The organism is Pedobacter sp. BS3, assembly GCF_008274585.1.
In the GTDB taxonomy this organism is placed as follows: domain Bacteria; phylum Bacteroidota; class Bacteroidia; order Sphingobacteriales; family Sphingobacteriaceae; genus Hufsiella_A.
In genome coordinates, this window is the sequence record NZ_VTRT01000001.1 from 692,057 (window position 1) to 922,742 (window position 230,686).

General features: G+C 43.0%; 204 protein-coding genes and 2 pseudogenes (2 of these 206 cut by a window edge). 131 read left to right on the forward strand and 75 right to left on the reverse strand.

Annotated elements, in window-relative coordinates; genetic code table 11:
• A protein-coding gene (locus tag FW774_RS02990; RefSeq protein ID WP_187774788.1) for an outer membrane beta-barrel family protein crosses the window boundary here: on the reverse strand, nt 1–265 show its 5' end (the start). 2,192 nt of this gene lie to the left of the window's left edge; 265 of the gene's 2,457 nt are visible here — the first part of the coding sequence; it begins with the start codon at nt 263–265; its stop codon lies beyond the left edge, outside the window.
• Between the two features lie 130 nt (nt 266–395).
• A complete protein-coding gene (locus FW774_RS02995) occupies nt 396–692 on the reverse strand; it encodes an ATP-dependent Clp protease adaptor ClpS (protein WP_149346662.1) in 297 nt (98 codons plus the stop codon).
• 280 nt (nt 693–972) lie between these two features.
• Between FW774_RS02995 and FW774_RS03000 the strand changes: the two genes are divergently transcribed.
• Nucleotides 973–2,205 carry a TlpA disulfide reductase family protein gene (locus tag FW774_RS03000; RefSeq protein ID WP_149346663.1) on the forward strand — a complete coding sequence of 411 codons (1,233 nt, stop codon included), beginning with the start codon at nt 973–975 and terminating at the stop codon, nt 2,203–2,205.
• 2 nt (nt 2,206–2,207) lie between these two features.
• Nucleotides 2,208–4,301 carry a M1 family aminopeptidase gene (locus tag FW774_RS03005; protein WP_242457686.1) on the forward strand — a complete coding sequence of 698 codons (2,094 nt, stop codon included), beginning with the start codon at nt 2,208–2,210 and terminating at the stop codon, nt 4,299–4,301.
• Nucleotides 4,302–4,510: 209 nt separating this feature from the next.
• Here the strand turns inward: FW774_RS03005 and FW774_RS03010 are convergent, their stop codons facing one another.
• Nucleotides 4,511–5,206, reverse strand: coding sequence for a DUF4397 domain-containing protein (locus tag FW774_RS03010; RefSeq protein WP_149346664.1), 696 nt, complete (start codon nt 5,204–5,206; stop codon nt 4,511–4,513).
• Between the two features lie 361 nt (nt 5,207–5,567).
• On the opposite strand from FW774_RS03010, the gene rplM reads away from it, so the two are divergent.
• The 6 genes from rplM to frr all read left to right on the forward strand — a co-directional run bounded on the left by rplM (nt 5,568) and on the right by frr (nt 9,688).
• Nucleotides 5,568–6,011, forward strand: coding sequence for a 50S ribosomal protein L13 (gene rplM, locus FW774_RS03015; protein WP_149346665.1), 444 nt, complete (start codon nt 5,568–5,570; stop codon nt 6,009–6,011).
• 17 nt (nt 6,012–6,028) lie between these two features.
• The gene (rpsI, locus tag FW774_RS03020; RefSeq protein ID WP_149346666.1) at nt 6,029–6,415 is read left to right on the forward strand and encodes a 30S ribosomal protein S9; all 387 of its coding nucleotides are present in this window, start codon (nt 6,029–6,031) and stop codon (nt 6,413–6,415) included.
• 18 nt (nt 6,416–6,433) lie between these two features.
• A complete protein-coding gene (gene rpsB, locus FW774_RS03025; protein WP_149346667.1) occupies nt 6,434–7,264 on the forward strand; it encodes a 30S ribosomal protein S2 in 831 nt (276 codons plus the stop codon).
• A 122-nt stretch (nt 7,265–7,386) separates the two neighbouring features.
• Complete coding sequence (tsf, locus tag FW774_RS03030) at nt 7,387–8,226, forward strand: translation elongation factor Ts (protein WP_149346668.1); 840 nt, start codon at nt 7,387–7,389, stop codon at nt 8,224–8,226.
• A gap of 129 nt (nt 8,227–8,355) precedes the next feature.
• On the forward strand, nt 8,356–9,060 hold the full coding sequence (gene pyrH, locus FW774_RS03035; RefSeq protein ID WP_149346669.1) for a UMP kinase: 705 nt from the start codon (nt 8,356–8,358) through the stop codon (nt 9,058–9,060).
• A gap of 64 nt (nt 9,061–9,124) precedes the next feature.
• Nucleotides 9,125–9,688 carry a ribosome recycling factor gene (gene frr, locus FW774_RS03040; protein ID WP_149346670.1) on the forward strand — a complete coding sequence of 188 codons (564 nt, stop codon included), beginning with the start codon at nt 9,125–9,127 and terminating at the stop codon, nt 9,686–9,688.
• A gap of 140 nt (nt 9,689–9,828) precedes the next feature.
• On the opposite strand, the gene FW774_RS03045 is transcribed toward frr, so the two are convergent.
• The 6 genes from FW774_RS03045 to apaG all read right to left on the reverse strand — a co-directional run bounded on the left by FW774_RS03045 (nt 9,829) and on the right by apaG (nt 15,937).
• Nucleotides 9,829–11,880: an LruC domain-containing protein gene (locus tag FW774_RS03045; protein ID WP_149346671.1), complete on the reverse strand. Its 2,052-nt coding sequence runs from the start codon at nt 11,878–11,880 to the stop codon at nt 9,829–9,831.
• 155 nt (nt 11,881–12,035) lie between these two features.
• Nucleotides 12,036–12,932, reverse strand: a complete 897-nt coding sequence (locus tag FW774_RS03050) for a glycosyltransferase family 8 protein (RefSeq protein ID WP_242457687.1) — start codon at nt 12,930–12,932, stop codon at nt 12,036–12,038.
• Between the two features lie 355 nt (nt 12,933–13,287).
• Complete coding sequence (locus tag FW774_RS03055; protein ID WP_149346672.1) at nt 13,288–13,848, reverse strand: DUF2911 domain-containing protein; 561 nt, start codon at nt 13,846–13,848, stop codon at nt 13,288–13,290.
• 16 nt (nt 13,849–13,864) lie between these two features.
• Nucleotides 13,865–14,056 (reverse strand): hypothetical protein, encoded by a 192-nt coding sequence (locus FW774_RS03060; RefSeq protein WP_149346673.1) that lies wholly within the window; start codon nt 14,054–14,056, stop codon nt 13,865–13,867.
• 359 nt (nt 14,057–14,415) lie between these two features.
• Nucleotides 14,416–15,507, reverse strand: coding sequence for an alginate lyase family protein (locus FW774_RS03065; protein ID WP_149346674.1), 1,092 nt, complete (start codon nt 15,505–15,507; stop codon nt 14,416–14,418).
• A gap of 43 nt (nt 15,508–15,550) precedes the next feature.
• Nucleotides 15,551–15,937 (reverse strand): Co2+/Mg2+ efflux protein ApaG, encoded by a 387-nt coding sequence (gene apaG / locus FW774_RS03070; protein WP_149346675.1) that lies wholly within the window; start codon nt 15,935–15,937, stop codon nt 15,551–15,553.
• 161 nt (nt 15,938–16,098) lie between these two features.
• Here apaG and FW774_RS03075 point away from each other — a divergent pair, with 161 nt between their 5' ends.
• From FW774_RS03075 to FW774_RS03085, 3 genes are all read left to right on the forward strand, one after another.
• Nucleotides 16,099–17,169 carry a PA0069 family radical SAM protein gene (locus FW774_RS03075; protein ID WP_149346676.1) on the forward strand — a complete coding sequence of 357 codons (1,071 nt, stop codon included), beginning with the start codon at nt 16,099–16,101 and terminating at the stop codon, nt 17,167–17,169.
• 378 nt (nt 17,170–17,547) lie between these two features.
• Nucleotides 17,548–18,522, forward strand: a complete 975-nt coding sequence (locus FW774_RS03080; RefSeq protein ID WP_149346677.1) for a lysylphosphatidylglycerol synthase domain-containing protein — start codon at nt 17,548–17,550, stop codon at nt 18,520–18,522.
• Nucleotides 18,503–19,636, forward strand: a complete 1,134-nt coding sequence (locus tag FW774_RS03085; RefSeq protein ID WP_242457688.1) for a glycosyltransferase family 2 protein — start codon at nt 18,503–18,505, stop codon at nt 19,634–19,636. Before FW774_RS03080 ends, FW774_RS03085 begins: the two co-directional genes overlap by 20 nt.
• A gap of 82 nt (nt 19,637–19,718) precedes the next feature.
• Here the strand turns inward: FW774_RS03085 and FW774_RS03090 are convergent, their stop codons facing one another.
• Together FW774_RS03090 and lipA are read right to left on the reverse strand one after the other, a co-directional pair.
• Nucleotides 19,719–20,030 carry a helix-turn-helix domain-containing protein gene (locus tag FW774_RS03090; protein ID WP_149346678.1) on the reverse strand — a complete coding sequence of 104 codons (312 nt, stop codon included), beginning with the start codon at nt 20,028–20,030 and terminating at the stop codon, nt 19,719–19,721.
• A gap of 236 nt (nt 20,031–20,266) precedes the next feature.
• Nucleotides 20,267–21,145 (reverse strand): lipoyl synthase, encoded by an 879-nt coding sequence (gene lipA / locus FW774_RS03100; protein ID WP_149346679.1) that lies wholly within the window; start codon nt 21,143–21,145, stop codon nt 20,267–20,269.
• A gap of 139 nt (nt 21,146–21,284) precedes the next feature.
• Here lipA and FW774_RS03105 point away from each other — a divergent pair, with 139 nt between their 5' ends.
• Nucleotides 21,285–22,280, forward strand: coding sequence for a hypothetical protein (locus FW774_RS03105; RefSeq protein ID WP_149346680.1), 996 nt, complete (start codon nt 21,285–21,287; stop codon nt 22,278–22,280).
• A gap of 165 nt (nt 22,281–22,445) precedes the next feature.
• Here FW774_RS03105 and FW774_RS03110 read toward each other — a convergent pair whose 3' ends face one another.
• Together FW774_RS03110 and mutY are read right to left on the reverse strand one after the other, a co-directional pair.
• Entirely contained in the window at nt 22,446–22,877 is a 432-nt protein-coding gene (locus tag FW774_RS03110) for a single-stranded DNA-binding protein (protein ID WP_149346681.1), read from the reverse strand.
• Nucleotides 22,878–22,888: 11 nt separating this feature from the next.
• On the reverse strand, nt 22,889–23,947 hold the full coding sequence (mutY, locus tag FW774_RS03115) for an A/G-specific adenine glycosylase (protein ID WP_149346682.1): 1,059 nt from the start codon (nt 23,945–23,947) through the stop codon (nt 22,889–22,891).
• A 171-nt stretch (nt 23,948–24,118) separates the two neighbouring features.
• Between mutY and FW774_RS03120 the strand changes: the two genes are divergently transcribed.
• From FW774_RS03120 to FW774_RS03130, 3 genes are all read left to right on the forward strand, one after another.
• Nucleotides 24,119–24,418, forward strand: coding sequence for an HU family DNA-binding protein (locus FW774_RS03120; protein ID WP_149346683.1), 300 nt, complete (start codon nt 24,119–24,121; stop codon nt 24,416–24,418).
• 28 nt (nt 24,419–24,446) lie between these two features.
• Nucleotides 24,447–25,292 carry a tetratricopeptide repeat protein gene (locus FW774_RS03125; RefSeq protein WP_149346684.1) on the forward strand — a complete coding sequence of 282 codons (846 nt, stop codon included), beginning with the start codon at nt 24,447–24,449 and terminating at the stop codon, nt 25,290–25,292.
• Between the two features lie 379 nt (nt 25,293–25,671).
• Complete coding sequence (locus tag FW774_RS03130) at nt 25,672–27,222, forward strand: ribonuclease E/G (RefSeq protein ID WP_149346685.1); 1,551 nt, start codon at nt 25,672–25,674, stop codon at nt 27,220–27,222.
• A gap of 162 nt (nt 27,223–27,384) precedes the next feature.
• Here the strand turns inward: FW774_RS03130 and hemN are convergent, their stop codons facing one another.
• The gene (hemN, locus tag FW774_RS03135; RefSeq protein ID WP_149346686.1) at nt 27,385–28,758 is read right to left on the reverse strand and encodes an oxygen-independent coproporphyrinogen III oxidase; all 1,374 of its coding nucleotides are present in this window, start codon (nt 28,756–28,758) and stop codon (nt 27,385–27,387) included.
• Nucleotides 28,759–28,778: 20 nt separating this feature from the next.
• Nucleotides 28,779–29,186, reverse strand: a complete 408-nt coding sequence (locus tag FW774_RS03140; protein WP_149346687.1) for a lactate dehydrogenase — start codon at nt 29,184–29,186, stop codon at nt 28,779–28,781.
• 260 nt (nt 29,187–29,446) lie between these two features.
• On the opposite strand from FW774_RS03140, the gene FW774_RS03145 reads away from it, so the two are divergent.
• Nucleotides 29,447–29,878 (forward strand): hypothetical protein, encoded by a 432-nt coding sequence (locus tag FW774_RS03145; protein ID WP_242457689.1) that lies wholly within the window; start codon nt 29,447–29,449, stop codon nt 29,876–29,878.
• Between the two features lie 55 nt (nt 29,879–29,933).
• Nucleotides 29,934–30,223: pseudogene (locus FW774_RS03150) on the forward strand (helix-turn-helix domain-containing protein).
• 55 nt (nt 30,224–30,278) lie between these two features.
• Here the strand turns inward: FW774_RS03150 and FW774_RS03155 are convergent.
• Both FW774_RS03155 and pdxA read right to left on the reverse strand, forming a co-directional pair.
• Nucleotides 30,279–33,188 carry a PD-(D/E)XK nuclease family protein gene (locus FW774_RS03155; protein WP_149346688.1) on the reverse strand — a complete coding sequence of 970 codons (2,910 nt, stop codon included), beginning with the start codon at nt 33,186–33,188 and terminating at the stop codon, nt 30,279–30,281.
• A gap of 33 nt (nt 33,189–33,221) precedes the next feature.
• Nucleotides 33,222–34,277: a 4-hydroxythreonine-4-phosphate dehydrogenase PdxA gene (gene pdxA, locus FW774_RS03160; protein ID WP_149346689.1), complete on the reverse strand. Its 1,056-nt coding sequence runs from the start codon at nt 34,275–34,277 to the stop codon at nt 33,222–33,224.
• 145 nt (nt 34,278–34,422) lie between these two features.
• Here pdxA and rsmA point away from each other — a divergent pair, with 145 nt between their 5' ends.
• Together rsmA and FW774_RS03170 are read left to right on the forward strand one after the other, a co-directional pair.
• Entirely contained in the window at nt 34,423–35,190 is a 768-nt protein-coding gene (gene rsmA, locus FW774_RS03165; RefSeq protein ID WP_149346690.1) for a 16S rRNA (adenine(1518)-N(6)/adenine(1519)-N(6))-dimethyltransferase RsmA, read from the forward strand.
• Between the two features lie 31 nt (nt 35,191–35,221).
• Nucleotides 35,222–36,160 (forward strand): NAD(P)-dependent oxidoreductase, encoded by a 939-nt coding sequence (locus FW774_RS03170; protein ID WP_149346691.1) that lies wholly within the window; start codon nt 35,222–35,224, stop codon nt 36,158–36,160.
• A gap of 71 nt (nt 36,161–36,231) precedes the next feature.
• Here the strand turns inward: FW774_RS03170 and namA are convergent, their stop codons facing one another.
• Together namA and FW774_RS03180 are read right to left on the reverse strand one after the other, a co-directional pair.
• Nucleotides 36,232–37,293 (reverse strand): NADPH dehydrogenase NamA, encoded by a 1,062-nt coding sequence (gene namA / locus FW774_RS03175; protein ID WP_149346692.1) that lies wholly within the window; start codon nt 37,291–37,293, stop codon nt 36,232–36,234.
• Between the two features lie 483 nt (nt 37,294–37,776).
• On the reverse strand, nt 37,777–38,115 hold the full coding sequence (locus FW774_RS03180) for a single-stranded DNA-binding protein (protein WP_149346693.1): 339 nt from the start codon (nt 38,113–38,115) through the stop codon (nt 37,777–37,779).
• Nucleotides 38,116–38,299: 184 nt separating this feature from the next.
• On the opposite strand from FW774_RS03180, the gene FW774_RS03185 reads away from it, so the two are divergent.
• Together FW774_RS03185 and FW774_RS03190 are read left to right on the forward strand one after the other, a co-directional pair.
• A complete protein-coding gene (locus FW774_RS03185) occupies nt 38,300–38,656 on the forward strand; it encodes a hypothetical protein (protein ID WP_149346694.1) in 357 nt (118 codons plus the stop codon).
• A 183-nt stretch (nt 38,657–38,839) separates the two neighbouring features.
• Nucleotides 38,840–39,559, forward strand: coding sequence for a YoaK family protein (locus FW774_RS03190; RefSeq protein WP_149346695.1), 720 nt, complete (start codon nt 38,840–38,842; stop codon nt 39,557–39,559).
• 2 nt (nt 39,560–39,561) lie between these two features.
• Here the strand turns inward: FW774_RS03190 and dinD are convergent, their stop codons facing one another.
• The 13 genes and pseudogenes from dinD to FW774_RS20585 form a co-directional block, all read right to left on the reverse strand.
• On the reverse strand, nt 39,562–40,401 hold the full coding sequence (gene dinD / locus FW774_RS03195; RefSeq protein WP_149346696.1) for a DNA damage-inducible protein D: 840 nt from the start codon (nt 40,399–40,401) through the stop codon (nt 39,562–39,564).
• 107 nt (nt 40,402–40,508) lie between these two features.
• A complete protein-coding gene (gene hemH / locus FW774_RS03200) occupies nt 40,509–41,528 on the reverse strand; it encodes a ferrochelatase (protein WP_149346697.1) in 1,020 nt (339 codons plus the stop codon).
• Between the two features lie 84 nt (nt 41,529–41,612).
• The gene (locus FW774_RS03205) at nt 41,613–42,284 is read right to left on the reverse strand and encodes a fatty acid desaturase (RefSeq protein WP_149346698.1); all 672 of its coding nucleotides are present in this window, start codon (nt 42,282–42,284) and stop codon (nt 41,613–41,615) included.
• A 144-nt stretch (nt 42,285–42,428) separates the two neighbouring features.
• Entirely contained in the window at nt 42,429–42,995 is a 567-nt protein-coding gene (locus FW774_RS03215) for a DUF5946 family protein (protein WP_149346700.1), read from the reverse strand.
• A gap of 95 nt (nt 42,996–43,090) precedes the next feature.
• Nucleotides 43,091–43,939 carry a 4-hydroxy-3-methylbut-2-enyl diphosphate reductase gene (locus FW774_RS03220; RefSeq protein WP_149346701.1) on the reverse strand — a complete coding sequence of 283 codons (849 nt, stop codon included), beginning with the start codon at nt 43,937–43,939 and terminating at the stop codon, nt 43,091–43,093.
• Nucleotides 43,940–44,127: 188 nt separating this feature from the next.
• Nucleotides 44,128–44,784: a carotenoid biosynthesis protein gene (locus tag FW774_RS03225; RefSeq protein ID WP_149346702.1), complete on the reverse strand. Its 657-nt coding sequence runs from the start codon at nt 44,782–44,784 to the stop codon at nt 44,128–44,130.
• Nucleotides 44,754–45,848 (reverse strand): glycosyltransferase, encoded by a 1,095-nt coding sequence (locus FW774_RS03230; RefSeq protein ID WP_149346703.1) that lies wholly within the window; start codon nt 45,846–45,848, stop codon nt 44,754–44,756. The genes FW774_RS03225 and FW774_RS03230 overlap by 31 nt, the downstream gene beginning before the upstream one ends.
• Entirely contained in the window at nt 45,849–46,472 is a 624-nt protein-coding gene (locus tag FW774_RS03235; RefSeq protein ID WP_149346704.1) for a lysophospholipid acyltransferase family protein, read from the reverse strand.
• 92 nt (nt 46,473–46,564) lie between these two features.
• On the reverse strand, nt 46,565–47,197 hold the full coding sequence (locus FW774_RS03240; RefSeq protein WP_149346705.1) for an Abi family protein: 633 nt from the start codon (nt 47,195–47,197) through the stop codon (nt 46,565–46,567).
• A gap of 277 nt (nt 47,198–47,474) precedes the next feature.
• Nucleotides 47,475–47,729 (reverse strand): annotated as a pseudogene (locus FW774_RS03245) (phytoene desaturase); the annotation flags it as partial.
• A gap of 179 nt (nt 47,730–47,908) precedes the next feature.
• Entirely contained in the window at nt 47,909–48,460 is a 552-nt protein-coding gene (locus FW774_RS03250) for a dihydrofolate reductase family protein (protein ID WP_149346706.1), read from the reverse strand.
• A 72-nt stretch (nt 48,461–48,532) separates the two neighbouring features.
• Nucleotides 48,533–49,513 carry a helix-turn-helix transcriptional regulator gene (locus FW774_RS03255; protein ID WP_242457690.1) on the reverse strand — a complete coding sequence of 327 codons (981 nt, stop codon included), beginning with the start codon at nt 49,511–49,513 and terminating at the stop codon, nt 48,533–48,535.
• On the reverse strand, nt 49,473–49,838 hold the full coding sequence (locus FW774_RS20585; RefSeq protein WP_242457691.1) for a phytoene desaturase family protein: 366 nt from the start codon (nt 49,836–49,838) through the stop codon (nt 49,473–49,475). Before FW774_RS20585 ends, FW774_RS03255 begins: the two co-directional genes overlap by 41 nt.
• A 285-nt stretch (nt 49,839–50,123) precedes the next feature.
• Between FW774_RS20585 and FW774_RS03265 the strand changes: the two genes are divergently transcribed.
• Both FW774_RS03265 and FW774_RS03270 read left to right on the forward strand, forming a co-directional pair.
• Nucleotides 50,124–50,759 carry an MBL fold metallo-hydrolase gene (locus FW774_RS03265; RefSeq protein WP_149346707.1) on the forward strand — a complete coding sequence of 212 codons (636 nt, stop codon included), beginning with the start codon at nt 50,124–50,126 and terminating at the stop codon, nt 50,757–50,759.
• Between the two features lie 3 nt (nt 50,760–50,762).
• Nucleotides 50,763–51,986: an FtsX-like permease family protein gene (locus FW774_RS03270; protein ID WP_149346708.1), complete on the forward strand. Its 1,224-nt coding sequence runs from the start codon at nt 50,763–50,765 to the stop codon at nt 51,984–51,986.
• Between the two features lie 34 nt (nt 51,987–52,020).
• Here FW774_RS03270 and FW774_RS20335 read toward each other — a convergent pair whose 3' ends face one another.
• Together FW774_RS20335 and FW774_RS20780 are read right to left on the reverse strand one after the other, a co-directional pair.
• The gene (locus FW774_RS20335; protein ID WP_187774789.1) at nt 52,021–52,191 is read right to left on the reverse strand and encodes a hypothetical protein; all 171 of its coding nucleotides are present in this window, start codon (nt 52,189–52,191) and stop codon (nt 52,021–52,023) included.
• A gap of 278 nt (nt 52,192–52,469) precedes the next feature.
• Nucleotides 52,470–52,712 (reverse strand): hypothetical protein, encoded by a 243-nt coding sequence (locus FW774_RS20780; RefSeq protein WP_317132754.1) that lies wholly within the window; start codon nt 52,710–52,712, stop codon nt 52,470–52,472.
• Between the two features lie 142 nt (nt 52,713–52,854).
• Between FW774_RS20780 and FW774_RS03280 the strand changes: the two genes are divergently transcribed.
• The 3 genes from FW774_RS03280 to FW774_RS03290 all read left to right on the forward strand — a co-directional run bounded on the left by FW774_RS03280 (nt 52,855) and on the right by FW774_RS03290 (nt 56,209).
• The gene (locus FW774_RS03280) at nt 52,855–54,921 is read left to right on the forward strand and encodes a glycoside hydrolase domain-containing protein (protein ID WP_149346709.1); all 2,067 of its coding nucleotides are present in this window, start codon (nt 52,855–52,857) and stop codon (nt 54,919–54,921) included.
• A 72-nt stretch (nt 54,922–54,993) separates the two neighbouring features.
• Complete coding sequence (locus tag FW774_RS03285; protein WP_149346710.1) at nt 54,994–55,896, forward strand: DnaJ C-terminal domain-containing protein; 903 nt, start codon at nt 54,994–54,996, stop codon at nt 55,894–55,896.
• A gap of 10 nt (nt 55,897–55,906) precedes the next feature.
• A complete protein-coding gene (locus tag FW774_RS03290; protein ID WP_149346711.1) occupies nt 55,907–56,209 on the forward strand; it encodes a chaperone modulator CbpM in 303 nt (100 codons plus the stop codon).
• Nucleotides 56,210–56,264: 55 nt separating this feature from the next.
• Here the strand turns inward: FW774_RS03290 and FW774_RS03295 are convergent, their stop codons facing one another.
• Together FW774_RS03295 and FW774_RS03300 are read right to left on the reverse strand one after the other, a co-directional pair.
• Nucleotides 56,265–57,890: a T9SS type A sorting domain-containing protein gene (locus tag FW774_RS03295; RefSeq protein WP_149346712.1), complete on the reverse strand. Its 1,626-nt coding sequence runs from the start codon at nt 57,888–57,890 to the stop codon at nt 56,265–56,267.
• Nucleotides 57,891–57,965: 75 nt separating this feature from the next.
• Nucleotides 57,966–59,564, reverse strand: a complete 1,599-nt coding sequence (locus FW774_RS03300) for a T9SS type A sorting domain-containing protein (protein ID WP_187774790.1) — start codon at nt 59,562–59,564, stop codon at nt 57,966–57,968.
• A gap of 230 nt (nt 59,565–59,794) precedes the next feature.
• Here FW774_RS03300 and arsC point away from each other — a divergent pair, with 230 nt between their 5' ends.
• Nucleotides 59,795–60,142, forward strand: coding sequence for an arsenate reductase (glutaredoxin) (gene arsC, locus FW774_RS03305; protein WP_187774791.1), 348 nt, complete (start codon nt 59,795–59,797; stop codon nt 60,140–60,142).
• A gap of 465 nt (nt 60,143–60,607) precedes the next feature.
• Here the strand turns inward: arsC and hepC (FW774_RS03310) are convergent, their stop codons facing one another.
• Entirely contained in the window at nt 60,608–62,596 is a 1,989-nt protein-coding gene (gene hepC / locus FW774_RS03310; RefSeq protein ID WP_149346714.1) for a heparin-sulfate lyase HepC, read from the reverse strand.
• A gap of 79 nt (nt 62,597–62,675) precedes the next feature.
• The gene (locus FW774_RS03315) at nt 62,676–63,890 is read right to left on the reverse strand and encodes a glycoside hydrolase family 88 protein (RefSeq protein WP_149346715.1); all 1,215 of its coding nucleotides are present in this window, start codon (nt 63,888–63,890) and stop codon (nt 62,676–62,678) included.
• 334 nt (nt 63,891–64,224) lie between these two features.
• Between FW774_RS03315 and FW774_RS03320 the strand changes: the two genes are divergently transcribed.
• The 11 genes from FW774_RS03320 (at nt 64,225) to FW774_RS03370 (ending at nt 87,788) form a co-directional block, all read left to right on the forward strand.
• On the forward strand, nt 64,225–66,921 hold the full coding sequence (locus FW774_RS03320) for a DUF4962 domain-containing protein (protein ID WP_149346716.1): 2,697 nt from the start codon (nt 64,225–64,227) through the stop codon (nt 66,919–66,921).
• 185 nt (nt 66,922–67,106) lie between these two features.
• The gene (locus tag FW774_RS03325; RefSeq protein WP_149346717.1) at nt 67,107–70,283 is read left to right on the forward strand and encodes a SusC/RagA family TonB-linked outer membrane protein; all 3,177 of its coding nucleotides are present in this window, start codon (nt 67,107–67,109) and stop codon (nt 70,281–70,283) included.
• A 19-nt stretch (nt 70,284–70,302) separates the two neighbouring features.
• A complete protein-coding gene (locus FW774_RS03330) occupies nt 70,303–71,985 on the forward strand; it encodes a RagB/SusD family nutrient uptake outer membrane protein (RefSeq protein ID WP_149346718.1) in 1,683 nt (560 codons plus the stop codon).
• Nucleotides 71,972–73,942: a heparin-sulfate lyase HepC gene (gene hepC / locus FW774_RS03335; RefSeq protein ID WP_242457692.1), complete on the forward strand. Its 1,971-nt coding sequence runs from the start codon at nt 71,972–71,974 to the stop codon at nt 73,940–73,942. Before FW774_RS03330 ends, hepC (FW774_RS03335) begins: the two co-directional genes overlap by 14 nt.
• A 4-nt stretch (nt 73,943–73,946) precedes the next feature.
• A complete protein-coding gene (locus FW774_RS03340) occupies nt 73,947–75,602 on the forward strand; it encodes a sulfatase (protein WP_149346719.1) in 1,656 nt (551 codons plus the stop codon).
• Nucleotides 75,603–75,614: 12 nt separating this feature from the next.
• Entirely contained in the window at nt 75,615–77,126 is a 1,512-nt protein-coding gene (locus FW774_RS03345; protein WP_149347146.1) for a sulfatase, read from the forward strand.
• Nucleotides 77,127–77,325: 199 nt separating this feature from the next.
• Nucleotides 77,326–78,684 (forward strand): sulfatase, encoded by a 1,359-nt coding sequence (locus FW774_RS03350; protein WP_149346720.1) that lies wholly within the window; start codon nt 77,326–77,328, stop codon nt 78,682–78,684.
• A gap of 66 nt (nt 78,685–78,750) precedes the next feature.
• On the forward strand, nt 78,751–81,357 hold the full coding sequence (locus tag FW774_RS03355; RefSeq protein WP_242457695.1) for a DUF4962 domain-containing protein: 2,607 nt from the start codon (nt 78,751–78,753) through the stop codon (nt 81,355–81,357).
• Nucleotides 81,358–81,389: 32 nt separating this feature from the next.
• Nucleotides 81,390–85,466: a two-component regulator propeller domain-containing protein gene (locus FW774_RS03360; RefSeq protein ID WP_149346721.1), complete on the forward strand. Its 4,077-nt coding sequence runs from the start codon at nt 81,390–81,392 to the stop codon at nt 85,464–85,466.
• An 83-nt stretch (nt 85,467–85,549) separates the two neighbouring features.
• The gene (locus FW774_RS03365) at nt 85,550–86,500 is read left to right on the forward strand and encodes an ROK family protein (RefSeq protein WP_149346722.1); all 951 of its coding nucleotides are present in this window, start codon (nt 85,550–85,552) and stop codon (nt 86,498–86,500) included.
• Between the two features lie 34 nt (nt 86,501–86,534).
• Nucleotides 86,535–87,788, forward strand: coding sequence for an MFS transporter (locus FW774_RS03370; protein WP_149346723.1), 1,254 nt, complete (start codon nt 86,535–86,537; stop codon nt 87,786–87,788).
• Between the two features lie 105 nt (nt 87,789–87,893).
• On the opposite strand, the gene FW774_RS03375 is transcribed toward FW774_RS03370, so the two are convergent.
• Together FW774_RS03375 and FW774_RS03380 are read right to left on the reverse strand one after the other, a co-directional pair.
• The gene (locus FW774_RS03375; RefSeq protein ID WP_149346724.1) at nt 87,894–88,802 is read right to left on the reverse strand and encodes an energy transducer TonB; all 909 of its coding nucleotides are present in this window, start codon (nt 88,800–88,802) and stop codon (nt 87,894–87,896) included.
• On the reverse strand, nt 88,789–89,367 hold the full coding sequence (locus FW774_RS03380) for an RNA polymerase sigma factor (RefSeq protein WP_242457696.1): 579 nt from the start codon (nt 89,365–89,367) through the stop codon (nt 88,789–88,791). The genes FW774_RS03375 and FW774_RS03380 overlap by 14 nt, the downstream gene beginning before the upstream one ends.
• 102 nt (nt 89,368–89,469) lie before the next feature.
• Here FW774_RS03380 and FW774_RS20705 point away from each other — a divergent pair, with 102 nt between their 5' ends.
• Nucleotides 89,470–89,592 carry a hypothetical protein gene (locus FW774_RS20705; protein ID WP_262714427.1) on the forward strand — a complete coding sequence of 41 codons (123 nt, stop codon included), beginning with the start codon at nt 89,470–89,472 and terminating at the stop codon, nt 89,590–89,592.
• A gap of 10 nt (nt 89,593–89,602) precedes the next feature.
• On the opposite strand, the gene FW774_RS03385 is transcribed toward FW774_RS20705, so the two are convergent.
• Nucleotides 89,603–90,373: a biotin--[acetyl-CoA-carboxylase] ligase gene (locus FW774_RS03385; RefSeq protein ID WP_262714428.1), complete on the reverse strand. Its 771-nt coding sequence runs from the start codon at nt 90,371–90,373 to the stop codon at nt 89,603–89,605.
• A 48-nt stretch (nt 90,374–90,421) separates the two neighbouring features.
• Here FW774_RS03385 and rsfS point away from each other — a divergent pair, with 48 nt between their 5' ends.
• From rsfS to FW774_RS03400, 3 genes are all read left to right on the forward strand, one after another.
• A complete protein-coding gene (gene rsfS / locus FW774_RS03390) occupies nt 90,422–90,796 on the forward strand; it encodes a ribosome silencing factor (RefSeq protein WP_149346726.1) in 375 nt (124 codons plus the stop codon).
• Nucleotides 90,797–90,848: 52 nt separating this feature from the next.
• Nucleotides 90,849–92,936, forward strand: coding sequence for an ATP-dependent zinc metalloprotease FtsH (gene ftsH, locus FW774_RS03395; protein ID WP_149346727.1), 2,088 nt, complete (start codon nt 90,849–90,851; stop codon nt 92,934–92,936).
• A gap of 194 nt (nt 92,937–93,130) precedes the next feature.
• Complete coding sequence (locus FW774_RS03400; protein ID WP_149347149.1) at nt 93,131–93,775, forward strand: lactate utilization protein C; 645 nt, start codon at nt 93,131–93,133, stop codon at nt 93,773–93,775.
• A gap of 426 nt (nt 93,776–94,201) precedes the next feature.
• Here FW774_RS03400 and FW774_RS03405 read toward each other — a convergent pair whose 3' ends face one another.
• Nucleotides 94,202–95,494, reverse strand: a complete 1,293-nt coding sequence (locus FW774_RS03405) for an aminopeptidase P family protein (protein WP_149346728.1) — start codon at nt 95,492–95,494, stop codon at nt 94,202–94,204.
• Nucleotides 95,495–95,655: 161 nt separating this feature from the next.
• Here FW774_RS03405 and FW774_RS03410 point away from each other — a divergent pair, with 161 nt between their 5' ends.
• From FW774_RS03410 to FW774_RS03435, 7 genes are all read left to right on the forward strand, one after another.
• A complete protein-coding gene (locus tag FW774_RS03410; RefSeq protein ID WP_149346729.1) occupies nt 95,656–96,984 on the forward strand; it encodes an OmpA family protein in 1,329 nt (442 codons plus the stop codon).
• A gap of 61 nt (nt 96,985–97,045) precedes the next feature.
• The gene (locus FW774_RS20340; protein WP_317132755.1) at nt 97,046–97,207 is read left to right on the forward strand and encodes a DUF6728 family protein; all 162 of its coding nucleotides are present in this window, start codon (nt 97,046–97,048) and stop codon (nt 97,205–97,207) included.
• Nucleotides 97,208–97,209: 2 nt separating this feature from the next.
• Nucleotides 97,210–97,590 (forward strand): RidA family protein, encoded by a 381-nt coding sequence (locus tag FW774_RS03415; protein WP_149346730.1) that lies wholly within the window; start codon nt 97,210–97,212, stop codon nt 97,588–97,590.
• Between the two features lie 17 nt (nt 97,591–97,607).
• On the forward strand, nt 97,608–99,713 hold the full coding sequence (gene recG, locus FW774_RS03420; RefSeq protein WP_149346731.1) for an ATP-dependent DNA helicase RecG: 2,106 nt from the start codon (nt 97,608–97,610) through the stop codon (nt 99,711–99,713).
• A gap of 64 nt (nt 99,714–99,777) precedes the next feature.
• Nucleotides 99,778–101,046 (forward strand): MFS transporter, encoded by a 1,269-nt coding sequence (locus FW774_RS03425; RefSeq protein ID WP_242457698.1) that lies wholly within the window; start codon nt 99,778–99,780, stop codon nt 101,044–101,046.
• 109 nt (nt 101,047–101,155) lie between these two features.
• Nucleotides 101,156–102,163, forward strand: coding sequence for an LLM class flavin-dependent oxidoreductase (locus tag FW774_RS03430; RefSeq protein ID WP_149346733.1), 1,008 nt, complete (start codon nt 101,156–101,158; stop codon nt 102,161–102,163).
• Nucleotides 102,164–102,229: 66 nt separating this feature from the next.
• Nucleotides 102,230–102,451, forward strand: coding sequence for a hypothetical protein (locus tag FW774_RS03435; protein ID WP_149346734.1), 222 nt, complete (start codon nt 102,230–102,232; stop codon nt 102,449–102,451).
• 492 nt (nt 102,452–102,943) lie between these two features.
• Here the strand turns inward: FW774_RS03435 and FW774_RS03440 are convergent, their stop codons facing one another.
• The 4 genes from FW774_RS03440 to FW774_RS03455 all read right to left on the reverse strand — a co-directional run bounded on the left by FW774_RS03440 (nt 102,944) and on the right by FW774_RS03455 (nt 104,685).
• On the reverse strand, nt 102,944–103,120 hold the full coding sequence (locus tag FW774_RS03440) for a phosphatidate cytidylyltransferase (protein WP_149346735.1): 177 nt from the start codon (nt 103,118–103,120) through the stop codon (nt 102,944–102,946).
• Nucleotides 103,121–103,179: 59 nt separating this feature from the next.
• Nucleotides 103,180–103,791, reverse strand: coding sequence for a superoxide dismutase (locus FW774_RS03445; protein ID WP_149346736.1), 612 nt, complete (start codon nt 103,789–103,791; stop codon nt 103,180–103,182).
• A gap of 75 nt (nt 103,792–103,866) precedes the next feature.
• Nucleotides 103,867–104,343 carry a nucleoside deaminase gene (locus FW774_RS03450; protein WP_149346737.1) on the reverse strand — a complete coding sequence of 159 codons (477 nt, stop codon included), beginning with the start codon at nt 104,341–104,343 and terminating at the stop codon, nt 103,867–103,869.
• Nucleotides 104,344–104,349: 6 nt separating this feature from the next.
• Nucleotides 104,350–104,685 carry a tRNA-binding protein gene (locus tag FW774_RS03455; RefSeq protein WP_149346738.1) on the reverse strand — a complete coding sequence of 112 codons (336 nt, stop codon included), beginning with the start codon at nt 104,683–104,685 and terminating at the stop codon, nt 104,350–104,352.
• 167 nt (nt 104,686–104,852) lie between these two features.
• Here FW774_RS03455 and FW774_RS03460 point away from each other — a divergent pair, with 167 nt between their 5' ends.
• Nucleotides 104,853–106,043, forward strand: a complete 1,191-nt coding sequence (locus FW774_RS03460; RefSeq protein WP_149346739.1) for a class I SAM-dependent rRNA methyltransferase — start codon at nt 104,853–104,855, stop codon at nt 106,041–106,043.
• Between the two features lie 19 nt (nt 106,044–106,062).
• Here the strand turns inward: FW774_RS03460 and FW774_RS03465 are convergent, their stop codons facing one another.
• Nucleotides 106,063–106,800, reverse strand: coding sequence for a PmeII family type II restriction endonuclease (locus FW774_RS03465; protein ID WP_149346740.1), 738 nt, complete (start codon nt 106,798–106,800; stop codon nt 106,063–106,065).
• Nucleotides 106,760–107,638, reverse strand: coding sequence for a DNA-methyltransferase (locus FW774_RS03470; RefSeq protein ID WP_149347150.1), 879 nt, complete (start codon nt 107,636–107,638; stop codon nt 106,760–106,762). Before FW774_RS03470 ends, FW774_RS03465 begins: the two co-directional genes overlap by 41 nt.
• Before the next feature lie 149 nt (nt 107,639–107,787).
• Here FW774_RS03470 and efp point away from each other — a divergent pair, with 149 nt between their 5' ends.
• Both efp and FW774_RS03480 read left to right on the forward strand, forming a co-directional pair.
• Nucleotides 107,788–108,348, forward strand: a complete 561-nt coding sequence (efp, locus tag FW774_RS03475) for an elongation factor P (RefSeq protein WP_149346741.1) — start codon at nt 107,788–107,790, stop codon at nt 108,346–108,348.
• Between the two features lie 89 nt (nt 108,349–108,437).
• Complete coding sequence (locus FW774_RS03480) at nt 108,438–109,007, forward strand: 5-formyltetrahydrofolate cyclo-ligase (RefSeq protein WP_149346742.1); 570 nt, start codon at nt 108,438–108,440, stop codon at nt 109,005–109,007.
• Nucleotides 109,008–109,220: 213 nt separating this feature from the next.
• On the opposite strand, the gene FW774_RS03485 is transcribed toward FW774_RS03480, so the two are convergent.
• Genes FW774_RS03485 through FW774_RS03495 form a run of 3 tightly spaced genes read right to left on the reverse strand, consistent with a single transcriptional unit; the run spans nt 109,221 to nt 111,538 of the window.
• A complete protein-coding gene (locus FW774_RS03485; protein WP_149346743.1) occupies nt 109,221–109,658 on the reverse strand; it encodes a hypothetical protein in 438 nt (145 codons plus the stop codon).
• Nucleotides 109,659–109,714: 56 nt separating this feature from the next.
• Entirely contained in the window at nt 109,715–110,287 is a 573-nt protein-coding gene (gene def, locus FW774_RS03490) for a peptide deformylase (RefSeq protein ID WP_149346744.1), read from the reverse strand.
• An 18-nt stretch (nt 110,288–110,305) separates the two neighbouring features.
• On the reverse strand, nt 110,306–111,538 hold the full coding sequence (locus FW774_RS03495) for a M16 family metallopeptidase (RefSeq protein WP_149346745.1): 1,233 nt from the start codon (nt 111,536–111,538) through the stop codon (nt 110,306–110,308).
• A gap of 207 nt (nt 111,539–111,745) precedes the next feature.
• Here FW774_RS03495 and FW774_RS03500 point away from each other — a divergent pair, with 207 nt between their 5' ends.
• Nucleotides 111,746–111,991 carry a hypothetical protein gene (locus FW774_RS03500; RefSeq protein ID WP_149346746.1) on the forward strand — a complete coding sequence of 82 codons (246 nt, stop codon included), beginning with the start codon at nt 111,746–111,748 and terminating at the stop codon, nt 111,989–111,991.
• Nucleotides 111,988–112,356 carry a PIN domain-containing protein gene (locus tag FW774_RS03505; protein WP_242457700.1) on the forward strand — a complete coding sequence of 123 codons (369 nt, stop codon included), beginning with the start codon at nt 111,988–111,990 and terminating at the stop codon, nt 112,354–112,356. Before FW774_RS03500 ends, FW774_RS03505 begins: the two co-directional genes overlap by 4 nt.
• Before the next feature lie 111 nt (nt 112,357–112,467).
• Here the strand turns inward: FW774_RS03505 and msrA are convergent, their stop codons facing one another.
• From msrA to FW774_RS03525, 4 genes are all read right to left on the reverse strand, one after another.
• Entirely contained in the window at nt 112,468–113,109 is a 642-nt protein-coding gene (gene msrA / locus FW774_RS03510) for a peptide-methionine (S)-S-oxide reductase MsrA (RefSeq protein ID WP_149346747.1), read from the reverse strand.
• A gap of 224 nt (nt 113,110–113,333) precedes the next feature.
• Entirely contained in the window at nt 113,334–113,984 is a 651-nt protein-coding gene (locus FW774_RS03515) for a response regulator transcription factor (RefSeq protein ID WP_149346748.1), read from the reverse strand.
• The gene (locus tag FW774_RS03520; protein ID WP_149346749.1) at nt 113,984–115,738 is read right to left on the reverse strand and encodes a tetratricopeptide repeat protein; all 1,755 of its coding nucleotides are present in this window, start codon (nt 115,736–115,738) and stop codon (nt 113,984–113,986) included. The genes FW774_RS03515 and FW774_RS03520 overlap by 1 nt, the downstream gene beginning before the upstream one ends.
• A 146-nt stretch (nt 115,739–115,884) precedes the next feature.
• Nucleotides 115,885–116,406 (reverse strand): porin family protein, encoded by a 522-nt coding sequence (locus FW774_RS03525; protein WP_149346750.1) that lies wholly within the window; start codon nt 116,404–116,406, stop codon nt 115,885–115,887.
• A 373-nt stretch (nt 116,407–116,779) separates the two neighbouring features.
• Here FW774_RS03525 and hemW point away from each other — a divergent pair, with 373 nt between their 5' ends.
• Nucleotides 116,780–117,904, forward strand: a complete 1,125-nt coding sequence (gene hemW, locus FW774_RS03530; protein ID WP_149346751.1) for a radical SAM family heme chaperone HemW — start codon at nt 116,780–116,782, stop codon at nt 117,902–117,904.
• 228 nt (nt 117,905–118,132) lie between these two features.
• Here hemW and FW774_RS03535 read toward each other — a convergent pair whose 3' ends face one another.
• A complete protein-coding gene (locus FW774_RS03535; RefSeq protein ID WP_242457701.1) occupies nt 118,133–119,368 on the reverse strand; it encodes a helix-turn-helix domain-containing protein in 1,236 nt (411 codons plus the stop codon).
• 127 nt (nt 119,369–119,495) lie between these two features.
• Nucleotides 119,496–119,687: a hypothetical protein gene (locus tag FW774_RS03540; RefSeq protein WP_149346753.1), complete on the reverse strand. Its 192-nt coding sequence runs from the start codon at nt 119,685–119,687 to the stop codon at nt 119,496–119,498.
• A gap of 112 nt (nt 119,688–119,799) precedes the next feature.
• Here FW774_RS03540 and FW774_RS03545 point away from each other — a divergent pair, with 112 nt between their 5' ends.
• Nucleotides 119,800–120,783 (forward strand): pectinesterase family protein, encoded by a 984-nt coding sequence (locus FW774_RS03545; RefSeq protein WP_149346754.1) that lies wholly within the window; start codon nt 119,800–119,802, stop codon nt 120,781–120,783.
• 42 nt (nt 120,784–120,825) lie between these two features.
• On the forward strand, nt 120,826–122,460 hold the full coding sequence (locus FW774_RS03550) for a glycoside hydrolase 43 family protein (RefSeq protein ID WP_149346755.1): 1,635 nt from the start codon (nt 120,826–120,828) through the stop codon (nt 122,458–122,460).
• Between the two features lie 319 nt (nt 122,461–122,779).
• Here FW774_RS03550 and FW774_RS03555 read toward each other — a convergent pair whose 3' ends face one another.
• Entirely contained in the window at nt 122,780–123,949 is a 1,170-nt protein-coding gene (locus FW774_RS03555; RefSeq protein ID WP_149346756.1) for an anhydro-N-acetylmuramic acid kinase, read from the reverse strand.
• Nucleotides 123,950–124,031: 82 nt separating this feature from the next.
• Between FW774_RS03555 and nagB the strand changes: the two genes are divergently transcribed.
• The 5 genes from nagB to FW774_RS03585 all read left to right on the forward strand — a co-directional run bounded on the left by nagB (nt 124,032) and on the right by FW774_RS03585 (nt 130,483).
• The gene (nagB, locus tag FW774_RS03560; RefSeq protein ID WP_149346757.1) at nt 124,032–125,951 is read left to right on the forward strand and encodes a glucosamine-6-phosphate deaminase; all 1,920 of its coding nucleotides are present in this window, start codon (nt 124,032–124,034) and stop codon (nt 125,949–125,951) included.
• 509 nt (nt 125,952–126,460) lie between these two features.
• The gene (locus FW774_RS03570; RefSeq protein ID WP_149346758.1) at nt 126,461–127,645 is read left to right on the forward strand and encodes a M20 family metallopeptidase; all 1,185 of its coding nucleotides are present in this window, start codon (nt 126,461–126,463) and stop codon (nt 127,643–127,645) included.
• 46 nt (nt 127,646–127,691) lie between these two features.
• The gene (locus tag FW774_RS03575) at nt 127,692–128,630 is read left to right on the forward strand and encodes a hypothetical protein (RefSeq protein WP_149346759.1); all 939 of its coding nucleotides are present in this window, start codon (nt 127,692–127,694) and stop codon (nt 128,628–128,630) included.
• A 324-nt stretch (nt 128,631–128,954) separates the two neighbouring features.
• Nucleotides 128,955–129,758 carry a hypothetical protein gene (locus FW774_RS03580; protein ID WP_149346760.1) on the forward strand — a complete coding sequence of 268 codons (804 nt, stop codon included), beginning with the start codon at nt 128,955–128,957 and terminating at the stop codon, nt 129,756–129,758.
• An 11-nt stretch (nt 129,759–129,769) separates the two neighbouring features.
• A complete protein-coding gene (locus tag FW774_RS03585; protein ID WP_149346761.1) occupies nt 129,770–130,483 on the forward strand; it encodes a hypothetical protein in 714 nt (237 codons plus the stop codon).
• On the opposite strand, the gene lpcA is transcribed toward FW774_RS03585, so the two are convergent.
• The 3 genes from lpcA to FW774_RS03600 all read right to left on the reverse strand — a co-directional run bounded on the left by lpcA (nt 130,484) and on the right by FW774_RS03600 (nt 132,651).
• Nucleotides 130,484–131,050 carry a D-sedoheptulose 7-phosphate isomerase gene (gene lpcA / locus FW774_RS03590; protein ID WP_149346762.1) on the reverse strand — a complete coding sequence of 189 codons (567 nt, stop codon included), beginning with the start codon at nt 131,048–131,050 and terminating at the stop codon, nt 130,484–130,486.
• Nucleotides 131,051–131,052: 2 nt separating this feature from the next.
• Nucleotides 131,053–132,030: a 6-phosphofructokinase gene (gene pfkA, locus FW774_RS03595; protein ID WP_149346763.1), complete on the reverse strand. Its 978-nt coding sequence runs from the start codon at nt 132,028–132,030 to the stop codon at nt 131,053–131,055.
• Between the two features lie 171 nt (nt 132,031–132,201).
• The gene (locus FW774_RS03600) at nt 132,202–132,651 is read right to left on the reverse strand and encodes a protein-disulfide reductase DsbD N-terminal domain-containing protein (protein WP_149346764.1); all 450 of its coding nucleotides are present in this window, start codon (nt 132,649–132,651) and stop codon (nt 132,202–132,204) included.
• 382 nt (nt 132,652–133,033) lie between these two features.
• Here FW774_RS03600 and ruvC point away from each other — a divergent pair, with 382 nt between their 5' ends.
• The gene (gene ruvC, locus FW774_RS03605; RefSeq protein ID WP_262714429.1) at nt 133,034–133,603 is read left to right on the forward strand and encodes a crossover junction endodeoxyribonuclease RuvC; all 570 of its coding nucleotides are present in this window, start codon (nt 133,034–133,036) and stop codon (nt 133,601–133,603) included.
• Nucleotides 133,604–133,822: 219 nt separating this feature from the next.
• On the opposite strand, the gene FW774_RS03610 is transcribed toward ruvC, so the two are convergent.
• Nucleotides 133,823–134,254, reverse strand: coding sequence for a CBS domain-containing protein (locus FW774_RS03610; RefSeq protein WP_149346765.1), 432 nt, complete (start codon nt 134,252–134,254; stop codon nt 133,823–133,825).
• A gap of 277 nt (nt 134,255–134,531) precedes the next feature.
• Between FW774_RS03610 and FW774_RS03615 the strand changes: the two genes are divergently transcribed.
• The 4 genes from FW774_RS03615 to FW774_RS03630 all read left to right on the forward strand — a co-directional run bounded on the left by FW774_RS03615 (nt 134,532) and on the right by FW774_RS03630 (nt 137,891).
• Nucleotides 134,532–135,122, forward strand: a complete 591-nt coding sequence (locus FW774_RS03615; protein ID WP_149346766.1) for an acetate uptake transporter — start codon at nt 134,532–134,534, stop codon at nt 135,120–135,122.
• 73 nt (nt 135,123–135,195) lie between these two features.
• Entirely contained in the window at nt 135,196–137,103 is a 1,908-nt protein-coding gene (gene acs, locus FW774_RS03620) for an acetate--CoA ligase (protein ID WP_149346767.1), read from the forward strand.
• Between the two features lie 111 nt (nt 137,104–137,214).
• Nucleotides 137,215–137,535, forward strand: coding sequence for an ORF6N domain-containing protein (locus FW774_RS03625; RefSeq protein ID WP_149346768.1), 321 nt, complete (start codon nt 137,215–137,217; stop codon nt 137,533–137,535).
• An 80-nt stretch (nt 137,536–137,615) separates the two neighbouring features.
• Nucleotides 137,616–137,891: a hypothetical protein gene (locus FW774_RS03630; RefSeq protein WP_242457702.1), complete on the forward strand. Its 276-nt coding sequence runs from the start codon at nt 137,616–137,618 to the stop codon at nt 137,889–137,891.
• Nucleotides 137,892–138,199: 308 nt separating this feature from the next.
• On the opposite strand, the gene FW774_RS03635 is transcribed toward FW774_RS03630, so the two are convergent.
• The 6 genes from FW774_RS03635 to FW774_RS20345 form a co-directional block, all read right to left on the reverse strand.
• The gene (locus FW774_RS03635; protein ID WP_149346769.1) at nt 138,200–138,895 is read right to left on the reverse strand and encodes a diphthine--ammonia ligase; all 696 of its coding nucleotides are present in this window, start codon (nt 138,893–138,895) and stop codon (nt 138,200–138,202) included.
• A gap of 303 nt (nt 138,896–139,198) precedes the next feature.
• A complete protein-coding gene (locus FW774_RS03640) occupies nt 139,199–140,077 on the reverse strand; it encodes a UbiA family prenyltransferase (protein WP_242457703.1) in 879 nt (292 codons plus the stop codon).
• Between the two features lie 5 nt (nt 140,078–140,082).
• Nucleotides 140,083–141,357, reverse strand: coding sequence for a metallophosphoesterase (locus tag FW774_RS03645; RefSeq protein WP_149346770.1), 1,275 nt, complete (start codon nt 141,355–141,357; stop codon nt 140,083–140,085).
• Nucleotides 141,358–141,517: 160 nt separating this feature from the next.
• Nucleotides 141,518–142,996, reverse strand: a complete 1,479-nt coding sequence (locus FW774_RS03650; protein WP_149346771.1) for a sigma 54-interacting transcriptional regulator — start codon at nt 142,994–142,996, stop codon at nt 141,518–141,520.
• Nucleotides 142,997–143,181: 185 nt separating this feature from the next.
• Entirely contained in the window at nt 143,182–144,279 is a 1,098-nt protein-coding gene (locus FW774_RS03655) for a vWA domain-containing protein (RefSeq protein ID WP_149346772.1), read from the reverse strand.
• Between the two features lie 306 nt (nt 144,280–144,585).
• On the reverse strand, nt 144,586–144,726 hold the full coding sequence (locus FW774_RS20345; RefSeq protein WP_187774794.1) for a hypothetical protein: 141 nt from the start codon (nt 144,724–144,726) through the stop codon (nt 144,586–144,588).
• Between the two features lie 849 nt (nt 144,727–145,575).
• On the opposite strand from FW774_RS20345, the gene FW774_RS03660 reads away from it, so the two are divergent.
• Nucleotides 145,576–145,773, forward strand: a complete 198-nt coding sequence (locus FW774_RS03660; protein WP_149346773.1) for an Hsp70 family protein — start codon at nt 145,576–145,578, stop codon at nt 145,771–145,773.
• Between the two features lie 108 nt (nt 145,774–145,881).
• On the opposite strand, the gene FW774_RS03665 is transcribed toward FW774_RS03660, so the two are convergent.
• Nucleotides 145,882–148,674, reverse strand: coding sequence for a TonB-dependent receptor (locus FW774_RS03665; protein ID WP_242457705.1), 2,793 nt, complete (start codon nt 148,672–148,674; stop codon nt 145,882–145,884).
• A 236-nt stretch (nt 148,675–148,910) separates the two neighbouring features.
• Between FW774_RS03665 and FW774_RS03670 the strand changes: the two genes are divergently transcribed.
• The 3 genes from FW774_RS03670 (at nt 148,911) to FW774_RS03680 (ending at nt 151,162) form a co-directional block, all read left to right on the forward strand.
• Complete coding sequence (locus tag FW774_RS03670) at nt 148,911–150,395, forward strand: sulfatase (RefSeq protein WP_149346774.1); 1,485 nt, start codon at nt 148,911–148,913, stop codon at nt 150,393–150,395.
• 132 nt (nt 150,396–150,527) lie between these two features.
• Complete coding sequence (locus FW774_RS03675; protein ID WP_149346775.1) at nt 150,528–150,779, forward strand: hypothetical protein; 252 nt, start codon at nt 150,528–150,530, stop codon at nt 150,777–150,779.
• 128 nt (nt 150,780–150,907) lie between these two features.
• On the forward strand, nt 150,908–151,162 hold the full coding sequence (locus FW774_RS03680; protein WP_149346776.1) for a PIN domain-containing protein: 255 nt from the start codon (nt 150,908–150,910) through the stop codon (nt 151,160–151,162).
• 51 nt (nt 151,163–151,213) lie between these two features.
• On the opposite strand, the gene FW774_RS03685 is transcribed toward FW774_RS03680, so the two are convergent.
• On the reverse strand, nt 151,214–151,495 hold the full coding sequence (locus FW774_RS03685; RefSeq protein WP_149346777.1) for a hypothetical protein: 282 nt from the start codon (nt 151,493–151,495) through the stop codon (nt 151,214–151,216).
• Nucleotides 151,496–151,613: 118 nt separating this feature from the next.
• On the opposite strand from FW774_RS03685, the gene FW774_RS03690 reads away from it, so the two are divergent.
• The gene (locus FW774_RS03690) at nt 151,614–151,853 is read left to right on the forward strand and encodes a helix-turn-helix domain-containing protein (RefSeq protein WP_149346778.1); all 240 of its coding nucleotides are present in this window, start codon (nt 151,614–151,616) and stop codon (nt 151,851–151,853) included.
• Between the two features lie 33 nt (nt 151,854–151,886).
• A complete protein-coding gene (locus FW774_RS03695) occupies nt 151,887–152,141 on the forward strand; it encodes a helix-turn-helix domain-containing protein (RefSeq protein WP_242457706.1) in 255 nt (84 codons plus the stop codon).
• Between the two features lie 21 nt (nt 152,142–152,162).
• Here the strand turns inward: FW774_RS03695 and FW774_RS03700 are convergent, their stop codons facing one another.
• Nucleotides 152,163–153,098 carry a hypothetical protein gene (locus FW774_RS03700; protein WP_149346780.1) on the reverse strand — a complete coding sequence of 312 codons (936 nt, stop codon included), beginning with the start codon at nt 153,096–153,098 and terminating at the stop codon, nt 152,163–152,165.
• A 263-nt stretch (nt 153,099–153,361) separates the two neighbouring features.
• On the opposite strand from FW774_RS03700, the gene FW774_RS03705 reads away from it, so the two are divergent.
• The 9 genes from FW774_RS03705 to FW774_RS03745 all read left to right on the forward strand — a co-directional run bounded on the left by FW774_RS03705 (nt 153,362) and on the right by FW774_RS03745 (nt 172,966).
• Nucleotides 153,362–154,636 (forward strand): replication-associated recombination protein A, encoded by a 1,275-nt coding sequence (locus tag FW774_RS03705; RefSeq protein ID WP_149346781.1) that lies wholly within the window; start codon nt 153,362–153,364, stop codon nt 154,634–154,636.
• Between the two features lie 401 nt (nt 154,637–155,037).
• Nucleotides 155,038–159,429, forward strand: coding sequence for a pectinesterase family protein (locus tag FW774_RS03710; protein WP_149346782.1), 4,392 nt, complete (start codon nt 155,038–155,040; stop codon nt 159,427–159,429).
• A gap of 277 nt (nt 159,430–159,706) precedes the next feature.
• Nucleotides 159,707–162,895 (forward strand): SusC/RagA family TonB-linked outer membrane protein, encoded by a 3,189-nt coding sequence (locus FW774_RS03715; RefSeq protein ID WP_149346783.1) that lies wholly within the window; start codon nt 159,707–159,709, stop codon nt 162,893–162,895.
• A 12-nt stretch (nt 162,896–162,907) separates the two neighbouring features.
• Nucleotides 162,908–164,683: a RagB/SusD family nutrient uptake outer membrane protein gene (locus FW774_RS03720; protein WP_149346784.1), complete on the forward strand. Its 1,776-nt coding sequence runs from the start codon at nt 162,908–162,910 to the stop codon at nt 164,681–164,683.
• A gap of 11 nt (nt 164,684–164,694) precedes the next feature.
• On the forward strand, nt 164,695–166,254 hold the full coding sequence (locus FW774_RS03725; RefSeq protein WP_149346785.1) for a fibronectin type III domain-containing protein: 1,560 nt from the start codon (nt 164,695–164,697) through the stop codon (nt 166,252–166,254).
• A 62-nt stretch (nt 166,255–166,316) separates the two neighbouring features.
• The gene (locus FW774_RS03730) at nt 166,317–167,777 is read left to right on the forward strand and encodes a pectate lyase (RefSeq protein ID WP_149346786.1); all 1,461 of its coding nucleotides are present in this window, start codon (nt 166,317–166,319) and stop codon (nt 167,775–167,777) included.
• Between the two features lie 5 nt (nt 167,778–167,782).
• Complete coding sequence (locus FW774_RS03735) at nt 167,783–169,114, forward strand: polysaccharide lyase family 1 protein (RefSeq protein WP_149346787.1); 1,332 nt, start codon at nt 167,783–167,785, stop codon at nt 169,112–169,114.
• A gap of 213 nt (nt 169,115–169,327) precedes the next feature.
• Nucleotides 169,328–171,757, forward strand: coding sequence for a TonB-dependent receptor (locus FW774_RS03740; protein WP_149346788.1), 2,430 nt, complete (start codon nt 169,328–169,330; stop codon nt 171,755–171,757).
• 3 nt (nt 171,758–171,760) lie between these two features.
• Complete coding sequence (locus FW774_RS03745; RefSeq protein WP_149346789.1) at nt 171,761–172,966, forward strand: PepSY-associated TM helix domain-containing protein; 1,206 nt, start codon at nt 171,761–171,763, stop codon at nt 172,964–172,966.
• 21 nt (nt 172,967–172,987) lie between these two features.
• Here FW774_RS03745 and FW774_RS03750 read toward each other — a convergent pair whose 3' ends face one another.
• Nucleotides 172,988–173,518: a hypothetical protein gene (locus tag FW774_RS03750; protein ID WP_149346790.1), complete on the reverse strand. Its 531-nt coding sequence runs from the start codon at nt 173,516–173,518 to the stop codon at nt 172,988–172,990.
• A gap of 86 nt (nt 173,519–173,604) precedes the next feature.
• On the opposite strand from FW774_RS03750, the gene FW774_RS03755 reads away from it, so the two are divergent.
• Both FW774_RS03755 and FW774_RS03760 read left to right on the forward strand, forming a co-directional pair.
• Nucleotides 173,605–173,955: a HesB/IscA family protein gene (locus tag FW774_RS03755; protein ID WP_149346791.1), complete on the forward strand. Its 351-nt coding sequence runs from the start codon at nt 173,605–173,607 to the stop codon at nt 173,953–173,955.
• Nucleotides 173,956–174,115: 160 nt separating this feature from the next.
• Entirely contained in the window at nt 174,116–175,348 is a 1,233-nt protein-coding gene (locus FW774_RS03760; RefSeq protein WP_149346792.1) for a glycoside hydrolase family 27 protein, read from the forward strand.
• A gap of 196 nt (nt 175,349–175,544) precedes the next feature.
• Here FW774_RS03760 and serS read toward each other — a convergent pair whose 3' ends face one another.
• Nucleotides 175,545–176,816 carry a serine--tRNA ligase gene (gene serS / locus FW774_RS03765; RefSeq protein ID WP_149346793.1) on the reverse strand — a complete coding sequence of 424 codons (1,272 nt, stop codon included), beginning with the start codon at nt 176,814–176,816 and terminating at the stop codon, nt 175,545–175,547.
• A gap of 97 nt (nt 176,817–176,913) precedes the next feature.
• Here serS and rsmI point away from each other — a divergent pair, with 97 nt between their 5' ends.
• The 46 genes from rsmI (at nt 176,914) to FW774_RS04000 (ending at nt 226,476) form a co-directional block, all read left to right on the forward strand.
• Nucleotides 176,914–177,600 carry a 16S rRNA (cytidine(1402)-2'-O)-methyltransferase gene (gene rsmI, locus FW774_RS03770; RefSeq protein ID WP_149346794.1) on the forward strand — a complete coding sequence of 229 codons (687 nt, stop codon included), beginning with the start codon at nt 176,914–176,916 and terminating at the stop codon, nt 177,598–177,600.
• A 148-nt stretch (nt 177,601–177,748) separates the two neighbouring features.
• Nucleotides 177,749–178,357, forward strand: a complete 609-nt coding sequence (locus tag FW774_RS03775) for a PH domain-containing protein (RefSeq protein ID WP_149346795.1) — start codon at nt 177,749–177,751, stop codon at nt 178,355–178,357.
• 6 nt (nt 178,358–178,363) lie between these two features.
• Nucleotides 178,364–179,977, forward strand: coding sequence for an apolipoprotein N-acyltransferase (lnt, locus tag FW774_RS03780; RefSeq protein ID WP_149346796.1), 1,614 nt, complete (start codon nt 178,364–178,366; stop codon nt 179,975–179,977).
• Between the two features lie 84 nt (nt 179,978–180,061).
• A complete protein-coding gene (locus FW774_RS03785) occupies nt 180,062–180,505 on the forward strand; it encodes a PepSY-like domain-containing protein (RefSeq protein ID WP_149346797.1) in 444 nt (147 codons plus the stop codon).
• 423 nt (nt 180,506–180,928) lie between these two features.
• Nucleotides 180,929–181,720 carry a polysaccharide biosynthesis/export family protein gene (locus tag FW774_RS03790; protein ID WP_187774795.1) on the forward strand — a complete coding sequence of 264 codons (792 nt, stop codon included), beginning with the start codon at nt 180,929–180,931 and terminating at the stop codon, nt 181,718–181,720.
• Nucleotides 181,721–181,722: 2 nt separating this feature from the next.
• Nucleotides 181,723–184,149: a GumC family protein gene (locus FW774_RS03795; protein WP_149346799.1), complete on the forward strand. Its 2,427-nt coding sequence runs from the start codon at nt 181,723–181,725 to the stop codon at nt 184,147–184,149.
• A 16-nt stretch (nt 184,150–184,165) separates the two neighbouring features.
• Entirely contained in the window at nt 184,166–184,705 is a 540-nt protein-coding gene (locus FW774_RS03800) for a UpxY family transcription antiterminator (protein ID WP_149346800.1), read from the forward strand.
• 595 nt (nt 184,706–185,300) lie between these two features.
• The gene (locus FW774_RS03805; protein ID WP_149346801.1) at nt 185,301–185,654 is read left to right on the forward strand and encodes a four helix bundle protein; all 354 of its coding nucleotides are present in this window, start codon (nt 185,301–185,303) and stop codon (nt 185,652–185,654) included.
• A 55-nt stretch (nt 185,655–185,709) separates the two neighbouring features.
• Entirely contained in the window at nt 185,710–187,536 is a 1,827-nt protein-coding gene (gene asnB, locus FW774_RS03810) for an asparagine synthase (glutamine-hydrolyzing) (protein WP_149346802.1), read from the forward strand.
• The gene (locus tag FW774_RS03815; RefSeq protein WP_149346803.1) at nt 187,536–188,636 is read left to right on the forward strand and encodes a glycosyltransferase family 4 protein; all 1,101 of its coding nucleotides are present in this window, start codon (nt 187,536–187,538) and stop codon (nt 188,634–188,636) included. Before asnB ends, FW774_RS03815 begins: the two co-directional genes overlap by 1 nt.
• 123 nt (nt 188,637–188,759) lie before the next feature.
• Nucleotides 188,760–189,635 (forward strand): ABC transporter permease, encoded by an 876-nt coding sequence (locus FW774_RS03820; protein ID WP_149346804.1) that lies wholly within the window; start codon nt 188,760–188,762, stop codon nt 189,633–189,635.
• Between the two features lie 110 nt (nt 189,636–189,745).
• Entirely contained in the window at nt 189,746–190,090 is a 345-nt protein-coding gene (locus FW774_RS03825) for a four helix bundle protein (protein ID WP_149346805.1), read from the forward strand.
• A gap of 247 nt (nt 190,091–190,337) precedes the next feature.
• Nucleotides 190,338–190,559, forward strand: a complete 222-nt coding sequence (locus FW774_RS03835) for a hypothetical protein (RefSeq protein WP_149346807.1) — start codon at nt 190,338–190,340, stop codon at nt 190,557–190,559.
• Entirely contained in the window at nt 190,541–190,930 is a 390-nt protein-coding gene (locus FW774_RS03840; RefSeq protein ID WP_149346808.1) for a type II toxin-antitoxin system VapC family toxin, read from the forward strand. The genes FW774_RS03835 and FW774_RS03840 overlap by 19 nt, the downstream gene beginning before the upstream one ends.
• Before the next feature lie 277 nt (nt 190,931–191,207).
• Nucleotides 191,208–192,482, forward strand: coding sequence for an ABC transporter ATP-binding protein (locus tag FW774_RS03845; protein WP_149346809.1), 1,275 nt, complete (start codon nt 191,208–191,210; stop codon nt 192,480–192,482).
• Nucleotides 192,403–194,694: an FkbM family methyltransferase gene (locus tag FW774_RS03850; protein WP_187774796.1), complete on the forward strand. Its 2,292-nt coding sequence runs from the start codon at nt 192,403–192,405 to the stop codon at nt 194,692–194,694. Before FW774_RS03845 ends, FW774_RS03850 begins: the two co-directional genes overlap by 80 nt.
• Entirely contained in the window at nt 194,666–195,478 is an 813-nt protein-coding gene (locus tag FW774_RS03855) for a glycosyltransferase (RefSeq protein WP_187774797.1), read from the forward strand. Before FW774_RS03850 ends, FW774_RS03855 begins: the two co-directional genes overlap by 29 nt.
• Before the next feature lies 1 nt (nt 195,479).
• A complete protein-coding gene (locus FW774_RS03860) occupies nt 195,480–196,130 on the forward strand; it encodes an acyltransferase (RefSeq protein WP_149346812.1) in 651 nt (216 codons plus the stop codon).
• 2 nt (nt 196,131–196,132) lie between these two features.
• Entirely contained in the window at nt 196,133–196,906 is a 774-nt protein-coding gene (locus FW774_RS03865; protein WP_149346813.1) for a glycosyltransferase family 2 protein, read from the forward strand.
• Complete coding sequence (locus FW774_RS03870; RefSeq protein WP_149346814.1) at nt 196,903–197,718, forward strand: putative nucleotide-diphospho-sugar transferase; 816 nt, start codon at nt 196,903–196,905, stop codon at nt 197,716–197,718. Before FW774_RS03865 ends, FW774_RS03870 begins: the two co-directional genes overlap by 4 nt.
• A 9-nt stretch (nt 197,719–197,727) precedes the next feature.
• Entirely contained in the window at nt 197,728–198,540 is an 813-nt protein-coding gene (locus FW774_RS03875) for a class I SAM-dependent methyltransferase (protein WP_149346815.1), read from the forward strand.
• On the forward strand, nt 198,494–199,447 hold the full coding sequence (locus FW774_RS03880) for a glycosyltransferase family 2 protein (protein ID WP_149346816.1): 954 nt from the start codon (nt 198,494–198,496) through the stop codon (nt 199,445–199,447). Before FW774_RS03875 ends, FW774_RS03880 begins: the two co-directional genes overlap by 47 nt.
• A 1-nt stretch (nt 199,448) precedes the next feature.
• Nucleotides 199,449–200,663, forward strand: coding sequence for a glycosyltransferase family 4 protein (locus tag FW774_RS03885; protein ID WP_149346817.1), 1,215 nt, complete (start codon nt 199,449–199,451; stop codon nt 200,661–200,663).
• 15 nt (nt 200,664–200,678) lie between these two features.
• Nucleotides 200,679–201,614 (forward strand): glycosyltransferase, encoded by a 936-nt coding sequence (locus tag FW774_RS03890; RefSeq protein WP_149346818.1) that lies wholly within the window; start codon nt 200,679–200,681, stop codon nt 201,612–201,614.
• Nucleotides 201,611–202,618, forward strand: coding sequence for an acyltransferase family protein (locus tag FW774_RS03895; protein ID WP_149346819.1), 1,008 nt, complete (start codon nt 201,611–201,613; stop codon nt 202,616–202,618). Before FW774_RS03890 ends, FW774_RS03895 begins: the two co-directional genes overlap by 4 nt.
• Nucleotides 202,619–202,711: 93 nt before the next feature.
• The gene (locus FW774_RS03900) at nt 202,712–203,569 is read left to right on the forward strand and encodes a glycosyl transferase (RefSeq protein WP_149346820.1); all 858 of its coding nucleotides are present in this window, start codon (nt 202,712–202,714) and stop codon (nt 203,567–203,569) included.
• Nucleotides 203,523–204,503: a hypothetical protein gene (locus FW774_RS03905; RefSeq protein WP_149346821.1), complete on the forward strand. Its 981-nt coding sequence runs from the start codon at nt 203,523–203,525 to the stop codon at nt 204,501–204,503. The genes FW774_RS03900 and FW774_RS03905 overlap by 47 nt, the downstream gene beginning before the upstream one ends.
• Entirely contained in the window at nt 204,482–205,450 is a 969-nt protein-coding gene (locus tag FW774_RS03910; RefSeq protein ID WP_149346822.1) for a glycosyltransferase family 2 protein, read from the forward strand. The genes FW774_RS03905 and FW774_RS03910 overlap by 22 nt, the downstream gene beginning before the upstream one ends.
• Nucleotides 205,451–205,460: 10 nt before the next feature.
• Nucleotides 205,461–206,417, forward strand: a complete 957-nt coding sequence (locus FW774_RS03915; protein WP_149346823.1) for a glycosyltransferase family 2 protein — start codon at nt 205,461–205,463, stop codon at nt 206,415–206,417.
• Between the two features lie 96 nt (nt 206,418–206,513).
• Nucleotides 206,514–208,802 (forward strand): glycosyltransferase, encoded by a 2,289-nt coding sequence (locus FW774_RS20590; protein ID WP_242457707.1) that lies wholly within the window; start codon nt 206,514–206,516, stop codon nt 208,800–208,802.
• A gap of 466 nt (nt 208,803–209,268) precedes the next feature.
• Nucleotides 209,269–210,510: a glycosyltransferase family 4 protein gene (locus FW774_RS03925; protein ID WP_149346824.1), complete on the forward strand. Its 1,242-nt coding sequence runs from the start codon at nt 209,269–209,271 to the stop codon at nt 210,508–210,510.
• A gap of 259 nt (nt 210,511–210,769) precedes the next feature.
• Nucleotides 210,770–212,011 carry a glycosyltransferase gene (locus FW774_RS03930; RefSeq protein WP_149346825.1) on the forward strand — a complete coding sequence of 414 codons (1,242 nt, stop codon included), beginning with the start codon at nt 210,770–210,772 and terminating at the stop codon, nt 212,009–212,011.
• Nucleotides 211,981–213,267: a glycosyltransferase family 4 protein gene (locus FW774_RS03935; protein WP_149346826.1), complete on the forward strand. Its 1,287-nt coding sequence runs from the start codon at nt 211,981–211,983 to the stop codon at nt 213,265–213,267. The genes FW774_RS03930 and FW774_RS03935 overlap by 31 nt, the downstream gene beginning before the upstream one ends.
• 3 nt (nt 213,268–213,270) lie before the next feature.
• Nucleotides 213,271–214,149 carry an aldo/keto reductase gene (locus FW774_RS03940; protein WP_149346827.1) on the forward strand — a complete coding sequence of 293 codons (879 nt, stop codon included), beginning with the start codon at nt 213,271–213,273 and terminating at the stop codon, nt 214,147–214,149.
• Nucleotides 214,136–215,686 (forward strand): GMC oxidoreductase, encoded by a 1,551-nt coding sequence (locus FW774_RS03945; protein WP_149346828.1) that lies wholly within the window; start codon nt 214,136–214,138, stop codon nt 215,684–215,686. The genes FW774_RS03940 and FW774_RS03945 overlap by 14 nt, the downstream gene beginning before the upstream one ends.
• 7 nt (nt 215,687–215,693) lie before the next feature.
• Complete coding sequence (locus FW774_RS03950; RefSeq protein WP_149346829.1) at nt 215,694–216,515, forward strand: FkbM family methyltransferase; 822 nt, start codon at nt 215,694–215,696, stop codon at nt 216,513–216,515.
• Complete coding sequence (locus tag FW774_RS03955) at nt 216,512–217,744, forward strand: glycosyltransferase family 4 protein (RefSeq protein ID WP_242457708.1); 1,233 nt, start codon at nt 216,512–216,514, stop codon at nt 217,742–217,744. The genes FW774_RS03950 and FW774_RS03955 overlap by 4 nt, the downstream gene beginning before the upstream one ends.
• Nucleotides 217,741–218,709: a glycosyltransferase family A protein gene (locus tag FW774_RS03960; RefSeq protein ID WP_149346830.1), complete on the forward strand. Its 969-nt coding sequence runs from the start codon at nt 217,741–217,743 to the stop codon at nt 218,707–218,709. Before FW774_RS03955 ends, FW774_RS03960 begins: the two co-directional genes overlap by 4 nt.
• 4 nt (nt 218,710–218,713) lie before the next feature.
• Complete coding sequence (locus FW774_RS03965; RefSeq protein ID WP_149346831.1) at nt 218,714–219,817, forward strand: acyltransferase family protein; 1,104 nt, start codon at nt 218,714–218,716, stop codon at nt 219,815–219,817.
• A 1-nt stretch (nt 219,818) separates the two neighbouring features.
• A complete protein-coding gene (locus tag FW774_RS03970) occupies nt 219,819–221,216 on the forward strand; it encodes a hypothetical protein (protein WP_149346832.1) in 1,398 nt (465 codons plus the stop codon).
• Nucleotides 221,217–221,426: 210 nt separating this feature from the next.
• Complete coding sequence (locus FW774_RS03975; RefSeq protein ID WP_149346833.1) at nt 221,427–222,860, forward strand: XrtY-associated glycosyltransferase XYAG1; 1,434 nt, start codon at nt 221,427–221,429, stop codon at nt 222,858–222,860.
• A gap of 669 nt (nt 222,861–223,529) precedes the next feature.
• Nucleotides 223,530–224,183, forward strand: a complete 654-nt coding sequence (locus FW774_RS03980) for a class I SAM-dependent methyltransferase (RefSeq protein WP_149346834.1) — start codon at nt 223,530–223,532, stop codon at nt 224,181–224,183.
• 170 nt (nt 224,184–224,353) lie between these two features.
• Nucleotides 224,354–225,220 carry a glycosyltransferase family 2 protein gene (locus tag FW774_RS03985; protein ID WP_149346835.1) on the forward strand — a complete coding sequence of 289 codons (867 nt, stop codon included), beginning with the start codon at nt 224,354–224,356 and terminating at the stop codon, nt 225,218–225,220.
• 69 nt (nt 225,221–225,289) lie between these two features.
• On the forward strand, nt 225,290–225,523 hold the full coding sequence (locus FW774_RS03990) for a hypothetical protein (RefSeq protein WP_149346836.1): 234 nt from the start codon (nt 225,290–225,292) through the stop codon (nt 225,521–225,523).
• A complete protein-coding gene (locus FW774_RS03995) occupies nt 225,511–225,888 on the forward strand; it encodes a type II toxin-antitoxin system VapC family toxin (RefSeq protein ID WP_187774799.1) in 378 nt (125 codons plus the stop codon). Before FW774_RS03990 ends, FW774_RS03995 begins: the two co-directional genes overlap by 13 nt.
• A gap of 33 nt (nt 225,889–225,921) precedes the next feature.
• A complete protein-coding gene (locus FW774_RS04000) occupies nt 225,922–226,476 on the forward strand; it encodes a WcaF family extracellular polysaccharide biosynthesis acetyltransferase (protein ID WP_149346837.1) in 555 nt (184 codons plus the stop codon).
• A 289-nt stretch (nt 226,477–226,765) separates the two neighbouring features.
• Here FW774_RS04000 and FW774_RS04005 read toward each other — a convergent pair whose 3' ends face one another.
• Nucleotides 226,766–228,919 carry an alpha-galactosidase gene (locus FW774_RS04005; protein ID WP_187774800.1) on the reverse strand — a complete coding sequence of 718 codons (2,154 nt, stop codon included), beginning with the start codon at nt 228,917–228,919 and terminating at the stop codon, nt 226,766–226,768.
• 217 nt (nt 228,920–229,136) lie between these two features.
• Nucleotides 229,137–230,060 (reverse strand): glycerophosphodiester phosphodiesterase, encoded by a 924-nt coding sequence (locus FW774_RS04010; RefSeq protein WP_149346838.1) that lies wholly within the window; start codon nt 230,058–230,060, stop codon nt 229,137–229,139.
• 293 nt (nt 230,061–230,353) lie between these two features.
• Here FW774_RS04010 and FW774_RS04015 point away from each other — a divergent pair, with 293 nt between their 5' ends.
• On the forward strand, nt 230,354–230,686 hold the 5' portion of the coding sequence (locus FW774_RS04015; protein ID WP_149346839.1) for a formimidoylglutamase. Its footprint extends 849 nt past the window's final position; the window shows 333 of its 1,182 coding nt (coding positions 1–333); it begins with the start codon at nt 230,354–230,356; the stop codon falls past the right edge of the window.

The following is a 230,686-nucleotide window of genomic DNA, read 5'->3' on the forward strand; positions in this document are numbered from 1 at the left end:
TGTTATCTTTTGTGTAAGATTGGTAGCCCACAAAACTAATTTTTAGCAGGTAATTACCCGTCGGCAGATTTTCAAATTTGAAACCGCCTTGCAGGTCTGTTTGTGTTGTTTTTGCCGTTTTTGAAGTAGCCTTGTTAATGAGGGCTACACTGGCAAAATCAACAGCCTTACCGGTAGCATGGTCAATTACTTTGCCCGTAATTTTTCCGTTACCCTGGCCGCGTACGTTACCGGTAATAAAAAAAAAGCCTGCTAAAAGGCTCATAATAAATAATTTCATACACAAAAAGCTACCGCAAAGTAACTGTATTGATTAGTAATTTAATAAGGGGTAACTGTTTTATTACAAATTATTGCACATTTGTTATAAAGTGTTACACATTTGTTGTACCGGATCAGTCAACCGTAACGGTAAGGCCTTCCTGTTTAAGTATTTTGCGGTAAACTTCCATCTCGGTAAATGAGCCTTCCAGGATAGCGCATTTACCTTCATTATGAACAGTCCAGGCAATTTTTTCGGCTTGTTTTTCAGAGTAATCCAGGTATTTCATCATACAAAAAATAACATGGTCAAAGGTATTCACATCATCATTCCACAATATCAGGCGATGATTAACTTTTAAACTGGTTAGCAGGTCTTCAAGGCTGTAAACTTCTTCCTGGGTTTGGGTATCGCCACAATGGATATTCATATCGGCAAAAATAAAAAAAAGCTGATTAAGGTTTAGGTTTTACGTGGTAAGTTATACGTTTTACGTGGCTGATGGTCCGGAAGTCGGTAAAGGCAGAAAAGACCGGAAGCGGAAAAAGGTAGAAGGCAGAAGGTTTAAGGCGAACAACGAACAATTTAGCAATTCAACAATAAAACAATTTAACAATCTAAAATCTTAATAAGACCAACCAAAAAACTAATAGCTGTACAATTTTGTTAATGAGTAATTGCACCTTACATTTGATAATTAATAAATCCTGATGAAGAAAATACTTTTACCTGTCATTATGCTGATAATTATTTTGGGAGCCTGTAAAAACTCTTCTAAAAGCGTACACACGGGTGTTTGGCGGGCTACCTTGAAAACGGATTCGGGCATAGAAATACCTTTTAATTTTGAGCTGAGGGATACGGCAGGTAAGCGGATCATGTATATTATCAATGCCGGTGAACGGTTGCGGGTCGACAGCATTCATATCAGCTCTGATTCGGTCAATATCCGGTTACCGATATTCGATTCGGAAATTAAAAGTGCTGTTCTGAACGGAAACCTTACAGGATACTGGATCAAGCATCTGGCTGATAGCGACGTGAAAATGGAGTTCAACGCCGAACCCGACAAAGACTGGCGCTTTCTTAAAATTGCTGCAAAACCCCGTTTTAATATTACTGGTAAATGGTCTGCTGCCTTTGTCGATCAGGATTCAACCGATACAACAGTTGCCATCGGTGAGTTTAAGCAGCATGATACGAATATTACCGGTACGTTTTTAACGCCCAGTGGCGATTTTCGCTACCTGGAAGGAATGGTTGCCGATGACAAATTATCGCTCTCCTGCTTTGACGGTTCGCATGCTTTTTTATTTACCGGGACCATTAAGTCTGACAGCATAATTACCGATGGAAAATTTTACTCCGGTTACTCCTCCATAGCCGGATGGTCGGCAAAACGGGATGCCAAAGCTATGCTTCCCGATCCCTATTTATTAACGTCGCTAAAGCCCGGGTACCGCACCCTAACATTTGCATTTCCCGATCTAAACGGCAACAAAGTATCGTTGACTGATGCCCGGTATCAAAATAAAGTAGTAATTATCCAGTTTATGGGATCATGGTGTCCTAACTGTATGGACGAAACCGCCTACCTCTCTTCATTCTACAGCCGTTATAAAAATCGCGGTGTGGAAGTTATCGGTCTGGCTTATGAGCGAACACCAGATTTCGGAAAGGCAAAGAAAAACCTGACAGAACTTAAGAACAGGTTTGATATTCAATATAAATTGCTGGCAACCGGCTATACCAATAAAGAAGTTTTAAAAAGTATGCCGGCGCTTCGTAATTTTGCGGCGTTTCCAACTACCGTTATTGTGGATAAAAAAGGTGATGTTCGTAAAATTCATACCGGTTTCAGCGGCCCCGGAACCGGCGCCTATTACTCTAATTTCACCAAAGAATTTGAACGATTTACAGATAGCTTACTGGCCGAAAAATAATTATGATGATAAGAATACCGAGATTGCAGTGCTGCCTCTACCTTTCGGCGGCATTTTTTATAACAGCGTGTACCACTCAAAAAGTAGCATTAGATGCCGTAAAAGTTAGTGCCAATGCCCCCGGCAGTACCATTTATCGCGGTAGCTACACTAAGCTCACCGATATTTTACATACCAAACTGGATATTAACTTTAACTGGGACAGCGCTTTTGTTATCGGTAAAGCCACCATCAAAGCCCGGCCGTATTTTTATCCTTCAAATCAGCTGATCTTAAATGCCAATGGATTTAAGATCAACGAAGTATCGCTGGAGAAAAAGGAAGATAGAACTCCGCTCAACTATCTGTACGATGGTAAATTGTTAACCATACAATTGGATAAAACGTACACCAACACGGATACGTATACTGTTTTTATCGATTATGTAGCCATGCCCAATAAATTAAAGGCAGGTGTGGATATTAACTCGAACGATGACCGGGGTGTTTACTTTATAAAAGATCCCCGGCAAGTGTGGACACAGGGCGAAACGGAATGTAATTCCAACTGGTTCCCCACCATAAACGGCCCGCAGGAGAAAATGACCCAGGAGATCAGCATTACCGTTCCAGAAAAGATGGTGACACTTTCTAACGGTGAGCTGGATTTTTCGAGCGATAATGGTGATGGCACACGTACCGATAGCTGGCGTCAGGATAAGCCGCACTCCACATATCTGACCATGATGGCGGCGGGAGATTTTACCATTGTAAAGGATAAATGGCGTAACAAGGAAGTGAATTATTACATGGAGCCGCAATATGCCAAAAATGCCCGCCTGATCTTTGGGAAAACACCGGAAATGATCGAGTTTTTCTCTAAAAAAACCGGTGTGGATTTTCCGTGGGATAAATATTCACAGATCGTGGTACGTGAGTTTGTTGCCGGCGCTATGGAAAATACCAGCGCCACCGTATTATTTGACAGGATGAACATGACGCCGGGCGAATGCCTGGATGAAAACTACGAAGACATTATTTCGCATGAGCTTTTTCACCACTGGTTTGGCGATTTGGTAACGGCAGAATCGTGGGCCAATTTACCGCTTAATGAATCGTTTGCCAATTATGGCGAATACCTGTGGCGGGAATATAAATACGGTGTGGAAGATGCCGATTATCTTAACTATAAAGATGCCCAGAAATACCTGGCTAAGCCCGAAAACAAAACACTTAATGCCATACGTTTTGATTATGCAGACCGCGAGCAGATGTTCGATGCCGTATCGTACGAAAAAGGCGGACGTGTATTACACATGCTTCGCAAAACGGTTGGCGATGATGCTTTTTTCAAATCCCTGAAGCTATATCTTACCCGCTACGCGTATAAAACTGCCGAAATCCATAACCTGCGAATGGCTTTTGAAGAAGTTACCGGTCAGGATTTGAATTGGTTTTTCAACCAGTGGTTTTTAGCTGCCGGAAACCCAAAGCTGAACATCCAAACCAGCTATGATAATGCAAAGCATGAGGCTGTAGTAACCATTAAACAGGAGCAGGATCTGACCAAAATGCCGCTGTTCCGTTTACCAATGGCCATTGATATTTACGTTGATGGAAAAGCTGAACGCAAAGCGATTACCGTGACCAAACAATCTGAAACGTTCAGCTTTCCCGTATCCGCAGAACCGCAATTAATTAATGTGGATGCCGAAAAATACCTGCTTGCAGAGAGAACCGAGAATAAAACCATCCAGCAAAACAGCTATCAATATGCGCATGCTCCTTTATTTATGGATAGAATAGAGGCCGTTCAGGCGCTGAGCCGCTCTGCAACAGAACCGCAGGCACATGCCACGCTGATAAAAGCTTTGCAGGATAAGCATTGGTACATTCGCCGGTTGGCAGTAGATTTTGTGCCTAAGCTTACCGAACCGGAACGGAAACAGGTTCTGGGTCGCATCCGCGATATGGCCCTGCATGATGAACGTTCGTATGTGCGGGCGGCGGCAATTTCTACCTTAAAATCGGTTTACGCCAAAGAAGATAATAAAACCGTTTTCAGTCAGGCTGCCCGGGATAAAGCGCCAAGTGTGCTGAATGCGTTGAAGAATTAAAAGAGGAGGCGGGAGGTTGTAGTCATGAAAATGTTTTTATCGTTATCCGGGGCTGACCAAAAAGCTCTCATCATCCTGAGGGATAATACCGAAGTTTCGGGATGAAATAAATTCTCCATGAAAGTTCTTTGTCCGTAGGACAGGTTTCCGGGCTTTTTAGCCCTGCCTGTGCAACTTCGCTTCCTGCCCAGGGAGAGCAATCTTTAGCCCTACTTATTTCCCATTACACCCACGCTTAACTTAAGTGAATCTACCGCGGTTGACTGCAAGCCTTTGGCATACACAGTGTAAATTTTTCCGGACTCAAATTTAAGAGCTTGCTGGCTAAGCGTGGTAGAGCTGCCGGTAGCCAATAATGAAACGGTATACGTTGCCGTGTCTATACTGCTAAACGCAGTTGAGCTTTTATAAGCCTGGTTGGTATACTTTGTTTCGTTGTTAAATTTAACATCGAGTGCAGGCGCATCGGGGCTTAAATTTACAAAACGGACTTTCGATTTTCCGGAAGCGGGGGCGGTAAGGTCATCTTCCAATATGAGCGGTTTTACGGCATCGGGAGTTCCGGTAACGCACAATGTATAGTTTTTGCCTGATGCCAGGGTTATGGTATCAGTAATATAGGTAATAGCCGAAAGGTATTTTTTGATCACCACTGGGTAATCGGCAGGATAAGCATACCTGTAAGTTATGGTATCGGTATAGCTAATGGGAATTAATTTGTTGATCTTGCTTCCCTGGAGATAGAAATCAATAGCTGGTAATCCTGGCGCAGCATGCAATACGGCTATTCCGGCCGTAGTAATACTGCTGTTATCATCGCTTTTTTTAGAGCAGGCTGTAAAGGTTATTACCAAACCCATAAAAAAAGCAGCAGGAAATTTGATCTTGTTGTATAAATTATTCATTTCTTAATGGCAAATAAAGTAAACGGATAACCAAAATTACAGTTAAAATTTAAATGAGATATGTTAAAATAAGTTAATTCTTCCTGACCGGGGTGGAATTGCAGCACTGGCCCGGCTTATCTAAACCCGGCAGCAGCGGCAGCTTTGCATGAGGAACGAATGCAAACTATAGCGTATGACGGGACTACCGGGGCCGATAGCATGCTGCAATTGCTTTTCAAAAAAATAGTTAGCCGGGGCCGATTACTATGCTACTTTAAAAAAGCGCACTAACTGTTTGACAATTAAACAAATTAGCCTATCTTTGCAGTCCCTTTAAAAAGGGGTAATATAAATTGTTTAATTATTTAATATCAAGCAAGTGAATACGTTAAGTTACAAAACTGTCTCTGCCAACAAAAACACCATCAACAAAGAATGGGTAGTTGTTGATGCACAAGGAGAGATCTTGGGGCGCTTGTCTTCGAAAATCGCTATGATTATTCGCGGAAAACACAAGCCTACGTACACCCCAAACGTAGACTGCGGCGATAACGTTATTGTTATTAATGCAGACAAGGTTAAACTAACCGGTAATAAGCTGAGCGACAAAACTTATGTTCGCTATACAGGTTATCCGGGAGGCCAGCGTTTTATTTCTCCAAAAGAATTATTGGATAAACATCCGGAGCGTATAGTTGAAAAGGCTGTACGTGGTATGTTACCTAAAAACCGCCTGGGCCGTGCGCTTTTCAAAAACCTGTACGTTTATGCAGGCAATGAGCATCCGCATGCGGCACAAAGCCCAAAAGAAATTAAACTTTAATTTTAAAGGAGAAAGAAATGTCAACAACAAACACTTCAGGAAGAAGAAAAACCGCCGTTGCCCGCATTTACTTAAAAGAGGGAAATGGTAACATTACCGTGAACGGTAAAGATTATAAAGAGTACTTTCCAACGTTGCCGCTGCAATATATTGTAACACAATCTACCGAAGTTTCTGGTTCTGCCGGAAAATTTGATGTTACCGTAAATGTTGCCGGTGGTGGTGTTAAAGGCCAGGCCGAGGCGGTGCGTTTAGCTATTGCCAAAGCTATTGTTGAGTTAGATCCGGAAACGAAATCTGCGTTACGGTCAAAAGGTATTATTACCCGTGACGACCGTATGGTTGAGCGTAAAAAACCAGGCCGCAAAAAAGCCCGTAAAAGATTTCAATTTAGTAAACGTTAATTTAAGGAGGATCAAACAATGGCTAGAACAACATATCAGGATTTACTGGATGCAGGTGTACACTTTGGTCACCTTACCCGCAAATGGGATCCGAAAATGGCGCAGTACATTTTCATGGAGCGCAACGGCATCCACATTATCGATTTAAATAAAACTTTAAGCAAGGTAGAAGAAGCTGCCGCTGCTTTAAAACAAATAGTAAAATCAGGCCGAAAAGTGTTATTTGTTGCTACTAAGAAGCAAGCTAAAGACATTGTGGCCGAGCAGGCTAAGAATGTAAACATGCCGTATGTAACCGAGCGTTGGCTGGGTGGTATGTTAACCAACTTTGCTACTGTGCGTAAGTCTATCAAAAAGATGTCAAACATTGATAAGATGACTAAAGACGGCACTTACGATGTATTATCAAAAAAGGAAAAACTGATGATACAACGTGAGCGTGTTAAGCTGGAAACGTTATTAGGTGGTATTTCTGACCTGAACCGCTTACCTGCTGCTTTATTTATTATCGACGTTAAGAAGGAACACATTGCGGTTACCGAAGCGTTAAAGCTGAATATTCCAACTTTCGCAATGGTTGATACCAATTCTGATCCTTCAAACATTGATTTCCCGATCCCGGCAAATGATGATGCTACCAAATCCATTTCGTTAATAACCAGCATCATGATCCAGGCTATTCAGGAAGGTTTGGAAGAGCGTAAACGCGAAAAAGAAGACGAAGCTGAAAAAGAAGCTGCTGCTGCGAAAGCTAAAATTGACAGTGGCGAAGCTGCCGAAGCTGCTGCTCCTGCAAAACGCGAAACCGTAAAAGCGGAAGCCGAAACAGAAGCTAAAGGCGAAGAATAAAAAGCCGGCCTCACCTAAATCCTCTCCAAAGGAGAGGACTTAAATAAACATAATTTTTGAAAACTTTTCCTTCTCCTTCCCGCCAGTCGGCGGGGAGGTTGGGAGGGACTAATAATAAAACAATGTCTACAGTACAAATTTCTGCATCAGACGTAAATAAGCTGCGCCAGCAAACCGGCGCAGGTATGATGGATTGTAAAAAAGCATTAACCGAAGCTAACGGCGACTTTGAAGCTGCTATTGATTACCTGCGCAAAAAAGGCGCTAAGGTAGCTGCAAGCCGCCAGGATCGTGATTCTAACGAAGGTGTTGTGATTGCCAAAACTACTGCCGATGGCAAAACCGGTGTAATTGTTGAAGTAAACTGCGAAACGGATTTCGTGGCTAAAAATGCTGACTTTATTGCTTTTGCTAACAGCGTAGCCGACCTTGCTGTTGAAAAAACACCTGCTTCTATTGATGAATTGCTGACGCTTGATTTAAACGGAGCAAAGATATCTGACCTGCTGTTAGACCAAACCGGAAAGATCGGCGAGAAGATTGGCGTTTCTAAATACGAGAAAGTAAGCGGCGAAAAAGTAATTGCTTATATTCACGGTAACTACCGCTTAGGTGTATTGGTTGCTTTAAGCGCTGATGCTGCCGGAGCTGAAGAAGCCGGTAAAGACGTGGCCATGCAAATTGCAGCTATGAATCCCGTAGCTATTGATAAAGGCGACGTAGATGCCAAAACCATTGAGCGTGAGCTTGAAATTGCCAAAGAGCAAATCCGTGCAGAAGGTAAACCCGAAGAGATGGTTGAAAAGATCGCTGCCGGCAAACTGAATAAGTTCTACAAAGAATCAACCCTGTTAAACCAGGAGTTTGTTAAAGATTCTTCGAAAAATATAGCTCAATTCCTTGACAGTGTGTCAAAAGGATTAACTGTTACCGCATTTAAACGCGTACAGTTAGGCGCTTAATTAAACTTCATCGGTTTAAGAAAAAACCAAAAATCCCTGTTCTTTACCGGACAGGGATTTTTTTATAAAACCCAATCAACGTTTCCCAATCGGAAGTTTTTACTATTTTTGCCAAACTTTTTCTATTAAATGAACTACAAACGCATCCTCTTAAAACTTAGCGGTGAGTCCCTGATGGGCGATAAACAATATGGCATAGACAGTGAGCGTGTTGCTCAATATGCACAGGATATTAAAGCCGTACATGATAAAGGCATACAGATAGGTATTGTAATTGGCGGAGGTAATATTTTTCGGGGTTTAAGCGCCGAGAAATCGGGAATGGATCGTGTACAGGCCGATTATATGGGGATGCTTGCCACGGTGATAAACAGCATGGCGCTGCAGGATGCGTTGGAAAAGATCGGCGTTAAAACCCGGTTAATGACTGCCATAAAAATGGAACAGATCTGCGAACCGTTCATCCGCCGCCGGGCTGTACGCCATCTTGAAAAAAACAGGGTTGTAATTTTTGGAGCCGGTACAGGCAATCCTTATTTTACAACCGATACCTGTGCTTCATTACGGGCTATAGAAATACAGGCCGATGTGGTTTTAAAAGGTACCCGTGTAGATGGCATTTATACGGCCGACCCTGAAAAGGATCCTTCGGCAACGCGATATGACGAGATCTCTTTCCAGGAAGTATACGATAAAAGCTTGAACGTGATGGACATGACAGCGTTTACACTTTGCCAGGAAAATAAATTACCTATTATTGTGTTCGATATGAATAAACCAGGTAACTTTATGCGTATAACCAATGGCGACTCGATAGGTACTTTGGTAAAATAGCTTTAAAGAGCATTTATTATTGTAATAAATAGTAAGTTTAATTTTTACACCATATTTGTTCCTTATGAACGATCTAATAAAAAAACAATTAGATGATGCACGGGCCAGCATGGAAAAGGCCATTGAACACTGCGAAAGTGAGCTAACCAAGATACGGGCCGGCAAAGCTATGCCGTCTATGCTGGATGGTATCTATGTAGATTATTACGGCACTTCTACTCCATTATCACAGGTAGGTACCATTAACACGCCCGATGCCCGCACACTGGTAGTTCAGCCTTGGGAAAAAAACCTGCTGGTAACTATTGAAAAGGCTATTATGGAAGCCAATATCGGCCTTAATCCGCAAAATGATGGTACAGTTATCCGGTTAAATGTTCCGCCGTTAACCGAAGAACGCCGGCGTGACCTGGTTAAAAAAGTAAAAGAAGAAGCCGAGAGAGGGCGTGTAGCCGTTCGTAACATCCGTAAAGACGCCAATGAGAAAATTAAAAAGCTGAAATCAGAAGGTGTATCAGATGATGAGCTTAAAGTTGGCGAGGCAGAAGTACAGAAATTAACCGATGCATACATTGTTAAGGTTGATAAGCATGCCGAGTCTAAAGAAAAAGACATCATGACGGTGTAATCAAACAAATAAGCACCCGCAAAGTAAAAGGGGCGTCGTTCTGTTAAAGAATCGACGCCCCTTTTGTATTATGTGAGAACGTTAAACTACGTCATTCCTTTTTACAGTATTTGCGCTACTTAAGGAATGACGCAGGTAAATTATTTAGAATAGATCAAACCACTGTTCCGGTATCCGGCACCGGTTCCTTTGTACCAATCTGTAAATAATTGTCCGCCTGATTGCGCCCAATCCAGGAAATGCAAATAAGCATCTGCTATATTGTTACTTTCGGCAGGATATTGAAACGGTTCAACAAAGCTGATAGCCCACGGACGGTTATTTGCGGTAACATAATACCTGCCGCTGCCAGGATTGCTGTTATCCTGTTCGGTGCCAAACAAGCTGGTTTGTGCTTTGGCAGTAGGCGCAAATCCCGGTAAGTGCACTTCGTACCCTCTCCTCAGGTTACTTATCAGGAACGGATTAAAGGGAGCACTACCCAAGATAGAAGCAGGTTGCGGTGAGGTAAAGGTTAATTTTACCTGGATGGTATCGCTGTGAACATAAGGCTGTCCGTTTACAGTATTGATGTATGGAGACGAGCCGTTTCCGTTAAGCAATGCACTTTGATTGTCAAAAGGTATGATCACTGCATTGGATTGCCCGGCCTCTACACCATTGCCAGCCAGGCTGATGTATGAGCTGATCAGCTTTTGTCCGGTAACACTGCTTACAACACCTGATGAAAAAGGCAATTCAACCCCGAAGCCATTTTTATATGTTGCGCCCGAAGCCAGCAAGCTATATTCACCTACCAGGTCAACAACGTTATTGCTTGCACTACGTACAAATTTGTAGCGGTAACCTACCACCATATCGTTCAGATCATAGTCGCCGGTTTTAGGCCAAAGGTCTTCATAAACTAATGTGCCCCAGTTATTTTTAGATGGGAAATAAGAGGTATATGCCCGTGCAGGATCATTCGGGAACTCATCGCTGCCATCAGATACACCATCGCCATCGGTATCCACACCGTTTTCAAGCGATGGAAGATCATCCTGCGAAATAGCATCGGGAACACTTGAGGTTGCGTACAGAACAATATCGTTAAAATCCTGGTCGCAGGTTGGGCTTTCACGGTTATTATCTTCAAAGCCGATGAGCACCAGGTTATCCTTGGTATCTTTTAATACCACAGTGTGCCGGTTTAAGTTTTGTGAAACTTCGGGATTAAATACCGCATCAGAGTGATATTGAGTAACATTCGGGTTTACACCGCTACCGGTCCAACCGTTTGAGAATAACACAAATGCAATAGACGTTCCCGGCTGAAAGTTACCTAACTTGATCTTATCGCCCTGGTTCAGATAGCCACCAGAACCCGGCAACGAAGCGTTAGGGAACATATAATAGATCTTGGAAATGGCCGCTAAACTTTTAGGCGGATTGCCGGTTGGGTAGGTATAATAACCAATGGCATTCAGGTAGTCGGCGCCCTCGGTAACAAATGTAATATAGATGTCGGATTTTTTTGTTACATCTATGGTTGCCGGTGCGGCTTCCGAAAGATATGTTGGATGATGTACCCTGACATCCTGAAACTCAGGCAGCGAATTATTAATATACTGTAGTAATGATGCACTGATCACATCCTGTACAGGCTCACGATAGCTATCGGGCCGTCCGGAACCGTCAAAAGTACCCATGTACTCATAACTGTCTACCTTGGTTGTAAAACCTGAGGAGGTCAGCTTTTTGTTAGCCGTAGCATAGGCAACCACGTTACCGCTATAGCCGGTCTTTCCGCCAATAACACCGCTAACGGCATTATTAACAATGCTTACTTTTGCCTTTGAGATTAAGCCTACGTAGTTCGGTGAGACAATCAGCTCATCCAAATAAGCAGGAATATTTATAGTTCCTTTCAGGTAGCCTTCTTTATCGCTGGCAACTTTTAATAATTCATCTCCGTTATTAAGATGCTGTGGCGAGTAAATGCTGGCTACGGCTCCGGAAACAGGCTCGTCATTATTAGTTAAAAGCCGGATATTAATACTTACCGTTTTAGTGGTTGCATAATTAAAACCGTCGGGAGCTATTTTAGAATTTCCTATATTTTCGTTTGTATCACCATTTACAACTTCCTTTTTACAGGATGATAAGCCGATTAATACAGACAGGGCAAGCGTTAAAGGTAAACAGGTTCTCATTTTTTAAATTTTCAGCTTAAAGTTGATCTAACGCTCAACAAAAACAATATCTGTTCCAAATGGATATATTGGCTTTATAGCTGTATTCGGGGCCCGTAAGACCCCGGGTTGTGGAATAAAATACCCGTATCGGGGAATAAATGCTCGGATAGCAGTTATTTAGCTTTACCAAACACCGAAGACCGTATCTTGTGAAATATATTGGTGATCTTTTTCAGATAACGTCTACCTTCACCCAGCGGCTTGCTGTTTTGCCAGGGTGTTTTTTCAAGGTAACTATAAAACAGCTGGTAGTAGCGGGGATTATTGTTATATGTTTTATAAATAGGCTTACGTGATATAAAATGTATAATATAGGGGTCTTCCATATCCTCTGATGCAAAACAATTCCACAAGGGGTCAAGCGCTAACCAGCGGTTGGCCAAAACCACATTTAATCCATATTGGTCGGGGTAATTGGCTGATGCCTTATTAGCCTGAATAAGGGCTATTATCCGATTGGCTATATCATCTTCACGCCATTTGGAGAGATTGATCAGCAACAAACCTGTATTAAAATAAGGTGTTTGAGGTTGTAGGCCGAAATCACGATAGTTTTTAATGCCTCCCCAGGCGTTATCCACTGTTTTTATACGCGGATCGGGCACAGCGGCCAGGTAAAAATTGCTGATATCCAATTGCCAGAGGATACTTACATCGTGCAAAACAAGCATATCTACATCCAGGTAGAGTGCCTTTTCTAAACCGGCCGGTAAAAAATATGGGATAAATAACCGGGCGTAAATGTTAAGCGGATACGAGCTATGGTCTAACGGTAATTGTATACCCGGCGGCAGCGCATCGGTCATGCTCAGCCAGTTAATCTGTGTTTTTTCAGGATCTGTCAGCCCCTGGATTTTTTGCTTGTTATCAGGCGCCAGACCATCTTCAACAATATAAAGTATGATACGTTCATTGCCGGTGTGGTTTATTACTATTGACCGGATCAATGCAGCCAGCAAAACCACATAATGATCATCGCAAACCGTAACAATAACAATCTGATCTTTCAAAATACCGAACTGCAAGATTTATTTAAACGTATCAAAAATACATCAATTATCGGTTGTTATGGCATATTAAGAAATTTAAAGTACAAAGGTGGCCTCGTTGATGTGTCAAGAACGCATAACATGAGAAGCTGTATAACTAATCTCATTACTCCGGGTATAAGGTTTTATAATAAACGGTTATATCTGGTTAGTGCTAAAATAGAAAATAATATGCTGTAAATGAGTAGAATATACGATGTTTTAAAAAAATTAAAACATCACACAAATAACTGCGTTTATACTAATGACCGATGAAATATTGGTCGATTGTGATAAGGTTTAGGTTGAAGCGTCATGGTTTACCATGGCGCTTTGTTTATTTAACAGTGAAGGGAACTTCAACAACTGTCTGATCCCAGCCGATCACCATAACGGTTTTTCCTTCGTTATCCCTGAACGTGATAGATAATACCTCAATAGGCTTGGCTATATGAATAACAGGTACCGTTAAACGGGCAATATCCTGACCTTGATCATACGTAAAAGCGCCCCATCTGTCGGTATTTTTGTTAATGATGATAGTCCAGCTTTCCTTCTCGGGAATGGTGAACAGGCTGTAGGTTCCGGCCTTGATTCTGGTATTACCAAGCACTACAGGCTTATAAAATTTTATCTCGGTAGATTCGTTGGCCCCGGTGCGCCATACCTTGCCAAACTGCTCGAGCACACCAAAGATCTCACGCCCGTTTTTTTGCGGACGCGAATATATAACCCGTATTAGCGGGTCGATGTGCGGATTTTTGCTTTTAGGGGCATTAATGGGATAATACACAATATCTGCCGGACTTTTATCCATAGGGGCAAATTTGTAATCCTGTGCCCTGGCAGATAACACCAAAAACAGGATAGCACCTATTATCAAAACATGCTTTTTCATAGGAAGTATGTATTATTTATAAACCGTTATCGTCGTTATGTTTGGCAAGAACATTAGCGTAAAATCCGGCTGTAAGCAGTCCGAGGATGGCACCCAATACACAAAATAAAATAGATTGAGTAATTACCCAGGCGGTTAAAATACCAAATATAACAGCAAGGATGTAATACAATGAGTTGTTTTCTTTAGTTTCTGAATGATTTGACATGGCTGTAATTTTTTTCAAAAATAAAAATAATCTATAATAACCTGAGTTCTATTAATAATTCTGCTCAAAACAGGTTTAACAGAGATTATTCATTAGGGTTTTATGGTTTTCCAATGGCATTCATGAGCTCGCTTTGCTCGGTTATTCATTGTTTTTTTATGTTTTTAGTGGTATTCATGAGCTCACTGCGTTCGGTTATTCATTGATTTTTATGTTTCTCAATGGTATTCAACGAGTTACTTTCTTCATAAGAGTTCGATTTTAGATTTAAATATTTATTTACAAGGGCAGAAAAAAACTTATGCCCAGTATTTGTATAATGGATATAACTATTTAGCTGTCAATAAGAAAGAGAAGCACTAACGATTCATGATTTCGTTAAGAACTGTTTGCCATTTAGGATAATGTGCAGTTGTTTGTAATAAATTATTGGCAACCTGCTGCAAATGATCGTTAAAATACGAGGCCAGTAAAAGCACGGTTGTACCTTTACGCGGTTCAAAAAGCGCTCCTATCTCGTGACCGGCTTCGTTGTTTTTTGCCCGTGCAATATCAAATTTCACGGTAGTGTTCACATATTCCTGATGCGTTTTTTGTCCGTTTAGGTAAGGCAGAAGCCAATTGACAGATTTTTCTATTGAAGAACCGGTTGGTGATTGCCAGGTATAGTAGTTTACGCCTGTTGCCCGTTTCAAAACAATGGCCAGTTCAAGCAGCGGCTCTAAATCGTATACATGATAATGCAAGGCATCACGAAGCTTAAAATCTATACTTGAACCATCGGGATTCAGATTTCTTTCCAGCTGCGTTTTAAGTTCGTTTATGGTGTATTGCTGTAATTGCTCGTTATTTATTGCGTAAGCTATTTCGCCAATGATTTTTAACCGGTGTGAGTGCCAGTTATTATACGATGTTGAGCGTTTGGGACTATTGTATTTGCTGGTGATCTCGGTTTCGGCGGTTTTCTTCAGCCATCCGCTTATCAGGGTAATATCATCAGCGTTAAGCTTTTCTTTTATTAGATCATAGGCTTCAATGGCATCGTCAAGATTGGTGTCGTCAATCGGGTCGCCATTAGGTGTATTATGAGCTGCCCAGGCCTTTAAATAATCAATCGCTTTTTCAAGATACCTGTTATCATTGCTTACGCGATAGGTGAGCGCCAGTGCATACATTTTGGGCATGTCCTTTAATGCTGCGGCTGTTGCCGTCTTCTTGGGATGTCCTTTTAACAAACCTTCGGTACGTATGGTATCGATGGGATTCGGTGTCTCGAATAATGCCTGCTCTGCCGTATGCTGAATAGATGCATACAGCTTTTTTACCTGAACATCAGTCTTAATCAGCGATTTTAACTGTTGCAATTCCTGCGGGTTTAAGCTAACATATTGTGCCTTTGTTGTAAATGCCAACAGCAAAATCGTCAGCAGCAGAAGTATGCGGGTAGTCATTAATAAGGTTTGAAAAGTATAAAATTGGTGTTATGAATTTCTGTTAGTTCAGCCGGTAAGGTGCAATCAGGTGAAATTCGGGAATGTTAACCTCAAACGTTTCATTATCAACCAGGCGTTTCATTTGGTAAGTTCCTTTCATGTTGCCCATATCCGATTTGAGGTTACAGCCCGATACATACACGTGATTATCTCCGGGTTCAATAACCGGTTGCTGGCCAACCACACCTTCGCCATCCACCTCACGCCGGCTGCCGTTTGAATCAAAAATAAACCAGTGCCTGCGCATAAGCTGCACCGTGTAATCACTTAGATTCTCAATTTTTATCTTATAGGCAAACATAAAATGCTCACTCTCCGGATTAGAATATTCCGGCTGATATAACGTCTCTACCGATACTTTTACGCCTTCTGTAATTTGTGCAATCATAACAGCTAATTCATAAAAATAATACTCCTGGTGGCATATTCCAAAAATCAAGCCAGTTTCTGACAAATATTTTACCAGCTAAACATTTTTAACGTTTCGGGCAATAAAATATTTTTCTGAAAAGCGCATTGAAAATACTAAATATTTTAGTATTTTTGTGTATGCCATTTGAAGAGAATCAGGAATATTTTAAGGGCCGTGGAGCACAGGTAAATACGCATAACCGGTTTATTAAAAACCGCTATGTTACCGAACATATTGAAGGGTTAGACGAGGTTTTGCTCGAAAATACCGCTACACAACTCATAGAGGAACATCCGAAAAAGATTGTCAGCATATCCAACAGCCCGGATTTGCCGTTTATGCATTCCATTAATCCTTACCAGGGATGCGAGCATGGCTGTTTGTACTGCTACGCCCGCAATTCGCACGAGTACTGGGGCTTTAGCGCCGGGCTTGATTTTGAGCGGAAAATAATTGTAAAGCGTAACGCTGCCGCCCTGCTCGAAAATTTTTTTAATAAGCCGGGATATAAGCCTGCGCCCATTATGCTTTCGGGAAATACCGATTGCTACCAACCCATTGAGCGAAAGCTGAAAATAACGCGTTCGCTGCTGGAAGTATTTTTAAAATACCGGCATCCGGTTAGCATCATCAGTAAAAATAACCTGGTTGTACGCGATATGGATATTTTACAGGAGCTTGCCAGCTTGAATTTAGTACACGTTACGGTAACTATTAACTCGCTCAATGAAAGCTTGCGGCAAAAAATGGAGCCCCGAACGGTTACGGCATACAGCAGGCTGATGGTAATCAATAAGCTGGCTTCCGCAAACATACCGGTACGGTTAATGATGGCGCCTATTGTTCCGGGCCTGAACAGCGATGAAATACCAACACTCATTAAGGCTGCTGCCGATGAAGGTATATCGGCCGCTATTTTCACCATTGTAAGGCTTAATGGCGCCATTGCCGAAATTTTTAGCGATTGGGTACATAAAGCCTATCCCGACAGGGCAGATAAAGTGCTGCACATGATAGCCGCCTGCCACGGAGGCAAGCTGAATGACAGCCGTTTTGGCAAACGCATGCGTGGCGAAGGAGCTGTTGCAGAGAGTATTCACCAGCTTTTTAAAATATCGGTAAACCGGTTTTTGAAAGGCCGCAGCCTGCCGCCGCTTCATTTTGAGCACTTTACACCCTTAGGCGGAAAGCAACTGGGTTTATTTTAGGACATGGTTAAATTTCATGGAATAATGTTTTTATTGCTGCTGGTGGAGGACACCAGCCCCGCAGGAAGCCATGGACGGTGAAGACGCCGTCCATTCACAACTACCACACATAAAATTAAACGTGTCCTTATAAAGGAAGATCTTTTATAACGGAAGCAACATAGAACTAATTGGAACTGAGTTCAATTGATCCTGCCTATGATGAAAGCAACGGCGCCATTATCCCGGGCGCCGTTAAGGATCAGACGACGGTTAGAACAGGCTACCTGCGGCAGGAAGTCCAACTTATAACTCGCACAAACCTTTTAATGGCTTTAACGTTTTACAACTTGTCCCTTAACAACAGGTTTAGTAACATTGCATCTTTAAACACACGGTTTGAGCCCCAAAGCCAAAAAACTTATAAGCATTGGTATAAAAGCAGTCATCCTGGTACTGGCTTTTGTGTTTATTTACCGGCGGCTCACCCATAATCAGAACCTCAGTAATTTTAACCATCTGCTTAAAAATCTGCCGGTTATCAATGTTCAGCTGGTATTGATCAGTGTATTTGCGTTAATGTTGCTGAACTGGTTCCTTGAAGCGCTCAAATGGAAATTCCTGGTAAAGACCATTGAGCCTATCAGCTTATGGAAAGCTATAGAATCTGTTTTCTGCGGACTTACCTGGGCTATATTTACGCCAAACCGTATCGGCGAATTTGGCGGACGCGTATTTTTCCTGTCTCCGCGGAAGCGTATTTTTGGCGTTATCGCTATGGCTGTAGGCGCCTGGGGACAAATGGTTATCACAAACGTTCTGGGCTCGCTGGCCATTATCTGGTTTATTTACCGGTTTGTGCCGCTTGACGACTGGCTGTTTAACATCATCGCCTTTGTAGGCATTGTATTCTGCCTGTTTTTCCTGATCTTCTATTTTAATATCCGTTGGTTAAAAAGTCTGATAGGAAGCGTCGGTTTCCTGAAACGTTTTGATAAGTTCCTGGCCATTCTCTCCCGTTACCGGCGGCGTGATCTGCTAAAGGTATTTTCGTATTGTGTGCTGCGTTTTGCCGTTTTTACATCGCAATATTACCTGGTTATTCATCTGCTGGTTCCGGCATTACCTGTTTTTGAGATGGTGATGATGATCCTTATCCTGTTTTTTATTCAGTCTGCTTTACCTTCCTTAGATTTGCTCGATGTAGGGGTACGCAGCATGACGGCAACTTATTTTTTCAGTTATATTACCAACCAGGATATCGCCATTATGGCCGCAGCGGCCTGTATATGGCTGGTAAACCTGATCATTCCGGCAATTTTAGGCTCTGTATTTGTTTTAAAACTTAACTTTTTTGGCACTAACCGTAATTAGCATCTTATCGGCAATATTAACCGCAGGCTATGTACTTGTTGTAGTATCATTTCTGCGGGGCTGGCTGAATATCTCTTATTTTAAGCCGGTAACTTTTATTCCTTTAACCCGTGTGAGCGTGCTTATTGCGGCACGTAACGAGGCGGCAGGCATTCAACATACTATTGAAGATATCCTGAACCAGGATTATCCGCGGGAGTTAGTAGAAATTATTGTGGTTGATGATCACTCTACCGATAATACGGCAGAAATAATACGATCGTATGCCGGTAAGGGGGTTACTTTACTAAAATTAAATGAAAGCGAGCCCTTAAATTCCTATAAGAAAAAGGCTATTACCGAGGCTATCCATATTTCTACCGGCGAATTGCTGATCACCACCGATGCCGATTGCCGCATGAGCAAAAAATGGCTCAGTACCATTGTTAGCTATTATCAAATACACCGGCCAAAGCTGATATCATCGCCGGTGGCTTACTTTAAGGAGCAAAATCTGTTTGAGCAACTGCAAACGCTGGAATTTGCTTATCTGATAGGCCTGGGTGCATCAACCATTGGCAATAAAATGCCCTCAACCTGCAACGGCGCAAACCTGGCTTATCGCCGCGATGTATTTTTTGAGCTAAACGGATTCAGGGGCATTGATGACCTTGCTTCGGGCGACGACGAGCTTTTTTTACATAAGGTAGCCTCTAAATATCCGCATGGGGTTGGTTTCTGTAAATCGGCCGATGCCATTGTTTATACCTATGCCAAGCCTAATCTGAAAGAGTTTATCCGGCAGCGCCGTCGCTGGGCATCAAAAAGTACACGCTATAAAAACAAGGGCGTTGTGGTGCTGGGCGTGCTGATCTGGCTGTTCAATGTGCTGATCTTGTTAAACGGGGTACTGGGACTTTTCAATGCCGGTTACTGGTGCATCGCTGCAGGAACATTAGCAGTCAAATTTTTGGTAGAATTGCTGTTCCTGATCCCGGTGATGGCTTTTATGAGGCGCTTATCATTGTTAGGATATCTGCCATTATTAACCGTAATTCACATTTTTTATTTTATTTATATCGGTTTAGCCGGAAATTCAGGCAAATATTACTGGAAAGGCCGGATGGTGCGTTAATAAAAATTTCATCTATGCAATTTCTATGTATCTATGTGGTTATAGATCTTTCGAGGATGGGAGCCTATTATGACACGATTCCTTAGTGAGTTACACTTAGTTTTAAATTTCCACCTAATCCTTGCCTGATAATCCTCATTAAGGTTGAAAGCCGGATATCACTTGCGTTATTTTCAATTCGGGAAATATAGGTCTTGGTTGTTCCACATTTTTCAGCAAGCTGTTCCTGCGTTAAACCTTGCTCCTTTCTTAGCTCCTGAATTATAACACCAAGTTTAAAAGCCTCAAATTCTTCCTCGTATTGCACTCTGCTCTCAGTCCCTCTCTTTCCGTATTGCTCATCCAGATGAGCGGTAAACGAAGTTAACTTTTTATTTTCCAGTACTTTGCTCATTGAAATATTGTTACTGTCGCTATTAGCTGTAAAGTCCAGTTGAATTTTCTCTTTACTTCTGGTTTTAAAGTTTCAAAGAAATCAAGACAATAGTTTTCGTAATAGAAGATTCCTCGAATAAATTTTATAGCATTTTTTACAGGATATAAAATAGAAACCCAAAAGCTACATCATTGCCCTTTAGCCTTTACACCCCCGTCTTGTCTCTTACATCTTGTCTCCTGTCTCTAAATACGCTACATATCAAACAAATGCTTTTCCGCATGATAAGAAGAGCGTACCAGCGGGCCACTTTCTACATACCTGAATCCCATCTTCAAACCGGCTTCTTTGTAAAAGGCAAACTGGTCGGGATGAATCCAGTCAATAACCGGGTGATGGCTTTTTGTAGGTTGCAGATATTGCCCCAGGGTAAGAATATGCACTCCGGCATCGGCCAAGTCCTGCATGGTTTCCAGCACGTCGGCTTCGGTTTCGCCAAGGCCAAGCATAATGCCTGATTTAGTGCGTAAGCCAAATTCAGAGATCCGCCTTAGCGCTTCCAGGCTGCGGTCGTATTTTGCCTGTATGCGTACTTCGCGGGTAAGTCGCTTAACTGTTTCAATATTATGCGATACCACTTCAGGACGCTCCTCGCATACCCGATACAAATTATCCCAGATACCTTTAAAATCAGGAATGAGCGTTTCCATGGTAGTTCCGGGGCTTTGCCGGCGAACCGCTTTGATAGTTTCGGCCCAGATAATGGAACCTCCGTCTTTCAGGTCGTCGCGGTCAACAGAAGTAATAACGGCATGTTTAACGTTCATTAAGCGGATAGAAGTTGCCACACGTTCAGGTTCATCTGTATCTACCGCCAGCGGCCTGCCGGTTGCTACAGCACAAAAAGAGCACGACCGGGTGCAGATATTTCCCAAAATCATAAACGTTGCGGTACCAGCTCCCCAGCATTCGCCCATATTCGGGCAGTTTCCGCTCTCGCAAATGGTATGCAGCTTATGCTCGTCAACCAGACTGCGTACATGGGCGTACTCTTTACCCACAGGCAACTTTACCCGAAGCCAATCCGGACGCCGTTGTGCCTGGTTTGCAGGAATAACCGGTAATTCTATCATAGCTGCAAAGTTAACTATTTAAACAGCAGATGTAAGCTATTGATAAACAGTTTTTGACATTTACATTATTTGCCGGAAGCATAAGGTGCTTTTTTAAAAATGAAGTTCCGCTGATAGATAAAACCTTACCTTTGCAGACATGATGCCCGGGCTTTACAATCCTTTCCGCGATTTCAGCTTTAACGATTCCACCTGCTTTTTAAGCGGAGCCAAATCCGGTAAGCTGGAAAAAGCAACCGTTTTTCCGCAATGGATCCTGGATGAATTTCAGCTTGCCGATAAGCCCTTCAAGCTACTGGATGAAAGTATCATTACTTACCAGGATATACACGTTCCCTGTTCGCCGGACACCCTGGCGGCTATACAAAAGCTGGATGCCGAAATACAACAAGCCTTTACCTCCGGCTTTACCGCAGTAGAACAGTTGGATGATGAACGCCTATTTCTGTGGATAGCCAAAATGGTATATGGTATCATCTATCACGAAATACGGGTTGGCATACGCCAGCAGGCGCTCAGCGGTGAATCAATGAATTTTTCGCAGTCACTGGTGCACAAACTCGGGAACCTGCACCTCATGCTCCAGGCGCTTATTCAGCCTGTTGTATTTGACGAGCCTAAACCCTGGAGCATTCAGAAATTCCCAATAAGCTCGGTAGAGAAACAATTCAGCTACCGCGACGAGGTAAATACGCTTATTTTCTCTCTACGGATGAATGATTTCGGACTTATTTGCTGCCTGCAGGATATGGGCGTTAACCAGCGTTATCACAAAACCATACTGGATACCATTGGTAAACAAGCCCTTCATCCCATACAGTTTGAAGAAGTTTGCGCCCGGTTTTTTTACTCGGCATACCTGTTAAACCGTTTACCGGAGTTTACCGTACTACCCACATCCGAAGCTGTTTTTATTGAACCCATGCCCTTGCAGGGAATGAGCGCCAAGCCTATTTTTGATACCTGGGATGTTAAAACTTACGGACAAGTGCTCGAAAACTTCTGGAAGCCCTGGGGTTACCTTCTGTTTGAAATCATAAAAAACCCGGATAAACCCATGAGTTTTTTAACCGATGAAACAGGTGCTTTCATACCGGCAGAACAGATAATCCCGCCAACTCCATTAGATTCCTAACTGAGCCAATTCATTTATAGTCACACTGAGCTCGCCGAAGCGGCTAAGCTACAATGAACCACATGCCCGGAACGCCCACAACAAACTACCCTCGCTGATGTTCTCATCAGCCGACGACAATTTGAAATGCACTTCGTTAGTAAAGTATAATCGGTAGCCTAATCCTTAAAATGGTAAATCATCCGCTTCCTGGCTAAAATCAGGTAGCGCCTGGTCTTCCTGCCGTGCCGCTGTATTGCCATTATTTCCATTGCCGTTTTCAAAGTCGCTTTTGCGGCCCAGCATGGTAAAGTTTTCAGCAACAATTTCGGTAGTATATTTTTTATGACCTTCCTTATCTTCAAACGAACGGGTTCTCAGCTTACCCTCGATATAAACCAGTTTGCCTTTCTGTAAATACTTGGCAGCAACATCTGCCAAACCCCGCCACATAACAATATTATGCCATTCGGTTTGTTCAATTTTACGTCCGTCTTTATTAAATGTTTCTGATGTTGCTAAAGGAAAACTGGCTACAGTAACCCCGCCTTCCAGGTGTCTCACTTCGGGGTCTTTGCCCAAATGCCCCACTAATATTACTTTGTTAATCCCTGACATAAATAATTTGGTTAATTTGAACTCAATTTAGAAAAGTTTTTCAAGAAACCAAAAATTAATTTAGGTTGTGCTAGTTCTTCTAATTGCTTAAAACTAACGTACTTCCAGCGGTTTGATTGCAGGAAACCCTCACTAAATGTGCCGAGTTCAATAAAACGGGTTATCAGTTTCTGATGGCTCAATATATGCTTAACCGGTGGACTGATCTTCTCAATGCTTACCTCGCCAAAGGCGGCTTTAAATTCGGGAAGATTGACAAGGTCGTGTACAGTAAGCTCCGTTTCTGTTTCAAACAACGGAAATTCATGCAGATTCTGCCAGATATCGTTAGGGCCACGCCTATGGATTACTATTTCGTCATTCTTTACAGCTACGATATAGTTAAAATACCGCGTCCTTATTTTTTGCGTCTTTAGTTTTACAGGCAGCTGCTCTGTCTGCTTATGAGTAAAAGCATAACAGGTGAGCCGCAAGGGGCAGGTTTCGCATAACGGATTTTTGGGCCGGCATTGTAAAGATCCGAATTCCATAGCGGCCTGGTTGTACAATCCCGGTCGTTCTTTATCAATCAGCTTATTAGCCAGTTCGGTAAACAATTTTTTCCCTTTAGTAGAATTAATGGGTTCTGTAATGCCAAAATATCGCGAAAGCAGCCGGAATACATTGCCATCAACTACGGCTTGCGCTTCGTTACCTGCAAAAGAGGCTATAGCTGCCGCTGTATATTCTCCAATACCCTTTAACGTGACCAGTTGCCGGTACGAACGTGGAAATTCGCCATCGAACTGTTCCATCACCTGGCGTGCAGCCTTGTGCATATTGCGTCCGCGGGAATAATAGCCCAGCCCCTGCCATAGTTTTAAGATATCATCTTCAGCGGCATTGGCAAAATCGGCAACGGTAGGATACGCCTCACGAAACTTATAGAAATACGGCATGCCCTGCTCTACACGAGTTTGCTGTAAAATGATCTCAGACAGCCAGATAATATAGGCGTCGGTTGTATCCCGCCAGGGCAGATCACGTTTATGTACCAGATACCAGCTAATAATTTCGTGGGCAAAATCCATCGTGAAAATCAATTTTTTAAGGGCAATAAGCCTGCAAAAATACCTTACTTATTGTTTTATAGCGAGTTGATGTAAAAAAACCTGATTTTTATTTTACCAATTCAATTTAAAGCGATACTTTTGCATCCCCAAATCACGGATTTATTTACATAACATAATTAACAAACAGACATGACTAAGGCGGAAATTATTACAGAGATCTCAAGCAAAACAGGCATTGAGAAGGTTGATGTACAGGAGGCTGTAGAAGCATTTTTCAAGGTAGTTAAAACATCGATGATCAATGGCGAAAACGTATATGTAAGAGGTTTTGGAAGTTTTGTTGTTAAAAAAAGAGCCAAAAAAACAGCACGTAATATTTCCAAGAACACGGCAATTATCATCCCTGAGCATTTTGTACCCAGCTTTAAACCGGCAAAAGTATTTGTTGAAAAGGTTAAAACCGGCAACAAACAAAAAGCACTGGCTTAATCTCTCCTATTCCGGTTAAATTTCAATCATGTTAAATACCAAACAAATAACAGTAATAGCCTCGGTAGTGGTACTAATGGCATTACTGTTATCTTTAGATATTAAAGGTTTGGTAAAGCCTAAAGATCAGCAGGCTACGCGTGATCAGGCGCAAACGGGCGCTGCTACAGCATCTACGTTAACCATAGCAAACGTTTCAGAAACAGCTAAGCAAGGTCTTAACGCTAATCTGGCACAACAAATTACAGCACTCGAGAACCGGTTACAATCAGCTTCCGATGCTGAAAAAACCGGTATTGAAAAGCAGCTGGCCCGGCAATGGGAAGACGTAAACCAGCCAGCTCCGGCAGCTTTTTATTATGCGGCTGTAGCCGAAAAAGAAAGTAATTATGCTAACTGGCTTAAGGCTGGCGATACATTTACCGAAGCTTACCAGGATACGCAGGATACAGTGGCCCAGCCAGAACTGGTACAAAAAGCAATTAACGCGTACCAAAAGGCGTTATCATTTAATGATAAAAGCCTTGATGCCCGTACCGGACTCGGGTCGGCTTATGTAAGCGGCACGGCTAACCCGATGCAGGGAATACAACTTTTGCTTGAAGTTGTAAAAGAAGATCCCGAAAATGTTAAGGCGAACATGAATCTGGGGTTATTCTCTATGCGTTCAGGACAATTTGACAAAGCTGTTAACCGCTTTAAAACAGTTATTAAACATCAGCCCAGCCCCGAATCCTGGTTTTACCTGGCTTCAAGCTACGAGAATCTGGGTATGAAAAAAGAGGCTATTGACGCCTATGAACAAAGTAAGGGACTGGCAGCAGATCCCGGCTTGTCTCAATTTATTGACAAGAAAGTAAAAGAATTAAAATAAGTAATTAAAAACATTTAAAATTTAAAAGCTATGCCAAGCGGAAAGAAAAGAAAAAGACATAAAATGGCTACTCACAAACGTAAAAAACGTTTAAGAAAGAATCGCCACAAGAAAAAATAAGCAACAGTGTATGTAGTATAGGCTAAAGCACAAGGCTTATGCCTATACTTGTTACCAATAACCTCCCGCCATAATGATAAGGCGCCTGGAGGTTATTGTGTTGTACTTCACTTAGTGTCAGGTCAATTATAAACTGTCGTATTAATTTGTTTTAATATTGTTGAGTTTCAACACATTAACTGCTTTTATTTTTGACTTTTCACTTTTGACTTAATTTAGTGTTAATCGGCACGTTTCTGTGCCTTAAATTGAGTAGCTGTTGGTAAAGGAATTAATCATCGATTCAACCCCTAATGGGGTTACTATAGCTTTACTGCAAGACAAGCAACTCGTAGAACTTAACACAGAGCACATTAACAACAATTATGCTGTTGGTGATATTTACCTCGGTAAAATCAAAAAGATTATGCCCGGGTTAAATGCTGCTTTTGTTGATGTAGGATATGAGAAAGATGCTTTTTTGCATTATCTTGACCTGGGTCCCCAGGTGCAGTCGCTGATAAAGCTAACCAGGATAGTAAAAAACGGCAGTTATAAAGATAAACTGCTGAATAATTTTAAGCTGGAAGAAGATATTAATAAGGCCGGCAAAATATCTGAAGTGCTGAGCCGGAACATGCTCCTGCCTGTTCAGATAGCTAAGGAGCCTATTTCTACCAAAGGCCCCCGCTTAAGCTCTGATCTTTCTATTGCAGGACGCTTTGTAGTATTAGTGCCATTTTCAGAAGCTATCTCCATATCTAAAAAGATACGGAGCAATACCGAGCGCACCCGCCTGAAAAAGATCGTAGAAAGTATAAAACCAAAGAATTTTGGCGTTATTATCCGTACAGTTTCGGAAGGTATGGGCGTTGCCGAGTTACAAAAAGACCTGCTTGACCTGATAGCCAAATGGGAAACCTTTAGCCGCAAGTTGGCAGTAACTGAGCCTTCTAAAAAGATACTGGGCGAAATGGGACGTACGTCGACCATTTTACGCGATATTTTAAATCCCGATTTCAGTAATATTTACGTGAATGATCCCGCTATTTATGCCGAGATTAAATCATATATCCATGAGATATCGCCCGAGCATGAAAGCATCATTAAACAGTACAAAGGGAAGGAGCCCATCTTTGAGCACTACGGCGTAGAGAAGCAGATCAAAGCTTCGTTCGGTAAAACGGTGAACCTGGCCGGAGGCGCTTACCTGGTAATAGAGCATACGGAAGCGCTGCACGTAATTGATGTAAATAGCGGAAACCGCACAGCCAATCCCGAAAACCAGGAAGAAAATGCCTTACAGGTAAACAAAGAAGCGGCCCGCGAAATTGCCCGCCAGTTACGCTTACGCGATATGGGCGGCATTGTGGTGATTGATTTTATTGATATGCATAAGCCGCAAAACCGTAAGGAATTATTTGACTACCTGAAAGGGCAAATGCAGCTTGACAGGGCCAAGCATACCATTTTGCCTCCAAGTAAGTTTGGGCTGGTACAAATTACGCGGCAGCGGGTACGGCCGGAAATGAACATTGTGACTACCGAAGCCTGTCCGGCTTGTGGAGGAACAGGTCAGATCAAAGCCAGCATTGTGCTGATGGACGATATTGAAAATAATATCAATTATATTCTGTGCGAGCAGAACGAAAAGCACATCACCCTGAATGTACATCCATACATTGAAGCCTATATTAAGAAAGGATTGTTTTCACGTCAGTGGCATTGGTTTTTTAAGTATGGCAAATGGATCAAAGTGAAAGGGATATCTTCATTCTACCTTACTGAATTTCATTTTTTGAACGCTAAGGAAGAAGAGATCAAATTATAAAGATTTTTATAGGGCTCAATGGTGATAAACCGTCAACTCTGAAGTCTTAACGCAAAACGGCTGTTAAATTAACGGCCGTTTTGTGTTTTTATATAATTACAGCACAAACGCAAACTTGTCCTAAAGCTCGTCTCTCGCACATCTAATATCTCATAGCTATTCTTATCCTGTATAGCTAAAAATCTGTGTCCCGGGTTGTTTTTCCCACAGCCGGGCATCAAGGGCCATACAAATATTCCGCAGAAAGCGTTTTCCGGTATCGGTAACCCATAATGTGCACTGTTGCCGGTCAAGTACAACTAATCCATCTTCTTCCAGGGCATGCATACGCTCTAACCCTTGCAGCAATGCGGGACAAGCGGTAATGTCAATATCCGTCCAGGATGTTTGTCCTTTACACATGATATTAAGAACATGACCGCGGATCATCCGGTCTTCGGCAGAAAGCAGGTGACCTTTAAAAACCGGGAAGATATTTTTATCAATAAGGTCTATATATTCTTCAACCTGCTTTACATTCTGGGCAAAGGCAAACGAGGTATCGCTTATAGACGATACGCCCAATGCCAGCATTAATTGTGTGTACTGGTGCGTGTAGCCCATAAAATTACGGTGCAGTGTGCCGGCCTGCGCAGCCTGGTACAAGCTGTCGCTAAGTAAAGCAAAATGATCCATGCCTATTTCCTCATATCCGGATGTGGTAAATACACTGCGCCCCAGCTCATAGAGCTGCCTTTTTACCGCGGGCGAGGGCAGATCCTGTTCAGTAAAGCGGCGTTGTCCCGGTTTTATCCAGGGCACATGAGCATAACTGTAAAAGGCAATTCGATCTGGCATTAAGCCGGATACCTTTTCTAAGGTGTCTTCCATTCCGTTAAGCGTTTGCAATGGCAAACCGTAGATCAAATCGTAATTTACAGAAGAATATCCCGTGGTACGGGCATGCTCTGTAACCCGTTTTACCTGCTCATAGCTTTGCATGCGGTTAATGATGAATTGCACTTTAGGATCAAAATCCTGTATACCCAGGCTCAGTCTTCTGAAACCCAGCTGGTATAGTGTTTCCAGGTGCGTTAGGGTAGTATTGGCCGGATGTGCCTCAAAGCTGAACTCAGCATCCGGATGCACGGTTGCCCGGTTTAGTATGCCTTCAATCAGTAATTGCAGGTTTTGCGGGCTGAAGAATGTGGGCGTTCCGCCGCCCAGGTGTATCTCCTTGATCCGGGGTACGTCATCCAGTACGGTACAATACATATTCCATTCTTTGAGAACAGCTTGTATGTAAGGTTCTTCCACCCGGTGATTTTTTGTTATCCGGGTATTGCATCCGCAATAGGTGCACAGGTTCTCGCAAAACGGTAAGTGGATATACAGGCTGATGCCATCGCGGAGATTGCTTTGGCTGAAAGATGCCTGTACCGATTGTAGCCAGTTTTCGGTGCTGAAAGAATTAGTATTCCAATAGGGTACGGTAGGATAGCTGGTATAGCGTGGCGCCGCAACGTGGTATTTATTAATAAGATGTTGAATATCCATTGTACTGATAACAAGAGTAATTACCTGGGTGCGACGACATGCCTTGCAACACCTTGCCAGTTGTCCAGGTTTTCTATGATCCGGAAAGCAATAGCTTGTAAATATTCCCGGTCTGCAAGTATTCCGTTGTTTGAAACCGGTATATGAGTAAAAGCAATATTTTGTTGTTTTAAGATGTTGTGGTTATTATTATTTGCGTTTGCCGAGCACGTGATCAGGCATTTTACCCCCAGTTGTGCCAGCTTTTTAATAACCTCGTCCGAAATATCACTATCATTAAAAACAATAACGGCATCTTTACCATCTGCATAAGTAATTGTTTCATTCCCTAATGCGTTGGCTATCAGTGTAATGTCATGCTTCTTCTGGTTGGCTTTCGCCAGCAATTCCTTTTCAAAATTAGTGATGCTGTACGCAACTGCTTTCATACCTGATAATGATTTCTACAAAGCTATTACGCAATGCTATTTTTTATAGTGAGACACGTCAGCATGAAATGTGATCGTTATCAGATTTTCTCCGGATGTTTACAGTCATCTTTGAGTATGACACGGATCATTTTGGGCAGCAGGCTATATACCGACCTTTGAGTACGAATGTTAGGTCAATACACTTAAAATAAGACACTTTATCCTGCCGGATATGACACTAATAAAAATGAACTTGTAAAAATTATAAATACATGTTTATGACAAAGAAAGTACAACTAAAAATGAAGAAAATACTTACTACTGGCTTTGCTGCCGGTATCATATTGTTTGTGATCAGTTATGGAATACTGTACCTGGCCATTAAATTTTTCCCGGAATTTTTTGTGGCTTACAATAATCCGCTGTTCAATTCGGATGGTAGCAGGGATGTGCTGTTTTACCTGCACGCTTTCATTATAAGCCTGGCGCTTGCCTGGTTCTGGGACAGGTTTAAACGCCTGTTTCACGGAACGTTTATTGTCCGCGGAATTGAATTTGGCTTCGTATATGCTATTATTGCTTTACTGCCGGTTATGTGGATCACTTTTAGCGCTCTGGATATTACCGTTTCTATGGTAGTAAGCTGGTTTGTGTATGGTTTTCTGCAAGCTGTTATAGCGGGAATGATCTTCGCAAGAATCAATCCTTGATGATTTCCTGAATACAGGTACATTTGCGAGAATATTATCATCAAAAAATGCGGGAATGGAAACTAAAAGCTGGCAAGAGATAAAGATAATGTTTACGGAAAAAAAGGAACTGTAAGACGGGATGAACTTGAAAGACATTTTGAATCGTTTAAAATAGGATTACTGTTAAAAAAAGCCCGTGAAAAAAAACATTTGACCCAGTCTGAACTTGCTGAACTTATTGACAAAAAGCGTGAATATATTTCTCGGGTAGAAAATAACGGAAGTAACTTAACATTAAAAACGTTATTTGATATTGTTGAAAAAGGATTGGGCGGAAAAGTAAAGATCTCTATTGAAGTTTAATAAACTGTCTGTAGCTGTTGTCTTAACCAACTTCAGAAATGTGCTCCAAAACATCTCACGATAGCCTGCCACACATACTCCGGTACGGGCAATACAAGCAATTATCTTCAATTTCAGTTTGCCTGAACGGGATTTCCGGGTTGAAGATTTCTTCCAGCTTTTCCCGAAGCTTCTCTTTGAACTCCTGTTTAACGTTTTGCAATTGCTCTGCCTCAAGAATCACCTTAGAGCGGTTCTCTGAGAAATGGAATAGTGTGCCCTCATTCCGTATTTTGCGAATGATGTACAGATTAGGTTCTACCGCCCTGGTACCTTTTACCTGTTCATAGATGTACGTGTAAAATAAGGTTTGAACCAGCGCCTTATTCTGGTCTTCGGTATCGGACTTGAATATATCTTCCAGATTGGTGTATTTCAGCTCATCACGACCGGTTTTGTAATCTACAATGCGGACAACACCATTTCTACGGTCTACCCGGTCAATTATACCCAGCAAATTCACGCGGACTTCCTTGCCTTGTACCGTAATTGGAAATGATAGCGTATAATCGGTTTTATTTTCAAGCTCCAGTATGGTGAAGGGCGCCTGCTGTTCATCGTGGTCTAAAATAACGCCGGCATATTGTTCTACAATGGCTAAAATAACCTGCTGCATGCCGTTGTAGTGCTCCAAAACCTGCTGTTGTTTAAACAGCACTTCGGCAAAGGCTTCTTTACAAAGCTGTGGAATAACCTTACGATATGCAGCGATGCGCTCTGCGGTTATCTCAGGACTTTCGCTCATTAACGCTGCGTAAAATTTTTCCAGAACCAGGTGCAGGATAGAGCCAATCTGGTTGGCTTCCATGTTTTCGGTCAACTCTTCCGGTTCTTTAATGCCCGCAACGTGCTTATAAAAGAACTGCATAGGGCAGTTCATGTAAGTGGTAAAGGCTGTAGCCGATAATTTCTTAGCGAAAAGGTCGCCATCGTCCAGATAACGGTTTAGCTGCGCCAGGACTTCGCCTTGCTTGGGTATTTCGAAGTGCTCATGCGTTTGAGATGCGATGGTTTGAGCATGTTCCACATATCTGAAGCTGAAATTACTTTCATATTCCAACTGTTTTAAAAACCGCGTCGGCTCACCGGAATTAGTTTCATCAGTTTGACTGTTGTACACCACATGTACCCCTTCCGAGCGCTGTAACAAACGGTAAAACATATAGGCGGAAACGGCATCCTGATTTTCAGGCACGGGTAATCCGTAAGCCCGGCGTATACTATCGGGAATAAAACTGCGTGGCGAAGCGGTCTTTGGCAATACGCCCTCGTTTGCTCCCAGGATATATACCTGCTCAAAATCCAGACTCCGGCTTTCGAGCAAACCCATAACCTGTATGCCTTGTAACGGTTCGCCGTTTAAGGGAACGGAAATACCGGCGAGGGCTTTGCGTATCAGCGTCAACGCAAATGATACAGAAAGACGGGGGGCGTATTCTGATAGTGCATCGTGTAAACGATTCAGCTCTTTCAGCATCGCTGCGAACAAGTCGGTATCGGTTTGTTTTAATTCATGCTGCTCAAGCAAGTGCCGAAGTACCTGCTGCAATAACGAATCCAGAAAAGCTATCGTTTCCTGCCCGGTTACCGGTCTCCTGAAAAAATTGTTCGCTGTTGCATCAATGGAAGCCAATAAATCCACGGGAACTTCTACGAATTGCTCCTGTACTATTTTTTGTTGCAGTTGGGTGCGCTTTTCGCTGTCAATAATAATCAGCGGATGTGAGAGGAAAGCCTCGGCGTGATGGTGGTATACGGTATCTTTATTGTCAGAAATAAATTCTTCCTGTACGGTTAACCATAAATCGGTCAGGCCGAAAACCGGCGAAGCCGCCAGCGGATATCCCATGGTAACATTGAGCTTGATTTCTTCATCCGTACCCGGAAATGTTTTCGGAATGGTTTGCAGCACAGGCATCAGCAGGGTTTCATCCGCCAGGATAATAGCTATTTTGGCGGCATCACCACTTTGTTGTAATAACGGATATTGCTTGCTTAACGCGGCATCCAGTATTTTAGCCTGGGCAGTTTGTCCCTGTGTTTTATAAACAGTAATAGTTTTCGATTGGTCGGATATGAAGCTCCGGCTGTTATCTAACACGTTAGGTAAATCTGCCTGCTGAATGTTTCGGCGCAGAAATAAACCGGCTTCCTGCAAAGGGTCATCCAGGTAATAGGTATCGGTATCAAAATAGAACAAGGCTTTTCCGTCAGTATTCCAGCGTTTAAACACGGTGGTTTCGGCTTTGCTCAAGGCATTAAATCCCACAAAAACCAATTTGCTGAAAACATCCGTAAAACCGGGGTTATTATGCAATTGCATAGCCAGTTCACGATAAACGTTACCTATTGTGGTGTAGCCCTTTTGCTTCAATGCCAGGTGAAAGGCTTTATACAATTTGGGCATTCGCCGCCACATCCTGATAAAGTTTTGCTGCTGAATGAGCCGTTTTTCTACCGAAAAGGTTGACCAGAATTGTTGCAGGAACTGCTGTTGCTCGGCTGTTAAGAACTGGAACTGATGCTGGATAACGGCAATATCCTCCAGCTCTGAAAAGAGCTGCTCCGCATTGACCAAATCACTGTCTATTTGTGCAAAATCGCTTAAAATGGTTTGCGACAAAGCATAAAATACCTCTATGCTGATGGGATTTTCGCCCTCCTGCCCTAATATGTTGCAATATTCCTCGTACAGTGTAAAGAACTGCGTGAAGTTATCGGCAATTTGCAGGGTGGTTGAAAGGGCGAAAAACTCCTGTACAGTGAAGAATGAAGGGCTCCAGAATGGCTTCCCGATAGCTTTGGCCAGGTATTGCTGCAGGTATAGCACCGGCCGTTTATTGTTGAAAACAATAGCGCAATCTTTCAGGTCATTACCCAAACGGGCTACCAGGCTTTCGGCTACTTCATCTAAAAAGGCTTTCATAGAACAGGATGAATATCGGAAAATTCCGGCAGATTAATCCCTGTCTTTAGAAAGCTTGGTGATTTTCAGGGGATTGGCCGTTAGTTCTTTCATCTCTTTACGCCGTTCAACAATGTTTACGGCGGTGAATATAGCTTCCAGGAATGATGCCGGAGAAGCCAGGTTTTTACCGGCAATGTCATAGCCTGTGCCATGGTCTGGCGAAGTACGTACCACAGGCAGCCCGGCGGTAAAGTTTACGCCGTTATGAAACGCGATACTTTTAAAAGGGATTAATCCCTGGTCATGATACATGGCCAGTACCGCATCAAATTTCAGGTAACTGTGATTGGCAAAAAAACCGTCGGCTGGGTATGGGCCGAAGGCAAAAATGCCTTTTTCATTAGCCTGGTGAATGGCCGGGACAATGATGTCTTTTTCTTCTGTGCCAATCAAACCATTGTCTCCGGCATGAGGATTCAGTCCCAGAACGGCAATTTTGGGCTTTTGTATCCAGAAATCGGTTTTAAGGCTCTCGTTCATTAACCGTAGCTTTGACAGGATGGCATCAACGGTTATCCGGGGAGCTACTTCCTTAACGGGAACATGACCTGTTACCACGCCTACCCGCAGCTCTTCGCCAACCAGGAACATCAGCGAATCGCTGGCTCCCGCTTTGGCCTGTATATATTCAGTATGTCCGGCAAAGCGAAAATTATCATTCTGGATATTGTGCTTATTGATGGGGGCAGTAACCAGGGCATCAATTTTCCCGCTTATCAAATCGTCTACAGCCCGCTCAAGCGAAATAAACGCGTATTTTCCGCCGGTTTCATTGGCAATGCCCAGGTCTATCTTTACATCCTCATCCCAGCAGTTGATCATGTTCGCCCGCCTGCTGTTGGCCTGCTGTGGGGATTGAATTACATTAAAGCTAAAATCATTTATATTCAGCGCCTTACGGTGAAAAGAGGCAATTTTGGTATGACCGTACACAATCGGTGTAAAAAAATCGAGTACCCGGCTGTCGGCCAGCGATTTTATGATTATCTCAAGGCCAATACCATTAACATCGCCAACAGAAATTCCAATTTTAATTTTTTCGCTCATCCGTTTAAACTTAAGGTTTGCACCGGCCTCATCAGCCAAAAGCTACAGCCTGTAACATATTTGCCAAACCGTTAAAGTCGCAAAATAACTACTTTATCGTAAAAATTGGTATTTCTGACAGGTATTTTACCGTACTTTGTATGCTATGAGTTTGGTACGAGCCAAAAAACACCTGGGACAGCATTTTCTAACCGATAAAAATATTGCCCGCAAAATTGTTGAAAGCCTGCAAAACGGCTCGAAAAAGGTGCTTGAAGTAGGACCGGGAATGGGCATTCTGTCTGATTTTTTGCTTCAGCAAAGCGATTTTGAAACTTACCTGATTGATGTGGATACCGAATCGTTTGAGTTTCTGCAGCAAAAATACCCACAACTGGGCGACAGGCTAATAAACGGTGACTTCCTGGAAATGAATTTTGGCGATGTTTTTCCCGGCAGTTTCAGCATTATTGGCAATTTTCCGTACAATATTTCATCGCAGATATTGTTTAAAATTATTGATAACCGCGAACAGGTTACCGAGGTGGTGGGCATGTTCCAGAAAGAGGTGGCTGAGCGTTGCACGGCAAAACCGGGCAGCAAGGAGTACGGCATCCTGAGCGTATTGCTGCAGGCATATTACCAGGTGGAATATCTGTTTACCGTTAAAGCTGGGGTATTTAATCCTCCGCCTAAGGTATTGTCGGCTGTTATACGCTTAACGCGAAACGGCGTTACGCAACTGGGCTGTAATGAATCTTTGTTTAAGAAAGTGGTAAAAGCAGCTTTTAATCAACGCCGGAAAACATTACGAAATGCACTTTCTGTACTGGTAAGCAAAGACAAAATGCCCGATACACCCTTGCTTGAACTACGGGCGGAACGGCTTAGCGTAAGCGATTTTGTGGAGCTGACAAATGCCCTTTCAGAATAATATCTTTGAACTTTTATAACATTATCACTGCATGGATAAACCAGCCATCTTAATTGTTGACGATTTACATCCCATATTTAAACAACGTGCCGGGCAACTGGGCTACCAGGTTGATGATTATCCGCAGTTTACGCTGGCTGATACACTGGCTAATATCGGCCGGTATCATGGCCTGGTGGTTCGCACTAAATTCAGGGTCGACAAACAACTGATGGATGCCGGCGAACAGTTAAAGTTTATTGCAAGGGCTGGTTCAGGGATGGATAATGTTGATGAGGATTATGCCCGGTCTAAAAATATCCAATGTATCAATGCGCCCGAAGGTAACCGCGATGCCGTAGGTGAGCATGCTATCGGAATGTTATTGTCGCTGATGAATAACCTCCGCAAAAGCGATATAGAGGTACGTAATGGCGTGTGGAACCGTGAAGGGAACCGGGGCTATGAACTGAAAGGAAAAACCGTTGGTATTATTGGTTATGGCAATAATGGTCAAAGTATTGCCCGTAAGCTGAAAGGTTTTGATGTAACGGTTTTAGCTTATGACAAATACAGGGTGAATTACGGCGATGAATTTGCCCGGCAAGCCGGTATGGATGAAATTTTTGAACAGGCAGATATCTTAAGCCTGCATATACCGCTTACTGCCGAGAGCCGCTACCTGGTTACGGAAGATTATCTGCAACGGTTCCGCAAACCGATTTTCTTTGTCAATACCGCCCGTGGCGAGATAGTAAACACACAGGCTATACTACAAGCTATCAAGTCCGGTAAAATTATTGCAGCAGCGCTCGACGTGCTCGAAACCGAGAAATTTCCGGCATTAAAAGAGCAACCCTGGTTTAACGAACTGGCAGCAAGCAACCGGGTGTTATTGAGTCCGCACATTGCCGGCTGGACATTTGATTCGTACCGCAAAATCAGCGAGGTGCTGGCGGAGAAATTAGAGCAGCTGGGAAATGGCTTATAGCTGATGGCTCATAGTTTGAAAAATCTGAAGCAATGTAGCAGCTACGAGGATTCCTGAAGTTCACTTGCGTTTTACTTCGCCCGTTCATATTGCACAGGCCATTGGATGTCTACGCCCAATTCTTTGGCAGCATGTAATGGAAAATAAGGGTCGCGTAAGGCTTCACGAGCAATGAATACCAGGTCAGCCTGTTTGTTTTGCAAAATAGTTTCGGCCTGTAAAGCATCCGTTATTAATCCAACGGCACCTGTCAATATGCCGGTTTCTTTCCGGATACGTTCTGCAAAGCCCACCTGGTAATTAGGAGCGGGCTTAATTTTTGCATAAGATACCAGCCCTCCGGAAGAGGTATCGATCAAATCAACACCACTGGCTTTTAATATTTCCGCAAGCTGAACCGATTGCTCAATATCCCAGCCACCTTCCGCATAATCAGTAGCAGAAATACGCACAAAGAGCGGTAGATCTTTGGGCCATACGGTTTTTACCGCTTCAATAATTTCAAGCAAAACCCTGATTCGGTTATCAAAACTGCCGCCATATTCATCGGTACGCTTATTGCTTAACGGCGAAAGAAATTGGTGAATGAGATAACCATGTGCCGCGTGAATTTCTAATACCCGGTATCCTGCATAAGATGCACGTTTTGCAGCCGTTTTAAAGTCGTAAACCAAGCTGCCAATTTCGTCGGCAGAGAGCTCATGCGGTTCGTTGTCATTATTCCAAAAGCCAATTGGCGAGGGTGCAACAGTTTGCCAGCTGTTTATACCCTCTTTTAATTGTTTGCCGCCATTCCACGGAAGATCGCAACTGGCCTTGCGCCCGGCATGAGCAAGCTGTATGCCGGCCACCGCCCCTTGCAAATGAATGAACGAAACAATTTGTTGCAGCTTTTCAATATGCTCGTCACGCCATATACCTGCATCGCCGTAAGATATACGTCCTTCGGGGGATACTGCGGTAGCTTCCTGCATCACCAGTCCGGCGCCACCCACCGCACGACTGCCTAAATGAACCAGGTGCCAGTCGGTTGCAAAACCATCGGTACACGAATACTGGCACATGGACGAAATAGTGATCCTGTTTCTGATGGTTACATTTTTTACAGTGAGCGGTGAAAATAACTTTGACATAAACCGGTTCTTTAATGTGCAAAATTACCGGTATTCATTAGCCAGGCTGTTTTAATTGTGTCATAAGGCCTGGAGAAAAGTCATTGATTGTTCAAAATAAGCTAAAAGGCTGTTAAAGTGAGATCAAATTTACATAATAAGCTATATCGGCTTGATCAGGCAAAGAGTGCCAGGATATTCTATACAAGGTCTGCGTGAGAAAAGGCTCACGCCAAGGGGCTCTGAGAAGCCACGCCAAGAACGCCAAGTTTTTTCTTTGCGAGCTTTGTGTAAAAACCTTGCGGGCTTAGCGTGAAGAATTCCAAGCCAAGCTCGCTGAGAATATCACGTCAAGAGCGCCAGGACATTCTTTGCGAACTCTATGTAGTCCTTAATAAGCTTTGCGTGAAAAATTCCACGCCAAGGATATGCATGAAAGTATATTTAGCCTTAGCGGACTCAGTAAGAGATAAGTCCGCTAAGTACTTTTAACTTATAATCCCGCTAAACCTTACGGCCCATCATCAGGATCTCGCTTACCAGGATTTCGGTAACGTAACGTTTTTGACCTTCTTTATCGGTGTAGCTGCGTGAAGTTAGTTTACCCTCTACGGTAATCTCGCTGCCTTTATTTAAATACTGCTCCGCGAGCTGAGCATTTTTATTCCACAACACCAGGTTATGCCATTGGGTGTCTTTTACCAGTTCGCCTTTGTCGTTGCGGTAAGTATCGTTGGTGGCCAGCGATACACGTACTAATTTTTTGTTGTCTCCAACTACTTTCACTTCGGGTTGGTTGCCCAGGAATCCTGCCAGGCGAACACTGTTTCTTAAATTGCTCATCGTGTTAAATTATTAAAGTAAAACATCTGTTAACGACCGGTAATACATCGTGATTACCGACAGGACAAAGTTGCAACCGTTGCGAAAATTTAGCCGGATGATAAACATTTATATTCGTGTATAAACGTTTATACACGGATAATTTTTTGTAGATTTATAACCTAAACCATTTTAAATCCACGTAATGGAGCGTTTTTGCTTAGATTGCGGCGCTGTGGTAAAGGGCCGTGCCGACAAAAAATTTTGTGACGATCAGTGCCGGAGTAATTATAACAACCGTTTAAAGGTTACCGATAACAGTTATGTAAACCAGGTGAATAAGATACTGGCTAAAAACCGGCAGATCCTGCAAAAGTTGAATCCCGAAGGAAAGAGTAAGGTTAATAAGAATAAGCTGCTGAACGCCGGTTTTAATTTTAATTATCATACGCATCATTACCAAACTCAGAACGGGCATACGTATGTGTTCTGCTATGACCAGGGCTACCTTGCCTTAGCCGACGATTGGTATTTGCTGGTAAGGAAAGAGGATAATGGATAGCTTTGTGTCATAATAGCAATGCCGGTTTCTTACTTAACTGATATCTTAATGAGTAATCATTCGGGAAATATCCCGGTAATTTATTTTAAACAGGGTAATAATACATTTGATATTTTTGAAGTGGATGAAAAAGCCAGATAAAAATCCGCTCAGCGTGCTGAGAGGTTACTATTGACTTAACCCATGTTCAGGCACCGAGGTAAAACACGAACCTTTAAGCATAATCTGCAGATAGCTTCCCTGTTATCATTTATTGCCGGCATTGTTAATGTGGCAGGCTTTTTATCAGTTCAGCGCCTTACAACCAATGTTACCGGACATTTTGCCTTTTTTATTGACGAGGTTTTTAAGCTCAATTTGGTGCAGGCACTGAGTTATTTCCTGTATATTTTCTTCTTTTTCCTGGGCTCGTTCGTTTCCAGTTTCCTGGTAGAAGTGATTTCAAGGCGCAACCGTAGCAGCATTTACAGCATCCCTGTAATTATAGAAAGTGTTATTTTGGCTGTAGTGGCCTTATGGGGTGAGTTAACAGCGTTTAAACACCCGGATTTACTGGCGTTTTGCCTGCTTTTCGCCATGGGCCTGCAAAACTCGCTGGTTACTACCATCTCGAATGCTGTGGTTAGAACCACTCACCTTACCGGGCTGTTTACTGATCTGGGCATAGAATTATCGCAATTGTTTTTTTACAAACAGGAGCAGCAGAAAAATAAGCTCCGGTCTTCTATACGCCTGAGACTTACCATTATTAATTTCTTTTTCCTGGGAGGTGTGGCAGGTGGCGTATTCTATTCTTTTATCGGTCTTTATGAGCTGCTTATTGCCGCTGTCATACTTATTCTGGGCTTGGTTTACGATAATGTGCGGATCAGGCTGAGGCTGTTGAAAAGGCGGTTGAGCTGAGCTCATTTCTTTTTTCGGGCATCTTTTAATACTTGCTTTTCATCTTTTTCCAGCTTGCGTTGCAATTTTTTTATATCATCAGAAGGAGGCAGTTGTTCTGGTTTTACGCCACGTTCTATAAGCATTTTTCTTACTGCAAAATTATTATCTATGTGCTCTTTAGCTATGGGTTGCTCTCCATGCAGATCTTTTTCTATCACATTGTGGCTGGTTAGCTCGGTAGCAAAATCCTTTGCCTTGATGGTAAGTGTCGGAAGAAAATCTGCCAATGGCCGGGTTGCCGGGATAGCAAGTTTGTGTTTCATCTCATTGGTAGAAAAGCCGCCAAATAAGGCCTCATCGCCTTTGCTACGGATAATGGCAAAACCTTTCTCATCTACCCCTCTTTCATAAATAATTCCCGATAATTTTTTCTCCGATTTAGATAATTTCTCTCTGGCGGTTACCCGTGCAATATCAAGTAACCGTTGTTCAATAATTTCCTGCTTTCGCGTTTGTACAGCAAAATAGGTCTGTGCAAACGCAATGGCCGGTTTGGTAGCATCGCCATTTTGAGCGATAAGGTAGCAGGCGTATCTTGTAAGAGCAATATCTTCAATTTTCCGCTGCGATCCACTTCCCAAAACAACCATTTTGTTAACATCAACAAAATGGTCGGAAACTATATTTTCGCTGTTTTTACAAGCAGCTTTGGCCTTATCAACAACTTTTAAAAAGTTACGCCATTCTTTATAATTGAAAATGCCCTGCAACTCTCGTGCACTCCAACATTCTATGCCTTTATAATCATAACAGGCATGTTCAAACTGCTCAAGTAATTGTTGTATTTGCTCCCTTTTCATTTGTACCAATATAACACTTTAGAATATAATGATACAAATACAATGTGTTACTTAATTGCCGGAGAATTAAGGTAGTTCGTTCTGTGAGTTGGGTAATGTGTGGATAATTATCCCGCCATCTCCGCCAGCGCTTCTATCCACATCGGGTTATCGTTCAGGCTTTCTACCAGTTGTACCTTTGCGCCGCCCAGTGTTTTAAACTCTTCATGGTATTCTACACTCACCTCGTAAACGGTTTCCAGACAGTCGGCAACAAAAGCCGGGCAAAGTACCAGTAAGCGTTTTTTACCATCGGCGGCAAGGGTTTTCAGCACTTCGCTGGTATAGGGCTGTACCCAGGGATCTTTCCCAAGGCGGCTCTGGAAGCACACGGTATAGTTTTCCCTATTAATGCCAAGCTCGGCAGCAATACGCCGGGCGGTATCATAGCTTTGGGCAGAGTAGCAAAATTTATTGGTCGGATTGAGGGATTCGCAGCAATTCTCACGTTTCAGGCAGTAATTGCCGCTATGATCACATTTCTGCAACTGGCGTTGGGGCAGTCCGTGAAAGCTGAACAGAATATGATCGTACGTTTCAGGCTGATGTTTGCGGGCATTTTCGGCAAACGTTTTAATCATCAATTCATTATCATGAAAGGAATTGACAAATGAAATATTGGGGATAGTAGGCCAGCTTTTTACCAGCTCCATCACCTTCTGGATAACCGATCCGGTGCTTGCGGACGCGTATTGCGGAAACAGGGGAATAACGCGGATACTTTCCACACCGGCGGCTTTCAGCCGGTCTAAAGCGGCGGCAATAGACGGGCTTTGATAGCGCATGGCCAGTTCCACGTAATAGTCATCGCCCAGGCGTTGTTGTAATAATTCGGCTTGTCGGATGCTGTAATATAACAAAGGCGATCCAGTCTCCGGCGACCAGATCTCACGGTAAAGTTTGGCTGATTTCGGTCCCCTGAACGGAACGATAATACCTTTAATAAGCAAGGCCCGGCTAACCACGTTGATGTCGATCACCCGCTCATCCATTAAAAACTCATCCAGGTATTTCCGCACATCAGGTACCGACGGGCTATCAGGCGTGCCCAGGTTTACCAGTAAAATTCCTTTTTTAGATCCGGTCATGGACGGCAAAAATAAGCAGTTACCGGCGATAAATAAATGACCACCGTCATTTTGATGCTGTGATGACTTAGCATCGCGGAAGCATCAACGCATTTGCCATAACTTCCACCAGGGAACGCCGGGGTGTTCATGATGCTCATAATGATAACCAAAGAAATAACACGACAGAAAAGCGGCCAGGTGGTTTTTACGCTGCGTTCGCGAATGGTGTTTATTGCTATGCTCGCCGTGATGCGGCAGCCAGGTGCCGAAATAAAATAATTGCAGGGTGCTAAGCAGCGAAGGCAAAACCCAAAACAGGATAAGATTCCGTTCCGGGAATGCTAACTTGAGGATATTGAACAGTACGGCAAGGCATAGAATCTGCCACCAGGATAAATATTGAGCGATAAACCGGGCATACCAGGTTACAAAACTACCTTCGTGATAATCGGGATCCTGCCGGGTGTGTACATAACGGTGATGCCGGTGATGTTTAGTGTATAATTTACGATATGGAAACAACGCATACAGGAAAGTGCAAACCTGCCCGATAACCGTATTTACGGTTTTGTTGGCCGAGACTGTTCCGTGCATGGCATCGTGAGCGGTAATGAATAAGCCGGTATACAGGTGCATTTGTACCAGCACCATGAAATAAACCAGCGGATTGTTCCAGCTAAACTGCCAGCTTAACAGCGTGCCCAGGCAAACTCCCCAGCAGGCAATCAGCGTAATCGCGATGAAAAGTCCCCGGGATGAGCCGCTGTTTGTCATAGTAAATTGTTTTGTAGAGAGAAACGTGCCGCGTATTGGCGATGGGCTGGATTTTTAGCACTGAACTTTAATCGAAGAACAAAAGTTGAATTTTGCACTTCCGTTGATACGAAGACGTTCAGCCCGCCTATCGCCAATACGATGTTAGCGGGTCGTTGTTTTTCTGTCGTATGTTTTACTATTGTCATTCTTTAAAAATCCGTCTGCAATTTTTGAAATTAACGAATGATTTAAACTCCAAGCATAATAAACTTCATTCGCCCACTTTCTTATTAGTTCAACACATTCGTTTGCCGTTGTCGCCTTAGTCAAGTCTTTTGCCGTTATGTTACCCCTTTCCAAAGGTTTTGGAACAGCAAGAAATTCACTCTGTCTGTTTAATTTATATTCATTCAGATAACCACTTAATAGCGGTGATTTTTTATAGCTCCAATGTTGATTTTTGTCAAGTATTAAATTCAATCTTGTCAAGTGAAAATGATTGCTCCACCGTCCGTGAATTTCTGGATGTTGCAAGGCGTGTGCATCAACGCTTAAAAATCTTGAAATGTGATATTCCGAATTATTAAAGTCTAAAAGTTCAAGTCCATTGTTGTAATTGTCCATACAGTCAAAAATGCCTTTTTGATAGTCCGCACCACAAAATTGACATTTCCCTTTGTCGGAAAGTGTTACACCATTTTTTGTTGCTTGGTCGATAAAGTCTTGCATTTTCTGTTGTCTGTTTTGTCTTTACGATGTCGTTCGTTACAATGCCCGCTAACGTAGCGCTTGGCAGGTTTTTAATTTTGACTTTTGACTTGACATCAGTACGTTTCCAACTGGGCTTTTACCTGCTCCATCAGCCACATCGGTGTTGAGGTGGCGCCGCAAATGCCAACCTTATCGTTGGCAGCGAACATTTCAGGGGTCAGTTCATCCGGGTTGGAAATGAAATAGGTATTTGGATTATTGGCTTTACAGATCTCATACAGCACTTTGCCGTTGGATGATTTTTTACCGGATACAAATACAATACGGTCGAAATTTTTGACGAAATCCCGTAGCTCCTCGTCGCGGTTAGAAACCTGCCTGCAAATGGTATCATTAGCCTTTATCTCATAGCCCCGTTCCATTAGCTCGGCCTTGATCTGGTAAAATTTGTCGGTGCTTTTGGTGGTTTGGCTATACAGGGTAAACTTTGCCGGAAGATCGGCATCGTTAAGCTCTGAAATATCCTGGAAAACCAGCGCCTCGTTATTGGTTTGTCCCTGCAAACCGATAACCTCGGCATGGCCGTGCTTACCAAAAATCAGGATTTTCTCGTCGTTATCGTACGAGCCTTTAATACGGTTTTGTAGTTTCAGCACTACAGGGCACGAAGCATCTATCAGTGTGATATTGTTCTCAAGTGCTGTTTTATAGGTTTCGGGAGCTTCACCATGTGCCCGGATCAGCACTTTTTCGTTCTTCAGCTTTTTCAGGTCATCGTGCCGGATAATGCGCAAGCCCTTTTGCTTCAACCGCTCTACTTCTTCATCGTTATGGACAATATCGCCCAGGCAGTATAAATAACCCTCCTGTTCCAGGATATCTTCGGCCATGTCGATAGCGTACACCACTCCAAAACAAAACCCCGACGAACTATCTATGGTAACCTGAAGATTGCGTTTCATGATACAGGAAGTGCTGGTAATCTCGCAAAATTACGAATTAATATTTAGTTGGTCAGGTGTTTGGATGTTTTGTTTTTTGGGTAGTTGGTTAGCTTGATTTGTGATATCGCAGTTTTTGGTAAGCAATTCAGCAATAAAACAATCCGACAATTGAGCAATCGTAAATCTCACTACACAATACTCTTTTTTCAAAACGCCCAAATATTCAACGCGGCAAAGAACAATACCTGCACAATGAACAAAACAGCGGCGGCGATATTTTTTCGCCGGAACCGGAACTGGAACAGGAAAAGCAGCATAACGAACGAGAACAGGAACCAGGCTACGTAATTACTGAAAGGAATGTTCATATCCGCCCAGCTCCAGTAATTGTATTTTACAGCCACTGGCTCTATCAGGATATCCAGGAGCACTAATAGAACAGCGCCGAGCAGGGCTCGTTGTACCCGGTTACGTATTTGCAGCATCACCACAAAGGCGGCAACGGAATAAAGCAGCATGGACCAGTTAATACCTATCATCAGGGGAACATCCAGCAGCTTGAGCCCCAGGGTATTGCCGTATTGGTAATCGCCGAAGATAGTTCCGGTGCTTATTCCCAGCAGTTCAATAAAGAACCCGGCAAGGTAGGCCATAGTCAGGAAAAGCCAGAATGCTTTTCGCCGGTCGGGTTGTCCGGCAATGAGCAATGCCATCATGAGCAGCAAGTGAAAAGGAACCAGCTTAAGAAACAGGGGCGTCCAGACCGGGTACAGAAATCCTATCAGACCAACAGTATGAAACAGGATAATGAGTGCACAGTTAGTGCCGGGTTTCAGAAGCGGTTTATTTTTCGCCCTTTCCATGTCAGGTTACCGGATACGTGATTTTTTATCGATAAGCCTGCAATAATAAGCATATTTATTATTTGTATGGGATGGAGCAGAACGTTGATCCATACCTTTTGGCCGGATAAGTATGCAATCATGACGCGGCTTAGGATGATCAAAGTTACGGCAAAAAACAGCAATTGGAAATTCAGATAAACAGCTACATAAATTGGTCCAAAAACAACCAGTAAAAGATAGATGAGCAGCATGGGAATATTGTCGTTAAAGCCGGCCAGGAAATTTTTGCCGAATCCCCGTATTGCTTCGCCGTAACCTGAATACATCCGGCAACGGATATAACCGTTGGCCAGCAAGGCTTCGCCTTTAAAACCTTCAGCTTTAAGCGCTTTCATAATCTCGATATCTTCTACCACACGGTTTTTAACTTGTTTATGCCATTGCCGGTTCCGGTAATTTTCCGCATCAAACAGCATGAACTGGCCGCTGGCCGCGGCGAACGAGGGATTGTTTGACAAGCGTACCAAACGTAAAGGCAGCAGGTTCAGCAGCACAAAGTGCATGAGTGGCACTACAGTGTATTCGCCTAACGTTTTCATTTCCTGGTTGGTAAACAGGCTGAGCAAGTGCTGTCTGTTCATTTTCATGCGATGTACGGCATTGTTGATCAAGCCATCGGCAACCAGTTCATCGGCATCGAGGAATAAGAAATAGTCGCCTGTTGCGAGTTCGGCCAGTTGGTAGCAGGCGAAGTTTTTCCCAAGCCAGCCGTCGGGGAGAGGAAGTCCCTTTACCACATGGAAGCGGGAATCCTGCTTGCAGAGGCTTTCGGCGGCGGGATAAGTATGGTCGGTTGAATTATCGTCGAGCACAATAACTTCTATGTTCTGATAATCCTGGTTCATGAGCGAGATGAGCAATCCGGGTAACGATGCTTCTTCATTACGGGCAGGAATGAGTACCGAAACCTTATCGGTATATCGCCTGGGCGACATGGTGAGCTTCGGGTTGGAGATCATGTTGAACAGCGTAACCGTAAAGCGGAGGATCAGGAAGAAAAATATAATGTAGTATATGATCATCTAAACAATTTTAACGCACTGTTGCTGTCGCGAACGTTCATAATGCTTGTTGTATGCGTTTTTGATAAGCTGCAGGCTGGTAAATTCTTCGGCCTGCCAGTTGTGCAGGTAAACCGTTATACCGGGCTTGCGATGCTCAAAATAATCGGTAAATAAGGCGGCTAAAACATACTGAAATTTTTTCCCTGCCGACTGTGCCAGCCGGAGCAATCCCCGCTCAAAATCTACCTGCGTAACATGCGAGGAGTACAGTTTTCCCTGCGGGAATATGACCACCAGGTTATTTTTATCCTTTAGCAATTCTCCGGCATAGTCTAATGTTTCCAGCATGTCTTTTGATCCTTTTTTAACGGAAAAAGCGCCGAGGTATTTTAGAAAGGCAACTTTACGGTAGTTTTCTTCGCTAACCATAATGTGGAACTTCCGCTTAAACAGCAGCTGGTTAAGCCGGAATAACAGGAAGCCATCCCACCAGGAAGAATGATTGGCCAGCAGCAAAATGGCCTGATCGGGATGGGTTTCTACCGCATTGAACTGAAATGTGTAGAAGTCTCTTTTTATGCTGCGGGCAATATAAAAAGAGAAAAACCAATAAATCAGCTTATTTTTTCGCGGGCCGTACATCAGGGTAAAGATACCTGTACGATTGGTAAAATGAAAAAGACTGTACTAAATCAGGGCTTTATAATGGGCTCTTTTTTGCAGTCTGTCACGGACTAAATTGCTTTTGCTTTTTTCAATATGTTGTTGAAACGGTCAATGTCAGTAAGTAGTTTCGGTAAATCGCGGTCAAGCCACGCCAAGAACGTAAGCATTTCGTTGTATAAATCTTCTATGTCTTGTAAGTTGCCAAAAATCGGCTCATAATGATAAATTCTATTGCGTAATGTCCGTATGCGATAGAGTGCATTTGCGATTGTGTCTCTTTGTCGTAAGTGTTTAGGCGTATTTTTGAAAATCAGTCTTAACGGTTTCCAAAGTAACCCCGTGTAGTGTCTGTTAAACAACCTATTCCAAAACCCAAAATTCAACTCCGCAATCATCCTGTCTGCCGTAATGGGCTTACGTTGTGCTGTTAGTTTTTGTGTTGCTTCTGAAACAAATGGCAAGAACTCAACAGGCAAATTATTTTTGAACCAATATTCATCCTGGAAATGAGCCTTCAATGCTTCATTTACAGCATTTCTCAAACTGATTTCAAGAATGGACAGAATAGGGTAGAAGGCTTCAGAAAGTTCAATGTTTGCCTTGTAAAGCAGATAGGCTTTATCAAAGTCGTTAATCGTTTTGGCAAGATATATGTTAAACCTTGGCGTTGATAGGTAGTATTTTAGCTGTTGTTTGGTCATAAAACGATATAAATTTGCGAAAATTTTTGTTCCGAGCCGAAAAATGGTGTACATTTGTTTTGTGATGCTGCTTCCTCCTCTCCCAAACTCGTGTTGGTGATGAAAGCAGCTTTAGTTTTTTATAGGAGTCTTGTTAACCCAAAATGCAAGACTAACAAAAGCAGAAGTCCCTTTAAATCCTTTTCTGTAAGTGTATATTTGTGGTAAATAATACATCTATGCGAATTAGGTAATACATCAATACGCTTATAATTGGATTACTATGGATTTGATTAATTTATTCAATCAACCCATCCACAATTCTGGCTGAAAGCAGTGCCAGCGGAATACCGCCGCCGGGATGTACACTTCCGCCGGTAAAATATAAGCCCTTGCATTTCGAAGAAAAATTAGCATGCCTGAAAAAAGCCGCGAACCGGTTGTTGGATGCCGTGCCATACAGCGATCCCTGGTAAGAGGAGGATTGATGCTCTATTTTTCGCGGGTCGAGAATCTCTTCGCATACAATCAGCTTGCTGATATCTTCGCCTAACGAGAAACGGCTTTGCGAAGGAGCGGAAATAGAAGCACAAAAGTTCAATTTAGCACTACCGTAGCATAAGCCATTTTCTATTTGCTAAATTACAAAAAAGGAAATAAAAATGGCTTATGCGGTGATAGAATTACAGACGTTGAGTTTTTTACTTAACCCGCTCTTTTGCAAAACCGATGTTAGCGGTTCGTTGTTTTCTCTTTTTTTCGTCTGTAATGTAGTTGTGTTAATCCTGTCTCAAACGTTTTTGTATTCACAAGTTCAAGTTCTTGTTCGGGTCTGCCGTCTTTGAAAAGTCGTGTTCCATTGCCAAGCAATACAGGAACGACAGAAATAATGAACTCATCAATTAAGTCATTTTTCAAAAGTTCGTTTATTATTTCTGCGCCACCGTCACAATAAATATTTTTTCCGTTCTCTGATTTCAGTTGTCGTACCAATTCTGTCAAGTTTCCTGTATAAAATGTTGTCTTACCAATACTTGGTCTTTCTGTCCTTGTGATAACATACACGTTCCTTTCGCCATTGTCGTAGTGAGAAACACCGATTTCTTTAAGTACATAATCATAAGTTCTTCTACCAATAATCAATGTGTCAATAGTATCTGTGAATTCTGCATAACCATAGTCTTCTCCTGCTTTTTCAACAAGCTTTAAGAAAGTAAGGTCGTCATTTGGTTTTGCGATATAGCCGTCTAAACTTGTTGCAATAAAAAGTGATATTTTTCGCATTTGTTTTAAATCTTAATGTTTCTGCAAAGTTAGTTTTAGGCGACTATTTGCACTTTGTAAAAATGCGACATTTTAAAGTTGTGATGGCAAAAGTCCTGTATTTCGTTTGATTTCATTAGTAAGATGCGAATGGTCATAATAGCCACATTCAAAAGCAATATCTAAAAAACTTCGATTTTTATTTGAATTTTTGATAATGCTCAAAGCCTTTTGAAAGCGAATAATGTTTGAATATTCTTTCGGGGATAGTCCAACAAACTTTTTAAAATTCCGCTCTAATTGTCTGACAGTTGTGAAATTTCGTTTTGATAATTCGTAAATGCTGATTTGTCCGTTTGTTGAATGAATATCATTAATAACCGATTGTAACGGATTATTTTTGATTTTTATTCTCTCGGAAAAAAATTGGTTAAAATAGTCTGATGGGCTGTTGAGAATTTTAGCGACATTAAATGAATTGGATTTTTCAAACTCAATGGTATCGTTCGTCAATTCATTTTGTGGGGCGTAATTATAGAAATTAATAAAAGTCGCTGGTTTTAGACACACGCCTACTAAATGAGTATTATTATCAATAAAACTGTCTTTAAATGAAGTCATCGCACCAACTACATACGTTTTTCCAAACTCCATAGAAAGCGAACCGTTATCTGTTAAACAAGTATCTCCCAAATTTATTAATATGCCTGCACAACCGTCCGGAAAAACCCGTTCCCATTGTTTTTCAAGTTCGTTTCCTTTCAGCTCCCAATAAAAATGAATAAAGGGCTTTAAGTCTTTGTCAGGTTTTATCTTTTTGTACTCCATTGCTTTCTGTTGTGCACTCGATACAATGACCGCTAACATCCGGGTTAATTTTTTTAGGATATACTGCCGTGCTTCCGCGATAAGTATATTCCAGTTTTGACCGCTGTTTGCCGGCGCATTAATCATCACGAACCAGTTCTCGGAGCCTTCGGGAGCATCACCGGATTGACGTTTGGAGCTGATATTGATATAAATGGTAGGATCGTTACTGATGGTTTTGGTGTTGCCAGATATGCCTGAATTCATCCTCATAATCCTCACTGAAAAAGATATTATGCAAATCCAGTTGCTCAAAGCGCTTGCTGATGCCCCAGTAAAATATCAGGGCCGAACTGCTTCTTTCCTGGCGCAGTACACGTTTAGGGAAATTCCTTTCGTTAAGCAGTTGCCTGTAAGTAAACCAAACATCCATGTTTGAAACGATGACATCCGCGTTTACCTGTTTCCCGTTTACCTCAATACCGGTTACCCTGTTTTTGTCGGTAAGAATCCTGGTAACCTTTGAACGGTAGCTGAACTTCACGCCGGTTTCCGAAGCCAGTTTCAGCAGACTCCGCACAATGCTTTGCATGCCGTCATCGGGGAAATATGCCCCGAAATGCTGCTCGAAATGCGGAATAATGTTTAAGGTTGCGGGAGCCTAGTAAGGGTTAGAGCCGTTGTAGGTAGCGGATGAGGCTATCCGTTACCGTTTATCACATCGAAAACCCTAAGGAAAACATTGATTTAGGACTTATCAAACTGTTAACAAAAACCAAAGAGAATATAGAAAAGTTAAAACAGATCAGGATACGGTGAACAGAATTTACCGGAGGCGAGTAGGTACGCGTGTTAGCATTTGTTTACCTTTGCAGGTATGATCCATGTCCAGTCGTTTGTTTGTAACCCTTATCAGGAAAACACCTACCTGCTGTTTGACGAAACCCGTGAGTGCGTAATTATTGACCCGGGTATGTACGGCGCCGATGAGCAGAACGAGGTTTTGAAATTTATTGCTCACGAAAAGCTGAAGCCGGTTATGCTGCTTAACACCCATTGCCATATTGACCATGTGCTGGGCAACAAGCTGGTTTACGATACCTATGGCTTGTATCCGCAGTTTCACGAAGGCGAGCTACCGGTTATATCGGCCGTTCCGGCGTATGCGCCGCAAATGGGCATGCATTACGATGTATCGCCTTTGCCCGAAACCTTTTTACCTGAAACCGGAATCATCCGTTTTGGTAACAGTGAGCTGGAGCTGATCTTTGCCCCGGGACATTCGCCGGCTCACTTGTGTTTTTATAGCAAGGCCGATAACTTCCTGATCGGCGGTGATGTGCTGTTTCGGGGAAGCATCGGCCGAACCGATCTCCCGGGAGGAAACCACGGGCAGCTTTTAAAGAACATCCGCGAAAAGCTGTTTGCTCTTCCTGATGATTGTATCGTATATCCCGGTCACGGACCAGAAACTTCCATCGGGTTTGAAAAGCAGCACAATCCATTCTTTTAAACAATGAATACGTCGCTGTACATAGCCAAACGGTACTTGTTCTCAAAGAAGTCCTTTAATGCCATTAACTTCATTTCGGGCATTTCCATGCTGGGTGTGCTGGTAGGCAGTGCGGCATTAATACTTATCCTGTCGGTTTTTAACGGCTTTGAGCAGCTCATCCTTTCCATGTATAATACCTTTACGCCCGAGCTGCGTATTGAGCCGGCCAAAGGCAAAACCTTTGTGGCTGATGGCCCTGATTTTAAAAACCTGAAAGCCGGTAAGCAGGTTGCCAGCTATACCGAAGTATTGCAGGAAAAGGCGTTGATTCGCTATAACGACGGACAATACATCGGGCTGGTTAAAGGAGTAAGCGCTGATTTTGCCCGGCAAAAAGGGATAGACAGTGCCATGATCCAGGGTAATTTTGACCTCGGTAAAAACGGCGAACCCAGTGCTGTGATCGGGTCGGTAGTGCAAAGCTACCTGGGTGTGAACATTCATGATCATTTCAGCACGCTTGAGCTGTTTTCGCCACGCAAAGGCGGTGGCAATGCCATTAATCCTGCCGACGAGTTTATCAAAATGGATATTCAGCCCGCCGGGGTTTTTGAGCTGCAGCAGCAGTTCGATGAAATGATTATTGTTCCTATTGCTTTCGCCCGGCAGTTATTGGATGAGCATGAAGGCGTTTCGGCCATAGAGCTTAATTTTAAACCCGGAACCTCTGTAAGCAACTACCAGGAGGAGCTATCGCGGAAGCTCGGAACGCAGTTTGTGGTCAAAAACCGCGTGCAGCAAAACCAGCTGCTTTATAAGATACTTAACACCGAGAAATGGGCTATATTTTTCATACTCACGTTTGTGCTCATTATCGCCATTTTTAATATCATCGGTTCGCTTACCATGCTGGTAATGGACAAGCGGAAAGACATTGCCATTTTACGAAGCATTGGTGCAAATGATGGCCTGATCCGCAATATCTTTTTTGCCGAAGGGATGATGATCTCCCTGGTTGGTTGCGCAGTGGGAATAGCCCTGGGAATAGTTCTGGCGCTTATTCAGCAACATTATGGACTGATCAAAATGGGCGGCGAAAATATGGTGGTTGACGCTTACCCGGTTAGTTTCAGGGCGTTGGATATTCTGCTGGTGTTTTTCACCGTGGTGGTTATTTCGGCGATAGCCTCGGGTATTTCATCACGATTAAGTGTAAAGCAGGACATGCGGCTGCAGGTGGAATAAGAATTAAATACTTGTAATTAGAGAACAGGTTATCCTAAATTGTTGTTTTCGCCGGATGTTTTGTTGTCGATTTTGCCGGATGTTTCTTTTTATTTTTAGCCTTGTAATCGGCTATAAACTTGCTGATTTCCTGTCTGTCTTTGTCTGTTAATGGTTCGCTTTGTATGATAAAGTCGACACCTTTTGGTTCCTTTATAAATCCCATTATTTTATGTTTTAAAATATTTTTCAACCAATACTTTCGCTGATTTTGTAGGTATAATCATTCTATGTCCGCCAAAGTGATGTGCACCCAACGTATCTTCATAATGTTGGTTTTGGCTGTAAATGCCACGAAGCCATCAAATCTGAATTGAAACGAGAGTTTGCATGCAAAAGCTACGAGATTTCCAGCTACACCTTCATAAAGTTTATTTTTGCTGATATTGAATGGTGCATTTTCAAGCAGATTCATAAAAATATGATCAGTTTCCTTGCGTATGCTTAGAAGACCTTGGATAATATCGGATTATGAATAATGGTCAATTTATAAACTTCATTCAGATCATTATTGAGTTCAGATTTCCAATTGAAATTCCAGCCGTTTTTCTTGATAGTTTGTCTGGTATCTCTTATAGTAAACCTTGCTACCTCAGTCGGAAAGCTATCTCCCGAAATAGTATTTTGGATAGAGTGTGTCAACTTATCCACTACAAAATCCAACTGAACTCCATCTCTCTTTTTCACTATGTGAAATTACGAAATTTTCAAATGGTACCCAAGCGTTTAAAGCTAATTGACATTTGCTATAACCGAAGATTTTCTCCCTAAAAGATTTTGCTAAATCAATTTAGTTAATACATTTGTGCCTTGTTATAAACCTCCGATAATGAAATACAGATACACGCTTCTTTTATTACACTTGTTTATTTTTAGTAACCTGTTGGCTCAGGATCTTACCAGCGAAGTAAATCCGTTCTTTGGAACTTCCGGCGACCACGGGCAGCTTTCGCCTGCGGCATCCTCACCTTTCGGTTATTTAAGCATCGGACCGCAAACCAGTCCGCATATACATCCCGGGTACGAATTTCTGGCTAAAAAATTCCTTGGATTTACCCATAACCGTTTTGAAGGCGTAGGCTGTAAAGGTAGTGGAGGCGTACTGTTTGTCAAACCCTTTTGGGGAGATAATTACAAAGACGTTGAGCTTAATAAAGTATATGACCAGGCCTCGCCGGGATATTATACCGTAAAATTTGATAACGGACTTAAGGCATCCTTTGCCGTACACCAGTATAGCGGCATTCATCAATATATCTTTCCGGCAAATGTGAAGGATAAAAGGCTGTTTATCGATTTCTCACACGCGTTCAATAACGCTTTTGTTGCCGAAGAGCATACTGTTGATCAGAATACGGTTTCCGGATGGATACAGGCAAAAACCACGTGCAGCGTAGGGACTTACAAACTGTTTTTTTGCCTGAAATTTGATAAAAGCATCCGCATAGAAACCACGGCAGATACCCATCAGCTTATCGCGGTGTTAAATTCATCCGGCACAACAAACCTCGATGTCCGTGTTGGGCTTTCGTCGGTAGATGTGAACGACGCCATCAAAAACCTGCCTGCCGGCGATATCAGTCAGGTTAAGGAAAATAGCAGCGCCGCCTGGAACCGCGAACTGGCTCATATCCGGGTAGAAGGCGATGCCGAACGGAAAAAGCTGTTCTATTCATTGCTTTACCGGGCAATCCAGTCGCCATACATCATTTCAGCTGCCGATGGCCGTTACCGGGCCATTGACGGTTCGCTGCAAACCTCCGGGCAACCGGTTTACAACGGATGGAGCATCTGGGACAATTACAAAACCCAGCTTCCGCTGCTGTCGTTTGCCTTTACAGACCGGTATCAGGCTATTGCCTGGTCTATCGCTAACTTGTACCGCTACGGTAAAAAAGATTATGCTACCCAAAACGAGCCATCGAACACCGTACGTACAGAACATGCCGTGGTTGTGTTGCTTGACGCGGCACGAAAAGGTTATCGGATAGATTTTAACTCCATTTATGATTCTGTGAAGCACGAAGTGGATCATATTGAAGCGAAAAGTCCGGATAAAAAGCTGGAAACCGCTTATGATTTGTGGGCATTCTCGCAGATTGCGGAAATATGCAAGCAGCAGACTGCAGCCGGTGAATACCTTCAAAAAGCCAAAACTCTTTACCAGGAAGCGTGGCAAAAAGATTTTAAGGATGTAAAGAAAAAAGATGTGGATAAAATGCCTGCCCGCGGCATGTACCAGGGAACGGTTTGGCAATACCGGTGGCTGGTTCCGTATGATCTGGCCGGGCTGATCAATTTATGCGGCGGCGAAAAGCAATTTACCGGTCAGCTCGACACCTTTTTTGACGACAATTTCTACTGTCACTCCAACGAACCTGATATACAGGCGCCGGTGTATTACAATGCCACCGCACAAACCTGGAAAAGCCAGCGTTTAATGCACCAGATAGGTTTAGATACCATGGTGCAAAACTACTTTAACACCAACGAACGTGATGTGGGCGCCTATATCGGCAAAATTTATCGCAATGCGCCTAACGGATATTTACGTACTATGGACGATGACGGCGGCGCCATGTCGTCGTGGTTTGTGCTGGCGGCCTGTGGCATTTACCCGGCATCGGTTGGCTACCCGGTTTATTATGTCAATGTACCTTATTTTAAAACCGTTAAAATAGAGGTTGCCCCTAATAAATACTTCACGGTTTCGGTGAGGAATTTCGACGATAAAAACATGTATATCAGGCAGATGCTTTTAAACGGCAAGGACATTGGACGTACCTGGCTTAAACATGCGGAAATTGTAAAAGGCGGAACTTTGGAAATAATTGCCGATAGTAAGCCGCAATCCTATGGCAATACCAATTTATTTGTACCATCCATTAAACAGTAATACATTTGAATCTGAAAACCAAGTGATAAAATCCGTGTTTAACAACAGAAATCGGTCTTATCACACGTTATTATGGATTATATTGATTACTACAAAATTCTGGGTATAGATAAAAACGCTTCCGCGGATGATATTAAAAAAGCCTACCGGAAACTTGCCCGAAAATATCATCCGGATTTAAATCCCGATGATAAGGAGGCAAACAAAAAATTTCAGCAGATCAATGAGGCCAATGAAGTATTGAGCGATCCGGAAAAGCGGAAAAAATACGATCAATACGGCAAAGACTGGCAGCATGCCGAACAGTTTGAGCAGGCTCGTCAGCAACAGCAGCGGCAACACCGGCAAAGCAGCTACGACGGCGGTTACAGTTATTCAGGGGGCTTTGACGAAGGCGATTTCTCTGACTTCTTTGCTTCTATGTTTGGTGGCGGACGTACTACCGGCAGCAGCAGGCAACAGGCACGCTTCCGTGGACAGGACTACCAGGCAGAGCTGCATCTCGCCTTGCGGGATGCTTATACCACGCACAAGCAAACCATTACCGTTAATGGTAAAAACATCCGCATTACGGTTCCGGCCGGTATAGAAAACGGGCAAAAGATCAAGCTATCCGGGTACGGTGGTCCCGGCGTTAACAATGGGCCTGCAGGCGATCTGTATATTACCTTTATCATTGCCGAAGACAGCCGTTACCAGCGAAAGGGAAACGATATTTATATTAACGAAGATCTCGACTTGTACACGGCGGTGCTTGGCGGCGAAAAAACCGTTGAAACGCTTGGCGGTATGGTGAAAGTACCCATAAAGCCCGAAACGCAAAACGGCACAAAAATTCGTTTAAAAGGCAAAGGCTTCCCGGTGTACAAAAAAGAGGGCCATTTTGGCGATTTGTATATCCGCTGGCAGGTTAAGCTGCCGGTAAACCTTTCCAGCGAACAAAAAGAGCTGTTTAAAAAACTGTCAACCCTGTAACTGTTAAGCCATGGAAACAAGTAATCTGATTTTGGTTAGCGAGTTTTGTACACACCATCATATCGATGTTTCGTTTATCAGCATATTAGAGCAAAGCGGACTGATACAAACTAAAATTATCCGTAAAACAGCCTATTTGCCGCATGAGCAGCTTAACCGGGTTGAGAGGCTGGTACGCCTGCACCAGGATCTTGACATTCAGGCCGATGATCTGGATGTAGTAGCCGGGCTGCTTGACCGTATGGAAAACCTGCAACAACAGGTAACCGAACTTAAAAACCGCCTGAGCTTTTACGAACGGCTGGAAGGGTGATTTTAGGATAAACGCTGACAGGGTTTCAAACCCTGTCAGCGTTAAAAACTTAAAGCTAACCTTTCACCAGTTTCTTCGATAGTAAGATATCCTGCCCGGTAATTTTGAGCAGGTAAACACCAGAAATCAGTGTTACCGGAATATTAACCTGGTTAATGCCGGCATTGATATTCACGGTTTGCTCCGTTATCTTTTTTCCATTAATATCATACAGGATAATGCGTGTATTTTTACTATCGGCGGCAGCGTACAGGGTAACGTTTACGGCGTTTGCACTTGCCTGCACCTGCAAATCAGCATCGCGTAAAGCGAGCTTTGCCGATACCGGCCCGTATAATGCCGATCTTCCATCTTTATCTACCTGTTTCAGCTGATAATAATTAACGCCGCTTTGCGCTTTGCTGTCTTTAAAAGAATATTTATTTGCATTTGAACTGCTGCCGGCTGCCTCAACGCTGCCGATGGTTACAAACGATTTGCCGTCGGATGAGCGCAGTATTTCAAAATGAGAATTGTTCTGCTCCGAGGAGGTTGTCCACTGCAACAGTACATCAGAGCCGGTTAGTTTAGCCGTAAACGAGGTTAACGATACCGGAAGGACAATGTTACTATTCGGCGTAAAAGCAATTCCCCTGAAGCCGGTGGTTTCGGTAGCCCGTGCCAAAACCTGTACCGATACTCCGGCGGTACAGCGGTCGGTAGCAGCATCGCGGGGTGTTGCGTCCGTTATTTTAACAAGGCTGTTTTGCGTGTTCGAGGAAGTAACACCGTATAACGTGATCACACCATTTTCCAGGCGACCGGTCAGCCCCCTGAAACCGTAATCATTGGCAATCCCGGAATCAATAAGCCCAAGCAGTATCCACTGGGTGCCATCGAAATAAAACTTTTTGATGCCTCCGGTTGCGGAATTTTCTTCGGTTACGTACAACAGGTTGCTGCCGAAAAAAATAAAATCGTTGGGCGTTTCCAACTGGCTGATAGGTGCTGGTAAGCTTACGGCGGTTTGCCCGGTTGCGGTTGGCGTTCCCAAACCTATGGCAAGCAGACGTTTATCAGCCTGGAAACTTGAGCTGACATACAATTGTCCGTTAAAAATTTTGACACTGCGGGTATTGACCTTAGCCAGCGAAACCGGCGCATTAACCAGTGTGGCCGGATTGGTTGCTGTATTAATGGTAACATATTGAAGGCCGGTAGCCGCACCGGTTCCGGCGCCTCCCAGGTAAACGCCATACGTGTTTGAGCTAAGCGGTATCGCGATAGCGCTTTTAGCTGCCTGCCCCGAATGAACATCTGCCACGGTAATAATGCTTTGGTTTTTGCTGGCATCTATAACAGCCAATGCACGGGGGTTATCCGCTGATGTATTGTTTGATGGCCCGGCCGTGGTGGGACTGGTGCGTGAATAACCGTACAGGGTTAAGAGCTTGTTATCGCTTGAGAGTGCCAGCACACCTTCGGCTGCCGAACTTGCCGCCCCGCCCACGTAAAAATTGGATGCCCCTACGGCGGTGGTGCTTTTCAGCTCGCCGGTAAGGCTGTATTCTGCCAGGCTTAGCGTAACCCCGGTTGTTGTTGTGCCGCTTGTTTGCGATACAACCAGATTATCGGCAGCAAACTGGGCGTAACCTGAAACCGTGAAAGCCAGGATAAACCATGCAGCAAGGAAGATTCTCATATTACAGTGCCTGAAATTATAAGGGCGTACTTGTCGGTAACGGACAGTACGCCCCCTGTTGAATAACCAATTCAATTAGTTTTTAATGATCTTTTGTGAATAGCTGATTCCCTGTCCTTTTAACTCAACTACATATACACCGGTATTCAGCGAAACAGGAATTTGTACTTTATTGCTTCCCTGGTTCAGCACCTGGTTTACCCCGGCTAATTTTTTGCCGGTTAAATCCATAACCGATACCTGCGTTTTGCTATTGCTTATGGCCGAAACAAGTACTTCAACAGCGTTATCTGTGGCGTGTATTTTTACATCATTTGCCGTTAACGCGACGTTGGCGGCATAAGGGCCGTACAGCTTAGCATCACCATTATAATCTACCTGCTTTAGCTGATAATAGTTTACACCTGCCTGGGCAGAAATATCGGTAAAGCTGTAATATTTCACAGCGGTAGCAGACGACGAAGCGGCTACTTCGCCAATTTTGGTAAACGTTACGCCATCTGTTGAGCGCAAAACATCAAAGTGCGAATTATTTTGCTCAGATGCTGTGCTCCACTTTAATACCACGCCTTTGCTTTCGGCTTTAATGCTGAATGATGCCAGCGAAACGGGCAGGGTTACGGTGCTGTTTGGGGTAAAGGCTATGCCACGATAACCGTTGTTGCCGGTGAGGGTATTGAGAGTACTTATTGTAACGCCCGAAGTGCCATTGCTAATGGTTGTTGCCGATGATGTTTCATCCACTATTTTAACCACGCTGTTTTTTTGTGAAAGTGCAGTTACCGCATATAGGGTTACCTTCCCGTCTTCTAAGCGCCCGGTCATGAAACGGATACCTTCATCGCCGGTGATACCTGAATTTACCGAACCGGCCGCACTCCAGGTAGTTCCGCCATCGTTAGAATAAAATTTAAGTATACCAGTGGTTTCGTCGGCAACATATAATAAACTATTACCAAACATCACAAAATCTACAGGAGTAGTTGAAGACACTAAGCCAGTAGGGGTTGCAGTTGTGGTTGGCAGGCCGTCGCCAATTTTATTCAATGTTCCTGGAGAAGCCGGTGAGGTATTGTACAACTGACCATTAAAAATCTTAACTCCGGCAGTATTGTTTGCTGCTATTTGCGTAGGATTTGCGAGTGTATAATCAGAAGTATTTAGTATAGCATATTGTAAATAGGAGTTTGCATCACCACCTGAACCGCCACCACCGAGATATATGCCGTAGCTGTTTACTGAGATAGGATAAGCTACAGCAGAGCGTGCCTGTGTACCGCTGTGAAGACCAATGGTAATAATATGAGGCGTTTGATCTGCGCCAACAACCATTACGGCACGTGGATCTGTTGTGCTTTGAACATTTGTTGATGATGATGAAGGCAATGCAGAATAGCCATACATCGTCAGATATTTATTATCTGTAGATAAGGTTAAGTTTCCGTTATTATTGGTACTTGAAGCCATTCCCACATAAAAATTGTTGGAGCCTACCGTGGTTTCTGAGACTGCTGCACCGGCAGTGGTTAGTTCTACCAAACTTATAGTGGCCGCTCTGTTTGTTGTTATTGCCGTTGGAGTGTTTTTTACCGCCACCAAATTGTCCGGTGCAAACTGTGCATACAGCATCCCGGATGAGGTAATACCTGATAATAGTAAAAGTAATTTTTTCATAAAATGTATCATTTATAATGTGATTAATTGAGCAAACAGTACTTGTCTGATGCGTTAAATTGTAATGCCTAAAGTAGTGTTGCAGCGCCGGGAACGCTTTTAATTTTAGTTAAAACTCTTTTAATGTCGTTTAAACCTGGAGGCATTCAATGCTAAAAATTTTTTACCTGTAGTGGTAGCCTTGGTATTAAGAGCATAGCCTGGTTTAAATGCTTACTTTTGCTTTTATCATGATACAGATACTTCATAATAACCGGTGTTCTAAAAGCCGGTGTGCGCTTCAGTATTTAGAAAACGAGCATATTGCGCACCAGGTTATTCCTTATCTTGAAAATCCGCTCAATAAGGAGGAGCTGCGGGAACTGATCAATAAGCTGGGTATTACACCCGAAGCGTTGGTGCGGAAAAATGAAGCGGTATACAAAGAGCATTACCAGGACAAAACATTTTCGGATGAAGAATGGATCAGCATTCTGACAGAAAATCCCATATTGATAGAGCGGCCTATTGTTATCAAGGGCAATAAAGCTGTCATTGGCCGCCCGCTGGAAACTGTGGTGGAGCTATTGAAAGCGTAAATTAATGTGAGTTCGGGTTAAGGCGCAGGCTCGTCCCGATTTGCAATCGGGATGCCATAAAACGGCGTTTGCAACGCCGGTAATAGCTGCCTTTTGATTGTCTTAAGCAACATTGCGGCGTTGCAAACGCCGGAGATTTATGCACTCGTTTTGCAAACGAGCGCAAACAGGTTGGAGCTATTGAAAGCGTAAACGTAAGTTATTTCATTATGGCTTCTTTTGGCTGTCCGAAGTGTTCAACGAAAGCGTCTCTACGGATTGATCAATAAGCGGAGTTTTCAACTCCAAAAATAGCCATGAATGAGCCTAATGAGCTGTGATAAAACCAGCATACAACCCATTTTATCTATCGGAAGAATTGACAGAGGAACTTAAATGAAACGATAAATCATTCGCCGCTAAGACACAAGGCCCGAAAAATGTTCAGCGCCTTGTGTCTTTGAAGCTTTGTGGCATATCTAAAGATTATTTAACAGGAACCTGTTCGGTGATATGCCGTTGTTTGCCGGCAACGTTCACCGTAAGGTCAATAATACCTGTATTCAAATCCATTTTGCTGTCCGGCGTAACTGTAATAACGGGTGCTTTTGCGGTGGCATACGGATATAAAACGGTGGTGAAATTTACCGGTTCATTCACGGTTTTTTGCTTTTCGAACGCGAAGGCCGGGCGTGGCTTTTCCTGGCGATAGGCGTAAGAAACCTTACCTTCCTCTTCGGTTGTCTTAATGTCTTTTCCGAAAGTTTGAATAAGCAGGTTGTTGTTATCGTCAAAGTCGGTACGTACGCTGCTTTGTGCGGTATTGGTTACGCTGTTACCCTCTGCTAACTGGAAATGTATGCCAATGGTTCCCTGTGCGGTTCCGATGGCCTGGTCTAAAATCACGAAATAGCTTTTATCTACAAACAATACTGTACGGCGATGTTTCAAATTGGTATAACTTGGATTTTCGTACACCAGGACATCCAGCGAAGGCGACGTTTTCCAGTAAATGAACTTAGCGTTGGTGCTGTCCTGGTTTTTGTTGTCCAATGTAAGTGTTTTGTGCACCATCGTCTGGCGATACCAGTTTCTCAGTTTCAGTATTTCTGCGTTGCCGCTGTACACATAACAACCGGCATCAGGCATAAAATTGCGTCCTTTTACCCACAGATCGAACGTGCCGTTATCGGGCTGGCTGTGAAAAAATCCCGGAGGACTTGCCCGTAACACCATCACGGTCGATTTCTCATCCCAACCGTTTCTGAAGGTATAAAATCCGCCGGTTTTTAATGCGCTTGATAAATAGGCCGGCGGATTGCCTTCTTTACCTTCGGTGGCATAATAACGGATGATCTTGTTTTGCGGAAATACTTCCAGCCAGCTTTTATACTGTTTCACCATCTCATCTTTATGTACCAGCTTAGCATCGCCAAACATAGGATAAGTGTAATCCGGGAATGAAAAATTGACCAAAGCCATAATCATTTTTTCTATGGTTGCTTTGTAGCTTGCCGGAAACTCATTGTCGAGTCCCGAAAGCTGCGCCATCCTGAGCGCCTTTAGAAAGATGTTAACGGTGGCTACGTGGTAGTTAGGCGAGAGCTCGAACTGTAACCCATCGGGGTAGATTTGCTTGCCGATCTCGGTGTTCAGCTTTTCTATACCACTCTGGCGCCATTTTTCAGCATTTTTCAGCTCGGGAAAAAAGCAGCCTGCATACACCATGCGTTGTGCCTCGAACAACAGGTGATTGCCTACTTTGGTATAATTGGCCAGCAGGTAATCGGCATGTCTGGCGTAGTTTTCCAGGAAATCCAGCAGGAAATCGGGTGTAAAATTGGGTGAGCTGACAAACATATTGAACAAGCCGGTCTGATCCTGTATACGGGTAGCTACTTCCAGCGGACGCCAGGCAAAACGGTCGTTATCTGCCGAAAGACCTAACGGGTTTTTCTTTATCCAGTCGCGGTACTGAAATACCCATTCTTTAGCATATTTCTCATCGCCTGATGACCAGTAGGCCAGACCCATGGGTTCCCACCAATAAGTACGGTGCAGCTGCCAGCGTATCTCGTTATCTTTAATGGGCCAGTATTGCCAGTTAATGTCTTTGCCATAGTCAATAAAACCGTAACCGGGGTGCACATAAAACAAATGCTGCATGCCTTTATCGGCTTTTTCCTGAACGCCGGCAGGTAATTTTTTACCGGCATACCGGGCCTTGTCTTCCAGGTTATAATCCGGGTGTTTTATACCGGTGCGGTGCCTGTAATAGTTAAGCAATGCTGCTGCGGCTTGCTGATAATCTTTTTTATCGACCAGTTTTTTGACATTGGCCAAACCCGGGTAATCCAGGTTAAGGCGTGCAAACACTTCTTCAGGTTGCTCTAACCTTGTTTGCGGTTTTTCCTGTGCCGCCAGCAAAGCGGGCATTACCAGGAATGTGAGCATGAGTTTAGGGAACTTTTTCATTTTATATGTGATTACACGGATTGCACAGATTACACGGATAAATGGGTTACACAGATTACACAGATTGCGTATGGCCTTTTTACTTCGTGGTTGATGCTACTAACTTCAGATCGATCTTTTTAATATCCGCATAGCGTTTTAATGCTTCGAGGTAATAATAATCCGCATAATTTATCGGGGTATCTACTTCTGATTTATTGGGGAACGCACCCACGCTATGTTTCAAAATAAAGTAATGTTCGCTACCGGGCGCTGCCAGGTATTTATCCGAAGATAGGGATTTTAATATCTGCTCGGCAAACTTGAAATACTTATCGCCATCGGTTACCTGGGTGCTTAGCTCAAGCAAAGCTGAGGCCGTGATGGTTGCCGCAGAAACATCCCGTAAGGCATTTGGAATATTGGGTGCATCGTAATCCCAATAAGGTATTTTATCTTTAGGAAGACGCGGATGATTCATAATAAAAGCGGCAATATGCTCGGCCTGTGCCAGGAACTTTTTTTCTTTGGTATAGCCGTAGCTCATAGTGAATCCATAAAGCCCCCAGGCCTGCCCGCGTGCCCAGGCTGAGTTATCCGCATATCCCTGGAACGTACCTTTATGTATAGCTTTACCACTAATGGTATCATAACTAACCACATGATACGAGCTGTAATCTTTACGAAAGTGATTGCGCATGGTGGTGTTGGCATGATTGTCGGCTGCCTGGAAATAAGCCGGTTTGTTAAATTGCTTAGCCGCCCAGAACAAAAAGTCAATGTTCATCATATTATCAATAATAACCGGGAACTGCCACTCACCAAAATCCCACGAACGGATGGCTTTAACCCGTTTATTATACCGTGTATAAAGGCTGGCGGCGCCATTTTCCAAAGGCTTTAAATATTGTTTGTTTCCGGTAATGCGGTACGCGTTACCGTATGAGCAGAACAGCATAAAACCCAGATCGTGGGTAAAGGTAAAATGTTGTACTGAATCAAGAGCCAGTGTAAACCTGCCGGCTTGTGCAGCTAATTTTTTATTGCCTGATAGCTCGTAAGCATACCATAAGCTGCCGGGAAAAAATCCCGAGGTCCAGTCGCGGCAGGGAGCTAGCCTTACACTGCCATCCGGCTCAACAGAACGTGGCGTCATGCCCGGTTTATAGGTTTCGGCAGCTTTGGTTAACTGATAAACTGCCCTGTTTTTTGATTTGATCAACCAGTCTTCGGGGGTAGATTGTGCATTAACAAGGCTCTGGCCTAGTCCCAGCAAAACAACAAATGCACAACACGTGCCTAATCGTTTTTTCATAAATAAGGAATATTAAAATATAATGATTTACAACCCGCAAGTTAGGCAGGCTGCTGCTGGGAGGCTTTAGAAATGGTCTTTTTTGCTTCTAAAATTGATGAATGTATAGATAGAATTTATGATTACGGCAACCGACAATATTATTTAACAAACCGGCATCCGGAATTTCGTAAAACACTAACCAGGATTTGAATGATTTTGGTTAATTTTTGAAATTGTTCCTGCAAGGTTAGCCTAAATTTACTTCAGAATAATAGCCTTCTATCAGGCTACGAGGAAAAGACCTATATCAGCAAGCGAATAAAATAACAAGTACCATTTATAACCCCTAAAAATGAGTTTTAACATACTGCTTCACTCGGCATTAACTTTAATAACTGCTTGCCAGCAGCAACAGCCGCTGCAAAAAGATTCTCAGCCGCCTATAATCCACCTCGATGCTATAAAGCTCCATGCACGCATACGGGAATGGTCATATCCTAAAAATGGCATAACGGTTCCCACCAGCGCTCCGGCGTTGTTGTGGCCGGGCACCAATGGAAAAAGCATGATCTTTCCAATGGAAAGTGGCAGCGAAGTACCGGAAGATCCCAATATCGGCAATGTTGTTTATAAGGTGATATTGGCAGGCGATAAGGATTTTAAAAAGGATGTTATTGCCGGTACAGCACAACGCTGGACAGTATATCCTCTGCACCAGCGTTTAAAACCGGGGCATTGGTTTTGGAAATATGCCTATATGCTTAAAAACAGCAATAAATGGACATGGTCTCCGGTATATGATTTTGTGGTAGATAAAAATTCAGGCGGAGAAGTATCGCCGCCTGTAAGCGAGGTGTTAAAACGGAATGAAGGGCCACATCCCAGGTTATGGAACATGAGCAGGATAGGTGAAAGCTTTTATCGCAATAACCTGCAAAATCCCGAAGCAAAAAAATTCATAGCCTACGCAGAAAAGCTTATGCAGCAGCCTTTGCCCAAAGAAGAACCGATGCGGATCATTGACACCACGGGCAAAACTCCGCTTGAGAAAAAGAAGCTGATAGAGCGTATGTATCATGGTTTTGGCGATATGGTAGGTACACCTGTACGCAACCTGTGTATTGCTTACCAGCTTACTAAAGATGAACGGTTCATACAAAATGCCAAAAAACGGGCTTTGAACATTGCCCGAATGGATCCAAACGGATTGGCAACCCACGATGATTTTACCAGTGGTGCGGTGCTGGAAGCGTTGGGCTGGTTTTATGATGCGGGTTATCAATTTTTAAGCAACGATGAAAAACAACTGTTGCGCAACATTATTAAAATAAGAGCTAAGCGGGTGTACGATAATTTACCCAATCGCTTTGAGTTGCATGTAAGCGATAACCACGTATGGCAAATCACCATGCGTAACCTGGCCATTGGTACTGTAGCCGTAGTGAACGAAATACCCGAAGCCAAAGAATGGTTAACCTATTTATACGAGGTATGGTCGGCACGCTTTCCAATTTTAGGTACAACCGACGGCGGCTGGCACGAAGGTAATGGCTATTTCAGGGTGAACTTTAAATCGTTTATTTATCTGTCGCAGTTATTCGGAGACTTTAGTGGTGTCAATTACTTCAACCTGCCGTGGATGCAAAACCTGCCTTATTATATGTTATATACGTATCCGCCAAATTCCATGTCTACAGCCATAGGCGATATGTGGGAAAATCTGCCCAACATGGTAAAAATGCAGGCCTGGTTTGCCGATGCCCTTACCTATAAGATAGAAAATCCGTATCTCAACTGGTATGTCAGCGAAATCAGGAAGAATAACCCGGAATTTTTCGGAGGGACCGATGATTTATTGTTATTCCGCCTGTTAAACTATAATCCGGATCGTAAGCTGCCTGTTTCTTCGCCCGGAAACCTGCCTAAAACAAGGGCCTTTACCGATATAGGCGTAGTGGCTATGCACCAGGATCTGGCTCATGCCGATAAAAGCCTGAGCAGCTATTTATTCAGCAACCCGTTTGGCTCATCGGGCCATGGTCATGCTTCGCAAAATGCCTTTACCATTAATTATAAAGGAAAAACCATTTTCGGAGGTTCGGGGTATTACAGCAATTTCAGCGATAAGCACAATTTGTTATACTATCGCACATCCAGGGCCTATTGCACCATACTGGCCGATAGCTTAGGGCAAAAATTAGGTGAAGAAGGTTACGGATGGATACCCCGCACCATTAGCGGCAATCATATTCAATATGCTTTAGGTGATGCGTCAAACGCCTATGGCGATATTGTGAGCGAGTTCTGGTTAGACCGGTTTAAACAAATTGGCATTAAGCCCGATAAAAGCAATGGCTATGGCGATGCCGGAGTCACCCTGTATCGCAGGCACATGCTACAATTAGACGGAGAATATGTGGTATTGTACGATGAGCTGGAAGCAAAAAATCCGGTTAAGTGGACAACACAATTTCATGCACCTTATTACACCATTTTAACACAACAAACAACTCGTACTAATCAGCAGAATTTTGAAGTAAAAACTGATCTGGGCAAAATAACGGCAAGCGTATTCGCCGACTCGTCGTTAAAATTAACTGTTCATGATCAATTTGCCGAGCCCGCTATAAACTGGGCAAAGGTTACCAATGATGAGGGGAAAATAAAAGAATTTAAAAGTCAGTGGCATGCCGGTATTACATCAGTTCCTTCAAAAACGTTCCGGTTCTTAACTATCATCCAGATAAAAAGCGATAAGACAGATATAATTAAAACGATAGCTGATACGAATGGGTTGTATCATTTAAAAGTTGGCCAATGGGATATACAAGTGCAATTAGATGCCACAAAACCTGCGGCTTTGCAGGTAAGTAGTAGTGCGGCAAGATCATTATTCAATTATGGCGTATTACCCGTACAGTGGCAAGGCCGGGACTATAAACAAATAAAGGGCAGCTCATTACTTTTAGAATCAGGGTCTGATAAGCTGAGCCATCAGGAAGTAACAGACACTGTTCCTGATGTAGTAAAGTTCGACTATGGTTTTTAATAGAACCGGCGTAAACAGCTTACAGGGGCATTAATGTATCCATAAGCTGTATTAATAACAACTTATATAACCCAATGTTAATTCTGCATTAATCAGGATTTAAACAATTTTAATCAAATTTTTAAGCCTTTCCTGTCGTATCTATCGAAATTCACTTTTCGAATGCTAAACTAAAAAACGCGATTATGAAACTATTTTATTTACTGTTAATGCTTATTCCCGGAACCGGTGCATTGTATGCACAGCAGGTGCGGGTAAATGGTAAGGTAACAGACGCATCGGGGGAACCGTTAATCGGCGTGGGCGTCATGGAGAAAGGTACCACCCACGGGGTAAGCTCCGATCAGAATGGCAATTACGCTCTCTCCGTAAGTTCGCCAAATGCTACACTTGTTTTTTCTTATATCGGATATCAGAAAAGCGAGGTAAAAGTAAATAGCCACAGCACTATTAATGTGACCATGAAGCTTGAAATGAAAAGCATGGAAGAAGTAGTGGTTGTAGGTTATGGAACTGTAAAACGGAAAGACCTTACCGGTGCCGTATCTTCTGTAAAAGGTGAAGACCTGGACAAAGTTCCCGTGCAAAATGTGGCAAGCGCCCTGGCCGGTCGGTTGGCCGGTGTGCAGGTAAATACTACCGAAGGCGCACCCGGCGCTGATATTTCCATCACCATTCGTGGCGGCGGTTCTATTACACAAAGCAATGAGCCTTTGTACGTTATTGACGGTATTCCGCAAACCGATGGACTGAGCTTCCTGGATCCTACAGACATTGAAAGCATCGACGTATTGAAAGACGCTGCTGCAACAGCCATTTACGGAGCACGCGGAGCCAATGGCGTTGTGCTGGTTACTACCAAACAGGCCAAAGCCGGTAAAACCGCTGTTACCTACGATATGTATTACGGCAGCAAGAAAGTGAATAATATGCTGCCGGTGCTTGATCCATACCAGTATACCGTGTTGCAGTATGAACGCAGCTTGGGCGATGCAACTAAGCTGGCATCGTTTACCAGTAATTATGGAACATTTGATCAGTTAGAAAGCCTGTATGGAAACAGAGCCGGCGTTAACTGGCAGGACGAAGTTTTTGGTCGTTCGGCAAACAGCCAGTATCATAAAATAGGTATCAGCGGCGGCGATAAGGCAACCCGCTTCGGTTTCTTCTATTCATACAATAACGATCAGGGTACCATGATAAATAGCGGGGCCAGAAAGAATGTGGCCAAGCTAACGCTGAATCATACTGCCAGCAAAAAGCTGAAGGCATCGGCAAGTGTAAACTACTCGCAACAAAATACATTCGGTATAGGCAGCAGCGAGGGTAATACCTATTTTAACCAGTTGCAAAACATCATTACCTACCGGCCAACCTATGGTATAAAAGGCAGTGATGATGATCTGGTAAATATGGACGAAGACCCGATCTTGGATGAAGTATCGGGTAATACATTGCAAAATCCGTTAGTTAATGCCGAATCGCAAACCCGTGAAGTTATTAATAAAACGCTTTACCTGAACGGTACGTTAGATTACCAGATCATTAATCACCTGACATACCGGGGATTGGTTGGTGTGAGATCCTATACTGCCAGAACCAATATGTTTTACGATAACCGCTCGGTTACCGCTAAGCGTAATGGAGGCCCGCAGGGTTCTATTAATGATTTAACCCGCAGCAGCTGGAACTATTCCAATACACTTACCTATTCAAACCTGTTCAATAAGGTACATAAATTAGATGTGCTGGTTGGCCAGGAGCAGAGCTACCTGAAAAGCAATTATATAAGAACTACGGCTACTGCATTTCCCGGAAGCACCCTGGGACTTGATAACCTGTCGGAAGCAGCTACTTTCGTAGCCGCATCGGGCACGGAAGATGAAAAAATAATTTCATTTTTCTCACGTGTTAACTACGCCTATAAGGATAAATACCTGTTAGCCGCCAGTATCCGTGCAGACGGTTCCTCAAAATTCGGCTCAGGCAATAAGTTCGGCTATTTCCCGGCAGTATCTGCCGCCTGGCGCATCATGCAGGAAGACTTCATGAAAAATGTAAAGGTTCTTTCAGACTTAAAACTGCGCCTGAGTGTAGGAACATCCGGTAATAACCGCATAGATAATTATTCATCGCTTGCCTTGTTAACCACAGGAAATTACCCGTTAAACAACACCAATAATGTTACCGTTGGAGCCAATACACTGCCTAATCCGGCCTTAAAATGGGAACAAACCCGTTCTACCAATATCGGTTTAGACGTGGGCGTTCTTAACCAGCGTATACAACTAACGGTAGATGCGTATAAAAACGTAACCAAAGACCTGTTGCTTAACGCAGAAGTACCAAACCTTACGGGATATACTACTATGCTGATCAATGCCGGTTCAACCAGCAACAAAGGGTTGGAATTTACCCTGAGCTCTATCAATATCCGTAACAAAGATTTTCGCTGGACCAGCAATTTTAACATCGCCTTTAACCGCAACAAGGTGTTAGCCCTTACCAGCGGAAACTCGTTTATGTACGCTTCATCTAACTGGGGTGTGCTCACAGAAAGCGATTATATTATCCGCGTAGGACAACCGCTAGGACAGATGTTCGGTTATCAGTCAAACGGCTTGTACCAGGTAGATGATTTTACGTACGATCCGGCAACAAAATACTACTATCTGAAGCCTGGCATTGCTAAAGACCCGAACAACATTGTTAATGCCACCACGCAAAGTCCCGGCCCCGGTTATCTTAAGCTGGTAGACCGAACCGGAGAAGGCTCAATCACTGCCGATGACCGAACCGTTATTGGTAATGCCAATCCAAAGTTTACAGGAGGTTTGACCAATACCCTGTCGTACAAAAACTTTGATCTGAGCGTATTTCTTAACTGGTCTTACGGAAATGATGTGTACAATGCCAATAAGTTGTATGCCAGCCAGACCAACCTGGATTACCGTAATACGTACTCGTACGTTGCCAACCGCTGGATAAGTATTGACGCAACAGGTCAGCGTGTAACGGACCCCGCAACCCTGGCTGCGCTGAATGGCGGAAAAACAGTGCCTGTTTATAATGGCGCCGGTACCTCGCTTAAATTTTATGATCAGATGGTGGAAGATGGCTCTTTCCTGCGTATCAATAATATCAGCCTGGGCTACACCATTCCTAAAAAAGTGCTTTCTAAAATACATGCCGGCAATTTACGGGTGTATGTAACCGGTTATAACCTGTACACATTTACCAAGTATAGCGGTTATGATCCCGAAGTAAGTACGCGTAACAGCACACGTTTAACACCCGGTGTAGACTTTGGCGCATATCCCAGAAGCCGCTCATTTGTAGCGGGAGCAAATCTTTCTTTCTAAGAATATAAAATATTGAATCATGAAAACACGTTTCCTGATATCCCGGTTTAAAAAGCCCGCATACAAAGTGATGGTATGCATGGCTTCCCTTGTGGCTGTATCGGCTTTGTCATCCTGCAAAAAATGGCTGGAAGAAAAGCCCTATTCCCTGTATTCAACCAATACCTATTTCACTTCGGTGGATGAAGCTACCAAAGCCGTGTTGGGGGTATATGAGGCCATGTCTAACCTGAACACCTACGGTTTTTACATGTCGTTGGTGTACGATATTGATTCGGACATTGCCCAAATGGACGGTTCGGGCCTGAGTAACGATAACCGTACCATTGCGCACTACAATGTTACCCCTAACCACAGTTATATCTTAGCTTCGTGGAAGCTGCTTTACCAGGGTATTGACCGGGCCAACCTGGTGATACAAAAAATACCCGAAATGGCTCTGTACCAAAACGGCAGCGACAGTCAGAAAACAGAGTTGAAACGCCTGCTGGGCGAAGCACAGTTTTTAAGAGGCCTGTATTATTTTGACCTGGTTCGTTTGTTTGGCGATGTGCCTTTCAAGCTGAAATTTACCGAAGCCACAGATGATATGCAGCCTGCCCGTACAGACCGTGAAGAGATCTATGATCAGATCATTACCGATATGAAAGCTGCCGAAGAAGTTGTGCCCTGGGCATCAGCCAAAGCAACAGACGAGCGTGTAAGCAAGGGAGCAGTGAAAGGCATCCTGGCACGGGTTTACCTGTTCAGGGGCGGTTATTCATTACGGCAAAACGGAACCATGCAACGTCCGGCCAATTATAAGGATTATTACGCCGCGGCATTGCAGGAGACCAAGGAAATTATGCAATCCGGCGAGCATGCCCTGAATACAAGCTACGAAAATATCTTCCGCAATTATTGCAACCTTACCCTTGAGCCAAAAGAAAGCATGTTCGAGGTAGCCTTATACAACACTACCGGAGCCAACGCAAACAGCGGTTATATCGGCACCTGGAACAGCCCGATTTGCGATGCGGCCTCATCTTACGGTCGTGCAAACTCGTTTTACAAAGTTATTCCGCTGTTTCAGAAAAGCTATGCCAAAGGCGATCTGCGGAAAGATGTAGCCGTCGCGGCATTCCAGATAACCGCAACCAATACTATATCAGCTTTTGATACCACCAAATCAAATTCCAACGATGCCAAGTGGGCGCCGGGAAAATGGCGCCGGAACTGGCAGGGAACATCCTATAAAGATCAAAATAATACCGACATTAACTGGGTGCTGCTGCGTTATGCCGATGTGCTGCTGATGCGTGCCGAAGCCGAAAATGAAGTGAACGATGGCCCTAACAGCGATGCCTATAATGCCATTAATATGGTTCGGCGGAGAGGTTTTGGCAAAGATATCAATACTGTTGATCCAACCGTAGATTTACCCGGCGGTTTAAATAAAGAAGATTTTCTGGCACGTGTACAGAAAGAACGTGCTTATGAATTATGTTTTGAAGGCTGGCGCCGTATGGATCTCATCCGGTGGAATATCCTGGGTTCAACGTTACGGGCTACAGAAGCGGCAGTGAAGAAGTATCGCAGTAATTTTCCGTACGTTGCCGGAACCTACTTTGTGGATAACAAACATGAGCTGTACCCCATCCCGCAAAAAGAACGTGACCTGGATCCTAATCTGACTCAAAATCCCGGTTATGATGGTCAGTAAAGCCGTTCATCACGTTATTATACTGATTGGTTTGTTTTCGTATGTACAAGCACTGGCGCAAACCAACAACAAAACCATTTTACTCTCCAGGCTCGACCTCTCCAGACCGGGCCTGGAGCAGGTAAACTCCTATTACCTTGCCGGCGATACCAATAATGCGGCCAATGCGCTTTTGAATTACTACCGTAATAGAACTACAGTTAAGCATCCCGATGTTGACCTTACCGGAGTGACCTTTCCCACTGGGGCTGCAGTGAGCGCCTCTGATTTGCAAAAAGCGAACGATGCGTTAACCCATCATTTTTTTGTGCACGATGGCTATGAATCGTATTTCTACGGCGATGATATTAACTGGCAATACTGGCCGGTTCATGATAATGAATTGCGCTGGCAATTGCACCGCATGCCCTGGTGGATGCCTATGGCTGTTACCTATGCCAGCACCGGCGATGAACGTTATGCTGTAGAATGGATGGCCGAATATGTTGACTGGATAAAGAAAAATCCGCTGGGCCTTTCGGCAGATAACGACCGTTTTGCCTGGCGTCCGCTGGAGGTAAGCGAACGGCTTGAAAGCCAAAGCAGCCTGATACAGTATTTCATTAAGTCGCCTAATTTTACGCCGGAGTTCCTGGTGGCATTTTTAAATAATTATTATGACCACGCTGAGTATCTGATACGGAATTATACCGATGAAGGTAATCACCTGCTGTTTGAAGCGCAACGCATGATTTATGCCGGTACGTTTTTCCCTGAATTTAAAAACGCTGATACCTGGCGGCAAAGCGGTATAGATACGCTCAACAATCAAATAAACATCCAGGTATATCCCGATGGTTTGCAAAACGAATTATCGTTCAATTACCATATTGCCTGCATCAACATTTTCTACGAAGCGCTTAAAATGCTCAAAATAAACGGCATTGAAGGCCAGTTTCCGGCCAGCTATGCCCAAACCGTAGAAAAAATGATACTGGCAGAAATTAACTTTTCTTATCCCGATTATACCTATCCCATGTTCAGCGATGCGCAGTTGGTTAAGAAATCGGGAATATTAAAGCAATATAAACGTTGGGCAGACCTGTTTCCGGATAATCCGGTAATACAATACTTTGCCAGCGACGGGCAGACCGGTTCCCTGCCAACCTACACCTCTTCCCGGCTTGAAAATTCGGGTATTTACACGTTCAGGAGCGGCTGGGATATGCAATCTACCGTGATGGTGTTAAAAGCAAGTCCGCCGGGAAAATGGCACAGCCAACCCGATAACGGAACCTTTGAGCTATGGGTAAAAGGACGGAACTTTATGCCCGATTCAGGCCCCTTTATTTACGAAGGCGATGCAACTGTAAATGCCGAACGCGACTGGTTTAAGCAAACCCGTGTACACAATACATTAACCCTTAACAATCAGAATATCACGGTAAACGCCAACTGTCTGCAATGGTCGGCATCGCCAACGCTGGATATGCTGGTGTATGAAAATCCCAGCTATACCAACCTCACGCACCGGCGCTCGGTATACTTCGTCAATAAAACCTTTTTTGTAATTGTCGACGAAGCCATAGGCAGCGCCACCGGCAAAGTAGCGCTGCATTATGAATTTAAGGAAGGAAACGTTATTGCCGACCAATGTTCCATGTCGGTAACCACTACCAATTCCGATAAAAATAATATCACCCTGAAATGCTTTGCGCCAGAAAATTCGGCTATGGAGCTTGAAGATGGTTATGTATCGTATTCATACAATACTAAAGTTGCCCGGCCGGCCTATGCAATCGGGCTGAACAAATCCGATAACTCAACGCTGCGTTTTCTTACCGTGATTTATCCCTATTCACAAACTATGGTTCCGCCTGTAATTGAAGGCCGCATAACCAGCGCATCGGCAAAAAAGCTGACTGCTAAGATCACCATAGACGGGCAGGATTATACCATTGGCTATGATTTACCTTAATACAATGAGAGTGAAGTTTATCACCTATATCTTTTGTTTGTTTGCCGCCGGGTTTTTAGTAGCGTCATGCGGGAATCCTAAATCCGGCAGGAGCGCAGAAAATACAGCTGCAAAACGGCCAAATATTGTGTTCATCATGACTGATGACCATACTATACAGGCCATGAGCTGTTACGGAAGCAAGCTGGTTAAAACGCCAAACCTCGACCGTATTGCCAAAGAAGGCATGTTGTTTGAAAATTGCTTTGTTACTAATGCCGTGTGCGGGCCGTCACGGGCAACCATCCTTACCGGGAAATACAGTCACCTGAATGGGTTGACCGATAATTCAAAAGTGTTTGACAGCACACAGGTTATCTACCCGCAGCTGTTAAAAAAGGCCGGATATCAAACCGCTATGATCGGCAAATGGCACTTGGGCTCGCTGCCTGTGGGATTTGATTATTACAGCATATTGCCCAACCAGGGCGAATATTACCAGCCCGAATTTATAGAGAACGGGCGCAAAATAACTGAGAAAGGTTACGTAACGGATGTAATAACTGATAAGGCCATTAATTTTCTTGACCATCGCGATCACGATAAACCGTTCCTGCTGATCTATCAGCATAAAGCGCCGCATCGCGATTGGTTGCCAGCCACGCGGCATCTCGGAATGTTTGATAACGTGACATTTCCCGAGCCATCGAACCTGTTAGATGATTTCAGCCATCGCGGGCGGGCGGCCAAAGAGCAGATGATGAACATTTCCACCAATATGTGGGATGCCTGGGATTTGAAGCTCGAATCATCAGAAGAACTGGATTCGATGGCTAAGATTGCTGGTAAAGTTCATTTCAAAGATGCTAAAAGTGATGATTACCGGCAGGCTAACGATAAATCGCTGGATAAATACCGTTTTTTCCAGGTATATAACCGGATGACACCCGAACAAAAGGCAGCCTGGAATAAAGTGTACGATAAGCGGGTAGCCGAGTTTAAAAGGCTGAACCTGAAGGGAGCCGACCTGGTGCGCTGGAAATACCAGCAGTACATGCGTGATTACCTGGCTTGCGTGGTTGCTGTCGACGAAAATGTAGGCCGGCTGATGGATTACCTCAAAAAAATCGGTGAACTGGATAATACCATCATCGTGTACACCTCAGACCAGGGTTTTTACCTCGGCGAACACGGCTGGTTTGATAAACGTTTTATGTACGATGAATCATTCCGCACGCCACTATTGGTGAGATATCCGCTAGCTGTTAAAGCCGGATCGGTTAGCAAAGCCTTTGCCATGAACCTTGATTTTGCCCCTACCTTGCTGGATTATGCCGGCGTAAGCATACCGGCAGATATGCAGGGCGAATCGTTAAGACCTATCTTAGATAACGAAGGCAAAGCGCCCGAAAACTGGCGTAAAGCCGTTTATTACCACTATTATGAATTTCCGGGCTGGCACATGGTAAAACGTCATTACGGTATACGCACAGACCGTTACAAGCTCATTCATTTTTATAATGATATTGATGAATGGGAGTTATACGATTTGCAGAAAGACCCGCACGAGATGTATAATCAGTATAACAGTCCGGCATACAAGGAAATTATTAAACAGCTTAAAGAGCAGCTAACACAGTTACAAGTTAAATATAAAGACACCAATCCAACAGAAAAGTAAAACAATAAGATGATGAATTTCAGGCACCATTACTATACAGGTTTCATTGCTACATGGATAGCATGCCTGTTCTGTTTAAATTCCTGTACACAGAAAAAAGAAGAAGCGAAGCGGCCAAACTTCTTATTAATCATGTCAGACAATCAGTTTTATGAACATGCCGGTTGTTATGGCGATAATGTGGTACGAACACCCAATACGGATAGCATTGCGAAAATGGGTGTAAGGTTTACCAATGCGTTCTGTAACTCGCCCTCCTGCACGCCTGCTCGGGGAGCCATGTTAACCGGGCAGGATATCTGGCGGCTTGAAGAAGGCGCTAACTTATGGGGAATACTGCCGACTAAGTTTAAGGTATATCCTGATATGCTTGAAGAATCCGGTTACAAAATCGGTTTCCAGGGAAAAGGCTGGGGGCCTGGCAGCTTTAAGGCGAATGGCCGGAAACGCAATCCGGCAGGAAATGAGTATAAAAGCTTTGCTGATTTTATGAAAGAACGCAAAGAAGGTCAGCCGTGGAGCTATTGGCTGAGCAGCGTAGAACCGGCCCGTCCGTATGCGGTAGGTTCCGGAAAAGCTGCGGGCTTAGACCCCGCTAAGGTAGTTGTGCCTGCCTATCTGCCCGATAATAAAGAGGTGCGTAATGATATCTGCGATTATTACGCCGCTATTGAAACGTTCGACCGCCAGATTGGACAGGCTATGCAGCTACTGAAAGAAAGTGGCGATCTGGAAAATACCGTAATTGTGGTATGCAGTGATAACGGCTGGCAAATGCCCCGTGGGTTGGCTAATTTGTATGATTTCGGAACACATATTCCGCTGATTATTGCATGGCCGGGTAAGTTCAAACAAGATGAAATTGCCGATAACCTGGTAACGCTAAACGATTTGGCACCAACATTCCTGGAATTGGCAAACCTTAAAATTCCGGCAGATATGACCGCTAAGAGCTTATTGTCAATCCTGGAAAAAGGTAAAACCGAAACGAACTCACGGGATTATGTGGTAATGGGTCGTGAGCGTCATGCTTTTGTGCGGCAGCACGGATTGAGCTATCCCGGAAGAGCGATACGCACCAAAGATTTTCTGTACATACGTAATTATGAGCCAAGTCGCTGGCCTGCCGGCGATCCACCCCTGTATGGCGATGTAGACCCCTATATGTTAAGCTTTGCGGGCCCGACAAAAATGTATATGCTCGAAAATCAAAACAATCCAAAGGTTAAGCCTACCTTCGACCTGGCATTTGCGAAAAGGCCCGCCGAAGAATTGTTTGATGTGAACAAAGACCCGGATGAGCTGACCAACCTGGCTACCAACCCGGCATATAAGAAAGTTAAAGAACAATTATCCGCGGAACTGGATGCTTATCTTAAAAAGACCGGCGACCCAAGAGAAGTAGGCGGAAAAATAATCTGGGATAATACCGCATATTTTAGCGAAATTGACAAAACACCGCGTCCGAGTGCCGAAGCACAAAAGCTGCTGCACCTGGATTCGGTATATAATTATTTGAAGTAAGGGTATTGGTAATCAGGCTTATGTAGGCCGGATTTTAAATCCGGTATTAGCAGGGTCAGGATTGCAAATCCTGACCAGCCAACGCCGCTCATCGGGATTTGCAATCCCGATGGACATAACCCCGGATTTGTAATCCGGCTAAAGTGGGCTCAACAGATGATTGAAAAAATTAACAGTGATGGGAAAAATGATTTTTAGGATGAACGCTGTCCTTGCAGTATGGGTTATGCTGAACCCGGCTTTAGCCTTAGCGCAAGCTGCCGTTAAATCTTCAAAGCCAAACATCCTGCTCATCATGACCGACCAGCAAACAGCCGATGCCATGAGCTGTGCCGGCAATACCGACTTGCATACGCCCGCAATGGATATGCTGGCGGCAAACGGAGTGCGTTTTGTTCGTGCTTATGCGGCCCAGCCTTTGTGTACACCATCTCGTACCTCCATTTTCAGTGGTAAAATGCCCCATGAAACCGGCTTTACAGTCAATGCCTCTAAAAACGACCAATTGCCGGATTCACTGTTAATGATGGGCAAGATATTCGCCAGTGCCGGTTATAAAACCGGGTACGTAGGCAAATGGCATTTGCCCTTACCGGTTACCAAAAAGCAGCAGCACGGTTTTGAATACATCGAAAATACCGGTATGGGCGATTATACGGATGCGGCTACTCCCGCTTTCTGTGCAGACTTTATTAAGAAGAACAAGGACAACCCGTTTCTACTGGTAGCCTCTTTTCTTAACCCTCATGATATTTGCGAATGGGCACGAAAGGATAATTTGAAAATGGATTTATTACCGGCAGTGCCCGATTCTTCTTTCTGGCCGAAGCTACCGGCTAACTGGCGTAAACCGGCTAACGAGCCGCCGGTAATACGTGAGCAGCAGCATAGTAATTACCGTACCTATCCGTCCTTAAACTGGAATGAGTCGCAATGGCGCCAGTACCGCTGGGCTTACAACCGTTTGGTAGAAAAGGTAGATAATTACATCGCTATGGTGCTGGCATCACTCAAAAAGTACCAGGTTGAGAATAATACCATCGTCATCTTTACCAGCGACCATGGCGACGGTTATGCCGAACATCAGTGGAACCAGAAACAGGTATTGTACGAAGAATCGGCAAAAGTGCCGTTCATCGTATCAAAAATCGGTGTATGGAAATCGCGAACCGACAGTAGTTTGGTCTGCAACGGCATTGATATGATACCAACCATGTGCGGTTTTGCGGGTATTGCAGTTCCTAAAGGTTTAAACGGCATGAACGTAAAAACACGTATTGACAACCCGGAATCCGCATGGCGGGATACACTGGTAACTGAAACAGAATTTGCCGATAACGATAAATCGCTGGGTATTAAAGGCCGGGCCGTTTTCACGAGCCATTTTAAATACATTGTTTACAATAAAGGCGAATTACGTGAGCAACTGTTCAACCTGGCTGCTGACCCGGGCGAAATGAATAACCTGGCGGTACAAAAAGCTTATACCGCTAAGCTGAAAATATTCAGAGATTATTTAAAGCAGTGGTGCAGGCAGCATCATGATACGTTTTATTAAGTCAAAATTAAAAAAGTCAAAAGCCCATACCAATCAGTGTAATGTTTAAGAAATTATCCTACTGAAATGACCCTACTTACATTATTACTTCCGCTAAATTTATGGTTGACGCCGCCGGATACATCTGCTGTTAAACCCTTGCATGTAAATATGCTGCATCCGCGGATGCGTGAATGGGCCTATCCGGTAAACCGGGTTGAAGTGCCGGACAATTGTCCCTCATTATTATGGCCTGAGGCAGACGGTAAGAAAGTAACCTATAAGGTAATGCTGGCTACCGACAGCCTGTTTAAGAACAACCTTACCGAAAGCAGCAATCAGCGTTGGGCCGTTTACCCGGTGCATCAGCCATTAAAACCTGGCCGCTGGTTCTGGAAATATGCTTATAAAAGCGGTTCCGAAGGCCAGTGGAACTGGTCGCCGGTGTATGATTTTGTAGTAGGCGCAAAAAGTAAAAAGGCAGTTGTCACACCCGGAGTAGCCGAGGTATTGCAACGGAACAATCAACCGCATCCGCGTTTATGGGGACTGCGTACCGGTGCAGCCGCATTTTATGCCAATAATAAAAGCAATCCCGAAGCGCTGGACGTAATTGCTTCGGCGCAAAAGCTGCTTGGACAACCCTTACCGGAAGAGAATCCTACCCGTCCCCGCGATACCACCGGCATGACGGCGCTTCAGCGTAAGCAAATGGTCGAGTTTATGTATCATGGCTTTGGCGATAAAGTTGCCGAACCGGTAAAAAAACTATGCCTGGCGTATCTGCTTACCAAAGACAAGCGCTTTATCAGCGAAGCCATTAAACGCGGCGTACACATGGCCAACATGAGTCCCGACGGGCTGGCAACCCGCGACGATTTCAATAACGGTAATGTGCTGGAAGGGATAGCCTGGGTGTACGATATTGGTTATGACCAGTTATCAGCCGCAGAAAAGGAAGCCCTTAGAACAGCCATGCTGACACGTGGACAACGTATCTATAAAAACCTGCCCAACCGTTTTGAATTGCAAATGTGTGATAATCACATTTGGCAGCACATTCTCCGTAATTTTTCAATAGCTGCGGTAGCGGCTGCCAACGATGTTCCGCAGGCTAACGAGTGGTTGGCCTATGTGTACGAAGTATGGAGCGCCCGGTTCCCGGTTCTGGGAACAACAGATGGCGGCTGGCACGAAGGAAACGGTTATTTCCGGGTACATTTTGAAACGCTCATTTATCTGCCCCTGCTGTTCAGCGAGATTTCGGGACAGGATTATTTTAACCTTCCGTGGATGCAAAACCTGCCCTACTATATGCTTTACTCCTATCCGCCGCAATCGGCTTCAACCGAGTTTGGCGATATGCACGAGAACCTGAGCGATATGGTAAAAACACAGGCTTTGTTTGCTGATGCCTTATCTCGTAAGGTAAATAACCCGTACCTCAATGGGTATGTTAGCGAGCTGAAAAAGCATTATCCCCGTTTCTTTAAAGGAAATGATGATTTCCTGTTATTCCGTTTGCTGACATATAAAGATAAGCAGGCTGTTGTCGTAAAATCTCCCGAAACGTTACCCCGGTCAAGGGAATTTAAGGATGTTGGTTTGGTGGCCATGCATTCAAACCTGGCCAATCAGGCAAAGGATATGGCAGTCTACCTGAACGCTAACCCGTTTGGCGCTGCCGGGCACGGACATGCCGCCCAAAATGCCATAACCGTAAATTATAAAGGAGCTAAAATATTTGGTGGAACCGGCTATTACAGCAATTTCAGCGATGCGCATAACCTGCTGGACTATCGTTCATCACGCGGATATTGCACCATCCTTGCCGATAGTTTGGGTCAGCGTATCGGTGAGGATGGGTACGGCTGGATACCACGTGCCATCACCGGCAAACGCATACAGTACGCCCTGGGCGATGCCTCAAATGCCTATGGTAATGTTACAACTGATTTCTGGCTGTCGCGATTCAAAGAAATTAATGTGGCGCCCGATGAAAAAAACGGTTACGGCAATCCCGAAGTAAAACTATACCGTCGCCATGTGCTGCAACTGGATGATAATTATATTTTGCTGTACGATGAGCTTGAAGCCGCCAAACCGGTTAAATGGACGTCGCAGTTTCACAGCCCGTTTAGTATAAAAAGTCGTGAAGAATCTGATGCGGCGGCCTTTTCGGTAAGCACACCGGCAGGAAATGCCTTTACCGAAGTATTTGCCAGCGTACCTGCCGGGAAAGTTATTCACCAGAAATACAATTACCCGGCAAAAAACTGGAAAGGTAAAACCGATGATGAAGGCAACATTATTGAATTTAAAGACCAGTGGCATGTGGGTATTACCACATCGGCCCCGGTAAAAGCCAACCGTTTTTTAACGCTCATCCATGTAGGTGGCGCCGCTGCTGAGCCAGTAAAAGTTCTGGATAAAAAAGACGGTAACTATCGCCTGAAGGCTGGTAACTGGACCATTAATGCCGAATTGAATACCGGTAAAGCCGCTTCGCTAACCGTAACAGCAACCGATGGTAATGCGGCGTTTAGCTACGGAGCAGCTCCCGTAACCGTAAAAGGTAAGCAGTACACGCATGCGGTAAATGGAAGCTCTATGCTGGTTGAAGATGTTAAGCAGGAAGTTGTTGACCAGTACCCGGCCGTAGTAAAATATGATATTGGATTTCAGAATAAATAACGATATTACAATGAATTGTGAAGTGGAATAAAATGAAAAAAACGTGGCGTTATATTGGTTTTTCAATACTGCTTGCCTTCTCCGGCTTGCAGACCCGGGCAGTTCCTGCTACCGATACGCTCACCAAGCGTTATTTCAGGAATATATCTATTGAGCAGGGTTTATCGCAAAGCACGGTATTCAGCATAGCGCAGGATACGCTGGGATTTATGTGGATAGGAACCCAGGACGGCCTGAACCGGTATGATGGCGAAACGTTTACCGTGTACCGGCCGGTCAAGAATAATAAATACAGCCTGCAATCCAACTATATCCGGGCTATTTACCTGGATAACAAAGGCCTGCTGTGGATTGGCGGTAACATGGGTATCAGCCGGTATGATTATGCTACCGACCGTTTTGTCAATTACCGTTTACCACGCAAACCAGGCGAATGGTATGTTACGTCTATTGTGCAGGATGTCCGGCAGCAAATCTGGGCCAGTTCAAGCAGCGGCGAGATTTTTTACCTCGACACACAAACCAACCAGTTTAAGCAGGTTAATTTTAATGCTTCGGCACATAACATCCGGAGTGTGAGGCTTTTGCTTTTGTGGCAAAATACCTTGCTGGCAGGCACCGATGTGGGTCTGTTTAAAATGGACGCGAAGACACATCAGTTAAGCGATGTATTTTTAAGCAATGAAAAGCCGATGATAAACGACCTTTTTCCTGACGGTAAAACCTTATGGATTGGTACCGAAGGGAACGGCCTGTTTGTGTACGATACTGCTTCGGGCAAGCTGGTTAATTACCGTCATGCCAGAACAGATAACAGCAGCATTGCCGATAACGATGTGCGCAGCATTAAAAAAGACAATGAAGGAAATATCTGGGTAGGCACTTTCCGGGGATTATCGGTTTACGATTCAAAAAGTCAGACCTTTCAGAGTTATTATCACCAATCGTCCATACCCTACACCATCAGCCAGAATTCGGTGCGGTATATTTATCGCGATAAGCAGGATGGCATGTGGCTAGGTACGTTTTATGGGGGCGTTAACTATTATCATGCCAGCGATATCAAGTTCAACCTGCTCAATCAGAATGCCGGGCGCTTGTCCCTGAACGACCAGGTAATCAATGTAATTAAGCAGGATGCAAAAGGCAATTTCTGGATAGGTACAAACGATAAAGGGTTGGATTATTGGGACAGGCAAACGAATGCCATTACGTATTATGCCTACAACGAGGCAAAACCCAATTCACTGAGCTCCAATAATGTCAAAGCCATTATTTTTGATGGCGATAATGTACTGGTTGGTACGCATAACGCCGGTCTGAATTGCTTTAATCCGCGTACCGGTAAAAACACTATTTATCGTTATGCCGCAAACCAGCCGGACGGTATAGCAGGCGATATGGTTTATGCCCTGCTCAAAGACCATCAGGGTCGCATTTGGGTAGGAACGCGTACCGGCTTAGACCAGTTTAACAGTCGCGAACATACCTTTAAACACATTTATATCGATAAGGCAGGCAAGCGCCTCACCTCCGATGAAATTACTTACCTGACGGAAGATTCGCAGGGGCGTATCTGGATTGGAACGACCAATGGCGTTAATATCTTTTATCCGGATAATATGCTGTTTGAACCCATTTCAAGCGAAGCTTTAAGCGATGATGTGGTTAACTGCATTGCAGAAGATACTAAAAATCGTATCTGGGTGGGAACGCGTAATGGTCTGAACCTGTTTGATGAAGCCTCACGTTCCTTCATAACTCCTGCCCACAGGCACGATTTTCTAAAGGGAACCATTTACGGAATCTTGTCTGATAATGACGGTAATTTGTGGATATCTACCAATAAAGGATTAGCCCGTTTTAATCCCGATACGCACCAGACGCAAACATTTGACCACAGGGACGGCTTACAAAATAACCAGTTTAATTTATACGCCTTTTGTAAAGCCAGCGATGGTATGATGCTTTTTGGTGGCATAAATGGTATATCCTATTTCTATCCCCAGCTGCTTAAACAGAATATCTTTAAGCTGAAAGTTACCTTTACCGGGCTGGAAGTATTTAATAAGCCGGTGATACCTTCAGACCAGTATAATGTGCTCGACCGGCATATTGACCAGGCACAGCAATTGCGCTTTAAACCCGACCTGCAACAGTTCACCATATTCTTTAATACCTTCAATTACATATCGCCAAACAAAATAAAATACCAGTATAAGCTGGCAGGGTTTGACCGTGAATGGCAGGTTACAGAAAATATACCCAAAGCGGCCTATTCTAACCTGAAACCCGGTAGGTACGTTTTTTATGTAAGAGCCGTTGGTCCTTCAGGCGAGATGAGTCCGGAGCGGAGCCTGAATATTGAAATTCTGCCACCCTGGTGGAACAGCTCCTGGTTTTACTCGCTCATTGTGCTGCTGGTGCTTGCCACCATATACGTGGCCTATAAAGTGATTTCAGAGCGCATTAAAACCCGCCATCAGTTAAAGCTGGAGCGCCTGGAACGCGAAAAAGTGGACTATGTTAACCAGATGAAGATGGAATTCTTCACCAACGTATCGCACGAATTCCGAACGCCGTTAACGCTAATCCTGGCTCCGCTGGAAGAAATTATGAGCAAGCCCGTTACGGATAAAGCGCTCCGCAAGCAGCATGAGCTGATTATGCTCAATGCCAAACGCTTGTTCTACCTGGTAGATGAGCTGCTGGAGTTCAGGAAAACCGAACTGGGAACAAAGAAGCTAAAGGTGAGTCGTGGCGACATGGTCAGCTTTATCCACGAGGTATATCTCTCATTTGCTACCCTTTCTGATAAAAACAACATCAATTACACCTTCCGCTCTACCGAAGCGAAGCTTTCGTTCTGGTTTGATAAAGACTCGCTGGAGAAAATATGCTTTAACCTGCTCTCCAACGCGTTTAAATATACCCAGCCGGGTGGTTCAATAGCCATTAAGCTGGCCAAAAAACAAGGTTTTGCCGTGATAACCGTTTCAGATACGGGCATTGGCATAGACCCTAAATATCAATCGCAAATATTTGAACGCTTTTACCAGGTGAATGACCATACCATGAACATTGGTTCCGGTGTGGGATTAGCGCTCACCAAGCGGCTGGTAGAGCTGCATCATGGAACCATTGACGTGGAAAGTACGCCGGGTGAAGGAACCTTATTCCGTGTGGCCATTCCGTTGGCAGAAGACAGTTACACGTATGACGAGCATCAGGATGAACAAAGCTATGAGCTAACCATACGTAACGGCGTGGAAACAGATATACCGGCCGATGATTTACCGGATTGGCAGGAGCTGGTAACCACTGAACCGCATACAGAAAAATTACTGATTGTAGACGACAACAAGGAGATTATAGATTACCTGCAAAAATATTTCAGCAAAAACTACATTGTTTTAACGGCCGCAAATGGCAAAGAAGCGTTAATGCTGGTTGAAAGTGAAACGGTAGATATGATTATCTGCGATATCATGATGCCTGAGCTGGACGGCATTCATTTCTGCAAAAAAATCAAGCAGAATATACAAACCTGTCATATCCCGGTTATCCTGCTAACAGCTAAAAGTGAAACCCGGCAGCAGATTGAGGGCCTTGAAGTAGGGGCTGATGATTATGTTACCAAGCCGTTTTCCATTAATCTGCTGGATGCCAAGGTGCATAACATCATCCGTTCACGCAAGCGCCTTAAAGAGTATTATTCTAATACCAAAGAAGTTGTTCCCGAAAATATTACGTTTAACACCCTCGATGAGGAATTTATCCGCGAAGCCATCACCATTATTGAAAATCACATTACCGAATCAGATTTTTCAGTAGATAAATTCAGTCGTGAGATTGGTATGAGCCGCTCAAACCTGTACCTGAAACTAAAAGCCATTACCGGCGAATCGGCAACCGACTTTATTAAACGCATACGCTTTAAAAAAGCGGTGGAGCTGCTTGAATCGCGGCGGTACACCATATCGCAGGTGGCCTATATGTCAGGTTTTAACTCACCCTCTTATTTTTCAACCTGCTTTAAGCAGTATTATGATTGCATGCCCACGGAATACCTTGCCAGAAAAAAAGCTGATGGTGAGGCTATGGGTTAATCAAAATTTGAAGCATATAACACATATTTGAAACCCCTGTTTCGGCGCCCGGTTTACTTTTACAGTTTTAAAGGAAGTTAAACGTGAAGGACTCATACGCCATTGGCATTGATGTAGGCGGAACAGCCATTAAATATGGGCTGGCCGATAAAAAAGGTACGATGGTTTATTCGTCGCTTTTACCGCTGGGGAAAATTACATCAGAAAAAGAAGTTATTGCACTCATCATCAGCGCTGCACAGGAGTGCATCCAAAAGGTGGGACATAAATCAGGCATTAAAGGTATTGGAATCGGTTTTCCGGGCATAGTAGAAAACGGTGTTGTAATTGGCGGGGCCGATAACCTGCCGGGATTCACAAACATTGCCCTCAGCCAAATGATACAGCAAACTACCGGATTGAATACTCTGATAGACAATGATGCCAACATGATGGCCTGGGGCGAAGTAATGTATGGCGCTGCCCAAAATTGTACCGATGTGGTGTTTCTAACCGTTGGTACCGGTATTGGCGGTAGCCTGGTAATTAATGGTAGTCTGTATGGCGGCTACAAAAACCGCGGAACGGAGCTTGGGCACATCATTATTGAGCATGATGGCTTGCCTTGTTCATGCGGCGGACGGGGATGCCTGGAAGCGTATGCTTCGGTTAACGCATTGATCACAGATTATGCAGAACGCATTGCGGCCGAAGTTAATGCCATAAACGGTAAACTTATTACAGAACGCTACCTGGCCGGCGATGTAACTGCAACAGCGGCCATGAACCGGCATTTTGATTATATGGCCAGCGGAGTAGCCAGCCTGGTTAACATATTTAGTCCGCAGAAAGTGGTTGTTGGCGGCGGAATAACAGAAGCCGGAAATTTTTATATCGAAGAGATCGGCAAACGTGTGCTTCAAAAAGCTATGAAAGATGCTGTGGCCAATACGCAGCTGGTGGCTGCTACTTTGGGAAACAAGGCTGGCATACTTGGCTGTACGGGTAATGTGTTTTCAAGGCATTTAAGTGGCCTCACAGCATATATTTATTGACAATAAAACATTCATTTCTTTTTGACTTTTCATTATGCAACGTAATAATTTCCTGGTAGGTATCATTCTGGTTATCTGGTTTGTTATATCTTTTGTTACCAATATCCTGGGACCTTTAATGCCTATTATTATACAAACCTATCATTTAAGCTTAACATTGGCTGCTTTTCTTCCCTTCTCTTTTTTCCTGGCCTACGGTATTATGTCTATACCGGCAGGAGTAATGATTGAGCGTATTGGTGAGAAAAAATCCATGCTTATTGCCTTTACCTTAAACCTTGCCGGAGCTTTTGCTTTTGCGTTGTATCCGCAGTATGGTATTGCCTTAGCATCTTTATTCATTATTGGTATTGGCATGGCCATGTTGCAGGTAATTATTAACCCGCTGATGCGTACGGCTGGCGGAGAAGAAAATTTTGCTTTTTTCTCCGTATTGGGTCAGCTGGTATTTGGTTTAGCCTCATTTGTAAGCCCGTTTATATTTTCATACCTGATGCGTGAGATACCGGGAAACAGCTCCGGCAATCCCTTTATCTCCCTGCTGCATGATGTGGTGCAGCATAACCTGTACTGGACAGCGCTTTACTGGCTGTTCACTGTAATTTTTATCCTCATGCTGGTTGTGCTTTCGCTGATTAAAATGCCCGTTGTAAAACTGAACGAAGATGAGAAAACCGGAAGTCTGCAAAATTACCTGCAATTGATTAAGAATAAAGATGTTATTTTGTTCTTTTTTGGGATTGTTGCATACGTGGGAACCGAGCAGGCTGCGGCAAACTGGATGTCAGAATTTTTAAGAACGTATCATCACTTTGACCCCAATAAAGAAGGCGCTGCCGCGGTAGCCTGGTTTTGGGGCTTAATGTCGCTGGGGTGCCTGCTGGGACTTGGCTTGCTGAAGCTATGGGATTCAAAGCTCATATTAAAAGTAGCATCGGTAATTACCATGCTGGTGGTTACCTGTGCTTTGTTTGGTAACGCAGCGTGGTCTCTTTATGCTTTCCCGGCCATCGGGTTCTTTATCTCGGTGATGTTTTCTATTGTGTTTTCACTGGCGCTCAATTCGGTCTCCATGCATCACGGTTCTTTTTCCGGGATACTGTGCTCCGGTATTTTCGGAGGAGCCTTAATCCCCTTAATTGTTGGCGCTTTAGGCGATCTGATCGGGTTGCGGTATGCCTTGTTAGTTTTATACGTTACACTGGGCTACATTTTATTTATTGCGTATTATGCCCGGCCGTTAATTAATAATAAAACCCTACGTATTAAAGAATTGCTGGGATTGTAATTTTTTCCTGCGATAAAATCGTACCTCTGCTCAAATGGTGGGTTATTAAAATAGCTTTCGCCACAGCGTTAAAAAAGGCTATAGAGATGGAAATTGGATTGTAGTTTATGGCTGAGCCTTAAATTCTATCTCTACTTCCACCGTTTGTGCTTTCCCGTTCGAAGCCGCTTCCCAGGCGGGGCCTTCTTTAATTAAGCGAAGCGCTTCATCATTTAATCCTGGTGTTAAGCCATCTGTAATTTTAAAATCGCTTAATATGCCGCCCGGATTTACTATAAATTGCACCACAACTTTACCTTCCTGGTCTGCCGGAATGATAAGCCATTTTACTTGTTCCTGTATATACTCATGATAATTTTTCCAACCCATTACCGGGTGAGGGGCTATGGCGTCTGTAACTGCAACTTCACTTAACGCAGCGGCCTTGCTTAATGCTTTGGCGTCTTTGGCAGCAAACATTACGTTTTTATCCGGTTGGTCGTCGCCGGCAATGGCCGGATTTTGTTTTGCTTGGGCGGCTAAGGTAATAGGTCTCGCTTTTGCGATGTGTTGCCTGGCTGGTATTTCTTTAGTTCCCGGCGATGGATATAAAAGCGGGGTATCCGTATTCGCTTTTACCGCAGCCTCTTGCTGCAAATCTTTAGGATTTGATAGCGTTACATCCACCTTTTTAGTTGTTGCTGCCATCTGGTTACGATTGCTTTCGCTCTTCAGCCAGAACAGCATACCGGCAACCAGGAACATTAAGCCGGCTGCGGCAGCTATGCTGATGCGTTGCCAGGTGAAACCTAAGATATTTTTACGCTCCTGCTGCAAGGCTATGCGTTCTTCCAACTGGCGTTGTAAAATGCTCAACTGACTGGCTGCGGGCATAGCATGTTTGTACCCTTCCATGGCATCGGCCAGAAAGGGGTCATTTAACGCCTGTTTTTCAAGCGTATGCTGTTGCTTTGCATCCAGCCGGCCTTCAAAATAAGCTTTTATGAGGCTATAGTCTATGTTATTCGTTTCCACCCTTTTTCTCCATACAGATTTTAAGATTCCGCTTGCCGTTTTGTATATAGCTCTTTACTTTATTCATATCGTACCCGGTTAAACCGGATATTTCCTGGTAGCATTTCTGCTCCAGGTAGAATAACCGGATACTTTTACGCTGCTCTTCGGGTAATGTTTCAAGGCAGTTTTCCATCATGGTAAGCTGCCGTTCCCGCATAGCACTTATATCAAGATGACTGTCATCCTGAAATTCCATAAATTCGTTATCAATAGATACATGCTCATGCCTGCCCGATGAGCGCAGTTGCATTAAACAGTAATTCCTGGCAAGGGTATACAACCAGCTTTTGAAGTTGATTACCTGGTGAACCCGGAGCTTTTTTACCAGCTCCTCAAAAATTTGCATTACGGCATCTTTGCTCAATTCTTCGTCTTTCAGGTATTTCAGGCAAAGACCATATACCAGCGGCATGTATAGCTGGTAAAGCTGGCCCAGCGTTTTCAGATTACCGCTTTTGCGATATTCTTCCAACAAGTGGTGCTCGTTGATGTGGTCAGAATGCTTATCCTTAATAAAGTTCAAAATTTGCCCCGTTGTATTTAAACGAACTTAAAATATATTCACAAACTTAAAGATAAAATGCAATTATCCGGTATTTGCTATGGCTCCTCAAGATAAAGGCAGGTGATTTTTTTCATCATTGTGATCCGCCTATTGGCATTGGCTACGGTAAATAAAATGCTGTTTCTGCACGATGCCGGTTTAATTAAAAATTACGGGTACAATGATCCGCTTAGGGAAAAATAATAGTAAGATATCACAGGTCTTTAAACCTGATCTCTTTCAGATTAAAAACCTTTATTCCGTTAACCGTTAATACGTGCAGCAATCCCGAAGCATCCACATCAATAATTCTTCCCTCGAAAGTTTCTCCCGCAGCTTCAAACAAATGCGCTTCATTAAACCGGTACAGCTTATCGCGATAAGCATCATCTATAGTTTGTAAGTTACCGGCCTTTAAAATCCCGTACCAGGTATCCATATTGCGGCAAAGTGCTGACAATAAAACAGGCAGCTCGTAATCGGCCTGCAAAAGCCTGCTGATAGATGTAACATTTTTAATATCATCCGGAAAATGCCGCTGGTTCACATTGATCCCGATACCAATAATGGCATATTTCCACGTATTACCCCGGATAATGTTCTCTATGAGCACGCCACCCATTTTATCATCAGCGGCAAATACATCATTAGGCCATTTTATTCTGGCTACCGGGCCAATTATTCGCTCTATGGTTTCGTTTATGGCAATACTGATTGCTTTATTCAGGTAAAACTGGTGTGCAATAGCCAGATCAGACGTATGCAGCAGCAAGCTGAATGTAAGATTTTTTCCCGGATCAGCCTGCCATTTGCTATTCATCTGCCCTCTGCCAGCGTATTGCTCTTCTGCCAATATTACAGTTCCATGAGGTAATGGCTCAAATTTTGACAAACTATTTTTTAAATAGTTATTTGTAGAATCTACCTTTGTAAGAACAATGATTTTTCTACCAACAATTAGTTCTGAAAAAGTGTTATTTTGCAACAGCTAAATGCTTGTAATGATTTAATTTCCAAAACTATAATTTTTTTAATGGTAAAAAACAATCTTCGCAATGAATCAACATACATATCTGAATTAATTATTCACGGTATACAGGAGAAAAAGGGGAATGAAATAGTTCGTTTAGACCTTAGAAACATTCATAGTTCGGTGGCCGACTACTTTGTGGTTTGCCATGCCGAATCGGGTACACAGGTAAGGGCAATTGCCGATAGTGTTGAAGAAGAAGTTTTTAAAGCACTTGGTTTAGAACCTTACAGAAAAGAAGGGCTGCAACATGCAGAGTGGATATTGCTTGACTATGTGGATGTTGTAGCGCACATATTTAAAACAGATAAGCGTCAGTATTACGGCATAGAAGAATTATGGGGGGATGCCGAAATGAAATATTATCAAAGCGCCTGACATGCGTAACCCGCTTATTTATGTTATAATTTTTTGATGTTGTTTAGAAAAGATGAAAGATAATCAGGATAGAAAACGAAGAACAGTGAAAAAGCTTCCCGGTAAAAAAGTAGTTCCAAAGCCGCCACGGTTTAACATCATGTGGCTGTATGCTATTATTATTGCCGGATTATTTGCTGTTCAGTATTTATTTAACACCACCAGCGCCAAGCTGATAAATTACCAGAAGTTTGAAAGCGAAATGCTTAAGCCGCGTGACGTTGAAAAGCTGGTAGCCTATCGCAATAACGACCTGGTGAATGTAGAAGTTTATATTAAAAAAGACCGGCTCGATCAGCCTAAATATAATGATGTTAGAGATAAAAGCAACTTTAACACTAACGGGCCGCAATATGTTTTTACCGACGGTTCGTTTGATGCATTGCAGTCCAAGCTGAAAGAGGCCGAAAAAGATCTGCCCATAGACCAACGCACACCGCTCAGCATTGAGTCCCGCGAAAGCTTTTTTGGAAACTGGTTCCTGCAATTCATCGTACCGGTATTGCTGCTGATAGGTTTCTGGATTTTCATTATGCGGCGTATGGGTGGTGGCGCAGGTGGTGCAGGCGGCGGCCAGATATTCAATATTGGCAAATCGCGGGCTACGCTGTTTGACAAAGAATCGCAGGTAAGCGTAACGTTTAACGATGTAGCCGGACTGGAGGAAGCCAAACAGGAAGTAATGGAAATTGTTGATTTCCTGCGTAATCCTAAAAAATATACCAACCTGGGCGGTAAAATACCAAAAGGCGCATTGCTGGTAGGTTCGCCGGGTACAGGTAAAACCCTGCTGGCCAAAGCCGTTGCCGGCGAGGCACAAGTTCCGTTCTTTTCCCTTTCGGGTTCTGACTTTGTGGAAATGTTTGTTGGCGTGGGAGCATCCCGCGTACGCGATTTGTTCAAGCAGGCAAAAGACAAGGCGCCTTGCATCATTTTTATTGATGAGATAGACGCCATAGGGCGTGCCCGCGGAAAAAACAACATTGTTGGCGGAAACGACGAACGCGAAAATACCCTGAACCAATTGCTGGTTGAAATGGATGGTTTCGGCACCGATTCAGGTATTATCATCCTGGCTGCAACCAACCGTCCCGATGTGCTGGATTCAGCGTTATTGCGTCCCGGACGTTTCGACAGGCAGATCTCTATCGATAAGCCGGATTTAAATGGCCGTGAGCAGATATTCAAAGTCCATCTTCAGCCTATCAAGCTGGCGAAAGATGTAGACGCTAAAAAATTATCGGCTCAAACTCCGGGCTTTGCCGGGGCAGAAATTGCCAACGTATGTAACGAAGCTGCCCTGATAGCCGCCCGTAAAGACAAACAGGAAGTTGATATGCAGGACTTCCAGGATGCTATTGACCGGGTAATTGGCGGATTGGAAAAGAAAAATAAGATCATATCACCCGAAGAGAAACGCATTGTAGCTTACCACGAAGCCGGTCACGCTATAGCCGGCTGGTTCCTGGAACATGCCGATCCATTGGTGAAAGTTTCCATCGTTCCGCGTGGTGTGGCCGCGTTAGGTTATGCGCAATACCTGCCCAAAGAGCAGTTTCTGTATACTACCGAGCAGCTCATGGATGAAATGTCGGTGTCTATGGGTGGACGTGTGGCCGAAGATATTGTATTCGGTAAAATTTCTACCGGCGCTTTAAGCGATCTGGAACGCATTACCAAAATGGCTTATGCCATGATAAAAATTTATGGTATGAACAACCTGGTAGGTAATGTTTCGTTTTACGACCCGCAAGGCGAATACCAGTTTAACAAACCTTACTCTGATACTACAGCCGAGCTGATAGATGCCGAAGTGCGCAAACTGGTAGATGAAGTTTATAAACGCACTAAAGATTTGTTAATCAGCAAGCGTGACGGACTGGAAAAACTTGCCGCAAAGCTGCTTGAAAAAGAAGTGCTTTTCCAAAGTGATCTGGAAGAGATCCTGGGAAAACGCCCGTTCGATCACCGTACTACGTACGATAAGTTTGTAAACGGGGAAGCCGCCTTAAATCCGGATGTAGATAATAACGCTATTCCAAATGAGGTCATTCATCCCGAGCCGGATGATAAATTCGAAGCAGAAAAGAAAGAAGCATAAATAAGCATTATTTCTCCGGATAACTGGGGCTGACCAAAAAGCTTTCGTCATCCCGATCCCTCCCGTACATACGGGATCGGGAGAGGGATCTCCGCCAAAAGTACTTAGGAAAGAGATTTCTCCTCCTAAGGTCGTCGAAATGACGCTGCTTTTTGACTTTTTGGTCAGCCCCTATGTCAAATATTCAGCTAACTATGGCCGATAATACTACTTCAAAAGAGAAGCTACTCAAAAAGATCCGTAAAGCATTGTTAGAGAAGCGGGATAATCCATATCCCAACCTCGAAGAATTGCCGCTTTACGCACCCGCTGATGAAGCGCTTGAAGTAATATTTGCCGAACAGCTAACCCAGGTAGCCGGTAAATTTGTTTTCTGCGAAGACGAGCTCCAGTTCATTGAAAGCCTGCTGATCCTAACCGACGAACGTAGCTGGCGCAAAATTTACTGCTGGGAAAAGCCTTTACAGGATATCCTTTCAACGTACGAATTTCCCTTTTACAGCACTGATACCGGTTTTTTACAGGCCGAAGTAGGTATTACCCTGTGTGAATCATTAATAGCACGCAATGGCAGTGTGCTGGTCTCTAACGGCTCTCAGGCTGGCAGACGGTTAAGCATTTATCCGCATTATCATATTGTGGTGGCTTACACATCACAACTGGTTCTCGACTTGAAGGATGCCTTTAAAAGGTTAAAAGAGAAATACCCGGAGCAGCTTCCTACCATGATATCAAATGTTACCGGCCCCAGCCGTACCGCCGATATTGAAAAAACATTAGTCCTCGGCGCCCACGGCCCTAAAGAGCTTATTGTTTTTCTGATTGATGATAAGGTTTAGTTGATTAGATATGTTAGTTGGTTAGTTGTTAGTGATTAGTTTGCCCTACGCCTTAAACCTTCCACCTTTTGCCTCTCTCTATGTCTTTGTCTTGTCTCTTGTTTCTATATTCTTATATTCTTGTTTAGCCTCACCCCCAACCCCTCTCCGAAGGAAAGGGGAGGCCGGCAGTGCTTCTATCTTGTTTCTTACTTCTATGCTCTTGTTTCTCACTATTGCTTCCGGACTTTTCTGACTTTCCCGGCTTCCGGACTATGAACTATGAACTATGAACCATGAACTATGAACCATGAACTATGAACCATGAACTATGAACCATGAACTATGAGCCATAAGCCATAAGCTACCCTATGCTTTAAACCCTCCGCCTTCAACCTAAAACGTAGCACGTAAAACTTATAATCTTCCGTCTTCCAGCCCTCTACCTTATACCTCGTTCATCAGTTCCTCAATCTCTTCCGCTTCAAGCGGTATATCAGCCATCAGGTCAATATTTCCGTCGGTAGTTAGTAGTATATCATTTTCTAACCGTATGCCTAAACCTTCTTCACGAATATAGATGCCAGGCTCACACGTCAGAATATTTCCGGCCTCAAAAGGTGTGTATCTTCCGGCAAAATCGTGAACATCAATACCCAGATGATGCGAAACGCCGTGCATAAAATATTTCTTATACAGCGGCACCTTCGGATTTTGCTTTGCCACATCATGCTTATCCAATAAGCCTAACCCGATCAGCTCAGATTCCATGATCCGCCCTACTTCATCCTGGTATTCGTTCCAGACGGCTCCGGGCTTAAGTAACTTTTTAGCTTCAATCATTACACGGTGTACAGCATTGTAAACATCTTTTTGCCGTTTTGTAAAACGACCGTTTACCGGGATAGAGCGACTAAGATCCGCATTATAATTAGCGTACTCTGCGGCAAAGTCAAATAGAATCACATCCCCGTCCTTACAAACCTGGTTATTATCTGTATAATGAAGTATAACAGCATTGTTACCTGAAGCGATAATCGGACTATACGCATGGCCTGTTGCCCCCTGCCGGATAAACTCATGAATGATTTCGGCCTCAATTTCATACTCTTTAACGCCAGGTTTTACAAACTTAAGCACACGGATAAAAGCATCGCGGGTAATGCTGCATGCTTTTCTGGTCAGTTCTACCTCGATAGTTGATTTTACAGCACGAAGCCCTCTTAATATAGGAGCCATGCGCTCATAATGATGCAGTGGAAACCGGTCTTTCATCTGCCGGATAAAGCGTAGATCCCGGTAGGGAACAGTTATCTCAGACCGGTCGTTCTCATTGGTATTCAGGTATATAGTGTCTGCATAGTGCGCTATACTTTGCAAAATATTATCAAAGTCTTCCAGCCAGTATATCGCCTGGATACCTGATGCCCGTTGAGCCTCTTCTTTGGTATATTTATGTCCTTCCCAAACAGCAATATGCTCATTGGTCTGTCTTAAAAACAGTACTTCTCTGTATAGTGGATTAGGACAATCCGGATATAAAAGTAAAATAGTTTGCTCCTGGTCAATTCCGCTTAAATAAAATAAATCGGCATTTTGCTTAAAATTAAAATTCTGGTCGCCGCTTCGCATATACTCATCGTTGGCATTTAATATGGCTATAGAATTGTTTTTCAGATGTTTAACAAAAGCCGCTCTGTTGCTTATAAACAAGGTATTATCGATATAAGGGTATTTCATTTTTAAAAAAATCCGGAGATATTAAAAACAATAAAATATAAAATTTGTTGCTGAAACTAAATTGGAACAATTATTGTATAATTTGGCAAAACCAAACTTATAATTATTTTTGCAGAAAATTACACAATTAAAAATTGTTTAACCTTTAACAAAAACAGAACATGAATTATTCTACGATTAAAAAAGTTGTTGCTTGTTCTATGATAGCAGCGCTTGGCGTTACTTCAGCGAGCGCACAGGACGGCACAACTTCTTCTTCTGCCAAGGTATTTGGCGGTAGAGCACAGTACAGAACTTGGTCATTAGGTGTTAACGCAGGTGTATTAATGCCTGTTGCAGTAACTGGTGGTTCAGATGATTTTGCCAACTGGGATGTGAAATTAGGCTATGGCTTAACCTTGCGTAAGCAGTTAGGCCACGCTTTCGGATTAGAATTAGCCGGTTTAAGAGGCGATCTTTCTGGTAGCAACAGCAGCGCTACTGATATTGCCGCAACTGACCGTCGTTCTTTTGAAACTGAATTAGGTTGGGCCGGAAGCTTATCGGGTGTGGTTAACGTAGCCACTGTAGACTTTTTACGTCGCGAAAACTCAGTTAACTTCATCGTAAAAGCAGGTTACGGCTTTGCAGGTTACGCTCCTAAAACCGTAAATGCCGCTAATGTAGCTTTAGACTGGAAAGGAAAAGCCGGAAGCAGTGGTGATAAAGATTATGTGATCGGCGCATTTATTCCTGTAGGTGTAGGTGTTAAATTCAAACTGTCTAACCGCGTTAACTTTGACTTAGGTTACAACATGTACTTTGTAGATGCTGATAACCTGGATGGTACTTATGCAAAAGGTACTTCTAAAGATAAGTTCTCTTATGGTTACGGCGGTCTTGAGTTCTCTTTGGGTAAATCATCTAAACCAAACTTAGACTGGGTTAACCCTGTAGCTATGATGTATGATGAGTTGAAAGACAATACACTGCGTCAGGAAGTAGAAGCTTTAAAAGGCCGTGTGTCAACTTTAGAAAATACTGTTAACCAATTAGCTGCTGATGCAGACGGTGATGGTGTTTCTGATAAATTTGACAAATGCCCTGGAACTCCTGCAGGTACTGTTGTTGATGGTTCTGGATGCCCTATCAAATTCCCTGAGCCTGCTGCTACAACTACCTCTTCTGGAAACTATTCAAACATCCAGTTCGAGTTCGATAGCTCTGTATTAAAAACTTCTTCTTACCCTACATTAGATCAAGTTTCTGCAGACTTAAGAGCAGACAACACTAAGACTATCACTTTATCAGGATATGCTTCTGCCGAAGGTACCGAAGCTTACAACCTGAAATTATCTAAAGATCGTGCTAACTCAGTAAAAACTTACCTGGTTAACTCTGGTGTAGATGCAAAACGCATCACTATTAAAGCTTTTGGTGAATCTAACCCAATTGCTGACAACAGCACTGAAGAAGGACGTATCTTAAACCGTCGTGTTGAATTCAAATAATAATGTATAAATAAGCATATTATTTAAAAAAAGCCCCCCGCCAGTTGGTGGGGGGCTTTTTATTTTTACATTTGTTTATATGTATTTTTTCAGAAAAAAAGATCCAAACCGGCCAACAAGCTTTAACCTGAAAGTAATGCATTTTATCAATGCCCTGGCCATATTGTTGTTTGTAGCCGGGCTGATATATAAACTAATAGATTGGTTCATTCTAAAGAAATAAGTGTGAAAAGAATTATTAAAACCACCAATGCTCCTGCACCGATAGGCCCGTATAACCAGGCGGTAAAGGCAGGTGATTTTTTATACGTGTCGGGGCAGATTGCTATTAATACCACATCAGGTGAATTAGTAACCGGCAACATTGAAGCAGAAACCGAGCAGGTAATGAAAAATATAGATGCCATTCTTCGTGAAGCAGGCTATAGCTTTTCTGATATCATAAAAACGACCATTTTTTTGAGTAACATGAATTTATTTGCACAGGTAAATGAAATTTATGGCTCTTATTTCACAGCTGATTTTCCGGCCAGGGAAACTGTAGCCGTAGCCGGATTACCTAAAAACGTAAATGTAGAAATCTCGGTAGTTGCCTACCGGCAGTAACATAAATCTATTTTCTGTTGCCTCATCATCTTTTAGATACGCCTATAGAATATTTAAAAGGAGTTGGCCCGCAAAGAGGAGAACTGCTTAAAAAGGAGTTGTCTATATTTACCTATAGCGATCTGCTCTATTATTATCCCTTCAGATATATAGACCGTACCCAGTTCTACAAGATCAGCAGTCTGAAACCAGAGCTTCCAATGGTACAGGTTTTAGGCCGTGTTGTATCAAAGGAAATTATTGGCGAAAAGCAAAAGAAGCGCCTGGTAGCTTTATTAAAAGATGATACCGGCTTGCTGGAGCTCGTATGGTTTCAGGGAATAAAATGGATAGATTCTTTGCTGCAACCCGGTTTGGTATTTATTGTTTTTGGTAAACCCAGCAGCTTTAATGGGAAGCTGAGCATGTCTCACCCCGAGCTGGAACTGTATGACCCGGAAAATAAAAAACCCGGTAATCTTGCCTTGCAGCCGGTTTACGGCTCAACAGAAAAACTGAAACAATATTCCTTAGATTCCAAAGGTATTCAGCGACTAACAGCTAACCTGTTACAGGTGGTGCTGAGCCATGTACCGGAAACACTTCCCGATTATATTTTACAACAGTATCGTTTAATTTCAAAACGCCTGGCGCTCCAGCATATTCACTTTCCGTCGGATGTTAACCTGATGCATGCGGCTCAGCAACGCATTAAATTCGAGGAACTGTTTTTTATCCAGCTTAAGCTATTACGCAACAAAACGGTATTGACCCGTAAGTATAAGGGATTGATTTTCGGGCAGGTTGGCGATAAATTTAATACGTTTTACAATGAGCGACTTCCTTTTGAGCTTACCGGTGCGCAAAAACGGGTAATAAAAGAGATCAGGCAGGATACACAGCGTGGCGTACAAATGAACAGGCTGCTACAGGGCGATGTAGGCAGCGGGAAAACAGCTGTTGCCTTAATGTGCATGCTGCTGGCCATAGATAACGGTTTTCAGGCGTGTATGATGGCACCCACCGAAATACTGGCCCAGCAACATTACCTGTCGCTGGAAAAACTATTGGGCGATAACCTGGCCACCATAGCGTTATTAACCGGTTCTACACCCAAAAAGCAACGCAAAATTATCCATGCTGAACTCGAAAACGGGAATATTAATATCCTTATCGGTACGCATGCCTTAATTGAAGATACTGTAAAGTTTAACAACCTGGGCCTGGTAGTAATTGATGAGCAGCATCGCTTCGGGGTGGAGCAGCGGGCTAAATTGTGGACTAAAAATCATGTTCCGCCGCATATCCTGGTAATGACGGCCACGCCTATCCCGCGTACACTGGCAATGACCTTGTACGGCGACCTGGATGTTTCTGTAATAGATGAGCTGCCTGTTGGCCGAAAGCCGATAAAAACCATTCATCTTTACGAGAGCCAGCGTTTACGGATGTTTGGCTTTATGCGGGAAGAGATCGCAAAAGGAAGACAGGTCTATATTGTATATCCCTTAATAAAAGAAAGCGAAAAGCTGGATCTGCTGCACCTTGAAGCCGGTATTGAAGCTATCTCGCAGGAGTTTCCGTTACCGCAATACCGGATCAGTATTGTGCACGGTAAGCTAAGCGCCAGCGATAAGGAAGCCGAGATGCAGCGTTTTGCCCGAGGTGAAACGCAGATCATGGTTGCCACAACGGTTATCGAGGTAGGCGTTAATGTGCCCAACGCCAGTGTAATGATCATAGAAAATGCCGAGCGGTTCGGTTTATCGCAATTGCACCAGCTAAGAGGACGGGTGGGTCGCGGGGCAGAGCAATCCTATTGCATACTCATGTCGGGAAGTAAGTTAAGCAAAGATGCCCGGATCAGGCTTGATACCATGGTACGCACCAATAACGGGTTTGAAATCTCGGAAATTGACATGCAGCTGCGGGGGCCGGGAGACATCGAAGGAACCCGGCAAAGCGGCGTATTGGATTTGAAACTGGCCGACCTGGTAACCGATCAGGCTATTCTGCAAACCGCCCGCGATTGTGTTATCCGTATTTTTGATGAAGATCCCGATCTTTCTTCAGAAAAAAACCGGCTGCTCTGGCAGTACTTTAACCAGCGGGAACACGGACTGGTATGGAATAAAATATCCTGATGTAATTTTTTCATTCCTGAGCTAATCGCAAAAATGAAACACCTATTTTTGCAAAAAAATTATTTTGGATACCATTAGTCGCCCCGACCCATATTCGGCCCTCAGGTTTCCCGAGTTCAGGGCATTTGTAGGTGCACGTTTCTTTCTCACTTTCGGCTACCAGATTCAGGCAGTAGTAATTGGCTGGTATATCTATCACTTAACCCGCGATCCCTTATCGTTAGGTATGATCGGTCTTGCCGAAGCCATTCCGGCTATAAGTATCGCCTTATACGGCGGTTATGTAGCCGATAAATCAGATAAAACCATCCTGTTGCGGTGGATACTCGCTGCCATGTTTACGTGCTCATTTGTGTTATTGCTGGTTACCCTGCCATCCATCAAAAACCAGGTTTACCACGGACATATTGTATGGATTATCTATAGTATGATTTTCTGCATCGGTATTGCCCGGGGATTTTTATCGCCAGCTATGTTTTCGTTAATGGCTCAGATCGTACCCCGCGATCATTATCCCAATTCATCTACCTGGAACAGCACCGGTTACCAGATAGCCGCTATTGCGGGGCCGGCTGTTGGTGGTTTATTGTACGGTTATACCGGTATAACCGTAACGTTCACCGTAGTGATGGCTTTCATCACCCTGTCGTTCATCTCGCTGCTGTTTATTAAAAGAAGACCGCCGCAATATATTCCTAAAGAAGATATTTTTGACAGCCTGAAAGCAGGGATACGTTTTGTATTCAATAGTCGCATGTTATTGGGCGCTTTGAGCCTCGACCTGTTTTCGGTGTTCTTTGGCGGGGCAGTGGCGCTTATCCCGGTTATAGCCAGCGAAGTTTTGCACGTGGGTGCACAACAGTTTGGAATTATGCGGGCTGCGCCGGCCGTTGGTGCTGTATTGACCATGTTGCTGATGGCCCGCTATTCGCCGATGAATAAACCCTGGCGTAACCTGCTCATTGCCGTTACCGGGTTCGGCCTGAGCATTATCAGCTATGGCCTATCCAGAAATTATTACCTGACGCTATTCTTCCTGTTTTTTGAAGGAGCTTTCGATAGCGTGAGCGTGATCATTCGCTCAACCATTGTACAGCTGTTAACTCCGGATGAGATGCGGGGCCGGGTATCGGCAGTAAATTCGATGTTCATCGGATCTTCAAACGAGATCGGGGCATTTGAATCCGGTTTAACCGCCCGGCTTATGGGGACGGTAACTGCTGTAATATTCGGAGGTTGTATGACCTTGAGTGTAGTGGGCGTTACCTATCTAAAAACCAAACGCCTGGTTCCCTTGGGCCTAAACGATATACATCCTCCCGGGAAAGAATAATGCTGTTTCCGTTTTGTAATAATTAACGGATATAGTAATTGCAATGCCATAAATTGAACCGGGCCGGCTGAATGAAATCTTTTCGCCAATAGATTTGTAACCATTCATCATGGCAGATTTACATTTAAGCATCCTCGACCAGTCGCCGGTTAGAAAAGGCGTTACCGCACAGCAGGCTGTACAAGAAACCATTGAGCTGGTGAAGCTGGCTGATAAGCTGGGATATACCCGCTTCTGGGTTTCAGAGCACCATAATACCACGACCCTTGCAGGCTCAACGCCCGAAGTGCTGATTGCCCATCTTGCCGGGGAGACGAAGCGCATCCGGTTAGGGTCGGGAGGCATTATGCTGCCTAATCACAGTGCGCTAAAGGTGGCTGAAAATTTCAGGATGCTCGAAGTGCTTTTTCCCGGCCGTATTGATTTAGGCATTGGTCGTGCTCCCGGAACAGACCGTATTACGGCATCGGTTCTGAATCCTTCAAACCGCTGGAACGAGCAGGATTTTATTGAACAGATCATTGATTTGCAGAATTACCTGCACGATACCGCCGATACCAATTCGGCTCAGCCACGCATCATTGCCATTCCGCAAGCTGAAACAGTGCCCCCGTTATGGCTGTTGACCTCAAGCGGACAGAGCGGGCTGTTCGCCGCTCATTTTGGACTGGCTGTTGCGTTTGCACATTTTATTAATCCAATTGGTGGCCCCGAGGCCATTAAGCTGTACCGCAACCGTTTTCAGCCTTCCCTGGAGCTAAAGCAACCCGAAGCCAATGTGGCCATTTTTGTTTTTTGTTCTGAAGATGAGGAAAAAGTGAAGCAACATCAGGCAGTTATGGATTACCGGTTTTTGCAACTGGAAAAGGGAGGCGGTTTGGTTCCAATAACTTACCAGGATATTAAGGACGTGCTATATACGTCATTTGAGCAGGAGCGGATTGCACATAACCGTAAACGTACGATTACCGGCAATCCCGGCGAAGTAAAATCAAAACTGCTTCAACTTGCGAAAGATTACCAGACTACCGAAATTATGACTGTAACTATTACCGAGCACTTTGAAGACCGCTTACGGTCGTATGAATTGCTGGCTGATATGTTTGGATTGTATTAATGGTATTGGAGAATGGAGTATTAGCTATAGTTTTTGTAAATTTGTTAGATAAAAAGGATGTTCTATATGAGGACAATAACTATCAGAATAGACGAGCATACGAAATTCGGGAAGCAATTTCTTAGCCTGTTAAAGTTTTTCGCCGCAGAAAAAAAAGGGGTAGCAGTGGTAAAAGATGAAAAAGGTCTTGCTCAATCTGGTATAGAAGCTGCCTTTGAAGATGTAAAACTTGGTAGACTGACCACTTATAAAAACAGTGACGACCTCTTTGAAAAAGTGCTGAGGTAATGTATAAAATAATTACTACCAACCGGTTTGACAAAAGCCTAAAACTTTGCAAAAAGAGAATTATGATTTAACACTGCTCAACTGCAATTTTGACAACTTTTTAAAAGTCAAAATCAAATCAAAATCAAATCAAAATCAAATAAGCACTGCCCCATGTCTGGCTTAAATTTCAGCCTGAGAATTGCATGTTCGGTTAACTTAAGCCTTAAAATAATAGAAAAGTTTTAGAACTTCTTGCTTATATCCAACGCAGACAGCGTTTTAAACGCTGTCTGCGTTGTACAGCAATTTTGACAACTTTTTAAAAGTTGTCAAAATTAAACAAGCGCACTGCCCCGGCCAAACTAAACTCCGATTGCAGTGTATACCGGCCTGTGGCTAATGCCGATGGGGGACATGAGCGAAAGCCAGCGCAGTATGAACGGAAAGCGGGGCTACCGGTACCGAAACGATACTGGCACTGCTTTTCAAAAAAGTAAAAACCAGGTTTGTTTATTCCCGCTTACGCAAAGCGGAAACAATCCAGATAATGATGGCAATAACAATAACAACGCCGATAAGCGCTGTGTAAAAGCCTGCCTTGAAAATACCGCCAATTACTTCGCAGCTGCTTAATAAACATACTGCGAGGACAGCAATGGCAAGGTATGATTTAGTTAAAAGGTTCATAAAATAAAAAAGTAGTGAATTGTTAATACACTACTTTTTTTAAAAGGTTTTAGAAGCGGCTATTTTTTAGCTTTTTGATAGCGCTCTGCAACGGCGTCCCAGTTAACCACGTTCCAGATTGCTGCTAAGTAATCGGGACGTTTATTCTGGTATTTCAGGTAATAGGCATGCTCCCACACGTCGATACCGAAGATAGGTGTTCCTTTCACTTCCGCGATGTCCATTAAAGGGTTATCCTGGTTGGGAGTTGAAGAAACCTGTAGCTTGCCATCGGCAGCTACGCTTAACCAGGCCCAGCCTGAACCAAAACGGGTAGCGCCGGCTTCTGATAATTTCTTTTTCAGCTCATCAAATGAACCAAAGGTTGAGTTAATGGCTTCAGCCAGTTCACCACTGGGCTGCCCGCCTTTATTTGGGCCTAAAACCGTCCAGAATAAGCTGTGATTAAAATGACCACCACCATTATTTCTAACCGCTGCCGGATACTTGGAGATGTTTTTTATGATCTCGTCAATAGATAAATTTTCTGCATCGGTACCGGCAATGGCTTTGTTTAAATTGTCAACATAAGCCTGGTGGTGCTTGCCATGATGAATTTCCATGGTTAATTTGTCAATATGCGGTTCTAATGCGTCTGTTGCGTAAGGTAACGCAGGTAATACGAAAGCCATATTATGTAATGTTTAAGTGAACAATGAATATCGCAAATATAACGGCTTAGGCTTAAAATTGTTCAGCTTTTCTGGTTAACTTTTGTCACGCTTACGTATAAAGAACTGTTTAACCAGCATGCTGCATTCATTTTCTTTAATTCCGCCGGTAATTTCTGTTTTAGGATGAGTTATTTTCTGGTTAAGGCGCATAAAGCCGCGTTGAGCATCGTGAGCGCCAAATACGATGCGACTGATCTGTGTCCAGTAGGAAGCGCCGGCGCACATTACACAAGGCTCGATGGTAACATACAACGTGCAATCTTTAAGGTATTTGCCGCCCAGGTAATTGGCTGCAGCTGTAAACGCCTGCATTTCGGCATGTGCCGTAACATCGTTTAACCGTTCGGTAAGGTTATGTCCGCGGCCAATGATCTTACCGTTGCAAACCACAACAGCGCCTATCGGCACTTCATCGGCGTCAAGGGCCAGCTGTGCTTCTTTCAACGCTTCGCTCATAAAAAACTCGTCGGGAGCAACAACCGGTTCATCAGAAAAGTTAATATATCGCATGGTATCTTAAATTAAGCGGGAGCCGTTGGGAACAGGTTTGTCGATGCAGGTTAGCACGATATCGCCATTCTCGTCGGCAAAGCCGGTAACTAAGAACTGCGACATAAAATTAGCGATCTGCTTTTCGGGGAAATTGATAACGCCTACTATCTGGCGCCCCACCAGGCTCTCTTTGGTGTAGTGTTTTGTGACTTGCGCACTGCTCCACCTGATGCCAAATTCGCCAAAATCAACTTTCAGCTTGTAGGCCGGCTTGCGTGCCTGCGGAAAATCATGTACTTCGAGAACCGTACCTGCCCGAAGCTCTACTTTTGTAAAATCGTTCCAGCTAATAAATTCCATTCCTCAAAAATAAACATCCCGCAAAGGTTTTATGCATATCTTTTAAAAACACTAACTGCCGCCATGCTGGCATTTTTGGTTGTCGTACCAGGTTGTTTCTGTAGACGGTGAGGACACCGTCCACGGCTTTTGCGCCATGTTGGCATTTTGCGTTACCTTTGCGGGATATGAATCCGGTTATCAGGTTAAAAAAAGGTAAGGAAAAAGCGGTAAGGCAGCTGCATCCCTGGATTTTTTCGGGCGCTGTTGAACAGGTAACGGGGAATCCGGCCAACGGCGATATTGTAACGGTTACCGACCCGGCTGGCAATTTTCTGGCTTACGGGATGTTTAACAGCCAGTCGCGGGTGGCGGTACGTTTGCTGGAATGGCTTCCTGAAAATCCGATAAACGAAGAGTGGTGGCGCCACCGGGTTCGTAAAGCAATAGCTGCACGAAATACCTTACTTTCATCGGGAGATACGGATACCTGCCGCCTGATTTTTAGTGAGGCCGACTTCCTGCCGGGATTTATTGCCGATAAATATGCCGATTTTATTTCGGTTCAGATATTATCCTCCGGCGTAGACCGGGTTAAGGATATTTTGCTTGACGAACTGGAGAAATGCCTGAACCCTGCGGGGATATTTGATAAAAGCGATAATGGCGCACGAAATCATGAAGGGCTGGAGCCTGCCGGCGGGAGATTACGGGGAGCAGAGCCTCCGGCGTTTATCACCGTAAAGGAAAACAATATTGCATACAGCGTAAATATTGCCGAGGGGCAGAAATCGGGCTTTTACTGCGACCAGCGTGATAACCGGCGTTTGGTTGCCGCACATGCCGCCGGCAAAAAGCTGCTGGATTGTTTCTGTTATTCCGGCGGGTTTACGTTAAATGCTTTACAGCACCAGGCGGCACAGGTCTATAGTGTAGATAGCTCGGCCCTGGCTATTGAAACGCTGAAGAAGAACATTGCACTGAACCGGTTTGATTCCGCCAGGCACCAGGCTATTCAGTCTGACGTTAACCGGCAATTGCGCCTGTTCAAAGAGCAGAATGAAAAGTTTGATATCATTGTGCTCGACCCGCCTAAGTATGCGCCTTCGCGATCGGCGTTGGATAAAGCGGCCCGTGCCTATAAAGACCTTAACCGCCTGGGTATGCAACTGCTGAATGAGGGCGGCTTGCTGGCAACGTTTTCGTGCTCGGGGGCTGTGGATATCACCACCTTTAAACAAATACTGGCCTGGGCCGCACTGGACGCCGGAAAAGAAGTGCAATTTATCGGGCAATTCTGCCAGCCCGAAGACCATCCGGTACGGGCATCGTTTCCTGAAGGTGAGTATTTAAAAGGATTACTGTGCAGGGTGAGTTAATTCTGAAATAGCTTTTCAATCAGCCTGATGCAGAGGAATTAAACCGAACCAGCTTGTCCCAGTCAATTGATCCATCAGTTAAACAAAATGTATCGGCAAACTCTTTGGTAAACCTGTTGATCATTTTGGAATAAGAAATGATGAATTCATCGTTTCGTTCTTTAGCCTGATGTCCTAATGGTTCAATGATCTTTGTATATAATTCATGATCTCCTGAAATAAAGGCCCAGAAACGTTGTCCGCAATATTTAAAGTAATCTCCTTTGTCCGGCTGATTATCTTTTCCATAACAACAACCATTTACCGCTACAACATTAATTTGAGAGTTACTTGTACGTAAAGTCTTTTTTGCGGTCTTAAAATCAGCTATCATTTTTCCGATTTGGCTGCTATTTCCCCAGTTTGGGCCTGATTTAATGGTTACAATATGCCTTGCCCCATTATTATCAAATTCAAGGTCAATACCCGGAATGCCTGATTTCCAGCCATTATATACCCGGGTATTAATAAAAATGGCAAGCCCTTCAAGCCAGTCGCCGAAAATAGTTTCTTCCTGCGAGGATATAAAAGCATCGGTAAAGCTCTTGATTATTTCCTGCGCCGTAAGCACAAACTTTGCTTTAAAAAGATATGGATTTTTCTTGCCAAGTACCCGGTTCAGCTTCAGCTTTGTCAATCCCTCAATACGTTTCTGATGAAATGTACCGATATTATCTTCAACGTACTGCGATACGTCTGTTATGCTTAGCTGATTCATACACTGCTTCAGGTTCTAATGAATAAAGTTCTGCAGGATTTATTTGCGCCTTAACCATATTGTAGTAGTCCTCTACTATTTCAATACCTATAGAATGCCGTTTCATGCGATTTGCTACATTAAGCGTAGTTCCCGAACCCATAAAAGGGTCAAGCACTGTATCTCCAGCTTTGGTAAAGAGCTTGATAAACCATTCGGGCAATTCTTCGGGAAAGGCCGCACTATGATTCTTGTTACTACATTCTGTTGCAAGATGGAGAACATTTGTAGGATAGGCTTTATCGCGATTAAGCCAATTAGAAATATTCTTCCCAAAACCACTCCCTACTTTAGAGCTATCTCTTGTTTTATCGGTATCAGAAAGATTTTTAAGGCGTGATTTTGCCCAATCACCCATCGGTACCATCACTTCTTCCTGGTACATATTGAATTTTTTATCCTTATTAAATTGAAGAAGTCTTTCCCAGGCATCACGGAATCGGTTAGGCCATTTCCCGGGGTAACAATTTTTCTTGTGCCAGATGAATTCCTCGGTCCATAACCATCCCTGCTTTCGCATTTCGAGAATTAGCTCCATAACGTATGTGCTTCGCTCCCCATCAACTACTTTTTCCTTTATATTGAGTATAAATGTTCCTGTAGGTTTTAATACCCTCAAAAGTTCTTTAGAAATAGGTAAAAACCATTGCACGTATTTGTCAGGATGAATACCGCCATAGGTTTCCTTCCGTTGGTCGGCATAAGGCGGAGAAGTAATAATGAGGTCAACCGAATTATCTGAAAGATTACTTAACTCTGTCTTGCAGTCACCCAAATACAAATCTGCTCGTATCTCCATGCTCAAATTTAGCTCTCTTCGCTGTTTATTTAATATCATGTTAATAAGTTTTTGAGAGCATCTTTAAAAAATGACATAGGGGTTTCAAAATCTAAAATATTGCATAACTAAAGAATAGTGCGTACCTTTGCGGCTCGAAACCTTTAAGCATGTCAAAAGCATCCGAAATAAAAAATGGCAATATTTTGCGCTTTAATGGCGAATTAGTTTCTGTTGAAGAGTTTATTCACCGTACTCCCGGCAACCTGCGTGCATTTTACCAGGCCAGAATGCGGAATATCCGTACCGGCAAGCTGGTAGAATACCGCTTCCGTACCGATGAAGAGGTTGAAATTTGCCGTGTTGAAACTAACGATTACCAGTATTTGTATGAGGATGGCGACTACTTTGTGGTAATGGATAATAATACGTTCGAGCAGTTTAATATCCCAAAATCATTGTTTGGTGATGCTGCCCGCTTTCTGAAAGAAGGCATGAACGTAATTGTTGCCTTTGAAAGCGATGAGCCGATTATGGCCCAGGCCCCAACCAGCGTTGAGCTTGAGATTACTTACACAGAGCCTGCCGTAAAAGGCGATACTTCTACCAATGCCTTAAAAAGTGCAACGGTAGAAACCGGTGTTGAAGTCCGGGTTCCCCTGTTTATTAACCAGGGCGATAAAGTTAAAATTGATACCCGCACCGGAGATTACATCGAGCGTGTGAAATAAAGATTCTTTTTCATATATTAAGTTTAGGTTGATTATTGAAAAACGGCTCATTTACGAGCCGTTTTTTATTTTAGGGAAATTTTACAAACGTGGAAAAAGACCGGTTAAGGAAATTGTATCTTGAGAAACGGAAAAACCTGAGCTTAAAAGCAGCTGACCTGCTTACGCGGGGGATTCTCCGGCAATTTGCCTCGTTAGATTTTTCGCAGGTACGTTATTTTCACTTGTTCTATCCCATTCCGGGGAAACATGAGTTTAACAGCCTTGTTCTGGCCGACTGGCTGCGGCTAAATCACCCGGAAATTAAGCTGGTTTTATCGCGTAGCGATTTAAAGAATCATACCCTGACACATATCATTTGGAATCCGGACACGCCCCTGGCAATGAATAGCTGGGGTATAACCGAACCTGTTTCCGGCGCTGAAATTGCACCCGGAGAGCTGGACTTTGTCCTGGTACCGTTGCTGATTTTTGACACAAGGGGGAATCGTGTGGGCTATGGTAAAGGTTTTTACGACCGTTTTTTAACTCAATGCAGGCCGGATGTTATTAAAGCGGGAGTTTCGTTCTTTGAGCCTGAAATCAATCCTATTCCGGTTAATGAGCACGATATTCCGTTAAACCTATGCCTGACACCGCAACAGGTATGGCGGTTTTAATAACCTGAGTTCGATTAATAATCCTGCTCAAAAACAGGTTTAACAGAGATTGCTTCGTCGTACCTCCTCGTCCCGAGACTTCGGGAACGGAAATAGGAGCGTCATTGTCCCGAGGCTTCGGGAAAGGATTGGATTTGTGCGACAGAATGAAGCAATCTGTTAGTAATCAGCTTAATAAAATCAAACTCAGATTAATATTAATCCTGCCCGAAATTAAGGGCAATCTGTTCGTTGCAGCACGTTGTCGTTATTATAAACCAATGAGTCCGGGTTGGTAAAGACCATTTTTCCGTTCTGTTCGGTTACATCGCCGTAACCTTCAACCAGGGTATCTCCCTTTTTAAGCAAAGCCACCTGCCGCACAGATTCCATACCTTCGGAAGTAAAACGATAATCGGCAATAATGGTATCACCATATAATTTGCCCTTAATGGAGCCGGTGCTTTTATCTTTCTCAAAATAATTGTATGAAAGTGTGCCAGTTACCGTCTTTCCGGCGGCAGTGAGATGCAGGAAAACGGTATCTTTATCATGGATAAAGTGATAACAGCCGGAAATGTCTTTCGCTGCTGAAGCACCGTTTTTAGAAGTATTATTCTTGCAGGCTGCCATCCCAAACAGGGCACAACCTAAAATGAAGCATGTTTTCATCGGCTTATGTTTTGTATTAATAAATACACAAGCCGGCCCCGAAAATGTTTGCTCTGTTATTTCTTGCCAGGCTTGGCTGCCGGGAATTTCATTTTATACGCCACATTGATTTGTCCCTTTGAAATAGCATCAAGCCTGCTTTTCAGCATGGTTTTGCGTAAGGGCGATAATTTGTCGATAAACAATTTACCATCAATATGGTCGTATTCGTGCTGGATAACACGGGCAGCCACCCCCGAAAAGGTTTCTTCATGATGCTGCCAGTTTTCATCATAATAGGATAGTTTAACAGTCTGGTGGCGGCTTACATCTTCACGTATGTCCGGAATGCTCAGGCATCCCTCATTGAAATCCCATTTTTCACCTTCCTCATCAATTACATGCGCATTGATAAATACCTTTTTGAAATTTTCCAGCTCGTTATCTTCATCAGCAAATGGACGGGCATCTATCACGAATAAACGTATGGAAAGGCCAACCTGAGGGGCAGCCAGTCCTACACCCTGGGCATTATACATGGTCTCAAACATGTTTGCTATCAACTCATCCAGGTTAGGATAATCTTTGGTAATATCGTCAGCCTTTTTGCGTAAAACCGGATGTCCGTAAGCAATAATAGGTAATTTCATGATACAAAAATAAGTAAATTACTGTGATTCGGGTTGGAACAACAGCACCGATAAGGCTGATGGGTTAAAAATCTCGTTAGCGATATCCTGCAGCTGCGAAGCGGTACATGCCTGGATGCGGGCGAAGATCTCGTCGAGCGTATCTACCCGGTTATAATCCAGCAGGCTTTTTGCCATCGAAATGATCATCCCGATACGGTTTTCTTCGGCCAGGGCAATTTGCCCGATGAATTTCTGCCGGGCCGTATGTAACTGCAATGTTCCCAGCTTATGCTCGCACAGCTTTTTCAGCTCCCGGTAGATCAGCCGCAGTGCTTTATCCGATTTTTCGGCATCTGTACCAAAATAAATGGAGAAAATGCCCGTGTCGGTTAAGGGCGTATAATTGGAATCGATGGTATAGGCAATACCGTATTTTTCGCGTATCTGCAGGTTGAGCCGGGAGCTCATGCCATTGCCGCCCAGCATATTGTTGAGCAGCAGCAGACCGGTTTTATTTTCGTGATACAGGTTATAGGCCGGTGCTCCTATTACACAATGCACCTGTGATATGGGCTTACTTTCTTTTCTGGTTTGCGCCATATACTGCGCTACAGGTTCCCGCTTTCGCGATGAATGTGTAGCGGGCAAATGTGCAAAATAACGCTGCGCCAGCTTTTCTATCCGCGAAGGCGAATAATTACCCGATATACCGATAACCATCTGGTTGGTTGTATAGTGCTCCTGCAAAAAGGTGAAAATATCCTGGCGGGATAAACGGCTCACGCTTTCGGCAGTACCCAGGATATTACGTCCCAGCGGATGCCCGGCAAACAGTAATTCTTCAAAATCATCATTTATTGCATCTTCCGGCAAATCCTGGTACGATGCTATCTCATCCAGAATAACGCTCTTTTCTTTCTCCAGCTCTTCATCCGGGTAAACCGAATGAAATACCAGATCCTCAAAAAGGTCTAACGTGCGGTCGAGGTAGGCCTGCAAAAACGAGGCATGAATACAGGTATATTCCTTGGTGGTATAGGCATTCAGGTCGGCGCCAATGCTCTCAAGCCGGTTAAGTATCTGTGATGTGTTACGCCGTTCCGTCTTTTTAAATAATAAATGCTCTATGAAATGAGCCAGGCCCGACGTTTGAGGGCTTTCGTCACGTGTACCGGCATTAATTACGATACAGGCATGCGAAACAGGCGATGAAAAAGGCTTAAAAATTATGCGTATGCCATTAGGCAACGTAATAACGTATTGGTCCATGCGGAGAGCAAAGATAGTAATACCCGTGGTAATGCAGGTATTTAACAGTTGGTATTACCACTATTTAAGCACATAATTGAATGGTTGTCAGTAATAACGTCCACATAGCTTTCATAGTCCCGATAGGAAATCATATAGCTTGAAGTCAGTAGTCTAACGCTGAAAGAAGCTTTTTAAAACTTAATACTTTTCATTAAATTTGACTCTATGAGAGCAGCGGACGCGAATACAACATTAATAAATGGTTATATCGACCTGTTAGACAATCTAAGCCCAGGTAGTAAGCTCGACCTGATATCTAAGCTAACTATATCGGTTAAGACCGACCTGATTAAAAAGAAGTCTTCTTTTAAAAAGGCATTTGGAGCGTTTGATTCAAAGGCAAGCGCTGAGGAGATTATAGAAGATATTCGTAAAAGCAGGGTGTTCACCAGACAAATAGAATCATTTTGAAGCGCTATCTAATTGATACCAATATTGCCATATTCTATATGAAAGGCAAGTTTGGTCTGGATGCTAAATTCGATACCGTCAATGCTGAGGATTGCTTCATTTCAGAGATAACCTTAGCTGAACTCAAATTCGGGGTCGAGAAAAGTGAGAAGCCGGAAAAGAATAGAAAAGCTTTAAATAACTTCTTAAGTGGTGTCCAGATTCTACCTATTTTTCATTCATTAGACCTATTCGCAAAGGAAAAGGAAAGGCTGCAAAGGGAAGGAACACCTGTTGATGACTTTGACCTTTTAATAGGTGTAACTTCAGTGACTCATAACCTGACAATGGTTACCAACAATACACCAATCACTTTAAACGCATAAAGGGAATTAAGTTAGAGGACTGGACAATCGGCAAAAGCGACCCATAGTTTTACCATTCAGCACAACACTTCATTCCCTGCTCTGGGCAGCTAACGTTACTTAGCCGACCTGTTAATGCTTAAGCTGTAATTTACATTTCTGCTTGAACGCGTTAAACCTCGGCACCGAAACGCCCTGGATATAGGCCGATGACGGGTTATATTCTTCGTAGTTCTGATGGTATTCTTCGGCCCGGTAAAAGGCTTTTAACGGTTCTAACTGGGTAACAATGGGCTTTTTAAACGATGGTGTCCATTTCCGGATGGCTTGTTTGGCCTGCTCCAACTGGCTGGCATCGGTATAAAAGATAGCAGAACGGTACGAGGTACCCACATCCGGCCCCTGGCGGTTCAGTGTGGTTGGGTCGTGTGATGAAAAGAAAGCATCGAGCAAATCGCTGTACGATACTACTTTGGGATTATAGTACACCAGCACGGTTTCGGCATGGCCGGTAGTTTCACTGCAAACCTGCTTATACGTTGGATTTTTAACATGGCCACCCGCATATCCTGAAACGGCAGAATCTACTCCGGCAATTTCCTCAAAAATATGTTCTGAGCACCAGAAACAGCCTTCGGCAAAAGCGGCAATAGCCTTACCTTTAGGTGCTGTCAGCTTTATGCTGGTATCGGTCTTTTTAGCCTGTCCCGAGCTGTTACAGGCCAGCAGGCAAAGCGCCAGGAAACCTGTCAGACTTCTGATTAAATTCTTCATATTTAAAATTACGCATTATCGGGTGCAATTCAAATTGTCGCCGGTTGGTGGGGACACCAACCGGGGCGGAAGCCGTGGGCGGTGTCCCCACCGCCCACACGAAGCAAGTAATGCGACAATTTGAAATGCACCCTCATTATCCGGCTGTGCTAATGAGAAAAATTGTAACACTTTTGTAAGAAAGGGGATTTATGCCCGGGAGCGCCAGGCGGTGTGAGATCTTTTTATTCCAACCCGTTTTTGATAGCGTATTTTACCAACCCGATAGTGCTTTTGCAGTTGCATTTGGCAAACAGGTTTTGCCGGTGATTGTCAACCGTTTTTTTACTGATGAATAGCTTTTGGGCAATTTCTTCGCTGGTAAGCTCTTTAACTATCAGGCTTAGTACTTCCTTTTCGCGGGCCGAAAGGTTATTCAGTTGCTCATCCTGAACTTTCTTTTTGGTGTATTGGCTATAGATTACCGGCAAAATATCCTGCGAAAAATAGGTTCCGCCATTTACAATGCGATGCAATGCTGACAACAACTCTTCCTTGCCGGAGCTTTTAAGAATGTAACCATCGGCTTCGGCCAGAATGGCTTCTTTTACTGCCGGGCCATTGCTGTACATGGAGAGCACCAGCACCTGTATGTGCGGATACTGCGATTTTACCATCTTGCAAAGGTCAATCCCCGATAATAAAGGCATGCTGATATCTGTAAGCAGAATGTTATATTTTTCGGGATGCACTGAAATTTTGTTCAGTGCCAGCTGTCCGTTAATCACTTCATCTACAACGGTATATTGCGTTTCATTTTGCAGCATACTTTTAATGCCGTCAATCACCATTTGATGGTCGTCGGCAATAATAATTGAGTTTATTTCTGTTTCCATTATGTGGGTATAGTAATTTTTATTTGGGTTCCGGTTAATTTTTCAGAGGTTACCTGCATGCTCCCATTAAGCAGATGTACCCTGGCGCTGATATTTTTCCAGCCTAATCCTTTAGACTCTTTGATTTTTGAGGTATCAAATCCCTTTCCGTTATCTTTTATAGTAATGGTAAAGGTATCATGAGCTTTTGTAATATCCAGATCAATTTCAGTAGCGTCAGCATGTTTGGAGATGTTGCCAAGCACTTCCTGTACAATTCGGTATACAGAAAGCGCATTCTGTTCGGTAAACGTATAGTTGCGTACCTCATCGGAAATGGCTACCTCGACCCTGGTTTTACCGGTGGCATTAATTTTACCGGCTAAATCTTCAATGGCATTTATCAAACCAAAATTAAGCGCTTCGGGAATCAGGTTATGTGAGATGTGGCGTACCTCAGTGATGGTTTTATCCAGGACCTCAATGGTATCTGCCGGCGACTGCTGATTAGAGAGTTTCATTTTTAATACGGCCAGCATCTGTCCGATGCTGTCGTGCAGGTCGCGGGCAATGCGGATGCGCTCCTTTTGTTCGCCTTCAAAAAGCGCCCTGCTGGCCAGTTCCTGTTGCCTGTACACTTCGGCCTGTAAGCGTTTTTCCAGCTTGTATTTATTGGTTCGGTAAATTAAATAGGCAACGGTTGCACCCAATAAGATCAATATAAATAAGCTGAAAAGCAGGTAGTTCTGTTTGCTGATCTCAAATTGCTGCTGCTGGATCAGCTTCTGTTTTTTCGCTGTTTCGTATTTGATGTTAAGCTCTGATAATTGCCGGGTACTTTCTATGTTGATGAACTTCGCGTTAGCATCAGAAAACCGTTTGTGATAATTAAACGCAGCTTTGTAATCACCGGCTTTTGCTGCAATCTCGCTCATGGTATCGTATGTAGATTCGATGATCTCCAGGGCGCTTATCTCTTTGGCTAAAGCCAATGCTTTTTCACAATAAGCAATTGCTTTTTTGTAATCAGCCATTTCGCAGTAAAGGCTACCTATATTATTGTTTGTAGCTGCCATAAGCCATTTATCGCCAAGCTTTGTGGAAAGTGTCAACGCCTTTAAGTTGTATTCGAGCGATGCCTGGTAATTTTTCTGGTATTTATAAACAATGGCAATATTGCTCAATGCCATAGATATTTTATCAGTAATGTTTTTCTGCGTATAAACGGTCAGGGCATTTTTATAAGCGCTTATTGCTTTGTTGTATTCCTGCTGTTGTTCGTAAACCGTTCCCTTGTTATTCTGGCAGTCGGCCACAAGCTCATCTTCGTGAATTTCGGCCGCAATATTTTCGGCCTTTTCGTAATAGCTTATGGCCCGTCCGAATTTTTTCCAGCTGATGTACAGTGCACCGATGTTTTTGTACAAATGTGCAGTAAGCTGTTTATTGCCGGTGCTTTCTGCTTTAGTTAGCCCCTGCTGAAAATGGCTTAGTGCCTTAACGTTCTCACCTTTATCGGCATATATTCTGCCGATGTTCATTTGAGCTTTTATAAAAACCGGGATATCTTTTTTCCGGATAGCTGTTTGTGCCGCCTCTGTCAGAAGAAGCTCCGCCTTATCTGCGTTTCCTTTTTTAAGATAGGAGATACCTGATTCCAGCAGTGCTGCGGGACTCTCCGGGTGTTTCATCAGCTCCAGACTATATGCTCCGGGAGTTGCGGCAAATACGCTGAAGCAGCAGATTATCTTCAGCACAACTAAGATGTATTTCATTGAGAGCGGTTTGCCGTAAATATACCGTCTCTGTAGTATTAAGCCAAAAGAAAAAATCAAAGCGGAATACCGCAATAAACCCTGAAAAATACAAAAGGAGACCGTTGTGAAACAGCCTCCTTTCTTTCTGGAGTTTTAAAACAGAGTTAGAATTTAAATGTAACACCTGCATTTAAGTTTCCAACCCCATAGCCTACTTCGGCGAATATGCCGATCTTATCAGAGAAGAAATATCTTGCACCGGCATGGCCGCCATAAATAACGCCGCCCGCAGAAGCGCTGGCCGGAGCAGTGCCGCTACCGCTCCATTTGGCCGAAGCAATGTTATAACCCAGGATAGCGCCGATATACGGGTCTAACTTGTCGCCACCAAAAGAAAAATGGTACGATGCTCTTGCTGCAGTAAGGATGTACGAATATTTATAATCTCCCCAGGCGCCTAAAGCTTCCTTTTTGCTTGAATAAGAAACATAGGCGCCACCGCTGATCTTATCGGAAAAGCCATGTTCAAAGCTAAGTCCGATAGGAGTGCCAAAGCCACCGCCGAAGCCTGCACCGATGTTGAGCAGGTTGTCGCCTTTTTTGTAATTCTGCGCTGAGGCAATTGTTACACTGCATCCTGCAACCAGTAGGGAGAATGCTAACTTTTTGAGGTTTAAGTTCATCATGTGTGTTATTTTAATTGATTTAAGATTGGGTTATGTTGGCAAAACTATTGTGAAGCACCGTAAAAGGTTATCCGTATAAATGCTGATTTTGTGTCAGTGGAAATACGGAGTTCTTATACATAGCGCAAAAACTGCGGCTAAACAGTGATTGTATTATAAAACTGTGTTTTCATTGAGAGCGATTTTGCGTTTACATCAGCAAAAATGAAAATCAATATGCGGCAGTAAACAGAGAATAATCTTTGTTTTTATAGGGATGTATACCTAATTGCAGGCAATAACGTCGAAAATTTAATCGACAAAAGCTCTGCCTCACTCTCCCGATAATAATTTCTATGCCATCTGAGGTTTAGATAAGTGCTACCTTTGCGCCATGGCCGGTATCTATCTCCATATTCCGTTTTGCAAAAAAGCCTGTTACTACTGCGATTTTCATTTCAGCACATCCCTGAAGTATAAACCGGAAATGTTACAGGCCATGAAAAAAGAGCTGGCTTTGCAGAAAGATTACCTTAGCGGTCAGGAAATACAAACGCTGTATTTTGGCGGCGGCACACCCAGCATCCTGGATGCAGAAGATATTCAGTCACTGATGGATGAAGTTAACCGCTATCATTCCGTTGCAGCCGATGCCGAAATAACACTGGAAGCTAATCCCGACGATCTCACTCCCCAAAAGGTAAAAGCGTTGAGGCGAACTCCGGTTAACCGTTTCAGCATCGGGATACAGTCTTTTTTTGATGAAGATTTACGTTGGATGAACCGGGCGCATACATCCGCGGAAGCGGATAGCGCTATAAAACGGGTGCAGGATGCCGGCTTTGAGAACATTACCGCCGATCTGATCTATGGCTATCCGCTGTTGAGCGATGATAAGTGGAAAAGCAATATGCATAATCTATTGCAATTGGATATTCCGCACCTGTCGGCGTACAGCATGACGGTTGAGCCACGGACAGCTCTTGCCTCTTTCATCCGTAAGGGAAAACAGCAGGCCATGAACGATGCGCAAAGCTCTTCGCAGTTCCTACTGTTAAGCGATACGCTTACCGGTGCAGGCTTTGAACATTATGAAATATCCAATTTTGCCAGGCCCGGACGCTATTCACAACATAACACCAATTACTGGCGTGGCGTGCCGTACCTGGGAATAGGCCCTTCGGCACACTCATTTAACGGCATATCGCGGCAGTGGACTGTTGCCAACAATGCCCGGTATATGGAAGCAATAGAACAAGGTCGCGTTTCCGCCGAAACAGAGCTGCTTACCATAGAAAACCGTGTTAACGAATACATTATGACTTCGCTGCGTACGATATGGGGCATGAACCTGGATAAGATCCACAGCGATTTCGGAACTGATCACTACGATTTAATTATAAACAATTGTCGTCCGTTTTTTGAAAAGAGCTGGATAGAGCAGCATGGAAACGTAGTCAGGCTCACGCAACCCGGTAAGCTGTTTGCCGACCATATTGCTGCGGAGCTGTTTGTGTAAGTTGGTATTGAGTATTGCGATTTTAGATTGCTGAATTGTTCTATTGTTGTTCGTTATTCGTCCTTCGTTGTTCGCCTTACGCCATACACCTTCTACCTTCACCTTAAAACCTTCCACCTTCCACCTTTCTTGTCTCTTGCTTCTATGTTCCTGCCATTGCAGTATGCAGCTTCGCTTATTACTTGCAGGCTGCTGAGCTTTGCTATTCAGACTCGGCTAATAGCTGGACTAATCCTTAAAATGCAGATATTGCGAAGGGCTTAAACCGGTAACTTTTTTAAACGAAGTAAAAAACGTACTCCTGGATGCAAAGCCTGCTTCATTAGCCAGGGCTTCAAGAGTAAAAGATCGCCAGTCTTCGCGTTCCAGTCGTTTTTTTACATAATTAACGCGACAGGTATTAATAAAATCGGTGAACCGCTGCTTATAGTAATGGTTAAGCACATAAGACAGGTGATGCAGGGGGATTTGCAATGCCAGAGCCAGCTCATTAACAGTGAAGCCCTGTTTCTTAAAGGGCTCTTCCAGCCGGACGTAGGTTTCCAGCCGGCACACATACATATTCATTAATTCCGGATTAAAAGGAGCCTCTCGTTTTGACGTTGTACAACTATCTTTTTTACTCTCTTTATGATGATGATCCGTTGACTGTTCAACCTTTATCTGCCCTGTATTTGCCACTGGTGATTTACTGGTATAAACTTCCCGGGGGATACCATATAAAATATCAGGTTTGAAAAAGAGATAGACACTTAAGCACATAAAACCAAGTATTTGCAGCAGCGCAGGAACAGAACGGGCCGAAGAAAGCAGGTTCACTCCCGAACCCAGGTTCAGCCAGGCAATAACAGACATAATACCCAGGCCGGTATATATGATTGTGCTGAATGCTGAAAATGTGAATAACCAACCGGTTACATTGCTGAAATTTTCCAGCTTATCTTTTTTTGTGATCCGATACAACAATGCCCATTGAAAAACCAGGTAAACTATCCCTTGTATCCAGCGCAATTGGAAGTGCCAGAAGGCGGGTATCATACCCGATCCTTTCTGATAAGACAGGTTAAAATCTGTTGTAATGGCATTAACCACGGCTTTTTTCGTCTCCATATCTGCCAGATAAAAAGGCATCAAATCAATCACATTGATCAGGGCCGGTATAAAATGCAACCAGTCGCATTTCCTGAATTTAGTTTCATCTAATAAAACACTCCTGACATACAGGTAGCTGCAGGGTGGGATAAGGTAATAAAGCGGACTGCCTACACGGTGTATCCATGGAATAGAGCGTATCCAACCGGTAATAACCAGTAAATATAACAGGGCATACCATCCCCAGGTAAAGATCACTACGCCCAAAAGCCGGTTAGCATGTAGCTGGTATCTTCCCCGCGTGAACAACAACAGGCTTGTAAGAAAACTTGTAAGTACTCCTCCGGCAACCAGAATGTCGTAAAAGCGCATGATTACAACCTCATTAATAAAAGAAACCTATCTTTTATGATGATTTTTACGGCGAAATTATTAAAACTGTTTAGCGTTTTTCTAAATAAGAAGATGATGGTTTTGTAATATTTGTTTTACTGATTACTTATTGTTCGTTGTTAGCGGTTATTAGATAGTTAGTTGTTTGTGCCTGCTTCTCTCCATTTCGTAAATCTAAATTCGTAGTTCGTAATTTCTTTTTGTCCGGAGCTGCTTCCTCTTGCTGGTGCACGCCTGTGGCGTGTGCCTTCCGCGTATGGTTGATCTGATCTTTTATTAAAACTCCGGCAATTGCCATGTTTTATGCAATCGTTCCCGGCATCGATTGCATATTTTTACCGTCTCAAAAAAGCCGATTTTGTTATTTCTTGACTAAACTTGTACAGCTATCCTAAAAACCGGGACATTAAATGAAGCATTTACTCTGTATCTTTTTCTGCCTGATCACTATCCCGCTGTTTGCTCAGCAATTGACCATAACAGTAGCACAAAACGGTAGTGGAAATTTCAGAACGATACAGGAAGCCGTAAACTCAGTTCGCGATTTATCGCAAAAGCAGGTGCGCATTTACATTAAGAACGGCATATATCCTGAAAAACTGGTTATCCCCTCGTGGAAAACCCATATATCGCTTATCGGCGAAAGCAAAGAGCACACGATTATTACCGGTAATGATTTTTCTGGGAAACCTTTTCCCGGCGGTAAAGACCCTTACGGGAATACGAAATTCAGCACCTATACATCCTGCACGGTTTTGGTACAGGGCAATTATTTTACTGCCGAAAACCTGACCATACAGAATACTGCCGGAAGGGTTGGACAAGCCGTAGCCCTGCATGTAGAAGCCGATTGTACCGTTATTAAAAATTGCCGCATACTGGGTAACCAGGATACCTTGTACACCGCAACAGGGAACAGTCGCCAATATTACCGGGATTGCTATGTGGAGGGAACTACCGATTTTATCTTTGGCGAAGCTACGGCGGTATTTGATAACTGCACGATCAAAAGCCTGAGCAACTCGTACATTACAGCCGCGGCTACACCCGCGGGGCGTTCTTTCGGTTTTGTATTTATAAATTGCAGGCTTATTGCCGATACAGCTGTTACCAAAGTTTACCTGGGAAGGCCCTGGCGTCCGTACGCCAAAACTGTTTTTATCCATACCGAAATGGGCGGGCACATTGTCCCCGACGGCTGGAATCCCTGGAAAGGTGACGCGATGTTTCCTGACAAAGAAAAAACCACGTTTTATGCCGAATACCAATGTACCGGCCCGGGAGCAAACACTGAAAAACGGGTAAGCTGGGCGAAACAGTTATCCGCCAAAGCATATAAACACTATACACTTAAAAATATATTTGGTCAAACCGCTTGGTTACCGGGCTATTAGCCAACAGCTATTGGCCATTAGCTTAAAGCCAAAAATCGAGAAATGATCTCAATAAAAAACATATTTCTTTTAGTATGCCTTACGGCGATATCAAGTTATGCAATAGCGCAAACCACACCGTATGTTTCTAACGTGTGGGTGGCCGATCAGGGAAACGGAACCTATAAAAACCCGGTTATCAATGCCGATTATTCCGATCCGGATGCGATACGTGTAGGTGCCGATTTTTACATGGTAGCGTCAAGCTTTGATGCAGTTCCGGGCTTGCCGATATTACATTCAAAAGATTTGGTGAACTGGTCTATACTCACCCATGCCTTAAAAAGGCAACCGCCTTTTAAGCATTTCGAAAAAACACAACACGGCAATGGCGTGTGGGCGCCGTCCATTCGTTATCATAACGGCGAATTCTATATTTATTATCCCGACCCGGATTTTGGTATTTATTTGATAAAAGCTAAAAATGCCGTGGGGCCGTGGTCTGAACCCATACTCGTAGAAGCCGGTAAAGGCTTAATAGATCCATGTCCTTTATGGGATGATGACGGTCGGGTTTACCTGGTTTATGCGTATGCCGGCAGTCGTGCAGGTGTTAAAAGCATTATTGCCGTGAAAAAGCTCAATGCTGCGGGCGATAAAACACTGGATGCCGGAACCATTGTATACGATGGTCATGAAACCGACCCGACCATTGAAGGCCCCAAATTTTACAAACGTAATGGCTATTACTACATTTTCGCACCTGCCGGAGGCGTTCCTACCGGTTGGCAACTGGTTTTACGGTCAAAAAATGTATATGGCCCGTATGAGCGTAAGGTGGTCATGGATCAGGGGTCGTCACCGGTAAACGGCCCGCACCAGGGCGCTTGGGTGGATACGCCTACCGGCGAAGACTGGTTTTTGCACTTCCAGGATAAGGATGCCTATGGACGGGTTGTTCACCTGCAACCTATGAAATGGATAAATAACTGGCCGGTTATTGGTATAGATAAACAAAACAGTGGAAAGGGCGAACCGGTACTGAGCTATAAAAAACCAAATGTGGGCAAAATATATCCCATTGCCACTCCGGCCGAAAGTGATGAATTTAACTCTAACAAATTAGGATTACAGTGGCAATGGCAGGCCAATCCGCAGGCCACCTGGATGTTTATGAACCCGGCAAAAGGGGCTTTACGGTTATATACTTACCAGGTACCGGATAGCGCCAGGAATTTGTGGGATGTACCCAATATCCTGATGCAGAAATTTCCGGCCGATGAATTTACCGTTACCACAAAACTGGCGTTTACACCCAATCCGAATATTGAAAATGAGCAAACCGGCCTGGTCATTATGGGCCGCAGTTATGCTGCCTTAAGCCTGGAAAGCAAAAAGGATGGTATTTATATTGTTTACAGCATTTGCCAGAATGCGGATAAGGGCAAGTCAGAGACCGAAACACAACTCGCTAAAATCAGCAATCAACCGGTTTACCTGCGGGTAAGCGTAAGTAAGGGCGCCAAATGCCGGTTTGCATACAGCACAGACGGCACAAACTTTACAGATGTACAACAGGAATTTCAGGCCGTTGCCGGTCAGTGGATCGGTGCTAAAGTAGGTCTGTTCGCCACAAGGAAAACTCAGATCAATGATTCGGGCTACGCCGATTTTGACTGGTTTAGAGTGGAAAGGTAAAAGGTGAGCTAAAAGCAGAAAGCCAAAGGCTGAAAGCAATCTTTAATAATTGATAATGGACAGTGGACAATTTTTGTGGTTCATAGCGATTGAGAAGCAAGAACATAGATGCAAGAAACAAGACAGTAAAGGTAGAGAGGCAGAGGATTTAGGGCGTGAGGCTAAAAAGGTTATAAGTTATGGGTTGTAAGTTATACGTTTTAGCCCTTACAGCAGATCCTCGTAACCCGCAACAATTTGACAATGCAACAATTAAGCAATTTACAGTATCTCAATACACACTACCCACTACTCAATACCATATTAAGAGTGCGGCCAACTACCCCGGCATACTGATCTTTCCCATGGTTACCGCCGGTAATCCGGCAATGGCTGTGCCTTTTCCGGCAATGGCTTCATTGGCCAATACGGCAAAAAGCAGGGCTTCTTTCGCATCAGGATTTATACCTAACTCATCAAAATTTTTTATGGTGTATGGGGGAAGAAGCTGTTGCAGGTTTCGCATTAATAAAGGATTATGGCATCCGCCGCCACTTACATAGATCGCTGCCGGCTTATGTATGGAGATAATTGCTTCGGCAATACTCCGGGCACTCAGTTGTGCAAGTGTAGCCATCAAGTCCTCACCGGAAACGGGTTCTTTTAAAAAAGACCCTAACCAGTCCAGGTTGAACAATTCAGGGCCGGTGGTTTTAGGTAAGGCCTCTTTGAAAAAAGGATGTTCCAGCAAGCGGGTTAAAAGCGTTTCATTTACGTTACCCCTGAAGCCTATTTCGGCATCACGATCATACGGCCTGCTAAAATCACGCCTCGCTAATGCATCCAGCAGGGTATTTCCCGGGCCGGTATCGGTACATACAATTTTAGCCGTATCGCCATCCGAAGGCAGGTACGTAAAATTGGCTATACCGCCGATGTTCAGTAAGATCCGGTCTTCCTGCCGGTCAGAAAACAGCAGGTAATCGCCGTAAACGGCCAGCGGAGCGCCTTCGCCGCCAACCGCCAGGTGTTTCTGCCTGAAATCGCTCAAGGTGATAATACCTGTTTTAACTGCAATATGATCGGCGTCGCCAATTTGCAGGGTAGCATCCGGGTAAGCGGCTAAGCCATGCAACCGTTTAGGCGCATGATAAATGGTTTGGCCGTGGCTGGCAATACAATCCACTTCCGAAGGCGATAGGGCATGTTTTTTCAAAAAGGCATTGATCAGTCCGGCATGCAAATTCCCGGTTTGCTCATTGAGCAGGGTAAGCTTCTCAAGGTCGACTGTTTTTTTAGAAAAGATACGCAGTATATCATCCTTAAAAGCGTTTTCATACGGTGCCGTTTCAAATTCGAGCACGCGGGCCGTGGTTTCTTTTCCGTGCCCCGAAATCCGGCAAAGTGCCATATCCAAGCCGTCCAGCGATGTTCCCGACATCAGTCCGATAATAAGCCGCGATGGCTTTTGGGCCATCTGCCATAAGCTGCCAATATCTCTTAAACTCATAATAAATTAAGCGATGTAATTTAAAAATTAACTTTATAACCATCATTATTATCTTAGTTTTGTTTAACCTTAAATACACATTATGGCTCGCTTAAACTTATTAGAAGAAACCCGTTACGAAAAACTACCGGTCACTATATACCCGGACGAACATATTGCCTCAAAAAAAGTTGCCGCACGTATTGCTAACCTGATTCGCGAGAAGCAGGAAAATAACCAACCGGCTGTTTTAGGATTAGCTACCGGGCAAACACCGGTGGGTGTTTATGCCGAGCTGGTACGTTTGCACCGGGAAGAAGGTTTGAGCTTTAAAAACGTAGTTACCTTCAACCTGGATGAGTACTACCCCATGAAGCCGGAATCAGCCCAGAGCTACGTGACTTTTATGAATGAGCATTTATTTAATCACGTGGATATTAACCGGGCTAATGTGCATATTCCTGACGGAACGCTATCGCTGGATGAAATACCGGCTTACTGCATTGAATACGAGCGTAAAATATCATCTTACGGTGGTTTAGACCTGCAGATCCTGGGTATAGGACGTACGGGCCACATCGGTTTTAACGAGCCGGGATCAGCGCCAAATTCAGGAACACGCCTCGTTACGCTGGATGACCTTACCCGCCGTGACGCTTCACGCGATTTTGGCGGTAAAGCCAACGTGCCCACCAAAGCCATCACCATGGGTATCGGCACCATTTTCAAGGCCCGGGAAATTATCCTGATGGCCTGGAATCAGAAGAAAGCGCCCATTATCCGAAAGGCTGTTGAAGGTGAGATATCATCCGAAGTGCCGGCAACGTACCTGCAGCTTTCGGATAAGGTTGAATTTGTTATTGATACCGACGCGGCATCAGAGTTGACCCGCTTTAAAACTCCGTGGCTGGTTAAAGATTGTACCTGGACAGATTACCTGATCAGGAAAGCAGTGATCTGGCTGGCACAACACACCGGTAAACCCATACTGAAACTCACCGAAGAAGATTACAACAACAACGGTATGGCGCAGCTGGCAACCGAGAAAGGGCCGGTGTACGATATCAACATCCGCATTTTTAATGAGATACAGCATACCATTACCGGCTGGCCGGGCGGCAAACCGAATGCCGACGACAGCCAGCGACCGGAACGTGCAGTACCTGCCCATAAACGGGTAGTGATCTTTTCTCCGCACCCGGATGATGATGTGATCTCGATGGGCGGTACATTTATCCGGCTGGCTGATCAGGGGCACGATGTACATGTGGCTTACCAGACATCGGGCAATACTGCCGTTTGGGATGACGACGCCCTGCGCTTTGTTGAGTTTGCCATTGATTTCGGTAAATCCCAGCAATTGGATACCAAACAGCTGGAAAACCTGTATGGCAACATGCGTAATTTTGTTGCCGCTAAGCAGCCTAATCAGCCCGATCCGAAAGAAATTCTTACCGTTAAGGGCCTGATACGCAAGGGAGAGGCTATTGCAGGAGCCCGCTTCGCCGGTTTGCCGGATGATCATATTCATTTCATGGATCTTCCGTTTTACGACCGGGGTAAAGTACAGAAAAACCCGGTTGGCGAAGATGATATTCTGCAAACCATGGAGCTGTTAAGAAGCATAAAACCGCACCAGGTTTTTGCTGCCGGCGATTTTGCCGATCCTCACGGCACACACAAGATATGTTTTGATATTGTGTTAAAGGCATTGCAACGTTTAAAAGCAACCGACGACTGGGTGAAAGATTGCTGGCTGTGGCTGTATCGCGGAGCATGGCATGAATTTGAAGTATATGAAATTGAGATGGCTGTTCCGCTATCACCTTCTGAAGTGGAGCGTAAACGCCTGGCTATCTTTAAACACCAGTCGCAAAAAGACCGGCCGGTATTTCCCGGCGACGATGCCCGCGAATTCTGGGTACGTGCCGAAGACCGTACCCGCGAAACTGCTCATATATACGATGAGCTTGGCCTGGCCGAATATGAAGCTATGGAAGCGTTTATACGATACTCTTTTTAGTAATTTAGTAATTTCAAAATTGTGGAGGTCTTATTCATTGCTACATTCAAATTTGAAGAAGAACTAATAGCACTAAAAGATATTCCATCTTACTTCTATCGAAATGTGCTCGGAATAATGTTCCCCTATGTTAGGGCTTTTGTGAGTATGCTAAGTTTTCAGGCAAATATGAATCCAATTATATTACCATTGTTAAACTTGACAACTCTTGAGTCTTATTTCAAGGAGAATACAACTATGGTTGAAGAAGTTTAAAATCTAATCATCATATTTACGGTATATAGCTTCCTTGTAAGAAATAATCTGCAATCTTTTAATATCTATGAAGCCTCCCGCGAGGTATCGGGGCGGGTTGCAGGCGTATGAGCGTAACACAGGACTACCGGCACCGAAGCAAACCGGCCCCTGCTTTTCAAGTAATTTGTATTAAAATTATGCGATACAGACGTTTAAATGATGGTTGTAGCTGAAATTTTATCTAAGTTTGAGCTGTTTTCAAATTCCGCACGATGTTAAAAGATAAAATCAGGCAAATGGCCCGGGATATCCACCAGGATACCATTGCCATACGCCGGCACCTGCATGCTAATCCCGAACTGTCTTTCCACGAGTACCAAACTTCGGCGTTTGTAAAAGAAAAGCTTGCCGGCATGGGCATCCCTTTTGAGGCTATGGCCGATACCGGTGTGGTAGCTCTGATCAAAGGCAACAAACCGTCTGATAAGGTAATTGCCCTGCGTGCCGATATGGATGCTTTGCCCATAACTGAAACGAATAACGTGGAGTATAAATCAACCAATCCGGGCGTGATGCATGCCTGCGGACACGATGTGCATACTTCGTCGCTACTGGGAACGGCCAGGATACTTTCAGAGTTAAAGGATGAGTTTGGCGGTACGGTAAAGCTGATTTTTCAGCCCGCGGAGGAAAAACTACCCGGCGGCGCCAGCATCATGATAAAGGAAGGTGTGCTGGAAAACCCTAAGCCTTCGGCGGTTATCGGCCAGCATGTTATGCCGCTGATCGAAGCGGGTAAAGTCGGTTTTCGTTCCGGTAAATACATGGCATCCACTGATGAGTTGTATGTAACAGTTCGGGGAAAAGGCGGCCATGGGGCCCAGCCGCAACAAAATATAGACCCTGTTGTAATTACGGCTCATATTATTGTGGCTTTGCAGCAGATTGTTAGTCGCATAGCCGACCCGAAATTACCCACGGTGCTTTCGTTTGGCAAAGTGATTGCCAATGGTGCTACCAACGTAATCCCTAACGAGGTTTACCTGGAAGGCACTTTCAGAACTCTTGATGAAGACTGGCGTGCCGAGGCGCACAAGCGTATGAAAAAGATGGCCGAAGGCATTGCCGAAAGTATGGGCGCTGTTTGCGAGTTTAATATTATGAAAGGTTATCCGTTCCTGATCAACGAGGAAAAACTTACCGCAGACGTGCGGGCTTTTGCCGAGGATTTTCTGGGTAAGGAAAATGTGGTTGACCTGGATATCTGGATGGCGGCCGAAGATTTTGCCTATTACTCGCAAATAGCCGATGCCTGTTTCTACCGGCTGGGCACGGGCAACCAGTCACTGGGAATAACTTCATCGGTGCATACACCTACATTTAATATTGATGAAAGTGCGCTGGCCATCAGCACCGGTTTAATGGCGTATATTGCCGTAAAGCAACTGGGTAATTAAAACCCGTTAGGGGGATATTCCGTTATATCGGGCAAACAACTTATCAATGAAGAAAATTGCCCTCGCAATTTTGTTTTCAGCGCTTTACAGCCTGCCGGTTATGGCGCAGCAAATTCCCCGCTTTAACCCGGATACGCTGCTTACCGTAACTATTGATTCGGCTATTAATATTACGGCCAAGCGCCTTTCGGCCGAAACCTTTATTGACGAAATATTGCGTGATACCAGCTTTTACGAGGCTTTCCGCAATATGAAAAAATACACCTTTACTGCCGAAAATCAGCTTTATACGTATAATAAGCACAATAAAGTTGAAGCTAAGCTGTACCGTAAATTGCTGCATACGGTTAGTCCCGGAGCTGACAGGGTTAAAGTGCTGGCCCAACGCGACAGCGGCAAAATTTATAAGAAAAACGGCAAATACCAGCTTTACACCGTAGAAATGTTCGACTACATTTTTATGAACGCCTATAAATCCGCTTATTCGGCATCGGCAGAGTCGCCTGTTGGCGGCGGTACCAATCAATCGTATAAACAAAAGCTCAAAACATTATTGTTCAGTCCGGGAAGGCCGGTAAAAGGAATACCGTTTATTAGCGATAAAACCGAAATCTTTACGGCCAACATGCGGCAGTACTATGATTATAATTTTTACAGCGGTACATACCTAGATTCTATCCCGGTGTACCGCTTTAAGGTAACGCAAAAAACCGACCTTTCTAACTGGACGAAAAGCGGTATTATGATTAAAGAGCTTACCACTATTTTCGATAAGCGCAATATGCAGATCCTGGGCCGTTACGTAGATATGAAGTACAGCAACATGCTGTTTGACTTTGATGTGCAAATGAATATTGAGCTGGGCTATTTCATCGATGGCGAAACCCTGCTTCCTGTTAAAATAAGCTACCAGGGCAACTGGAACGTACCGTTGAAAAAGGAGGAACGGGTAAGCTTCCTGATACAACAGGGCGGTTACCGGTGAGCCTGGAATAGAAGCAGGAAGTGGAAGGTTTTAAGTTATACATAGTATGTTTTACGTTGTAGGTGGCGGATAGTTCATGGCTTATGGTTCATAGCCTGGAAGCGGAAAAAGGTAGAAGGAAGGTTTAAGGTGACTAATGATTCTCTGATAATTGATAGTTGATAATTGACAGCTGACAATGTAATGTGAATAACGAAGGACGAATAACAATTTAGCAATTAAAAAATCTCACGCCTCATATCTAAAATCCCGATAGACCAAAATTTGCGCTCAAGCGAATAATCGCTATCTTGCAATGCGAGAAACCTAAATACTTTCATTTGCATGAAGAAACTTTTACCTGCGTTTTTATTACTGATAACCTTCGCCTGCCGTAAAGACAGCTCGACATCTGTTCCCAGTACTGTGAGCAACCAAAAATGTTTATTGCTAAGCTCAACATCGCCCGATGGATATACCACTGCCATAGCAAAATATGAACTTGATTCTATTGTTACAGAAATAAAAACCACCAACGGGAATGAAGCCCTTAAATGGTATCTCCAGATAGAAAACCCTAAGCAATTTATATTTATGGACGGTGACAAGAGCCTGAAAAATGCTAAAACCAGAATCTATTTGAACGATTTTGGCAGCATTGAAAAGGAAATAGTTGTTACGCTAAATGCCGATGGGGTTACATTAACAGAGGATCCTGACCAGGTACGCTTGTTTACCTATAACAGTAAAAAACAGCTGATTAAGGTTGAATCAAGTATAGGAGATCAGGGTGTATATAAACTGACTTATGATAGTAAAAACAGGCTAAATCGTATATCAATACAGGATACTTTTGATGACGAAATATTTGTATATGAAAACTTTACCTACCTGGATAAACCTAAAAATGATAACTCATTTGTTGTTGCTTTTTTTGAATCCATGGCCATGTACCTGATACCATCAATACGTAATGTATATATTACAGGTTACCAGATCAATTCACCACTTTTCCCCGCTCTATCTACAGAGGCCAAATATGATTATACATTTGATAAGGAAGGGAATCTTAGTACCGTTCGTAACAGAATAAATACCTATGGGGTCGCTGTTGATACTGTAACACCCGTTACATTAAGCTGCAAATAACCACTGTCACAATGAAAAAAATGCCTAAGCAATTACTCACATCGGCAGTTTTTTTGCTGATATGTCTTTCTTCTAAAGCCCAGATTCACATCAATGGGCGTAATCCCAGCCGGTCATTTTGGGGCGGGCCGCAAAACGCGGTAAGTTTGTCATTCGGCAACATTATTTGGGTAGATGGTAAAAATGTAGCGCTTCCGGGCTACAGCGAACCCCTAAAAGCCGCCCATACATTCGGCGATTTCTTCTCGCTGGAACGGTATAATTACTCTTCGGGCGTTAAAGTTGGTTATGACCGGAAACTTTCGGATAAATTTTCATTGCGCACAGCTTTCCTTATAGCCAGGTTAGTTACCGGTTTGGTTTCACGTACCGATCTGATTACGAATGATAAATCCAGGATTGCACAGTTAAGCGTATTAGCCAGCTATCTGCTCACCAAAAACACCGATCACCGGTTGCAGTTCCAATGGCTTTTAGGTCCCGAATTTTTATATGCCAACAAAAATGTAACAGTATCACAATACATGGTTAATGACGATGATACCCCCGAAAATTATAATCAAAAAATAGCCATAGGTGAGGTTGGCATCGTAACCGGCCTGGGTATTTCGTTCAGAATTACCGAAAAATTTGCCCTGTTTTCGGAAGGTACAATGGGCATTTCTCTTCCGGGGAAAGGTTTCAAATGGAGCAATTCAGGCATAGGATTGAAGTATAACTGGTAATTACAGGTTTCGCTCTACATAATCTATCAGCGAGTGAATCACTTTAATGTGGATCTCCTGTGCCCGGTCTGCATATTCTGATTTTGGCGCACGAACTTCCACATCGCACAAAGCTGCCATTTTGCCGCCGTCTTTGCCGGTTAAACCGATAACTTTTAGCCCTTTGGCTTTGGCCGCCTGAATGGCATTAAGCACATTTTCAGAGTTGCCGCTGGTACTGATGCCTAACAGTACATCGCCGCTTTGGCCGATGGCTTCCACCATTCGCGAAAAAACAAACGCATAGCCATAATCATTGCTTACACAGGATAAATGCGATGGGTCGGATATGGAAATCGCTGCCAGGGCGGGCCGGTCATTGCGGTATCGTCCCGAAAGCTCTTCGGCAAAATGCATGGCATCACACATGGATCCGCCGTTGCCGCAGGAAATTACCTTATGTCCGTTTCGCAGCGCATCAACCAGCAACTGACCGGCCTGCTCTATTGTACGAAAATTAGCATCATCAGCCAAAAAGGTGGATAACACCTGCTCTGCCTGTTGAAAATGCTTTTTTATAGCTTCCATAATTACAGGGATAATATTTCAACCAGCTTTAGTAAGCCCGGGTTTAATTCGGAGATATGTTTGATGGCATTTTTAAACGGCGTAAATTCCACATGACCATTTACAACACCGGCCATTTCGCCTTTGCGTCCTTCGAGTAAGGCTTCAACAGCAGCTACACCCAGCCTGCTTGATAATACCCGGTCCATACAGGTCGGGCTTCCGCCACGTTGGATATGTCCCAAAACCGAAACCCTCGTATCGTAATTTGGGAACCGCTCTTTCACATTTTTAGCTACTTCGAAAGCGCCACCGGCCTCATCGCCTTCGGCTACAATAATAATTTTAGATGCTTTATCTTTTCGCCCGTACTCCAATCGGTTGAATAATTCGTTGATATCTGTTTTTAATTCGGGAATGAGTATACATTCTGCACCAACACCAATGCCGCTGCGTAGCGCTATCAGCCCTGAGTCGCGTCCCATAACCTCAACAATAAACAGGCGATCGTGAGATTCGGCCGTATCGCGTATCTTATCTACGGCCTGCACTACGGTGTTGATAGCGGTATCATAACCAATGGTGAAATCCGTTCCTACCAGGTCGTTATCTATGGTTCCAGGTAAGCCGATAACCGGCACATCAAACTCGCTGATAAAGATATTGGCGCCGGTAAACGTACCGTCACCACCAATGGCCACAAGTGCATCTACTCCATGAGCTTTCAGATTCTCGTACGCCTTCTTGCGGCCTTCTGTGGTTTTAAACGCCTCGCTCCGGGCTGTTTTTAAAATGGTACCGCCACGCTGTATGATGTTTGCCACAGATTTACGGTCCATTTCAAAAAGCTCGCCGTTTATCATCCCTTCATATCCCCGCATTATGCCCGTAACTTTTACATCATAATACAATGCTGCACGAACAACAGCACGTATTGCAGCATTCATACCCGGCGAATCGCCGCCGGAGGTTAATACACCTATATGTTTAACAGTGCTCATATTGGGAAAGTCAAAAGTTAAAATTAAAAAGTTAAAATAAAGATCATCTGCGATTTGAACGTTTCAATAGCTTTGAAGCTTTTTCTCTACGGCAATCTTTCAGCCAAACCATCTCCTCACAATTAACAGGGCCAAAAATGCAATAAAATCTTAAGATCTGGTAAACACAGATTATTTAACAGGAACACTAAATGCTATTTCTTCGGGAGGAAGGCATTGCCGGTCGCTGCAAACCATGTATTCCAGTTTGCCTTTTACGGTAGCAGAGGGAGTATGGAGCTTGATACGCTGCTGGAAAATAACCGAATTTTCAAAGTAACTTACATTCATATTGAAGGTTTTTTCAAATTTGGTTACCGGTTTGGGCTCAATGGTTTTACCCGAAAGAACATAGCTTTTTGATGGGGAAAATGTAAAAGAGGTTTTTATCGGGCCGCCATCGGGCACGTTTAGTGAATAAATATGCCACCCTTTTTCAATGGTGGCTTTCATAAAAATAACGGCTTCGGTAGCGCTTATTTTTTTGGCAGCGTACGACCATTTTACGGGTTTAAGCAATTGCGCATGAACTGTACTGCTTAACAGGACGGCCAGGATGATTATTATGCTTGTTCTCTTCATGTTATAATTCAAAAGTAAAAATTAAAAATTAAAAAGTTGAATCCCGTATCCCGAATCGTTCCTTCCCGGGACAGGCAGTACGGGAAAACCCACCCCTTGGTCTGTCCCCAGGACAGACCAACACTATTCGTTGGGGCCTGTCGGGGGACAGGCCGGGGAAAGCTCTTAACTTGACGCTAATACGAGACTTCGGGGATCGTCGAAATGACAATGTCCTTTGGCTTTTTAGATACCCTGTAGTAAAAAGGCAGTACAGGCAATATATAAAAGCATTAACTAAATGTGGGAGAACCGTAGCCTCGCAAGGAACCTTCTGTGTTGAAAATCAAAATCTGATAAACTGACCTGTTTTTGCGTTTTACTTTTTACTTTTGACTCCAACGTGGCATTCCCGAATGAATTAAAAGAAAGAATTATACTGGGTATTGATCCGGGTACAGCTATTATGGGCTATGGCTTGGTGAACGAGGCTGGTAGTAAAACTTCATTGATCAGCCTGGGCATTGTAAAGCTTAACCATTTTGACGATCATCCGCTGAAGCTGCAACACATTTTTAACAAAACGCTTGCACTGATCGACCAGTATCACCCCGACTGCCTGGCAGTTGAAGCCCCTTTTTATGGCAAAAACGTGCAGGTAATGCTGAAACTGGGCCGGGCTCAGGGTGTAGCCATGGCGGCAGCATTATCGCGTAATTTGCCCATTTTTGAATATTCGCCGCGTAAGATCAAGCAGTCTATCACCGGTAACGGAAATGCAACCAAAGAGCAGGTTGCTGCCATGCTTAAAACCTTACTTGGGTTCAATGAAACTCCCGAATTTTTAGATGCTACCGATGGCCTTGCTGTAGCTGTTTGCCATTCGTTTCAGAAGATCGGCAGATCGGGGAATAAAAAAAGTTATTCGGGCTGGGAGGCTTTTGTAAAAGAGAATACAAAGCGGATCAGGTAAAGCTTAAAGCAATAAGACCAATAATAGTACGGTTAATTATTGAAGATGACCTACAGGCTATAGCAGCATCTGATCCGAAGCAGGCCCGGAAAATTTACTAAGCTGTTGCATTCTTGCTGTTAAGCCAACAAACAGAACTATGTGTACCCAAGCGGTAACAACCTTGTTTCCTAAAATACTTTGAAAAGCCTGTAGCCTTTTTATTACTCCACCCTAAAGTCAGGTGCTGATATAATTTTCAAGCTCCCGGATAATATGCTTCTGATCTTCAATAATAAACTTCACCACATCGCCTATCGATACAATGCCGGTTACCTTATCGCCTTCCATTACCGGCAGATGACGGATGTGTTTAGACGACATCATTTCCATACATTTTTCAATGCTATCGTCCGGGCTGATCACATACAAGCCTGTTGATGTCATTACCTCTGTTATCGGTGTAGTTTTAGATGTTTTACCCAGCAATACTACCTTACGGGCATAATCGCGTTCGGTAAAAATGCCGGCTAACCGGTCCTGATCCATGACCAAAATAGCGCTGATGTTGTGATCCATCATAATTTGAAGCGCTTCATAAACAGTAACTTCACGTGGCACCGAGATCAGCCTGCTGGGTTTTTGCCTGAGAATTTCGCTTATTTTTTTCATAAGCTAACGTTTTACCTGGTTTTAATTAGTTTAATGAAAGTAAGTAAAATCACTGAATATTCATAACATTTTTTTTACAAAGCAATAAACAGCTACTGCTCCGCCCTTTCAGGGAACAGGCCGAAGAGACATAATTATCTATAACATAACGCTTATAGAATTTGATTTTTGCCTTTGGCTTTAAGTACGCTTTGCAGGTTTTTACTTTTGAATTTTGACTTTTGACGTTATACTTAGTAAGTTTAACCCAAACAAATTATCTAACCAATAAAGAATTATGAACCCAATCACTGAAATTATCCAGAAGGATACCACAGCAAATCCGGCCCCGCTGGGCTTACTTGGTTTTGGTTTAACAACCGTACTGTTAAACCTGCACAATTCCGGTTTATTTGAGCTAAGCTCCATGATCCTTGCCATGGGCATATTTTATGGCGGCCTGGCGCAAATCATTGCCGGTATTATGGAAGCTAAGAAAAACAACACCTTCGGACTTACCGCATTTACCTCGTACGGATGTTTCTGGCTCACACTTGTGGCCCTAATTGTAATGCCTAAGCTGGGCTGGATAGAACCCGCATCCGAAGAAAGTATGGTTGCTTACCTGGTTATGTGGGGAATATTCACCGGTTTCCTTTTTATCGGTACATTTAAGCTTAACCGGGCCCTGCAATTTGTATTTGCCACATTAACCATCCTGTTCTTCCTGTTAGCCATAGGCGATGCAACCGGAAATGCCGGTATCAAGCAATTTGCCGGTTACGAGGGTATTATTTGCGGAGCCTCTGCCATTTATACCGGCATGGCCAACTTGCTAAACGAAGTGTACGGTCGTACCGTTCTGCCCATTGGTAACGTAAACAAATAGATTTTTAAGTAAGAGTAAGAGTTTTTAAATTTACCATCTCAATATCACCAATTATCAGAATTAACTAACAATCATGAAACTAACAATTGATTCCTTTGAAGAGTACAAAAAAATATACGATTACAGTGTTTCAAACCCCGAAGCATTTTGGGCAGAAATAGCCGAGAATTTTCAGTGGCGTAAAAAATGGGACACGGTAGTTAAATGGAACTTTAAGGAACCCAATATCCGGTGGTTTGATGGTGCAACTCTTAATATTACCGAAAATTGCCTCGACCGCCATTTAGACACTATTGGCGATAGGCCCGCTATTATCTGGGAGCCCAACGACCCCGAAGAAAGTCACCGGGTTTTAACCTATAAGCAGCTGCATGAAAAAGTTTGCCAGTTTGCCAACGTATTAAAAAACAACGGCGCAAAAAAAGGCGACCGCATTTGTATCTATATGCCCATGGTTCCCGAGCTGGCCATTGCTGTGCTGGCTTGCGCCCGTATCGGAGCCATCCATTCAGTAGTATTTGGCGGTTTTTCTGCCCAATCTATTGCAGATCGTATACAGGATGCCGGCTGTACACTGGTTATTACGGCCGATGGCGGTTTCAGAGGAACGAAAGAAATTCCGCTCAAAAGCGTTATTGACGATGCCTTAGTGCAATGTCATACCGTACAAAAAGTTATCGTACTTACACGAAGCCGCACACCGGTATCCATGATAAAAGGCCGCGACGTATGGTGGGAAGATGAGCTGAAAAAAGTAGAAACGATGGGCAATCCGCCATGCCCGGCAGAAGAAATGGCCGCCGAAGACGAACTGTTCATATTATATACCTCCGGCTCAACCGGCAAACCCAAAGGTGTTGTGCATACCTGTGCCGGTTACATGGTATACACCGGGTACACTTTTGCTAATGTATTCAACTACCAGCCCGGCGAGATCTATTTCTGTACCGCCGATATCGGCTGGATCACAGGTCATTCGTATATCGTGTACGGGCCGCTATCGCAGGGAGCCACATCCCTGATGTTTGAAGGTATTCCAACCTGGCCGGATGCCGGACGTTTCTGGGATATTGTGCAGAAATACCAGGTAAATATCCTGTACACCGCTCCAACCGCAATCCGCTCGCTCATGAGCTTCGGCCTTGAGCCGCTTGAAGGTAAAGACCTGAGCTCACTCAAAAAGCTGGGTTCTGTTGGCGAGCCCATTAACGAAGAAGCATGGCACTGGTACGATGAACATATCGGCAAGCGGAAATGTCCGATTGTAGATACCTGGTGGCAAACCGAAAACGGCGGGATCATGATCTCGCCTATAGCCAATGTAACACCAACCAAACCGGGATATGCCACCCTGCCGCTGCCCGGAGTGCAGCCTGTTATAGTGGATGAGAACGGGAATGAAATAGCAGGTAACGGCGTAAGCGGGAATTTATGTATCAAGTTCCCCTGGCCGGGAATGTTGCGCACCACCTATGGCGACCACGAGCGCTGCCGCACCACTTATTTCGCCACCTACCCGGATATGTACTTTACCGGCGACGGTTGCTTACGCGATGAGGACGGCTATTATCGTATTACAGGTCGTGTGGATGATGTGCTGAATGTTTCGGGACACCGTATCGGAACTGCCGAGGTTGAAAATGCCATTAACATGCACTCCAGCGTAGTTGAATCAGCTGTTGTTGGCTATCCGCATGATATTAAGGGACAAGGCGTTTATGCCTTCGTGGTTTGTCCTGAATTGCATGATGATGCCGATCTTACCCGGAAAGATATTGTGATGACAGTTTCACGTATTATCGGGCCAATTGCCAAACCTGACAAAATACAATTTGTGTCTGGCCTGCCTAAAACCCGTTCAGGCAAAATTATGCGTCGTATTCTTCGCAAAATTGCCGAGGGCGATACCAGCAATCTGGGCGATACAACTACCCTACTCGACCCTGCCGTTGTTGAAGAAATTAAAGCCGGAGCGCTTTAACAGCATAACATCTAACAGTAAGCCACCTGATTACGGGTGGCTTTTTTGTTTGATATTTATATAATCCTGTATATTTAACTCATATTATCCGTACAGTAGAATACAAGAAAAATGCCTGTAACAATCCCCCAGGAACAAATTATTAGTAAAATAATAGTACTACGAGAAGAAAAAGTAATCTTAGACATTCATATAGCAGAAATTTACGGAGTGGAAACAAGGGTATTAAAACAGGCAGTCCGCAGAAATTCAGATTTATTCCCCGACGATTTTATGTTTGTTTTAAACGAAGTGGAAACCGAAATAGTGGTATCACAAAATGTGATACCTTCCAAACAACATTTAGGTGGCTATGAATTACTGGTAAAGAAGGAAGAAACACCGATGAGGAAAAGCATCGGATATCAGCTAAAATCTACAAAAGAAGAATAAACTATCTCCTCTTTACGTAAGTTCTTCACTATATAAGGGTTTATATTACAACCGGTTATATGCTTCTTTTGGAGAACCGGATGAAAAGTACAATCTTTGTAGAAAGGAATGTTATGACAGCTACAGATAACATCAGAAACAGCATAATTGATAAATTGCTGACCATTTCAAACAAAGACTATTTAACAGCTCTATATCAATTGGTAGACAAAAGTGCTGTTGGCAATGACATGGTAAAACTTTCTGAAGAACAGATACTCATGTTAAACATGAGTGATGAAGACATTAAAAACAATCGTATTATCTCTCAGGATGAGTTAGACCAGAAAGATTTAGAATGGTTAAAAAGTCTGTAATATGGACTGAAACGGCTTTAAAGCAAAGACGTGAAATCCTGAAGTATTTAACTGTTCAACAAAATACGCTGAAAGATTAATTAAAATAACAAAAGAAAAACAGCTTTAATATTACAAAACCCATATATCGGAAAACCGACTAATCATTTTGAGACTCGAACAACAGCTATGGGTAATTTTAGCATCTACTACAGAATAATTGAAGAAAATATTTTCATTACTGCATTTTGGGACAACAGGCAAGACCCAGGTAAATTGTTTGAAATACTAAAAAAATAAAGCAGAACTCGTACTTAAAGGCGGGCATATTAATCCACAGGTAACAAATCGCAAAACCAGAATCCGTTTTTAGTTTCTTCTGTACCATATTCTTTAAAAACAGTTTCGCCAATTGAAAACCGGATTGGGAATTTGAATACCGGCCCGTCAAAGCAGAAGGTATGGAATTCTCCGTTCTCACCGCAGGCGTCTACACCATTGGGTAAGCTGTTAATAAAATCGTTATCAATCACCCTGCCGGCAAAAGATTGATCCAATAGCTCCGCATTTACGCAAACTGTAATGGCTTTAAATCCCAATGCGATAAATTCTTCCATCAGTTGCCTGGAATCTTTTTGCCAAAGCGGGAAAATGGTCTTCATTCCCAATGGTTCTAACTGCCGCTCGCGGTATTGCCGTAAATCCTCCAGGAAAATATCGCCAAACGCGGCATACTCAAATCCCATAGCTTTTAGCTGAGTTACTTTTTGTTTCATCAGCATTTCATATTCAGCATTTGCGGGCTGCTCCGGTAATTCCAAAATTCCACCGGGAATATCTATAGCGGCAATTTGCTGTTCCAGCAATCTGGTTCTTAGGCCGTGCATACTTACCCGGTTATAATGCGTATTAACGGCGGTAAGCAAATATTCCACATTGTATTTCTTATCCTGTAACAGGTAATACAGCGCTAACGCCGAGTCTTTACCGGTGCTCCAGTTAAAATAGGTTTTGTGATGGGGCATTTGTATTTCAGTTAAAGCTCAAAAGTAAAAAAAGAAGGGATTTACGAGCTATGATCTTAGAATTACGATTTAAACGATCTTAGAACATTGAGGCCTCATCCCTAACTTCACTTTTTGCCGGTTCTGTGAAGACACGAACCGGGCGTTAGCATTTTCTGCAATAATGCAATAATAGTAGCACTGGCCTGTCCCGGCTAAACCGGATTGTAGCGGATACCGGCCTGTGGCTAATGCCTTGCAGGCGTATGAGCGTAAAGCCGGACTACCGTAAAACAGCAGCACGGCTTTTGCTTTTCAAATTATTTAAAACTGCAGGTAGCTGCAAACCAGCAATATAATGTATTGCAAGATCAGGATGCCGTCGAGGTAAAAGAAGTAGTAATATTCGTTGCGTTCCCAGTTGGATTTAAAGATCAGCCATCCGGCCAGCACAATGCTGAGGGTTAGCCCGATAAAATTGGCATCGAGGGTTTTGTTAAACAGGAAAAGCAGTACGAGGTATAATGCCAGCAGAAACAGGCAAAATAAATAGGCCCGCTTTTCGCCTACAATAACGGGGATGGTTTTCAGCTCGTAGGTTCTGTCCTGGAACAGGTCGCGGATATCGAACGGGACGGCCAGCGCCGCGATGAATAAAAAGCGCTTGGCCAGCAGCAGGCCGGTATCGCGGGCGGAAACAACGAAATGGTGGTTATTTTCCAGCTCAAGTACGGGCAGCAGCACACAGCTTGCAGACCATACCACGGCAATGAGCAACAGCTTGATGCCGGGGATGTTACGCAGGCCGAAGCGCTTATCCTGCCAGCTAAACAGCGGCAGATTATACGCAACGGCTATTATTCCTAAAAGGCCCAGTAAAAGCAGTGATGACATGGATAAAAATAGCGCCAATGGAATAAGCGCCAGCACGCAGATAATGGTGATGGAGATCATTAAGCGTTCGTATTTAAAGAACCATCGTACCCGCCTGAAAGGCGATTCTTCCGGGATTGCCGGTTTGGCCAGCAGGATGCTGAAATTGTACAGTGCCAGCGTAGCGCAAAATAAAATGCCGGGCACGTACAGATCGGGAGTGGTGTATAGCAACTGGTACGTTACCAATGCCTGTGCAACGGCGCAAAGCGCCATGAAAATGTTGCTGAATAGCAGGAAGTCAAGAAATTGCCGGAACAGGTTTTTCATGTATGCTAAGCGGGAACAGGGCCTCGCTTAAGCTCAAATATCGTAATTTCGGGCAAAACTCCAACACGGCCGGGGTAGCCCAGAAAGCCATATCCCACGTTAACATATAATTGCTGCTGCTTTTCGCGATAAAAGCCTGCCCATTCTTTATAAATATATTTTATAGGGCTCCACTGGTAATGCTCGGTTATGATACCGAACTGCATGCCATGTGTATGTCCGCTGAACATGATGTCGATTTGCGGATATTCGGGCAGCACCTGTGCCCGCCAGTGCGATGGATCGTGCGATAGCAGCAAGCGTACCGGTGCATCCTCGGTGCCTTTTACGGCCAGATCCATGCGGCCATATTTCGGGAAACGCCCGGCGCCCCAATTTTCAATACCCAGGATGGCTATTTCGGCTCCGTCGACTTTCAGGCGGCGGTTTTCGTTCATGAGCAGATCCCAGTTCAGGTTTTTATGGGTGGCTATCACGTCTTTCAGGTTTTTAGCCTTTGCCGGCGATGGCTTGGGCCCGAAATAATAATTGCCGTAATCGTGATTACCTAAGGTAGAGAATACGCCCAGGGGAGCTTTTACCTTTGAGAAGATGTCCTGGTAATCCCGCATTTCGCTGGCCAGGTTATTCACAATGTCGCCTGTAAAGAAAATAAAATCCGGCTTTTCGGCCAGCAGCATCTCCACGCCGCCCAACACCGCTTTTTTGTTATAAAAGCTGCCGGAGTGAATGTCGGATATTTGCCCCAGGGTGATGCCATCAAATTCTTTGGGCAGGTTGGGCAGGTAAACTTTGCGGCGTTTTACCTGGTAATCGTAAGCGCCTGAGACTATTCCCCAGGTAAGTCCGGCAAACGGAACAGCGGCTACCGCGATACCGGCTTTGATGATAAAGTCTGAGCGGGATATTTTCTCTCCTTCGGTACGCCGGACAACTTCCCCGGCAGGTTTCTTTTTACTGAACAGCTTGCGCCAAATCCAGATAACGCTGCGTCTTAAATCGTCGATGAGCACAAAAGGCAGCAAAAATATCTTGGTAACAACGGTAATAAAGAACGCAACCAGCAGGATGGAACGAATGCTTAACCGCAGGTTGAAAAACACACCAATGAATACGCCGATTATCAGTAAAAAGGAATATCCCCACCATACGTAAACAAAAGCCCGGTGCTTTTTGGCGCCCCATTTGGGCTTAACGGCACGTATAGCCCTGAAAATGTAATAATCTATTAATAGCAGTAAAATGCTGATGCCTATTAACGGAAGTATGCGGTCGGACATGAGTTATAAAGTCAAAAGTTGAAAGTCAAAAGTTGAACGTAGTGAAACCCCGAGCACTCGGAGTCAAAAGTTGAAAGTTAAAAGAGCCTGTGTGTTGCATAAACCAATACTATACAGACACACAGCACCGGATTTTGTTACACAGACTCCTCATAACGGCTTATTCGCCTTCATCTTCTTCGAAACCGGCGCTGAACAAGCTGTTGAACATATCGGTAAAGGCAAAACCATTATCCAGGTGCGATTTATGCAACTGTGAAAACTCGGCCAGCCCGTGCAATAGAAATTCCATGAGCAGATATTGCTGGTTATCACTTAAACCGGGATGAAATTTTTTGACTACCACCCGCAATCCCGGCACGGTAAGCAAGGCTGATTTATAATCCTGGTCTGACAGATCATCCAGCAGGTTAATGGTATTCCCGGCGGCAAACCAGTCCACAATTTCTTCGTAAGGATTGGTTTGCTTTGATTTTTTAATCTTTTCAGGGTCGGGGAAGTACCGGGCCATTAAGGTTTTAATGGCTTTGCCCACCAATATAGTCGCTACCTTGGCAGGCCCCTCCTGCTCGCCTTCGTACACCAGCTCTATCTTGCCGGTTATTGCGGGTATAATACCCAGGAAATCTGAAATACGTACTGCCGTCCGTTTTTCATTGTTTAGCAGCAGGCGCCTTTCGGCGGCACTGACCAAATTCTCATAAGCCGATATGGTAAGCCGGGCAGACACCCCGGATTTTTTATCGATATACTCCGACTGCCGGGCTTCAAAAGCAATTTGTTCTACCAAATCCTTCACCAGGCCATCTGCTTCAATAGCGTTGCGCTGCTGGGTAGCCAGGTTAGCTTCCTGCTGGGTAATTTTCCGGGAAATTTCTATGCTTCGCGGATAATGGGTTAGTATCTGGCTTTCTATACGGTCTTTCAACGGTGTTACAATGCTTCCGCGATTGGTATAATCTTCCGGGTTGGCGGTAAACACAAACTGGATATCCAGCGGCAACCGCAGCTTGAAGCCGCGTATCTGGATGTCTTTTTCCTGCAGGATATTGAACAAAGCAACTTGTATGCGGGCCTGCAGATCGGGCAGCTCGTTAATAACAAATATGCCTCGATGCGCCCGCGGAATAAGTCCGAAATGAATTACCCGCTCGTCTGAATAAGTCAGCTTGAGCGTTGCTGCCTTAATGGGGTCAACATCGCCTATCAGGTCGGCAACGGTAACATCGGGCGTAGCCAGCTTCTCGGTATAACGTTCTGACCGGTGCAGCCAGGCTACCGGTGTGTCGTCGCCTAATTCCTGTAGCCGCTGACGTCCGTACCAGGATATGGGATGAAAGGGATCGTCGTATAACTCTGAACCTTCGATATAAGGGACATATTCGTCCAGCAGGTTGATCATGAGCCGTGCAATACGGGTTTTTGCCTGTCCACGCAAACCCAGCAGCAGAATGTTGTGCCGCGATAGAATAGCGGTCTGCAGGTCGGGGATTACGGTATCTTCGTAACCGATGATGCCTTCAAAACCGGCTTCCTTGTTTTTTAGCTGCTTAACCAGGTTTTCGCGTAATTCTTCTTTAACGGGTCGTGATTTGTACCCTGATTTTTTTAATGCTCCGAATGTTGTGATCTTATTCATTAGCCTCTCCTAAGATGTTTTCTAAAAAGCCGATTTCCGTCATCCTGAACTTGATTCATCCCGTACGTACGGGATAAAGCACCATTTATGCTGCTATTGAGGAGATTCCGGATCAGGTCCGGAATGACGTAAGGCTTTTCAGGAACCACCCTCCTTTTTGTAATTTTAAATATAAGCCTTCCGGCTTACCGAACCGTTTTTCTGCGGTTGCGGATATAATCTTCAAAAATATATTCGCCCAATCCTTTTAATGAGCTGTAAAATGCCCGGCCACCGTTTACTTCGGTAAAAGTACGTACAAATTGCTGCAGGTATGGATCGCGGGCTATCATAAAAGTAGTAATGGGAATTTTTAACCGTTTGCATTGCGCCGCCATGTTCAATGTTTTATTGATCACCTTGCGGTCGAGGCCCATACTGTTTTTGTAATACCGGCCGTTCTCTTTCAGGCAGGTTGGCTTGCCGTCGGTTATCATAAATATTTGCTTGTTATGCGTTTTACGACGACGCAGAATATCCGTAGCCAGCTCCAGTCCGGCATACGTGTTGGTATGATACGGGCCAACCTGCAAATACGGCAGATCTTTTAGCGTAATGGGCCAGGCGTCGTTACCGAATACCACGATATCCAGCGTATCTTTAGGATATTTTGTATGGATAAGCTCCGCCAGCGCCATAGCTACTTTTTTAGCCGGTGTAATACGATCTTCGCCATACAGGATCATGGAGTGCGAAATATCGATCATCAGCACGGTTGAGGTAAGCGTTTTAAAATCTTTTTCCTCTACTTCCAGGTCGCGTTCTGTAAGATGAAAATCGCCAATGCCATGATTTATCTGTGCATTGTGGATGGACGTCGTCATATCGATCTGGTCTGCTGAGTCGCCAAACTGGTATTCGCGGCGGTCGGCATTCTTTTCTTCTCCGTGGCCGGATTTGGAGGTATTATGCTGTCCCTTACCGGATTTTTTCAGCTTGCCGAATATTTCTTCCAGCGCCGACTGCCGGATGCTCTGCTCGGTTTTAGCGGTGATCCTGATCTCGCCGGAATTACCGTCATCGTCAATATAGCCCTGCTTCTTCAGGTCTTCGATAAAATCGCCCATACCGTATTCATCGGTGGTGAGCTGGTATTGCTTATCCAGCTCGTTCATCCAGGCCAAGGCTTCGCCGGCATCGCCCGATGTGTAATTAAGCAATTCCAAGAACAGCTTGAGCAACTCGTCGAAGCCGCCCTTAGGCAACTGCCGCGGAATGAATTTTGAAAACTGGTAGCCCCGCATAATTTCCTTTCTGGAATAACGAAAAAACGAAGTTAAAAGTTTGTTAGCGCAAGGTTGTTAGGCTGGTGTAAAAAAAGTTGATGGCTGGTGGCGAATGGTTCATGGTTCATGGCGGATAGTCCGAAAGTCGGGAAAGTCCGGAAGACCGGAAGCGAAACAAGAACATAGAAGTAAGAGAACAAGAAAGCTCGGAAGTAGGATAAGAAAAGTTTTACGTTATAAGTTTTACGTAGTACGTAGCAGGGTGGAAAGCAGGCGACAATTAAACGAATAATCAAATAATGATATTACTATCGGCAATTACAATCACTTTGCAATCATTGTTTCAAGCCATTTTTTAGTAATGTTGCGGTTTATCTGGTCAGATAGCTGCTGAATCTCCGCCTTTATATTAACTTTCTTTTTTGCGACAGGCTTTGCTGTGCTTTTTTTTACTTTCTTTTCCACTATTGTTGCCGTTAACTACTGTTCTTATTTCTCATAAAAATAAAAAAAACAAAAAACAAAAGCTATTTGTCGCACCTGATATTTATGGCTTATAGTCGGAAAAGTTTGGAAGACCGGAAGAGAAACAAGAACATAGAAGCAAGAGACAAGACGAAGAGGCAAAAGGTAGAAGGTTTAGGATGTAGGGCAGAAGGTGAGCTAAAAGCCTAAAGCAGAAGGCCTGAAGCGATGTGAATGATGAGTTTAGGTTTACAAATTCCCTTTGTACCTCCACACCGGCTTAAGTTTAAGACTCAGATTAAACACTCATTCCTTGTGGGATCCTTCGGTGATCTTACGTTCCCGAACGTAGGATCACCGAACATGGTACGAAGATGTCCCGGTAAAATACCTGGTTAAACTTTAAATTGAAGGAATTGCGTGACCAGCGTATTTGTTTAAAGCAAGTTAGTAAAATTCTTTAAGTAATTCGCCATAATATACCTGTACGCCGTCATATCGAACCTATATGGCAATTGCCGGGTTTACGGGGTTTGTAAAAAATTCTGGTGGGGTAAAAACAGAAAGCTCCAAAGCTAAAAGCAATATTGTTTAACTTTTCTACCTTCGAAAGATATAATTAAATACAGATGAGTTAAAAATCATATTAAATAGCGTTTTGCTTTAGGATTCCTGTTTCAGAAACCGACCAAAATTTTCTAACACTACAGGAAGTAAAGTGGAAACGCCTGCGGTAAAACGCGGGCGTTCCTTTTTGCTTTGTGGTGTGGGCTCTTGGTCGGGCCTCTGAAACGAGTAGAGGAATTAGCCTGCGCTTTTTTTGTAGCATATAAAAACCAAAATTAACAAATGAAAAAAGCAATCGGCATTGACCTTGGAACAACGAATTCGGTTATCGCATTCAAAGAAACAGTTTTAAAAATTATCAGAAATAGTGACGGAGAAGAACTTACTCGTTCGTACATTGCACTTAACAATGGAGAACCTTTTGTTGGACAAAGAGCGTATATGATAATAAAGCGAGCCCTCAGTTCCACCTTTCAATGATGTTATTCCGTATTTGTAATATGGGTTATCAACATAAAATATGCATTGACTGAAGGTCTCACAGGTTCAGACTTCACAGGTTTTATAAACCTATAAAGTCTGAAGCAATCAGAACGTGTACGAAAATGATAAAGAATAATTGCTGCCGGATTTATAACGGCTTATGGTTTCATCTGCACCGCCCGTGTACGATTTGCTGTTATCTTTGTCCCAGTATAATACGTTATCTTCATTCAGAATATCGCCGGCATTGAACTTCACTTCGCCTTTGTTTCGTAATACTTTCAGGCTGAGCTGTAAATCGATCACATTGCGGGGAGCTTCCCACATACTTGGGAACAATTGCCCGGCCGCCTTAAATATTCTGCGTCCTACCCGGTTATATAAGGCATTGAAAGTGAGCTTATCCTGTAAGAAAGCGTGTTGTAATCCACCGTTGATAACATACGGAGCCTGACCAACCATTGGCCTGTTCTTTTCTATCAGCAGTGGATTGTTCGGGTTTTTTACTTCCGATTTTACCAGCGATACATTGGTATATAACGTAGTGTTTTTGAGAAAGTTGCTTGCCGCGATAAAATCCAGCGATTTGCGTATTTCAAACTCCAACCCGTACACATTGGCCTTTTCTGAGTTGAAATAGGAGATATTGGGCAGGGAATTAGCATCGTCAATATAAGCTTCTATGGCATTGTTGAAGTTTTTATAAAACGCAGAAACTGACAGGATCTGCCCGGCCGAGGGATAGATCTCGTAACGGAGATCCATGTTGTCTATCAATGCTCTTTTTAGATCGGGATTACCGGTTTGCGAGGCCAGCAATTCAAAGTCATAATAAATAAATGGAGCCAGCTCCCTGAATTCCGGACGGGCCAGGCTGCGATAGTACGATGCCCGTAAATTGCTCCTGGCCGTTAAGCTGTATGTAAAATTGGCCGATGGTAATATATCCAGGTAATGCTGCTCAATGGCTTTTTGCATAGGATCTGGCGTAGTGAGGTTCAGGCTGAACTGCTCTGCCCGTACTCCCCAAAGCACACGCAGTTTTTCGCCGATTTTATTATCCAGCATGGCATAAGCCGCATTGGTAAAGGCATTTGCCGTGTAGTTATCGGTTAAGTTAGCAATATCATTCAGTTGGTAAACATTCCGTTCTATTAAATCTTCGCCGAATAACGTTTCGATAGGCCGTAACCTGATCTCATTAAGATCGGGTGTGCTGACAGGCAATACCAGGGTGATAAAGCGGGCGCTAAAGTCACGATCACGGTACTGAGATGACAGCCCGAATTTTAACAATGCTGATTTGCTAAACATGGTGACCAGGGTGGAGTAATTAATACCGGCTGAATAATTGTTCTCATTCATGCGGGAAAATAAACGGGCATTCTCTTTGCCGGGCGAAGTAACATTGGCAGAAAAACCGGTTGATGGATCGGCCTGGTATGAAGCGATATTGCGCTGGTAGCCGATCTTACGCTGATCCGGCTGATTGTTCAGTACATTGCTGTACGCTAATGACCAGTTTAATTTGTTGTTATCACCAACTTTATGTATCCCTTCAATGGTTGATTTAAACAGCGATTTTTCTAACAGATCGAAAGCATAATACCGGATCTCGTCGTTTTGCCGCAACACACCGCTTCTGTACAAAAACTGGTCATCAAACGATTTATTATAGATGTTTTTGAAGGTTATCTTGCTGTTGCCGAAGCTGTATGCGAAATTAGCCAGGGCTCCTAAGCTGGTAGAAAATTTATACTGATTGTCGGTATATTTATAATCGTAGAAGCTACGCTCAAGATTGGCGTTGGTGTTTTGTGCGTTACGATAGGTTAACGATACAATGGCTCCAAGCTTTTTATTGCCGTTATCGAAGTCTTTTACGCGTCCTATAGTAAGCTGGTAGTTCTGGCTGGGTAACGCGTTATGATTATAAATGTTCCAGTCCCGGGGCAGGCTTTGTATAGCAGCCTGATTTTGTACGGCGGTTAAACCGTTAACAATCTGGTTGCGTGATGGAAAATTGTTGCTTAAGCTTTTGCTGTTATTGTCAAAACCGAAATAGTTCAAAGTGTTTCTCGGGCCGCTTTGAAAATCTTTAAATGTAGAAACGGTGTTATATCCTACACCAGCACCTACGGTTATAAAATTGTTGTCCGGAATGTCTTTGGTGCGTATTTGTACGGCTCCGCCTGTAAAGTCGCCGGGTAAGTCGGGGGTAGCGGTTTTACTGATCACCAGATTGTCAACTAAACCTGATGGAACAATATCGAACGAAAATGCCTTGCGGTTAGGTTCTGTACTGGGCAAAGTTGCATTATCCAGCATGGCGGTATTATACCGGTCGCTTAAGCCACGCACAATTACAAATTTGTTATCCTGTATGGTAGCGCCACTTACCCGTTTTAATACATCCGAAGTATTTTTATCCGGCGATTTTTTTATCAGTTCTGAAGATACGCCATCGGTTATTGCACCGCTGTTTTTTTGTTGCGCATATAATGAATTGACCGACTCTTGTTTGTAACTGGCTGTAACAACCACCTCATTTAATCGGATGTCCGATGATTCTTCCAGGATAATATTGAGCGGAGTTACATTGCCTGGTTTTACCTCTACACCTGTAATGCGTTTTGTTGCGTAACCTACGTATGATATTTCGAGGGTGTAAGTGCCCGGGTTAATACCGATGAGAGAGAATTTTCCTTCCACATTGGTGGCAATACCCTTGGTTGTTCCTGCAATTTTAACTGAAACACCGATCAGTGTTTCGCCGGTCTTTTTATCAGATATTGTTCCTGAAATTCTTCCGGGAACCTCTGCCGCGAAGATCATTCCGCTGTAAAACAGAGCAACTACGGCGAATAAAAGCGTTTTTAGATTAATTTGTGATTTCACTTGCTGCTTATTGTTATGCAGGCAAAAATATTATCACAATGTTAGCCTTGAGTTAGGTTTCAATTAACTAAAGGTAAGGTTGTTGTTAAGTTATTGTTATCTGGATTATTGGCCAGCGCCGGAATAATATCTATCATTTTCATGAAAAATGCTATTCATATACCCTGAAATCCTGCAATCTTTGTATAATTATCAAACCGGGTTAGCCAATTATTCCCGGATGTTAAATAAACGATATGAGAAACCAAATCTTCACTTTTACCTGGATATGTTTCATGCTATTGGGTACGGAGAGTTTTTGTCAGACAGCGATCCATCAGAGGTCTAAAGATTTTCAATCAAAACCCAATGTGGTATTTTTCCTGGTGGATGATCTGGGCTGGACTGATGTTGAGCCTTTCGGAACCACGTTTTATGAAACGCCGAATATCAAAAAGCTGGCCGCAGAATCTGTGCGGTTTACGAGGGCTTATGCGGCTTGTCCGGTATGTTCGCCAACAAGGGCAAGCATCATGACCGGCAAATATCCCGCAAGGTTACAAACTACCGACTGGTTTGGAGCGCCTCAGCCTGAAGAGGTGTTAGCTAATCCTAAAAAGGCCGGTTTACGTAAGTTACTTCCTGCATCGTATATCGAGTATTTACCTTTGCAGGAAAACACCATTGCCGAAGCATTTAAGCAAGGTGGTTATACCACGTTTATTGCGGGTAAATGGCATCTTGGCGATGAAGAGAAATACTGGCCTCAACATCAGGGATTTGATGTTAACAAAGGTGGCTTTACAGCCGGACATCCTAAAAGTTACTTTTCACCGTATTTTAATCCGATGCTTCCGGATGGGCCGGTAGGAGAGCATCTTCCTGACCGTTTAGCGAACGAAACCATTAAGTTTATAAATGAGAACAAGGATAAACCATTTTTTGCTTATTTCTCATTTTATTCGGTACATACGCCGTTACAGGGTCGCAAGGATCTGATTGAAAAATACGAGCGGAAAAAGGAGAAGCTTGGGCTTAAGGACGTGTTTGCAAGCGAAGGTAAATCAAAAGTGCGTACGGTGCAGGCAAATGTGGTATATGCTGCTATGGTAGAAGCGATGGATGAGTCTATTGGAAAAGTGATCCAAAAATTAAAGGATGATGGCTTGTATGATAATACTATTATTGTATTTTTTTCTGATAATGGTGGGCTTTCTACTGCCGAAGGCCATCCAACATCAAATCTGCCGTTACGTGGAGGCAAAGGATGGCTTTACGAAGGTGGAATACGTGAACCTTTGCTGATCAGGTGGCCGGGGCATACAACCAATGGCGCTATTTGCAATATGCCTGTAATAAGTACTGATTTTTATCCTACCTTGCTACAAATGACCGGGCAGCCGTTGCAGCCACAGCAACATGTTGATGGCGAGAGTATTACCCCGTTACTGGCCGGGAAAAGCATGAAACAGCGTCCGCTTTACTGGCATTATCCGCATTATGGTAATCAGGGAGGAGCGCCGGGGTCTGCGGTTATTGATGGCGATTGGAAACTGATACGCTGGTATGAAGATAACCGGGAGGAACTTTATAACCTGCGTGATGATATTTCAGAGAAAAATGACCTGATTCAAATACAGTCGGCCGTTGCCCGGAAGCTTCGCAATGAGTTAGATAAATGGCTGGAAAGTCAGCATGCAGTTATGCCTAAGCCTAATCCGGCTTATAAAGCGGAGAAATAAATTTGTTCCATTTATCCAAAACAGGTTTGATGTACGATTAGACAGATTTGATGAAAGAGAAAAGGCAGAAAGGTGTTATTTACTACTTTACAAGTCGGATTAATATTTATAAATTTACTTTTATTTGTCAGCATGAAAGAGGCCATTATTAAATACAGAAATCCAAAAACTCTCAAAGCTTTGTACGATCTGAGTAAATATCTTGGATTTTCTGTATCCTCCCAGAATCCGGTTGGAAAGAAGCAAGGTAGCAATACCGTAAATGGAGTGCCGGTAATACCTGGTGACAAAACTATTGATATAGCAGAGTTAACCGCAATCTTTACGGGTAAAGAGCTTAATGCTTCTGATTTAAGAAAAACTGAATGGCGGCGCAACAAATAATTTGCGATACCGATGTAATGATTGATTATTTTGATGAGAAAAAAGCTCGTCATAATGAAACGAAGCATATAATCGAGAATAATATAGGCTTGGATAATATTCTTTTTTCAGCGATAACTAAACTGTAATTGTTATCCGGAGCGGGAAATAAAGCCGAGTTAAATACTATTAACAAAAAATTATCCCGCTTTGATATTTTGCTTATCAATCCTGCTATAACTATACTGGCAATAGAACTAATTCAGAAATACAAGCTTAGTCATGGTTTAGCTTTAGCTGATGGAATGATTGCAGCTACAGCATTAGAAGCAAAACTGACCTTGTTCACCTACAACACTAAAGATTTTAAGTTTATAAAGAGCTTAGAACTATTTAGGGGATAAAGCAATACGATATTACACCTTGACCAATTTTCCGACAGACGAATCGACTTGTCATACTTTAGAATTAACCTGATCTGACTCATGTGGAGGGATTATTTGCCCGTTCTGCGTAACCAACGCATGTGTAGCATCCAAAAGCTCCTGTATGTGTACGTAAAAGGTCAGCAGATTTTGCCTCACATTTACAGGCTCTTGCCCGAAGCTGCCGCTTACCGTAATATTGAGCCAATCCCAAAGTAGCTTTCTGCTTTCTTCCACATCAAAGCAGAGGAAGAAGTCCTGAAGGGAGTGCAATGGAGTTTGTGTGGTAAGAGTTGAATTAGTTTTATTCATGTTAGCTTCATATAAAGAGTACTATTTTATCAAAAGCCTCAGACCAAAAGTAATGATTATTTTAAAAATTGTCAATATTGACAAGAATTTATTTTGCTAAACACTCGAAATTTCCTTCATGAAGGATGAGTTCAGGAATTATTATGTAAGAATTGGAATTAACTTAAGAAAGGCGAGAGTAAAGAAAAATTGGACTCAGGACGAATTAGCTAATAGATGCAGTGTAAATTCTGCTAAAATTAGTAAAATAGAAAATGCACGGGAGGACTACATGTTCTCTACGTTGATAGAACTTTGTAAGGCTTTAGATATTGACGTTTCGTACTTGCTAAATAAGCAAGAACCTGGAGAAAACTAAGTACCATTTCTCCATTGCCAAAGGGAGATGTTAATGGAAAAAAATAAGCAGGATATTTTAGTAAAGTTTGGGAAAAGGCTCAGTGCCATCCGCAAAGAAAAAAAACTTTCATATCGTAAAATAGCTACGCTTTGCAATATTGACCATAGCGATATTAAAAGATATGAGGATGGTAAGAAAAACCTAACCCTTTTAACCATTACAGAGTTGGCAACCGGGTTAGGAATTCACCCTAAAGATTTGCTTGATTTTGATTATGGGATAGACTTTAATATCTCAATAGAATGAAACCCATATCAGCATCCTTAATCACAACCATTGTACCTTACTATCGTAAGACTGAGGCGAAGATTCGCCATGAGCAATAACAGGTTTTACATTTGAATCGCTGCTATCCATCTGGTACTTCTTTCCATCTGCCGGAACAATAAACATGGTATAATATTTAGCCCAGGGACCGCCGCCACTGGCAAAATTATAAGTTCCTACTATCATGAAAGACCCATCTGGAGAGAAACAGACAGCTCCTTCTTCTGAATTACTATCTGTAATTTGCATCAGGTTATCCGCATTGGCATCCATCATCCAAATGTGCTTGTCGCCTGCAAATGCAATTTTCTTACCATCGTTTCGCACTGCTACAGAACCCCACGAGCTAAAGTCCATATTTTTTATTAACGAAACCTGATCAAACGTTTTGTTGCTTCGGTAAAGCGCATTGGCGGTCGATAGCAAAATGGTCTCATCCGGCATCCAACAGGCGTTTGTAAGGCTCTTTCCCTGTATGTCCTTTATGGTAGTAAATTTCTGAGTTACAATATTCAGGATAGTAACAGAGCCTGGCAATAAGGGAGAACAGAGTATCAATGTACCATTAGGTGATAAACGGGGATTGGTGTAGGTTTCGGTACTGGTAAAATCCATAGAACTGATAACGGTTCCGTTATTCAGATCCAAAATCTTAAACCGTTGCGTATCATATTGCCCCGGGACATCTTCCTGAACGAGAATTCTTTTTTGATCCTTACTAACATCAAAACCGTTTTGTTTGGTGTCGTTAGGAAGTACTAACGATTTAGCTCCCGATTGCAGGTTAATCTTTAATGTCCCTTCATCTGCCCATGTAAAATATACATTCCCGCTACCCAGGGCCCCTTTACTGCCGGATCTATCTTTTTTACAAGATAAACTTAATAACATCAAACCAATAAAGGCGCCTGCAATGTTTATTCTTCTTATACGCATAATTCGATTTTCATTTGTAGTGTAACAGAATAACCCTGTAAAAAATATATTGTTTGGCAGAAAGAAGGGTTTTATGTTTGAATCCTGCGACCGTATCGCAAACAATCGGTCATCTTCGGCGTTATAAACGCCGTATAAATGAGGTGCCCGTTGTAAACGAGTGCCATTTTGAAAGGATTGAAACATCTAAGTCTAACCACTCTTTGGGGGCTTTTGAATTTTTCTTTTTCCCTTTCAACTTAACATTCGATATTTGTTTCCCTATGGCTACCCGTGCACCTCTGGCAGAACGTATGCGCCCCAAAACTCTCGACGAATATGCCGGGCAGCAGCACCTTGTTGGCCCGAATGCGGTTTTACGCAAGGCCATAGAAAGCGGCAACCTGCCTTCGCTGATATTGTGGGGGCCGCCCGGAGTAGGTAAAACAACGCTGGCGTACATCATCTCACAACAGCTTAACCGGCCATTCTTTAGCTTAAGCGCCATTAACTCGGGTGTGAAAGACGTCCGCGAAGTAATTGAGCAGGCGGCCAGATTAAAAGAAACCGAAGCTAATCTGCCTATATTGTTTATTGATGAAATTCATCGCTTCTCCAAATCGCAGCAGGATTCGTTGTTGGGCGCCGTAGAGCGTGGATTGGTTACACTGATTGGTGCAACAACAGAAAATCCTTCATTCGAGGTTATTTCGGCTCTGCTTTCGCGATGCCAGGTCTACATCCTGAAACCGCTTACCGAGGATGACCTGATCAGCTTAATTAAGCGGGCGCTGGCCGAAGATGAGTTGCTGAAAGATCAGCAGGTAGTTATAGAAGAGTATGAGGCCCTGTTGCGCCTGTCGGGAGGCGATGCCCGTAAATTGCTGAACATCTTAGAGCTTGTTATCCAGGCTGCCGATGGCCGGGCTATCACTAACGAATTCGTGCTGCAGCAGGTTCAGCAGAACATGGCGCTTTACGATAAAGCCGGCGAGCAACACTACGATATTATTTCGGCATTTATCAAATCCATCCGCGGCAGCGATCCTAATGCAGCTGTCTACTGGCTTGCCCGTATGATTGCCGGTAGCGAAGATCCCTTGTTTATTGCCCGGCGACTTTTAATACTTGCTTCTGAGGATATCGGCAATGCCAATCCCAACGCCTTATTGCTGGCAAACAATTGCTTCCAGGCGGTAAATGTTATCGGCTGGCCAGAATCACGGATCATCCTTTCTCAAACCGTAACTTATCTGGCATCATCGGTTAAAAGCAATGCTGCTTATGAGGCCATCAACAAAGCGCAGGAGCTGGTTAACCGTACCGGAGATCTACCGGTTCCGCTGCATATCCGCAATGCTCCAACCAAGCTGATGAAAAATATTGGCTACGGAAAAGATTACAAATACTCCCACGCTTATGAGAATAATTTCTCTGAGCAGGAATACTTTCCCGACAGCCTGAGCGGAACCTTGCTGTATGATCCGGGTAATAACGCCGCGGAGCAGAAACTCCGGGAAAGGCTCAAATCGCTATGGAAAACAAAGTATAAATATTGAATAGCTTTTATTCATTAGCTTATTATTCCTTTATCTTCGACAATAGCGCAATCGTTCCCGGCATCGATTGCACAAATTTTTATCCTAAAACATTAATCTTTTCAGTTTTATCTCTTTAAACTTGTTTTAGGAGCTGACCAAAACTATATTAAACAGGCCTTTGATATTATTCTTTTAAGTGAGATTCGTTCAGTTTGATGTTCTTAAGTAAAGAAATTTAATCTGTTTTGAGTATGAAAAAAGATTATTCATAAGCTTTTTTTTAACCGAATACATCATTCAATTTAATCAAGGGTATTTGCCCTGTATGTCTATGCCGGTACCTTAAGCAGGATACCACATAAGGATAGTATTTGCCTGTAAATCTGCTAATCAATCAATAAAATAAAAACCAATAGAATATGAAAACATTTTTTACTTTCCCACTAAGAGTATGCTTGATGTTCGTCGGGTTGTTATGTTCAACCTATGTAAAGGCTGCATCCTACGACGCTGTTGTAGATAAAAACGGCACTGGTGATTATACTACAATACAAGCGGCCTTAGATGCCGCCCCAGCCAGCGCTACCTCACCTTACAGAATCTACATTAAAAGTGGTGTTTACTATGAAAATCTTACTATTGCTAAGCCATTCATACAGTTTATTGGCGAAAGTGCGGCAAAAACGATTATTACATACAACAATTATAACGGTAAAGCTATCCCCGGTGGTGGGGGCACAACCTACGGTACCGCAAATTCAGCTTCGGTAATTATAACAGCCGATGATTTTAGTGCGGCCAATATTACCTTTGAAAATTCAACAGGTGACGCTCCGCAAGCGCTTGCCATAAATGTTAGCGGAGACAGAGCATCGTTCAAGAACTGCCGGTTCTTAGGTGGTCAGGATACTTTTTTGGGATATAATTCCAAGTATCCGCAATCACTATATAAATGTTATATCGAGGGTGTTGTCGACTTTATTTTCGGGAATTCTAAAACCGTTTTTGATGAATGTACCATTTACGCCAGGGACAGGTCTGATAACAACGGAAGTTACATAACCGCGTCCAATACCCGCGAAACAAGGGGTTTTGTTTTTAGAAATTGCGAAATTATAGCCAACAGAGGCACAACCAAATATGTTTTAGGCAGGCCATGGCAAAATGATGCCAATACAGCATCAGCGGATAAATCTACCGCGGCAACAGTATTTATCAATACAAAAATGAGTTCTGTTGTAAAACCGGAAGGTTGGTCGGTTTGGGATGCCGGAACAGATGTTTCCAAAATTATTTATGCCGAGTATAATTCTATGGATATGAGTGGTGATCCGTTGGATGTTTCTTCACGTGTATCGTGGTCTAAGCAGCTTAACAGCACAGAGGCGGCAGAATACCTGGATAATTCGGTGATGTTTAAAGACCGGAATAACAACATCTGGGATCCATATTCGGTTTTTCCGGATGGTCAGGATGTGCCGGTAAACAGGCTTGCCATCTCTAATTTTAAATATGTAAAGAGCGGCACGGAATTAACATTTACCTGGAACCTGAATTGGCCAGAAAGTAACGTAACCTACAAGCTATACCGTATAACAGACGGTGGAGCGCCTGTTCTGGTAAATGAACAAACCATTGCGGATAACAATGTGAATGTATCTTACACTCCCGCAACCGGTAAAGAAACGGTTCCACCCTCCATGTCAACTTATGAATATTATGTAGAAGCCAGCTCAGCAAACGGAACCGTACGTTCAGAAAGTGTAATGATATCGGCTATACCGGTAATTAACTTAACAGGTACGCTACAAGCATTTAAACAAGGAAGTGATGCGCCTTCGCAATCGCAGCCTATTACTATTAGCGGAGAATATTTGCAGGAAAATGTAACCATTACCCCTCCTGCAAATTTTGAAGTAAGCGCCGATAACGGTACAACCTGGTACAATTCGGCTAATCCGTTGATACTCAACATAAGCGGCGGGTTATTAACTTCCAAAACTGTTCTGGTGCGTTTGAATGCATCTGCTGCAGGTACAAGTACCGGTAATTTAACTATTGTTTCGGGCACCGGCAGTCATAACAAAAGTATCGCGGTAAGCGGCGAAACGTATGACCATCCTTTGGTAAACAGCCAGTCAATAGCCAGCCTTTCTTTAGCTCAAAATGCCGGTGCAACCTATCTTAAAGAAGGCCTGGAATCGGCAAACCTGGACCTGAATACCTATATCTTGTCTGATAAGACCTCAGGTACAAACATCCCTTATTCTACTGATTATGGCATACAGTTTGGCCCAACAGCAGCCGGTGGCGGTTGGAATGATAATGCCATTAAAAACATGACGGATAAGTCCAGATACATAGAAATTACACTGAAAACCGCGTCAACCCACGAAGCACGGGCAGATTCGTTATTATTTAACCTTGCTGTTTTTCAAACCACAGGCAATTTCGCATTAGAATATTCAACAGATGATTTTGCTACAAGTACATTATTGCAGAATACGCTTTTAAATGGTTCGCCGGTAGCAGGTACTACATATGGAAGCTTTACCAATGGTGCATTTGCGCTGGCCAATCAAAACACGGGAGCCAAAAGATACGCGTTTGCCTTGAACGGTGCTACAGGCGTACGGGTTGCTGCCGGCGAACAGCTAAAAGTAAGAATGTATTTCAGAACAGGCAGTTCATCTGATGGCAGGTACATTACACTTAAAGACATTGATTTTAAAGGAAGTGTTGGTCTGGCGGCAGCTGAAGGCGATTATAAAACCGTAAGCAGCGGATCGTGGTTAGACGTTTCTATCTGGGCCCAAATGGTAGGCGGGGTTTGGACTGCGGCGGCTACTCCTCCGCATTACGGCACAGGACATACCTCGTTTATAGAATCAGGACATATTGTAACGGCGCCTAACAGTACCGACTTAAATACGGCTTACAATAGTTCGTATGGTTATGTAAATTCCACTGTAGTGAGAGAAGGTGGTAAGCTAATTGTTGAAAGCGGAAAAACCATGAATGTACACCATGATCAGCTTTACCAAATTGATGGTGAGCTTGAAAATAACGGAACCATAAATAACGATGGTAAATATGATCTGATCATTAACGGAACGGTAACTAATAACGGCACGCTAAAGGTAGATCAAACCGGAAGCAATGTGTATATTAAAGGTAAGCTGATCAATAAGGCATCGGTTAACTATAACTATGTGACTGTAAAAGATGGTGGTGTTTATGAGCACGCTGCAAACTCAAACACTATGCCTGCAACCATTACTTTTGAAGACGGCTCTACTTTCCTTATTTCAGGAATAACAACCTCTCAAACAGGTATATTGAAAAATACCATCAGCTATTACAACGTAACCTGGGATAATCCGGGGCAAACCAAATATTATGCTTTCCAGGGAAACCTGGTGGAGAACATTCGTGGCAAGTTTACAGTTAACAACACCGGTTCACAATATTTAGCTTTATTGAATGCTAATGGTACTGTTGGTCTGGGAAGTTATGAACAAAACGGTGGCAGGGTGCTGGTGCGAGAAAACAGTACGGTAAATGCGGTAATTAATGTTGCCGGAGATTTTATGGTGAACGGGGGTACATTGGAGTCTAACTCCGCCGTTTCGGTTGAAATTAACCTGAAAGGCGCTGATAGTAAATATCAATATAATGATGCCACAAATTTGCTAACAGGGCTAAAGATAGATGTAACCGGCAATTACACATTACAATCGCCTTTAACTGTTAATAATTTAAACATAGCTGATGGTAAGATCACTTTGGGTGATAACACCTTAACAGCAAGTACAGTTGCCAGAACGGGTACCGGCTATATTGTTACCAATGGAGCAGGAACATTGACTGTTAAGAGTGTTGGCCCAACCGATGTTCTGTTTCCTGTTGGTACGGCATCGGGTTATAATCCACTTATTCTTTCTAATACCGGAACCATAAGCGACTTTGCGGTTAAAGTTAAAACCGGGCTTGATCATACCTTACCCAGCAACAATTCAAAATCAGTGAATCTGCAATGGGATGTTACGCCAGCTACAGCAGGAGGAAAAGTAGACATTACTTTTCAGTGGAATACCGCCGACCAGAACAGTGGCTTTGATATAGCTTCGCCGGTAGTAGCCGCTAATTATCATAACGGCAGTTATGTGGGATATACCGCAACGGTAAGCGGTTCAAACCCTTATATGGCAAAAATTACCGGGATTGACATATTTAGCCCTTTTGTAGTTGCCAACGAGTTGGCCCTGCCGCTAAAAATGCTATCGTTTACAGCAAAATTAACTCAACAGTTAACGCCTTCGGTAGTATTAAACTGGCAAACTGCCGATGAAGTAAATACTTCAAATTTTGAAGTTGAACGTGCAGGTGCAGACTTAGTTTTCGTTAAAATTGGGTCGCAGTCGGCGTTTAATACTTCGGGAACTAACAATTATTCATTCACAGATGTAATGCCTATGGATGGCACCTCTTATTACCGTATTAAGCAGGTGGATTTGGATGGCAAGTACAGCTACAGTGGCATACGAGCTGTAGAAAATGCCGGTACGCTAAAATTAGCCTTATATCCTAATCCCGTTTCAGAAAAATTAAGTATTCAATGCGGAAAAGTAAGCGGTAATACCCAGATCCGTATTATAAGTATTGACGGGAAGGTTGTGTTCACATCAGGTACAATTAATGCGCTATCGGCACCTTATACAGTTGATGTTTCGGGATTAAAGGCCGGATTTTATTCCGTGCTGTTTACAAGTGGCAATAACAAACTATCTGGCGCTTTCATAAAGCAATAAATTCTTATTTAGAAGGAAGTATAGCCCGAATTCTGCATTGGCAGAATTCGGGCTATACTATTTAAGGCAGGGTTAACAGTAATGAAAATACCCCACTTTATTTGTGCAATCGTTCCCGGCATCGATTGCACAAATTTTTATCCTGAAACATTAATTTTTTCGGTTTTATCTCTTTAAACTTGTTTTAGGAACTAACCAAAAAAGGACTTATAAATTGCAAAAACATCAGGTAAGAATTACAGTTAACTGTATTTCGGCTAATCAATCAATTATAAATATGAAACACGTATTACTTCTTTTCGGTATGCTGTTATTTCTCGTTTCAGGTGTATATGCCCAAACGCAGCAGGTAACAGGTAAAGTAACAGACAAAACCAGTAACGAGCCGCTTATTGGTGTTAGCATTACAATTAAAGGAACTACTAAAGGCACGTCTACAGATGCTGATGGAAAATTTAAATTATCGGCGCCCTCAAATGCTGTATTAGTCATCAAATATATCGGATATAAAACCCAGGAGGTTTCGGTTTCCGGTAAATCCGATTTATCCATTAAAATGGAAACCGCTAACAGCCAGTTAGATGAAGTAGTGGTAATTGGATATGGCACGGTAAAAAAGAAAGATCTTACAGGCGCAGTTTCATCTGTCAGTGCTGAAACAATATCGGCAGCACCGGTATCATCGGCCCTTGAAGCTATTGCAGGCCGCGTTTCAGGAGTAAATATCACTACAACAGAAGGTTCTCCCGATGCAGAAATGACCGTACGGGTGAGAGGAGGGGGATCCATTACACAGGATAACTCACCATTATACATTGTCGATGGATTCCCGGTAAGCTCGATTGATGATATTGCTCCATCAGATATAGAATCTATTGACGTCTTAAAAGATGCTTCGTCGACCGCAATCTATGGTTCACGGGGTGCAAACGGTGTAGTTTTGGTTACCACCAAAAACAGTAAAACAGGTAAAACAGCTGTTAGCTATAATGTATTTACCGGGGTAAGAAATCTTGCTAAGAAAATAGACGTATTAACACCGTATGATTACGCTACCTGGCAATATGAGCGCTCTTTACTTGCCACAAATAAAACAGATGATTACACCAAGTATTTTGGTAATTACCAGGATATTGATTTATACGCTACCGTACAACCTAATGATTGGCAGGATATTGTTTTTGGCCGCACAGGAAATACGTACAATCAAAACTTAACCATTAGTGGTGGAAGTGATAAAACAAAATTCAGCCTGAGCCATAGTTTTGTTAAGGATAAAGCCATCATGTTGCTTTCTAACTACGAAAGACAAAATATCAACTTCAAACTAAATCACAAATTGTATGACAAACTTACGCTGGATATTGGCGCACGTTATGCCGACACCAAAATAAACGGAGGTGGCGCCAATGAGCAAAACGAAGTTTCATCAGCAGATTCCCGTTTAAAATACGCCATGATCTACCCACCATTTCCGGTAACAGGTCTAACTAATTCGGACGAAACAGATGACAGCTTTAACCTGTACAACCCGGTAGTGGCTATTTCAGATAATGATCAGTATATCCATCGTAAAACCTACAATTTAAATAGTGCGCTTACTTACGAAGTGGTTAAAAACCTGAAACTCCGCTCAGAAGTTGGTTATGATGGTTATAGAAATGATCAGGACCGGTTTTACGGTACTACCACTTACTATGTAAAAAACATTCCTGCTGGAGATTATCAAAATCTGCCTGCTGTCATTTTTGCCAATACCAGCCGCAACAGCTTTAGAAATACTAATACCTTAAATTACGATTTTAAGAAATATATAAACAAAGATCATAGTTTGAACCTCTTATTGGGAGAGGAATATATTAAAACCATAGAAGGTACATTAACGGATGTGGTACATGGATTTCCAGAATCGTTTACTTTCGATGATGCCAGGAGATTATCTACCCAGGGGCTGGCAAACTCTATAGATAATAACTTTTTGCCTGATGATAAGCTATTGTCTTTTTTTGGCAGAGCAAATTACAGTTATAAAGATAAATATTTGCTTAGCGCCACTTTCAGGGCTGATGGATCTTCAAAATTTTCTAAAGGAAACCGTTGGGGATATTTCCCGTCCGTTTCGGGAGCATGGAGAATTTCGCAGGAAAGTTTTATGGAAGGAACTAAGTCCTGGCTGGCTGATTTAAAATTACGGGCCAGTTATGGTGCTGCAGGTAATAATAATATTTCTTCAGGCCAGATGGTACAATCGTTTAATAACTCCACTACTTCCTGGGTTAACGGGTATAATAACTATTGGGCTCCTTCTAAAACAATGGCTAACCCCGATTTAAAATGGGAAACTACGGTTACCAGAAATGTCGGGTTTGATTTTTCACTGCTGAATTCTAAGCTTAATGGTACAATTGATGCCTATCTTAACCGAACAAAAGATTTACTTGTTCTTTATCCGGTGCCCGGAACAGGTTATGATAACCAATTCCGTAATATAGGTGAAACAGAAAATAAAGGCCTGGAGTTTTCTTTGAATTGGAGTGCTATCCGGAAAAAGAACTTTGATCTGTCAGTGAATGCCAACATTAACTTTAACAGAAATAAAGTGATCTCGATCGGAGGACTTGAAAATATTCCTGGTAAATCAGATTGGGCATCGTCTGAGATCGGTACGGATTACCTGATATTAGCAGGTGCTTCAGTGGGACGGATATATGGCTACCAAAGCGATGGCAGATATGAGGTTTCAGATTTTAGCGGCTACGATTCAGCTACCGGAAGATGGACATTAAAACCCGGTGTGGCAGATGATAGCCCGGTTATCGGTACTGTGCGTCCCGGATCGATGAAATTAAAAGACATTGTTGACGATGGCGACGGTAAAGTAAATGAATCAGATAAAACTTTTATAGGTAATACTAATCCCTTACATACCGGCGGTTTTTCAATTACGTCACGAATTTATCAATTTGATATAGGCGCTTATTTTAACTGGAGCTATGGTAACGATGTATATAATGCTAATAAAATTGAATATACATCTACCAGTAAATACAATTCCAGGAATATGATCGCGATGATGGCAAGTGGCAATCGCTGGACAAACCTGCGTGCCGATGGTACCATCAGCAATGATCCGGCCGAACTTGAAGCCATGAATGCCAATACAACCCTGTGGTCGCCATATATGAGCCGGTTTGTTCTAAGCGACTGGGCAGTAGAAGATGGTTCTTTTCTACGTTTATCCACCATAACGCTAGGTTATACGCTACCTAAAGCCATATCTTCTAAATTGAAAATGAAAGGCTTACGAATATATGCTTCGGGTTATAATTTATGGTTATGGACCAATTATTCCGGCTTTGATCCGGAAGTGTCAACCCGCCGCAAAACACCGCTTACACCGGGTGTAGACTATTCAGCCTACCCCAAAAGCAAATCTTATGTATTCGGTCTGAATGTTAACTTTTAATAGAGTCAGGAAATGAAAAAGATCATCAATATATTATTCATAATTACAGGGATTGCTTTTATAAGCAGTTGTAAAGACACGCTGGAAGCTCCTACCAAATCATCTTTGGATGAATCGGTTATTTTTTCTACCCCCAGCTTGGCTGAAGGAGCCATTGCTGGTGTTATCCAATCATTTGCAGAAACTAACTCATACCGTGGCAGATTTTTAGTTTACTATGGTATCAATACGGATGCTGAGGTATATAACAGCTTAAAATCAGTAGATGATGATAAGGCCCGGTTATCAAACTATAATACCAACGTGAATAACTCTCAAATGAACACAAACGATAATGTGTGGGCAAAGCTTTATGAGGGCATTGAGCGGGCTAATTTAGCAATCAGAGGATTAAGAACCTATGGACATGTTGAAAGCAACCCGCAGTTGGCGCAAATATTAGGCGAAATGCTAACCTTAAGGGCTGTAGTGTATAGTGACCTGGTAAAAGCATGGGGAGATGTGCCTGCCAGGTTTGAGCCGGTAACTTCTGCTACCGCTTACCTGCCCCGAAGTGATCGGGACGTTATTTATAAACAACTGCTTGTTGATCTGGATTCGGCCGCCAATTTGCTACCCTGGCCTAATGAAACATCAACCACAACTTCGGTTGAGCGTGTAAATAAAGCGTTTGCCAAAGGCATGAGAGCACGTATAGCCTTAGCTGCTGGTGGATACGGACAACGCCCGGATGGTATTCGTTTAAGTAATGATCCTGATTTGGCCCGCGAAAAGATGTATACTATTGCAAAAAATGAATGTCTGGACATCATACAAAGCGGGAAGTTACACTTGCTTGGTTTTGAAGAACTTTTTAAAACTTTAAATCAGGAAACTGGTAAAGCCGGTTTGGAATCGATGTGGGAAATCCCGTTTAGCGAAGGCCGCGGTAGGGTGATTTTTGATTTAGGTGTTAAACATACTACAACCGATAAATATACCGGACAGGCCAAAGGCGGTACGAATGGACCTAATCCCATTATGTTTTATGAGTATGATAAAGACGATGTTCGTCGCGATGTTACCTGTGTTCCTTATGAATGGACAAGCGGCGTACAGGTTCCGACTAACTTAAATAAATGGTATTTTGGAAAATACCGTTACGAATGGATGTCAAGGCGGGTAACTTCTACTAATGATGATGGTCTGAACTGGCTTTACATGCGTTACGCTGATGTACTGTTAATGGCAGCGGAAGCGATCAATGAATTAGATGGCCCAACCGCGGCAGCGCCGTACTTAAAACAGGTGCGGGACAGGGCTTTCCCGAACAATCCTGAAAAAGTTGCTCAATATATGTCTGAAGTTACAGCAGATAAACCAACCTTTTTCAATGCCATTGTTAACGAAAGAGCCTTGGAATTTACCGGCGAAATGTTACGGAAGTCCGACCTGATTCGCTGGAATTTATTAAGCGCCAAACTAAATGAGGCCAAAACAAAATTGCAGCAGCTTGAAAACAGGCAAGGCCAATATGCTGACCTTCCTGCAAAAATTTATTACAAAACAGCCGCCGATGGAGAAACCGTACAAATTTATGGCTTAAACCACGGCGATACTGATGCACAGGGCGCCTCGTTAGGATATACATCAAATAAATCATGGAAATTATCTTCTGACGGAGATGTTGTTACCTATTGGGATGCACTTTTCCGGAGAAACCCGGATACACAGCAGTACTGGCCGATCTGGCAAACATTCTTAGATTCATCTAACGGCATGTTAAATAATAATGGTTATAACTTTTAATTCATACTATTATGAATACAAACAAAATATATATAATTATCGCTTTCCTAGCTGGTATAGTAAGCTTATCCGGTTGTAAGGATGATGTGTTGTCCGAAATAACTACCTTAAACGTCAATAGAGCCTTTTCTCCAACTGGATTAACTGCTCAGGTAGTTAATAAAACAGGAGTAAAGTTGACATGGAAAGCCGTAAATAATGCTAATTCTTATACCATAGAGATTTTTGACAATGTAGATTTTTCCGGTTCGCCGGTAAAAACTATCTCTGATATTTCATTTAGTCAGGTACCTTACACTGTTACTGGTCTTGCTGGAGAAACCCAATACGCAGTAAGAGTAAAAGCTATTGGTGAGAATATTGATGACTCTAAATGGGTAACAGCTACATTTGCTACCGATGCAGAGCAAATCTTCCAGGCGGTCGATCCGGATAAGCTAACTGCAAACTCGGTTACACTGAACTGGCCTGCAGGAGAAACAGCAACCTCTATAGTGCTCACGCCGGGAAATATTACGCATACGGTTACCAGCACTGAAATTACTGCCGGAGAAGCCACTATTTCAGGCCTGACCGGAGAAACTACCTATACGGCTAAGCTAATGAATGGCACTAAGGTTCGTGGTACCATAACATTCACTACCTTAATAGATTTAGGCGGAGCGATCCCTGTTTCTCCAACAGATAACTTAGCAACATTAATTGCAAATGCCACCGGAGGCGAGACTTTTGCCCTGTTACCAGGAGCTTATACCATTAATGCCGATATTACTGTTAGTAAATCTATATCCATTAAAGGTGCAAAGCCCACAGATAGGCCGGTTATTACCGGGGCAGTTTTCAGGATAAAGGCTAACGCTGCTTTTGCGTTAAAAGATGTAGTGCTTGATGGCACAGGAGCGTTAAATAATAACCAGGCTATTATATATGATGAAGCTTCAGATAATGCGTATGGCAATTTAAATGTACAGGGTTGTGAAATTAAAAACTATGTAAAAGGCATTATATATGTAAACGTTAAAGCCCTGATAGAGTCAGTAAACTATAGTGATAACATTATTCATGATATCAAATGTGATGGTGGTGATTTTGTTGACTTTAGAAATGGTATAGCAAAAACATTCCTTTTCCAAAACAATACGGTTTATAATAGCAGTAGCGCTGGTTCAGCCAGGGATATCTTCCGTATGGACGCAGGAGGATCAACAAATTTCCCAAGTATAAATAGTGTGATAAATATATCGAATAACACCTTTAATAAGATTCCGGTTACTGATGGTAAATCCCGTATGCTATATATCCGCTTAGCGAATCATGGAATTACTTTTTCTAAAAATATTATAGCTAACTCGGGGGCATTTTATAGTGATCAGGCTGCAACGCATGTCGTTGCTATGGTTGCTAACAATTACTTCAATGCGCCCAAGTTTATTAATGAAGCCACATCTAAAATTAATGATGCTAATGGTACAACCCTCGACCCTGGCTTTAAATCTCCTGATAGTGGCGATTTTACATTAAGTAATGACGATTTAAAATTAAATGGTATTGGCGCCGCAAGATGGCGTTAATAAGATAAAGATTAGTCAGTAAAGGTGGTGCATTTACACCACCTTTTTAATTATATGGATATATGCGAAGACTCAACTGTAGTTTGATTATTTTGGTATTTGCTTTAACAACTTTTTTTTCTTGTAAAAAATCTAAAAAAGAAGATACCGGCGGAAGTAATAATCAAAATAATGATAAGCCGGTGCAGGTTGTAGAAACCGCTTACGCCTTTCCCGGAGCCGAAGGATTTGGTAAGAATACCACCGGTGGACGTGGTGGCAAAGTTATTAAAGTAACCAACCTTAATGACTCCGGTTCAGGCAGCTTACGCGAAGCCATCAATACCAGCGGAGCCCGCATTATTGTTTTTGAGGTATCCGGGAATATTCAGCTAAAAAGCCGCTTACAAATTAAAAATGGCGACGTAACTATAGCCGGGCAAACTGCTCCCGGCGATGGGATCTGTATCCAGAATTACGAAGTACAGATCGATGCCGATAATGTGATCGTAAGGTATATGCGTTTTCGTCTCGGGGATTTAACCCAGCAGGAAACAGACGCATTCTGGGGCCGTAATCATCAGAATATCATTATTGATCATTGCTCCATGAGCTGGTCTATTGATGAAACCTCATCATTTTATAACAATAAAAACTTCACCATGCAATGGTGTATGCTTTCAGAAAGCCTGAATAAATCCTTTCACGAAAAAGATGATCATGGCTATGGGGCAATCTGGGGTGGCACTAATGCAAGTTTCCATCATAACCTGCTGGCTAATCATTTAAGCCGGTTACCAAGGTTTAATGGCGGCTTACGTTCGGGTATTGACCCCGGGCCGTATGGAGGCGATTTGGTTGATTACCGGAATAACGTAGTATATAATTGGGGCGACAACAGCAGCTATGGCGGCGAAAATGGTAAATACAATATTGTAAACAACTATTATAAAGCCGGTCCGGGAACAGCAACCAGTAAAACAGCCCGTTTGCTGGATGTTTATTTTGATAATTCGGTAGCTTCTCCAGGATACGGGCAGTTTTTTATTAGTGGTAATTACATGAACGGCAGTACGTCGGTAACAGCCGATAACTGGACTGGCGTAGCCTATAAAACCGGTGCTTCAATGAGCCTTTCAAAAGTAAGCTCGCCTTTTACTGATGAAAATATTACCGGGCAAACAGCAGAAAGTGCTTTCGCTTTGGTTTTAAGTTATGCCGGTGCCAGTTTCAAACGAGATGCAGTAGACAGCCGGATAGTCAATGAAGTTCAAACCGGCACAGTAACTTACAGTGGTTCTAAAACCGGCCGGAAGGGCATCATCGACTCACAAGCCGACGCTGGCGGCTGGCCCGAATTAAAATCGCAGCCGGCGCCGCTTGATACCGATGGCGACGGTATGCCCGATGAGTGGGAAACAGCCAATAAGCTCGACCCGAAAAAAGCCAATGCCAATAGCCACGATCTAAGCACCGGCTATGATAACATTGAAGTATATCTGAACAGCCTGGTGAAAAACATTACCCAAAATCAGGCACAATAATAATTATGAAAGCAATTTTTCTCCTGTTAACACTGTTTGTTAACGTTTTATATGCACAGGTTCCGGCTTTTCCCGGGGCCGAAGGATTTGGGAAATATACTACCGGTGGTCGTGGGGGTAAAGTGTTGATGGTAACCAACGTGAACGATAGTGGCCCCGGCAGCTTACGCGAAGCAGTAAAAGCCAACGGCCCGCGAATAATTGTTTTCACGGTTTCAGGCACAATTGCGTTGCAATCTCCGTTAAGCATTAAAAACGGTGATGTCACCATAGCCGGTCAGTCAGCTCCCGGCGATGGTATTTGCCTGAAAAATTATACCACGCATATTGATGCCGACAATGTGATCATCCGTTACATCCGTTTCCGCCTGGGCGATGAATCTAAGCAGGAAGACGATGCCATCAATAGTACACATAACCATCGCGACATTATTATCGATCACTGTTCCATGAGCTGGTCGGTAGATGAATGCGCTTCTTTTTACCGGAACCATAATTTTACCCTGCAATGGTGTATTATTGCCGAGGCGCTGAACCATTCCGTGCACAGCAAAGGGCCGCACGGTTATGGCGGTATCTGGGGTGGCGAGGGAGCCAGCTATCATCATAACCTCATTGCATGCAACAACAGCCGCAATCCCCGTTTCAGCGGCTCGTCAACTACCCTGAACCCCGAAGATGAGCTGGTAGATTTCAGTAATAACGTGATTTTTAACTGGGGGCAAAACAGCAGCTACGGCGGTGAAAAAGGACGTTACAACATGGTAAACAATTATTACAAGCCCGGCCCGGCAACATCCAAAAGCAAGCGCCAGCGTATGATGAATCCCTGGTCGCCTTACGGGAAGTTTTACATTGCCGGCAATATAATGGAAGGGAGCAAAGAAGTAAGCGCAGACAACTGGAAAGGCGTAGAATATGAGCACGGTCAATCTACCGATTCAACATACACAGATAAACCGTTCCCGGTAGCAGCTATCAGCCTGCAAAAAGCACACAAAGCCTACACAGATGTACTGGCCAAAGCCGGCGCCAGCATAACCCGCGATGCTGTGGATAAACGCATCATAGAAGAAACCCGCTTGGGGATGGCTACCGCAGGAGTCAATAAAAACGGGCTGATAGATTCGCAGAATGATGTAGGTGGCTGGCCCGAATTAAAATCTCTACCAGCTCCGGCTGATACGGACAGGGACGGTATGCCCGATGTCTGGGAGAAAAAAATGAAGCTTGATCCCGCTAAAGCCAATGCAAACGGTCGTGATTTAGACAAAAACTACGATAATATTGAAGTTTACCTGAATAGCCTGGTCCCCCTTACAAATGTAGCAGGCTGATACCCCACGTTAGTGCCAAAGGGCCCATGAGGTTTTCACACAACATTCACAGAGAAGAATTCCTTGGCACTCCTGGCGTAAATCACATCGTGTTAATTTAGATTAATGCTAAATAATTATTGCAAATATAAAGTGCAATGCGTTCCTTTGCAGCGAATTTAATTAGATTTAATCTAAATAATATCACGTACTGCAAATTAATATCATAATTCAATGAAAAGATCATTACACTTTGTTTATTCGCTGCTGATGCTGTTATTTACAGCAATAGGCGTTTATGCACAAACCGGAACTATTTCCGGAACTATTTCCACATCAGATGGTCAGCCGGCCGAGGCTGTATCTGTAGGCCTAAAAGGCAAAGGGTTGGGTACTATAACCGATACCAGGGGCTATTATGAGCTCAAAAAGGTGAAACCCGGAACTTATACGCTTCGCGTATCGGCTGTGGGCCTGGCAGTTCAGGAAAAGACCATCACATTATCTGCTAACCAAAGTCAAACTATTAATTTTACACTTACCGAAAATGCAGAACAGCTTAAGGAAGTAACGGTATCGGCTGTGCGTAATAAGTACAAGGTTGATAAACCTTCGCCTTCTTTACGTCTCAATGAACCAATTCTTGAAATGCCACAGAACGTTCAGGTAGTAACAAATGGTCTTATTAAAGATCAGCAGATCTTTGATATGTTAGAGGGTGTGACCAGGAATGTAAGCGGGGCATCGCGTACTGAACATTGGGATAACTACGCCCGTGTAACCATGCGTGGCGCCAATATTCAGGCCTTCCGTAACGGGATGAATGTAACCATGCCCTGGGGGCCGCTCACCGAAGATATGAGCTTTGTTGAACGTATTGAATTTGTAAAAGGCCCGGCCGGATTTATGCTTGGTAATGGCGAGCCTGCCGGTTTTTACAACGTGGTTACCAAAAAGCCTACCGGCGAAACCAAAGGCGAAGCTACCCTCTCGTTAGGCAGTTTTGATACCTATCGCAGTACAGTTGACCTGGATGGAAAATTAAGCAGCAATGGTAAATTATTGTACCGTTTAAATGTAATGGGTATGCTTAAAGGCTCGCACCGGCAATACGATTATAATAACCGGTATACACTTGCCCCGGTGATCACCTATAAAATAAATGATAAAACATCCATTACAGGCGAATATACTTATCAGTTCTCACAAGTACCATTACTGGGTTCGGCCTACGTATTTGGTGCTAATGGATATGCAACCACAGATCGTGACCTATCATTACTTGAACCCAATATTGACCCTACCAAAATTAATGATCACAGCGCTTTCCTGACATTTAATCACCAGCTTAACGAAAACTGGAAATTTACGGCACAACTGGCCTATTTAACTTTCTCACAGAAGGGAAGCTCTACCTGGGCAAGCAGTATATATGATGATAATGGCAATATAGCAGTATCGGGTGCTGCCATTAACGGAGATATTCGTCGCAGCATAAATGTATGGGATGCATGGGGGCAAAATAAGTTAGGTCAGGTATTTTTAAACGGAAATGTAGGCACTGGTGCTGTTAGCCATAAAATCCTGGCGGGGTTAGATATGAGCAATAAGCAATATCTGGGAGATTGGAGCCAGAGTTTCTTATTAAGAAATGCAGACGGCTCGCTGTTTAATATTTACAATCCTGCTTATGGACAGGTTCCACCAGATTCTATCTTAACGTACGATCGCAGCAAAAGTCTGAGGCAACGTGCCGGTGCAAGTATGAATTATGAGAATTATACCGGTTTGTATCTTCAGGATGAATTAGGCTTCCTGGAAAACAGGATACGTTTAACACTGGCAGGTCGTTATTCAACCTTAAAGCAATTTGATGGCTATAGTCCAGAAACAAACGATTCTAAACTTACACCACGGGTTGGCCTAAGCGTGTCTATCGATAAGCAAACCTCATTCTATGGCTTGTATGATCAGACATTCCTGCCACAGTCCGGCCGCGTATATGGTGGCGGTAAGATAAAACCTTTAACAGGCAACAGTATAGAGTTTGGTCTTAAAAAAGACTGGTTTGGTGGTAACTGGAATACAACGTTGTCAGTTTATCAGATCACAAAAAACAATATTATGGGAACGGATACCAATCCGGAGCATATTACAGACGAAGAGCCGGTTGGTACTTACGCCATACAAATTGGCCAGGTTAAAGCAAAAGGTATAGAGTTTGATCTTCATGGTGAAATTGCAACCGGGTTAAGCTTAATTTTCAATTATGCTTATACGGATTCAAAAATTACTGAAAATGGTGGCGATGCCTATATAGGAGCCAGCATCGATAGCTATGCTAAGCACAATACCAACGGTTGGCTGTCATACCGTGTTACCCAAAGCGAATTTAAGGGCTTAGGGATTTCGCTGGGTTACCAGTACCAGATAGACCGTGTTGCCGGTAACTGGGGCGGTATCAATCCGTTAAATGTATCATTGCCTGATTATTTCCGCTTAGATGGTGCTATAAGCTGGCAAAACGATAACATGAACATCGGGTTAAATGTTAATAACATACTGAACAAATATTTGTATATGGGAGCTCCCTATGAAGATTATTATTACTGGCAAACTGAGCCGGGTACTAATTTCAGGCTCTCTATAGGGTATAAATTTTAATGGATGACCTTTAAAAAGGCAGTTGGCAAAATACACCTCTGGCTCGGATTAGCGTCCGGGCTGGTGGTGTTTATTGTGAGTATTACGGGCTGCATCTTCGCTTTTCAAAAAGAGATCAGCGAAGCCGTAGAGCGTGATCTGTTTTTTATCAAGCCACCGTCAGCACAGGCGCAAACGCTACCGCTAAGTACCTTATTACAGCGGGCAGAAGGTGCACTGGACGGTAAGGTTTACCCCAATTTTATTACCAGCTACCGCAGTCCCGACCGTACCTGGGAATTTATGGCCTATAAAGATGGCGATGAAAAAGCATTTACCTTTTTCGGAACAGTTGATTATTATAAATCAGCTTTTGTTAACCCGTATACAGGTGAAATTACCGGTATAAAAGATTATAAATATGATTTTTTTACCGTTATTAAATACCTGCACTGGAGCCTGTTGTTAAATACTATCTATGGGCAGCCCATTGTAGGCTGGTCTACGTTTATTTTTGTTATCATGCTGATAAGCGGCCTCATTTTATGGTGGCCAAAGAAGTGGAATAAAACCAATATTCAAAAGAGCTTCAACATCAAATGGTCGGCGAAGTTTAAGCGTATAAACTACGATCTGCATAATGTGCTTGGCTTTTATGCCATGCTGATAACGTTGATACTTGCCTTCACCGGGCTGGTATGGGCATTCAGCTGGTTTCAAAGCGCAGTGTATGTGGTTGCGTCGCAATCGGTGACTCCTCCGCAGCATAAAACAGTAAAGTCAGATACCACTGCGGTTGCTGTAAAAACTCCGCTCGATATTGCTTTCAGAACAGCTCAAAACACATTTCCGGAGGCAGAGCGTATCGGAGTATCTCCGGCAACGGGAAAAGAAGGCCTTATCTATATATACGGCTATCGCGATGAGGAAACCTATTACGATGCCGATGGGCTGCAATTTGACCAATATACCGGTAAGCTGCTTAACCGCGAAAACTTCAAAGACGGCAACGCCGGCGAAAAACTCATCTCCATGAATTACGATATTCATGTGGGCGCTATTCTCGGTCTCCCCGGAAAAATCATTGCCTTCTGCGCCAGCCTGATAGCCGCCAGCCTGCCTGTAACCGGGTTATTGATATGGCTCGGAAAAGGCAGGAAAAGCGCTAAGCGCTCAAAGCGAAGAGTTATTCATCGCCTGCGTTTTGGTAAGGCTGTCAGTGCATCCTGATGTTAAACTCCCAACTCAGGCTTAATAAAGCTGGCTCATATCCCGTTTAATGATCAGCAAAGCCGTATCGTACGGACTTTCCTCCTGTTTGGCCAGATGCGACAAAATAGTGCGGCTCAGCTCAGTTCCCGAAGCATCTTCCGGCAATCCCAACGCAGCATTCTTAACCATGTTAATGGTCTCGTCTTTTAGCTTTCTCACCATTTCCCATGCCGCATCACCTACATACAACTGCTGGGCAATATTGTGCTGGTACTCATTCCTGATCTCTGTAATAACCATATTTTGCAGTTCGCGGGCGCTCATACCGCTAACATGCAGGCGGATAAGCATATTCACCGGGTTAATACGTTCGGTAAAGATCACCAGGCGCTCATAAGCCTGTATCCTTAAAGGAAGCAGTTGAGCCTGGGCTCCCTTTTTCAGTTCCAGCAGCTGGATATGTCCCTGTTTCCGGATATATGGGCGCAATACCAGGTATCCTACCCCAAAAACAACCAATCCGGCAAGGGTATATTTTAACGTATCAATTAAAAAGCTGATGATATCCATTATGTTAACGTATGGTCATGAAAGAATTAACGCAAACAAAAATGTGCATTTTACCTTATATTTGCATGATCAAAAGAGGATGAAATATGAGTACTGCAACCCTTACCTCAGCTCCGGTTACTTTAACAGAAGGAGCTAAGGCAGAGATTAGAAAATTAAGAAGCCAGCAGGAGCTTAACGAAGATTTTGGCTTACGCGTGGGTGTGGAAGGCGGTGGCTGTTCAGGCATGAATTACGTGCTGGGCTTTGACCAGAAGAAAGACGGCGACCAGGAATATATGATCGATGATATTAAGATCTACATGAATAAGGCTCACGGGCTTTACCTGGTGGGCATGGAAATAGATTTTCAAAACGGACTGAATGCCCGTGGTTTCACGTTTAATAACCCCAATGCAACCAGCACCTGTGGCTGCGGTTCGTCTTTTGCCGTATAACACGAGCCTGATATCTTTTTATAAAAATCCTGCAGGATACTTTTCATGCGGGATTTTTTTATAATATAGCACACAAAAATGCTAACATAAAGCTAAAAATTGATAGGTCTGTAACAGATAAAACGTGCAACTTGCAATAGAAAAATAACTGATCGATTGTATGAAAGCCATTTTAACTTTTCTGTTTGCTTTTGTTTTTACGTTAACCTATGCACAACCGGATAACGGGTTGGCAAAAACACCGCCAATGGGCTGGAACAGCTGGAATTATTTCGGCAAAGCCGGTATTGATGAAAAAATTATTAAAGAAGTTATTGATGCTATGGCGGCCCATAATATGAAGCAACTGGGCTATGAATATATCGTGGTAGACGGCGGCTGGCGGGATACCGTGCTGGGTAAAAATGGAGAGCTATTGGTAAACAAGCAGAAATTCCCTCATGGGATGAAAGCTCTGGCCGATTATGCCCATAGCAAAGGATTCAAATTCGGGCTGCATACAGTGCCCGGCTCACACGATTGTGGCTGCGATAAAGTTGGCGGCTGGGGCGTAGAAGAAGTACAGGCAAAACAATTTACAGACTGGGGACTGGATTTTGTAAAATTAGACCGTTGCCGGTTTTCGCTGGATGAACACCCGGATTATCCTAAAAAAGATCCGCGATGGTACAAAGGCTGGGATGCGGAAGGCAAAAATATCCTGACGGCATACAGCAAATGGAGCAAGCTGCTGAAAGAAAGCGGGCGTAAGATCCTTTTCAGCGCCAGCGCATACCGCTTTTATGACTGGTATCCCCAATTAACCAATATGGGGCGTACTACCGGTGATATCAAATCAAACCAAACTAAAGGCGCCGTTTTTGACAACCCGAAGGTAAACAGTGTAATGACCGTTGCCGACAAGAACAACAAATACAGCCAATATGCAAAACCGGGTTACTGGAATGACCCGGACATGCTGGTAACCGGCGCCCAGGGACTTACTTATGAGGAACAAAAAGCTCATTTTGCACTGTGGTGCATCATGACTTCGCCGCTTATGCTGGGTAACGATCCCCGCAACATGACCAGTGAAGAGTTAAGCATCATAACCAATAAACAGGCAATAGCCATTAACCAGGATCCTACCGAGCAGGGAAAGAAAATTAAATCGGAAGATAACGCCGAATTGTGGGCTAAGAAGCTTAAAGACGGCAGTTACGCGGTACTCCTTTTAAACCGGGATAATGCAGTCGCTAAGCCCATTACCCTCAGCTGGACGGACCTAGGCTTAACCGGCAAAAAACAAATCAGCGATGTATATGCAGGTAAAAAGCTCGGCAGTTTTAACAACAGCTTTTCGGCAACGGTAAACCCACACTCAGGGTTGTTTATTACGGTAAAGGCAGATTAAGGTCTAATCGTTTCTCGTTGTAAACTTTGCGTAAAAAAGCTCTCGCTTTGCTCATCGGGATTTGCAATCCCGGTGGCCATAACCCCGGATTTAAAATCCGGCACTAACAGGGTCAGGATTACAAATCCTGACCAGCGATGATTGTTTCTCTTTGCGAACTTCGCGTAAAACTTTCGTGGGCTTGGTGTGAAACAACTCAGTCAATATACTCAAAACCGGTATACGGCACTAAGGCAGCCGGAATCTTAATCCCCTGGTCAGTCTGGTTGTTTTCCAGCAACGATGCCACGATACGCGGCAGGGCCAGGGCGCTTCCGTTAAGCGTATGCGCTAACTGGGGTTTGCCTTCTTTACCCTTAAACCGCAGCTTTAAGCGGTTGGCCTGGTAGGTCTCAAAATTAGAAACCGATGAAACTTCCAGCCAGCGTTTCTGTGCGGCACACCATACTTCCATATCGTAGGTTTTGGCTGAGGTAAAGCCCATATCGCCACCACAAAGGCTTAGCACACGGTATGGCAGCTTCAACGCCTGAAGCAACGACTGCACATAGCTGCTCATCTCTTCCAGCACTTGGTAAGAGCTATCGGGGTGCGCAATCTGAACAATTTCAACCTTATCAAACTGGTGCAGGCGATTTAACCCACGAACATGAGCGCCATACGAACCGGCCTCACGACGAAAGCAGGGCGTATAACCACAATTCCGGATGGGCAATTCTTCCTCTTTCACAATCACATCCCGGTACAGGTTGGTAATGGGTACTTCGGCGGTAGGAATGAGGTATAAATTATCCACACCGATATGATACATCTGGCCTTCCTTATCGGGAAGCTGCCCTGTACCAAACCCAGAATCCTCATTAACTACTACAGGCGGCTGTATTTCGCGGTAGCCTTGTTTTCCGGCATTATCCAGAAAGAAATTAATTAAAGCCCGCTGCAACCTGGCACCTTTTCCTTTGTAAACCGGGAAACCGGCCCCGGTGATCTTATTACCCAGCTCAAAATCAATAATATCGTATTTGGCGGCAAGCTCCCAGTGAGGCAAAGCATTTTCAGGCAAATTAGGTTTGTCGCCATGCTCAAGTGCCACTTCGTTATCATCAGCCGATATACCTTTGGGAACAGAACTGTGCGGCAGGTTAGGTAACAGCACAATAATCTGCTGCAATTGCTGCTCTAACTGCTGAAGCTCATCCGCCAGTGTTTTGGTTTGTTCTTTATAAGCACCGCTGTTCGCTTTCAGCTGTTCAGCCTGTTGCTTTTCACCTTTGCGCATTAATTCGCCAATTTGTTTTGCGGTGGCATTCGCTTCCGCGGATATGGCATCCAGCTTAGTCTGAACCTGGCGGCGTTTTTCGTCAACCTGTAACAGTTCATCAACCAGTTCCGGCTGTTTAAAATTCCTGACAGCTAAACGCTCTAAAACTTTCTCCCTATTTTCGCGGATATAATTAACTTGCAGCATGCTAATAAATTTTGGCAAGGCAAAGATATAACTGAATTGCGAATTACAGGTTACGATTTCGTAATTTGACTGATTTGCAAGCGAAAAACAGCCATACATGAGCGGTAAACTGTATTTAATACCTACACCTATCGGCAACCTGGAAGATATTACCCTGCGGGCCATACGCCTGCTAAAAGAGGCTGATGTGCTGTTGGCCGAAGATACCCGCACCAGCAGCTTACTGCTAAAGCACCTGGGCATCGACAAAAAAATACTGGCGCACCACCAGCATAACGAACACCAGTCCGCAAAAGAGATCATCCGTTTTTTAAGCGAAGGTAAAACCGTTGCCCTGATGTCTGACGCCGGAACGCCGGCCATCTCCGATCCCGGTTTTTTCCTTGTTCGTGAAGCCATAAGAAATGATATTGCCGTAGAATGCCTGCCCGGAGCAACGGCCTTTGTGCCTGCTTTGGTTAATTCGGGCTTGCCTTCAGACCGTTTTACGTTTGAGGGATTTCTCCCCGTAAAAAAAGGACGCCAGACCCGGCTCAAACAGCTGGAGCACGAAGAACGAACCATGATTTTTTACGAATCGCCCCATCGGCTGTTAAAAACACTAACTGAATTTATACAATACTTTGGCGATAACCGCCCGGCATCAGTATCGCGTGAGCTGACCAAACTTTTTGAGGAAACTGTACGGGGCAGCCTGGCAGATATAAAATCACATTTTGAAAACAATACCTTAAAAGGAGAATTTGTAATTTGTGTGGCCGGAAAAGGTAGTGTAAAAGAGTAGCTTTCAATGATAGAGTCCCGTTTCTGTTTTTGACTTTTTAATTTTAACTTTTGGTCCCGAAGCGTCGGGATTTCGCTTCGCTCAACTTTTAATAACGAAGATACCTGTAGTTTTTTGACTTTTGATTTTTTAATTTTGACTTTTAGCAATGAATATAGACCGTTTTTTAACCGACGAACAGGATGCCAAGACAGCAGAAAAGGTGCTGACCAAGGTTCAGGATATGCTGACATCCGGAGAAGATCTGGTGTACCTGGCAGTGCAGAAAAAGCCCGTGGCTAATCTCATCCCCGACGCCATTGTGCTAACCAGCAAACGCATTATCTTTTGTATCCCCGGCAACCTGGGACTCACGACCAACTTTGAGATTTTTCTCTGGAAAGATATCAAGGAAGTGGCCTTTAAGGAGGAATTTTTTGGAGCCAAATTTACCGCCATCCCCTTAAAGGGTGAAAACCTGACCATTGATTACATCCCTAAAGTGCAAGCCCGTAAGCTGTACCAGTTTTCAAACCAGCAGCTTGAAAATCAGCGTGAAGCTGCACGTCAGCAGGAAATGGAAGATAAAAAGGCAAGTGTTCCGCCGGTAGCGGTTAATGTGCAGCCAGAACCTGTAAAACCGCCGGTTGTTGAAGAACCTGAACCGGCCGACGAGGTGACGCAGAAATTACAGCGTCTTAAAATGCTGTACGAAAAGCAACTGATCACTGGCGAAGAATACGAAGCTAAAAAAGCCGATATCCTATCGCAACTGTAGCCGCTCATGACATTTAAAAATTCCCGGTATGCAAAAGCGCTCCTCAGCGCTTTTTTACTTTGGCTGGCCTGGCCGCCGATGCCCTACACGGCACTGTTACTGCTTATAGGCTTTATTCCGCTCTTAAGTGTGGTTGAGGATATCCTGCAATGGGATGGTCAAAAAAAGGGGAAACAGGTATTTGGAATAACCTTTCTGTCCTTTTTTGTGTGGAATACAGCATGTATCTATTGGGTATTTAACGCCATGGATGCCGTAATGCCAACCTGGGTGGCCCTGCTCATTTCACTGATTCCTTTCGGATTGGCAGCCGTGCTCATGGCGCTGGCGTTCTGGTTATATTACCGCCTGCGCCGGGTTACCGGCAAGGTAACAAGCTATATCGGTTTAGTTTGTTTCTGGATAGGTTATGAATACCTGCATCAGAGCTGGGATCTGGCCTTCCCCTGGATGAATCTCGGCAACGGGCTGGCGCAATTCCACCAGTTGGCGCAGTGGTACAGCATTACCGGCGTTTACGGCGGCACGCTTTGGATACTGCTGGTCAATATCCTGCTGTATGAAGCGCTGTTAAGTCCCCGGAAAACGTGGAAACGGTTTATCGCTCCGGTGGCCCTCATAATCATCCCGGCAGGCATATCGCTGGCCATGTATTTCAGCTACCGCGAAAAAGAAGACCCTTCAAATGTAGTGGTGGTTCAGCCCAATGTAGACCCTTACGAAAAGTTCGGGCATTTATCTACTGCCGAACAGGTTCAAAATCTTATCCGATTATCGGATTCTGTGGCACAGGTGAATACCGAATATTTTATCTGGCCCGAAACGGCTATTCCACAGTACACCGATGAGGATAAGATACGATACGACCTGAATTTCAGGACAGTGCAGAACTTTTTGCAGCAATATAAAAATGGCAACGTCATATCGGGCATCTCCAGCTATACCTTATACAACACAGCCAAAACGCTTACCGCCAATTTTGACGCCAACTCCGGCATGTATTACGATAGCTTCAACGCCGCCATCCAGATAGAAAACTCGGCACACGTTGATTTTTATCATAAATCCAAGCTGGTTCCGGGTGTAGAGCAATTGCCTTTTGCCAAGGCGCTGGCTTTTTTGAAACCGGTATTTGCCGGTTTTGGCGGCACTACAGGCAGCTACGGCAGTCAGCCGGAACCTTCGGTGTTTTTTGCGCAAAGCGGTATCGGGGCGGCACCTGTAATTTGTTACGAATCCATTTGGGGCGCTTACGTGGCGCAGTACGTTAGCAAAGGCGCACAGTTCATTGCCATTATTACCAATGATGGCTGGTGGGGAAACACATCCGGCAAAGACCAGCACCTGGAATATGCCAAGCTGCGGGCCATAGAAACGCGGCGCTGGGTAGCCCGCTCTGCCAATACCGGAATTTCAGCCTTTATTAACCAGCGTGGCGATATTGTACAACGCACTAAATGGTGGACTGCTAAAGCATTAAAACAGGATATCAATCTGAACGAGGAACTGACCTTTTATGTGAAATTCGGCGATTATATCGCTTTCGCGGGATGTTTGGGCTGTGGCCTGTTTGCTGCTTTGCTGCTGTTAAACGTGAGGAAAAGAAGTTTTAAGTGGTAGGCTATGTTTTAAGTTAGCATTGTGCAGGGCCTTTCTTTACATAGCTGTAACAAACTCAAATAGCATTTATTTGTTTAAGCGAATATGAATTTAAAACAGATTTGGGTAACCGTATGCTTCCTGGGCGGAGTTGCGGTTTCAGGTTATGCACAGGATATTCATGCCAGCGATGTTCCGGCTGTAGTAAAAAATACATTGAATAAGGCTTATCCCAATGCAACAGACATTGATTGGGAAAAGAAAGGCGTAAACTACGAGGTTTCCTTTGATATCGGTCGCGTAGATCATAAGATGCTGATAGCCCCGACAGGAAAGGTGCGGTCTCAGCAACGGGATATTGCCAGATCCACGCTTCCGGCAAGCATTACCAGTCATGTAAAAGCCAATTACCCCAAGGCTAGGATTGACGATGTGGAACGCATCGAATCGGACGGTAAGATCAGCTACAAGGTAGACATCGATGGTACTCCGGATAAAACCTTATGGTACTCCGCCAATGGCAAGCTGATTAAAAGTATCAATGATTAATTCGTTGTGTATCTCACGCTAAGCTCGCAGAGGTTTTCACGCAAAGCTTGCGAAGAGAGAATCCTTGGCGTTTTTAGCGTGATAACCTTGGCGTTCTGGCGTGAGACTTTTTTCACGCAAAGCCCGCAAAGCTTTTTCACGCAAAGCTCACAAAGAGAGAAACCCTTGGCACTCTTGGCGAGGGCTTTTTCGCAGACTACCTAAAGACAAGCACGTGACAGGTTGAGGAGACTATAAGATTATAAGTTTTTGAGATAACTTATGACCATAACTCTATCAAATTATAAACTTACCGACCAACAGAAAACCCGCATTACAATATTCCAAACTATTTGTTTTAAAAAAAATGACATTTCTATACCAAATCAATTTATTTCCTGTATTTTAGCGGTTTATAGTGGGATATCAGCATCTGCAACATCAATGAGTTTAAAGATTGACGCGATAATCGGGATAGTGTGCTCCGTATTATTTTTTTCATCATGTGCTTCCAGGAAGAATGTATTGTTTAATACGCCAAATGATAAAAACATACCCAACGTACCGGTATATGTCATTGAAAAAGGCCGCGATAGCCTGGCCAGTAAAGAGCAAATTATCCAGCCGGGAGACATGCTGTTTATACGTAATCTACAGGATGACGATCTGATCAATGGACTTAACGGCAGTAATTCTTCATACGGCAGCCAGCAAACACAATACGGGTACCGCGTAGAAAATGACAGCTCGGTTGTACTACCTGTGGTCGGTAAGGTCAAACTGGGCGGAGTGAAACGAACCGAAGCGGAACAACAGCTAAATAAACTTTATCAATCCATCTTATTAAAATCCCCCATCATTACCCTGACCATTACTAATTTAAAGGTTTCTTTATTGGGGGAATTCAGCAAACAAGGCAATTATAATTTAAACAAAGATCAGATACACCTGGTGGATATCATCAGCGAGGCCGGAGGCTTTACCAACCGGGCTAACAAACGGGAGATCAAGATCATCCGGGGTGACCGGGCACATCCCCAGGTCATCTCCGTGAACCTGGAAGATATCCGGAGTGTAGCAAATCCCTTGCTATACCTCCAGAACAACGATATTATCTATGCTAAGCCCAAATCGATCTTCAATGCCTTAGATCAGCTGAACCCGGCCACTTCTTTCCTGGGTATCGGGCTTACCCTGGTGAACAGTTTCATATTAATTTATACCCTTTCCAAATAAACATGCCTGCAGAAGTTCTCAAAGAAGCTAAAGCTCCACTAAAACAAGAACTGGACTACGCCAAATTCCTGAAGATCGTTCTGAGCCGATGGTATTGGGTTGCTGCCACACTCATTATCGCTCTGCTAACAGCTTACCTATACCTGTGGTATACACCCAAACAGTACACATCCAGTATTTACCTGAAGTTCAAAGACGAAGAATCCGGTATCAACGAGGTTTTAAAGTCATCCCTCAATCTCAATAAGGTTAACAACATTACTTCCGAGAGTTGGGTAATCCGTAGCAAAACTGTTCTGAATAAAGCCGTGGATCATTTTGACTGGCAGGTGAGCTATTTCATTGACGGCAAGGTACGCATCTCGGAAATGTATCCCGACAAGCCTTTCGTGGTTCATATCCTGAAACAGGACAGCCTGAACTTTTTCCGGGGGCCCATACATTTCCGACAGACCGGGAAGGATATCCTGATCTCCTATATCCGGGATGAACAACCCATTGAATTACATACGACGTATAGTAAGCCCATTCACCTACCGGGTATATCCTTTTATATTGAGCAGAATAATAACCTGAGTGCTGATGCTCTGTTTTACTTCCGTTTCAATAACCGACCAGAATTCGCCGCTCGTATTGGCAGGAATTTAAACATTTCTGAGGCCGAAAAATACTCTAACATCGCACAAATCACCAAAATCGATGAGAACCCGGTGTTTGCTCGTAATGCGCTTAACGCCATTGCCCGGGAATACCTGAATCAGGATCTTATACTTAAGAGCCAGTCAGCTACGCAGATCATCGATTTTATTGATGCCCAACTCACCTACCTGTCTAAAAACGTGCATGAAAGTGGGAATAAGCTGAAGGATTTCAAGCAACGGAATAATCTGCTTCAATTAGGAGACCGGTCAAAGGATGTTTTTGAATCCATTAAGTCGCTTGAAACCGAGAAGCGAACCATTGAACTGCAATTGCTGGAACTGAAACAATTGGATGAACAACTGAATAGCAATCAGGATATCGCTTTGAATTTCAATCTGAGCGGACAACTGGATCCGCTTTTAATGCAATTAATTAACGATTGGAATAAAACTCAACTGGATAAAGCGACTTTATTGGAAACCTATACCAAACAAGCAGAAAAAGTCCAGAATATAGATAAAACCTTGCAATTAATTAGAAATGCTGCTAAAGTAAATATTCGGTCAAATCAAGCCAAATTAATTACGAATAAGAATTTTATTGACAAGAAACTGGCACAGGAATATCTCAAGTTAAATGGATTACCAACGCAGGAACGAGCCCTGTTCGACTTGCAACGCGATTACGACATCAATGATAAGATTTATACCCTGTTATCCCAGAAGAAACTGGAAGCACAGATTTCCAGGGCTGCTGTACTGCCAGGAGCCGTATTAGTTGACGCGGCTCAGAGCAACCCTATTCCGGTAGCGCCCAACCGGGCCAGTGCTTGGAAGTTTTCCTGGATCATCGGTCTGGCTTCCGGTGTCGGGCTCATCTTCCTGGTGCGTGCCTTGAACCCTTATATTTACGATAAGGAGATGATCGAAAGCCTGACCAATACACCTATTGTTGGCCTCATCCGGCATTATCCTGGTAAGATCGATGAAGACAGCCGACAACTGTTATCTATCATCCAACCCAAATCCCTGTTCGCCGAATCGGTACGCTCCGTACGTACCAATCTCAGCTTTATTGCCGGTGAGAAAAGCAGTAAGGTGGTTTGTATCACTTCCGAGATCTCTGGTGAAGGAAAATCTTTCGTATCCGTCAACATCGCCGCCTCGCTGGGTTTAATTGACAAAAAAGTCATCCTGATCGCGGCTGATCTTCGAAAATCCCGTATCCATCGAAATTTTGAACTGGACAATACTCACGGTTTGAGCACCTACCTGGCCCATCAAAGTACGTTGGAAGACATTATCAAACCCAGCGGTGAACATAACCTCGATCTGGTTACTGCCGGCCCTGTACCACCGAATCCTGCCGAGCTAATGTATAAGGCACGTTTAACGGAGCTGATTGAAACATTGCGATCCCGTTATGATTTTATCATTTTTGATACGGCTCCTATCGGACTGGTATCCGACGCCCTGCCATTGATCCGCATGAGTGATGTAAACCTGTTCGTAATTCGCACAGGCAAATCGAAATTCTCGGCCGCCTCTATCCCCGATCGTATTGCAGGCGAATACCAGTTGAACAATACCTTTATCATCCTAAACGACTTTGTACAGGACCAGTTCTATTCGCATTATTATACCACCAAATATTCTGATGGCTATTACGGCTATTACTATTCAGCCAATACGTATTATTCTGACGGGTATTATGACGATGAGGGGGTACGGCGGGGCTGGCTAAAACGCACCTGGGGGAAAGTTAAAAAGAAAATTGGGCTTTCCTGAGGTTAGGAATGAGTGTATGATACGTGATGAAGGACATAGCTGGTACCCGGTATATACCCACGCCCGGGCAGAGAAAAAGGCATACGAGAGTTTAGTGCGGAAAGGCCTGGAATGTTACCTGCCTTTAAGCCGGACGCTGAAACAATGGAGCGATCGCAAGAAATGGGTAGAAGAGCCGCTGATCCGCTCCTACCTGTTTGTTCGCATTCATCCTAAACAACAGGCCGACGTGCTGATGACATCCGGCGTCTGCCGTTTCCTGTATTTTTCTGGAAAAGTAGCCACCATGCCCGAACGGCAGATCGAACAACTGAAACTCTTATTAGCATCCAGCGCTGAACTGGAGGTAACTGATCATCCCTTTGAAGCGGGTGACCAGGTGCTGGTTAAAGCCGGTGCTTTACAGGGACTCCGGGGTGAGCTGGTTTCCCACCGTTCGGCACAGCGTTTCCTGGTACGCCTGGATCATATCGGGCAATCGCTATTGGTACAGGTACCGGCAGCCTACCTGGAGCCATTGATGGTACAGAAAGAAGGGAGGGGTCAGCGTGTATAGTCAACCCTGGGTGTTTAATGCCGGAGATTGCTTCACGCTTGAACACCAGCCAACGCTCTCCAGAAGTATCGGGACAATGACGTTCCTATTTTCGTCATTGCGAAGAAGCAGGACAGACATAAGGAAAGGCAGCGGACGAAGCAATCTGTTGCCTGAAAAAGTTCAACAAATATATCTAAAACTAAGAGATTGCTTCACGCCTACACACCAACCTAAGCTTCCGTTCGCAATGACGCTCCTATATACGTCATTGCGAGGATGTAGCCACAGGATGTGCCTGAGCTGCAGACGAAGCAATCTGCTACTTAAAAAAGATTGCTTCACGTCTATACTCCACCCAACGCTCCGGTTCGCAATGACACGGAAGTTGATAGATATTACAAGTAATTTTCCTCGTAAACGGAAAAGCTATAATTTTATACCATCCTTTGTGATGAGTTAATAACGCATCCTGTTTTTTTGCAGGATTTTACATAACGGTTATCCACCTTGTTGGCCGCTCTTTTTTTAAAAGACTGTGACTGACGGGGCGAAGCTGTGGGAGAGTGAGGCTGAGGATAAGGTTGAGGTCAAGTATAAGTACAATACGGAGAGTATGTATTACCGTTTTGAGGATATGCCGGTATGGCAACTTGCAATGGATTACGCTGTCAAAATTCATGAACTGACCAGCCGGTTACCTAAGTCCGAAGATTATGGGCTTACCAGCCAGTTACGCCGGGCAGCTTTGTCCATCTCAAGTAATCTTGCTGAAGGCTTTGGCAGGGAAACCGCGGCGGACAAGAAAAATTTCTATATCATGTCCAGAGGGTCGCTGCTTGAAACAAGCAGTCAACTCATGTATGGACACCAGGTAGGTTACTTCAGCCAGCAAGAGGTTGAAATGCTAAAATTGTTTTGTGACAAACTCCATTTTTCCCTGAATAAATTGATTAAATCGTTTAAGTAATGTTTGTTACTAAACCTCAGTCTTAACCTCATCCTTATCCTCAACCTCAGCCACCGTGTGTCGAATAGCAGGAATTATTTCATCCAAGACTGAGCCGGCGGAGACGTACCGGCAGGTGAAGGCCATGTGTCAGAGCCTGCAGCATGGCGGGCCGGACGATGAGGGTATATACCTGAGCCCGGACGGTGCGGTGTGCCTGGGGCACCGGCGGCTGGCCATCCTGGATCTTTCGGAAGCGGGACACCAGCCGATGAGCGCCGATGAGGGACAGTTATGGATCAGCTTTAACGGGGAAATCTATAATTTCAGAAAACTACGGGCGAAGCTGGAAAAAGCCGGATCCCGGTTTACCACACAGACCGATACGGAAGTTATCCTGAAAGGCTACCAGCACTGGGGAACAAAAGCCTTCAGTGCACTACGGGGAATGTTCGCGTTTGCCTTATACGACCGGCGAAAACAAACGCTATACCTGGTACGTGATTCGCAGGGCATCAAGCCCCTGTATTATTACCATAAACATGGACAGTTAAGTTTCGCGTCGGAGGTAAAAGCATTTAAGCATTTACAAAATCCTCCGGAAACTTATACCGACTGGCCTGTCGCGTTTTTGAGCCTGGGACACCTTCCCGAGCCGCTGACCACACTACAGGGTGTTTTCATGCTGCCTAAAGGCCATTATCTTGAGGTTAAGGTTGAGGCTGAAACCGAGGTTGAGGTTAAGACCTATTATGAGGATATCGCTGAATATATTATTACAGACGATGCAGATGTACAGGCACAAGTTGATTCCCTGCTTGATCAGGCCATTCAACAGCAGTTGGTTTCGGATGCCCCTATCGGTGTATTCCTGAGCGGTGGTATTGACAGTTCCCTGCTGGCGCTTCAGGCAGCCAAATACCAGGGCGAGCAGCTCATTACCACTTCCATTCACTTCCCGGAAGATCACTATTCAGAAAAATGTTACCAGGATCTGATCAGCAAACGTTTGCCGGGTAAACATGTCGCCCAACAAATTACCCAACAGGACTTTGAAACGTATTTTGAACACATTCTGTCGGGTATGGACCAGCCCTCGGTTGACGGCATTAATTCGTGGTTCGTTTCCAAAGCCGCACGCGAAGCGGGCTTAAAAACCGTAATTTCGGGTATTGGCGCCGATGAGCTATTTGGTGGCTACCCTTCCTTTCGCAGGGTACCGCAACTACCGTTTATCCGGAAGTTACGCCTTCCGATGAGCTTATATGCAAACCTAACTCAGCGGGATACACTTCAGCGGGCAGCGTATCTGGAACACAGCCCCAGAAGCATATTTGAATACCTCTTTCTGCGAGGCTTTTACACAACCGGACAGTTAAAGACATTATTCAGCATACCTGGGGCTAAGCAATACGAACTATTGCATACGCTGCCAGAACCTCCGGATAAACCGCAGGAATATACTGGAGCGATGGCTTCCTGGTATGAACAGCATTATTTTATGCAAAACCAATTGCTGAAAGACACTGACAATATGAGTATGCAGCATGGCCTGGAAATCCGGGTTCCTTTCCTGGATGAAACGCTGGCAGCATTTACCAGGCGATTGCCGCCGGCAACCCTCTACCCGGCTAATCAACCGGCAAAACATTTCCTGATCCATGCTTTTAATAATCTGTTACCCCGGGAAATATGGGATCGCCCAAAAATGGGTTTTACATTTCCATTCCAGCAATGGCTTAAATCACACAACCGTTACCGGGAGTTGAAAGGCCGGTATACACGGAATCCGGCAGCCAAAAAGCTCTTTGCCGGTTATGAACAGGATAAGGTACACTGGTCTAAGATCATGAGCCTGCTGGTACTGGAACAATTCGGCGGCGAATCTTTACTGAGCGCCTGATGAAAAAAGTGTTGTTTGCTGGTTTAAGCGCTTTCGCCCATACGGGCGGCATTGAGAAGGTAAACCGGAACTGGTTAAAGGTACTTAGTCAACTGGCCGAGCAGGATGGCATCCGGTTCTCCGGGCATATCCTGGCCGACAGATCACCGGATGAACGATATATCAATAATCGTTATTTTAAAGGTTACCAACGGCAGCGCTTCCGTTTTCTGTTTGCTACCTGCCGGCAGGCCCTTCGCTCGGATATCATCATTATCAGCCATGTCCACCTGGCTCCGCTTGTTGTATTCATCAAGAAATTGTGTCCTTCAATCAAGATTTATCTTCATGCGCATGGTATCGAGGTGTGGCACTCTCTTAACAGAATGCAACTGCAGGCCTTGCGGTTAGCCGACAAGATACTGGCAGTAAGCCGGTATACCCGGCAGCAACTCATTGAACAACATCAGGTTCCTGGAACCCATATCGAGGTATGGCCTAATGCCCTCGACGTGTTTTTTTATGTTCCGGATAACCTGAATAAACCCGCTTATCTTTTGGAACGTTATGGGCTTAGTTCCACACAAAAAGTGCTGCTTACTGTAACCCGCTTATCTTCGGAAGAGCAATATAAAGGATACGATAAGGTGATCCAGGCGCTGCCTTACCTGCTGAAACAGTATCCGGGCCTTGTTTACCTGGTAGTGGGCAAGGCCGATCCGGCGGAGCAGCAACGGGTCAATATACTGATTGAAGATGCAGGATTGCAGCACAATGTAAAACTATTGGGTTACGTGGATGAGCAAGAACTGGTTGATCATTATTTATTAGCGGATAGCTATGTAATGCCCAGTACCGGCGAAGGGTTTGGCATCGCCTTTATTGAAGCCACAGCCTGCGGGCGCCCGGTGCTGGCCGGCAATAGTGACGGCAGTGCAGATGCCGTTCTCCCGCAAACCGGCCTGTTATGCGATAGTGATAATCCGGATAATCTACTGAAGAAACTCCGGGAATTACAGACTTTCCCTCAATCCGCAAGTACCATACAAGAGGCTACCGTGAAGCAATATGGCTTTGACGCCTACCGGCAACGCATTGAACAACTTATTTTATCTGAATGACAATGCAATGCGACAGGCCTACAAAGGAATCCGGCTATACCAAACGAGCCTTAAACCGAGATTTCATACGTATATGCTTCGACAAGCTCAGCGTGACGCCTTGTGAATAAAACAACATTAAACATGGAAGCTGAAAAGACAGGACATACCGAAAACGAATGGGACCTGGAGATCAAACCACATAACAACCTGTTTGAGCTTCACCTGGCCGATGTATGGCGTTACCGCGACCTGCTTGGTTTGCTGGTACGCCGGGATTTTGTAAGCTTTTATAAACAGACCATCCTGGGACCACTCTGGTTCTTCATTCAGCCGCTGTTCACTACTTTGATCTATACGTTTGTATTCGGTAACCTGGCCGGTATCTCTACCGATGGGCTACCCCAACCCCTGTTCTATATGGCGGGTATTACCGCCTGGAATTATTTTGCTGACTGCCTCACCAAAACCTCTACCGTATTTAAAGACAATGCCAATATTTTCGGAAAAGTTTATTTTCCCAGGCTGGTAATGCCTTTGAGCATTGTCATCAGCAACCTGGTACGCTTTGGGGTACAATTCCTGCTGTTCCTGCTACTTATGGTGTATTATTATCTGCATAACGCTAATGTGCAGCCGAATACGTATATCCTGCTTTTCCCGGTATTGGTTCTCCTGATGGCCGCACAGGGACTTGGGTTGGGCATGATCATCTCGGCCATGACCACCAGGTACCGCGACCTGGCCTTCCTGGTCACCTTCGGGATACAGTTGCTCATGTATGCCACCACGGTGATCTACCCGCTAAGCACAGCGCTGGAGAAATACCCGGAATACGCCTGGATCATTCAATATAACCCGATGACACCCATTATTGAAACCTTCCGGTACGGGTTCCTGGGCAACGGAACCTTCAACTGGGCCTTCTTGGGCTATGCCACCGCAGTTACCGTGGTTATTTTACTGGCAGGCATTGTGATCTTCAATAAAGTGGAGAAGACGTTTGTGGATACGGTTTGATTCGTTTGTCGTTCTTCGTCCTTCGTCTTTTGTTTATCGTTTATCGTCCGTCGTTTATCGAACAACAAGCAACAAGCAACGAGCAACAAACAACGAATATCAAATACATCATGGAGAATAAGTTAGAGGTTTGGAAAAAGGCTCACCAGCTCACTCTAAAAGTGTATGAGTTAACTAAACAATTCCCATCTTCTGAGCAATTTGGATTAACCAGCCAGCTTAAAAGATGTGCGGGTAGCATTCCCTCAAATATTATTGAGGGTCAATCGAGACAATACAAAAAAGAATTTATCCAATTCCTTTATATATCGAAAGGATCTTTATCAGAAACAGAATATCACTTGTTTCTGGCAAAAGATTTAAAATATATAACCGAAGATCAATACCAGGATATTTCAACAGATATTATATCCATAAGAATGATGCTGAATAAATTAATCAGTAGCTTGAAATGATTGGGGCTTTCGTTTATCGTCCGTCGTTTATCGTCCGTCGTTTATCGTTTGTCGAATAACGAACAACGAACAACGAGCAACGAACAACGAACAACGAACAACGAGCAACGAACAACGAGCAACGAGCAACGAACAACGAATAACGAGCATCGAATAACGAATAACGAACAACGAATATCGAGCAACGAACAACAAATGGTATCAATAAAAATTGCTATATTTATATAATTCAGTTTATACTATAGCTATGCAAACTATATTATTACAGATAAATAACGACAAGGCTTATCAGCTTTTAAAAGACCTGGAGGACCTTAAGATCATCAAGGTACTAAAGCAAAGTACAGACATCGAACAAGTACCTTTATCAGAGAAATTTGCAGGTTCATTAAAGTTATCTGAAGACGAGTATAAAGAATTTCAGGAATACCTTACCGAAGTGCGTAACGAATGGGACAGGAATATTTGATCGATTCTAATATACTTATCGGATATCTAGATAATAAATTGCCGGAAAGAGGCATGTTATTCATGCACACTGTTTTTAATGATATTCCCAGAATCTCTGTGATTACCAAAATTGAGATATTACGGTTTAACGCACCTGAAAAAGCGTATAAGGTATTACAGGAGTTTATCAAATCATCTTTAGTGTATAGTCTTGATAATATCACAGTTGATAAAACGATAGCTTTATGTAAACTGAAAAAAATCAAGCTTCCTGATGCAATTATAGCCGCAACAGCATTAATTAACAAGCAAATACTGCTAACAAGAAATACTTCTGATTTTAAAAACATCCCTGGTTTAGAGGTAATCAATCCTTTCGAATTCGCATAGTTTCGTTTGTCGTCCATCGTCTTTCGTCTTTCGTCTTTCGTCCATCGTTTATCGAGCAACGAACAACGAATAACGAACAACGAATAACGAACAACGAATAACGAACAACGAATAACGAATAACGAACAACGAATAACGAATAACGAATAACGAACAACGAACAACAAGCAACGAATAACGAACATGTCCAACATAGCAATAAAAGCAGAAAGGCCCCTCTTTAATTCTCCCCCAAGGGGAGAAGATTTATTTCAGTTTCCATTCCAAGTTTTACTCCATGTCAATAGCCATTAAAGCAGAAAATCTTTCTAAAGCGTACCAACTGGGTGAAATTGGTACCGGCACCATCAGCCGTGACCTGGAGCGCTGGTGGGCTAAGGTTCGGGGAAAGGAAGATCCTTTCCTGAAGATCGGTGAGACTAACGACCGCAGCACCAAGGGAAACAGCGACGTGGTATGGAGCTTAAAGGATATTAACTTTGAAATTGAGCAGGGTGACGCGGTGGGTATTATCGGACGTAATGGCGCCGGCAAAAGTACACTGCTTAAAATATTAAGCCGGGTGACTTCCCCGACAACCGGATCGGTGAAGATCAAAGGACGGGTAGCCAGCCTGCTGGAAGTCGGCACGGGCTTCCACCCCGAACTGACCGGACGGGAAAATATTTTCCTCAACGGCGCTATCCTCGGCATGCGCAAAAAGGAAATTAAACGCCGGCTGGATGAGATCGTGGATTTTGCCGGTGTGGAACGTTATCTTGATACCCCGGTAAAGCGCTATTCCAGCGGCATGTATGTGCGCCTGGCTTTCGCGGTAGCCGCCCACTTGGAGAGCGAAATCCTCATTGTGGATGAAGTTTTAGCAGTGGGCGACGCAGAATTTCAAAAGAAATGCCTCGGTAAAATGGGTGACGTGAGTAAAGGAGAGGGAAGAACGGTGTTGTTTGTGAGCCACAATATGGGTTCGATAAGACACTTATGTTCAAACGCTATTTATCTTAAAAATGGTATGATTTCAGGATATGGTGAAACTGATAAAATAATTTTTCAATATATCAATGCAGATCCTATTGATAATTCTATAGAAAACTTTAGCCATATACCCAGAGCTGATAAGAACTATGGCAAAGAATTTAGTTTTGAGCATTGCCAAACCCTTTCTAAATTGTCAGACGTTAGCAATTCTTTTTTATATGGTGAAGAATTAAGTTTTAAGATAAAGGCTTATGCCAAAAGTCCTTTGGAAAAAATGAACATCGGGTTTAGGATAGAAGACGACATGGGCATTTCTTTAACAGGACCGAGATCAATGGATCATGGTATTGGGTTTGATATTGATGGGTATAAAGATATAGAGATTGAATTCCCCGGCTTTAATCTTGCACCAGGCCGATATTTTATAACTCTTACCGGGATTTACAGGGGAGTTTGTTTGGATCAGGTAGAGAAATGTATAGCTTTTGATGTTAGGCATGAGCTTGCGAATAGAACTATCCGCCCACATTCTGGTGCATGGGGCAAAATTATTACACAACCCAGGTGGAAAAGTTAATATGCCAGAATGTATAAAAGATAAAATTAATTCACATCTCTATACACTATATCCTAATTTAGAGGAAGTAGCTGAAGTATTTGAGATTGATCCAGGAAAATATATTTGGGATATTAGAAGATTTGATCTTGCTACAAAATATGTTTTTCTATCCGAGAGACGGAAGGCCCATGGGAGCTGGTTTCATGATATTTATTATGAACACATTAAAGCATTTTCAGGAGGCTCCTTTAAAGAAGGTGATGGTTTAAAGGATAGTTTTGTTGATTTTTTAAGCAATCTTGAGCTTTTAATAAATAAATTTGAAAAAGAAAATTTTAACAATAATCTATCCTATATTCCTATAAGTAACCAAACAATCATCGATGGCTCTCATCGTGTCAGCTTAGCAGCATTTTATCAAAAAAAATTAAAAGCCATTACTCTCAACTCTATTCCGGAGCCTAACTATTCTTATCAATTTTTCAGGGAAAACCAACAACCATCGTGGGTTAATGACTACGTGTATTTACAACGAGTCAATTCTAATCCTAATATTAGAATTATCCATATAAATCCTAAAGCTAATATCACAGATGCCGGTGTATTGGAAATTTTGAAAAAGCATAATACAATTGTTGAATATACCAAAGAAATAACATTAAAAAAGACTGCCTTTCGGTTTATAGTAAGAGAGTATTATAAAAATGAAAGATGGATTGGGGATTATAGCAATAAATTTGCCGGAATTACTAACCATGCCACCCAATCCTGGAAAAGAAGGAAATCATTAAGAGTTTTTTATGTCTTGCAGCCTGACCTGGAGGTTTTAAATAAAATAAAATCCGAAATCAGGCAGATTTGCGATATCGGAAATTTCAGTGTACATATTAATGATACATACAGCGAGACCAGAAGACTGTCGGATATTTTTTTAAATGACAACTGTATTGATTTCTTAAATCACATTCTCCCCAACAATACATTCTGGAACTTTGACAAATTTTTAAAATCACTAAAAAATACTTTACCAGACAACGATGAGGATTTCATCTTCGTTGGAAGTTTGCCTCTTACACTTATTGGGTTAAGAAATAATAGAGACTTTGATATTATTACAAAGGATGAGCATAAATATGAAGCGCTTAAAGTTTTGTTTCCAGAAATAGACAATCATAATAATTATTTGTCTACATTTAATTATAACACCTTAGATATTCTTTATGACCCCAGGAATTATTTTAAATGGCAAGGTTACAAGTTTCTAAGTTTAGCTTTTTTATGGAAATTTAAAAAACGAAGAAACGAGACTAAAGATAAAATTGACTTTATTATACAAGTAGTCTCAAGAGTGAGATTCCCACTAAATTATTCCTATTTATACACAGGATTACAAAAAATCACCTATTTATTTAATCGCATGCACATTATAAATATTTTACGGAGAATTAAAAAACTATTATATAATGAAGAAACAAAATTAAAATTAATACACTTTTTATCGTTCAACGATGGTCGAATAAAATTTAAAAACCATATTCTTTATTTTCCTAAAGGGTATACGATAATTGAACGTTACTTTAAACAGGGTTATGAGCCTGAATTAATTAATCATATCTCTAACAACCCAGCTTTACAAAAAAAAATCACCTTTATAGATGTGGGGGCAAACATTGGATTATTATCTTCTCTATTGTTAGAGAAGCTGGATATAAAAAACCTTTTTCTATTTGAGCCTGGCAACCATCAATTTAAGTTTTTAGAGAGGAGCTTCAAACCGCTTGAAAAAGCCACGGTATATAATGTAGCAGTAGGTAGCACCACTCAAATAGTGGACTTTTATGTTCACCATCCCATCCATACTTCAGGCGATGGAATCGTAGACACACAGCGGGCAGGAAAAACTAAAAAAGTTAAAGTCAATCAAGTATCTCTAGATAACTGGTGGCAGGATACAGGCCAGCCTAAAATAGATTTATTGAAAATTGATGTTGAAGGTTACGAATATAATGTATTATTGGGGGCAAGAATATTGATACAAAACACCAAGCCCGAAATTTATTTAGAAATCAATCCAAAAAATCTAAAACACCAATCCCATACCCTTACTGATTTATTAAAGCTACTCAAAGAGTTTAATTATGAAGTATTTGATTTAGATAATAATAGAATGGAAGCCGAAAATGATTTTCAAGCTTCATTGGATGACAATTTCTATGCCAGGCCCCAATAAACTCCCTATCACTGCCATAGTAGCCAGTTATAATGAAGGTCATCTCTTAGAGCGGTGCTTAAGCGCCTTATTCTTTTGCGATGAAATCATTGTGATTAATTTATTATCAACAGATAATACTGTTGAGATAGCAAGAAAGTATGCTACTAGGATTTTAAATTATCCTCATTACCCCATTGTAGAACAGGCACTTTATTATGCTATACCAGAGGCCCGGCATGAATGGATTTTACTAACAGACCCGGATGAAGAGACAAGTATTAAATTAGCAAATCATATAATTAAGCTATTTCAGAACAAGGAAGTTTATCAATATAGTGCTGTTAGAGTTCCTATACAATTCTACTTTAAAAGCACTCCTTTAAAAGGTACTATATGGGGAGGTTATTTTAATAACTGCAGATATATGTTTAGAAAGGGGCATTTCTCAGTTTATAACGAAGTACATGGAGGGACTCGAATAAATGATAGTAAAAAAATCCTGAATGTATATCGTAGTGAGTACTCTCTTGTAAATCATCATTACTGGATGACCTCTTGGCATCAGCTTTTTGAAAAACATCATAGATATAATTCCAAAGAAGCCCAGAAATTATTTAACACTGGTGAGACTTTTTCATTAAAAAAACAACTACTAACAACTATAAAGGCATTCAGAAGTAGTTATATAATTACCAGGGGTTATAAAGATGGAATCATCGGATTATTATTATCTATTTTTTGGGCATATTATAATTTTATGAACTGGCATGAATTAAAGAAACTCCAAAACCAACCAAAGTAAAATGCCCGTAGTTCTATTTTTAAGTTTTTTTTTAAAATGCAAAAAGGCGAGTAGCAACTTTATTAAGACTTTTATATATAGAACCTATTACAGGCTCAAAAAGAAAAATATAATTCCACATTCAGGTACTTTTATTAAAGGGATCGATAATATAAATTTAAATGGAAGACTAGAGATTGGATTTTTAGAAAATGGATTTGGATTAAGCTCGGATAAAAGTTTTTTCAATATACGTGGTAAACTGATTATTGCAGGAAACTACTCCGTTGGCAAAGGGTGCAGACTAGATATTGGCCCCAACGCTGTTGTCACCATTGGGAAAGGCGGGTATATAAACAATAACTGCTTGTTTGTTATTATGAACAAATTGATTATTGGGGAAAACACCATCATATCCTGGAACTGTCAATTTTTAGATGAAGATTTTCATCATATTACATATGAAGGTCAGTCTCAAAAGGAAAGCGGTATACATATAGGTAATAATGTGTGGATAGGATGTAATGTAAAAATATACCGGGGAGTAACTATTCCCGATGGCTGTGTAATTGCGGCTGATTCCGTAGTCAAAAGTTCATTTACAGAGACCAGCCTTTTAATTTCAGGCTTTCCTGCTAAGGCTGTAAAACGAAATGTAACCTGGCACGTTTAACTATGTCTGCTTTGGTTCCCAATTTTAAATTATCTATTGTTACTATTAACCTCAACCATGCAGCAGGATTAGAGCGCACTATTATATCGGTTAAGAATCAAACCAGCCTGGACAAAATAGAATATATTGTTATTGATGGTAATAGTACCGATGGGTCGCAGGAAATCGCTAAGAAATATGCAGCCACCATTAATTATTATACGTCAGAGAAAGACCAGGGTATTTATCAAGCCATGAACAAGGGTATCGCCCGTGCAAATGGTGAATATCTTTTATTTCTAAACTCTGGCGATACCTTGTATGATCATTCAGTGATTCAAAGCTTTCTTACCTACGAGAAACAGGTTCCTCAGCAGGATGTATACTATGGAAGGATTGCTTATGCTAATAAAAATACCAGAGCTGCAAAGCATAAAATAATTCCAAGCATGGAGTTATTTGCTATTGATTCATTGCCACACCCTGCAAGCTTTATCGCCAAAAAACTTTTTAGTGAAATAGGTTTGTATAATGAAAATTACAAGATTATTTCTGATTGGATCTTTTTTTTTAGTGCATATATCGCTCAAAAAAAATTACATTATATCGACTTGTTAGTAACAATCTTTGAGCCTGGAGGAGTTTCTTCCAACCACCATGTATCTTACGAAGAAAAACTTAGTTTTATCAAAGATTTTTATCCTAATTTTTTAATTGATTTTGAGTATTTAAACAACATGCGATACTTCAGGTTGTCCAGACTGCATAACCTGATAAGGAGATTATTACAAAAATGACCAAGAGCAAGGGAGTTGTGTATGTTGCCAGCGGCAGTTCATATATTAAAGAAGCGGTTTTTTCTGCTACATCTTTTAAAAAGCATAATGCTGAACCTATATGCTTAATTACCGACCGGTTATATCCCGAAGAAAACCTGGAAATATTTGACACTATATTAATAAGACCTTGTCAATACAACTATATTGATAAATTATTAGCCATAGAAACTCCCTATGATAAAACCATATTTTTAGACACGGATACGTATGTATGCCAGGATCTAAGTGATTTATATGGTTTATTGGATTATACCGAATTTGCCATTCATCAGGCAGATGAAGGATACGAGCATATTATTTATGAGTTTAACGGGGCCATGCCTGAATTTAATACAGGCGTATTTGCGTTTAGGAACACACAACCGGTTAAAAAGCTATTCGGGGACTGGCAAGCTTCTTATCATAGAAAACCGGAAATAAGTACTGACCAATATCATCTCAGATGGGCCCTTTATAACTCGACAATCAGGTACAGTACATTTTCAACAGCTTATAATTTTATTACTTATTATCCTAACTACACTTTACAAAAGGTAAAAGTATTACATGGCAGGCCTCAAAACCAGTTGCCTATTATTGAAAAGGACCTTAATCATATCCGCCATAAGAATGGCTGGCGCAGGTTTTATTATCCTATTTCTCATCATGGCATTATGATATATCAAGATTTAACCGTTCCCGATACGCTCAAATTAATTTTTTACTTAATGCTAAATCTCATGAAATTATGTAAACGAGGCATTTTACAGTTTATTAAAAGATTATCATAAAAACAGTCGATGAAGGATAACTCAACGTTAGAACGTCTACACACTGAATATATAGGCGAAGTTGCAACTGAACATTTGCACAGGTATGCAATTGCTGCAGAGCTTACAACTGGCAAGACCATTTTAGATATAGCATGTGGAGAAGGATATGGTAGCCATCTATTGTCCAATACTGCAGCGTATGTATATGGTATTGATATTGATAAACCTACCATCGATAAGGCAACTATCAAATATCGAAAAGAAAATTTATCTTTTAAACAGGGAACCACTTCCGATATACCATTAGACGATAATTCGGTTGACATTATCGTAAGTTTTGAGACTATTGAGCACCACGATGAGCACCAGCTAATGATGCGTGAATTTAAAAGGGTTTTAAGAAAAGATGGCCTTGTAATTATTTCTACACCTGATAAACTGAATTATTCGGACAAAAGAAACTATAAAAATGAATTTCATATTAAGGAGTTATATAAAGATGAGTTTGAATCTTTATTAAAAGAAAACTTTCAATATGTCGATACCTATTTTCAAAAAATGACATATGCATCCATAGTTGTCAATTTTACCAAGGAGCATTTTCTAAAAGAGTTTTCGGGAGATTTTACCCATGTGTCTTCTAAATCAAAAGAAAATTTTATATATCTTTTGTGTATTGCTTCCGATACAGATTTACCAGCCCTTGGTAATAGTTATTTTATACATTCTTTAGACAATATAATACAGGATGTTGTCAAAAGAGTTCGGGGATCTTTGAGTTACCGATTAGGCAATGCATTATTATCTCCAGCCAGATTCTGTAGAAATTTATTTAGGTAAAGTGGTTTCAGTTATAATACCTAATTATAATCATGCCCAATTTCTTGAAAAAAGAATCGATAGCATTTTACATCAAACATATCAGGATTTTGAGGTCATTATTCTAGATGATTGTTCTACAGATAATAGTAAAGAAATAATAAGCCAATATCATAATAATAGTCATGTTAGTCATGTTGTCTACAGCAAAACAAATAGCGGTAGTCCCTTTAAACAATGGCTTAAGGGAATAGAGCTTGCGAAAGGTAACTATATTTGGATTGCAGAAAGCGATGATTTTTGTGACAATAACTTTCTGCATGTAGCAACAAGCCGTCTAGATACCGGGAATATCGATTTGTTTTTCTGTAAATCAATACGTGTTGATGAGAATAATAATCTTCTTGATGAGTTAGAATGGTGGTATCATGATATGTCTGGCTCTCGTTGGACAGAAAATTATACTAATGCGGGGGATAGTGAAATAAGAACCTATTTGTATAAAAAGAATGTAATAGTTAATGCCTCGGCTGTGGTATTTCAAAATAAACCGGATATATGTAAGTATTTAAAAAACATACAAGAATTTAAATATTGTGGTGACTGGCTATTCTGGCTTCAATATCTGAAATGCAGTAAGCAATTAAGCTACTCAACAGATACCCAAAACTTCTTTCGCTATCACCAGGCAACTACCAGAGGGAGTGCATCCATTGATCGAAATAGGGAAATTGCCGAAATTTTCAAATGGATAGTTTCAAACAACTATTATCTTAATAAGAAAGAGTTGATTGATTATTTTATAAAAAATCATATCAAACTACCTGGCCGAAAAAAGCCAATAAGCAGCCTTAAGGCTTTTGCGCCTTTTTTGAATGTTGAGCCGATAGCATTTTTGCATTTACTCAGATGGTTTTTAGCATTTTAGTATGAATATTTTATTTGTATCGTACGAATACCCGCCAGAAACAGGTGGTGGTGGCATAGGAAGCTATTTATTGCAATGTAATACCTGGCTTAATCAGTATGGACACACAGCTATTATTATGTGTGGCACATCTAAAAATACTGCTTTTTGGGAAACTGAAACCGTATTTAGAATACCTGCTATTAACTGGGCTGAATTTGATAAAAATTTACCATATTATATTGATAAATTGAATGTTGATTTTGATATCATTGAAGGTGTGGATTTCAGAGGGTGCGGTCTTAGCTTAGTAAATCATCAAAAGAACATTCCGGTACTTGCTCGTGCACATACCATTAATTATGTGGTAGATCTATATTTACAGCCTAAGTTGACATTAAAAGGTAAAATGCGCTTTGCATTAGGTGCACTCCGGCGAGGTAAATTTCCGAAGCTTCCTCAAGGCCCTCAAAAAGAGAATTATTCGAAAGAGTTTTTATTTTTGGAAAAAGCTGCAGCGATTGTTTCCCCTTCGAAAGCGCTAATGGAAACGTATAAGGAGCATGGTATCAGAAACAAATATTATCATCTGCCCTACCTTTTTACAATATCTAATCACTCTTCCACTCCTCCGCTATCTAGAATAGCTGATAGCACTAATAAGATCAAGATTGTTTTTTTTGGAAGACTGGAAGTGAGGAAAGGAATTTTAACTATTATAAAAGTAATTCCCCAAATTTTAAAGCGCTATAAGAATGTACATTTTTTCTTTATTGGGAATCCTGCACAATCTCCTCAACCGTCTTTATTAATGGATGCTTTTATCCGCCAAGAACTCAAACGATATGAAACTTCAGTAACAGTACTTCCTGCTGTACCTTATCATGAAGTAGGGAATCTTATTCAAGCCGGTGATATTTTCCTGATGCCAAGTTTATTTGATAATTTTCCAGTAGCTTGTTTAGAAGTTATGGCTGCCGGCAAATGTATTATCGCAACTAAAAGCGGAGGTATGGCTGAAATGATAGAAGACAGGAAATCCGGCGCTCTAATATATCCAGACGATGTAAAAGGGCTATTTAATGTTCTGTCTGAATTAATTATAAACAGTTCTTTACGAGACTTGTATGGCCGTATGGCCGCACATAGCATTGACCGTTATCATCCCAAAATTATCATAGAGCAGCAGATCTCCATCTATAAGGAAATTATAGAAGAATATAGAGCAGGAGATTGAAATTAGGCTTGTCAGATGAAATTATCTGTTGTTATATGCACCTATAACCCTAACCCGGGTATTTTTAACCGGGTGCTGGAGTCGTTAAGACAGCAAACACTTCCTAAAGAAGAGTGGGAGTTGATTATTATAGATAATGCAAGCACTATTTCTTTAGGTAATTTATTTGATTTAAGCTGGCATCCTCATCATAAAATCGTGCAGGAAAAACAGCCCGGCCTGGCTTACGCAAGACTTAAAGGAGTAAAAGAAGCATCAACAGAATTAATTGTTTTTATAGACGACGATAATATAGCTGATAAAGAATATTTAAATATTACATACGAATTTCATAAGGCACATCCAAATATGGGTGCATTCGGTGGCAAATCAATCCCAATATTCGAAACCACGCCTCCTCCTTGGTTTGCACAGGTCGAAATTAGTTTAGGATGTCGTGATCTGGGCAATGAGTTGTGTTTGTCATCATATAATGCGGAGGTTTACACAATTAAACAATATCCAAGTTTCGCACCCATTGGGACGGGCATGGTAATCACCAAGGTTGCCTTTTTGTCGTATGATAAGAATGTAAACAGCAATAAAACACGACTTAGCCTGGGAAGAAAAGGAGCTGTTCTTACCTCAGGAGAAGATAATGATATTATTTTAACCATTATAAAGGAAGGCTTTCAAATAGCCTATGTTCCTCAGCTTATTATTCATCACTTCATTCCGGCCAAAAGGTATAGCCTTTCCTATCTAAAAAAAATGGCCTATGAGAGTAATCGTAGCTGGATTAAAGTATTAAGTATACATGATATTTGTCCCTGGAGGCCTATAGCTCGGTGGACATATCCCTTCCGGATCTTTAAGTCATATATTAAGCATAAACCCTGGGAGTCTGAGGTTAATAAAATCAAATTTCATAGTTCTAAAGGCATCCTAAAAGGCCAATCCGAAATCAGGTGAATCAGCGGAATTATACCATCGATCTGTTGCGGGGAATAGCCGCGGCTATGGTAGTATTTTTCCACCTTAATGAGCCTATACCATATATTCATAATTTTTACCGTAGCATAGTTAAACTGGGGCATATTGGAGTCCCTGTTTTCTTTGTCATCAGCGGCTATTGTATCTTACTTGCTACCAGGCATTGTAAAAACAGTTTGGAATTTATATCCCGAAGATGCTTCAGAATTTTCCCAACATACTGGTTTAGTTTAGCAATTGTTTTAGCTGTTGCCATCTTCCAGAAACTTACTTTAGGAAATAATTCGGTAGCTGTTTTTCCCCATACTATATCCGATGCTTTAAAAACTATATTTATATTGACCAAGCCTTTTGGCAGTACAACCACTATTAACTGGGTATATTGGTCATTAACCTGTGAGCTGTTCTTCTACTTCATTATTGGCCTTGGCTTACTTTTTGGTTCCACAGCCCAACTATTTTATTTTATTGGGGCAATAAGCTTAGTAAGCATTTTTATTGACCCTAATCTATCAGCATATTTATTCTGGGTACCTTACTGGCATACCTTCGCTTTAGGAGCGGGTATCTATTATTTGCATTCTCAAAAACTCGCATATTATCGTCTAACCTTGCTGTTACTTATATTTTGCTTGGTGGGCTTATATCTATTCCATTATAAGATGGGCTATTATGCTTATGTAACAGCAACATTTGCCAGCGGCATATTAATCTACCTAAGCCCATACTTAAACCAATATCTAAACGAAAAGGTACAAAGATTAGGTGACTTATCATACTCCGTATACTTAATACATGTGCCCATTGGAGTTTATCTGCTGGGATTATTAAAAAATAATTTTATTCAGACTCATATAACAGCTAATATCCTATTCGACAGTGGCGTATATCTTATTGTACTATACATCAGCTATTATATTTATACTTACATTGAATCGCCAGCGATTATATATGGCAAACATTTCATTAAAAAGCGTGTTTAGGTCCTCCGGTACTTGCTGATAATGCAAAAAATTATTAACTGTTTATACCGATATCCAAAATCCAAGATCCAAAATATCAGGCGTTTTGGAGGCTTGAAAGCATATCGGAGTATGCTGGCAGGACAAAAGGCCATGATACATCATGCAAACCATCTGCCTCCGGTATATTCAGATACCAATGGCCATGAAATTTATTTTCTTACCGGAAAGAAGTACCTCTACCAGACACTGTTTTGCATTGCATCCCTGAACCGGCAAAGTTCAGTGCCCATACAGTACGTGCTGGTGGATGACGGTAGTTTTGATACCAACCTCATTTCCCGGGTTCGGGCTAAACTTCCCGGTTGCCGGTTAGTTTTAGCAAAAGAAATTATGAGTAACCTTGAAAAGCAATTACCCGCCAGGGACTTTCCCATACTGCATAAAAAACGCGAAGAATACGCTCACATTAAAAAGCTTACCGACATCCACACGATATTGTCTGCATCACCGTATAAACTGGTTTTAGATTCGGATATGTTATTCTGGCAGCCACCTTTGGAACTTATTAACTGGATGCAAAAGCCTGCCAGTTCGGTTTATATGGTTGACTGCGAAGAATCCTACGGATATACCAAAAGTTTTATGGCTGAACTTTGCGGGCATATTATTCCCGATTTGGTCAATGTGGGTATTATCGGGTTAAACAGTACCACCATCAACTGGTACCATTTGGAACACTGGATCAAACGCTTAGAAGCACAGGAAGGTACGTGTTACTACCTGGAACAGGCTTTAACGGCCATGCTGGTAGCTGGACAAACAGCTGAAATACTTCATAAAAATAAATATATTGTTAACCCTGATATGAAAGAAATCAATCAACCACAAGCTATCATGCACCATTATGTCGATCTATCAAAATATGGATATTACACACTGGCGTGGCAGAAAATTTTCAGGGATAATTGAAGAAATTATGAGCATAGGAAAAATCGTCTATAAATATTTTTTTGCACCTACATTACCCATTCGATATAATCTCACTCACTTCGGTTTAAATGGCTGGATGAATATTTTACGTGGAGAACTACAAATGAAACAAGTTGCTACCCATATTCCTCCAATATTAACCTATCCATCTAAAGTACAGTTTAATTTTCTTACAGGTGAGAAGTATTGGCACCAAACTATTTTTTGCATCCAATCTTTTCTCAATAATAGCAAAAATGCCATAACCATAAATATATTTTCAGATGGCTCGCTGACTGAAAAGACAGTGGATAAACTTAAACGATTCTGTCCTTCAATTAATATTATAGCAGACGAGGATACTAATCAATATCTCAATGAAAAATTGCCAGCTCACAAATTCCCTTCTTTAAATTACTTAAGACATTGGCATCCTTTTTTTAAAAGAATGATTGATATTCATTCCCGGCCGGGATATCATATTCATCTGGACAGCGATATGTTATTTTTTCAAACTCCTCATGAGTTAATCCACAATGCTTTAAATGAAAGACCATGCTATATGATCGAGCAATTAAGTTACTCCTATTTTGTAGATGATAAACAAACGTTAAAAATTAAACATGGAATAGACCTGTTAGAGAATGTTAACGGTGGTATAATTGGTTATAAGGGTGATAATGTAAATTATGATAAACTGGAATTTTATGCAACCTTATTGTTAAATAATTATGCAGACAAAGGCCCAGCCAGAATAGAGCAAACATTAATGAGCATCATATTAGCGGAGCAAAAAGCAGTTGGCCTGGATAAAAATGAATATAAGATTTATTATAGTTCAAAGTTAGATAATGAAGCTAACACTTTAAAACATTATATTTTTAAAGCCAAGCTACCATATTTTTCAAGTGAATGGAAAAAAATAAGTCTGTAATAAAAAACGAATTAATTTCTGTTTGTATGCCCGCATATAATGCGGAAAAATACATTAGGGAAGCTATTAACTCCATATTAGTTCAAAGTTATACTAACCTTGAATTAATTATAGTTAATGACGGATCTACTGATCAAACCCTTTCTGTAGTAAAACAATTTTCAGATCCACGAATCAAGATCATTAATAGGGAGAACAAAGGTCAATGCGCTGCTGCCAACCTGGCTTATCAACACGCGACCGGTGAGTATATTAAATTCATGGATGCTGATGATATTATCTCCAGGGACTTTATTAAAAATCAATATGAGCTGATCAACGGCCATCCAACCTGGATAGCCTCCGCCCAATGGGGCCGATTTTACCATAATGACCTATCCACTTTTACATTAAACCCGGAACGGGTATGGAAAGATATGAAACCTATCGACTGGTTGGTGGAATCGTTACAAGATGGCCCCAATATGATGCAATGCGCCCTTTGGTTGATTCCCCGAAATATTCTTGATAGGACAGGACTATGGAATGAAGAGCTTTCGTTGATTAACGACTTCGAGTTTTTCATCAGAGTACTTTTAACCGCCGAACAAATCAAATTTTCTGATAAGGCTACCCTTTTTTATCGTTCAGGAATGCAACACTCGCTTTCCAGGCAAAAAAGCAAAAAAGCATTATTATCAGGCTACCTATCAACCAAACTGGGATGCGCTTCAATTTTATCCTTTGAAAATAGTGCCCGCACAAGAGAAATATGTGCAAACCTTTATCAATTATGGCATTACGAATGTTATCCACAACTTCCAATCGAAAGCCTGGAACTGAAACTGTTAGCAGATAATATAGGTGGTTCAAATCTCAAATTCGTTAGTGCAGGATATACGAGGGTTCTTGCTACATTATTAGGATGGAAGAGAACAAAATATATTAAATATCTTTTAGGATTTTAACTATCACGCCTTGATTTCCATTTGCATTCCGGTTTACAAAGCACAAAGTTACCTCAAGGACACACTTTATTGCTTATCAAGGCAGACCTACAAAGAATTAGAACTAATCTTAGTGAATGATGGCGACGGGTTAGATTATACTGCCATAATTGAAAGCTTCCCTCAACTCCCTATACAATATATTATACAAAAAAACGCCGGAGCCGGAGCGGCCCGAAATACCGCCTTTAAGTACAGCCGGGGTAAATACATTAAATTTTTAGATGCAGATGATTTACTTTCTCCCGACTGTATTGAACAGCAGCTTAAGCTGGCCGAAGCTAATCCCGGAAAAATTGTATCGGGCAAATGGGGCCGGTTTTATAACAACGATATTACGACCTTTCGGCTTTCGCCAGAAAGTGTCTGGAAAAATTGTGACGGGAAAACCTGGATTATCGAGTCCTGGTCGCAAGGCCCTAATATGACCCAACCCGGCATTTTTCTTATTCCGCGAGACCTGATAAACAAACAGGGCTTATGGCAGGAAGAGCTATCTCAGGGTCCCTGTGACGACATGGAATTTTATACCCGCCTAATCTTGTATTCAGAAGGAATTGCTTTTTGCCCTCAAGCTATCTTGTATTACCGTTCGGGACAAGCTAATAGCCTGTCCGGGTTAAAAAGTACTGTAAGTTTTGAATGGTACCTTGAAACGGTCAAACGCTCCGTGGGATATTTGCTTGAAAAATATCCTGCTGACAAGGCAAGCCGGCAGGCGGCAGCTATCCAATATCAGATTGTGGGCTACAAAGCGTACCCCTATAACCGGGCTGTCAGCAGGGAGGCCTTAAATGAGGCAAAAAAGCTTGGGGGTTCCGGCTACAGCTACCCGGCCGGCGGAATGACTCAATTTTTAAATAATATTTTCGGATGGAGGAATATTATCCGTTTAAAGCAACTTATTGGATACCCGAAGATCAATTAGCCCTCCTGACGAAGTGTATAAGTTTATAGGGTTATTAGTTTATGGCTTAACGTGTTCATAACCTTATAACCTCATCAACTTCTCAACCAACTAAACATGCGTCAAAAGCTCCTGCTCATCACCACCACCCACCTGGCAAAAAACCCCCGGCTGGTTAAGGAGATCTCCGCCTTTAAAGCTGTTTATGATGTGGAAGTTATCTATTTCCAAACTCGGCCCGAATATGTAAATTTTGATAAGCGGATCATTCGGGAACACCCGGAAGTGGTTTTTCGACCAATCGACTGGCGGCATAAATATTACCCGGCCCGTTTTTTTTATACCCTGTTACAAAAAATCGTAAAGCTGGTTTATCGCCTTACCAAACTTTGCATCTTACCAGAACAACAGTTGTTCCCAGGTTACCTACCTCTGCTCAAACAATGCTACCGATCTGATTTTCACCTGGTGCACGGGCATAACCCCGGCAGCCTGGCCGTGGTGGTACGGGCAGCTAAACAACAAGGCGCTTATGCCGGCTTTGATGCGGAAGACTTTCACCGGGGCGAATACCCCGGAAACAGCCCTGATGCTATACTGGTAAGCCGCATAGAAGACCAGTACATTCCACACCTGGACCTGTTTCTTACCGCCAGCCCCCTGATTGCCCGGCGCTATCGTGACCTGTATCCCGGTCAGGTTCCAACTGTTATCAACAATGTTTTTCCGGCAGCACAATTCAACCACCGCGAACAACCTGAGGAAGAAGCACTGAAGCTGGTCTGGTTCTCGCAAGTTGTGGGAATGGACCGCGGACTGGATGCTATTTTCCAGGCGCTTAATTACGTACCGGATATTCCGGTTACCTGTTATGTATACGGTGAATATACCGATGCAATCAAAAATCACTTTCTCCGGACATTGTCATCCCCTCACCATCAACTGGTGTTCATGGGGCTGGTCGATAATAATGTGCTGAATCAATCATTAAGCCGGTATGATGCAGGTATAGCCGCGGAAACCGGTCATACCGAAAACAGGCGGGTGTGCCTCACCAACAAAATATTCGCTTACGTTCAAGCAGGATTAGCTGTGTTAGCATCGGATACACCCGCACAGCAGGATTTTTTAGAGCGTTACCCCGGTATCGGCGAAATGTACCACCGCGATCATATTGATGAAATCGCCGCTATTTTAAAACGCTGGTATACCAACCGGGATATCCTGCGGCAATATCAGCAACAAGCCCGCCTGCTTGCTGCCGGGTCACTGAACTGGGAAGAGGAAGCTAAACGGTTATTGCAATTAAGCGGGGAAGGACTGCGCCGGAAAAGAAAACTGCACATTGTGCTAACGGTCGATCCGGAGATACCAGTCCCCCCCCTGCTATACGGTGGGATTGAACGCATGGTCTACCTGCTGGTCAATGGTTTGGTAAGCCGCGGACACCAGGTAACAGTATTTGCGAATCCTCTTTCAGACCTCCCGTGCCAGCTGGTTTCCTGGAAAGGGCACAAAAGCAGGCCCCTAATCGACACCTTACACAACATGCTGCAGCTTACCGGCGTCATCACAAAAGTACCTGCCGATGTAGTACATAGTTTCAGTCGCCTGGCGTACCTGACATTCCTGTTGCCGCGGGCATTACCCAAGCTCATGTCGTACCAGCGTGAGCCTACCCAGTCGCAAATCAGGAAAGCGGTACTGATCGCCCGTAAAAACAGCCTGTGCTTCACCGGCTGCAGCCGGTACATTACCCGGCAGATAACGCAGCTGGCACCAGCCCACACCATTTACAATGCGGTAAACAGTGATTATTATACCTTTAAGGAAACTGTTCCTACCGATGCTCCGCTCATCTTCCTGGGACGAATAGAATCTATTAAAGGTACTCACCTGGCCATCGAATTGGCTATCCGTACCGGCAAGCGCCTCTGGATCGCTGGTAACATTCCCCCCGAAGGTATCTCCTATTTTGCGCAAGAAGTTAAACCTTATCTCAATGAACAGATTGAATACCTGGGCCCGGTAAACGACACACAGAAAAATACCCTGTTGGGACAAGCGCTGGCCTTGCTGATGCCCATCCAGTGGGACGAGCCTTTCGGCATTGTGATGATCGAAGCGATGGCCTGCGGTACGCCGGTGCTGGGTTTTAACAGGGGAGCTGTTCCCGAAATTGTGGAACCGGGTATTAACGGTTATGTATGCTCTGATCTGGATGATATGGAGTACAAACTGGCGGAAGTCGCTACTATTGACCGGAAAATCGTACGCGAAAGTATGGTACAGCAGTTTTCTGCCGATGTAATCGTAGCGCAGTACCTTGAGCTTTATGAGGAAATGGCGAGGAATAAGGTTAAGGATGAGGTTGAGGATAAGACTGAGGTTAAGGTTAAAAGGTGAGGAGGTTATAGGGGTATAGGGTTATAAGATAATCATAGCATAAACCTATAAACCCATCGGCTTATAAACTGAGGGTGAGAATGAGGTTGAGGATAAGACTGAGGTTAAGGTTAAAAGGTGAGGAGGTTATAGGGTTAATGGATAATTTACAATGGATAATGGCTTTTGTAAACGAACAGCATAAACCTATAAACGAGGGTGAGGTTAAGGGGGAGAAGGTTATAGGGTTATAAGTTTATATGGACAATGGCTTTTGTAAACGAACAGTATAAACCGATAAACAAGGTTGAGAATGAGGTCGAGGGTGAGAAGTTTATGAGGTGAGAAGTTTATGAGTAAATTCATTACAACATAACCTTATCAACTTATAAACCTATATGCATTGAGGGTGAAGAAGTTATGGGCGGACAACCAACGAATAACGATAAACGAACATCGAAAGACGAACCACGAAACAACGGCCTGCATGAAGGGAATTATTGCCAATCCGAATATAGCGCCATACATTACGCAGAGTGTGCTGGCCTACCAGGAAGCCGGTTCGCTGGAGGGCTTTTATACCCGCTTTTGTTATCATCATGCTCATGCCCTCTCAACTTTTATGGCATCTTTATCGCTCCGGATCAAACGTGAATTAAAACGGAGGCAGGTACCTGAATTGAACCCTAAGCTCATCAGGCAATCTCCATTTCCCGAACTTTTACGGGTTTTCAGCGCCCGGTATGCACCTGCAGGATTGTCCGACAAGCTATGGGAATGGAGTGAGCTGGGTTTTGACCATTGGGTATCCGGGGAGCTCCATGCCGGTCTGGATTTTGTACATACCTATGAGCATGCGGCATTAATGACTTTGCAGACAGCAAAGCGCCTGGGAATATTAAGCATATATGAACAGCCCAGCCAGCATCATGCTTTTTTTGATTCTATCGTAAAGGAACAACTGCGGCAGTATCCTGAACTTGGCGATAGTACGACCCGTTTATTATACGACGAAAATGCCATACGCCGGAATACGCGACGAGACGAAGAACTACAAACTGCTGATATTATCTTGTGTAATTCTACCTTTACGCGACATACGTTGGAAGAGGCCGGCGTTGCAGGGGATAAAATCATCTGTATCCCGTATGGCTTTCCGGATGCGCTTACAGCCAAACCGGAAAAAACAAGAACCAGGATCCGTTTCCTATATGCTGGCAATTTAAGCCTGCGTAAAGGCGTTCATATCCTGCTGCAAGCCTGGAAAACGGCTGGTCTGGCAGAAGCAGAGCTTTTCCTGGTAGGTAAGTACTTACTTCCTGATTTCTTCAGGCAGGATCTGCCAGAGAATGTGCATTTTATTGAGAACCTGCCCCAGCCCGAGTATTTCCATATCCTGCAACAAGCCGATGCCTTCATCCTGCCTACTCTTGCAGACGGGTTTGGCATGGTGATCTCTGAAGCAATATCCATGGGTATTCCCGTGATTACCACCACCAACTCGGGGGGGCCGGATATTATCCGACCGTACCAGGACGGTATCCTGATCCCCCCCGGCGATAAAGAGGCCATCGTGCAGGCTTTAACCTGGTGTTATAATCACCCGGAAAAACTACAAACGATGGGTATCAACGCCCTGAAACAGGCACAAGCCTATCCCTGGAGTACATATCGGAAAAGATTGGTGAGTGAGGTTAAAGGTAAGGTTGAGGATAAGGTGAGAAGGTAATGAGGTTATAAGTTTATTGAATTGTGTACAGCCATAACCCTATCAACCTATAAACTGAGGTTGAGGGTGAGATTGAGATTAAGGACTGAAAAGTTATAAGTTTATAAAGGAAGATATGGCATAAACCTATAACCCCATCAACTTATAAACTGAGAGTGAGATTGCGAAAGTTATAGGATTACAAGATAGTGTAAAATCATCCCTGTTCAAAGAAAGATGAACAACAACAAACGAATAACGAGAGACAATCAACCACCGAATGGCTAAAATATGCTGGATTACGCCAGGGCATTTGAGTACCAGCCCAAGGTTGAGAAAGGAAGTTTTGGCTGCTCAGAGACAGGGTTACGAAACAACTGTTATTGCCACTCAATATATGCCTTATCTGTATGAAGATGATGCAGCGTTTATCAGGCAAAATCCGCAGTGCCGTGTCATCTTACTATCCTGGGGTAAAAGAGAATTTAAGGATCAATACAGGAAATATCTGAGTGGGCTCTTGCAGAAACTGACCATTGTTTTAAGTAAAATCATCAACAGTAGATTACTGAACAAGATTGCCTTAAACCGATATTATTACTGGCAATTAAAACAGGCCAACAAATGTAAAGCAGACCTGTATGTGGCACACAATTCAGGGGCTTTAGCTGTAGCTGCAGATGCTGCACGCTGTATAAGCTCGCGTTTTGCGTTTGATGCAGAAGATTTTCATGATGCGGAGAGCCACTCGCCAGATATTCTAAAATGCATAGAACATATTCAGAGACGTTATTTGGACCAGGCGATCTTTATTACTGCTGCCAGCCCTTTGATCGCTCAGGCTTACCAGGAAAAATACCAACTCGGCAAGATTGAAGTTATCCTAAATGTTTTCCCTAAAAACAATGCTGAACTCCAATTTAAAACGGCCAATAAACTTAGGCTATTCTGGTTTTCACAATATATTGGTAGAGACCGGGGTATTGAAGAATGTTTGCAGGCATTAGCTTTATTGAATCATGATAATGTAGAGCTTCATTTATTAGGTCTGCTCCATACGGAAGAAGAAAAATATTTTAATACATTAATCAAGAAATATCACCTAGAGGAAGGGCTTGTTAGATTCCACCCTCCTATATCAGAACAAGAACTTATAGAATTCACTGCCAACTTTGACGTGGGTCTGGCATTAGAAACCGGAGAGCCATATAACCGGGAGGTATGCCTGACTAATAAGCTTTTTGTTTACTTACAGGCCGGATTGGCGCTTATAGCGAGCAATACGTTGGCACAACGTACTTTTCTAGAGAAATGGCCCGATTGTGGATGGCTAGTTGATCTTAAAAATCATCAAAATCTTTCTGAAACCATTCAACTACTGATAGATCATCCAAACAAGCTTGAACAAGCAAAGCAAAAGGCCTATTACTATGGTGCTAACTATCTGAATTGGGAACGTGAACAAGAGAAGTTTATTTATTTAATCCATACATGCCTCAACCCAAAAAAATCATTATCGTAGCGCCGCATTTCCCTCCCTCCAACCTGGCGGCAGTACACCGCAGCCGGTTGTTTGCCCAGCACCTGCCTGACTTTGGCTGGGAGCCCGTTATTGTGACGGTACACGAACGTTATTACGAGGAGCAAACAGACCCTTATATCTGTGACCTGTTGCCCAGCGGGCTGCGTATTGAAAAGGTAAAAGCCCTACCGGTTAAACCGGTTAAGCTGGTAGGCGATATCGGGATACGGGCTTTTATACCTTTATTACAACGAATATTAAAGATTGCCAAGAAAGAACAGATCGACTTCCTTTATATACCCATTCCATCCAATTTTGCCGCTCTGCTGGGGCCGCTGGTACATCGCGTAACCGGTATCCCTTATGGCATTGACTATATTGACCCCTGGGTGCACCGCTGGCCTGGTACCGAGAGAACATTAAGCAAAGCCTGGTGGTCTATGAAGCTGGGCGAATGGCTGGAGCCCCTGGCTGTTAAAAAAGCAGCCTTAATCAGCGGCGTAGCTCCGGGATATTACGAGGCTGTACTTGATCGCAACCCAGGCCTCAGGAATACGGCAGTATGCATAGCCATGCCTTATGGCGGTGAAAAACGGGATAATGACATTGTAGCACAATTACAGCTGAAGCCTCACCTGTTTGAAAAAGAACCTGGAGTAAAAGATTTTGTATATGCCGGCGCTATGCTACCCAAAGCATTCCGTCCGCTGGAAGAAGTTATGAAAGTTATTTCGACGCACCGCCGGCAATTTGAGGGAGTACGTATCCACTTTATTGGTTCGGGCAAATCACCGGATGATACGGAAGGCTATAATATCCGCGAACTGGCTGAGCAGTACGGACTCTGGCATTCTGTTTTTTTTGAATATCCCCGGCGTATTCCATACCTGGATGTATTATGCCACCTGCATGCGGCCGATGGTACTTTTATATTGGGAAGTACGGAAGCGCACTATACACCGTCTAAGGTCTATCAATCGGTATTGAGTGGTAAAGCCGCATTTGCTATCCTGCATCAGGACAGTACTGCCTGTCAGGTTATTGAACAGAGCGGTGCAGGAACCGTACTCAGCTTTAAGGGAGAACCTGACATATCACATATTGCTGAAACCTTCCTGGCGAAATGGGCGGAATACCTCCGGTTGCTTGATGGCTTTGATACCGCAACGATTAACCAGGAAGCTTTTGAACAATATTCGGCCCGCAATGTGACGAGGATGCTGGCAAATGCACTAAAAAAGGTTTTTAAACACTAAAAAATGAGGAAGCATATTGGTTTTGGTTGTGTAACTCTTACTACTTTTCCCTTTAAACAACAGGCCATTCGATTATTAAACACTGTTTATGATCAGGGAATTACTTTATTTGATACGGCTCCTTTATATGGAAAAGGTTATTCTGAAAAGATCGTGGGGGAATTTTCCAGAGGGAAACGAGATAAACTTGTTATTAGTACTAAATTTGGCTTAGGAGATAATTTTGACAATAGAATACCTATTTCTGTAGCGTTATTTATAAATTATCTTAATAAATTGCGAAAGAGTAACTCATTCAAGACTATTATCCCGCATATTATACAATCTGAATCTTTACAATCTTACAGAAAGATTCAGAAAAACTCGATTCAACGAAGTTTAGAGCAGAGTCTCCATGCATTACGAACCGACTATATCGATAATTATTTATTGCATGAAGGATTACCTGGTTTCTTAACTGAAGATAGCTTAGACTATCTGTTCAAAATGAAGGAAAACGGAACTATTAAAAAATTAGGTATCGCATGTAGTTTTACAAACTTTAAACAGGAAAATAATTATCAGGATTGGGACATCCTTCAGTATGAGTTTATCCCTGATTTTAAAAGTAAATTAGATTTTTATAATCAACATACTGATAAACTACATATCTTTCATAGCATATTGAAACCACTTGCGCAAGGTATTAAATCAGTCGATATTTCTTCAGATGAATTGGCTGGTTTTCTATTAATGCACGCTATAATAAGTAATCCTTGCGGTAAGGTATTGTTTTCTACTACCAAAGAAAAAAACCTGATTAAAAATTTATCTGTACTTGATAAATACAAAAATATCCAACCAAATAAACTTGATAAGTTGATTCAGAATGCCATTTCTTGATCTTCATGACGATACAACTGCTGGTTTTGTGAACCAGACTTTTGATTATACAATTGTTGGTGCAGGTGCTGCAGGAATCTTGCTTTCAGTTAAGTTAAGTGAAGCCGGCTATAACGTATTATTGATTGAAAGTGGCAATTTTTATATAGACGATCATATTCAGAAATTAAATCAAGTGATAGAAAGTGGGAAAAAGATGGGGGGTGTTTCCTGGGGGAGAAAAAGAGCTATTGGTGGCAGTACACTTGCGTGGGGAGGACAATCTTTACCCTTTTCACCATTGGACTTTGAAAAAAGAGACTGGGTTTCAAACAGTGGTTGGCCCATAAGTTATGCCGAGTTGATGCCTTTTTACAAACAAGCTAATCAGTTTATGAAAATTGAAGGAATGGAATATGAGGGAGAACGATTATTTCACAAGATAGCACTTAGTGATCGCCCATTATTTGATCCTTCTAAACTTAAATATCATGTTTCAAAATGGGCCAGACAACCCAATTTTAAAACTCTGTATAATTCTGTTTTAAAGAAAAATGTCACAGTATTATTTCATGCTGTATTAGAGCATATTACTATAAATAACAACAGGGCTCAGAATATAACCGTAATCAATCACTTAAAAAAGAAATTTACGTTAAACGTCCGATATCTCCTTCTTACACCGGGTGGAATTGAGACAAATCGTATTTTATTAAACAATAATCACCTTATTAAAAATGAATCAGCCCGTTCTATATTAGGAACAGGTTTTATGGAACATCCCTGTATAGATATTGGCAAACTTTCTTCTAAAAAATCTTATAGGCTGCAGAGATTCTTTAATACTCATACTGATTGTCACAATAAAATTTCTATACGATTAAGTTTAGCCGAATCCCAACAAGTCCGAAACCAGTTATTAAATGGTTCAGCCATGGCATTTTTTTCTCTGCCAGAAAATGTCGAAAACCCCTATATTGCTATCAAACGTTTCTTAAACCGGTATGAAATCAAATACCTGAAAAGACTTCCTATATACAGTAAAGACTTAATACGTTCTGCTTATGCTTTAATATTTCACAAATTCTATTATAAAGCTAAAGCTGAAGCCAATATAAAACTAATGGTAGAACAGGAAGCTATACATACCAGTTTTATCAGTTTATCAGAAGTTAAAGATTATTTAGGACACCCCGTTCCAATAGTCAATTGGGATATATCACCACGCTCATGGCGTACCATTGTACAGATGACAAGCTTAATAAAAACAGAATTTGAACGGCTTAAATTGGGACAGTTACAGGTAAGAAAGGAAATTGATATTGATAATAAAGATTGGCAAAACCTAGTTTCGGATGTTAACCATCATATGGGAGGCACCCGAATGAGTGATTTGCCTGAAACAGGTATAGTTGATCCGAATCTAAAATTGTGGGGAACAGATAATCTCTATATTTGCAGTTGCTCTGTATTCCCTACATCTTCTCACTCAAATCCCACTCTTACTTTATTGGCATTAGCAGCGAGATTAAGCCATTTTTTAATACACCAAAATTAATACGGTAATGAGTATAAAAAAGAAGTACATAAAGCATTTGATATGGAAACTCACATCTGGGGGGAAGGATTATAATACATACAAGGTGCTTTCAGGACCCGCTAAAGGCGTGAAACTAAATTTAGATATCAGAAAAGAAGGGTCTTACTGGCTTGGTAACTATGATAATTGGATATTAAAAAAAATGCACCTCCATGAATTAATTAAACCGGGTTTTATCGTTTGGGATTGCGGTGCTTACGTGGGATATTACACAGCAATCTTTCGGAAATTGGTTGGTGAGAAGGGACAGGTAATCACTTTTGAAGCATCAAAAAGTACATATAGCAGACTTAAAGAAATACCTATACTTAATAATTGGGGAAATGTTACGATTAAACATTGTGCTGTTGGCCCTGATAATTCTGAAATACAATTTGTTTCAAATCTAAATGGCAGCAATGGTCCGTACGGTTTATCGAAGCAGTATAAGGAGGATATTCATGAACTTGAACTTGAAACTGTAAAGTGTTACGGTATAGATGAACTCGTTTCACAAGGTTTACCAAAACCTGATTTAATTAAGTTCGATATTGAATCAGCTGAGGTATATGCTTTAATGAACGGGCATAAGCTCTTCACTGAAAAGAAACCGATATTATTTCTTGAATTACATGGAAAAGAAGCTTTTGAAACAACGGCCTTATTTTTGGAGAAATATAAATATTGTGCAAAAGATATAGCGCACTTTAACAATCCAAGTAAGGCGGTCTGCTCATCTGCACAAGAGCTTTTGGCTATTGGCTATATTCCTCACATGCTAATTTGCTGGCCACAAATAAAAGCATGAGACTTGCTATTGTCATTACCCATCCCATCCAGTATTACGCTCCGCTTTTCCGGTTGCTGGCCATGGAAGAACGATTAAGCATCAAGGTATTTTATACCTGGGGGACATCGGTATTGCAAAATAAATACGATCCGGATTTTGGCAGGCACATTACCTGGGACATTCCCTTATTAGATGGATATGAATATCATTTTACCCGCAATATTGCCCGGCAACCCGGATCCTCAGGTTTTTTGAGGATACAAAATCCTGACCTTGCCGGAGAGATCGAGGCCTGGCAGGCAGACGCCATTCTGCTAATAGGCTACGCCTATGCCGGTCATGTGAAGGTATTACGATACTTTAGTGGGAAAATACCGGTATGGTTCCGCGGAGACTCCACCCTGCTGGATGAACAATACAACTGGAAAAGTCTGCTCAAAACGGTTTTATTGAGGTGGGTGTATAAGCACGTTGACAAGGCCTTATACGTGGGCGAAGAAAACCGGCGGTATTTTAAACGCTATGGCCTGAAAGACGATCAACTGGTGTTTGTGCCGCATGCCGTCGACAACGAACGTTTTGCCGCTGATAGAACAACGGAAGCGACAGTATTGCGACAACGATTGGGTATCTCAGACCAAGATGTTCTTATTCTGTTTGCCGGTAAACTGGAACCTAAGAAAGACCCACAATTGTTATTGGAAGCCTTTATTGAGGTTAAGGATAAGGCTGAGATTAAGGTTGAGATTGAGATAAACAAATCAACAAGTCGACAATTCAACAAAGACGAGGCCGAGGTTAAGCCTAAGGTTCACCTGTTATTTGTCGGGAATGGCGTTTTGGAGGAAAGTTTAAAGTGGAAAGTGGAAAGTGAAAAGTTAAAAGATGTGCATTTCATGGATTTCCAGAACCAGCAGTATATGCCGGTAGTTTACCAGGCCTGCGATCTGTTCTGTTTACCTTCACAGGGGCCGGGTGAAACCTGGGGCCTTGCGGTGAATGAAGCTATGGCTGCCGGTAAGGCGGTACTGGTTTCAGATAAGGCAGGTTGTGCCCATGATTTAGTCAGGCGGGGGGATAATGGTGAAGTCTTTAAAGCCGGCGATAAGAACGCATTAATAAGTGCCCTGAATAGCCTATGTATCAGTAAATCCAGATTACGAATTATGGGAGGGCGTTCCAGGGAACTGATTAAAAGCTGGTCGTTAGGTGAACAAGTTAAAGCTATTTTAAAACAACTGCCTTGAAAGCTGAAATTTGTGTGATATTGCCAGTATATAATGGGGGTGATTTGCTTGAACAATCTATCCGATCGGTACTGAAGCAGGATTTTGAGAATTTTGAATTTTTAATTTGTGATGATTGTTCGACGGATAACAGCTATGAGCGTATAGTAAACCTGGTTCAGCATCTCAATTTTGTAAAAATATACCGCAATGAACGAAACCTGGGTTTATTTAAGACATTAAATAAGCTTATTCATGAAAGTACTGCTCCCTTGATTCATTTATGGTCGCAGGATGATGTCATGAAACCACATTGTCTTTCTTCCACCCTTACTTTTCATCGGCGATATCCTTCCATTAGCATGAGTTACTCAGGCAGGGATATTATTGACCAAACCGGGAAAGTATTACAGCTTAATAAGCGAGACGGGACTCCGGATATTATTCCCAAAGAATTATATGCAAAGACATCCTGTTATTGGGGTTGTATGCCCGGCAATATAGCCAACGTTACACTTGTGCGGGATGTGTTAAATCAAACAGATCTGTTCCGGGAAGATATGAGCGTAAGCGGGGATTTTGAGCTCTGGACCCGTCTGGTACAACACGCTCCAATCGGTTTTAACCGTGATGCCAATATTTTTCTGCGTGAACATACAAACCAGTTAAGCAGGCAATATATCAGCATGCTTTACCGGATAGAGGAAGATATTCTGATTATGCAATCATTATTAACCATGGTTTCCGCTGCTGATACGAAAAAAGTATTGCGCTGCTGGAAGTGGAAAACACAAACGATGTATTTCAATGAATTAGTGTTTCTGTTTTATAAAAAACAATACATGCTTTCCCGCAGCGGTTTCAGGCTATTATCAGAGATTGCCTTTTTGCCGGCATTGTGTTACCGCTGGCTTTTGATTAAAATTTTCCGGGTATTACGTATAGAAATGTGGTTTTACCGGAAAGTGCTGAAAACTTTAAACTGATAACTTGCCTTTAATCCCACATAATCGCCTTCCTCTTTTAGATAGTCTGCGCGGGCTTGCCGCATTGATTGTTGTGGTACATCATTATATGGTTTTTAATGGCGAGGTAGTGCAGCGTCAGGTGGCTATTCCTTTCGTAAGGATCCTGAGCTTTATATCTGAGCAGAATACTATAGCAGTTTTGTTTTTCTTTGTGCTTTCGGGTTTCTGTATCGCCCTGTCCCGGCAAGGGAAATGGCTTTTGGGAAAGGAAGATACTAATCTCTATCTATACCGGCGGTTTAAGCGTATATTGCCGGTCTATTGGTTAGCCTTATTACTTTCCATATTTATTGGGTTATTATCGGGTACCATCCATCAAAGTGACTATTCGTTAAAAAATCTTATTGGAAATCTGTTGTTTCTGCAAACTTCTAAATATGCTACATCTTATTGGTTCTCCCCTTATGGCAATAATGGCCCTTTGTGGTCATTAGCGTATGAGATGTTTTTTTATCTCTTCTTTCCTTTTTTCTCTTTTTTGATACTGCGCATCCGGATATTGCGTTCAGAAAATGTGCAGTGGATCGTGCTAGGTGTATTTTCTATTACAGGAATTCTGGTTAACCGTTACGTTGGTTTTATGCCACTGATGGCTTTTCTGACTGCTTTTATTATCTGGATAGCAGGCTTTAAGGTTGCTGTAGATGTTTATTGTGCCCGGCGTCCGGGACAATCCTGGTTACTGATATTTTTCCTATCGGTTTTACTGATCACCAGCAGGCAATATATTCCGTCCGCATCCATATATGAAATTGCTCAGGGTCTATGTATCGCAGCTATCCTGTATGGCCTGTTTAAGCTTAATGCCTGTTGGAAATCATCCTTAAAGAATTCCTTAAAAAAAGGATTTAATTTTTGTTTTAACCATATAGGGCATGGTAGTTATGCACTATACGCCCTGCATTACCCGGTATTCATTATCATGCAGCATTACCACGTATCAGCTATAACACAAGCAGGTATTATATTCATTATGCTATTTTTGTGCCCCATATTGGAAACCTACTTAAGCCGACAGGCTTTTTCACGAATCCAATTACTGGTTATGCCTAAGTTGGGGAAATAATATGAATAAATTCAGATCACCCGGGAAAGAAGGTACCGCTATTTTTGTTTTAGGGATTATTTATGCCATTATGAGCTATAATACCCTGCTGACTATCAGCGCTATCATTGTACCGTTTATTCTGATGAAGCTGGTCTGGCGAAAAGGAGATTCACCCATTTTGTTTTTTGCCCTGCTTGCGCAATGGGTGGCCGTAAGTATCAAGGTTTTCTATGCCAACTATACAGGTGTTGATTTTATTACGGTACATGACTATCCTGAACATATAGAGGCCGCTTTTTATCTGGGCTTGATCGGTTTAATCGCCCTGGCTATCGGTATTCATATCCAGTTACGAACACTTAACCTGGAAGATAAAGGAACATTTACTATCAGAGAAAGTGATTATAATTATAGTAAACTGCTCAGAACTTACCTGATCTGTTCCTTTTCTTACCCTATACTCTATGCACTATCATTTACGTTAGGAGGCCTGCAACAGCCGCTCAGTAAGTTTGTTGAATTTAAATGGGCCATATTTTTCCTGTTCATGCTCTATTCTTTCAATACCGGACGCTATAAGTTGTTTATCCTGGTAGCCTGTTACGATATTATCATCAGCCTGACCGGTTATTTTTCGGGATTTAAGGATTATTTCTTCGCCCTGTTTATCGGAATGATCATTGTGTTTGGAAAACGCTTAAAACCCAAACATATTATTCCACTGGCTCTGATACTTACTATCGGAACTTATTTCCTGATGATCTGGCAGCACGTAAAACCCGAGTATCGCAAATTCCTGTCTGGTGGGGCGGAAGCCCAGATTTCGGTACGTGGTACGCAAGAATCGCTGGCCAAATTGCTTAGCTTAGTACTCGAAACTGACCAGGAAGGCATTGAAGATGGTTTTGAATATACAGTAGCCCGTCTATCCTATATTGACTTCTTATCTGCCACAATGAGTAATGTACCTGAAAATGTACCTCATACAAATGGGAAATTATGGACAGGCGCATTTACACGTATCCTGCAACCTCGCTTATTGTTCCCTAACAAGGAAGTGATTGATGATTCAGAGAAGGCCAGTTTGTATACTGGAACAGAATTTTATGGTGCTGATAAGGGTACTTCAGTAAGCCTGGGTTATTTTGCCGAAAGCTACGTGGATTTTGGAATGATAGGTATGCATATTATCCTGCTGGTATTCGGTTTTATTATTGGCTCTATCTATAAATTTGTTATCCAGGAATCACCAGACATTGTGGTGGGTAGTGCACTGGTATTGCCCATGTTTTACGTAATTAATAGCTTTGAAACAGCACTGGATAAAATTGTGGGAGCCTTATGTATGTATTTTGTAATGTACCTGTTAGTCAAAACCGTATTTTTAAAACCATTGCTCAACTACTTGAAATCATAGCTAAAAAACATGAGTGAATTCAAGATCAAGGAGATTATGAGGTAATGTTTTTATTACATTATCGTGCAATGGACATACCTAATTAACAGATTGTTTAATTGATTAACCAGAAAATACCGGTAATTCAAGGAAGGATTCAACAATTAAACCAGCTATTGTCTCTCATCCATTATTACATAGCTCAGCGAACAACAAATAACGCACACAACCTTGCATATCATCCAGATCAACGCTTCCTATAAGCCGGCTTATATCTACGGCGGTCCAACCATGTCGGTTTCGCGGCTGAGCGAAGCGCTGGCCAAAGGTGAGGATGAGGTTAAGGTTGAGCAGGACAAGGGAATAAACAAATTAACAGATCAACAGATTAACAAGGATGAGACTGCGATTGAGGCTGAGGCTGAGATCAAGGTTGAGGATAAGGTTAAGAATAATAGTAAAATAAACGCATCAACAAATAAACAGTTAAACAAAGCCGGAGTTGAGGACGAGCATAACAGTGCAATAAACTCATTAACAAATAAACAAATAAACAATCTACACGTTGAGGTGCTCACAACTACCGCCAACGGCTCCACAGAATTGGAAGGCATAATACCGGGTAAACAGGTGTTTGTTGACGGGGTACCGGTACGTTATTTTAAACGCCTCACGAAAGATCATTCGCACTTTAGTCCGGCGTTGCTGTGGCACCTGCATAAACAGTTACAAAGACGCACCATTAATCAATCACCAAATCACCCCATCAACAATACCGGAAGCGATACCATTATTCACATTCATGCCTGGTGGAACCTGGTTTCGGTATTTTCGGTTGCAATAGCTTTATGGCACAGCTACCCGGTAATTCTGTCGCCCCGGGGGACGTTGAGCACCTATTCATTCTGCAACCGTAACAGTCCGGTAAAAAAGCTGTTTCACTATTTTATCGGCAAACCGCTGTTACAGCGCTGCCATTTTCATGTTACCAGCGAGAAGGAGAAACAGGATATCTGTAGATTGCTTGATCCCAAAAGCATTAGCGTTATACCGAATTTTGTGCTATTGGAAGAGGGGCAAGAAACCGGAAATAAGAGGCAAGAAACAAGAAGCAATAAGCAAGAGATATTCAGACTTGTGTTTCTGTCCCGGGTTGAAGAAAAGAAAGGACTGGATAAACTATTTGACGCGTTAGCATGGTGTAACCGGCCCTGGGAACTGGCTATTGCAGGCGACGGACAGCCAGGTTACCTGGAACAATTAAAGTCGCAGGCCGCTGCCCTGGGCATTGACCAGCATATCCGCTGGCTGGGCCACCTGGGACAGGAGGAAAAATTTACCGTATTGCAACAACACGACTTGCTGATTTTACCTTCGCACGATGAGAATTTTGCCAATGTGGTCATCGAGAGTCTTTCTGTGGGCACAGCTGTCCTGATCAGTACTAACGTTGGTCTTGCAGACTATGTACAGCACAAACAATTAGGATGGGTCTGTGAGGCTAAACCGGAAATTATAGCACAGCATATTGTGCAAGCTATGGAAGATATCGCTATGCGAACCCACATACGGGAAGCCGCCCCGGATATTATTCGCCGGGATTTTGATGAACACGTGCTGGTGAAACGATACCTGGCAATGTATGAGGATGCTTTGTCAGGATGAGGTGGAGGATAAGGTTGAGGTTGAGAAGGTTATGAGGTTATAAGTTTATGGGTAGCTCACTACAACATAACCCTATCAACTTATAAACCTATAAACTGAGGGGCTGGATGAGGACGAGGTTAAGGTTAAGGAGATTATGGGGTGATAGTTTATGAGTAAATTCACTATAACATAACCTCATCAACTTATAAACCTATAGCCTGAGGGGCTGGATGAGGACGAGGTTAAGGTTAAGGGGGTTATGGGGTGATAGTTTATGAGTAAATTCACTATAACATAACCTCATCAACTTATAAACCTATAAACTTGCGGGGCTGGATGAGGACGAGGCTAAGGTTAAGGAGGTTATGGGGTGATAGTTTATGAGTAAATTCACTATAACATAACCTCATCAACTTATAAACCTATAGCCTGAGGGGCTGGATGAGGGTGAGGCCGAGGTTGAGAAGGTTATAGGGTTATGAGATTATAAATGAAACGAACAGCATAAACCTATAAACTCATTAACTTATAAGCTTCGTAGGGTTGAGAGGGTTATGAGATTATAAGTTTATTGACATATTATTAATTGGAATCCAGATACTTCAACAACTAAACGATTCAACAGTTAAACATTTCCTGGTAACTTATAGCCAACCTTATAAACTTATAATCCCCTAAACCCGCTACATGTCGGCTTATCACGATTACGGTTTTTTCAATGAAGATGCTGCACATACGCATGCTTACCTGGAACAACCACTGCTTAAATTGTTGGGAACCAATAAATCTCAATATATACTTGATTTAGGATGCGGTAACGGAGCAATGGTTCGTTTTCTGCTTAAACAAGGTTATATTGCATACGGAACCGACGCCTCTGAGCAAGGCATTGCCATTGCCCGGAAACAGCACCCGGAGCACTTTGCAGTGCAGGACTTATCTACCGACGATTTGCCCGGGCAGCTTGCTGAAATTCCGTTTAATACCATCATATCAACCGAAGTGATTGAACACCTCTATGATCCGCGGCGTTTTATTGCTTTTTGCCGGAAAATACTTTTGCAGAATGGCGGCGGTAACCTGATACTTTCCACTCCCTATCATGGCTATTTGAAAAACCTTGCTTTAGCCATAGCCGGGAAATGGGATGCACATGCCAACCCGTTATGGGACGGTGGCCATATTAAGCTATGGTCGCGGAAAACATTGACACAGGCGTTAGAAGAGCAGGGCTTCACCGTAACAGATTTCCTGGGATGCGGGCGCTTTCCCGGCCTCTGGAAATCAATGATGATCAAAGCGAGGATTGAGGTTGAGGGTGAGAAGGTTAGGAGGGTATAAGTTTATGAGTAAATTCACAATAACATAACCTTATCAACTTATAAACCTATAAACTGAGGGTGAGAAGGTTATGGGGTGATAAGTTTATCAACAGATACATTGTTGCAACATAAATTAACACTATCTTCAGCCATGAACTATAAGCTATTAACTATCCGCTATCTATATCCATGCCTGATTTTTCATTCATCATATTAGCCTATAACGAGGAGATACACCTTCCGCGGTTGTTTAAGTCTATCAAAGGGCTTAATGCCGATATTTTTGTACTCGACTCTGGCAGTACAGACGCTACACCTGCTATTTGTGAACAGTATGGGGCAAAAATAGCCGTACATCCTTTCGAAAATCATCCTAAACAATGGGACGTGGCTTTAAAGACCTTCCCGGTCAGCACACCCTGGGTAATCGGTCTTGATGCCGACCAGGTAGTTACACCTGAGCTATATCAACAACTTAGCACGTTCGGCGATGCACAGTACCAGGGCGTTAATGGCATTTATTTTAACCGTAAAAATTTCTTCAAGGGAAGCTGGATAAAATACGGTGGCTATTACCCGAAGTACCTGCTCAAAATGTTTCGTTACGGTATTGGTTACTCGGATCTGAATGAGAATATGGATCACCGCTTCGTAGTGCCTGGAAATTCCATCATCTGGAAGCAAGGCCATATCCTGGAAGAAAACCTGAAGGAGAACGAGATCAGCTTCTGGATCAATAAACATAATCGTTATAGTGATCTCGTTGCTCATGAGGAAATAGAACGTTTACAGAAACTCCGCACACAAACTATACGACCACGCCTGATGGGCTCGCCGGATGAACGTATCGCCTGGCTCAAACAGATCTGGTGGCGATTGCCACGCTTTATCCGTCCGTTTTTGTATTTTACCTACCGGATGGTCTTTCAACTGGGTATACTGGATGGCAAAAATGGTATATTATTTCATTTTTTACAGGGCTTCTGGTTCCGTTTAATTGTAGATGTGAAGATTGAAGAATTGCTCCAAGAGTCAAAAGTGAAAAGTGAGAAGTGAAAAGTCAGGTGTAGGTTGTACATATGAAATACTCAATCATTTTTCCTAAAATATTGTTATATTTATAATATGATAAGGACTATTTTAAAACCTACACAGGCTACGCTTCAATTACAACTTCCGGAAAACTTAATTGGAAAGCTAATTGAAGTCATAGCTTTTGAAATAAAAGAATCTGAATCTGGGACAGAACAACAACTTGAAGAATTAAAGCCTTCGCAACTGAGAGGCTTTTTATCAGCCGAAAGTTCTGAGGCGATGCATCAACATATCCATAAAAGTAGGGCAGAATGGGATATCTGATAGACAGCAATGTCTTAATAGATTATACAGCAGAGTGTTTTAACCCAGAGCAACTTGTTGCTCTGGACGGAATTTTTGACCATTCGTTCAATATTTCGATTATCACCAAAATTGAAATACTGGGCTTTAATAGTATACCTGAAGAAGAGCAAAAAATGTCTACCTTTCTTAAGCTAGCAACTATTCTGCCACTCACAGATGATATTGTAGACACCACCATCACTATCAGGAAGAAAATTAAAATTAAAACTCCCGATGCTATTATAGCCGCAACAGCTTTGGCTCAAAGATTAACGCTTGTTACCCGTAATATTAGCGATTTCAGACGTATTGAAAATTTAGAGATACACAATCCATACGCTTAAGCAGCTCATAAAACACCTTTGCAGAAATGCAACATGAAAAACGCTGTACAACTCAAAAAGAAATTTGATACCAAGGATTATCAACCCGGAGCATCTGTATTCAAACAGTTGCTCTGGTATTTCACCAGCTGCCTGTTTTTCCGTTCGGGATTAATCCCTTTTAGTAGTGTTTTAGCATTTATCCTGCGTTTGTTTGGCGCCCGTATTGGCCAGGATGTACGTATTAAACCGTACGTACATATTAAATATCCCTGGAAATTCACGATGGGTGATCATTCCTGGATTGCCGAATGTTTTATCGAAAACCTGGATGATGTGATCATTGGCCGGAATGTATGCGTATCGCAAAAAGCGGTTTTAATGACGGGAAACCATAATTATAAAACGGAAGGCTTTGACCTGATGACCGGAAAAATTTTTCTGGAAGACGGCGTATGGATCGGTGCCGGAGCCATGGTCTGCCCGGGAGTGCATTGTTATTCGCATGCCGTACTTGCTGCGGGCGCTATAGCAACCAAAGATCTGGAAGCTTATAGTATTTACCAGGGAAATCCTGCTGTAAAGGTTAGAGATAGGGTGATTGATTGAAAAGAGAAGCAAGAACTGAGAGACAAGAAACAAGAAGTTGAAAAGCAAGGGTAGCTAAAGGAAGCCGAATACCGAAACAATAAAACATCTGAGAGAAGCAAGAAACCAGGAAGTGGAAGGTTGAAAGTTTAAAATGATAATTATCAAACTGATAATTACATAATCTCCGGATTATAACCAAGGTATACCGATAGAGCTGCATCTGGAACAACTCCGTCGGGTTAAACGAACAGGCCGGCGTTATCCCCCATTGAGATAACTCCGGCCTGTTTATATGCCAGCTTCTTTATTATTCCGCAGTGATCTCCAGCACAGCGCTGCTAAATGCAGCCTGCCTGGCCGGGCTTACATCAATTCCTACTTCCATCAGGTATTGACCGCTGTAAACCTTATTATTGCAGGCTAAGGCTGACTTTTTACCCGGCAATAAATTAATTTCTTTAATACGGTAACTCTTTGCCGGATCGAGTCCCTGTAAACGAACCACCGTTAAAAGTTCGTGATAACGCGTCTGCAGGTTATAAGAGAACAGAACAGATTTTGTCTTCAGGGTATCCACATACATCAGCACTGCACGGTTAGCCTCATAGGGCGATACCAAACGGTATAGATCGCCAAACCAGATGGTATTGCTGATGCGTTTATAATTGGCTACCGCTTCTTTGCTGAACTGTGAATCTTCGCCGCTAAATTCCCCTACATTGATATCGTAGCCCAACTTATCCATCATGGCTACATCGGTACGGAACTTTAACGATTGCTTGCCCCAGTTGGTCACATGCGCCGAAATAGTATTAGCCGGGAAGAAATACGAGTATCCCCACTGGATATAAACCCGTTCTGCCCCGTCGGTATTATCGCTGGGCCAGAAGCTGGTGAAGTATTTTAAAGCCCCGTAATCTGCACGACCGCCGCCGCCGGAACATAACATGATGGGAATATGCGGATATTTGGCCCGTATACGATCCAGCACTTTATACCATGCCCGGGTGTACTCAATATACAGGTGCGATTGATTACCTTTAAGATAAGCTGAATAGGCATTCGTCATGGTACGATTGCAGTCCCACTTGATGTACGCCAGATCAGGATTCTCAGAAAACAGACCATCAACCACGCCGAAAACAAAATCCTGAACCTTAGGATTGGTCAGATCAAGCACCAGTTGATTACGCTGATAGCTCTCGTCGCGGTTGGGTAGCTTCAGTATCCAGTCGGGATGCTTTTCATACAGCTCACTTTTCGGGTTCACCATTTCGGGTTCGATCCAGATACCGAATTTCAAGCCCTTAGCCGTTGCCTGCTTTACCAGGTAAGGCACTCCATCGGGCAGCTTTTTCTTATCGGCCTGCCAATCGCCCAGTGATGACTTATCGTTATCGCGGGGATATTTATTTCCAAACCAGCCATCGTCGAGCAGGAAGAGATCAACACCTAACTTCCTGGCATCGTCAAACAAACCCACCAGTTTCTCCTGGTTAAATTTCATGCCCGTAGCTTCCCAGTTATTGAGCAGGGTCATGCGTGACTTTTCGCCATCCAGTACAGCATATTTACGGGCCCAAGTGTGAAGGTTGCGACTGGCCAGGCCCTTGCCCTGGTTGCTGTAGGTAAAGATGAACTGCGGCGTGGTAAAATCCTTGCCGGGTTCCAGGCGATATTCTGAAGCATAGTAATTGATACCCGAAAGGACATGCAATACATTTTTGTTATCGATCTCGAATGAGAAGCGAAAATTCCCGGTCCAGGCCAGAGTACCGGCTATCAATTCTCCCTCGGTTTCGTTTGCAGGCTTATCGCCCAATGAAAGGAAGAAAACCGGCGCCTGGAATTTGTTGGAACGTGTGCCCAAACGGCTGTCGATCACCTTGCTGCCACTGGTTAGCTGGCTTTCCTGCATGCTCATTTCCTTGGCCCAGTCGCCATGAAACTGGGTAAGCCAGTATTTCCCGGCATCAAAATGTAACATGGCCGATGCATAATTGGTAAGTGTAATTGTTTTCTTCTCACCATTATGAATATCCGCCCAGGTTTTAATGATGTCCTGATCTGCATAAGCTGCAAAATGCAGCGTTACTCCCATATTATATACCTCGTCTTTTAGCAGGATGTCTGTCTGTGTTCCCCCGGCTATTGCTACCGTTTTATACGATTGATATTTCAGCTCCAGCGATGGATTGTCATCGGGATGTACCACACGAATAGCCGGCTCGAACTCAAAGTCCATACCGCCACCGGGATATGCCTCGATTCCCTTAGGTAAGGGCAATACTGGCTTATCCAATTTCTTTCCTAAGTAATTCTGGTACAATCGCTTGTTTTTGCCAACTGTGAAAATAAGCTCGGTGTTTTTGGTTGTAATGCTAATAGGTCCATTGGTTTGGGCATAGCTATTTCCGGCGATAGCTATAAAAAGCAAACAGATTATTCGTATACGGATCATAGAATGAAAGTTAAAAAGTTTAAGTTATTGTATGTAAAGCCAGTTTGTAGCTATACCGGATACCCGGAAGCAAAAAGAAGGCTCTGGAAATTGTTCATATCAGCTTGTACCCATTTTGTAAACAGGCACGAGCGGGTTGCTTTAGCCCTGTTATTCACAAATCTCGTCTTTTCTTTCCCGGCTATATGCCATGAACCATACGCCATGAACTATAAGCTTATTTACTCAAATGATACAGGTTAGGATAATCGGTTATTATACCGTCTACACCCATATCGGTTAATGCTTTGAAATCCTGCTCGGTGTTTGGTGTCCAGGCTATAATTTTGATGTTCCTGTCATGGCAGGCTTTAACCATTTCAGGTGTAATGGCATCATACTGCACGCTGTAAATATAAGGATTGAAACCAAGCTCTTCCATCCGTTTATTCACATCAGCAGCCGTTTTTTTACCTACCAGGTAAGAAAGTTTTACTTCGGGGTAACGCTTATGAATGATCTGCAGCGGACGGATATCAAATGACTGGATAACAGTACGGTCGAGCACTTTTTTATCTTTCAATACCTTAAAAACCAGGTTCACAAACTCTTCCGGCTCGGGATGCCTGATGTTATCTCCGGCTTTGCTGGATTTAATTTCCATATCGTAAAACATCTTACGACCTTTGGTTGCGGCATACGCCTCGGCTTCATCGATCAGATCAGCTAGTAAGGGTTTTACTACAGCTACATTCTTGCGTTGCGGGAAATGAGGGTCTGGTTTGATACCTACATCATACTTCCGGATGCTATCATAGGTCATGCTGTATAACAGGCGCTTTCTGGCTTCGGACATGGTAAGATGCTTGCCTTCGGGGGTGGTGGTAATATCAGGATTAAAATAGGGATCGTGCGACACTACTACCTTTTTATCTTTCGTAATATTCATATCCAGCTCCAGCGTGGTTACATTCAGGTCGATAGCATGTTTCATTGCCGGAATGGTATTCTCGGGCATTAACCCACGACCGCCTCGGTGAGCTTCGTAATCAAACTTTGGAAATTCGGGAGTGTTAGCCGCAGTTAGTTTTTTTGAAGTAGAGCATCCGCTTAAACAGGCGCCGGTAACTAATGCACCGAAAATGAATTGGTTAGCTTTCATGTTTCTATTTATTATGTTTTCTTCTTATTGTTTACGAGTTTGAAGAAACGAAAAAAATATGGGATTACCATAAAATCAAGGTTATTTTTAATATAGCATACTTCCGTATGCTTTTGGCCGGACTGTTCAATTTAAGCCTCATCACTTCCCTAAGAGTCCCTATAACGTAGCAAAAGATCCATAGTACTGATATTTAATTCACTACAAAATAACTTATCTTTAATCAGGCAAAAACCGTAAGATACGATTTAATTAAAGTAGTTTTGCGTTAAAATCGCAGTAAAACCATAACCATGTCATTAGCTGATTTTTTCAGTCCGGTAAATAAAAGCAACATCAGCCCGAAGCAGGGCTTTTATACCAGCCAGCTGGGTAGTCTGGTGGAAGTTTACACCCATGAATTTCCCGACCTGGAGGCCGGTACGTTTGATATTGCGCTTATCGGTGTTTTAGACGATCGTAATGCGGAGAACAACCAGGGTTGTGCCCTGGGCCCTGATTATATCCGTGAAAAGTTTTACATGTTGTACGAAGGCCCGTATCACACCAAAATTGTCGATCTGGGTAACATTAAAGCAGGGGCCAGTGTTGCCGATACCTATATAGCTGTAAAGCTGGTAGTGGCC

Bases quoted from the DNA above. Each gene is read 5' to 3' on its own strand.
- namA (WP_149346692.1), bottom strand. From the start codon at position 37,293: ATGTCAAAGTTATTTTCACCGCTCACTGTAAAAAATGTAACCATCAGA.
- FW774_RS03615 (WP_149346766.1), top strand. From the start codon at position 134,532: ATGAACCCAATCACTGAAATTATCCAGAAGGATACCACAGCAAATCCG.
- FW774_RS03840 (WP_149346808.1), top strand. From the start codon at position 190,541: ATGGGACAGGAATATTTGATCGATTCTAATATACTTATCGGATATCTA.
- FW774_RS03755 (WP_149346791.1), top strand. From the start codon at position 173,605: ATGAGTACTGCAACCCTTACCTCAGCTCCGGTTACTTTAACAGAAGGA.
- FW774_RS03060 (WP_149346673.1), bottom strand. From the start codon at position 14,056: ATGTCAAATCATTCAGAAACTAAAGAAAACAACTCATTGTATTACATC.
- FW774_RS03730 (WP_149346786.1), top strand. From the start codon at position 166,317: ATGCGAAGACTCAACTGTAGTTTGATTATTTTGGTATTTGCTTTAACA.
- FW774_RS03460 (WP_149346739.1), top strand. From the start codon at position 104,853: ATGAATCCGGTTATCAGGTTAAAAAAAGGTAAGGAAAAAGCGGTAAGG.
- pdxA (WP_149346689.1), bottom strand. From the start codon at position 34,277: ATGAGCGAAAAAATTAAAATTGGAATTTCTGTTGGCGATGTTAATGGT.
- FW774_RS03320 (WP_149346716.1), top strand. From the start codon at position 64,225: ATGAGTTTTAACATACTGCTTCACTCGGCATTAACTTTAATAACTGCT.
- FW774_RS03290 (WP_149346711.1), top strand. From the start codon at position 55,907: ATGGAAACAAGTAATCTGATTTTGGTTAGCGAGTTTTGTACACACCAT.
- FW774_RS03170 (WP_149346691.1), top strand. From the start codon at position 35,222: ATGGATAAACCAGCCATCTTAATTGTTGACGATTTACATCCCATATTT.
- def (WP_149346744.1), bottom strand. From the start codon at position 110,287: ATGAAATTACCTATTATTGCTTACGGACATCCGGTTTTACGCAAAAAG.
- FW774_RS03110 (WP_149346681.1), bottom strand. From the start codon at position 22,877: ATGTCAGGGATTAACAAAGTAATATTAGTGGGGCATTTGGGCAAAGAC.
- FW774_RS03905 (WP_149346821.1), top strand. From the start codon at position 203,523: ATGGATATTACACACTGGCGTGGCAGAAAATTTTCAGGGATAATTGAA.
- FW774_RS03725 (WP_149346785.1), top strand. From the start codon at position 164,695: ATGAATACAAACAAAATATATATAATTATCGCTTTCCTAGCTGGTATA.
- FW774_RS03485 (WP_149346743.1), bottom strand. From the start codon at position 109,658: ATGAAAACATGCTTCATTTTAGGTTGTGCCCTGTTTGGGATGGCAGCC.
- FW774_RS03720 (WP_149346784.1), top strand. From the start codon at position 162,908: ATGAAAAAGATCATCAATATATTATTCATAATTACAGGGATTGCTTTT.
- FW774_RS03760 (WP_149346792.1), top strand. From the start codon at position 174,116: ATGAAAGCCATTTTAACTTTTCTGTTTGCTTTTGTTTTTACGTTAACC.
- FW774_RS03685 (WP_149346777.1), bottom strand. From the start codon at position 151,495: ATGAATAAAACTAATTCAACTCTTACCACACAAACTCCATTGCACTCC.
- FW774_RS03650 (WP_149346771.1), bottom strand. From the start codon at position 142,996: ATGAATAAGATCACAACATTCGGAGCATTAAAAAAATCAGGGTACAAA.
- efp (WP_149346741.1), top strand. From the start codon at position 107,788: ATGTCAAAAGCATCCGAAATAAAAAATGGCAATATTTTGCGCTTTAAT.
- rsmI (WP_149346794.1), top strand. From the start codon at position 176,914: ATGAGCGGTAAACTGTATTTAATACCTACACCTATCGGCAACCTGGAA.
- FW774_RS03985 (WP_149346835.1), top strand. From the start codon at position 224,354: ATGCCTGATTTTTCATTCATCATATTAGCCTATAACGAGGAGATACAC.
- FW774_RS03745 (WP_149346789.1), top strand. From the start codon at position 171,761: ATGACCTTTAAAAAGGCAGTTGGCAAAATACACCTCTGGCTCGGATTA.
- FW774_RS03850 (WP_187774796.1), top strand. From the start codon at position 192,403: ATGAGCTTGCGAATAGAACTATCCGCCCACATTCTGGTGCATGGGGCA.
- FW774_RS03555 (WP_149346756.1), bottom strand. From the start codon at position 123,949: ATGAGTTTAAGAGATATTGGCAGCTTATGGCAGATGGCCCAAAAGCCA.
- FW774_RS03815 (WP_149346803.1), top strand. From the start codon at position 187,536: ATGAAAAAAGTGTTGTTTGCTGGTTTAAGCGCTTTCGCCCATACGGGC.
- FW774_RS03495 (WP_149346745.1), bottom strand. From the start codon at position 111,538: ATGGACCAATACGTTATTACGTTGCCTAATGGCATACGCATAATTTTT.
- FW774_RS03295 (WP_149346712.1), bottom strand. From the start codon at position 57,890: ATGAGAATCTTCCTTGCTGCATGGTTTATCCTGGCTTTCACGGTTTCA.
- FW774_RS03520 (WP_149346749.1), bottom strand. From the start codon at position 115,738: ATGAAATACATCTTAGTTGTGCTGAAGATAATCTGCTGCTTCAGCGTA.
- FW774_RS20590 (WP_242457707.1), top strand. From the start codon at position 206,514: ATGCGTCAAAAGCTCCTGCTCATCACCACCACCCACCTGGCAAAAAAC.
- FW774_RS03805 (WP_149346801.1), top strand. From the start codon at position 185,301: ATGTATTACCGTTTTGAGGATATGCCGGTATGGCAACTTGCAATGGAT.
- FW774_RS03405 (WP_149346728.1), bottom strand. From the start codon at position 95,494: ATGAAATACCCTTATATCGATAATACCTTGTTTATAAGCAACAGAGCG.
- FW774_RS03600 (WP_149346764.1), bottom strand. From the start codon at position 132,651: ATGAAGAGAACAAGCATAATAATCATCCTGGCCGTCCTGTTAAGCAGT.
- FW774_RS03155 (WP_149346688.1), bottom strand. From the start codon at position 33,188: ATGAAAGCCTTTTTAGATGAAGTAGCCGAAAGCCTGGTAGCCCGTTTG.
- FW774_RS03700 (WP_149346780.1), bottom strand. From the start codon at position 153,098: ATGCGTATAAGAAGAATAAACATTGCAGGCGCCTTTATTGGTTTGATG.
- lpcA (WP_149346762.1), bottom strand. From the start codon at position 131,050: ATGGAAGCTATAAAAAAGCATTTTCAACAGGCAGAGCAGGTGTTATCC.
- FW774_RS03265 (WP_149346707.1), top strand. From the start codon at position 50,124: ATGATCCATGTCCAGTCGTTTGTTTGTAACCCTTATCAGGAAAACACC.
- FW774_RS03540 (WP_149346753.1), bottom strand. From the start codon at position 119,687: ATGGCAATTGCCGGAGTTTTAATAAAAGATCAGATCAACCATACGCGG.
- FW774_RS03945 (WP_149346828.1), top strand. From the start codon at position 214,136: ATGCCATTTCTTGATCTTCATGACGATACAACTGCTGGTTTTGTGAAC.
- FW774_RS03785 (WP_149346797.1), top strand. From the start codon at position 180,062: ATGAATTTAAAACAGATTTGGGTAACCGTATGCTTCCTGGGCGGAGTT.
- FW774_RS03470 (WP_149347150.1), bottom strand. From the start codon at position 107,638: ATGGAGATACGAGCAGATTTGTATTTGGGTGACTGCAAGACAGAGTTA.
- FW774_RS03190 (WP_149346695.1), top strand. From the start codon at position 38,840: ATGTTCAGGCACCGAGGTAAAACACGAACCTTTAAGCATAATCTGCAG.
- FW774_RS20585 (WP_242457691.1), bottom strand. From the start codon at position 49,838: ATGCAAAGCATTGTGCGGAGTCTGCTGAAACTGGCTTCGGAAACCGGC.
- FW774_RS04005 (WP_187774800.1), bottom strand. From the start codon at position 228,919: ATGATCCGTATACGAATAATCTGTTTGCTTTTTATAGCTATCGCCGGA.
- FW774_RS03445 (WP_149346736.1), bottom strand. From the start codon at position 103,791: ATGGCTTTCGTATTACCTGCGTTACCTTACGCAACAGACGCATTAGAA.
- FW774_RS03705 (WP_149346781.1), top strand. From the start codon at position 153,362: ATGGCTACCCGTGCACCTCTGGCAGAACGTATGCGCCCCAAAACTCTC.
- FW774_RS03585 (WP_149346761.1), top strand. From the start codon at position 129,770: ATGAAAAAAATGCCTAAGCAATTACTCACATCGGCAGTTTTTTTGCTG.
- FW774_RS03575 (WP_149346759.1), top strand. From the start codon at position 127,692: ATGAAGAAAATTGCCCTCGCAATTTTGTTTTCAGCGCTTTACAGCCTG.
- FW774_RS03220 (WP_149346701.1), bottom strand. From the start codon at position 43,939: ATGAAACGCAATCTTCAGGTTACCATAGATAGTTCGTCGGGGTTTTGT.
- FW774_RS03360 (WP_149346721.1), top strand. From the start codon at position 81,390: ATGAAAAAAACGTGGCGTTATATTGGTTTTTCAATACTGCTTGCCTTC.
- FW774_RS03865 (WP_149346813.1), top strand. From the start codon at position 196,133: ATGTCTGCTTTGGTTCCCAATTTTAAATTATCTATTGTTACTATTAAC.
- FW774_RS03315 (WP_149346715.1), bottom strand. From the start codon at position 63,890: ATGAAAAAACGATTAGGCACGTGTTGTGCATTTGTTGTTTTGCTGGGA.
- rsfS (WP_149346726.1), top strand. From the start codon at position 90,422: ATGGTAAAAAACAATCTTCGCAATGAATCAACATACATATCTGAATTA.
- FW774_RS03280 (WP_149346709.1), top strand. From the start codon at position 52,855: ATGAAATACAGATACACGCTTCTTTTATTACACTTGTTTATTTTTAGT.
- FW774_RS03580 (WP_149346760.1), top strand. From the start codon at position 128,955: ATGAAGAAACTTTTACCTGCGTTTTTATTACTGATAACCTTCGCCTGC.
- FW774_RS03675 (WP_149346775.1), top strand. From the start codon at position 150,528: ATGAAAGAGGCCATTATTAAATACAGAAATCCAAAAACTCTCAAAGCT.
- FW774_RS03735 (WP_149346787.1), top strand. From the start codon at position 167,783: ATGAAAGCAATTTTTCTCCTGTTAACACTGTTTGTTAACGTTTTATAT.
- FW774_RS03885 (WP_149346817.1), top strand. From the start codon at position 199,449: ATGAATATTTTATTTGTATCGTACGAATACCCGCCAGAAACAGGTGGT.
- FW774_RS03715 (WP_149346783.1), top strand. From the start codon at position 159,707: ATGAAACACGTATTACTTCTTTTCGGTATGCTGTTATTTCTCGTTTCA.
- FW774_RS03550 (WP_149346755.1), top strand. From the start codon at position 120,826: ATGATCTCAATAAAAAACATATTTCTTTTAGTATGCCTTACGGCGATA.
- FW774_RS03325 (WP_149346717.1), top strand. From the start codon at position 67,107: ATGAAACTATTTTATTTACTGTTAATGCTTATTCCCGGAACCGGTGCA.
- FW774_RS03230 (WP_149346703.1), bottom strand. From the start codon at position 45,848: ATGATCATATACTACATTATATTTTTCTTCCTGATCCTCCGCTTTACG.
- FW774_RS03350 (WP_149346720.1), top strand. From the start codon at position 77,326: ATGAACGCTGTCCTTGCAGTATGGGTTATGCTGAACCCGGCTTTAGCC.
- FW774_RS03875 (WP_149346815.1), top strand. From the start codon at position 197,728: ATGAAGGATAACTCAACGTTAGAACGTCTACACACTGAATATATAGGC.
- FW774_RS03695 (WP_242457706.1), top strand. From the start codon at position 151,887: ATGGAAAAAAATAAGCAGGATATTTTAGTAAAGTTTGGGAAAAGGCTC.
- FW774_RS03980 (WP_149346834.1), top strand. From the start codon at position 223,530: ATGTCGGCTTATCACGATTACGGTTTTTTCAATGAAGATGCTGCACAT.
- FW774_RS03655 (WP_149346772.1), bottom strand. From the start codon at position 144,279: ATGCGGGGCTACCAGTTTTCAAAATTCATTCCGCGGCAGTTGCCTAAG.
- FW774_RS03045 (WP_149346671.1), bottom strand. From the start codon at position 11,880: ATGAGAACCTGTTTACCTTTAACGCTTGCCCTGTCTGTATTAATCGGC.
- FW774_RS03930 (WP_149346825.1), top strand. From the start codon at position 210,770: ATGGCTAAAATATGCTGGATTACGCCAGGGCATTTGAGTACCAGCCCA.
- pfkA (WP_149346763.1), bottom strand. From the start codon at position 132,030: ATGAGCACTGTTAAACATATAGGTGTATTAACCTCCGGCGGCGATTCG.
- FW774_RS03515 (WP_149346748.1), bottom strand. From the start codon at position 113,984: ATGGAAACAGAAATAAACTCAATTATTATTGCCGACGACCATCAAATG.
- FW774_RS03410 (WP_149346729.1), top strand. From the start codon at position 95,656: ATGAATTATTCTACGATTAAAAAAGTTGTTGCTTGTTCTATGATAGCA.
- FW774_RS03105 (WP_149346680.1), top strand. From the start codon at position 21,285: ATGATGCCCGGGCTTTACAATCCTTTCCGCGATTTCAGCTTTAACGAT.
- hepC (WP_149346714.1), bottom strand. From the start codon at position 62,596: ATGAAAAAGTTCCCTAAACTCATGCTCACATTCCTGGTAATGCCCGCT.
- FW774_RS03645 (WP_149346770.1), bottom strand. From the start codon at position 141,357: ATGTCCGACCGCATACTTCCGTTAATAGGCATCAGCATTTTACTGCTA.
- FW774_RS03465 (WP_149346740.1), bottom strand. From the start codon at position 106,800: ATGAATCAGCTAAGCATAACAGACGTATCGCAGTACGTTGAAGATAAT.
- FW774_RS03055 (WP_149346672.1), bottom strand. From the start codon at position 13,848: ATGAAAAAGCATGTTTTGATAATAGGTGCTATCCTGTTTTTGGTGTTA.
- nagB (WP_149346757.1), top strand. From the start codon at position 124,032: ATGGCTCGCTTAAACTTATTAGAAGAAACCCGTTACGAAAAACTACCG.
- FW774_RS03935 (WP_149346826.1), top strand. From the start codon at position 211,981: ATGCCTCAACCCAAAAAAATCATTATCGTAGCGCCGCATTTCCCTCCC.
- FW774_RS03775 (WP_149346795.1), top strand. From the start codon at position 177,749: ATGAATATAGACCGTTTTTTAACCGACGAACAGGATGCCAAGACAGCA.
- FW774_RS03440 (WP_149346735.1), bottom strand. From the start codon at position 103,120: ATGAACCTTTTAACTAAATCATACCTTGCCATTGCTGTCCTCGCAGTA.
- FW774_RS03750 (WP_149346790.1), bottom strand. From the start codon at position 173,518: ATGGATATCATCAGCTTTTTAATTGATACGTTAAAATATACCCTTGCC.
- FW774_RS03535 (WP_242457701.1), bottom strand. From the start codon at position 119,368: ATGCGCTTTTACGACATTCTGGTTGCCGGAGGAGTACTTACAAGTTTT.
- FW774_RS03345 (WP_149347146.1), top strand. From the start codon at position 75,615: ATGAATTTCAGGCACCATTACTATACAGGTTTCATTGCTACATGGATA.
- FW774_RS03570 (WP_149346758.1), top strand. From the start codon at position 126,461: ATGTTAAAAGATAAAATCAGGCAAATGGCCCGGGATATCCACCAGGAT.
- FW774_RS03225 (WP_149346702.1), bottom strand. From the start codon at position 44,784: ATGGAAAGGGCGAAAAATAAACCGCTTCTGAAACCCGGCACTAACTGT.
- FW774_RS03610 (WP_149346765.1), bottom strand. From the start codon at position 134,254: ATGAAAAAAATAAGCGAAATTCTCAGGCAAAAACCCAGCAGGCTGATC.
- FW774_RS03940 (WP_149346827.1), top strand. From the start codon at position 213,271: ATGAGGAAGCATATTGGTTTTGGTTGTGTAACTCTTACTACTTTTCCC.
- FW774_RS03065 (WP_149346674.1), bottom strand. From the start codon at position 15,507: ATGACTACCCGCATACTTCTGCTGCTGACGATTTTGCTGTTGGCATTT.
- FW774_RS03255 (WP_242457690.1), bottom strand. From the start codon at position 49,513: ATGAATTCAGGCATATCTGGCAACACCAAAACCATCAGTAACGATCCT.
- FW774_RS03795 (WP_149346799.1), top strand. From the start codon at position 181,723: ATGCCTGCAGAAGTTCTCAAAGAAGCTAAAGCTCCACTAAAACAAGAA.
- msrA (WP_149346747.1), bottom strand. From the start codon at position 113,109: ATGAAGAATTTAATCAGAAGTCTGACAGGTTTCCTGGCGCTTTGCCTG.
- FW774_RS03370 (WP_149346723.1), top strand. From the start codon at position 86,535: ATGCAACGTAATAATTTCCTGGTAGGTATCATTCTGGTTATCTGGTTT.
- FW774_RS03625 (WP_149346768.1), top strand. From the start codon at position 137,215: ATGCCTGTAACAATCCCCCAGGAACAAATTATTAGTAAAATAATAGTA.
- FW774_RS04000 (WP_149346837.1), top strand. From the start codon at position 225,922: ATGAAAAACGCTGTACAACTCAAAAAGAAATTTGATACCAAGGATTAT.
- FW774_RS03215 (WP_149346700.1), bottom strand. From the start codon at position 42,995: ATGCAAGACTTTATCGACCAAGCAACAAAAAATGGTGTAACACTTTCC.
- FW774_RS03205 (WP_149346698.1), bottom strand. From the start codon at position 42,284: ATGACAAACAGCGGCTCATCCCGGGGACTTTTCATCGCGATTACGCTG.
- FW774_RS03910 (WP_149346822.1), top strand. From the start codon at position 204,482: ATGGAAAAAAATAAGTCTGTAATAAAAAACGAATTAATTTCTGTTTGT.
- FW774_RS03740 (WP_149346788.1), top strand. From the start codon at position 169,328: ATGAAAAGATCATTACACTTTGTTTATTCGCTGCTGATGCTGTTATTT.
- FW774_RS03450 (WP_149346737.1), bottom strand. From the start codon at position 104,343: ATGCGATATATTAACTTTTCTGATGAACCGGTTGTTGCTCCCGACGAG.
- dinD (WP_149346696.1), bottom strand. From the start codon at position 40,401: ATGAAAAGGGAGCAAATACAACAATTACTTGAGCAGTTTGAACATGCC.
- FW774_RS03670 (WP_149346774.1), top strand. From the start codon at position 148,911: ATGAGAAACCAAATCTTCACTTTTACCTGGATATGTTTCATGCTATTG.
- FW774_RS03660 (WP_149346773.1), top strand. From the start codon at position 145,576: ATGAAAAAAGCAATCGGCATTGACCTTGGAACAACGAATTCGGTTATC.
- FW774_RS03240 (WP_149346705.1), bottom strand. From the start codon at position 47,197: ATGACCAAACAACAGCTAAAATACTACCTATCAACGCCAAGGTTTAAC.
- FW774_RS03140 (WP_149346687.1), bottom strand. From the start codon at position 29,186: ATGAAAGCAGTTGCGTACAGCATCACTAATTTTGAAAAGGAATTGCTG.
- ftsH (WP_149346727.1), top strand. From the start codon at position 90,849: ATGAAAGATAATCAGGATAGAAAACGAAGAACAGTGAAAAAGCTTCCC.
- FW774_RS03835 (WP_149346807.1), top strand. From the start codon at position 190,338: ATGCAAACTATATTATTACAGATAAATAACGACAAGGCTTATCAGCTT.
- FW774_RS03710 (WP_149346782.1), top strand. From the start codon at position 155,038: ATGAAAACATTTTTTACTTTCCCACTAAGAGTATGCTTGATGTTCGTC.
- FW774_RS03640 (WP_242457703.1), bottom strand. From the start codon at position 140,077: ATGAAAAACCTGTTCCGGCAATTTCTTGACTTCCTGCTATTCAGCAAC.
- FW774_RS03925 (WP_149346824.1), top strand. From the start codon at position 209,269: ATGAAGGGAATTATTGCCAATCCGAATATAGCGCCATACATTACGCAG.
- FW774_RS03010 (WP_149346664.1), bottom strand. From the start codon at position 5,206: ATGAATAATTTATACAACAAGATCAAATTTCCTGCTGCTTTTTTTATG.
- mutY (WP_149346682.1), bottom strand. From the start codon at position 23,947: ATGGATTTTGCCCACGAAATTATTAGCTGGTATCTGGTACATAAACGT.
- hemW (WP_149346751.1), top strand. From the start codon at position 116,780: ATGGCCGGTATCTATCTCCATATTCCGTTTTGCAAAAAAGCCTGTTAC.
- FW774_RS03635 (WP_149346769.1), bottom strand. From the start codon at position 138,895: ATGCCCCATCACAAAACCTATTTTAACTGGAGCACCGGTAAAGACTCG.
- FW774_RS03340 (WP_149346719.1), top strand. From the start codon at position 73,947: ATGAGAGTGAAGTTTATCACCTATATCTTTTGTTTGTTTGCCGCCGGG.
- FW774_RS03145 (WP_242457689.1), top strand. From the start codon at position 29,447: ATGACAAAGAAAGTACAACTAAAAATGAAGAAAATACTTACTACTGGC.
- FW774_RS03355 (WP_242457695.1), top strand. From the start codon at position 78,751: ATGACCCTACTTACATTATTACTTCCGCTAAATTTATGGTTGACGCCG.
- tsf (WP_149346668.1), top strand. From the start codon at position 7,387: ATGTCTACAGTACAAATTTCTGCATCAGACGTAAATAAGCTGCGCCAG.
- FW774_RS03990 (WP_149346836.1), top strand. From the start codon at position 225,290: ATGATAAGGACTATTTTAAAACCTACACAGGCTACGCTTCAATTACAA.
- FW774_RS03845 (WP_149346809.1), top strand. From the start codon at position 191,208: ATGTCAATAGCCATTAAAGCAGAAAATCTTTCTAAAGCGTACCAACTG.
- FW774_RS03250 (WP_149346706.1), bottom strand. From the start codon at position 48,460: ATGCGAAAAATATCACTTTTTATTGCAACAAGTTTAGACGGCTATATC.
- FW774_RS03890 (WP_149346818.1), top strand. From the start codon at position 200,679: ATGAAATTATCTGTTGTTATATGCACCTATAACCCTAACCCGGGTATT.
- apaG (WP_149346675.1), bottom strand. From the start codon at position 15,937: ATGATTGCACAAATTACAGAAGGCGTAAAAGTATCGGTAGAGACGTTA.
- FW774_RS03120 (WP_149346683.1), top strand. From the start codon at position 24,119: ATGACTAAGGCGGAAATTATTACAGAGATCTCAAGCAAAACAGGCATT.
- FW774_RS03995 (WP_187774799.1), top strand. From the start codon at position 225,511: ATGGGATATCTGATAGACAGCAATGTCTTAATAGATTATACAGCAGAG.
- FW774_RS03820 (WP_149346804.1), top strand. From the start codon at position 188,760: ATGGAAGCTGAAAAGACAGGACATACCGAAAACGAATGGGACCTGGAG.
- FW774_RS03300 (WP_187774790.1), bottom strand. From the start codon at position 59,564: ATGAAAAAATTACTTTTACTATTATCAGGTATTACCTCATCCGGGATG.
- FW774_RS03545 (WP_149346754.1), top strand. From the start codon at position 119,800: ATGAAGCATTTACTCTGTATCTTTTTCTGCCTGATCACTATCCCGCTG.
- FW774_RS03970 (WP_149346832.1), top strand. From the start codon at position 219,819: ATGAATAAATTCAGATCACCCGGGAAAGAAGGTACCGCTATTTTTGTT.
- FW774_RS03630 (WP_242457702.1), top strand. From the start codon at position 137,616: ATGAAAAGTACAATCTTTGTAGAAAGGAATGTTATGACAGCTACAGAT.
- FW774_RS03185 (WP_149346694.1), top strand. From the start codon at position 38,300: ATGGAGCGTTTTTGCTTAGATTGCGGCGCTGTGGTAAAGGGCCGTGCC.
- FW774_RS03125 (WP_149346684.1), top strand. From the start codon at position 24,447: ATGTTAAATACCAAACAAATAACAGTAATAGCCTCGGTAGTGGTACTA.
- FW774_RS03455 (WP_149346738.1), bottom strand. From the start codon at position 104,685: ATGGAATTTATTAGCTGGAACGATTTTACAAAAGTAGAGCTTCGGGCA.
- hemH (WP_149346697.1), bottom strand. From the start codon at position 41,528: ATGACCGGATCTAAAAAAGGAATTTTACTGGTAAACCTGGGCACGCCT.
- FW774_RS03525 (WP_149346750.1), bottom strand. From the start codon at position 116,406: ATGATGAACTTAAACCTCAAAAAGTTAGCATTCTCCCTACTGGTTGCA.
- rpsI (WP_149346666.1), top strand. From the start codon at position 6,029: ATGTCAACAACAAACACTTCAGGAAGAAGAAAAACCGCCGTTGCCCGC.
- FW774_RS03955 (WP_242457708.1), top strand. From the start codon at position 216,512: ATGAGACTTGCTATTGTCATTACCCATCCCATCCAGTATTACGCTCCG.
- FW774_RS03090 (WP_149346678.1), bottom strand. From the start codon at position 20,030: ATGAGCAAAGTACTGGAAAATAAAAAGTTAACTTCGTTTACCGCTCAT.
- lnt (WP_149346796.1), top strand. From the start codon at position 178,364: ATGACATTTAAAAATTCCCGGTATGCAAAAGCGCTCCTCAGCGCTTTT.
- FW774_RS03005 (WP_242457686.1), top strand. From the start codon at position 2,208: ATGATGATAAGAATACCGAGATTGCAGTGCTGCCTCTACCTTTCGGCG.
- frr (WP_149346670.1), top strand. From the start codon at position 9,125: ATGAACGATCTAATAAAAAAACAATTAGATGATGCACGGGCCAGCATG.
- arsC (WP_187774791.1), top strand. From the start codon at position 59,795: ATGATACAGATACTTCATAATAACCGGTGTTCTAAAAGCCGGTGTGCG.
- FW774_RS03400 (WP_149347149.1), top strand. From the start codon at position 93,131: ATGGCCGATAATACTACTTCAAAAGAGAAGCTACTCAAAAAGATCCGT.
- FW774_RS03790 (WP_187774795.1), top strand. From the start codon at position 180,929: ATGAGTTTAAAGATTGACGCGATAATCGGGATAGTGTGCTCCGTATTA.
- FW774_RS03870 (WP_149346814.1), top strand. From the start codon at position 196,903: ATGACCAAGAGCAAGGGAGTTGTGTATGTTGCCAGCGGCAGTTCATAT.
- FW774_RS03500 (WP_149346746.1), top strand. From the start codon at position 111,746: ATGAGAGCAGCGGACGCGAATACAACATTAATAAATGGTTATATCGAC.
- FW774_RS03075 (WP_149346676.1), top strand. From the start codon at position 16,099: ATGCCATTTGAAGAGAATCAGGAATATTTTAAGGGCCGTGGAGCACAG.
- FW774_RS03800 (WP_149346800.1), top strand. From the start codon at position 184,166: ATGATACGTGATGAAGGACATAGCTGGTACCCGGTATATACCCACGCC.
- hepC (WP_242457692.1), top strand. From the start codon at position 71,972: ATGATGGTCAGTAAAGCCGTTCATCACGTTATTATACTGATTGGTTTG.
- FW774_RS03855 (WP_187774797.1), top strand. From the start codon at position 194,666: ATGACAATTTCTATGCCAGGCCCCAATAAACTCCCTATCACTGCCATA.
- FW774_RS03880 (WP_149346816.1), top strand. From the start codon at position 198,494: ATGCATTATTATCTCCAGCCAGATTCTGTAGAAATTTATTTAGGTAAA.
- FW774_RS03690 (WP_149346778.1), top strand. From the start codon at position 151,614: ATGAAGGATGAGTTCAGGAATTATTATGTAAGAATTGGAATTAACTTA.
- FW774_RS02995 (WP_149346662.1), bottom strand. From the start codon at position 692: ATGAATATCCATTGTGGCGATACCCAAACCCAGGAAGAAGTTTACAGC.
- FW774_RS03270 (WP_149346708.1), top strand. From the start codon at position 50,763: ATGAATACGTCGCTGTACATAGCCAAACGGTACTTGTTCTCAAAGAAG.
- FW774_RS03330 (WP_149346718.1), top strand. From the start codon at position 70,303: ATGAAAACACGTTTCCTGATATCCCGGTTTAAAAAGCCCGCATACAAA.
- FW774_RS03180 (WP_149346693.1), bottom strand. From the start codon at position 38,115: ATGAGCAATTTAAGAAACAGTGTTCGCCTGGCAGGATTCCTGGGCAAC.
- FW774_RS03235 (WP_149346704.1), bottom strand. From the start codon at position 46,472: ATGTACGGCCCGCGAAAAAATAAGCTGATTTATTGGTTTTTCTCTTTT.
- rpsB (WP_149346667.1), top strand. From the start codon at position 6,434: ATGGCTAGAACAACATATCAGGATTTACTGGATGCAGGTGTACACTTT.
- acs (WP_149346767.1), top strand. From the start codon at position 135,196: ATGAAACTAACAATTGATTCCTTTGAAGAGTACAAAAAAATATACGAT.
- lipA (WP_149346679.1), bottom strand. From the start codon at position 21,145: ATGATAGAATTACCGGTTATTCCTGCAAACCAGGCACAACGGCGTCCG.
- FW774_RS03000 (WP_149346663.1), top strand. From the start codon at position 973: ATGAAGAAAATACTTTTACCTGTCATTATGCTGATAATTATTTTGGGA.
- FW774_RS03825 (WP_149346805.1), top strand. From the start codon at position 189,746: ATGGAGAATAAGTTAGAGGTTTGGAAAAAGGCTCACCAGCTCACTCTA.
- serS (WP_149346793.1), bottom strand. From the start codon at position 176,816: ATGCTGCAAGTTAATTATATCCGCGAAAATAGGGAGAAAGTTTTAGAG.
- FW774_RS04010 (WP_149346838.1), bottom strand. From the start codon at position 230,060: ATGAAAGCTAACCAATTCATTTTCGGTGCATTAGTTACCGGCGCCTGT.
- rsmA (WP_149346690.1), top strand. From the start codon at position 34,423: ATGAGTTTGGTACGAGCCAAAAAACACCTGGGACAGCATTTTCTAACC.
- hemN (WP_149346686.1), bottom strand. From the start codon at position 28,758: ATGGATATTCAACATCTTATTAATAAATACCACGTTGCGGCGCCACGC.
- pyrH (WP_149346669.1), top strand. From the start codon at position 8,356: ATGAACTACAAACGCATCCTCTTAAAACTTAGCGGTGAGTCCCTGATG.
- FW774_RS03285 (WP_149346710.1), top strand. From the start codon at position 54,994: ATGGATTATATTGATTACTACAAAATTCTGGGTATAGATAAAAACGCT.
- FW774_RS03860 (WP_149346812.1), top strand. From the start codon at position 195,480: ATGCCCGTAGTTCTATTTTTAAGTTTTTTTTTAAAATGCAAAAAGGCG.
- FW774_RS03430 (WP_149346733.1), top strand. From the start codon at position 101,156: ATGGCAGATTTACATTTAAGCATCCTCGACCAGTCGCCGGTTAGAAAA.
- FW774_RS03950 (WP_149346829.1), top strand. From the start codon at position 215,694: ATGAGTATAAAAAAGAAGTACATAAAGCATTTGATATGGAAACTCACA.
- FW774_RS03435 (WP_149346734.1), top strand. From the start codon at position 102,230: ATGAGGACAATAACTATCAGAATAGACGAGCATACGAAATTCGGGAAG.
- FW774_RS20335 (WP_187774789.1), bottom strand. From the start codon at position 52,191: ATGGGATTTATAAAGGAACCAAAAGGTGTCGACTTTATCATACAAAGC.